Origin of the sequence: Rhodococcus sp. KB6, assembly GCF_001445685.1 — a bacterium.
Lineage (GTDB): Bacteria > Actinomycetota > Actinomycetes > Mycobacteriales > Mycobacteriaceae > Rhodococcus_F > Rhodococcus_F qingshengii.
Map to the genome: position 1 here is coordinate 287,549 of NZ_LNAK01000154.1, position 230,686 is coordinate 518,234.

Sequence of the window (230,686 nt, forward strand, 5' to 3'; positions counted from 1 at the left end):
ATCAGCAACCGGTCCAGATGAGCCAGTTGATGCTTCAGGCGTCCGGTGTCTTGGAAGGGATTGATCCACAAGCGATCAGCGACATCGGGACCGAGCTGGGGAATTCGTTCAACGGGCTCGGCCCGAGCTTGGCGACGATGATCGACAACGGTGGGACCATGTCGGCGCAGTTGAACGACCAGTCGGCCGAACTCGCTGCGCTGCTGTCGCGAACCTCCACGTTGGTGGACTCCATGGCGACACAATCGGATTCGTTCGTCCGGGGAATGGCAGCTGCCAAGAACTTCACCGAACAACTCGAATCCAACGCGCCGGTGCTGATCTACCTCACCGATCATTCGCCCGCCGCCCTGAACAGCGCTCAACAGTTGTTCGACAAATACCACAACACTTTCGGAGCGGTCCTGGCCAATCTCGTCACTGTCGCACCGATCATCTCCGACCGCACAGACGCCCTGGAAACCGGACTTGTCACGATTCCTGAAGGTCTCGCCAAACTGGCATCCATCGTCAAAGGCGATCGCGCCGACTTTGCCTTGGTTGCGACCCAGGGGCCGGTCTGCAACTACGACACCCCTCGGCGTGAGGTCGGCGATCTGTCTCCCACCAGTCCGAGTCTGGCGATGTACTGTCCCCCCGCCGACGACCTCGTCCAACGCGGAGCACAGAATGCTCCGCGTCCGAACGACCTCGGTTTGCAGAACTCGACCGTCCCGGGCACTCCGATCGGACCGCCCGTCGTCGCAGATCCGATTCTCGTCCCGACCGGAGTCGACGCCCTGAACTACTGGAGATTGATGTTGGAAGGACTGGGAAATGGCACACGGTGACAACGCACTACTCGACGAGACAGAAGCCGAGGTGGCCGAACATCCGACTTCTCCGTCGCTACTTCACCGCCTGAAGGAGCCACGCAACGCACTGATCTCACTAATGGCGGTAGCGCTGGTCGCAGCATTGGCGGTGCTCGGATTCCAGATGTACTCGGCGGATCAGGAAGACACGCTGCGGCAGGAGGCTTTGGACACCGCGCGGGATTACTCGACCATCATGTCCTCCTTCGACTATCAGAACCTCGATGCCAACAAAGACAGCATTGCCTCGATGTCGACCGACGAGTTTGCCGGCACCTACCGAACAATGGTCGATTCACTTCGCGAAGTCGTTGCCGGGGGCCAAGGCCAGGCGAGCGCGACGGCGACAGACGTCGGTATCGAATCGCTGGACAATTCGTCGGCCAAGGTGCTCGTGTTCGTCGACCAACAAGCCAAGAATGTCGCAGCGCCAGAGGGAAACACACAGAAGTACCGCATGGTCGTGTCCCTGGTCCGCTCGGACGACCGGTGGCTCGTGAGCAACGTCGAGACCAAGTAACTCACCACACGCGGAGGAAGATCCATGCCCACTCACTACCTGGATTCGGAAAAGTCCGAGTCGTCGCTTCGCACCGATCAGACACGCATCACCATCACGGCCGAGCGTAGACGGTGGGCACGTAAGCCCGCACACATCACCGACGCACTCGATTTCTGGTCGTTCGCCGGAGCCGCTGCCAACGTCATCCTGCAACTCGGTTGGCCCGAGGTGGCGTACGGCGTCATGGAGAGCAAGGTCGAATCGGGTGCTCTGACAGCGCATCCGTGGAAGCGTGCACGAACCACGACGCAGTACCTGACGGTCGCGATCCTGGGTGACGAGGAAGAGCGAAAGGCTTACCGCGAGGCCGTGAACTCGGTGCACCGACATGTGAAGTCGGATTCAAACAGCCCGGTCAAGTACAACGCCTTCAATCGCGAACTCCAATTATGGGTTGCTGCATGCCTGTTCATCGGTTTCGAAGACAGTCATCAGTTGCTGCACGGCAAGATGTCCGAAGAACAGGCGGAGTCGTTCTACAAGTCCGCGTCAACTTTGGGAACGACGCTGCAGGTCACCGAAGAGATGTGGCCGGCCACACGTGCCGACTTCGAGCGCTACTGGAACCTCGGTTGCGAACGCGTCGTCATCGACGAACGCACCAAGCAGTACCTGATCGACTTGGTCAACCTACAGATGATCGCGTGGCCGATACGCCTGGTGTTCCGAAACTTGTTGCGGTTCCTGACGGTCGGATTCCTTCCACCGATCTACCGCGACCAACTCGATCTCGAGTGGACCGAAGACGACCGCCGCCGGTTCGAACACCTCTTCATTTTCGTGTCGTTCGTCAACAGGTTCATCCCACGCTCCGTTCGTCAGGCCGGCAACACCATTCAGATGCGCGACATTCGCCGCCGGATCAAGGCGAGCAAGAATCTCGTCTGAGCCAGCGGCGCGTTATTCGTTGTCAATTCTGCTGCCCTACAGGTAAATCGGGCCGGTCGGTCGACAACAGATCACGGCTGGACATGGGTTCCAGCACGACTGAAAACCGGGTCGAAAAGCCGACAAACCGGGCTGATCGAGTGTCACATTCGCCGCATATCGACGCCGCCGAGGCACGTTTCAGGTGACTTGCATCACATTTCATCTCGTTTATGTAACGCCGGGAGAGGTGGCATATCGTCATGCGACCTGGGAAAACACTCTTTGATGCATTTCTGTTGCACAAACATGTGTCGACACGCCGACCCGTGACCAATCCGTAATCATCTCTTATGGTTGGTGACAGCCCGATCAACCGGGCATTACCGAATCGCCACCGCCCGTCCCACCCCGCGGTTCGGACTCGACAACATTCCTAGTGGTGGGAGCGGAGCTGAGACGGTCACCGTCCTCCGTCGGCGGGACTCGAGAGGATTTACCAAAAATGACCAAGACCACCGTTACCCGTGCACTTGCCTCTGTCGCTGCAGCCGGAGCCCTCGCAGCCGGAGCCCTCGGATTGAGCGCAGGCACCGCATCCGCAGCCACCCACGACTGGTCGGGTGTCGCAGAATGCGAATCTTCGGGCAACTGGGCCGCGAACACCGGAAACGGCTACTACGGCGGACTCCAGTTCAGCCAGAGCACGTGGGAGGCCTACGGCGGAGCGGGCAGCGCCGCCAACGCCAGCCAGGCAGAACAGGTCCGCGTTGCTGAAAACGTCCTTGCTGGTCAGGGAGCCGGCGCGTGGCCGGTGTGCGGACAGTACCTCCGCTGATCCCAGCTCACATACTGCGTCGCTGCCCGGCGTTCGTCGAGAATTCGACGGGCCCCGGGCAGCGTCGTACTAGCGACCTTCATGCCCCGCCTGATCCGGCCCCTCCGCCGCTGCTGTTGAAAGACATTACGGCGGTACGTGATCCGTCGGGATGACGCGGAGCGAGCGAGGTGTACCGACTCGCCTTCCGATCACGCATCAGCCCTCGGAGAGCCATCCACAATTTTTGGGCCGTCCTCGCCAACCGGTTGTGAGAACTGACCGGCGCAGCCGTAGAAGCGTACGGGATGGGGTCCTTACGCACGTAGTGCTCCATAACCCCAGCGTAGCCGTGTTTCGATGCCGAAATGTTCGTTTTCAATCGCTACCTCGCATCCCTCACGGCGACCGAACAAATCGATCCGGCGCACTCGATGGCCCATCCTTGACCAGGCGTGCAAACCGGTCGGGTAAATCGCGTGGCCCGAACACTTCTCGACCACTGTGTGACAAGAGGCGGTCAACACTCCACCACTCGAAGTGCTCGACCAGCTCGGCGGCCAGCGCTTCGCGCCCCAACGACCCACAGGGCTCGAATGCGGTCGCCACCGGCACGAGGAAGTAGTCGTTGATCGCACCGCCCCAACCCGGCAATATCGCCGGGTCACGGATCTCCTCATGCCACACATGGGTGGCTGCGCCGTAGTCGCGCAAGCCGATCTCCTCGTCCAATTCGCGCGCGAGCGCCTCGGACGGGGTTTCGTCTCCTTCCAAGCCTCCGCCCGGAGGACACCAGACCGTCAGCCCTCCCCCGGGCGCGATGAATCGGTAAAGCAGAAGACGGGACTGGTCGTCAACGACCAACCCCCTGGCCGAATGCCTCAGACGCATGAGTGCCACTGTAAGCCAGCAGGTCAGGCCATAACGGCCAACTCCGGCAGTCCGGCAACCACAACCGCGAGGTTGTATCCCGACATCCGCAGTTCTCCGTTGTCTCCGGTCCTCGCGTACTCCGCATGCCCGAACGCCCGCTCGTGTTTCACTCCATCCGGGGTGATCCCCTCGGCCGTGGACAACCGATGGAACTCGGTGCGCGTCGGATCGCCACCGAAACGGCCGAACCCCGCGATACTGTCGCCTTCCGCTTTCATGACGTAGACGTGCCGGTCGGCGATACCGAGGTCCGACTCCACCTTGGCTCGCACCCCGGGTGAACCGTAGAACACCACGTCGTCGACCGCTGCGCTTGCCCCGCGTTGCAGCGCAAGAGAAGTCGCGAGGGATCCGTAGGAGTGGCCCAACGCGGTGATATGGACTCCGTCGTTGACCGACGCGGCACGAAGACCGTGAAAGAAGCTACCCAATGCGTCGGCGGCTATGCCTGCTTTGGACGATCGACTGACGTCGAAGCTGGCCCGACCGATGTCGAACTTTCCCGGCCCGATCACCTGTGGCGCGTCGTATCCGATCCAGGCGATGGTGGCCACGCTTTCCTTTCGGCCGGCCAGTTCGAGTTGCCGCATCGCCTCGGCTCGTAATCGCGTTGCCTCTCCGACCATTCCGCGCATCGAGTCCTTGACGTTGGTGTTCAGTCCGGGAATCGTCACGGAGATGTGATCCGCTGTGTCCGGATCCCCGATCGCAATTGCAGCGAAGCCTCGTTCGCCCGAGCGCATGTCCATGAGCAGTAACCGTCGATCAGGTTCGGCGCGAAACAACTCGTCGAGCGCGTCCAGATCCTCGAGTTTGCGTTCGGCGTACCACTGGCCCGCCCCGGTGTTACTCAGTCTGCCGCCGAAGAACTCGCGGTGAAGTTCTTGCGATATTCGGACTGAATCATCTTGCAGCCGTGCTCGTTCCGATTGAATTCGATCGAGGTTGGCCGGGCTGCGAATCGCAGCAGGAATGCCGTCGAGGTTGGCGATCAGGCCTGGTGCATGACGCAACATCTGACGCTGCCGATCAGGGCTGAACGCTCGCCACTCCTCCCCCACACGCACAGCTTTGTCACGGAGGTCGGTGCCGACCTGAGACCGCAGAGACAACGCATGATGAAGATCCGCGCTGACCAGCAGTGCCTCACCGATCAGTTCTCGAACTGCGACCTCGAGCAACTGGGCGTGCACGTGGAGCGGGTGACCGTCGGCGATGGGCGCAACGGCAGAGACGGTTCCATCCTGACGAATATGCAAGTCGTCGGCGACGGCCTCTTTGCGCAGCGTATCCAGCCGTCGACGGATGTCGCGAACGCGGTGAGCGACCAGAACGCCTTCCAACCCAGCAGACAGTTGATCCAAGGCTTCGACGTCCCATACGTCGATATCTGTGAGATCCACTCGGGTCAGGACGAACGAGCAGCGATCCGAGCCTGTACTTCCGGGCGACGCAACGGAGGGACGGTCTGAGGTGGCTGTCTGCGAGGCGGCAACGCACTGAGCAGGCGCGTCGTCGTTTCGGTCACCTCACGCACCGCCTGTTCGAAGGCGTCTCGGTTCGCGTCGGACACCTTGGCTATTCCGCTCACCTTACGTACGTATTGGCGAGAGGCCGCTTCGATCTCCTCCGGCGTAGCAGCGGGCTCGAGTCCACGAAGTTCAGTGATGTTTCGGCACATAATTCGACGATAACCCTGCTCACCGACGCCGTCACGGTTCGATACATCAATGTATCCAAACTGCCACGCAGATCCGGGCATCACGGTAGTTTCAGTGAAATTCCCCCAGTGACTGGAAGTAGCCACTAACTCATGGACTCTGCACTCACCTCCGTCGGCCTACCCGCCGCACTCGCCATCATCATGTTCGGCCTCGGGCTTTCCTTGACGGTCGGAGATTTTGCCCGCGTGGCAAAAGCGCCGAAAGCCGTCTCGATTGCCCTGATCTGTCAGTTGTTGTTGCTCCCGGCCGCGGCCTTCGGTCTGGTCACGTTGTTCGACCTCGACCCACTGCTCGCTGTCGGCATGATGCTCCTCGCCGCATCACCGGGCGGCACCACGGCAAACCTGTTCAGCCATCTGTTCCGCGGCGATGTCGCTCTCAATGTGACACTCACTGCGGTCAATTCGGTGATAGCGGTGGTCACCCTTCCGCTCATCACCAACTTCGCGTTGGGCTACTTCGAACCCGAGGACGCGGACGGCACCCTCGGACTGCAGTTCACGAAGGTACTTCAGGTCTTTGCCGTCGTACTGATTCCTGTCGCCCTCGGAATGTGGGTTCGATTGCGCTCGAGCGCCTTTGCCGAGCGCATGGACAAGCCCGTCCGCATCGGATCCGCGGTGGTTCTGGCACTGGTGATCGTCGGAACGGTTGTTTCCGAGCGCGAGAACATCGCGGACTATCTCGTCGACATCGGCGTCGTCGCTGCCTTGTTCTGCCTACTGAGCCTCTCGATCGGTTACGTCGTTCCCCGGATATTCGGCATCGAGGATCGTCAGGCCATCGCCAGTTCCATGGAAATCGGCATCCACAACAGCACGTTGGCGATCACCATCGCCGTCAGTCTCCTCGACAACGTGCAATTGGCAGTGCCGGCCGCGGTGTACGGCGTTCTGATGTTCCCGCTCGCTGCAGCCTTCGGCGCCGCCATCACCCGAAAGTCACGGACCATGGCCGAAATCGACTAATATCAGGCGGTTTTCGATATAGGTGATCTGGTATCGCCAACCCTACGATCGATACGGACTCAGACCGAAGGGTATCGAAAAAATGCTGACCAACACACCTACCGTGCCGGACGAACGCGTCTGGCAAGAGCTAGTCGACGCACTTACCCGTCGCCAATTCGGCATCGGAGCCGGGATGGCAGCAGTCGCAACTATTCTGTCGTCCTGCAGTTCCAGCGACGGTTCAGGGGCCGATGATGACGCTCAAATGCGCACCGTCACCACGCCGTTGGGGACCTACGACATACCTACCAACCCCAAGCGGGTCTTGGCCGTCGACGCCCGAACCGACCTCGAGCTCGCCATTGCCCTGGAACTACCGGTGTTCGGATACAACATCTCGCCCGTCACCAAGTGGGTTCCCGCCGACGGCTCGGCCGAATACCTCAGCGACAAGCCCAATCTGGAGCAGATCCTCGGACTCGCACCCGATCTCATCATCTGCGTCAACGCCGACAACGAGTACTGGCCCGCTGCAAAGCTCCAAGCCATCGCTCCTGTCCTGACGACCGAATCGAAGCAGACGTGGCGGGAGAACCTGACCCGGCTCTCCGATTGGCTGGGCCGAACACCCACCATGGATCGCCTGATCACCGACTATGACGCTCTGATCACCGACATTCGCACTCGACACGCTTCCGCGATCGCGGGCAAAACCGTCGCAAGCTTGTCCTACAGTCCGGACAAGGCCACGATCTACATCGACAGCCTGCCCGTGTCGGAGGAAACGGGAAAGAAGAATCGTCAACCCACCGACATGACGCTCGCCGATATCGGCGGAAGAACATTGAACACAACCGGTTTCGACAATCAGGGACGACTGAGCATCGAAGAGATGGATCGTCTGCAAGGCTGCGACGCGTTCATGGTTTCTGTCACAGACAGCAATGACACCACCTTCGAACAACTCTCGGACACCAAGTTGTGGCAAAGACTTCCGGCTGTGCAGGCCGGGAACGTCACCGTTCTGCAAGGAAGTACGTACTACGGGTCCATCTACACCAACATGTACGTCGCCAAGGGCTGGGACGATCTCTATTCGACGCTCGACTGATCAGACTTGTCCGTGGAAATGCCGGCCGCTCCCGCGCGGTCGGCATTTCACGTTTCGAGGTCGATGCCCAACGCTCCGGAGAGGGTCCGCAGACAGATCACTCTCAACTCTTCCTGCGGTATGGAAGGTTGATCGAGCCAGTCGAGGCAGACAGCTCGGACGAACGCGATCCATCCCCGAACTGCAACGGCAGCGAGCTGTCTTCTTTCGCCCTCGAATCCCAGTGCATCGAGGATTCGAATCTGCTGCTGTTCGAGTTCGCGCTCGACAATCGCCCGGATACCGGCCTCGGCCGAGAGCGTCCCGACGTTGATGGCGCGCACTCCCCTGCTGTGCGACTTCACGTACGCGAAGTAGGCGTCCAACCCGGCTGCCACCTGTTCGCGCACCGGTAGCGTCGCATCGGGTGCGGTCACCTCGAGCAGGTGCTGCGATTCGCGCTCGACGATTGCGGCGAAGAAGTCTCGCTTGGTCGGAAAATAGTGGTACATCAACCCGCGCGAGACGCCCGCAATCTCGGCGACCTCTTCGATCCACACATCCTCGTACGAGCGATCGGCAAAAAGTTGCGCGCCGATGTCGAGCAACTGCGTGCGCCGCTGCTCTCGGTCCAGGCGTTTTCGTGGTGCGACCATAGGCAAGTCAGATTACTACTTGACACCGATTCAGTAAGGCGTACTTTGCGTACTAGACATCAATTCAGTAAGCGATCTCACCCCGGGGGACACACAATGAGCGTCGACACCACTCCAGAGGCGACGACCGATGCTCGGATACCGCATCCGGCGTGGCGCCTGCCGGTCCTCGGGGACGTTCTCGGGATCAATATCCGGACACCGCTGCAGAACTCCGTGAGCATCGGCCGCGAACTCGGCCCGATCTTCGAGAGAAATGTCCTGGGAAATCGCTTCGTCTTCGCCTCGGGCGCGGACATGGTGGCAGAACTGTCCGACGAGTCCCGGTTCGCGAAGCACCTTGCACCTGGAGTCAAAGCACTCCGCGGAATCGGCGGCGACGGCCTGTTCACGGCGTACAACCACGAACCCAACTGGGGCAAGGCGCACAATCTCCTGGCACCGGCGTTCAGCCAGACTGCGATGCGCTCGTACCACCGCACCATGCTCGACGTGGCCGGCGAGTTGGTCGACCATTGGGACAGTCGTGAAAGTGACTCCCCCATCGACGTCTCCGCAGACATGACCAAGCTGACGCTGGAGACCATCGGACGCACTGGATTCAGCTACTCGTTCGACTCCTTCGAACGTGAAGAACAGCATCCGTTCGTCAAGGCAATGGTCGGCGCACTCTCCCATTCGCAGCGCACGACGTTCCTGAAGTCGACCGCCCTCGGGCGAGTGCTCGCACGTCGCGCCGATCAACGTGACGAGGTCCGCAAGGCGTACATGGCCGAGGTTGTGGACGAAGTGATCCGTGCCCGGCGGACAAGTACCGAACCGGGGCCCGAAGATCTTCTCGAACTGATGCTGCGGGCGGCACGCGAGAACGATCCCAACCGTATCGACGAACTGAACATCCGCCATCAGGTCGTGACCTTCCTCGTCGCCGGACACGAAACGACCTCCGGCGCATTGTCGTTCGCGCTGTACTACCTGTCACGAAACCCTGACGTGCTGGCCAAGGCGCAAGCCGAGGTCGACAAGGTATGGGAGAGCGAGGAGCCCGCCTTCGAGAAGATCGCGAAACTTCGATACGTACGACGCGTCCTCGACGAATCATTGCGTCTGTGGCCGACCGCTCCCGCCTACGGGCGCGCGGCGCTCGAAGACACGACGCTCGTCGGCAAGTATCCGATGAAGAAGGGCGATTGGATGCTCGTGCTCATCCCCTCACTTCATCGTGATCCGGTGTGGGGCAACGATCCCGAGGCGTTCGATCCGGATCGCTTCCTGCCCGCCAACATCAAAGCCAGGCCGGCGCACGTGTACAAGCCGTTCGGAACCGGTGAACGCGCCTGCATCGGAAGACAATTCGCTATTCACGAAGCGGTCCTCGTGTTGGGCACCATCTTGCAGAAATACACGATCGAGGCCGATCCGGACTACGAGTTGAAGGTAGCCGAACGGCTCACCCTGATGCCCGAAGGCTTCAACTTGACGGTCCGCCGACGCTGACCTCGCAAAACTGCGTCGCGCAACTCGGTTGAAACAGTCCCGAATGCGGTAATCCCTGAGGTGGCAGCAGCGAGCACCGGCGCACCCTGGGAGTTCACATGACAAAGAGGCCTGCAGTGGGAATCGTCTTACTCTCGGCGGCATTGGCCACGGGAGCTTGCTCGGCAAGCGTCGGGACGCCGCAAGTGGACAAGTCCGAAGTCGCAAGTCAGATCTCCACTCAACTAGCCGAGAAGATCGGCGAGCCACCCGACGACGTGACGTGTCCGGAGAACCTCGACGCCGAAGTCGGCGCATCGATCACGTGCGTCCTGACCGAGCAGGGCACCGAATACGACGTCACAGCTACCGTGACCAGCGTTGACGGTGAAAGTGCGAACTTCGACATCAAGGTCGCGGATGCGCCGAACAACTAACTGCTGTGCGCCTTTATTAACCGCCGGCGGTTAATAAAGGCGCACAGCAAGGCGTCAGAGACGCTCGATAATCGTCGCGTTCGCGGTGCCGCCACCTTCACAGATGGTCAGCAGGCCGTAACGACCGCCGGTGCGCTCGAGTTCGTTGAGCAGGGTTGCCATCAGCTTGGTGCCGGTCGCGCCGAGCGGGTGACCGAGTGCGATCGCGCCGCCGTTGACGTTGACCTTGGCCGGATCTGCGCCGATTTCCTTGATCCAGGCCAGGACGACCGGGGCAAAAGCTTCGTTGATCTCGACGATGTCGATGTCGTCGATGCTCAGGCCGGCCTTCGCGAGAGCATGCTTCGTGGCCGGGATCGGCGCACTGAGCATGAAGATCGGGTCGTCGCCGCGTGCGCTGAGGTGATGAATCCGGGCGCGGGGCTTGAGGTTGTACTTCTCCACCGCTTCCGCCGACGCCAGCAGCAGCGCACTCGCACCGTCGGAGATCTGGCTGGCCACTGCTGCGGTCATGCGTCCGTCTTCGACGAGAACCTTGAGCGTCGCCATCTTCTCGAGGCTGGTCTCGCGGGGTCCTTCGTCGACGGTCGCGTCACCCATGGCGACGATCTCGTTGTCGAAGCGACCTGCGGCGATTGCAGCCTTGGCGCGCTCATGGCTCTGCAGGGCCCACTTCTCGAGCTCTTCGCGGCTGATGTCCCACTTCTCGGCGATCATTTCGGCGCCCTTGAACTGCGAGACCTCCTGGTCACCGTAGCGCTCGGTCCAACCGACCGAACCCGAAGTCGGCGTGTCGAATCCGTACTGCTGACCGACGATCATCGCTGCCGAGATCGGAATCTGGCTCATGTTCTGAACGCCGCCGGCAACGATCAGATCCGCGGTGCCCGACAGGATGGCCTGAGCGCCGAAGTGCACTGCCTGCTGGCTCGAACCACACTGACGGTCGACGGTCACCCCGGGAACGTGCTCCGGGAATCCCGCTGCGAGCCAGGACATACGGGCGATGTTGCCGGCCTGGCCGCCGATGGCGTCGACGCAACCGAAGATCACGTCGTCGACGTCACTGGGGTCGATACCGGTGCGCTCGACCAGTGCCTTGACGACGTGCGCACCGAGATCGATGGGGTGCACGCCGGACAGCGCGCCGCCCCTCTTGCCGATCGGTGTGCGAATGGCGTCGACGATGTAAACCTCGGACATAGCGTTAGCTCCTAGTTTCGTTGTGCAGCAATAGTTCTTGAAGTTGATTCAGCAATAGCGTCTGAAGTTGTGGCCGGATCGGAGAGCCCGTCGAGCACGATCGCGAGATATTGAGCCGCGACGGCGTGCGCCGAGAGGGATCCACCCGGGCGGTACCAGCGAACCGCGACCCACACGGTGTCGCGCATGAAGCGGAAGACCAATTCGACGTCGATGTCGGAGCGGAAGGTCCCGTCCGCGACGCCGGCTTCGAGGACGCCGACCCACAGGTCCCGGAATTCGGTGTTGCGCTCGGCCAGGTAAGCGAAGCGCTCGTTCCCGACGAGGTGCTTGACCTCGTCCTGGTAGATCGCCACAGCCGAATGTGAGGCGTCGATGGCCTCGTACGACGTCACGACCAGTGCTTCGAGCGTCGCGCGACTGTCCAACCCCGCCGCGACGATCTCGCGGTATTTTCCGAAGAGTTCGTCGAGGAACTGGTGCAGGATCTCGTCGACCATCGACTCCTTGGAATCGAAATGGTGATACAGGCTGCCGGACAGGATCCCGGCGGCGTCGGCGATGTCGCGGACGGTCGTCGCGCGCACTCCGCGATCGGCGAAGAGCCCCGCCGCGATCTCGAGCAGCTCGTCGCGGCGCCCGGACTTGCCGTTTGATTCGTCGGAATTTCGAGGTGGCGTCATGTATTCAATCCTATCCAGGGCCTTCCCCTGTGCGCGGTCAGCGAGTCCAGGGGCTCCTTAACCGCGCACGGGGACGCTAGGCCCTCTGCGAAGAAACGGAGACGATCTCGCCGGTCATGTAGGTGGAGTAATCGCTGGCGAGCATCGCGATGACCGTTGCGATCTCCCAGACCTCCGCGGCGCGGCCGTAGGCCTCACCGGAAGCCAACTGGTCGAGCAGTTCCTCACTGGTGACCTTCGCCAGGAACGCGTGACGCGCAATGGAAGGCGAGACCGCGTTGATACGGACTCCGTACTCCGCTGCTTCGATGGCGCTGCACCGAGTCAGCGCCATGACGCCGGCCTTGGCTGCGGCGTAGTGCGCCTGGGAATGCTGCGCGCGCCAACCGAGAACGGACGCGTTGTTCACCAGAACACCGCCGTGGGGAACGCTCTTGAAGTACCGCAGGGCGGCGCGCGTCGAACGGAAGGTGCTGTTGAGTGTGATGTCGAGAACGCGATCCCACTGATCGTCCGTCATGTCGACGACGGGAGTTTCACCGCCAAGGCCCGCGTTGTTGACGACGATGTCGATACGTCCCAACTTCTCGGCGGCGCCGACGAACAACGCGTCGACCTGCTCGGTGCTCGATACATCGCAGATGATCGATTCGACCTGCTGACCGGGGAATTCGGCCTTCAGCTTCTCCACCGTCTCGCCGAGTCGACGCTCGTGGAAGTCGGAGACGAGAACGTCGCCGCCCTCGAGAAGCACCCTGCGCGCAGTGGAGAAACCGATGCCGGTTCCGGCTGCGGCGGTGATGATCGCCTTCTTGCCCGCGAGCAGTCCGTGGCCCGGGGTTTCCTCCGGCGCAACGGAAAGCGGGGACGCGGCTTTGGTGTCAGACATTAACGGGCCTCTCGGGGAAGACCGAGCACGCGCTCGGAAATGATGTTGCGCTGAATTTCGTTGGAGCCGCCGTAAATCGTGTCGGCGCGGGTGAAGAGGAAGAGGCGTTGCCATTCGTCGAGCTCGAGGTGCTCGGGATCGGTGATGTCCGAGGCATTGCCTTCGGAATCCGCCCACGGTGCAACCAACGACGACGCACCCTGCACGTCCATCGCCAGCTGTCCCAGATCACGATGCCAGTTGGCCCACAACAGTTTTGCGACGGACGCTTCTCCGCCACCGGTTCCGGCGTCGACCGCGTCGAGAGTGCGCATCGCGTGGGCGCGCATCACGCGCAGTCCGACCCACGCGCGGGCGATCTTTTCGCGAATGTGCGGATCCTGGTCACTGCCATTGGCTTTCGCCAGGTCGACGACGCCTTGGAGCTCGCGGGCAAATCCGATCTGCTGTCCGAGCGTCGATACACCGCGCTCGAAGGTGAGCAGCCCCATCGCGATCTTCCAGCCCTCGCCGGGTTCCCCGACCACCAGATCGGCATCGGTGACGGCGTCGTCGAAGAAGACCTCGTTGAACTCCGATGTGCCGGTGAGCTGCTGAATGGGCCGAACTGTCACACCGGGCTGATCCAACGGGACAAGCAGGAAGCTCAACCCCTGGTGACGCTTGGAGCCCACCTCGGTGCGGCAGACCACGAAGCACCACTGCGCGACGTGAGCCAGTGAGGTCCACACCTTCTGGCCGTTGATGATCCACTTGCCGTCTTCGAGGCGTGCGGTCGTGGAGACGTTCGCGAGGTCGGAACCGGCGCCGGGCTCGGAGTAGCCCTGCGACCACAGTTCACTGACCGTGTTGATGCCAGGAAGGAATCGGCGCTTCTGCTCGTCGGTGCCGTACGCGATCAGCGTCGGGCCGAGCAGCTCTTCACCGATGTGGCTGACGCGAGCGGGCGCACCGGCCTTCGCGTACTCCTGATGGAAGATGACCTGCTGGGAGATGCTTGCTCCCCGCCCGCCGAACTCCTTCGGCCACCCGAGGCACGTCCACCCCGACGCTGCGAGGTGCTTGTCCCACTCGAGTCGTTGCTCGAAGAACTCGTGCTCACTGCCGGGGCCGCCCTTACCCTTGAGCTGGGCGAATTTGCCCGTCAAGTTCTCGGCCAACCACTGCGCGACCGTGGCCGCAAACTCGTCGTCCGTCATCTGCCCGTCCGGGCTCTCGCTCTGGTCCACATATGTAAGATAACCTACCAAGCACTTGCTAGGTAGCGTGTCAGGTAGGAGTCCAGTGACCGAACAACCGAGAACCATCCCATCAGCCCTCATCCGGGCCGCCGAGGAGTTCGGTGAGCGCGCGGCTATCGCCGATGGCGACACCCGACTGACCTTCGCACAGCTACATCAGCGCGTCCGCGATTTCGCCGGCGCACTGATCAACCGTGGGGTGAAGGCAGGCGACCGCGTCGTCATCTGGGCGCCCAACACGTACCACTGGGTGATCGCCCTGCTCGGCGCTCAGTACGCCGGCGCAGCCATCATCCCGATCAACACGCGCTACACCGGCACCGAAGCACTCGACATCATCGAGCGCGTCGACGCAGCTGCCCTGGTGGTCGTCGGCACGTTCCTCAAGGCCGACCGGTACCAGCAGTTGCTCGACGCCAATCCGGACCTGAGGATCCCCACCGTCATCCAGGTACCGATCGACGGGGACGACGACCGTGACGGCGTCATCGAGTTCGAGGACTTCCTCGCGCTCGCCACCGACGCCGCCCGCACCGAAGCCGACGCGCGTGCTGCGAAGGTGCAGCCAGACGACGTCAGCGACATCCTCTTCACCTCCGGCACCACGGGGCGCAGCAAGGGTGCGATCACCGCGCATCGTCAGTCCATCGCTGTCGCCAAGTCGTGGGGTGAATGCGCCGAGGTCACCGCCGACGACAACTTCCTCATCATCAGCCCGTTCTTCCACACCTTCGGGTACAAGGCCGGAATCCTGGTCTGCCTGTTGAACGGTGCGACGATCGTGCCGGTGTCCGTCTTCAACATCGACGACACCCTCGCATTGGTCAGCAGCGAGAAGATCAGCATCCTGCCTGGCGCCCCGACGATCTACCAGACCATCCTCGATCATCCCCGCCGCAGCGAATACGACCTGTCCTCGCTCCGCATCGCGATCACGGGCGCAGCACCCGTGCCGGTTGCCCTCGTCGAGCGCATGCAAGCAGAGCTTTTCGACGCCGTCCTCACGGCATACGGTTTGACCGAGGCAGTGGTTGCGACCATGTGCCGCACCGACGACGACCCGGTCACCGTCTCCACCAGTTCCGGCCGCGCGACAGCCGATTTCGAGGTCAAGATCGGCGACCAAGGCGAGATCCTGCTTCGCGGACCGAACGTCATGCTCGGGTACCTCGACGACCCGGAATCCACCGCCAAGGCAATCGACGTCGACGGCTGGCTGCACACCGGAGACGTCGGAACCCTCGACGAGCGCGGATATCTCGACATCACCGACCGTCTGAAAGACATGTACGTCAGCGGCGGATTCAACGTCTACCCCGCCGAGATCGAGGGCATGTTGGCTCGCCTGCCCGGCGTCCACGAGTCTGCTGCCATCGGCATCCCCGATCACCGGATGGGAGAGGTGGGCCGCGTCTACATCGCCCAACTCGACGGTGCCGGCCTCACCGAAGAGTCGGTGATCGCTTTCCTCAAGGAGAAGATCGCAGGCTTCAAGGTGCCTCGCGAGGTGCGCTTCGTCGATCACCTGCCCCGTAACCCTTCGGGCAAGGTCCTCAAAACGGTTCTGCGCGAGGAACAATCATGACCGTTCCCTTCGAAGCCGACGTCGTGACCTACGAGGTTCGCGACTCGGTCGCCGTCGTGACCTTGAATCGTCCCGACTACCGCAATGCCCAGAACTCGGTCGTGACGTACGCCCTCGACGCGGCATTCCAGCGCGCTGTCGAGGACGATGACGTGAAGGTGATCGTCCTGGCAGGCAACGGACCTCACTTCAGTGCCGGTCACGACCTGGGAACTCCGGGACGCGACCATCACGTGGAGTACGAGAACAAGGCCACCATGTGGTGGGATCACGTCGACAAGCCAGGCGGTGACCAGCGTTTCGCTCGCGAGATGGAGGTCTACCTGGGCATGTGCCGCCGTTGGCGGGAGATCCCCAAGCCCACCATCGCGATGGTGCAAGGCGCCTGCATTGCCGGCGGGCTCATGCTCGCCTGGGTCTGCGACATGATCGTCGCGGCCGACGACGCCTTCTTCTCCGATCCCGTTGTCCGCATGGGCATCCCCGGCGTCGAATACTTCGCTCACCCGTGGATGGTCGGTTCACGATTCGCCAAGGAAATGCTCTTCACCGGCGATAGGTTCACCGCGCAACGTGCATACGAAATCGGCATGGTGAACCGCGTCGTCGCCCGCAAGCATCTCGAGAAGGAGACGTTCGAGCTCGCCGGACGTATCGCCGAGATGCCGCGCTTCGGACTGGCTTTGACCAAGAAGGCCGTCAATCAGTGCGAGGATCAGATGGGGATGCGCAACGGCATCGACTCCGTCTTCGGTCTGCATCACTTCGCTCACGCTCACAACGCCGAAGTCGGCAAGGACTCGCTTGGTGGACTCGACGCCAAAGCTATGGCTGCCAGTGCTCGCACACCGCAGGAAGGAACAAACTAGTGGATCTCGTATTCGACGACGCCACAACCGCATTCCGTGACGAGGTTCGCTCGTTCCTGGAAGCGAATGTGCCCGCAACTCCCCTGAAGTCGATGGATACCGCCGAAGGCTTCGAAGAGCACCGTCAGTGGGAGCACACTCTCGCCGACGCCGGCTACGCCGTCGTCTCCTGGCCCAAGGAACTCGGTGGACGCGATGCATCCCTGCTCGAGTGGGTCATCTTCGAGGAGGAGTACTACCGCTCGGGCGCGCCCGGCCGCGTAAGCCAGAACGGCATCTTCTTGTTGGCTCCCACACTGTTCGAGCATGCAAATGCCGAGCAGTTGGCTCGCATCATGCCGCGCATGGCTCGTGCCGACGACATCTGGGCCCAGGCCTGGTCCGAGCCCGAGTCCGGTTCCGACCTCGCAAGCCTGCGTTCGAGTGCGAAGAAGGTCGACGGGGGCTGGTTACTCAACGGTCAGAAGACGTGGAGCTCGCGCGCAAGCTACGCCGACTGGGGCTTCGGCTTGTTCCGCTCCGATCCGGATGCGCAGCGCCACAAGGGCATCACGTATTTCATGTTCGACCTGCGCTCGAAGGGCGTCACCGTTCGCCCGATCGATCAGCTCGACGGTGAGCCCGGCTTCGCCGAGATCTTCCTCGAAGACGTCTTCGTTCCGGACGACCCGGCCAACCCAGGTGAGTCGGGTGTGATCGGAAACGTCAACGAAGGTTGGCGGGTCGCGATGAGCACCGCGAGCAACGAGCGTGGTCTCTCGCTGCGCAGCCCCGGCCGCTTTCTCGCCACCGTCGACCGCCTGCTCGAGCTGTACAAGTCCAGCGGACGCACCGACGACAGCGCTCTGCGCAACCAGGTCGCCGACGCCTGGATCGGCGCTCGCGCTTACCAACTCAACACATTCGGCACCGTCACCCGTCTGGCCGACGGTGGACAGCTCGGCGCCGAGTCCTCGATCAACAAGGTCTTCTGGTCCGAGTGGGATATCGCCACCCACGAGACTGCTCTCGAACTTCAGGGCCCTGAAGCCGAGTTGGCCGACAACTGGATGGACGGATACCTGTTCTCCCTGTCCGGCCCGATCTACGCAGGCACCAACGAGATTCAGAAAAACGTCATCGCTGAGCGTCTGCTCGGCCTACCGAAGGCGGACCGATGAGATTCGCGCTCGACTCCTCCCACCAGGACTTCGCTGCAAGCATCGATGCACTGCTGACCAAGTCCGACATGCCCGCCGTCATCCGTTCGTGGAACGACGGTGACACCGAGCCGGGCAAGAAGCTCTGGCAGCGCCTCGCCGAGACCGGCGTCAACGGTCTCGTCATCTCCGAAGAGCACGACGGACTCGGCGCCGACGCCGTCGACCTGGTCGTTGCGCTCGAACAGCTCGGTCGGCACGCAGTACCCGGACCGGTCGTCGAAACGATCGCCGTGGCGCCGACGCTCCTGGCCTCCGTTGCACCGGAACGTCTCTCTGCTCTCGCCGAGGGTTCGCTGGCAACTGTCGCAGCTCCCCCGCGCACACCGTTCGCGCTCGACGCCGATGCGGTGGATCTGGTTCTGCTCGCGCAGGACGGTGCCGTATCACTCGGTGTCCCTGGCGAACCCAAGGCATCGGTGGATCTCTCCCGCAAGCTCTACGAGGTTTCCGCCGGCGAATCACTGGGCTCCGCCGACTTCTCGGCCGCCTTCGACATGGGCGCTCTTGCCACTGCCGCGCAGTTGCAGGGCCTGGGACAGACACTGCTCGAGGTCACCACCGAATACGCGAAGCAGCGCAAGCAGTTCGGCAAGGTCATCGGACAGTTCCAGGCCATGAAGCACCACCTGGCCGAGGTTGCCGTCTCCCTCGAGATGGCTCGCCCCCTGCTGCACGGCGCCGCACTGTCGGTTCGCGATCAGTCGGCCGACGCCTCACGTGACATCTCTGCAGCCAAGGTCGCGTGCGGGGATGCTGCGTACAAGGCCGCTCGCGTCGGACTCCAGGTTCACGGCGCCATCGGCTACACGATGGAACACGATCTCTCCTTGTGGCTCACCAAGGTACGGGCGCTGCTCACCGCGTGGGGCACACCGTCCGAGCATCGCGCACGCGTCGTCGAAGCGCTGGTTGCATCATGAGCATCGACACCGAAGACCAGGCAGCATTGCGCGCATCGGTACGCGATCTCCTGAGCAAGCATTCCGACTCCGCTGCCGTCCGCGCCGCCATCACCACAGAGATCGGCTACGACGCCGCTTTGTGGAGCAAGCTGTGCGAGCAGATCGGCGTCGCCGCGTTGGCGATTCCGGAGGAGTTCGACGGCGTCGGAGCAGGTTTGGGCGAGGTACACGTGGTCCAGGAGGAATTGGGCCGCACGCTGACCCCGTCACCGATGCTGGGTTCGGCGATTCTTGCCGCACAGGCACTGCTGCTTTCCGGTGACGACGACGCATGCTCACGACTGCTGCCCGGTGTCGCGTCCGGCGAGAGCACGCTGGCCCTGTGCTGGGCAGGTGCCGCGGGTTGGAGCACCTTCGGCGTCGAGGCAACCGAAGACGCGTTGACCGGCACGGCGTCGTACGTCCTCGACGGACACGTCGCAGACACCCTGCTCGTTCTCACGGCCGACGGGTTCTACGAAGTGGATCCAGCGGCCGAAGGCGTCTCCCGCCGACGCGTCCCCACCATGGATCCGACGCGAACGCTGGCGGAGGTCACGTTCTCCGGTGTTCGTGGTCGGCCACTGGAGTGGTCCGAAGATCTGGTCGATCGGATCCGAACCGTCGTTCTGATCGCCTTGTCTGCTGAACAGGTCGGAGCGGCAGCAGCGATCGTCGAACAGACCGTGGAATACACCAAGTCGCGCAAGCAGTTCGGTCGCGCGATCGGTTCTTTCCAGGCCCTCAAGCACCGGATGGCCGACATGTACACGTTGGTCGAGACGGCGAGGTCGATGACGTACGCCGCCGTGGCGACGCAGTCGGCGGACGACGCGGCAGTGGCGAAGGTCTACTGCTCGGAAGCCTTGCAGCAGATCACCTCCGAAGCAGTTCAGCTGCACGGCGGAATCGCGATCACCTGGGAGCACGACGCTCAGCTGTACTTCAAGCGTGCACACGGCAGCGCTCAGCTTTTCGGTCAGCCGAGCACCTACCTGCCGAGCCTCGCGCAGGCAGCGGGCCTCTAGGAGACGTCGGTGCTTGTTCGCTCGGGATTGCGAGCGAACAAGCACCACTGGTGCCCAGTCAGTGGAATGCCCAGCAGATTAATAGCGCTGGATCGCGCAGAATCGGTCACCAGACAGCTGTCCATCCCACAGACCGGAGTTTTCTCGTGAATCGATTCGACGACAAGCGCGTCCTCATCAGCGGCGCAGGATCCGGAATCGGCCAGGCCACCGTTGCCCGCATCCTGGCAGAAGGTGGCACCGTCGTCGCCGCCGACATTTCCGAGACCGGCCTCGAACAGACGCTGAACACCGCGAAGGACGCCGGCCACTCCGATCGCCTCACCACGGTGAAGGTCGACATCTCCAGCGAAGAGTCTGTTCGCGAACAGGTCGGCGCTGCGCTCAAGGCTCTGGGCGGCCTCGACGTGCTGGTCAATGCGGCGGGCATTCTGCGCTCCGCACACACCCACGAGATGACACTCGATTTCTGGAACACCGTCATCGGGGTCAACCTCACCGGAACATTCCTCATGACGAGGGAGTCCCTGCCGGCACTGCTCGAAAGCGGGGCAGGCGTCGTGGTCAACTTCAGTTCCACGTCGGCCACCTTCGCCCACCCGTATATGACGGCATATGCGGCGTCGAAGGGTGGAATCCAATCCTTCACGCACGCACTTGCACTCGAGTACAGCAAGCAGGGCCTTCGCGCCGTGGCCGTCGCACCCGGCAGCATCGCTTCGGGCATGACCTCCGATCCCGGCTTCCCGGCCGACATCGACTTCACGCTGCTCGGCAAGCTGGCCCCGGCAATCGGTGAGGGTTTCGCGCCCCCGTCCGCCGTCGCCGGCGTGATCGCGATGCTCGCTTCCGAAGACGGCTCGTTTGTCACCGGAACGGAAATCCGCATCGACGGCGGCACGCATATGTGACCACTTGCTGTGCGCCTTTATTAACCCCCGGCGGTTAATAAAGGCGCACAGCAGCGAGGCGGCATACTTATCTCGTCGCCCGGAACCGGTCCGGCGGTACGACGTGCGGTGGGGAGCCAGCGGTGAGCGAGTCAACAGGCACTACGAACCTCGAGCCCGTGCTGATCAGTCCCGTCGTCGGCGGAAAGATCCGCACCTGGTCCGAGGACGAGACCCGCTTGTGGAGCGTCGACGATCCCGCGGCGCTCGGCGCACTGTTGGGACGCGGTCTCGTAGCCCGTACGACCCTGCCGGACAACAAGTTCCGAGAGGTTGCGTTTCTGGATACCCGGACCCAGGCCCTCACTGTGCAGCCGCGCTTCGCTTCCCCTGACAGCACTGCACTTGCCGCACCGTTCAAGCTCACCGAGGCGTCGGCCCCGACGTCCGACGCTTGGGAAGATCTCGAATCGGTACTCGCGTCGGTCGCGATCTCCGCTGCTGGACGTGGCGAATTCTGGCTCGCGGAACTCGGCGGGTGGGATTCTCCGCACGAGCCGAACTGCCTCTTCACGACCGTCGACGAATCGGGACTGGCCAACGCGGTCATGGAGGCCACCCCCGCGCCCGCCGGAACCGGCGTCTGGCCGGAGGTTCCGAGCGGACAAACCGGCGTTTCCGTTTCGGCACCAGCCTCACAGGACACCATCGAGGCTGCCGGAATCTTCGCGGTATCAGCGATCGAGACGTGGGGCGTCACACCGTGGGACATCAACCTCACTTTCGGCAAACTGGTCGATTTCGCCTGATCAGCGGCGCCGACACGCGGCGGTGAGTTGTACGTCTCCCCTCAGCCGACGGCTCACGGTTCGTCACAACACGCCCGATGGCGACGACATCGGGCCCCTCGGTGGGCATACTGAGGGAACTGGGGTTACTCCCGGTCACAAATACCCGTGGATCCGCGTCGGGGCGGGTGCGGTCCGACAACACGCGAGCAGCCACAGACACTGGCGGCTCCGAAAGGTTCAATCATGGCAACCGACCAATTACAGACGGTTGTATTGCACGGCGACCAGCTCAAGTACGTCGACCAAGGCAGTGGCCCCGTTGTGGTGCTCATTCACGGCCTACTGGGCGCGCACTCCAATTGGGAGCCGCAGATCGAGACGCTCTCGCGTCATTACCGCGTGATCGCCCCTGATCTCTTCGGACATGGTGCGTCGGACAAGCCTGCCGGCGACTATTCACTCAGTGCTCACGCCGCCACCGTTCGCGACCTCCTCGAAGCCCTCGATATTCCGTCGGCCACCCTCGTCGGTCACTCCCTCGGTGGTGGGATCGCGATGCAGACGCTGTACCTGTTCCCCGACCGGGTGGAGCGGCTGTGCCTGGTGGCCAGCGGCGGACTCGGCCCCGAGGTGAGCCCACTCCTGCGCGCGGCGACTCTGCCCGGCAGCGAACTGGTACTTCCCGTTCTCGCGTCCAGGACGCTGACCGACGTGACGGACAAAGCGCTCGGACTTTTCAACAAGATCGGCCTGTTCAAGCTCGGTGCCAGCGCGAGTGAGGCCCGTAAGAGCTTTGCTTCGGTATCGGACGCGTCGACACGTCAGGCATTTCTGGCGACCGCGCGATCGGTCATCAACTACAGCGGCCAAACCGTCAATGCCACTCCGCATTTCGCCAACTTCAAGAACCTGCAGGCACTACTGGTGTGGGGCGAGGAAGACACCATCATCCCCAACGCCCACACCGAGAATGCTCGCGCCGAACTACCGCTGGGGCGGGTGGAGATATTCAAGCGCGCCGGGCATTTCCCGCACCTTGACTATCCGGATCGCTTCGACCGTGTCTTCTCCGAATTCATGACGGACTGCGGAGTCGGTATCGGCACCGGACCCAAGGCCGTCAGCAGCTGAACTAGCTCCCCGCAACCAGCTCTTCGAGGTAGCTCGCCACCCCGTCCTCGTCGTTCGTGGGCAAAATTCGGTCGGCGAGCTCGATGACCTCGGCTCTGGCGTTGGCGGGCGCCAGAGCCGTTCCGGCCCAGGCCAGCATCGCAACGTCGTTGAAGGCGTCACCGGCCGCGGCCACTTCCGACGCGTCGATGCCGTCGATCGCGCACAACTGCGCGAGAGCGCTGGCCTTCGAGACGCCCGCCGCTGCCATTTCCATGTACGGGGCCCCGGAGTGGGTCAACTCCACACCCTCGATACCCGCAGCGACCGCTGTTCGGTACAGGTCGGCGCCGGGAACCTCGGCATGCCGGGCCACGATCTTGACCATCGGCTCCACGTCCAGCGGCAGCGTATCGGCGAGCACCATCTCGTGCAGGTGCCGGTGATGGTCCGCGAACTCGCACAGAGCGGCATACTCCGGCTCGGCAAAGAACTGCGTGGGTCCGACGTTCGCGAACACGACGCCCGGAATCAGAGCGCGAACCTGCTCCATAGCCGTTGCAGCCAAAGATGTTTCGATCGAAACGGTGTCGACGATCTCCGGAGTCCCGTCCGCCAGGTCGAGAATGACAGCTCCGTTGGCACACACAGCTTTACCGCGAAATCCGCACGAGCTCGCCAACGTGTGTACCGAATGCCTGGCCCGGGCCGTCGCCCACACAACTTCGATCCCCGCGAGCCGCGCGTTCTCCATGGCCTGCGCGGTTCGCGCTGAAATCGTTCGGTCGGAGCGCAGCAGGGTGCCGTCGAGGTCGGTTGCGAACATACGAATGCGGGTCACCAGACCATGATGGCAGTCCGTTCGCAACCCTCACCAACTACATGACATGGACAGTTGCTCTGTCAATTACCTGACTGGGTATCGAGAAGGTGCCGACGCATCTCGCCGAAGACCACACTCAGCCGCTCGACATCTCGCGGGCTCAGCAGATCGAACATGCCCTCCCGTACTGCGGCTACATGCGCCGGGCTTGCCGACGCCAATTTCTCGGCACCCTGGTCGGTCAGCTCCGCATTAGCGCCCCTCTTGTCGTCGACACACTCGACCCTGCGCACCCAACCGGCACCGACCAGCCGATTGACGGCCCTGGTCACACCACTTCGGGTCGCCATCACAGCATCGGCGAGCTCACTCATGCGCAGTTGCCGCCCAGGCGCTTCGGATAGAGCAACCAACAGTTCGAAGTCCGTGAACGAAATGTCGGAGTCTCGCATCAATTGTTGGTCGAGCACACGCTGCAGCAGTCGCGTCGAGTCCAGATACGCCCGCCAGGCCGATTGCTCCGAGTCGGTCAACCACCGCACTGATTCCATAACGCCAGCATATCCGAAGTAGTTGACAACGAAATCAAATGAGCTATTCTCAATGTGGTTGATCAGTCAACTACTTGTTCGAAGTGAAGATTCAACCGGGAGGCGGGCGCCATGAGCGACGACAACGCAGTGCAGGTCGACAACGCAGTGCGGTTCGAGGAACGCCGGGCCGAGATCAGGGATCGACATCTGCTCCCCGCCGACAAACGACCCGCATCGACCGCACGCGGCCTGCACCATACGGCCCTGATCAGCAGTGACGTCGAACGAACCGTGAAGTTCTACCAGGATCTCCTCGGATTCCCACTCACCGAGTTGATCGAGAACCGTGACTATCCCGGGTCGTCGCACTTCTTCTTCGACATCGGCAATGGCAACCTTCTGGCGTTCTTCGACTTCCCGGGTCTCGACGTGGGCCCGTACCAAGAAGTACTCGGCGGCCTCCACCACATCGCGATCAGCGTCGAACCCGCCAAGTGGGCGAAGCTACGTACCAGACTGACCGAGGCCGGCGTCGAACTGATCGAGCACAGTGAGGTTTCGCTGTACTTCCGCGATCCCGACGGCGCTCGACTCGAACTGATCGCAGACCCACTCGGTGAGATGTACGGCAATCACGTCCTCTGAAAACTTGCTCTCCCCCATACCATTCGGAAGGCACACCATGACCTCCACTCTGTCGCAGCCGAACCTCGATATCCGTCGATCCGGGGATCGCTTCAAGTCCAATGCCGGCTGGCTGGACTCCAAGCACTCGTTCTCGTTCAGCAATCACTACGACCCGAAGAACACTCACCACGGTCTTCTCCTGGTCAACAACGACGACATCGTCACGCCCGGAATGGGATTCGACACCCACCCGCACCAGGACATGGAGATCGTCACCTGGGTACTGAGAGGTTCTCTCGTACATCAGGATTCGATGGGTCATTCGGGTGTCATCTACCCCGGTCTAGCCCAGCGGATGAGCGCCGGAACGGGCATCCTGCATTCGGAGAAGAACGATTCGTGGCGACTCGGTGACGTGGCCGGCAGCCATTCCGACAAGCACAGCGACCCGGTTCACTTCATCCAGATGTGGGTCATCCCCGACGAAGCCGGAATCACCCCCGGCTACGAGCAGTTGGAGATCGACGCCGAATTGCTTGCCGGTGGTCTGGTTCCCGTCGCCTCCGGCATGGACGCGTACGCCGATCACTCGGCAATCCGGATCAAGAACAAGTACGCCGCGATGCACGTCGCGCGTCTGCAACCCGGACAGCCCGTGACCCTGCCCGACGCGCCGTTCCTGCACGTTTTTGTCGCCGACGGTCAGGCGGCCTTGGAAGGCGTCGGCGTGCTCGAACAAGGTGACGCGGTGCGCGTGTCCGGCGGCGGAGGCCAGCAGGTCAGTTCCGATACCGGTGCCGAGGTCATCGTCTGGGAAATGCACGCCACCGTTTCGCAGGGATGACATGAAGTCCTTCTCGTACGACGCTTCACCGGCTCGAATTGTCTTCGGCCAAGGGATGATCGATACGATCGCCGAAGAAGTGCGGCGGCTCGGCCGTAGCCGAGTGATGGTGCTGGCAAGTCGTCGACTCGACGCGGTTGCCGCCGCCGTGACCGAATCTCTCGGCGACATGGCGGTGGCCCGCTTCGACGGCGCTGTGATGCATACTCCGATCGAAGTCACGACAGCCGCGCTGAGACTTGCCGAGAACCATCACGTCGACACGGTCGTCGCGATCGGCGGCGGTTCGGCAACCGGGTTGTCCAAGGCATTGGCACTACGAGCGGGGTTCGATCAGATCGTCGTTCCGACAACGTACGCGGGATCAGAAGTCACTCCGGTGTTGGGTGAAACAGAGAACGGACGCAAGACAACTCGCTCCTCTCCCCACATCAGACCGGAAACCGTCATCTACGACGTCGACCTCACTCTCGATCTGCCGCTGGATACCACCGTCACCAGCGCCGTCAACGCGATGGCGCATGCGGTTGAAGCGTTGTACTCCACCGAGTCCAACCCGATCACGGACTTGATGGCGATCGAGGCGATCTCCGGGATCGCCCGTGCGCTGCCGAGCATTGTCGATGATCCGAAAAATCTGGAAGGTAGGGCCGAACTACTGCAAGCAGCCTGGTTGGCCGGAACCTGCTTGGGCACGGTCGGTATGGGGCTTCATCACAAGTTGTGCCACACCCTCGGTGGCAGCTTCGGTTTGCCGCATGCTCCCACCCACACCGTTGTCCTTCCCCAGGCAATGGCGTTCAACGCGCCTGGCGTCCCGGAAGTCATGTCTCGAATAGCGACTGCCTTGGGTGTATCCGACGCCGCCACCGGCGTTTTCGACCTCGTCACCTCGTGCGGCGGGCCGACCTCTCTGCGAGAGGTGGGAATGAGTCACGATCAGATCGGCCGTGCAGTCGAACTCGCGAACGCCGCCGCTTATCCGAACCCGCGTGAGATCACCCCGGCAGGCCTGAGCGAACTCCTCGAGAACGCCTGGTCCGGGCGTCGACCCGCCATCAGGTGAGAACTAATCAGGCAGTACCGCCTCGAGGCCTGACGTGTTCGAAGATCAGAATCGTCTCGGTCGCAGCAACCGCTGGATGTGCCGAGAGATTGTTGACGACGAAGTCACGCAACTGCGCCGAATCCGTCGTTGCGACGTGCAGCATGTAGTCGTCGACACCGGCAACGAAGTACACGTTGAGCACGGAGTCCAGCTTGGCGAAATCGTCGCCGAGCCGGTTGAGGTGCGACCGTGCGTTGGCCTGCAGTCGAACTGCGATCATCGCCTGCAGATCCATTCCGAGAGCGGCGGGGTCGATGTCCGCGTGAAATCCCCTGATCACGCCGTTGTCCACCAAGGCGCGCACACGGCCGAGGCATGTCGACGGCGCAATTCCCGCGATCGCAGCCAGCGCATTGTTCGGAATCCTCGCGTCTTTCGCCAGCTCTTCGAGCAGAACCCGGTCGATCTCGTCCAACTTCATTGCTGCCCGAACATGCTTCGGCGAGGCGGCCGTCTGAATACCGATTTTTGAACTTTCGCGCACCATGAATACAGCCTAGAGAATTATCTTCACTTCTCTTCACTATCTGGCGACGAAACTTCATGCTTGGCACCTGCCATTCGAAGAAACAACAGACTCAGTTCGGAGCCGTGTCATGAAGGTCGGAATCCCCCGCGAGATCAAAAACCACGAGTACCGCGTGGCCATCAGCCCAGCAGGCGTCCACGAACTGGTCGGCCGAGGACACGAAGTCGTCATCGAAACGGGTGCAGGCGTCGGCTCCTCGTTCAGTGACGAGGATTTCAAGGCCGCGGGCGCGCAGATCCTCGGATCTGCCGATCAGGTCTGGACGGACGCAGATCTACTCCTGAAGGTCAAAGAACCTATTGCAGAAGAGTATTCGCGACTCCGTAAGGATCAGGTTCTCTTCACCTACCTGCACCTGGCGGCGTCGAAGGAATGCACCGACGCGCTCCTGACGTCGAAGACCACCTCCATCGCCTACGAAACAGTTGTCGGTTCCGACGGTTCACTGCCCCTCCTCGCCCCGATGAGTGAAGTAGCCGGACGCCTGGCACCGCAGGCGGGCGCCTATCACTTGATGCGTCACGGCGGCGGACGCGGAGTGCTGATGGGCGGCGTACCCGGAGTGCGCCCCGCCAAGGTCGTGGTGATCGGTGCGGGAGTCTCCGGCAAGAACGCCATCGCCGTGGCCTACGGCATGCAGGCCGACGTCACCGTTCTCGACCTGTCGATCGCGCGCCTGCGGGAAATCGACGAGCTTTACCACGGCCAGGTCAAGACCATCACGTCCAACAGCCTCGAACTCGAACAGGCTGTACTCGACGCCGACCTCGTCATCGGCGCGGTGCTGGTCCCCGGGGCGAAGGCGCCGACTCTCGTCTCCAACAGCCTGGTGGCGCGTATGAAGCCGGGTTCTGTCCTGGTCGACATCGCCATCGACCAGGGAGGCTGCTTCGAGGATTCACACGCGACCACGCACGCTGATCCGACGTACCAGGTTCACGGTTCGGTCTTCTACTGCGTTGCGAACATGCCCGGAGCCGTCCCCCGTACGTCCACCTACGCACTCACCAACGCGACGCTTCCGTACGTCGTCGCATTGGCAAACAAGGGGTGGAAGGACGCGGTCGCGACAGTTCCCGGCCTGGGGTCAGGTCTGAGCACACACGACGGCCTGCTCCTGTCCGACAGTGTTGCAGCGGCGCATGGGTACTCGGCTACCACTCTCTGACCCAGGCAGCTCTGACCCAGGCAGCTCTGACCCAGGCAAGGACAGCTCGAGATCGCTAGCCTTGATCCATGAGCATTCCTGACATCACGCTGAATTCCGGAACCACGATCCCGCAACTCGGCCTCGGAGTCTGGCAGGCCACCAACGACGAAACCGAGCATGCAGTACGGTTCGCACTCGACGAGGCCGGCTACCGGCACATCGACACCGCTGCCGCCTACGGAAACGAAGAGGGCGTCGGACGAGGTATCGCCAACTCGTCCGTCGCGCGAGAGGACATCTTCCTCACCACGAAGCTGTGGAATGCGGATCAGGGCTACGAGCCGGCGTTGAAGGCTTTCGACACCAGCATCGACAAGCTGGGCGTCGACTACGTCGATCTCTACCTCATCCACTGGCCTCTGCAGGACAACGACCGACTCCTCCGCACGTGGGACGCACTCGAAAAGATCGCGGAATCGGGCCGCGCCAAGGCAATCGGGGTGTGCAACTTCGAGCCGCATCATCTGCAGCTTCTCGTCGAACGCGGTGGATTGTTGCCCGCAGTCGATCAGGTGGAACTGCACCCGCACCTCACACAGCACGCCATTCGCGACAAGGCCGCCGAGCACGGGATCAAGGTCGAATCGTGGAGCCCACTCGGCGGTACCAGTAACGCAGGTTGGGGTAAGGCGTCCAAGCCCAACACCCTGCTCACCGACCCGATCATCACACGAATCGGTGACCGCCACAGCAAGACTGCCGCGCAGGTCCTGATCCGTTGGCACCTTCAGAACGGCCTGATCGTCATCCCGAAATCCGTACACGATGCTCGAATCGCTCAGAACATCGACGTATTCGACTTCGAACTCACCGATCTCGACCTGAGCGAAATCGACACTCTCGACGACGGTACCCGCGTCGGCGCGCATCCCGATGAACTCAACATCGGTGCACCGAACTGATCAAGCCGCTCGTTTGGTGGGGCGAAGCGCATCGAATCCGTTTCGCCTCACCATCGTTCCGAGGGTCTTCCACCACGGCCGAGCCGGATCCGGCTCGCTTCCGTCGCCCATCCGGTGCAGCTGATCGGTATGCCACTGCAGGTCGAGTGCACCGTCGAGCATCGAGATGTCGGCAACCTTCCCCAACAACTTCCGCGCTCCGAACTCAACAGTCGGCACGGTCAATCGTTCCCGATCCGATTCCAGGAGAACGGTTGCCGCGTCGGGGATCGTGATCGTCGGCCGGCCGAGGCCGATCACGTCGCACGCGCCGGAAGCCAGTGCCTCGACCATCGCCGATCGCGAGCGGAAGCCGCCGGTGACCGCCAAGGGAATGTCGCCGGCAATCGCTCGGACTGTCTCGGCGTACTCGAGGAAATATGCCTCTCGATCGCGAGTGCTCTGCTTCTGCGCTTTACCCATCATGGCCGGCGATTCATAACTGCCACCGCTGATCTCGATGAGATCCACCGACTCTTCGGTCAACGCGCGCACTACTTCTCGCGACTCGTCTTCCGAGAATCCACCTCGTTGGAAATCAGCCGAGTTGAGCTTGACCGAGACCGCGAATCCCGGAGCAACGGCAGAGCGTATGCGCCGAACGATCTCGATCAGAAAGCGTCGTCGACGCTCAGGATCTCCACCCCACTCGTCCGTCCGCTGATTGGACAAGGGCGAAAGGAACTGCGCAACAAGATAACCGTGCGCTGCGTGTATCTGCACGCCCCCGAAGCCGGAGGACTCGGCGACGCGAGCGGTTTCCGCGAACTTGTCGATGATCTCGTCGATCTCAGCGGTCGAGAGTTCTCGCGGCGTCGCCATTCCCGGAATCTTCAGCGCGATCGCGCTCGGGGCGACCGGTCTACCTCTGCTGGCAATCGGGTTGGATTGCCGCCCTGGGTGGTTCAGCTGCATCCAGATCTCGGCGCCGCCGTTCTTGGCGGTCTTGGCCCAGGCAGTCAGTGCTTCGGCATCACGATCGTCGTCGACGACGACATTGCCCGGTTCGGCGATCTGCGATCGATCGACCATGACATTGCCGGTGATCAGCAAACCGAACCCGCCACTGCCCCAACGACCGTACAGCGTTTCCAAGCGAGTGGACGGTCCATGAGTGCGGTCACCCAGAGCCTCGCTGAGCGCAGCTTTCATGGTCCGATTCCGCAGGATCTGCCCGCAGGGCAAAGTCAATGATTCTCCGAGCGTGGTCATGGATGCCTCTCGTATGAAGGGAAGAAAGTCAATGGCGTGGCGCAGAACCGAAGTGCCGCTTGGTATCGCGCACGAAGCTCGAGAAGATCAGCGAGTTGACCGGTAGCCCGCCGCGCACCGCGAGCGACAGCTTCGGACGCGGCGAGAATGCAAAATTCCACTGCAGTCTCGAACCCACTGCGAGCTCGTCGACGCGGTAGTCCTCCGCGAAGGATTGGAACAGCGGAACATTGGACTGTTCGACGTAAAACGAGTGCCGACGCGTTTCGTCGTCCCAGGTGATGAACTTTTCGCGCATCTGCATCGCACCGCCGCCCACCTCCGCGATTCGGCGCGTGCCGGCGCCGTAGGGGCGCGGCGAGGTGTAGTGCACTTTTGTGAGCAGTCGGCACCACGACAAAGGCTCGTCGGCGGTCAGACCAGCCCAGACGTCATCCGGTGCGGCGGTGAGGTCGATCGAGTACGTGAAGATATGCGGTGCCGTGTCGAAGAAATCGACACCGACCGGTTCGAGGTCGAACCAATGTGTCATCGCCTACTCCTGCCCAATTAGCCGTTACATGAAGTTACGGATACTTGACGACCGAAGTCAACCCCCGAAGGCTCAGCGGGACCAAGCCTCAGAACGAGAGAGCCCCTGCAGTGAAGCGATGACCTGTTCGAGCGGCTCGATACTTCGAGTCGTCTGGCACACCGCCACTGCACCTTCGACCGACGTGATCGTCAGGTTTGCCATCGATTTTGCCTGCACTGCAGGATAACCCGCAGTTTCGAGTTGCGATTCGATCAACTTCTGCCATCCCAGCATGACCTCAGCCGACACTTCCGCGACTTCTGGCTCACTGGCACGCGCCAACCCGCCGGCAATCACCGGGCAGCCGATCGCGAAGTCCGAGCGTGTGAGATTGAGTCGCCAGATGTCTCCGACCGCTTCGATCACGTCGGCCGTGGAACCGGTAGCCGCAGCCGAGCTGATCCGTCTGGTGATGATCGCACCGGCCGCGCGCACGGCTTCGACCATCAACTCGGTCTTACCGCCAGGAAAGTGGTGGTAGATCGACCCACGGGGTGCGCCGCTGTGCTTGATGACGTCGCTGAAGGACGTCGCGTCGACACCGTTGCGGCTGATCAGTTCAACCGCACTGCGAATCATGCGATCACGTGAGCTCAGCTCTGCCATGTCACAGATCCTTCGGCCGTCGGTACACCTGTCGACTCATACGCTACGTTATGTATGACGACCTACATAGCGATGGGATGAAACAATGAGTGACGAGACAACCGCGACCGTCGATCCGGCGCAGATGACAGGCCTCGAACTTCTCCACTGGATGGGAACGCAGGTCAACGACCGACCCAGCATCGGACGCCTCCTCGGCATGGAGATGCGCGAGGTCAACGAAGGATCCGTGAGCTTCGCCCTGACCCCGCGCGCCGATTTCAGCAACCCGCTCGGCACTGTGCACGGCGGCATCTGCGCAACGCTGCTCGACTCGGTCATGGGCTGCGCGGTACACACGATGCTTCCGGCCGGCGTCGGCTACACGACCCTCGAACTCAAGCTCAACTACATCCGCACGGTGCCTCTCGACGGTGACGAACTGACAGCCCACGGCAGCGTCATTCACGTGGGCGGGCGTACCGCGACGGCAGAGGGCAAGGTCCTCGACAAAAACGGCAAGTTGGTGGCGCATGGAACCACGACGTGCATGATTTTTCGCTGAGCCGACGAAGGATGGCGAGAATGTAGCCGCGCCGACGGAGGATGGCGAGAATGTAGCTGCGCCCGACGTGAGCAGGGTGCGAGTGCCGATGTACGATCGGCTCGTGACCCTGCTCACTGCGCACCTCTGGTGGCCCGACCGCTGACGGTCAGCCGCAACTGCGTGCTGCCCGGACCGATATCGGGTGGTCCAGCAGGCTCCTCTCAGGATCCCCGATCCGGCAAATGCCGTACGCGTCGTCGCTACGACCGCCAAGATCAGGTACCGAATCCACGAAGGAGAGTTAGTTGACCACCACCCCACTCAACCGTTCGCTCGAGCCTTTGGGCGTCTCCATCCCGTCGAAAGTGCCGACGCACTGGTACAACCTGGCGGCTGACCTCCCCGAGCCTGTTCCCCCGCACCTGCATCCGGGCACTCGTGAGCCGCTCGGCCCCGAGGACTTGGCGCCGCTGTTCCCGATGAACCTCATCGCGCAGGAAGTCGCAACCGAGCGCTACATCGAGATCCCGGAGACGGTTCGCGAGATCTACGGCATGTGGAGGCCCTCTCCCTTGTTCCGCGCGCACCGACTCGAGCGCGCTCTGGGCACACCTGCCCGCATCTACTACAAGTACGAAGGCGTGAGCCCGGTCGGTTCACACAAGCCGAATACTGCTGTCGCGCAGGCTTACTACAACGCAATCGAGGGAACCACCAAGCTCACCACCGAAACCGGTGCGGGACAGTGGGGTGCGTCGCTGTCGTTCGCGGGCGCGCTGCTCGGACTCGACGTCGAGGTATGGCAGGTTCGCTCGTCCTTCGATTCGAAGCCGTACCGACGCATCCAGATGGAGGCGTACGGCGGAATCTGTCACCCGTCGCCTTCGGACCTGACGGAAGCCGGACGCGCACTGTTGAAGTCGCATCCCGACACCACCGGCTCGCTCGGTATGGCCATCAGTGAGGCCGTCGAGGTCGCTGCGCAGGATCCGAACACGCACTACTCACTCGGTAGCGTGCTGAACCACGTCATGCTGCACCAGACCGTGATCGGTCAGGAAGCAATGGTCCAGCTCGAAGAAGCCGGCGACGCCGTCCCCGACACCGTGTTCGGTTGCGCCGGTGGCGGTTCCAACCTCGCCGGACTCACCTTCCCGTTCCTGGGACGAAACCTTCGCGAAGGCACCAAGACTCGTCTGGTCGCCTGCGAGCCGTCGGCATGCCCGTCCCTCACCCAGGGCGAGTACCGCTACGACTTCGGTGATGTCGCCGGCCTGACGCCGCTGCTCAAGATGCACACTCTGGGTAAGGATTTCGTACCGCCGGCCATCCATGCCGGTGGCCTCCGCTACCACGGCATGTCGCCGATGGTCTCGCACGCGGTCAACCTCGGACTCATGGATGCAATTGCCGTCGATCAGGACGACGCACTCCAGGCAGGTCTGATTTTCGCCCGCGCCGAAGGAATCATCCCGGCTCCGGAATCAACCCACGCGGTTGCCGGCGCTATCGCTCACGCCCGTGCCGTCACCGAACCCGAGGTGATCGTGATCGGGCTGTCCGGCAACGGTCAGTTGGATCTTCCGGCGTACTCGCCTTACGTCTGACGCCGTCGGTGTGGTGGTCTCGTGCGTACGAGGCCACCACACTTCGTCACACCGAGCACGTGGGCTCGATCTCGCGATCGACATCGTGCCGGCCGTCCGCGAAACGAACCGATCAGTTTGATCGATCGGTTACGGTCTTTCGATGCAGCTTCGGTTGAAGGAACATTGGAAACTGGTCGCACTCGGACTGGCATTGCTCGTGGCGATCGCGTTCATCGTCGTATCGGTAATCTCCGACTCCAGTGATGCGGCATGGCCGAAGCAGAAGACAGGCGGTCCGATCGTCGAGCAAGGCGTTGTCGACGTAGACCTCTCCGATCCTCCGCAACAAGCCTGGGAACTCGATGTCCGAGCGCTCACGGACAACCCCGGGGACGTGCTGCTGTCGATGCCTTCCACGCTCGATAGCTACTACGGCTACGGCAACACGTACCAAGTCGGTGACGTGCTGGTGGCCGCGACTGCTTATCCGCTTCCCAAGACCGACGAGTCTTCGTCGAGTCAGGGAGTCGGTGCCGTCACACTCGTCGGGGTGAATCCCGACGACGGAAGTCCGCTGTGGAAAACGCGAATCGGCGGAGTCATCGGCCAGTGCAGTCAGCAGAACGAATCCACGATCATCGCGTGCTGGGGCGATCGACGGATGATCTTTGTCGATACCGCGACCGGAACTCTGATGTCCGACCTCGGAACCGACTTCGATCTCAATGGCGCCACCATCGCCGGAGACACCGTGTACACGTCCGGCGAAAGGATGGACGGAACGGTTCGAACACGAATTCTTGCCAGCGGCACCACAACCAATTTGACGGCCAACTTCGTGCGTACCTTCGAACCAAGTGAGAAGTTCGGGGCCGTCTACACGGTCCCTCACACCGACACTGTCATTGCGATGGAACAGGGCGATGGCGGGGACCCACAGTACCGCTATCGAATCTACGATCTGGATTCCGGCGCCGAACGATTCCGATTCGAGGGTGATTCGCTTGTCCCGGCCGGGAATGGATTGTTCCTCACCAGTGTCGGCGGCCGGTCAGGTTATGTAGGAACCCAAAACCTCTTGGCTTCAAATGGATCCACGATTCGTGCGATACCGATTCCCTCGTACTCATCGTCGTCCTACCCAAGTAAGTCCTCGACGGGCCTGCCGATGTTTCTCGGCGACGGCGCCTACGACCCGAATTCCGGTGACGAACTTTGGCGCAGTTCACAAATCGTCAACACCGCGATGGCCGGGACAGGAAGCGCCATCGCCGCGGTGGTAGGAAAAACAATCCTGGTCACGTCTCCCGAGACGCGCACAATCTCGGGTCTCGACATCGAGAGTGGCCGACAGTTGTGGCAAACGCCCTGGCAAGACGCGTACTGGGTTCGAAGCGGTGCGACCGATGGCGACCACTTCGTCTTCAGCGACTACACCGGCATGCACGCGATCCGGGCTCGCGACGGAAAGATGATGTGGTCGGTTCCCCTTCCCCCAGAAGTTGATCCACGCGGAGTCGTCGTCTCGAATGCCGGCAAAAACGTGTCGTTCTCCTGGCAGAACCATTTCACCGTTTGGCGTTAGGCCGGCAACATCACCGATACCGTGTCGTACTGACCAGCCAGTTCAGCAGCAAGCAAATGGCTAGACGTGCAGCATCAATGGCCACAATCCAGTCTGGCGCGTTTGTTCAATTTCGGGGGAACGATCTCGAACAACTGCATATATCTCCGCGACTCCAATTTCGGAAAGATCAGACCAGACCTGCAGTGAAGGGGTGCGTAAAAATCGCACCGACTCAGGTATCTGATCCAATCCAACCGTAAAGGGAGCCAACGGGATGGTCGCGAAATCCCCAATTTGCAGTCGGCAACAAATAGTCCAGTTCGCGCGCAAACATCTGCGTACCGGGGGACCGAACTCAGACCAAATTCGTCGTCATTTCGGTTTGCAAAAACGCGCGTTCTTCACGTAGCTCGACACCCATCTGGACGATTCTGCACTTTCAATGCCCGAAAAAGTTGCACTCCGCCGCATCTGCCGACAGGAGGATAGAAGGTGCCCGATCAAACGTATGAACGTCTCAGCAGGTCAAGCCAACCCACCCCGGCCGATGTACGACGCGCTTCCTTTCCCACCCCGGAATCATCCCGCTTGACGATCGAAAGCCGCCAACTACGTTGAGCCGCTTGATTCTTCCGCAGTCCCCTCTTCTCGGATCGGGATCATCGGAGATCCAACAGCCGCGCGACTTTCAGGCTCAAATGCAAGGCCAACCGGTCGTCGCCGTTTGCCAAGTCTGCTCGTGTTATCTCCTGAATTCGCCGCAAGCGATAGTACAAGCTCCCTCGATGCACACAGAGCGCCTCTGACGTTCGCTTTACGTCACCGGCATTGTCCAAAAAACTCTCCAGCGTCGCGAGAAGAGCCTCACTTTTCGAGTCCTCATGGCTGAGCAAGGACTGCAAACCTGAGTGAATACTGTTCTCGAGTCGATCCTCCGACAGTTCGGCCAGAAGTCCGTAGACGCCGAGATCCCGATAACGCACAACATTTCCGAGCACCTTGACGACCTGGGCCACATCTGCGGAACGTCTGGACTCTTCGTAGGATTCGCGCACGTGTGCAACCGAGGTTCGCGGTTCACCGATACCGACCCAACATTCGATGTTCTGGCGCCCACTTTCAGACAAGACTCGCTCCCGGGCTGCCACGATCAGCGAGACCAGATGGGTTTGAGTCGAGCGTTCGGCCACCGATACGATCAACAGACTGTGGTCGGGGCGGTCGAGTTGGATTGCACTGTTCCGCGGGAGCCTCCGACGAAGCTGATCGACGCCGACGGCAACACTCAGACGATCTCTTTCGGTCAATGTCGACTGGTCGCCAGGACGGAGCAACACAGTGACCACGACTGCTGGACCCGCAGCCAACAAGCCCTCCTCGGCCAACCTGTTTGCCGCGTCCTCGCGCAGCGACCGCTCGCCCGACAGGACGTCTCGAGTAAGTTCCCGCTCCCGACTTCGGGACAACTCGTCCAGCAACTGTTCGCGGTGGAGGATCATCGCTGCCGCATCAGCCGTGCGCCTCAAGACCTCGGCTTGATCCTCGTCAACTTCGCCCTCCGAAGTCAACAGCCAGACGAAGCCCAGCAGCGCATTGCGGTACCGGATCGGCATCCCGACCCGGCCAAGGGTCAGCCCTAGTTCCTCGTTGACGGGAACAGTGAAGAGATCGAGGGCTTCACGGCCTCCACTCGCGTAGATGAAGTCTACGATCTCGCGTGAAACATTCCGCTGTAGAACGGAATTCATTCTGACTGAATCGACGGCACTGTCATGCGAGTTGTACGCGAGCAGACGAATCTGTGCATCATCGATCGCAACGGAACGGTCCAGTCGGCGCCCGGTAGTGTCCACCAAATGCTGTAGTTCTCCGACCATGGTCGAACTGTACGAGCCCCCTCTCCGGTTTGCAACATATGCCCAAATTTCTACGTAGAAATTTGAACACATGACAGTGATGCAACTAACTTTTGCACCATAGGCTCGCTTCATGCCAAGCACCCGAGACCCGTGACGCCTTCACTCGGTCCGCAAACCGGCAGAAGTGGCAGCGACGAGATCTGTTGCAGCCGTGGGATTTGCGTAATGGGGAGCGAGGCCGGCCGGCACGATCTCCCTCAGACGAAGTCGCCTCCGACCCGAAATCGACAAACGACCTTCGTTCGCCAGTTCAACATCGAATCCCACCGACCTCTTTCAATGTCGAATATCTCGAATGACATCGGTGACCGTGATGTCGCAAAGCCGTTGCCATTCAGCATATCCCGAGAGGAATCATCATGACCGGCACAGCAAATGCTCCTGCAGGGCATCAAACCGAGACTCCACCTGGACGTCGATCGGCGCGCCGTAGGGCCCTGATCGCCGGGGCGACAGGCAACATCGTCGAATGGTTCGATTTCACGATCTACGGTTTCACTGCCGCAGTTCTCGCGACAGTGTTCTTCCCTCCGGAGTTCGGCAGTGGCGCACTGCTTGCCACCTTCGCTCTTTACGGAGTCGCCTTCTTGGCCAGACCTGCCGGCGGCATATTCTTCGGACGGCTTGGTGACCGCCTCGGCCGACGGAGGTCACTGTCCCTGGCAATTACGCTCATGGGCTGCTCGACGGCGGCAATCGGTCTCCTACCGACGTACGCTTCGATCGGTGTTGCCGCACCGCTGTTGCTGCTGCTGTGCCGATTGGTTCAAGGATTCTCGGCCGGGGGCGAATACACCGGAGCTGCCACCTTCGTCGTCGAGCATGCGCCGTCCCACCGCCGAGGCTTGTACGCAGGGATAATCAGCTCTTCGTCATTTGTCGGCAGCATCTTGGCCACGGTCACAGTCTTGTCATTCAGCTCGGTCGGCGCTGAGCACTTCGCCGACGGAGGATGGCGTTGGCCGTTCATCATCGGAGGCGTTGTCGCCATGGTGGGCCTGTTCATGAGGCTTGCCGTCGAGGAGACTCCGGCGTTCAAGGAAATGCAAGAAAACGATTCCCTTCCAACCCGCCCACTCGCAGATCTGTTCCGCAATCACTGGCGGACTCTGCTCACGTCCTTCGTGTACTTCGCCTCGCTCGGTGTCGTTACTCATATGCTGCTCGGCTACATGCCGACATTTCTGGTTCTCTCAGCCGATGTTCCGAGCACGGTGGCACTGCTGATGACAACCGGCGCTTTGGTTCTCGCAGTACCGCTGTTCATCTTCTTCGGCGCCACAGTCGACCGAATCGGCCGGAGGCCACTCGTCAGAATCGGCATGGTGATGTCAGTTTTCGTCTCGGTGCCCAGCTACATGCTCATCGGTACCGGAAACATTTTCGCGATTGCCGTTGCACTGGCTTCTCTGGTCCTCGCGCTTTCCTTACTCGCGTCCGCTTTGCTCGTAATTCTCGAAATGATGCCGACGCATGCGCGATTCACCGGCACGGCAATCCCCTACAACATCGCATATGCACTTTTTGCAGGGACCGCTCCTCTGGTGTGCGCAGCACTGGTCAACGCCACTGGAAGCGATCTGTCGCCTGCCTTCTATGCGACCGCCATCGCTTTGATCGCGCTTCCCATTCTGTGGCGAGGGATTCCGGAAACGAAAAACTGGTCTGCCACGCAGGGCAGCCCGACGAAACATTTCTGACAACGGACGCGCCACGGCTGTGATTTTTTGCGCAGCTGTCGATAGCGTTCCGATGGCCGCCACGAGAGAGTTGAGGACGACGAACACCTCTGGACTTTCAGGTGCCAAATTCATTAAGACAGAGCCGAATCCGAGAAGTCGGGATGAAGCTCTCCAGAGGAAGTCGACGGCGTCGGAATTACCAGAACCCAAGCTTGCCGGATCGAACAGCTGTGCTTTCGATCCGGCGAAGCCATCAGTAGAAAGAGAGGCCGAAAGTGCCTACCGACAAGACCGATGCAGTTGTGGTCGGAGCTGGAGTGATCGGCAGCTCCATCGCCTACGAACTGGCCGCTCGAGGCTACGAAGTCCTGGTCATCGACAAGTCTGGTGGTCCGGGCTACGGCTCGACCAGTGCATCCAGTGCGGTTATCCGGTTCAACTACTCCACATTCGACGGTATGGCTGCGGCTTGGGAGTCGCTGCATTGCTGGCAAAACTGGAACGAGCATCTCAACGCGACAGTCGACGGCGCGCTTGCGAAGTTTCGGCAATGCGGGATGGCACTGCTCGATGTCGACGTCGCGCCCCACGCGCGCACGATCGGATTATTCGAGAAGATAGGAATCGATTACCAGCTTTGGGACGCAACGACACTCGTCGAGAAGATTCCCGGTATCGACGCCGGCAAATACTATCCTCCGAAGCCAGTCGACTCGGAGTCCTTCTTCGCAGATGCCGAAACCACGCTCGGCGCGCTGTACACACCTCAGGCGGGGTTCGTCGACGACCCGCAACTGGCTGCCGCGAATCTTGCTGCGGCAGCACGTTCGCACGGTGCAGTTTTCGCATACAACACGCGTGTAGTGGCAGTCGAGCAGTTGCCTGACGGCATCTGGCAGCTAGGGCTCGACGACGGGGAAAGTGTGAAATCCAAGATTGTCGTCAATGCCGCCGGCCCCTGGTCAGGAGCGTTCAACAAGCTGTCGAACGTCGGGGCCGACTTCAAGGTTTCGGTTCGGCCCTTGCGCCAGGAAGTTCATCACGTCACCGCACCCACTGGCTACAACGACGACGAGATCCTCGGCCCGATGATCGCCGATTTGGATCTCGGAACCTACATGCGAGCCGAACCTGGAAACGGATTCCTTGTCGGCGGAACCGAACCGGATTGCGATCCGCTCGAGTGGATCGACGATCCTGATACCGCCAACCCGAATCGCACTGTTGCCCGGTTCGAAGCGCAGGTTTTCCGCGCCGCCAGGCGTTTCCCCACCCTGGAGGTCCCGTCACAACCGAAAGGTATTGCCGGCGTGTACGACGCAGCATCCGACTGGACCCCGATCTATGACAAGACAGACAGGCAAGGTTTCTACGTCGCCATGGGCACCAGCGGGAACCAATTCAAGAATGCCCCTATCGCTGGGCGCCTCATGTCCAGGATCATCGACCAGGTGGAAGCTGGACACGATCACGACGCTGATCCCCTGACCTATGTCGGGATGCACACCGGGCTCGAAATCGACCTCGGCGCATTCTCCCGCCTTCGGGCACCCAATGCCGAGTCGACCGGGACCGTCATGGGTTAGAAGTGTTGTCCGGCTTGGAGAATCGATAGCCGCGACAACTGAATAGACACGGCTGTGGGTGTCCACCACGTGGTGGACACCCACAGCCGACTTCTCCTTCAACGGCGTCTACGGAAAATCGCCCGTCGAACGTGTCAGCGTGCACATCGTCGCCGGGACGAACAGCTACCGTGCATGGCATTTTTTCAAGTAGCTCAGGAACGATGCCTGCAGCCCGGTGACGTGCGTCTCGTGCAACAACGCGGTCGAAACATCCTGCGACCACCCATTGCCGTGCAACTGCTCCACGACAGCAAGAACGTTACGTGCCAGTCCGCGATAGATCGGAATGGGCCCTGTCAGTTCGGCTTCGTTCAGCGTGACGTGCAATTGCGGCACGACTGAGCCCACGCCACGCTCGGGCAGTGCCTCGACCAGTGTGTGGATCTGGCTGTCGGCGTTCACAACTCCGGGACTACCCGCACCGAAGGTCGCGAATGGGGGCGCGTCGCGCAGCCATGCGTAGAGGGCGAAAAGGCCTCCGTACGAGTACCCGAAGAGTCCGTGCCCGGACTCGCTGACACGTAGCTCCGACGAGTACAGGCGAGGGTGGAGTTCGTTGGTCAGGAAGTCGAGGAAGACGTCCCCGTGGGTGTCTGCCAGCTCCTCGAGGTAGGCGTCCACGTACTCCTGGGTCATTGCACCCGAGTCGCGAGCAGCGGCGAGAGTAGCCATCATTTCTTCGCCTACCGGTTCCCCAGGCGGCACGAGATCGCGGTTGCGGAGCCGTGCCCAGTTGGCAGCTTCCTCACCGGCATATCCGACGCTGACCTGGATGTACGGGGCGACCGTCAGGTACGGGTCTGCCTGCGTGACGATGAGCGGGGCGGTAAGACCTACAGCCCAGTTGCCGTCCATCACGTAGATCAGCGGTAAGGGATCCATGGAGTCCGCGTAGCCGGGGGGTGTGGTCACCCAGACGCCGTAGCTGTGTCCCGACTTCGCCGTGATTTCGAAGTACTCCGTGTCTGCAAAGCATCCGTGCAGCATTGCGCTCATCGAACGTCTCCCTTGACGATATTTCCGGACTTCACGACGAGAACAGCCATGTCCGGATCGGCGAACACCTTTGCGTCTCGGAGTGGGTCTTGCTGCCAGGCAACCATGTCCGCCTGCATACCGACGCGGATCGTCCCGACGCTTTCCCCGATACCGAGAATGTCGGCATTGACGCTGGTGGCCGAAACGAGTGCATGCATCGGCGACTCCAACTCCGCGCGCAAGTGCAACTCCTCACCTCGGCGCTTTTGGTGCGGCCCGATGAGGTCCGAGCCCAGGCCGATCCTCAGGCCTGCTGCGCGAGAGGCCTCGAGCGCTCTGGCCATGCGTTGACGCACTCCGGCTGCACGCTCTCGTATTGCCGGGTCCAGGTCCATGCTTTCGGTGTCCGCCAACTGCTCGACCACGGCGAAGGTGGGGACAAGTGCCACGTCATGTTCCCGCATCAGCTGGGCCGTCTCCGCATCGATGTCGGTGCCGTGTTCCACGCACCGGACGCCGGCCCGCACCGCGTTGCGAATGCCCGCATTGTTGTGCGCGTGGACCGTGACGTAGGTGCCGCGCGACGCTGCTTCTTCCACTGCCACGGAGATTTCCTCGACGGTGAACTGTGTGTCGGTGAGGCTGTCATGGCCTCCGACGACACCGCCGGTGACGCACAGTTTCAGAAATGTTGCGCCTCGGCGGAACGATTCGCGCACGTTGCGTCGTAGCTCGTCGGCATTACCCGACATCAAGGACAAGGCGCAGAGCCCGGGAATGTGGTGCATGTTCCACAGCTCGGTCGGCTCCCATGCGGCCCCGTAGTAGCCGTGTCCACCGGTCTGGCACTGCACAGGACCGCACGAGAGGACACGCGGACCACGCACCTTGCCGCTCGCAATAACGTCGACGACTCCGCCGTCGATGCCACCGACGTCTCGCACCGTGGTGAAGCCCGCGTCGAGGGCATCGCCCGCGGTGGCGAAGATGCCCGCAGCCAGTTCGGCTGCCGAGAGCTCAAACCCGAATTGCCTTCGGATCGGACTCGAAATACCCAGGTGCACATGAGCATCGATCAGCCCCGGAGTCAGAAGCATGCCGTCCAAGTCAACTGTCGTCGAACCCGACGGCGCCTGTCCGATCGCGGTGACAATGCCGCCACTCACGCACACGTCGACTTCGACCGGGTCGGTGCCCGATCCATCCGCGACCATGCCGCCGGCAAACCATACGTCAGTCAAAGGGACCTCCCGAGCATTGGAAACCACTCTCCTAAACACTGGTGAATTCGATATGCGGTACCGTACTCAACAGTGGTGAACCCGTCAATGGAGGTAGCGTGAGATCGCCGGTTGGGGAGGGTCGAGAGCGACTGTTGCAGGCACTGTTCGACGAGTTCGGTGAAACCGGCCCAAGCCCGAAGCTGTCGATGCGCCAAGTAGCGGAGCGACTCGGAGTGCACCACACGCTGCTGACCTATCACTTCGGATCACGACCGGGACTCCTCAGCGCCGTGCTGTCGGAAGCTCGCCGCCGTGACAACCTCGTCATCGCCGCGATGGGCAAGGATCTCGGGTTCGCGGCCCTGTGCAGGGCGATCTGGACCTTCTACTCGAACGCCGAGCACGAAGATCGAAGCCGCACCTTTTTTCACCTGGCCGGACTTGCGGTTTACGAGCACAAAGCATTTCAAGATTTCGCCGCCGACCTCGACGATTTGGCGCACCTCCTCGAAGCGGCGGCCCTCCGCGAAGGGTTCACAATGGTGGACGCAAAGCAGCAGAGCATCATCGCAACCGCATGTCTGCGAGGACTGTTGCTACAGAGGTTGCTCACCCCCGACGCCGAGGTCGACGCGGCAGCCGAGCGCTTCATCACCTCGTTGACAGCGTCCACCACGTAAACCCCTCATACACAACCGATCACCCCCGTTCGAGATCACCGGCGCGGGGGCGTTTTCCCTGGGCTCGGGCATGTTTCGGCGTGAGACGGTTCCCTGAGCCCCGGTTGAATGATGGTCGATCACCCTTTCGACATCTGTACGAGCGAAACGCCGAAAGATGCGACAAGTGAATGTATCCCGGCTCAGCAGACACACGACATCATCGACAAGTCCGATGATTCATATGAGTTTCGAAAGTCAGGATTGAATTGTGACCATTGCCTTCCGTGCCGCAGAGTTGAACAGCGCAAGTGGGATCTTCCAGCAAGCACTGCTCGGCCAACCCAGTGCAGAGCCACTCGGCGGAGACATCATCACTCGTGCAGATGTCGAGTTCACCAGTGACGACGGCCGCATTCAATCCGGAGTCTGGGAGAGCGAACCGGGAAAGTCGCGGTGGGAGTTCCTCACCCGCGGCGAGATCATCACCATCGTCTCCGGCGCCATGACCGTGGAGGAGGACGACGGCGATCCCGTACATCTCGTTGCCGGTACGAGTGCAATCTTCCCAATCGGATGGAAGGGTACGTGGACGGTCACCGAGACCGTACGCAAGGTGTTCGTCGTATACAACGTATGACCGAGAGAATCCGCAACATCCGACTTTCACGGCCCGTCGTACGGACGGATCTCACGACGCAGCCCACTTGCCCTGAGTACCTGTCGCTGCACTCCCGCCCTCACGGAATCCTCGGTGCCGATTACTCTCACATGGTTTCTGGCGCGAGTGATCGCCGTGTACAACAACTCCCGAGTCAGCAGTGACGACGCCTCGGCCGGCAACATCACCGATACGGTGTCGTACTGGCTGCCCTGGCTCCGGTGAATCGTCATCGCGTAAACCGTCTGCACCGACGAGAGTTGGCTCGGGTGAATCAGAAACGCATCACTGCCCCGCTGGAATGCGGCAATAGGCACGCCATCCTCACGCTGCACGATCACCCCGGCATCCCCGTTGTAGATCTTCGCCTCGTAGTCGTTGGCCGTCACCAACAGGGGTTGGCCCGGATACCACCGCGTCGGGTCAAGAAACTGCCCTGTTGCCGTGCCGACCCACTCCATCGCCTGCTGCGCCCACCTCCCGACACCGTACGGTCCGTCACGGTGGGCGCACAGAAGGCGGTGCGATTCCAAGCCTTTCAGCGCGCCGATCGCATCACCCACCTCGGCCGACGCCGTCACCACCTCTGAACTCGCAACGATGTCGGCGCGCAATGCGTCAACATCCTCGGGCGAATGGAAGGAGACGGCTGGATCACCGCTGCGCAGGATACGCAGAACCTCAGCGGAATCTCCCGCTCGAACTGCCCTGGCCAACGACGCGATGGTTCCGTCGAAGCGGCGCCCGCGTGAGAGTTGAATGATCCCGCCCCGCAGACGATCCTGTTCATCCGCACTCAATGCCTCTTCGGAACCAGTGGCCGTGAGATCGTCACCCACCAACTGTGTCAGCGTCGGATTTCCACTGACCTTTACCGGGCGGGCGACAAGATCAGCAAGAACAGCGCCCGCGTCGACTGAGGTCAACTGATCGGGATCGCCGACGAGCAGTAGCCGGGCATCGGGGCGAACGGCTTCGAGCAGGCGCGCCATCAACGTGAGGGAGACCATCGACGTCTCGTCGACGACGACCACATCGTAGGGAAGTCTGTTGGTCGCATTGTATTTGAAACGACTCGAACTCCCCCGCTGCCAACCGAGTAGGCGGTGCAGGGTCATGGCCGCGAGTTCTTCGGGAAGGCCAAGGCTCGCGGTCTGCTCACGTACGGACTCCTGCAGCCGTGCTGCGGCTTTACCCGTCGGTGCGGCCAGACCGATGCGAGCATTCGAACCCAATTCCTCCGACAGGAGAGCGAGAATACGTGCGACCGTATGGGTTTTGCCGGTTCCGGGCCCACCGGCGATGACGGTGGTCCACTGTGTCGCGGCGAGAGCAGCTGCTATCCGTTGACGATCCGGCGCGATGGTCGGCCCGTTCTCGTCGACGAACAGCGAATCCAGCCGCGTTCGGACCGCTTTCAGGTCGGCGGGCGGCCACGTGGACGCCCGCTCGTCGAGCACTCGCCGAATCGTCTGCTCCTGCAGAAAATATCGATCGAGGTAGAGGAGTTCACCGTCGTCCGTGTCGACCAACCGGAGCGGTCTGAGAGGTCCGGCGTTTCCGCCGATCACCAGAGGGCTCAGCCGAAGGGCGGCAACGATCTCCGACGGTTCGGGCCACGGCAACGACGTAAGTTCCTCCTCCGTCGCATTGTCGACGCTCACATCACGCATCCGTCGTAGATCGAGGCACACCGAACCTGATCGCACGGCCCGAACTGCCAACGCCGCGGCCAGCATCACTTCTTCGGAAGTTTCACCGCCCAGGCTGCACACTCTCGTCGCGACATGAACATCGGCGGCAACCAGAACCCCGGCTTCGTTGAAGATTCGCACGATCCCTTTGGCGCGCTGCGCCAATTGCGCCTCGGTCATCGAATCTTCTCCCCTACTGTGTGGGACGCATCAAGACCGGCCAGCAGATCCGATAGTTCAACCGTCAGCTGAGCAGGCGGTTTCCATTCGAAGACACCGCATTCCGGCGGGCTGTCCGGGCCGAGCATCCCACGCACGAATTGATACTGCGCGCCCCCGAGATGACGGTGCGGATCGTAGTCGGGCAGGCGCCACCGCAGATACCGATGCAGTGCAACCGAATACAGCAGTGCCTGCAGCGGATAGTGCGAGCGCATCATCTCCGTCGCCATGAGTTCACGCGTGTAGTTGGCAGCCGTCAGATCGCCGCGACCGATCCGGTTGGTCTTGTAATCGACGATCACGAACGACGGGCCCGGGATCCGCAAGACTGCGTCGATACTGCCCGTCAGGAATCCGCGCATCGGTGACGTCTCGACACGGTCCAGATAGTCGGCGTACGACGCCAGAATGTCGTCGGAGGAAAGGTGGCGCCTCAACAGTTCCGATACTCCGCGGAGTGTGACACTCATCGACACCGGATCGTCGCCACCGGCCAGTGGGAGTTCGAAATCGAGTTCGGGAAGACGATCTTTCGGCGCGATCGTGGCCAAGGTTCCGAATCCCAAGGGAGTCTGCATCACCAGATACAGCGCATCCGCGAGTGCTTCGGAGTCGACCTCGGCCGCCCGTACCGAGACCGCCTCGGCGCAACGCATCCCGAGTTCCGCTCTCAGATCTGCCACAGCCGTGTCCACCACCTCGAGCACCTCATGCACCAGCGTGCCGAATGCGGCGCCCGCGGGAAGTCCGTTCATGGGTGAAGGGAACGCCTCCAGGGGCGAGGGGGTAATGCTCTCGAGGTCTACGGAATCCTCTGGCTCGTCGTCTTTTTCGGGATCCTCGACCTCACTGCCCGTGGTCGTGACCGCGTGGTGCGCTCCGGCGGTGAGTGCCGAGTACGACGTACGACGCCACAGAGTGTCCAGGTCTCGATCGAAACGCGCCGCGGCCAGTTCGGTCACGTCCGCAGCCGCTCTGGACCAGTGGACGGGCGAGGGCGGATGGGGACCAACAGGTTCCACCGAGATCACGTCGGAAGCTGCTGCCGGCCAGGTTGCGAGCCGTGCTGCGGTTGTACCGTCGTCGAGCACCTTCACTACCCGAGCAGGTTCGGCGATGCCGGGTGTACGTCCGAGCATCAACCGGTGCAGCGGCGAGCGGGAGGTCCCGTAGCTGGGTGCCCACCAGAGCACGAGTTGGCACTGCGCCCGGGTCAGCGCCACGTACAGCAGCCGCAGTTCTTCGCCCGCTTCTTCGGCCTCCGCAACAGTCTTTCTGGCGTTGTACCCCGGGCCTTCCTGCCCGCCGACGTCGAGGATGCGGCGTCCCTCCGGGTCGTGCAACAGCTGCGTCGGCGAGTTGAAGCCGCCAACGCTCTCCCAACTGAACGGGACGTAGACGATCGGGAACTCGAGCCCTTTGGTGGCATGCACCGTAGCGATTTGCACTGCGGCAGCGTCACTGTCGAGGCGGCGGCTTCGATCGGTGGCGCTCCCGGACGTCGGGTCCTTGATCCGATCGGAAAGCCAGCGAACCAGTGCGCTCAACCCGAACGCTTCCTCGGTCGCGACGCGACCGAGGAGTTGTGCGACGTGCCGCAGATCGGTGAAATCTCGTTCGCCGGACGGGGCCGCGAGTACACGCTTCTCCAGATTTGTTTCGGCAGAGATTCTTTCGAACACAGCCGCAAACCCGACGCGTGCGAACAGCCCGGAATAGGAGCGCAGTTGACCTGCAAGTTCTGCAACGACGTTGTCGCCATCCTTGTCCAGTTCTTCGGAGGTGCGCCCGAAAATCGGCGAGAGGGCCGTCAACCGGACACGATCGGAGCGATGGGGCTGCTCGATCGCCTGCAACAGCCACAGCCACTGGGTCGCACTGGGTGTCGCGAAAACACTGGACCCTCCGGTCAATACGGAAGGTACACCGACGGCATCGAGAGCATCGCGGATCATCGCCACGTGCTTGTGGGTGCGCACCAACACCGCGACGTCTCCTGGTTCGACCGGGCGTGGATCACCGTCGACTGCCAAGCGGGCATCGCCGCCCAGGAGCGCGACCACGTCTGCTGCGACGTCGTCCGCGACGCGACTGCGAAGTCTGCCTACGGCCGGAAGTCCCGAACGATTGAGCGGTCCGGCTCCGGTACGGGGCAGATGGCGTACACGCATCGGCACCGGGCCGAACAACCGAGACTTCTTGTGCGAAGCCTCCACTGGATGCGCGACGATGCCTTCGTTGCCGAGTGCGGCACCACCGTAGAGGTGTTCGAGTGCCGCCAACAACCCTGGGTCGCTACGCCAATTGGTGGTCAACTCCTGGTGCGCATCCGCCTGATCGACCGCATCGAGATAACTCAGGACTTCTGCCCCGCGGAACGCATAGATGGCTTGTTTGGGATCACCGACCAGGACCAGGGTGGTGTGTCCGTGGAAGGCCAACCGCAGAATGTCCCACTGCAACGGATCGGTGTCCTGGAACTCGTCGATCAACACAACCTTGAACTTTTCGCGCACCCGACGACACGCGACGGGACCGTATTCCGGATCCGTCAATACACCGTGCAACAGCGTCAGCAGATCGTTGAAGTCGCGAATTCCTTTGGTCCGCTTACGTCGTTCGACCTCGACGCGAGCAGCGGCCGCGAAGAGGACGCGCTGACCGGGTGCGGTCTCCTCCTCGCCGTCGGGTTCGAGAATTGCCTGACCATCGCCGACTGCGCTTCGGGCGATGGCCAGCGCGTCCTTCGTGGAGAACGGTGGAGACGAGTCCGTCCGGCTGTAGCGGCTGAGGTACAAATCCGAGACGACCTCACTGATCAGGTCGTCGACCGACTCCACAAAAGTTGTGTCCGGTTCACGTTCCCCGGCGATGCCCAGCCCGTCGAGCATCCTCTGACAGAAACTGTGGGTGGTCGTGATGGTGCCGGCGTCGAACTCCGCGAGAGCGCGCAGGAGTCGACGACGCCGCACGCCGATCTCCTCGTCGTCAGCTGTGGCGAGGTACGCCACCAGATCATCATCCGACCGCCTCGCCGCCTCCGGGTCGACCAGAGCGGCGGACACTCCCGCGAACCTCTCCCTGGCACGCTCACGAAGTTCCTGAGTGGCGGCCCTACTGAATGTCACCAGCAGAACTTGCGATATGTCGGCGAGACCTTCGGCAACACAACGGGTCGCGAGTCCGACGATCGCGTAGGTCTTGCCAGTTCCGGCGCTCGCTTCCAACACCGTAGTGCCGGTCGGTAGTGGCCCCAATAGATCGAAGTCCACGGGTTACTCCGCTCTTTCGTTGGTCAGCAACGGATCCCACAGTCGTCGGGCGAGAACTCCGAATCGAGTCGGTTCCTCGGCCCAGACGAATTCGTCGTCCGACGGCGGATCCGCAGCCAACTCCGCCAGTGTTCGAGCCTCTCCGAAAACGTAAGTGTTGCTTGGATCGATCATCTCGCCGTACTGCCCGGTCCACTGGGTGTCCGCACCGTTTGTCGCATCGTCGACCGACTCGCCACCAAAGCGTCGGCGCGCATATTCGGCTGAAGTAGCGGCCCACATCGGCAACGGACGCTGCAGCCCCCGCTCGCGTAGGTCCACCAGTTGCTGCAGGATCTCGACCGCATTGCCCGGCGCATCGAGCACTGATCGTGCCGCTGCTGTCTTTCCCCGACCCCGTCCGATCGAGACTGCATCGAGCGGACCGGGTCGTCCGTGTGCTTTCAAGGCGAGGAGGTTGATCCAGGCCGTCATCCGATGTTTAGGCGCCAGTGAGGAATACGACGCTCGCACCACTGAATCGCCGTGCACACCGGTTACCGTTCCGGTGAGACGACGCCCGTTACCGAGGTCTATGTCGACGTCGACAGCTTCGGAGTCTCCGTCGAAGTGCGGCAAGGCAAGTCCGGCAATCTGATCGACCACCCATTCGACGTTGCCCAGAACCGTGGCGCCCAGGTTGTAGGGCGGCAGAGTGCCGCGGCGCCACTCGGCTGCACGAAAATCCGCCGAGCTGCGTCCAGCCAAGCGCGAGAGAAGCATTCGGTCACCCAGAGCCCAGGTGGACAGTGGATCGAGCTCGGTTGCCAGCGAATCCGCGATGTCGTCGTCGAGTTCCGGTACCCGGACGCCGAGGCGTTGGCGCAGAAAACCACGCGCGGGATGTACCAGGAAGTTCACCAAGTCGGCGAGGTTCACTTCCTTCGGATGCACCTCGGGTAGCTCGCCCGACAAGACTGTCGGCAATTCGACCGGTGTTCCGGAGGCAGCCCTCGCACCGGCCAGCGCTGCCGTGTCGAAGCTGAACGGCTTGTTCGGCGCGAAGTTTCGATTGTCGAACGATTGCAACGGATGCCGTGTCAGCACCCCGTTCACAGCGTCCGGACCCACCGTCGCACTGAGTACGTCGAGAAGGCCACTGAGGGGGATCGCCGGTGGTCTGACGACACCGGTGACCGGATCGGCACCGGTATACAACAGAATCAGATGTTCGCCCGCAGACATCACGGCATCGAGAAGCAGTTGCCGGTCTTCACTGCGCAGATCGCGCTCCCCCACAACGGGATCACGTGACAAGATGTCGTCGCCGTCGACTCCACCGGTTCGAGGGAACACCTCGTCGTCGAGTCCGATCAGCACGACCACGCGATGCGGTACCGAACGCATCGGAACCATCGTGCACACCGTCAGTTCGCCGGTTCGGAAGTTGGCACGCGTCGGTCTGCCCGCGAGGCTGCGCGAGAGCATCGCGCGAACATCGGCCAGACGTAACACCGTCTCTCCGCCGAATTCCACAGCAGCTACCAGTTCGCGGTGGGCCCCCGCGCTCTGCCAGGAATCTGCGGGCGCTGTGTCGGTCAGCAGATCCAGGGCCCGCATCAGCACACGAAGCCATTCGGCCGGTGAATGTGGGCCGGCAAGATCGCGAAGCGAGACGGCCAGGCGATCGACGAACTCTGCGAAACGTCCAGTCAGGTCGATGTCTGTGCCGTCCACGTCATCGAGTGGTAGCGCGAGATCCAGCCAGGCATTTTCCGATTCGTCCGCGCTGACCCCCAACAAGATTCGGTCCATGGCGGTGTTGAAGGTGTTCTGCGGAAATGCATCGAGGCCGAACGTGGCACGCTGCCGACTACCGATTCCCCAGCGAGCACCCGCTTCCGTCGTCCATTCCCGCAGTCTTTCCAACTCGTCGTCGCCCCACGAAAAACGTGTGCGGACAGGCTCGGTCGCGGCCAGGTCGAGAACCTCACTGGCTGTGGCCCGGCCGTCGGCCAATTCGAGGAGAGAGCCGAGAACGGCCAGGACAGGATTGGTCTGACGTAATCCGCGGTCTGCCAGCCTTACTCGAAGGAGATGCCCGGGGTGGCCATGGACGCCTTGCCCGAATGCAGCACGAACCAAAGGTGCGTACGTTTCGACGTCCGGGCACATCACGAGTACGTCGCGCGGCTGCAATGTCGGGTCGTCCTCGAACAATCGGAGCAGACATTCGCGGAGCACCTCGACCTGCCGTGCCGGCCCGTGGCAAGCGTGGACCTGAACTGTCCCATCCGGTTCCGCTGCAACGCTGGGAGCACGATCTGCGATGACGTCGGCTTTGACCGTCGCCAGGAGGGATTTCGGGCCGGCTGGTTCGGGAAGATGCACCGACTCGAACTCGGCGGCACCGAGGCTGATCTGAAGTTCACGAACGTCGCGAGCAAGACTCGACAGCAACGGATTGGCGGATATCAGCGCTGACCCGTCTTCCGAACGTCGGATCGTGCTCTCACTTCGAGGCTGCATGCGCGAGCTCATCTTGGTCCACAGCGCGGGGCTGGGATGCGGGAGCCAGATGTGCACGTCCCGATTCGCACTGAGTGCGCTCAAGATCATTCGCTGATCGACCGGCAGCCGGGTCGGCCCGAAGACCGACAGACGTTCCGGTAGGTCGACCAAGGCCGGGTCCTCGACCAGCGCGCGGCTCACTTGCCCCAGTCGCTCTGCGGGCCCCGGAACGTCGATCTTGTCCGCGACGATGCACCACAGACGTGCCTGCCATTCGAAATCCTCCGACAGCGCCAATCCGTGTCCGTCGGTCAACCGCCCGGCGGCCCAGTCGATCAGCATCTGCGGGCGTTGCGCGGCATAACTGCGGAAGAGTTCGGTGACATGTGTGGCGGAGGCAAACCGTCGACCTTCACGATGGCCTTCGAGATGTTTCGCCAGGACTCCGCACCAGGGCTCGCCGAGGGACTTGTCGATCACATCGAGAACCGTCCACACCAATCGCGTCGGCGACCATGGGTCGTCGTCAGCCGTGATTCCACTGACCGCGGCCACGGACTCCGCGACCAGGCGCGCGGGTGAAGGAAACGCGATGTTCGCAGAAATTCCGTCCACTGCTGACGGTCCGGACGTGCCTAGCTGGGAGGACAGCCGCTGATTGAGCCAACGCTCGACGCCCTTGGCCGGCACCGCAACAGTTTCCCGGGCGAATGGATCCGACAGCGGGGTACGGAGGAGCGTGGCCAACGCCGAGACCAAGGTGTCCGAACGCTCGGCCCGGTACAACTTCAGCAATCTTCGCTCCCCTCACTCCGTCCAGACGTCCATCTCACCACGGCGCTGTGACAGGAGACGCCGAACCAGCCTCACGCAGCGGTGACGCGCAGGCAACATGACCGCAACCGGACGTTCGTACTGTGCGGGAATGACCAGTCCCGTCACCACACCTCGCCCCGCTGGAACCGGTCTCGACATCTCCGGCCTCGGCAAGACCTTCGAGATGGGTCGTCGGTCGGTGACCGCGCTGACCGACGTGTCCCTTCAAACCAGCGAAGGCTCTTTCCTGTCTCTGCTCGGGCCGTCCGGATGCGGGAAGTCCACCGTTCTCCGCATCCTTGCGGGCCTCGATAGTCCGACGTCGGGAACGGCCCTTGTCAACGGGCAGTCGCCCGCCGAGTTACGCAAGCGCCGCGAACTCGGAATCGCCTTCCAGGATTCGGCTTTGCTGCCGTGGCGAACAGTGGCCTCCAACATCAAACTGCCCCTTCAGGTTGCCGGCATCGATCCCGACCCCGACCTGATAGCCGACCTGATCGCGCTCGTCGGCCTCGAAGGATTCGAGAAGGCCAAGCCCGCCCAATTGTCCGGCGGTATGCGTCAGCGTGTGTCGATCGCACGATCGCTCGTGGTCAAGCCGAGTGTCCTCCTACTCGACGAACCCTTCGGCGCGCTGGACGACATGACCCGTCAACGGCTCAACATCGAATTGCTCAGGATCTGGACCGAGAAACCGGCGACCACGTTGATGGTGACTCACGGAATCGCCGAAGCCGTGTTCCTCTCCGACGTCGTTGCCGTCATGACGCCGCGGCCCGGACGCGTCCTCGAAGTCGTGCCGATCGACCTGCCGCGCCCGCGTACACCCGAGATGATGCGTACACCCGAGTTCCACGAGATCCACGACTACCTCTCCGGACTGCTCTTCGGAAAAGCAGGCGTCGCATGACAATTACCGATATCGAGAACGTCGCGACCGCGGCGGCGCAGCCATCTGTGCCGCGCCGGATCCGATTGAAGCGTCCAACGTGGTTCGGCGGTGCAGTCGGCATCTGCGGACTGATCGCTCTCTGGTGGATTCTGGCGGCGGCCGGTGTTGCGGGAGGCACGATTCCGACGCCGTGGGTAGTTGTCTCGACGATGTTCGACGACGGTTGGTCGCTGTACGGACCCAATTTCACCGTCACGGCTTCCGGTGCGCTGCAGGGCTTTCTCTGGGGAAACCTGCTGGCGATAACGCTTGCCGTGCTTGTCGTTCTCATTCCGCCCATCGAGGGATTGGCCACACAACTGGCGATCCTGAGCTACTGCACACCGCTGTTGGCGCTTGGCCCAATCATCCTGGTCGTCTTCGGCGGCCGGACCCCCACAATCTTTCTCGCCGCAATGTACTGCTTCTTCACCACGATGGTCGGCACACTCGCCGGCCTGAGATCGGCCGACAAGACGAGCCTCGATCTCGTCGCCGCCTACGGCGGTGGGCGTTGGCAGAAGTTCACCAAAGTTCAACTTGTGAGCGCACTTCCGAGCACCTTTGCTGCCCTCAAGATTGCTGCACCTTCGGCCGTACTGGGTGCAATTCTCGGTGAGTATCTCGGCGGGGTGGACAGCGGGATCGGCGTCGCACTCACAGCCGCTCAGACGTCGTACAACGTCCCGCGAACGTGGGGAATGGCTATCGCCGCCGCCTTGCTCGCCGGTCTGGGGTACGCCGTCGTCGCAGCGATCGCCCGGCTCGTCACCCCGTGGACGAGCGCTCCGGGAGCACAGAAATGACCGCGGTACGAGGAACATTGAGATTCCTCGCCCCGATTGCCATCGCCTCGGCGCTGTTGCTTGTCATCTGGGTGGTCTTCCTCAACGCCTTCCCCCAGGTCGGCCCGCGTGTGGGAAAGACGCCGGCCGACGTCTGGGAGTACCTGTTCTCCGGCCCAAAATCCGCCGACGCTCGTTCGGGCATCATCGACAACCTGTTCATCACTCTGCGCGACGCCGGTGTCGGCTTTGCCGTCGGAATGACTGCCGCGCTCGTGGTGGCATCGATCTTCGTCGTTTCCCGCACTGTCGAACAGACTTTCATGCCCGTTGCAATGCTTCTACGATCTGTTCCTCTCGTTGCGATGACCCCGATCATCGTCCTGATATTCGGCCGCGGAATCGTGGGTGTGACGGTCATGGTTGCGATAGTGGTGTTCTTTCCGGCCCTGGTCATGATCATGGTCGGTCTGCGCGCCGCTCCAGCTCAGGCACAAGACCTCATCGCTGCGTACGGCGGGAGTCGTTGGACCGCATTGCGAATGGTGTCCGTACCGTCCGCACTTCCGGCGGTGTTCGCCGCCGCTAGGGTGTCAGTGCCCGGCGCTTTGATCGGAGCACTGATCGGCGAATGGCTCGGTAGCGGTCAAGGCTTGGGTTCGAGCATGATCAAAGCCATTCCGCGCTACCAGTACAACGAATTGTGGGCATCTATCGTGGTGATCACCGTGGTGTCGATCGTCCTCTACGCCGTGGTCGGGATCTTCGAAAGCATCGCTCTGTCTCGTTTCGGTCCTTCGGCGGGCAAGTCGTGACATCTGTTAACACGACCTCAACAAACTCTCTCTCCCAAGCAAACTGAACGAAACCGACTGGCCCTAGTGTTCCGATTCATGACGCCATTCAAGCCCGTCCGCCAGCTGGACCGCAGGGCCTTCTTCCGCTACTCCGCGCTGACCGGCATCGCAGTCGCCGGTAGTGCGTCATTGCTCGCGTGTAGCAGTGACTCCAGCAGTTCGAGTGGCGGAACCACGGACGACGGTTCCGAATTCGGAACAGTTGCAGTGCAGTTGTCCTGGATCAAGAACATCGAGTTCGCCGGTGAGTACTTCGCTCTCGACAAGGGGTACTACAAGAATGCCGGCTTCGGAAATGTCGACCTGGTGGCAGGCGGCGCAGCCGGCACCGGCGTCGAAGCCGGTTTGGACACCGGCAAGGTGTGGATCGGAATGTCCGCACCGCAGCTCACAGCCCCCGCCGTACTCGACGGGCTGGAGGCAAAGATCGTCGGTGCGACATTCCAGAAGAACCCGTTTGCGATTGTCAGTTCCGCTGCGGCACCGATCAACTCACCACAGGACATGATCGGCAAGAAGATCGGTGTCCAGGATTCCAATCAGCTCGTCTTCGGAGCTCTCCTGGCAGCAAACGGCCTGACCGAAAGCCAGATGACGATCGTGCCCGCGCAGTTCGATCCGAGCCCCTTGGCGAACGGCGAGGTGGACGGCTGGGTCTCCTACGTGACCAACGAGCCGATCACACTGGCCGCCAAAGGTTTCCCCAACGCCCACTTCCTCTTCGCGGACTACAACCTGCCGTTGGTCGCCGAATCGTTCACGGTTCTCCAGTCCACCATCGACAACGAGAGGGACAAACTCAAGGCATTCCTGAAGGCCGAGATCCAAGGATGGAAGGATGCGGTCGCCGATCCGGCAGAGTCGGCACGGCTTGCCGTCGAGGTCTACGGCAAGGACCAGAACCTCGAACTCGAAGAGCAGATCAAGGAAGCCACCGCACAGAATGATCTGGTGGTGTCGGCAGATACCAAAGCCAACGGGTTGTTCACGATGACACCCCAACTGATCGAACAGAACATCGCGGCACTGTCGAAAGCGGGGCTGGAGATTACGGCGGAGCAACTGTTCGACATGTCGATCCTCGAAGAGGTGTACGCCGAGAATCCGGAGCTGATCTGACTGCCGAGCGTCAGCGAACCTCCCGCGCGAGTACGCCCGAGATGAATAGCTGTACAAGGACCTCGGCCTTGTACCGGTCATCGGACCCAGCACCGATACAAAGGTTCCCGATGCCTTTGAGCACGTTGTACGCATCGACCCGCGAAGCAGTGCCAACGGACTCGAGCGCTGCCGCGAGGAGGGAGTCACATACCGGAACGAGGCGGTCGACGAAGTAGATATGCAGAGCGTCGGACCCGGCGCTGTCTCCTTGCAGTGCACCGGCGAGCCCATGCTTGGTTACCAGGAACTCCACGAACAAAGCCACCCATGCCCGCAAAGCCGCCTCGGGCGTTGCACTCTCCGCGAGCATCTGTGGGCCCGCGTCCGCACACGCCTCGACTTGGTGTCGGTATACGGCTACCACCAACTCGGGACGCGTCGGGAAGTGGCGGTAGATCGTCCCCATGCCGACGCCGGCCTTCGCCGCAATCTCCCGCACCGGAGCGTCGACTCCGGACTCCACGAACACTGCTGCCGCCGCGTCGAGCAGCGCCTGCTCGCTTCGACGTGGGCGACCGACTTGCTTGGGAGACGCGACGCGCGACTGCTCGTCCTGGGCATCAGCCATGTGCACTCCTCGCTGACTCACAACATATGTTTGCATTACGGAGCAACGCTCCGTAATGTTGCGGAGCGACGCTCCGATAAACAGTATCGCAGGGTGCAGCCTCAGCAAGGAACTTGCCATGACCTCATCAATGATCGACACTCTGAACGGCATCATCGGCGCCGGCACCCCGGTCGTCTCCGTTGCCCCCGTCGAGTTGTTCGCCCCCGATCGACTTGTCCCGCTGGAAGTACGTGTGTCTGCTCCGGCAGCAGGCACGAACCTCCCCGTTGTGGTGTTCTCCCACGGCAACGGCTGGAACCTCGATGGATACTCGCCACTCACGGCATTCTGGGCATCCCACGGATTCGTGGTGATCCAGCCGACACATCTGGACTCGCGCCGGAACGGTTTCGGGTTCGACCACCCGGTTTTCCCGACGATCTGGACTGAGAGGATCGCGGATCTCACACGCATCCTTGATCAGCTCGACACCATCGAATTTGCCGTGCCCGGGCTTGCCGGCCGCATCGACCGCAGTCGAGTTGCCGTCACTGGTCACTCCTGGGGCGGGCAAACCGCTCAGTCACTCCTCGGAGCAAGGATCTTCGACGAGTCCGGCCAGGTCGGCCAGGACATGTCCGACAGCCGCGTCACCGCGGGAATCCTTTTCGCAGCAACCGGTCTCGGCGGCGAGAACCTACATCCGTTCGCGCAGGCGAACTTCCCGTTCATGCGCCCCTCGTTCCAGGAACTGACGACGCCGACACTCGTCGTCGCGGGCGACCACGACCAGTCCAAGATGTCCAGCCGCGGACCTGACTGGTTCACCGACGCCTACACGCACAGCCCCGGAGCCACCGACCTCCTGACCTTCTACGGTGCCGAGCACGCACTCGGCGGAATCGTCGGATACGAAGTCGCCGAGACCACTGACGAGAACCCAGAGCGGGTCGCCGCCATCCAACGGATGAGTACTGCCTACCTTCGGACCACGTTGCGCATCGATGAGACCAGCTGGCCAGCGGCCCGGGCCGCATTCAGCGACAACGCCGACCCGATCGGCCGAGTCGACACCAAGTAATGCGGCAGTGATCCGACTTATTGGCCGAAGTTGAACCTGAGATTCGCATTGATCAAGGTGTTGAGCCGCTTTCGCATTCTGACAACCTCTGCCTCGGGCGGTATCGGATCGTCCAACGCAGCATCGTGCTGTTTCCGACCGCCTCGATGTCGAATCGGATGACGGCGTCGGGTCGGTCCGGCCAGATCGACGACCAGATCACCAGCTCCGGTTCTTCAGCCCTGACGATCTCCGGTGCGATCTCGCTCTCGAGAAGTTCCAGCCAGTGCCGGGCGGGCTGGCGGTACGGATCGATCAATGCCTCGAACATGAAGCGCGCAGGCGGCGGCTGGCTCCGGCGCCTCGTCGCGACTTGCAGCATGGCACGAGCGTAACCGCCTCTCAAGGGCATACCTCTGCCTTCGCAGTGCTGGATCCACGAAAACTGGGATAAACCGGGCATCGACGGAGGACACTCAGGAGCACATCCGTCTGGGAGGGCCGCTCATGCGTAAACGCCATCAGGTTCTGCTTGCAGTGTCCGCAGCGATCGGGCTGTCTCTGACGCCGATCAATGCGTCGGCGACACCGAGCACGGGAGTACACGGTGAAATTCTCGGGCAGGTGACTTTCGACGGCAAGGACTACATCCTGCGTCAGATCACCATCGACCCCGGCGGTTCCACCGGTTGGCACTTCCACGACGGGACGCTCTACGCGCTGATCGCGCAGGGCACGTTGAGCCACTACCGATCCGATTGCTCCGTCGACGGGATCTACAGCGCCGGAAATACTTTGATCGAACCGAGCGGTTCAGATCATGTGCACATCGGAAACAACTCGCAGACAACACCATTGGTGCTCGAGGTCGTCTACGTCAATCCGGCGGGCAGCCCCCTCTCCGAAGATGCTGCGCCTCCTAACTGCCAACTACCCGGCTGACGGGGCAGAAGAGTTAAACCGCACCGGCATCGATTCGAGCCCGGACACGAAGTTGGCCGCACGCCGCTGCAACGGCGCGTCGGTGGCAAGTTCCATGTCCGGCAGCCTGGCGAAGAGTTGCTCGAACATGATCCGTCCCTCCAACCTGGCCAGCTGATTGCCCAGACAGAAATGAGTTCCGAAGCCGAAGGCCACGTGCGGATTCGGTGTGCGGCCGACATCGAACCGTTCGGCGTTCAGGAACACGGACTCGTCGAAATTTGCCGATTCGAAGAGCAGCAGCATCTTCTCACCTGCCTTCAGCTGCGCGCCGAAGAAATCGGTGTCACGGGTCAGGGTTCGAGCCATGTTCTTGATCGGCGAGGACCACCGCAGCATCTCCTCCATTGCCAAGGGAATGGCATCGGGATCGTCGACTAGCTCCCGGCGCTGGTCCGGATGGCGCAGTAGCTGTTCCATGCCGCCGCTGAGCACGTGCCGTGTGGTCTCGTCACCGCCGATCAGGATCAGCAGGGATTCGTTGACGATTTCCTGATCGGAGAGGGCTTCGCCGTCGACCGCACTGTGAATCAACGTGCTCACCAAATCGTCGGCCGGGTCGCTCCTCCGCTCGGCGATGGTTCGCATCATGTACGCGGTGAAATCGACGTACGCAACCATCATGGCCTGCAGTTGATCCTGGGAAGCGTTGCTTCCCAATGCCTTCACCAGATCGTCCGACCACCGCAGAAACAACGCGCGTTCCTCCGGACGGACACCCAACATGTCGCCGATGACGGCCATCGGCAGCGGTGCCGCCAGGTCTGCGACGAAGTCGGCTTCTCCTTTCTCACAGACGGCGTCGATCAGTTGATCGCAGATCTCCCGGATACGGCCGGCCTTGGCTTCGACCTTCTTACGTGTGAAACCCGCATTGACCAAGCGTCGACGTGTGAGGTGCTGCGGGTCGTCCATGTCGATCATCTGCGGCAATGGACCGGTTTCGGGGCGGATGCCACCGGCGTTGGAGAACAGTTCGGGATCCCGCTCGGCTGCGACGACGGCGTCGTAACTCGCGGCCGCGGTGATTCCGTTAGCGTCGTCTCGGTACACGGGCTCGTGATCACGCATCCAGGCGTATGCGTCGCGCACATTCCCGAGGTCTCCGCTGTAGAAGCGTCCGTCGATCAAATCGAAGGTCGGTCTGGTAGCCATCACTCCACCTCTCGCACAACCCTTGCCTCAATAAGTAGAACCTGTTCCTATATAGCGTGGGGCGTTTTCACCGAAGCCGGACCGGAAAACCTCCAGAAGCAGCACGCGAGCCCGCCGGAGCAACGACCAGGAGACACGCATGGACGACGACACCGCCTCAGCGGGCATACCCACTTTCACCGGCACATCGATACTGGTGACCGGCGGCGGTAGTGGCATCGGCCTGGGCATCGCTCGTTCGCTCGTTGCGTCCGGCGCTCACGTCACGATCTGCGGACGCAACAAGGAGAAACTCGATGCTGCCGCCGAATCGATCCGGCACGCGACTGCCGCAGGATCGGTCAGCGTCTCCCCCGCCGACGTCACGATCGAGACAGACGTCGTCGCCGCTGTCGCCGCGGCGGTGTCCGTCACCGGAAAGCTCGACGGAGTCGTGGCCTGCGCCGGCGGGAACGAAACCATCGCACCGGTCACGCAACTCGACGTCGACGCCTGGCGCCACACCGTCGACCTCAACGTCACGGGGACCATGCTGACGATCAAGCACGGCGCGCGGGCACTAGTGGCAGGAGGCGGTGGATCCATCGTCGCGATCTCGTCGATCGCCAGCAGCAACACACATCGCTGGTTCGGCGCGTACGGCGTCTCGAAGTCCGGCGTCGACCACCTGGTGCAATTGGCGGCAGACGAACTGGGCGCCAGCAACATTCGTGTCAATGCGATCCGGCCGGGTCTGACCCGAACGGATCTGGTCGCGCTCATCACCGACGGTGGCCCCATCCTGGACGACTACCTGGCCAACACGCCGCTCGAACGCGTCGGCGAGGTCGAGGACGTCGCCGGACTCGCTTCTTTCCTCCTCGGACCGCAATCCACCTGGATCACCGGGCAGATCATCAACGTCGACGGAGGCCAAATGCTGCGCCGCGGACCGGATTTCCGCTCGATGCTCGAACCCGTCTACGGCTCCGACGGACTCCGTGGGGTGGTAGCGCCATGAGCTACACGATTCTGGGCAAGAGGGTCGAGATGCCCGTCGAAGTTCGCACCGCGTCGGCCTTCATGGCGTTGTACTCGGTACCGAGCACAACCGCGCAGTCGATCATCGACTACACCGGCTTGACCGTGCTCCAGTACCGCCCCGGCCGGGCGCTGTGCGGCCTGGTTTTTGTCGACTACATCGACGGGGATCTGGGTCCGTACAACGAATTCGGAGTGACGTACATGGTGCGCAGCCACACTGCGCCTCCCGAAACCTCGGTGCTGGGAGATCTACGTTCGCTCGCTGCCGGAACTGCAGGGGCACTCATTCACGAGTTGCCGGTGGACGGAGAGTTCACCAAGGCCGCCGGCCGGGAAATCTGGGGATTCCCGAAGGTGCTCGCCGAGTTCGACACCGAGCACGTCGGCTCGGTCAAGCGCGGATCCGTCTCGCGCGACGGCAAACTCATCACACAGTTGAGTGTGAAATCCGGCGTCAGCGTGCCTGGCGGCGGAGCCAACATGTCGTTGGCCGCGTACTCACATCTCGACGGCGCCACCAGGTGCACGTCGTGGGACATGGCACCGACCGGCGTCAAATCGCGCCCTGGTGGAGCCGAGGTTCAACTGGGCAGTCACCCGATGGCGGCGGAACTTCGGAAACTGGGACTCCCCCGCCGGGCCCTGATGACCACGACCATCAAGAACCTGGCGATGACGTTCGGGGAGGCCACAACAATCTGAGTGTCGGCCGACGGCACCCCTTTCGGTCACGTGTGACTCGGGCTACACTCCTGGACGGTTGACCAACTCGCGTCAGACCGCCCGAAAGGACACTCGTGCAGATCACCCGACGCACCGTACTGGCAGGCGCTGCCGCCGCACCTGCGCTCGCCGCTCTGTCGACGAACCAGGCCGTCGCAGCTTCGCCGGCACGCACCGTTTCACCCGCACGCACCGACAAGTCGTCGGCGTCACTGCAGGTGGGCGTCGGAATTTCCGACGTGACCGGACCGGTCGCCGAAGTCGGCATGATGGGCTACTCGAGCTTCGATCAACGCGCCGAAGGCCTGCACCAGCGAATGCGCGCACGCGCCTTCATCTTCGAGTCCGGCGGGTCGCGGGTCGCCTACGTGTGCGTCGACAACTGCATGATCTTCCAGTCCGTTCATGACGAGGTCCTGCGCCGACTGGCCGGGAGGTTCGGTGACATCTACACCGAACGCAACGTCATGTTGACGGCCATCCATTCACACGCGGCATGTGGTGGGGCCTCGCACAACTACGCGTACAACCTCGCAGTTCTCGGCTTCGAACTGCAGGTGTTCGAAGCCGAGGTCAACGGCATGGTCGAGGCGATCAGCGCTGCGCACGAGAACCTGGCGCCAGGCACGGTCCGTTTCGGGCGGTCCGATCTCACCGATGCCAGCGTCAACCGATCGCGAGTGGCGTTCGACCTCAATCCCGAAGAGGACAAGGCCTACTACCCCGGTGGCAACGACCACCACATGCGTGTCATGCGGATCAGTCGGGGCAGCAAGGACATCGGAGCGATCAACTGGTTCGCCACCCACTGCGCCTCGCTCACGAACGAGAACCATCTCATCTCCGGGGACAACAAGGGCGCCGCGGCGTACTTCTGGGAGCACGACGACCAGGGCGTGCGCTACCTCGACGGCGACACCAGCTTCATTGCTGCGTTTCCGCAGACCAACAGCGGCGACATGTCACCCAACCTCTTCCTCGAGCCCGGACGCGGACCGACCGAAGACGAATTCGAGAACGCACGCATCATCGGGCTGCGCCAGGTTGCGGCGGCTCGAACTGCCTTCGACGCGGCGTCCGACACCGTCACCGGTGGCGTCGACAGTCGGATCATGTACCTGGACATGGCAAATCAGGTGGTGAGCGGAAGATTCACCCCCGACGGACGCGAGCACCGCACCGCTCCGGCCGCGATCGGCGCGGCAATGAGCGCCGGAAGCGTCGAGGACGGGCCGGCAATCCCGATCTTCCCCGAGGGCACCCGAAACCCCATGATCGACGCCCTGGGCGGTATGGATGCTCCTGTGCCTCAATGGCTTCAGGACGCACAGGCGCCCAAACTCGTAGTCGTTCCGGTCGGCCTGCTGCCACCGGGAGGATGGGTGCCGAACGTACTCAAGATCCAGATCCTGCGGATCGGTCAGTTCTACATCGTCGGTGGCCCTGCGGAATTCACCATCGTCTCCGGATTACGAGTGCGTCGAACCGTCGCCGAGGAGCTTGGGGTTCCCCTCGAGAACGTCATCTTCCAGGGATACGCGAACTCGTACTCGAGCTACTGCACCACACCACAGGAATACGATTCGCAGCAGTACGAGGGCGGTTCGACGATGTTCGGTCGTTATACACTGCCGGCCTATCAGCAGGGGTATGCCGCCCTTGCAGCCGCGATGCGCGACGGCACCGAACCTCCTCGCGGCCCCGCTCCGGCCGACCTGTCCGGGTTCCAACCCAGCTTCGGACCTGGCGTCGACTTCGACGAGCCCTTGCCGGGAACACAATTCGGCGATGCAACCGTTCAACCCGGCGACACCTCACCGGGTGGGCAGGTTGCCGTCGAGTTCGTCACCGGCCACCCCAAGAACGACACTCACCGAAACGGGACCTTCTACGAGATCCAGCGCAATACCGGAGGATCCTGGACGCGCGTGGCCGACGACAACGACTGGTCCACCAAACTGCACTGGCGCCGGGTCGGGAGCAACGGTTCCGTCGTGCGCATCACGTGGGATGTTCCGGCCGATACTCCGGCGGGTACGTATCGAGTCCAACACTTCGGTGCGTCGAAGGCTCGGGGTAGCGGCGCGATCACGCCCTTCTCCGGGGTGACGTCCGAATTCCGCCTCACCTGACCCGCGTGAACGTATCGCTCCCCTTGTTGGACAAGGGGAGCGATACGTTCACGCGATGGGGTCAGAGCGCAATGGACAGGTTCAGGCGGCGGTCGGGTGCAGCGAGGTGGTCGGCGTCGACGGCTCTGACGCTGCCGGGCGGTCGATCTTCGCCGCGACGAGCAAGACCAGCAGACCGGCGACGGTGACTGCCGCTCCCATCCAGATCGGGGAGGTGAAGCCGAGTCCCGCGGCGATGGTGATTCCGCCCAGCCATGCCCCGAGTGCGTTGCCGACGTTGAAGGCGGCGATGTTGGCACCCGATGCCATGGTCGGTGCTGCCGACGCGTAGTTCATGATCCGCATCTGCAGACCGGGAACCGTCGCAAAACCGAAGGCGCCCATGAAGAACAGCGAGATCACAGTCACGACCTTGCTCTCCGCGGTGGCGGCGAACACGATCAGAACGACGGTCAGGATCGCGAGAATCCAGACCAGCGCCTTCGTGAGCGAACGGTCGGCCGCCTTGGCGCCGAGGAAGTTGCCGACGAACAGGCCCGAGCCGAAGAGGATGAGCAGCCACGGAACGCTGGACGTCGCGAAGCCGGTGACCTCGGTGAGGGTGAAGGCGATGTAGGTGAAGGCTCCGAACATTCCGCCGTAGCCGAGGATGGTGATGGCGATCGAGAGCCATACCTGCTTGTTGCGGAATGCCCCCAACTCTCCGCGCAATCCGCCACCGGTCGTGCTGGCGGGCGTCGTCGGGACGAGTGCTGCAATTCCGATCAGGGCGATGACGCCGATGACGGTGATGGCCCAGAACGTCGAGCGCCATCCGAGTTGCTGGCCCAGCAGCGTGCCGAACGGAACGCCGAGAACGTTGGCGATGGTCAGGCCCGCGAACATCATCGCGATGGCGCCGGCGCGCTTGTTGGGCGCGACCATGTCGGCGGCAACCACCGAGCCGATTCCGAAGAACGCACCGTGGCACAGCGCCGCGACGATGCGTCCGCCCATCATGACCTCGTAGGAGGGAGCGAGCGCGGACATCAGGTTGCCGATGATGAACAGCACCATGAGCGAGAGAAGGACCTTCTTGCGCTCGAAGCGGGTGACGGCAGCGGTCAGGAGGATCGCGCCGATCGCCACCGACAGTGCGTAGCCCGAGATCAGGTAGCCCGCGACGGACTCGGTGACCTCGAAATCAGCCGAGATCTCGGGCAGGAGGCCCATGATGACAAATTCGGTGAGGCCGATCCCGAACCCGCCCATAGCGAGGGCAATGAGACCCAATGGCATCTCGATGTTCCTTTCACAGATTTACGCGTAAGCCGTTAGCGGGCGTGCGCAGTAGTTGCAGGCGCGCTATAAATAGTTGCACGCGCGCGCTACATGCGCAAGCTGGTAACCTGGAGTCGCAGGAAACGGACAAGGAGAATCACATGGGGATCGCCGACGACGCCGTCGAAATCCGTTCGCAAGGGTGGCGCACGCTCGCAGCACTGCACGGCGCCCTCGACACCGAACTGGAACGCGCGCTCCAGCGTGAGCACAAACTGTCCGTCGTCGAATACACCGTGCTCGACGCACTGAGCCGCCAGGATGGCTGGCACATGCGGATGGCTCAGTTGGCTCGCGCTGCCGCACTGAGCAGCAGCGCCACGACGCGCTTGGTCAATCGACTCGAAGATCGAGGACTATTGACGCGCATCCTGTGCGCCGACGACCGTCGAGGCATCTACACCGAGCTGACGCCGGCCGGCCGCGAGCTTCTCGAAAGCGCACGGCCGACGCACGACGCCACCCTCGAAGCCGCACTCGACGAGGCATGCAAGACACCCGAACTCGCGCCACTGGTGCGCGCCCTCCACGAGCTTCCCGTCGGCTAGAAGTCTGCCGGAAGCAGGGCACGCTCTTTGATGCCCGAGACCACCTGAGCGACAAACACACTCGCATCGACGACCACCCGCCCACCACGCGCGGGGACCAGAACGTCGACGGTGCCGCCGTGCACCTCGTTGTCTCCGATCACCGCGATGTACGGGTCACGGTGAGTGCGTGCCTCGCGGATGCGACGTCCCAACGATCCGTCAGGCGCGATCGCCACTCGAACATCGCGAGCCTCGAGATCGGCCCGCAAACGCTCGGCCTCAACCTGGTGCCGGTCGCCGACGGGCAGAATCGAGACTTGGTTGGGTGCCAGCCACGGCGGCATCCGCCCTTCGAACCTTTCGATCAAAAGCGCAGTCATGCGTTCCATCGATCCGAGCAAGCCCCGATGGATCATGACGGGGCGAGCCTTGGATCCGTCCTCAGCGGTGTACTCGAGGTCGAACCGCTCCGGTTGATTGAAGTCGAGTTGCACGGTCGAGAGTGTTTCCTCGCGGCCGTGCGCGTCTCGCACCTGGACGTCGATCTTGGGACCGTAGAACGCTGCCTCCCCCTTCGCTTCCACGTACTCGATCGAGCGTGCATTCAGCGCCCCGCGAAGGTGATCCTCGGCGTCCGCCCACTGCTCGTCGGTGCCGAGGTACTGCCCCTCTCCCCCTCTGATCGAGAGGCGGTACTTCCGTTCGGCAATCCCCAGAGTCGAGTAGCAGCGCTCGATCGCGTCGAGCGCGACGATCACTTCCGCTTGCACTTGTTCGCGACTACAGAAGACATGTGCGTCGTCGAGATTGATCTGTCTGACTCGACTCAATCCGCTGAGAACACCGGAGAGTTCGCTACGGAACATCGAGCCGAGTTCACGAACGCGGAAAGGTAGCTCGCGATAACTACGACCGCGAGCGGCGAATACCTGAGCGTGATGAGGACAGTTAGCCGGACGAAGGAGAAATGACTCTCCGCCTATCTTCATTTCGGGAAACATGTCGTCCGAGAACATGGACCAATGCCCAGATCTCTCGTACAACTCTTTCTTCGCCATAACGGGGGTATAGACACCCCGGCATCCGGATCGCGCTGCTTGTTCGGCGGCGAGCTTTTCGAGTTCGTTCCTGATGATCGCGCCGTCCGGTAACCAGAGTGGGAGGCCGGCCCCGACGGTGGGGGTGGTGGCGAAAAACTCCAGGTCGCGCCCGAGTTCGCGGTGGTCAACGCTCATGAGAGGTCTCCAAATCGTTCAAGGGGAGACGCACACGGAGCGACGAAACAGGAAAGCCCCGGGGCGATAACTCCCGGGGCTGAAAGGGTTTGGTCAGCAGTTCCTAAACGATGCGCCGGAAGAGAACCGGCGTCGTCGTGTTGTGCGCAATACTGACCATGTACGTGAGGTTACATCAACTTCCTACCCACCTACAGCCCGAATTGTCGGGCCTCTATGCTGACGCAACTGGGAAGGCGCAGCAGTAGCCAACGAAACACCCACGAAGAGCGAAGTTTCGGCAATCATGTCCGAACGTGAGGTTCTCGGATATGAGGAGGATGTGCGACGGTGCCGGACCACTTGCTCGAACAGTTGATCACCATTCCTTTGTTCACCGGAATCATCGGGTACATCACCAATTGGTCGGGCGTCCTGATGCTGTTTGCGCCGATCAACTTCCACGGGATCAAAGTGCCCGGCCTCAAACTGCTCTTCCCGTTCCTCCCCCGACGCGTCCAGGTGATCCCCGCGATCACCAGCGACGGCAGATTCGGTTGGCAAGGCATCGTCCCCTCGCGGGCGGAGAAGATGGCGTCGATCGCCGTCGACAAATCCCTCGCGAAAGTCGGCAGCATCGCCGACTTCTATCGCGTCCTGGACCCGGACAGCATCGCCGAGCACTTGGTGAACATTTCTCGCAGTGAAGTGCGCGGCGTGGTCACCAGAATCATGACGGCCGAGAATCCTCAGCTCTGGCACAACCTTCCGACGTCGGTGAAGGAGGCCGTCTTCCGCAAGGTGGAGGACGATCTGCCGGCCAGCGTGCGCATGATCACCGACCGCATCGAAGAGGACATCGACGAGTTCATCGACGCGAAGCTGATGGTGATCCGCTACCTCTCTTCGCACCCCAAACTGCTCAACGACATCTTCCGCACGATGGGCAACAAAGAGCTCAGGTTCATGCAGAACTTCGGCTTCTACTTCGGGTTCCCGATGGGCTTCGTGCTCGTCGGAATCCTCCATCTGGTTCCGCAGTGGTGGGTGCTTCCCATCGGTGGCGTGATCATCGGGTACATCGTGAACTACCTCGGAATCACGATGATCTTCGAACCGATCACCCCCAGCCGTTGGGTGCCGTGGCGGCAGGGACTGTTCCTGAAACGCCGCACCGAGATCATCGCCGGGTACGCAAAAACCCTCGCCGATCACGTCGTGACGCTCGAGAACATCGGCACCGAACTCCTCGAAGGTCCCCGCTCGGACCGAACGCGGCGGATGCTCGATCAGGTACTGCGCGAATCCGTCGACGACGCAGCCGGCTGGGCAAAGTCGGTGGTCAAGATGACCGTTGGTTCGCAGAGCTACAAGCGTCTGCCCGGCCTGGCCACCACCGAAGTGCTCGACCTGTACCCCCGGGTCTTCGAGGATGCGGAGTTCGCCGAGAACCAGTCGGAGAAGATTCGTGTCTTCGTCACCGAACGCATGAGCATCCTTTCACCGGAAGATTTCAGCGAACTACTACGCTCAGCCGTCAAGCAGGACGAGTGGCTGTTGTTCGTACACGGGGCCGTGCTGGGCTCGTTTGCCGGTTTCCTACACCTCGCAATATTCGGAGTATGAGCATGAGTGAGCACGACCATCGCATGATCGTCGAAGCGGAATCGTACGACTGGGCTGCGGACATCGCGCCGGTCGAATCCGTCGAAAAGCGTCTGATCCGTAGCCTTGTCGGGCTTACCGCCACGACGACGCTCACGTCGATCAAGCTGACGGGTTGGGCTTTCGGAACGGCGAAGGAGGCGACGCGGCAGATCGTTCAGGCCGCCGCCGAAGCCGCGGCAGAGGCTGCAGAATCCGCCAACGTGCAATCCGAACGTCGGGCCGAGAACACCAACGGAGACGGCTCGCGGACGGAGAACCTGCGGGCGGCAATGGCTACTCGTACCAATCGCAAACAGAGCGTCGAGGCCACTCTCGCGGCGCTGCGGGCACGTGGTGACAGGTTGCTGGATCGTTCCGCGGACGTGACCGATCGCGACGATCTGCACCCGGCTTACGACCGGATCCTCGACGAGATCGCACCAGACGAAGCTCGAATTCTTCGGTTGCTGGCCACCTCCGGCGCACAACCGAGCGTCGACGTGCGCACGGCGCGGCCGTTCGGCGTCGGCTCGGAGATGATCGACGAGGGTCTGTCGATGATCGGAGAACTGGCGGGATGTCGCCATCTGGACCGCATCAGCGCGTACCTGAACAACCTGCATCGGCTCGGTTTGGTGGCGTTCTCACGCGAGCCCGTCGAGGCCGACCGGTACCAGGTGGTCGAGGTGCAGCCATCGGTGATCGAGGCGGTCAAGCGCGCCGGCCGATCGAACAAGATAGTGCGTCGTAGCATCCTGTTGACGCCGTTCGGTGACGACTTCTGTCATACCTGTTTTTCTCTGTAGGGCCTCCGGCCCTGTGCGCCTTTTTGGTAGTTACCACTACCAAAAAGGCGCACAGGGGGCTTGCCCCCTACAGCCAGGTATCTTCTGTCGTGGTCGTCAGGAACGCTTCCAGATCGTCACGCCAGGTGGCCGGAACAGTCTTGTCCGGCTCGATGCCCGTGTACTGCCCGCGATAGAAGAGCAGCGGGCGTTCGGTCTTGATCTCACTCATCGACGAAACCCGACCGAAGACGACGTAGTGATCGCCGCCGTCGTGGACGGTTTCCACCGTGCAGTCGATGTGCGCAAGGGACTTGTCGATGATCGGCGAGCCCAACGGCGATGGTGTCCAATCGATGCCGGCGAACTTGTCCGGCTCACGCGACCCGAAACGAGCACACACCGCCTGTTGTTCCTCCGCCAACACGTTGACGGCGAACTTCCCGGTCCGCTCGATTGCCGCCCACGACCGAGAACCCTTGGTGGGGCAGAACAACACCAAAGGTGGGTCGAGTGACAGGGCAGCGAAAGACTGACACGCGAACCCGACCGGCTCACCGTCGTCGACTGTCGTGATGATGGTGATACCCGTGCAGAACTGCCCGAGAACCGTGCGGAACTGGCGTGGATCGATCGCCTGCTCCGCACTCACCGACGCATCGGGCGAACTCACGGCTTCATTCCCACCGTGAAGTCGTGACCCCACAGGCTCACGGCCGTGCTTTCCCTCGCGATCCAGTTTTCGTCCTCTACCTCTAGCCCCTCACAACCGAATTCGATGTCGAACCCGCCCGGAGTTTTCATGTAGAACGAGAGCATCTCGTCGTTGACGTGGCGACCGAGAGTCGCCGACATCTTGACCTTCTTGCGCAGTGCCCGGTCGAGGCACAGTCCGACGTCGTCGGAGTTCTCCACTTCGAGCATCAGGTGCACGATGCCCGTCGGGTTGGGCAACGGCAGGAACGCCAAGCTGTGGTGACGCGGGTTGCAGCCGAGGAACCTCAGCCACGCCGGCTCGCCGTCCGCGGGCCGGCCGACCATCTGCGGAGGCAGACGCATCGAATCGCGAAGCTTGAATCCGAGTACGTCGCGGTAGAACCGCAGCGAAGCATCGTCGTCATCGGTGGTGAGCACGACGTGGCCGAGGCCCTGCTCGCCCGTCACGAACCTGTGCCCGTACGGGCTCACGATCCGGCGGTGTTCGAGAGCAGCTCCGTGGAACACCTCGAGGGAGTTGCCCGAGGTGTCCTCGAACGCGATCATCTCGACGACGCGACGGTCCTTGAGCTGCTCCGCCGTGCCTTCCTTGAACGGAACACCGGCTGCCGACAACCTGTCACGGATATCCTGCAGCTCAGCGGCATTCGCGGTTTCCCAACCCGAGACGAGCAGACGGTCCGTGTCGTTCGGAACGATGACAAGACGCGCCGGGAAGTCGTCCATACGCAGATACAGCGATTCCGCGTCGACGCCCTTGCCCTCGATCATTCCGAGGATCTTGAGTCCGTATTCGCGCCACGCAGCCATGTCGGTGGCCCCGATGCGCATGTACGCCAGAGATCGAATACCCATCATTTACCTCCGTCGAGCAGGAAGTCGGTTGCGAGCCGGTTGAATTCGTCGAACTTCTCGAGCTGCGCCCAGTGACCGCAACCGCCGAAGACGTGGAGTTGCGCGCGCGGGATCATCTTGAGCGCAACCAGTGCGCCGTCGAGGGGGTTGACCCGATCCTCACGGCCCCAGATCAGCAACACACGCTGTCGAAGCTTGTACGCCTCGCGCCAGAGCATGCCGAGCTCGAAGTCACCGCTGGAGAAGGACTTACCCATCGCCTTGGCCGCAGCCAGCGACTCGGGAGTGCTGGCGGCAGCAAAACGTTCGTCGACGAGTTCCGGCGTGATCAGCTTCTGATCGAAGACCATGATCCGCAGGAACGCTTCGAGGTTCTCCCGTGTGGGCTGGTAGCTGAACTTCCCGAGGTTCTTGACGCCCTCGGTGGGGTCCGGCGCAAACAGGTTGACACTGAGACCGCCGGGGCCCATCAGAACGAGGCGACCCGCACGGTCCGGGTAGTCGAGCGCAAAGCGAACAGCAGCGCCACCACCGAGCGAATTACCCAGCAGGTCAACGCGACCGGTGATCTCGAGCGTATCCAGAAGATCATTGAGCGCCGACGCACTGTGCACGAAGTACTGCGGATGCTCCGTCGGCTTGTCGGACTGCCCGTAACCGGGCTGATCGACGGCGATGACGTGAAAGTTCTTCGCCAACACCGGAATGTTGCGGGCGAAGTTCGACCACGATGACGCGCCTGGGCCACCGCCGTGCAGCAGCACGATGGTCTTGTCGTTTCCGACGCCCGCCTCGTGGAAGTGCAGTTTCAGATCGGGGCGCACTTGCGCGAACCGCGAAGTGGACTCGTAGGTGAGAGCTTCTTCGGTGGTTGTCACTGAGCCTCCTCTAGACCATCGTGTCGGTGATCGGCAGACCGAATTCGCCGGTTCCGAACATGACGTATGCGCGTTCGGGATCGTTCGCGGCGTGGACGCGACCAGCGTGAGCGTCACGCCAGAAACGCTGAATCGGAGTGCCGTTCTGCAGCGCCGTGGCACCAGAGTTCTCGAAAAGCTTGTCGATCGAGGCGATCGCACGGCCAGTGGCGCGCACCTGGTCGCGTCGAGCGCGCAGCCGCAGTTCCATCGGAACCTCTTCGCCTGCAAGGATCAACGCGTACTCGTCGGCGACGTTGCCGGAGAGCTGACGCCACGCGGCGTCGATGTCGCTGGACGCCTCGGCGATGCGCACCTTGGCAAACGGATCGTCCTTCGACTTCTCGCCGGCGAACGCAGCGCGCACACGCTTGCCCTGGTGCTCGACGTGCGCTTCGTAAGCTCCGTAAGCCATTCCGACGATCGGTGCCGAGATCGTCGTGGGGTGAATGGTTCCCCACGGCATCTTGTAGACCGGCGCGGTGTTGTTCTCGAGGCCCGGGGCGGTCAGTTCGCTCATCGCCCGGAAGCTCAGCACGCGATGCTTGGGAACAAAAACATCCTTGACCACAACGGTATTGGAGCCGGTTCCACGCAGACCGACCACATTCCACACGTCGTCGATCTGGTAGTCCTCGCGAGGAATCAGGTAGCTCACGAAATCGACTGCGCGGCCGTCCTTGAACACCGGACCACCGAGAACGGCCCAGCTGGCATGGTCGCAACCCGAGGACCACGCCCACGCACCGTTGACCTTGTATCCGCCCTCGACTACTTCACCCATACCCATCGGGGCGTAAGAGGACGAGATGCGAACGTCAGTGTCGTTGCCCCACACGTCTTCCTGCGCCTGCTGAGAGAAGAGGGCGAGGTGCCAGTTGTGTACCCCGATGATCGAGGAGACCCACCCTGTGGAACCGCACGCGCTGGCGATCTTCTTGACCGCGGAGTAGAACAGCACCGGATCGGCTTCGTATCCGCCCCACTGCTTCGGCTGCAGCAAGCGGAAGAAGCCTGTTTCCTGAAGAGCCTTGATGGACTCGTCGGGGATACGACGCAGATCCTCGGTCTCCTGTGCGCGCTCGCGCAGTGCCGGCAGTAGTGCGTCGAGCCTCTGCATCACCTCGTGGCTGTCATGGTTACCCACTTCGACGCTCCCGTCTTCCTCGATCGGTTGGTTCACTTACACTTGAGACTAGAACACGTTCTCTTTTCTGTCGAGACGCTGACAAAGGTCCCGTTTGTGGCCGCAATGCTGTAACAAGTGCCCCCAAAATCTGGCGGAACCGGATCGAGTTCTATAACGTGTTCTACTAACAGCTAGAAGGGATGTGAGGTCACAATGGCGCAGATTCGCGAGATCGACGTCGGAACGGTGCAAACTCGTTTCGCCCGCGGTTGGCACTGCCTGGGTCTACTGAAGACCTTCAAGGACGGCAAACCGCACGCGATCGAGGCTTTCGGTACGAAGCTCGTGGTGTTCGCCGACAGCAAGGGCGACATCAAAGTTCTCGACGGATACTGCCGTCACATGGGTGGTGACCTCACACAAGGCGAGGTCAAAGGCGATTCCATCGCCTGCCCCTTCCACGACTGGCGCTGGGGCGGCAACGGCAAGTGCACCGGCATTCCTTATGCCCGCCGCGTGCCTCCGCTCGCACGCACCCGCGCGTGGACGACCCTCGAGCAGAACGGTCAGCTCTTCGTCTGGAACGACCCCGAGGGCAATCCGCCGCCCGAAGAGATCGTGATTCCTCGTATCGAGGGCGCGTACAGCGACGAATGGACCGACTGGACCTGGAACTCCATGGTCATCGAGGGGTCCAACTGCCGCGAGATCATCGACAACGTGGTCGACATGGCGCACTTCTACTACATCCACTACGCCTTCCCGACGTACTTCAAGAACGTCTTCGAAGGTGAGATCGCCACTCAGTACCTCAACACCACGGGCCGTCCCGACATCGGAATGGCCTCCCAGTACGGCGGCGACACGCTGCTTCGCTCCGAAGCTGCGTATTACGGACCGTCGTACATGGTCAATCCCCTGTGGAACAGCTACAGCGGATACGAGGTCGAGAGTGTTCTGATCAACTGCCACTACCCGATCAGCCCGGACTCGTTCGTGCTGCAGTGGGGCGTGACGGTGAAGAAGCCGACGGGTGTCTCCGACGAGATGGCCGACAAGTTGGCCGGCAAGTTCACCGAGGGCATCAGCGAGGGATTCCTGCAGGACGTCGCGATCTGGAAGAACAAGACCAAGATCGAGAATCCCCTTCTCTGCGAAGAAGACGGCCCCGTCTACCAGCTACGACGCTGGTACGAGCAGTTCTACGTGGACAAGGCCGACGTCACCGAGAAGATGACACAGCGCTTCGAGTTCGAGGTGGACACCACCAAGGCAAACGAAGCCTGGCACGCCGAGGTCGAGGAAAACCTCGCACGCCAGAAGGCCGAGAAGGAAGCTGCAGCAGAAGCGGCAAAGAAGGAAGCAGAGGTCTAGTCGTGAGCGCCTCGATCGGAACCGACGCACGGTGGGCTCGTTGGGCCAAGGCACCGGACTTTGCCGGGCAAACGGAACGGCTCGAGGCGATCGCGGCCCAGACGATCGAGGACAAGCACGAATACCTCGACTCGGGTCTGCAGGAAGTCGACTGCAAGGCATGCGGCGCGTGCGTACTGGTTCGCAAGAACACGTACAAACACACCAGCGTTCAGTGGACTTCCGACCCGGCGCTGCGTTGCCACACCTTCAAAGAGGCAATTGCTTCCGGGCAGTCGTCGGCATTGAAAGACGGATGCCCGAAACTGCACGACAGCATCGCCGACGCGGTTAGGGACGGCACCATCACGGTGCGTGATCCCGAGGTCAGCTGACCTGATTGTGTAGAACGAGGGCCGACCCACGGGTCGGCCCTCGTTTTACGTTCCAGCGCCCGCGCGTCCGTCAGGCAGGCGGTCGCACCTTTCGTGCAGCCACCGCGTAGACGTCGCTCGACGTGGTGAGAGAGTTCTTTCCGCTGGCCGCCGGCACTCCCCCGCGTAGATTCACGGCCCAGTTGAGCGCACCCAGCGGTCCACACCCGCTGGCTCCCGGCGCCGCAAACACCGCATCCGAATGTGGGACTGCCGGGAACACTGCACCGGGGAACTCACCGATAGGTTCCGACGGAGGGTTTCCGGTTGTGGTCAGGTGAAGGTTGATCGGATTCGAAACCGAACCGATGTAGCAATCGTCACCGAGCAAGGGATTAGACAGTTTCAATCGAACAGGCATGGTGAGTTCCTGCTCGAGAACCTTCAGATCCGGGACTCCCACCGATTCCACCGTCGCGCTGATCTGAGTCAGTCCCAGCGGAGTATCGATCCCGAGAGCACCTCCGGGTACCGAAATCGGATTGGAATAGACCCCGTTGGACCCGTCCTGCTTGGCGACGAACGTCTCGATGAAACTGTTGTCCGGCTGGGTCGCGTATTTCACTCCGCCCGCAACCTTGAGGCTTCCGTCCGGGATCGGCACCGAAAGTGCGCCCAATTTCATGGTCCCTCCGCGAACTACGACGCTGGCGCACGTCGTCACCTCGAGATCCTCGATCGGGCACGTGCCCCAACCGTCGAAGGTCAACGGATCAACCGCTGCCGCACCGGAGGAACCGAGCGATCCGCTGCCGGAAGACCCTGACGATGATTCGTCGGCAATTGCCACACCTGCACCGGCCATGACAAATGTTGCAACTAGCGCGACTGTCGACATCACTCGAGATTTGTTGCGGCTCTTCATCTTCGAATTCCTCCACCGTTGACGGAAATTCACGAGAGCCACCCCCTGTGGATCGCACCTCGATCTACGCCCGGCACGCTACCGAGAAGTGAGACGCGGATTCACACATAACGACGATTTTTCCCACCAAAGAACTACGGCGATCACGCTCGATCGAACTTCCGTCCTAGCCCGGAAACCGTATCGATCCTGTCGGCTCAGTTCGGTTCGACTGTGCCCGAACCGATGACCTGATCGAGGAACGGCCCGAACATCTCCCCCAGGTTCTCGGCGATCTGATCGGGGGTACCGAAAGACAACGTCACGTGACTGATCGCCAGACGCACTATCGTGCTGCCGAACATCTCGGCATGGATGCGGTCGACGTTCGCCCAACTGGTCATGAAGATCTCGGCCAACCTCGCGCTCGCATGTTCGAGCAGCGGAGTCCCGTCAGTGGTGACCAAGCTCAGCAGGTCGTGCTGCGGCCGGGGACCGACAATGCTGACCACCATCGGATCCCGTGCACCGGCGTCGAAGAAGGCACGGAAGGCTGCCGAGACCGCGCCCCGCGGATCCGAATGATGCAGCGTTACTTCGCGTTCCACCTCTTCGAGGAACTCGTCGACGAAACGGATGAGGTATCCGGACGCCAATCCCTGGCGAGACGTGAACTCCTTGTACAACGTCTGCCGGCTCATACCCGCAGCTTCCGCGATATGCGCCATCGTGATGTCGTTCCACGATTTCTCGGTCAAGAGTTCGCGTGTGGCGTCGAGCGCTGACGCACGGAGGAGTTGACGAGCTGCCTCGTGGTACGGGACACGGGCACGAGCGGTGGACATATCGGGAAGATTTCCATCGCCCGTGCTCGGTGTCAAAACGGTGGACACGCAAGCCACAGAAGTCACGAGTGCACTCAGAGCACCGGTGAGGCGACAAGACCCGCCGCAAGTTCGGTCAGATCCCTGTTTGTATCGGCGAGTACGTCGGCGCTGATGTCCGGGGAGCGTTCGATAAGGGTTCGGACGGCACGAATGGCCTTCGGCCGGCCCACGCTCACAGCACCGACGATATTTCCGTCGCGCATGCAGATCGCAGTGAAGTCATAGGAGTCCAAGTCTCCTCGAACAATCACGGTGTCGTCCGCGCCTGGCCAACCCGCTACTTGAATGTTGCGGCCGAATTGGTTCGACCAACTCCAAGGGACGGATTCGAAGGGTTCTTCCTTCCCGACGATGGTCTTGGCAACTGCAACTGCGTGGTCCTGCGCAGTGTTCCAGTGCTCACCACGGTGCATGCCGCCGAGAAAACCGTTGGGCACGTTGGCCACATCGCCGATCGCGTACACATTGTCGACGGAGGTCCGGAGGTATCGGTCTACCGAAATCCCGTTGTCCACCGCAATACCCGCAGCAGCAGCCACATCGGTATCGGGCAAGGATCCGATTGCGACGACGGCCAACTCCGCTGTCCACTCGCGTCCGTCACGCGCACGTGCGGTGACGCCGTCGGCACCCGTCGTGAGCGTCTCGAGGTCGACTCCCGTCTGCAAGGCGACGCCCGCCGAGACGTGCAGCGCGGCGATCTTCTCCGCTATCGACGGTGGAAGCAGCCTGGACAGGGGCACCGGTTGCGCTTCGAGAACCTGCACACTGCAACCCAAGTCGCGTGCCGTTGACGCCACCTCCGATCCGATCAAGCCACCGCCGACCACCAATAGCGAGGATCCTTCGATCAGCTGGGATTGCAAGCGTCGCATGTCTGCGATATCCCGAAGATAGTGAACGCGCTCGGAATCTTCCGCGGCCAACCGTCGGGACCGTCCACCCGTGGCAAGAATCAGAACGTCGTAGTCGATGCTGTCACCGTCGGCTAAAAGTACTGTGCGGGAATCTGTGTCGATACTCGTGACAGTTGCGCCGATCCGAAGATCGATACCCTGCTCGTTCCAGAAAGTCGACGGCCGCAACCGAACCCGATCGAACGACGCTTTCCCGGACAGTAGCTCCTTCGACAGCGCTGGGCGGCGGTACGGCTCCTCAGGTTCGCTTCCGATCAGGATGATGCTGCCGCCGAACCCTTCCTTGCGCAGGGCCTGCGCGGCACCGGAACCGGCGATGCCCGTGCCCACGATCACGACGGTGCGTGTGTCGGGCTCGCTGACCGCTGTCATCAGCGGTCCACCTCCACCATTTCGAAATCGACTTTGGCGGCACCACAATCAGGGCAGGACCAGTCTTCGGGAATCTCGTCCCAGCGAGTACCCGGCTCGATACCGTCGTCGGGCCAGCCGATCGCTTCGTCGTATTCGAACCCGCACTGGAGGCAGCGGAACAATTTGTAAGCAGTGGCAGTCTCGGACATCGGTTTTCCTTTCACCGGTGGGTATTTCGATCAGGATTGCGTGACGAGGGTGAAGTCGACCTTCTCGCGGACGCCGCAGTCGGGGCAGCACCAGTCGTCCGGAATACTCGACCACGGCGTGCCGGGCGGAAAGCCTTCTCGCGCAGCGCCTGTCGATTCGGTGTACGTGTAGTCGCAGATCGGGCAGATGTAGGCGTTCATGCGTTCACCCCGTAGGCTGCGAGGATCTTGGCCCGCTTCTTCGGCGCGATGTTGACCTGGGTGATGTCACCTCGGTAGTGCTCGAGAACGCGGTGGTCCATCACCTTGCGCCACAGGGGCGGGACTGTTGCGAGCATGATCATGCTGGCGTAGCCGCTCGGGAGCTGAGGGGCCTCTTCCATACTGCGAAGCGCTTGGTAGCGCCGTGTCGGATTCGCATGATGATCGCTGTGCCGCTGCAAGTGATAAAGGAAGACGTTGGTGCAGATGCGATCACTGTTCCAGCTGTGCGCCGGCGTGCATCGCTCGTACCGTCCGCTTGCGGTTTTCTGACGTAGGAGTCCGTAGTGCTCGAGGTAGTTGATCGCTTCGAGCAGCGAAAACCCGATGAACGCCTGGATCACGAGGTACGGCGCGATGCCGATCCCGAACACTGCAAGCGCGACACCGAACAGAACAACCGACATGAGCCAGGCGTTGAGCACGTCGTTCTTGATGCTCCAGTGCGTGGTGCCCAAACGCTCGAAGCGGGTCTTCTCGAGATGCCACGCCGACTTCAATCCTCCGCCGACGCTGCGCGGCCAGAAACCGTAGAGGGTCTCACCGAAGCGCGAGGTCGCCGGATCTTCCGGAGTCGACACTCGCACATGGTGGCCACGGTTGTGCTCGAGGTAGAAGTGACCGTAAGCACTTTGTGCGAGAACGATTTTGGACAACCAGCGCTCGACGCTCTCCTTCTTGTGCCCGAGTTCGTGGGCTGTGTTGATGCCGATTCCGGCCGTCACACCGATCGTCACTGCGAGTCCGATATTGGAGAGAACGCTCAAATCCCAACGTGCCCAGATGTAGCAGGACAGGAAGAAGGCCGTGTACTGCAGCGGCAGATAGGCGTAGGTGCACCACCGGTAGAAGCGGTCGTTCTCGAGTTCGTCGATCACCTCGTCGGGCGGATTCTTCCCGTCCTCACCCGCCAGGATGTCGATGACGGGAATGAGAGCAAACGCGATCAGTGGGCCGGTCCACCAGAAGACATTCCATCCGGTGGCGGTAACAAGCCCCACGGCGATGAAAGTTGCCGATGACGGAATCAGCGCCAGCAGCCACAAGTAGCGTTTCCGGTCTCTCCAAGTTGCGAGCCGACCATCTGGCTCGGTGTACACCAACGCCGCCATCGAATTCTCCAGTTCTCGTTCGGATCAGTGAGTGCGTCCTGCGCGGTAATCCGCGACACGAACAACATCTATGTATAGAGAGTGGACAAATGATGGCGTTTTGTCAACGATTTTTGAGGTAAAAGTTTTACAAACACGCAGATTTGTACATCACTAGGATGTGGCGGCAGATCAGCGTTCAAGGAATCGAGGGCGCAAAAGTGCGCCGAAAGGCGCTCGCGCCTCAGGCGGAACGTAGGCCGCCTCGCCATGCCGGGAATACAGGTGGTCGTCCTCGTATCGCGGAAATACGTGGACGTGGTGGTGCCAGACGTCCTGGTTGCCCGCCGGTTCGTTGTGCTGCCGGGTCGAGACGCCGTCGCAGCCGTAGGCTTCACGAATTGCAACAGCCACGGCCTGAACCAGGTCGAAAACCGAGTGCCCGACGCTCGTGGGCAAAGTGTAGAGATTCTCGAAGTGCTCGATCGGCGACACAACTACGTGGCCGGGGTTGCCCGGCCACCACTTCGGGGAAATCCGAGCGATTGCGTGGTCGGTTCGAGCAACCAGGTCGGTCGACGCGTTGTGCTCGTCGAACTCGCCCAGCGCGAAGCGACAGAACGGGCACCGGTACCCCGGCGGCTCATGATGCAACTCGCCTGCCTTCACGTCGCGATCTTCCCACGACCTCAACGTCTGCGACCCGTGTGGAAAGCCCCAAAATGCCCGATCTGCGCGAATTTCCCCAAAACAAAAGTTCGCGTACCCATACTGAAATGACCGACTGTCCCCGACGTGAGTGGGTCCTCATGGATACCGACGTATTGGTAGCGGGCGCCGGCCCGATCGGATTGACCACCGCGATCGAGCTGCGCAGACGCGGTATCTCCTGTCGAATAGTCGACCCCCTCGACGAACCGCGGCAATACGCGAAAGCAGTCGGGATTCAGCCACGCACTCTCGAACTCTTCGAGAACATGGGGGTGCTCCGCCAGGCACTCGACGCCTCGACATTGATGCGCGGTCAGATCATGTACACGAACGGCGTCGAGGTCGGCCGCGTCGACCTCACCCTCCCCGACGACGTTCCTTACTGGTTTCTCTGCCTGCCTCAGTACTCGACGGAGCGCATCCTCACCGAGCGCCTCACCGAGTTGGGAACAACCGTCGAACGCGGAGTCGGCCTCACTGCATTCGAACAGTCCGACGACGCCGTCACCTGCACCCTCAGCGACGGCAGCACTGTGACAGCCCGGTACCTGATGGGTTCCGACGGCGCGCACAGCGTGGTCCGCAAAGGGCTGGGCCTGAGCTTCGAGGGCGGCGCGTTTGCCGAGAGCTACATGCTCGGCGACGTCGAAGTCGACTGGTCGATACCCAGCGGCTACTCCGTCCGCGCCAACCACACCGCCGACGACGGAACCACCGACGACCTACTCGTCTGCATCCCACTTCCCGGACACAAGCGGTACCGCATGTCGATGCTCGTTCCGGACGAGTTGATGCCGGACGAATCGTCGAACAAAGCCGCTGTACAACACGGTTTTTCAACCGGAAAGACACCTGAACTCCATCACATCCAGGCTGTGCTCGACAGACTGTCCCCAGAACCGACAACCGCCTCGATGCTGCGATGGTCCTCGGTCTTCCGCATCAGCCACCGCATCGTCGACGCTTACAGCCGCGGACGGGTTTTTGTCGCCGGCGACGCCGCGCACATCCATCCCCCGACTGGCGCGCAGGGCATGAACACCGGGATCCAGGACGCCCACAATCTTGCGTGGAAGATAGCGCTCGCCGTCAAAGGTGTTGCGAAAGCGGATCTTCTCGAGACCTACGACGCCGAAAGGCGGCCGGTCGGTGAAGAAGTCGTCGGGATGACGGTCCGAAATGCTCGAGAAGGAATCGGTTCGGGAGAGTCCTCCATCGACACGGCAATGCGGCGCCAGGCTCAATTGTTGATCGACTACTCGGAGAGTCCGCTGAACACCGGGCGTAATTCTTCGAGTCCACACGTTCAACCGGGCGAGCGTGCACCCGATGCACGCGGAATGCGCCGAGACGGTGTGCAGTATCCAATTCGGTTGTTCGACTTGCTGTCCGGAGTCGACCACACGTTACTGCTGACTTCGGACGGATCCGCGGAGAGCATCAACAGCTTGGAGAAGGTCGCCGACGCCGCAATTCGATCAGCGCACGGCTTGCTGGACGTCTACGCGATAGTGCCACCGGGAACCGTGACCGTCGACTCGCTGGTGCCGATCATCGAGGACAACGCCTCGCAACTGTGCGCCGCGTATGGGGTCGAAGGTACGGCGGCGCTGGTCATTCGCCCCGACGGCTACCTCGGATTCCGTGGTCACCCGGAGAACGTTTCCGACTACTTCACGAAAGTATTTGCCGTCAATCAGGAATGAGCGAAGCGAACATCAACCGAATCTCGGGCGAGAGCTTCATCAACTCGACGTATCCACCCAACGGCCCGGCATCGAGGTAGGAGAACTCCATGCCGACGCCCTCTACCCGACCTTGTTGCACCACCGACATTCCGCGACGCTCGGCCTCGAGCAACGTCGCCTCGTAATCGTCGGGAACCCAAGCCAGGTGATGAACTCCGACGCCGTGAGTCTCCAGGAATTCCGTGTACAGGTTGCGTCCAGACACTGGTTGGATCAGCTCGAGCTGTTGGCTGCCCGCATATCCGATCGACACGTGCACGACATAGTCTGCGGGCTCCCCGCGAAAGGTTGTGGTCTCGGGACCAAAGGCGATGTCTGGCATACGTAGCCATCGCTCCACTCCCCACTGCCGAGTGAACTCCTGTTCGGCGGCCTCGATGTCCTCGACCACCCAGCAGATCTGGAAGATCGGTCCCGAGACCAACGGGGTCATGCCATTTTTCCGTTGTCCACCGAGTAGACGGCCCCGTGTATCGCCGAGGCGTCGTCGGAGGCAACGAAAGCCACCATCTTCGCAACGTCCTCGGCTTCCATCAAGCCACGCGGCGAGGCAACCTTCATGACGAGGTCGAAGTCGACTCCGTCGGGGAAGGTGAATCCGGTGACTTGAGGAGTCATCATGCCGCCGGGGCAGATTGCGTTGACACGCAGAGACTTTCCGGTGTACTCCATCGCCATCGCTCGGGTCAGTCCGATGAGTCCGTGCTTGGCAGCGCAGTATCCAGCCGAGTACGCCTGCCCTTCCAGTCCCGCGATCGAGGAGACGTTGACGATGTTGCCGCCCCGTTCCAGCAAGTGCGGCAGTGCTGCTCGGGAAAGGAAGAACGGTCCGTTCAGATTGACCGCAAGGTCATGTGCCCATTCGGAATCCGCAATATCCGCCGTATGACGAAGCGAGTGCGATCCCGCCACGTTGACGAGGATGTCGATACCACCGAGTTCGTCGACGCACGCCTGCACGGCCGCATCACACTGAGCGGAATCCGAGACGTCCGTCGCCGCGAAACGACGCTCTCCATCCGCGCCGACCACCTCGACCATCGACTGTCGCAGCTTTTCCTTGTCGCGGGCGATACCGAAAACCTGTGCGCCCCTGCGGTGGAGTATCTCGGCCACCGCGCGCCCCAACCCTGAGGACGCGCCGGTCACCAAGGCCACTTTTCCGGCCAGTACGTCTGCCATGACCTAGGAAGCCGCTGCTTCGCGCTGGAGTTCCAGCGCGATGTCGATCAACTGATCTTCCTGTCCGCCGACCAACTTGCGCTTACCTGCGCGCACCAACAGCTCCGCGGACGACACTCCGTACCGCTCGGCCTGACGCTCGGCATGCTTGAGGAAGCTCGAGTACACGCCGGCGTAGCCCATCATCAGTGCCTGACGATCGAGCAGGCACTCCTGCGGCATTGCCGGGCGCACAACGTCTTCGGCTGCATCGGCGATCGCGAAGAAGTCGATACCGGTCTTGACTCCGATCTTGTCGCAGACACCGACAAACGCCTCGACCGGGGCGTTGCCGGCGCCGGCACCGAACCGACGGGTACTACCGTCGATCTGCTTGGCTCCCGCACGAACTGCCGCAATGGAATTGGCGACGCCCAGGCCCAGGTTCTCATGTCCGTGGAAGCCGACCTGAGCGTCGTTGCCGAGTTCCTGAACCAGCGCCTCGACGCGATCGGATACCTGCTCGAGTACCAGCGCGCCGGCCGAGTCGACCACGTACACACACTGGCAACCCGCGTCGGCCATGATGCGAGCCTGCTTGGCCAGCTTCTCCGGCGGAATCGAGTGAGCCATCATGAGGAATCCGACTGTTTCGAGTCCACGCTCACGCGCGAGGCCGAAGTGCTGGATGGATACGTCTGCCTCGGTGCAGTGAGTTGCAATGCGGCAGATGGACGCACCGTTGTCCTGTGCGATGACGATGTCGTCCTTGATGCCCAACCCGGGCAGCATCAGGAAGGCGATCTTCGCGTTGGTCGCCGTCTCGACTGCAGCTTTGATCAGTTCCTGCTCGGGAGTCTTCGAGAAGCCGTAGTTGAAGGAGGATCCGCCGAGGCCGTCGCCGTGAGTGACCTCGATGACCGGCACTCCGGCTCCGTCGAGGGCACCGACGATGGCTCGTACTTCGTCGACGGTGAACTGATGACGCTTGTGGTGGGAGCCGTCGCGCAGCGACGTGTCGGTGACGCGGATGTCCCAGCTCGAATCGAAATGAATCATGTCGCTCATGCCTTCACACTCAGAAGCTTCTGGGCGATTTCCTCGCCCACCTTGGTGGCTGCTGCCGTCATGATGTCGAGGTTGCCCGCGTACGGCGGTAGGAAATCGCCTGCGCCTTCGACCTCGACGAACGTGGTGACCGTTGCATAGCCACCGGAAACGACGCTCGGTTTGTCGAACTGCGGTTCGTTGAGCAACCGGTAGCCGGGCACGTACTGCTGGATGTCCTTGACGACGCGGTGAATGGAGTCGGTGATCGCGGCCTGGTCGGCGTCTTCGGGGATAGCGCAGAAGATTGTGTCGCGCATGATCATCGGCGGGTCCGCGGGGTTGAGGATGATGATCGCCTTGCCGCGCTGTGCGCCGCCGATGGTCTCGATACCGCGGCTGGTGGTCTTGGTGAACTCATCGATGTTCGCGCGAGTTCCCGGGCCGGCGGACAATGATGCAACGGAGGCGACGATCTCGGCGTACGCCACGTCGACGACACGCGACACCGCGTAGACGATCGGAATGGTTGCCTGCCCACCGCAAGTGATCATGTTGACGTTGGGTGCGTCCAGGTGCTCACGCAGGTTCGCGGGCGGAACCACAGCCGGGCCGACCGCGGCCGGAGTCAGGTCGACGGCACGGATACCGGCGGCCTCGTAGCGTGGTGCTGCCTCGCGGTGCACGTATGCCGACGTCGCCTCGAAGACCAGGTCCGGTTTCTCCGCCTGGTTCAGCAACCAGTCGACGCCCTCGGCGGAGGTCTCGAGTCCCATCTTGCGGGCGCGCGCCAATCCTTCACTCTCGGGATCGATTCCGATCATCCATCGCGGTTCGAGCCACTCGGAACGCTGCAGTTTGTACAACAGATCGGTACTGATGTTTCCCGATCCGACGATCGCCACACTTGCCTTGGTCATGACTACTCCTACGTGAACTGAAGAGAGACGGAACCGAGGCCGCTGAACTCGGCTCGGAAGTTGTCGCCTGGATGAGCGTCGATCGCTCGCGTGCACGAACCCGGCAGAACGATGTCGCCGGCCTTGAGCCGAACTCCGAACGTGTCGACCTTCTGCGCCAACCACGCGACAGCGGTGACCGGGTTACCGAGAACCCCATCGCTGCGCCCCTCCGCAATCCGCTCGCCGTTGCAGGTCAGCACCGCGTCGATCGCCTTGATGTCGATGTCCGACGGGCGAACTCGTTCCTTGCCGAGAATGAACCCGGCGGAGGACGCGTTGTCCGCGATGGTGTCCGAGAGGCCGATCTTCCAGTCCTTGATCCGGCTGTCGATCAACTCGATGGACGGCGCATAGGCGACAGTGGCGTCGATGACGTCTTGTTCGGTGCACCCGGCGCCCGGCAGATCTGCTCCCAGAATGAAGGCGACCTCCACCTCGACGCGCGGGAAGCAGAAGCGCGACGTGTCGACCGGACGGTTCTCGAACTCTTCCATCTCGGCGAGCAGGTGACCGTAATCTGGCTCGTCGACGCCCATCATCTGCTGCATCGCCAGTGACGAGAGTCCGACCTTGTGTCCGACCACCTTTGCGCCACCGGCAACACGACGCCTGATGTTGATGAGCTGGATCTCGTAGGCGTCGACGACGTCGATGTCCGGATACGTGGCGATCAGCGGGCTGATCGGAGCGCGATCCCGTTCCGCCGAATCAAGATGGTCGGCAAGTTCGCCGCGGATCTGCGTCGAGAGCATCGTTCAGGCCTTTCCGACTGTGGAGAATGCGGCTGCGTGCTGACCGGCTCGTCGTCCGGAGAATACGCAGTCGGCGAGCGACAAGCCGCTCACATACGAGTTGGAACAGATACCGACCGCGGTACGGCCGGCGGCATACAGACCAGGGATACCCTCCCCGGCCTCGTTTTTCACCATGCCGGACGATTCGTCGACCACCAATCCACCGAGCGTGAGCATCGGGCACGGATTCATCATGTTGGGCTTGATCGAGACGTCGTACATCGTGAACGGCGCAGACAGTATCGGCCTGACGAAGTCCGACGGTTTGCCCATCGGATCAGGTTGTCCGGCAGCGGCAGCGGAGTTGTGCGCGTCGACGGTGGCTTGAAGGCCGGCGACGTCTATCCCCGCTTTGCGGGCGACCTCGGCAATGGTGTTGCCACGCACTGCAGTACGCATCATTCCGGTGGTCTGCACCCGCTGGAACCACATCGACTGGTCACCTATCTGCGATTTCGCTTCGCGAACGAGTTCGGAATCTGCCAGCAGCCAACCGATTCCGCTGCTCTTCTCCGCCATCGCCTGACCGAGAGCGGCACCGTAACGGGACTCGTCGACGATTCGCGCACCGGATTCACCCACCAAAATGGAACCGAGAAAAGCACTCGGCGGGACGATGAATCGCCAGGCGGACACATTGCCGAGCTTGTCGGTGGCTCCCCCGGCTTCGATACCGAGGTTGATGCCTTTGCCGTCGTCCCCGGACGTGCCGAGCGGGATACCGCCCTTGTAGGCGGGGGCATGGGTGCGCATCATCTCGCGATTGGACACGAAGCCGCCGGCGCTGAGGATCACGCCGCCGCGTGCCTGGATGCGAATCCGCTTGGCGTGCTTCTTCTCGATCTTCGCGATGAGTGCGTCGAGAATCGTGCGCAACTGCGGTGCGTAGACGCCGGGCTTGGAGGACAGGGACCCGAGCGTCGCGTGACGGCGACGAACTCCGGCAGGTGCGTCACGCAGCGTCAGTGCTTCGACGCCGATCACCCGGCCGTCCTCGATGATCAGCCGGTCCGCTCGCGTCTGGCCGAGCAACTGGACGCCCTTCGCCTCCGCGGACTTCGCGAGCGGGCCGTACAGCATCTTTCCCGACGTGCCACGCCCCTTGGCGCGATGACCACGCGGAGCAGGTTTTGCGATGTCACGGAACCCGCCGGCCGATTCGCTACCCGAGAAGTAGAGGTAGTGCTTGTTGCTCGGGTACGACGTCTTGTACGGACAGAGTGAGGCCTCGAACGGCACGCCGTGACTGCGCAGCCAGTCGATCGACGCCGGGCTCTCGTCGACGAACCGGCGCAGAGTCTGCGGCGTCACCGCGTCACCGACCTCGCGGTTCAGGTAGGCGAGCATGGCTTCGGGACTGTCCTCGACACCGGCTTCCTTTTGAATCACGGTGCCGCCGCCGGCGTAGTAGATTCCTCCGGAAATCGTGCTGGCACCACCACCGAGTGCTCGGTCGATTGCCAAAACCGACGAACCGGCCGCTACCGCTTCGAGCGCCGCACTGGCGCCCGCCACACCGAACCCGACCACAAGGACGTCAACCGAAGTATCCCAGGTCACACCGCACCATCCTCAATCTCACTGCAACGTGTTTCGTTATCAATGACAACGTCCGGAAATACTTCCTGGCAGAAAGCATGGACTGACACCCCCATCATTCTATAACGTGTTCTACATGAGCAAGCAGGAATACGACATCGTCGTCGTCGGCAGTGGTGCCGCAGGTATGACAGCGGCCTTGACCGCAGCCCACCAGGGCTTGAGTGTGGTCATCGTGGAGAAAGCCGCCCACTACGGCGGATCGACCGCCCGTTCCGGTGGTGGGGTCTGGATCCCCAACAACGAGGCACTTCAAGCGGACGGTGTCACCGATACACCGGAGGCCGCACGTTCCTACCTGCACAGCATCATCGGCGACGTTGTCGCTCCCGAACGCATCGACACCTATCTCGAGCGCGGTCCCGAGATGCTCTCGTTCGTGTTGAAGAACAGCCCGCTCGAGCTGCAGTGGGTTCCCGGCTACTCCGACTACTACCCGGAAGCACCCGGCGGACGCCTCGGTGGCCGCAGTGTCGAGCCCACCCCGTTCGACGGCAACAAGTTGGGCGCCGACCGCAAGAACCTCGAGCCCGACTACGTCAAGGCCCCCAAGAACTTCGTCATCACCCAGGCCGACTACAAGTGGCTCAACCTGCTGATGCGCAATCCTCGCGGACCCCTGCGCGCCATGAAGGTCGGCATGCGATTCCTCGCAGCGAAGGCCACCAAGAAGGATCTGCTGGTTCGCGGCCAGGCACTGGTCGCCGGTATTCGACTCGGACTTCAGTCCGCCGGAGTACCCATCCTGCTGAACACCCCGCTGACCTCCCTGTACACCGAAGACGGCGCAGTTCGCGGCGTCAACGTCATCGTCGACGGCGAGGAGCAGGTCATCCGCGCTCGCCACGGAGTCGTGTTGGGATCCGGCGGATTCGAGCACAACAAGGAAATGCGTGAGAAGTACCAGCGCGCACCTATCGGCACCGAATGGACCGTCGGCGCGAAGGCAAACACCGGCGACGGTATCCGCGCAGGCCAAGAAGTGGGCGCTGCAGTCGATTTCATGGACGACGCCTGGTGGGGCCCGTCCATTCCGCTGACCGGCGGACCGTGGTTCGCTCTCTCCGAGCGCACCCTCCCGGGCTGCATGATGGTCAACATGTCGGGCAAGCGCTTCGGCAACGAGGCGGCTCCGTACGTCGAGGCAACCCATGCGATGTACGGCGGTGAGTACGGTCAGGGCGAGGGCCCCGGCGAGAACATCCCGACGTGGATGATTCTCGATCAGCGCTACCGCAACCGCTACACGTTTGCCGGTATCACTCCCCGCTCTCCCTTCCCCGGCCGCTGGCTCAAGGCCGGCATCGTGGTCAAGGCGGGAACCATCGCCGAATTGGCCGAGAAGACAGGGCTTCCCGTCGCATCGCTGACCGAAACCGTCGATCGGTTCAACGGCTTCGCGCGCAACGGCAAGGACGAGGACTTCGGACGCGGTGACAGTGGTTACGACGCGTACTACGGCGATCCCCGACTGAAGAACCCCAGCCTCGCCGAAATCAGCAAGGCTCCGTTCTACGCCATCAAGATGGTTCCGGGTGACCTCGGCACCAAGGGCGGAATCTGCACCGACGTCAACGGCCGAGCACTACGCGAAGACGGAAGCGTCATCGACGGCCTCTACGCGGCTGGCAACGCAAGCGCTCCGGTCATGGGCCACACCTACGCCGGACCAGGCGCGACCATCGGTCCCGCAATGACTTTCGGTTACCTGGCCGTACTCGACATCGTCGAGCGTGCGAAGAAGGCCGAGACAACCGAAGCACCTGCAGCTGAAAAGACGGCGGTCGACCATGCCAATTGATCCGAAGATCGCACTCGGCGCCGAGCTTGCGCCACAAGAGTTCTCGTGGACCCCGCCGGACGTGCAGCACTACCACTTGGCCCTGGGGGCAGGTGCTCGTCCGCTTGATCCGACCGAGCTTCGATACCTCGACGACGAAAAGCCTCAGGTACTACCCACCTTTGCCACCGTCGCCGCCAACTTCCACGCCACCGAAGCACCGAAGGTGTCGTTCCCCGGCGTCGAAATCGATCTGGCGAAGGTAGTCCACGGGAGCCAGGAAGTCACTGTCCATCAGCCGATCCCGGCAAGTGGAAGTGGCCGCACCACAACTCGAATCGCCGAGATCTGGGACAAGGGCAAGGCCGCGGTGATCGTGCAGGAATCCGTCACGGTCGACGCCGAGGGCAACCCGCTGTGGACAGCTCGCTCGTCCATTTTCGCCCGCGGCGAGGGTGGTTTCGGGGGTGAACGTGGTCCGTCGGAGTCGATTACGCTTCCGGATCGCGAAGCAGATGAGACAGTGGTGACGCCTGTGCTTCCACAGCAGGCTTTGCTGTACCGGATGTGTGGTGATCGGAATCCGTTGCACTCGGATCCGCAATTCGCCTCCGCGGCAGGCTTTCCAGCGCCTATCCTGCATGGACTGTGTACTTACGGAATGGTCTGCAAGACCGCAGTGGATACCATGCTCGACGGCGACAGCAGTCGGGTAGCCGGATTTCGGGCCCGCTTTGCCGGGGTCGTATTTCCCGGCGAGAACTTGAGTATCCAGATCTGGAAAGACAATGGGCGACTCCTGATCTCAGCTTCTGTACTGGAGCGCGAAGCTCCTGCCCTGGCTGACGTAGTTCTCACTCTTGTCTGATACCAACCTGTCTGATACCCACCTGTTAGAACTCACCGTAGTTCTCGAACCCGATGGAGTAGCCCGAAGATGACGGCACAAGACGAAAAGTTCCGACTGTCCCGACGAGGTTTCATGGCCGCTGGAGCCGGCGCCGTGGCAGCGACCGCATTCGCCGGCTGGACGCCGGCCTATGCCGTCCCCGCCGGCTCCTCCGGCTCCGCGGGTGGTCCTGTCTCCACCCTCACGCCGCCGCCTGCCTTCCCCGAAGGCATCGCGCTGTACCAGCAGGCATATCAGAACTGGTCCAAAGAGATCATGCTCGACGCGATCTGGACCTGTTCGCCCAAGACGCCCGAAGACGTAGTCCGCCTCGCGAACTGGGGCCATGCCAACGGCTACACCATTCGTCCCCGCGGTGCCATGCACGGCTGGACGCCGCTGACCATCGTCAACGGTGCGCCGGTCGACAAGGTCATCCTCGCCGACACCACGGTCCACCTCACCGGCGTCTCCGTCAACGCCGGTGGCAGCCCAGCCACCGTCACCGCAGGACCCGGCGCGACCCTCGACGCCATCACCACCGCACTGCAGGCACAGGGCCTCGGGTTCGCGAACCTGCCGGCGCCGGGTGTGTTGACCATTGCCGGCTGCCTCGCCGTCGACGCTCACGGCGCAGCTCTTCCCGCCGAAGGCGAAGCACACGTTCCCGGACAGACTTTCGGCTCACTCTCCAACCTCGTCACGTCCCTGACCGCAGTGGTCTGGAACGGCAGCGAGTACGCACTGAAGACGTATGCACGTAGCGACGCGGCGATCAAGCCGCTGCTGACTCACCTCGGACGCACCTTCCTCACCTCCGTCACCTTGCAGGCCGCCCCCAACTACCGCATGCGCTGCGTCAGCCACACCGACATCGGTTGGCAGGAACTCTTCGGCGCCCGCGGAGCGTCCGGACGCACCTTCGAGAAGTTCGTCCGCGAAAACGGTCGCGCAGAAGCAATCTGGTACCCCTTCACCGAACGCCCGTGGATGAAGGTGTGGTCACTTGCACCCACCAAGCCGCCGTTCTCGCGTGAGGTGACCGGACCGTACAACTACATCTTCTCCGACAACCTCCCGGAGCCGGTCACCGACATGATCGGCCAGATCAACTCCGGAAACCCGGGCATCGCACCGGCATTCGGGCAGATCATGTACGCCACCACCGTTGCCGGACTCGCCGCGACGTTCTCCAACGACCTGTGGGGATGGTCCAAGGACGTCCAGTTCTACATCCGGGCCACCACCCTGCGCCTGACCGAGGGCGGCGGAGCCGTCATCACCTCGCGCGCCAACATCGGCCAGGTCATCCACGACTTCACCCAGTGGTTCAACGGTCGCATGGAGTACTACCGCTCTATCGGACAGTTCCCCCTCAACGGCCCCGTCGAAATCCGTTGCTGCGGCCTCGATCAACCGTCGGATGTCGAGGTCGACTCGGCAGGCGCCCCCACCATCTCGGCCATGCGCCCGCGCCCCGACCATCCGGAATGGGACACCGCCATCTGGCTCAACGTCCTCGGCGTCCCCGGAACCCCCGGCATGTTCGCGTTCTACCGCGAAATGGAACAGTGGATGCGTAATCACTACAACAACAACGACGCCACCTTCCGCCCCGAGTGGTCCAAGGGCTGGGCGTTCGGCCCCGACAAGCCGTACACCGACACCCCGATCATCACCCAGGGCCTCCCCCAGACCTACCGCGACGGCGTCCCATCGAGCGACAACTGGGACACCGCCAACGCCGCATTCAACGCGTTGGATCCGCACAAGGTCTTCAGCAACACCTTCCTGGACCAGTTGCTGCCTTGAGGTTCAAGTACTGAGCGCACACTCTGACAACTCGACGGTCGTCGCCACTCCCCTTACTTTCGGGAGTGCGGCGGCCGTCGTGCGTTGCAGTGAGCGGGATGAAGGAGTCCCCCCGCATCCCGACGAGGCAGCTGCCTCAATCGCGATCAGGATGGATCGCCTCGTGCATACTTTCCACTGCCCTGGCGTGAGTTGAGAGCTCGGACCGAGCCGACCGAATCGTGGCGCTGTCGCTGCGTGCCCCCGGCTCGGACGACGACGAGTCCTCTCCGGGGTTCGGCGCGCCACCAGCTGGATGCTCGGAGGAGCCGGTGCGCTCTTCCCTCTCCGCGCGGGCGCGCAACAACGACTCGGACTTCGGGGTATTTCGCATCGGAGCATTGTCCCAGATCCATCTCCTATGACTCACATTGAGCGCTCTCACCCCCGACGACCAGGCCGTTCCTGAATATCAACACCTAGAATGTTCGCAACAAAATATCTACAGCGGTCAGGGTAGACATTCTCGCGAGGCTGTTGTATCTTTTTTCTCGTAGCAAGGAACGAGTCAAGAGATGCGGGAGAGATGAACTACCCGCAAGCAGTACCGCAGGGCAGGGACGTGCCGGGGCCGAATTCGTGTGTGAGTGTGTAGTCGGACCCGGCACCCCCCTTCAAAGCGGCTACCGGATGTCTTGTGCGAGTCCGGAAGTTCGAAAGAATGCAGTTATGTAAGTAAGTTCAACCCCATCCGGCCCCCGGCGCTCCTCGCGCCGGGGGCCCCGTCCGTTCAGCGAAAGAAGCGAGCCATTCCGGCAGATACACCACCGGGGGACCCCTCCGGCAGATTCGACGACGAGAACTATCCTGCGTACAGCATGGGACATGCGGCCGAGATCCTCGGTGTCAGGCAAGCTTTCCTTCGTAGCCTCGATGCCGCGAAACTACTTACCCCGCAACGCTCTGAGGGCGGACATCGCCGCTACTCCCGCTACCAGCTGCGCATCGCAGCCCGCGCGCACGAACTCGTAGCCAACGGCACGGCGCTCGACGCGGCTTGCCGCATCATCATCCTCGAAGACCAACTCACCGAAGCCCGTCGCATCAACGCCGAGCTTCAGCAAGCGCAGGACCTGCGAGAGGAACCGGACGCGGCACCCGAATGAGGACTGCACTGGAACAGCAGTTGCGCCTATACGGTCGATCTGACCCCTCCTCCTTCCAACTGCGGTAAATTCGGCCAATTGGGACATTGCTCGGCGTCGGTTGCTCGATTTCCACATCGAAGGGATCGCAGGCATGACTTCCTCCCACCACCGCGCTCGGGTGCGGCTGTCTGCTCTGTCGATCGTCTTGACCGTTGCCATTGCAACCGCTGCGTGCAGTTCCGACGATGACTCCGCAACAAACACGGGCAGCGCCTCTCCCAGCACCTCGAGCAGTCGGGAATCCACCGAGATCACGGACATCGTCCGCCGCCAAGTGGCCGACTTAGGCCTCAGTGCCGCTGTGTTCGGGGTGTGGCGAGGCGACGACGAAGTTGCTCTCGGCGCCGTCGGAGAGTCCCCTGTCGGAGTTCCGGCGACAACCGACATGCAGTTGCGCGTCGGCCAACCGATGGAACCGATGCTCTCGACAGTCCTGCTGCAACTCGACGAAGAGGGAACGCTTCCCCTCGATCAACCGATCGCGAAGTGGGAACCGAACTTTCCACGCGCAGACACCATCACTCCGCGAATGCTGGCCAACAGCACGTCGGGCATCTCCGACTACGTGACCGATCCACAGTTCCTCAAACTCTTCACGGACAACCCGATGAAGGGCTGGACTTCTCGAGAGATCCTGGATCTTGCCAACTCCCGCCCGCCGTTGTTCGAACCCGGCACCAGTTGGGCGTACGCGCACAGCGACCTGACGCTGCTCGGCGACGTCATGGAGAAAGCGACTGGAAAACCGCTGGGCGAACTACTTCAGCAGCGCGTCTTCGATCCACTCGGGATGGATCACAGCAGCGTTGTACTCACGTCGCAGATGGACGAACCGATCCTGCACGGTTACACCAATGAACGTGGAGTATTCGAAGACTCCACTTTCTGGAATCCGACGGCGTTCCTGCACAGCGGAAACATGAACGCGCCTGTCGCCGACGTCGGAAAGTGGGTGCGCGCGCTGGGAACGGGAGAGTTACTCTCCGACAAGGCTTTCGAGCAGCAGATGGCGCCGACGACTGCGGGCTTGGGAAGTATGACGGCGGACAAGTTCTTTTCCTTCGGGACCGGGCACCTCGACGGCTGGCTGGTGATGAACCCGTCGTACGGCGGTTACAACGGTCTCGCGCTCTACTACCCCGATTCGAAGACGACGATCGTCGTCTACGCCACACTCGGGCCGACAACCAACGCGGACCTCAACAACGCCGTGTCGATGGGGAAGGAGATCGGAACCCTCCTCGAGCCGGATCACCCGCCGCAGGTACCGACGCCGTGACGCCCCACACACGCTGGTAGTAAACAGCGCCGGTCGGCAACTTCCTGTTTACGCACGGATTACCTCCAGGACTTATCGCCCCATCACCATTCTCTTCAGTACCGAACGAAACGCGTCGGACCGCGGGTTGTCTCGCCAGTGAACGAGAACGTAGATAGATGGGGACAGGCCCGATGAGGAAATACGCGATGTCAGTGGCATGCACGGTTGCAGTCACAGCGGGGGTGACTCTTGTGATGTCGGTACCTGCCGGAGCGGACCCGAATGACGGTGGGTCGTGCCCGGCCGGTGCGGTATTCGCGGTCGGCGGAACGTGGGATCCGACGGGACAAACGACGCAACCCGTCACCGACCGCTACGTCGCCCAGGGTTACGCCTCCAAGCCGGTGACCTACCCCGCCAGCTTCTGGCCGCTCGGCGAACAGACGTACGACCAGAGCGTTGCCGCCGGCGCCCAGACGCTTCGCACTGAAGTCAACGCTTTCCACGCTCAGTGCCCGGGCAGCGAGATCGTCGTCACCGGATACTCACAGGGAGCACGGATTGCCGGCGACGTTCTCGGTGACATCGCACGTGACGGATCCATTCCCCAATCGCAAGTCGAAGGCGTCCTCTACGCCGACCCTCGCAACTCGGCCGGGGGCATCGAAACCGTAGTGCCCAATGTCGTTCCGGGAGCGACGATGTCCGGAGCACGCGGCGGATTCGGAGACATCGCAGTGCAGGAAGTCTGCATCGAGGGTGACGGCATCTGCAACATGCCCAAGCCGCGTGATGCGCCCGAGGTGTTCGTGGATTCGGTCTTCGGCTACTTCACGAAGCACAACACCTACACGCCGATGATGTCCGAGCCCGCTCCGCCTGCTCCCCCGGCGCTGCCGCAGACACCGTCGGTGCCACTGCAACCGGCTGACGTCGCCACTGCGATCGTGACACGGGTCGTCGAGAACATCACTCCGTATCTGAGCGCTGCACTCGCCACCGTGCTGACGAAGTAACGCGACACCGCTTGTTCGGCTGACTGAAAGTCGACCGATTCGTACAAGTCGAGGACCACCCGCGCCGTGCACCATCGAATACATGCTCACCCTCATCGTCAGATACGGGTACGTCCCGTTCATGCTCTTGGGAATCAACGGAGCCGCAATCGCGCTGGCGGCATCCGGCGCGCCGAAATGGTCACTGGTGGCATTGATTCTCTTCGCAGTGGTCTGCTCTTTCGCCGCCGAACGGGCGCTTCCCTACGAATCTTCGTGGAATGCCCCCGGACCGGACAGGTTTCGCGACGCGGTCCATGCGTTTGTCAACGAATCTCTCATCTTGGTCAGCGTCGCGGTAATCCCGTTGATGGCAGCGGTGATTCCGTTCGACGGGCTGTGGCCGATCGGTCTTCCGTTTGTCGTTCAGGTCGTCTTCGCAGTGTTGGTTGCCGATTTCGGCATCACCGTCGTGCATTTGATCAGCCACAAGGTTGGATGGTTGTGGCGTTTCCACGCGGTTCATCACAGCCTCGAACGGTTCTACGGTATGAACGGACTGATGAAGCACCCCGTGCATCAGACTTTCGAAACCGCAGGTGGCGTCCTGCCACTGATCCTCCTCGGGATGCCCGTTCCAGTTGCCTCGGCGCTCGCGGTTTGTGTCGCTGTCCAACTCCTGCTTCAGCATTCGAATGCCGACTACCGCATCGGCCCCCTGCGCCCGATACTCGCCCTCAACGCCGGCCACCGATTCCATCACCTCAAGTGGGCGGGAATCGGTGACGTCAATTTCGGTTTGTTCACTCTGATCTGGGATCACCTGTTCCGCACTTATTCTTTCGATCCGGAAAAGCGATTCAGCAGTGACGATCTCGGAATGGCGGCCAAGCCCGACTACCCGGACGACTACCTCGGCCAGTTGGCCGAACCGTTCCGGAGACAGAACTGACGGACGAGGGGTGGAGATTCAGCCCGCGAGTACCCGTCGCATGACGGGCTTGGCTGCAAACGCACTGGCCAACACCAACGCGATCCCCACAGCCAGGGTGACGCCCAACTGAACCAGCGCCATCGGAGTGGTCAATACGGCTGCCCCTGCCAGTGGGAAGAGGAACAGCAGTGCAGCGCCGGCACCGGCCAGTGCCATCACCACCACGGGAGTGCGAACGTGCCTCATGCGGGCGCTGTCCATCACCTCGACAGGTGTGCCGGCCAAAGTCAGACTCCGATACAGCTCACGGTTGTCGAGGATCCCGGATACCTGGGTGAGCGCAGACGAGATGGCCGCCAACGTGAATGTTGCTCCGAGAGTGAACAACACCCCGGTTCTCATGTCCGCGAACAGGAACTCCTGCCCTGGCTGCAAATCCTGTCCCTCCCCGTTGCCGATCGCGGCGAGGAGAGATGTGCCTGCGGCAACAAAGCTGGCCATCGTCACACCGCTGACCGTGCGCCACACAGCCTTCGGATTGTCCAAGACCCGACGCGCCGCAATCAGCGAAGCACCGTCTTTGGCGCATTTGAGCATGATCCGTCCAAGCAGCGAAATGACGAACGGACCGACCAACGCAACAACGCCGAAGCAGAGACCAAGGCCCACCAGGATTGCCGCGATGCTTGCCGCGGAGCCCCCGAATGCACTCCATCCCACAAGAACCCCCACCCCAGCCACCGCGAAGATCATCTTCGGTGCGGCGCTGGGATTGCCCGCCGTGACGCCCAACGGGCTCACGAACACCTGGCGCATCCCGAGCATCGACGTCAAAGCAGCCAGGATGGTCATTCCGAATACGATGCCCACCAGCGGAAGTGCGCCTACCCAAAGCTCACTCCACTCGAATGTCCGACCTTGAAATCTCAAGAGAGCTACGAGCGGCAACGCGAGGAGGTATCCCACCACACCGATCAACGCACCGGCCAAGCCCTGGATACCCGATTCCGCAGCGCACAGCGCAACGATCTGGCGAGGGGTGGATCCGATGAGTCGCAGCGAGGCAAGTCGTTCGTCGCGACGGCGCGCGCCCAAGCGGGCCGCCGCCAGACCGAGAGTGACGGCTGGAACGATCATCAACACCGAAGCAACCCCTGCGAGCGCTAGGTACGCCTCGGCTTCGGGTTCGCTCGATCTGCCCGCAAATGCACCGTAGCCGCCGAGCACCGTCAGCAAGAACGTCGTCGAGGCGGCAAATGCGGACACTGGGAGCGCGAAGGTACTCAAGGCCTTTCGTCCTTCACCTCGCATCGTCATCAATGCAACGCGCGCTGTGGCCTTCATGCCGCCACCTGTGTCCCGACGAGCGAACCGGCCTGCATCATCATCGTGCGATCACACCACCGAGCGACTTCGGCATCGTGAGTGACGACGACCAACGCAGAACCGATCTGTTGAGCCGAATCACGCAACACCCTCATCACTTCCCAACTCGTCTGCGCGTCGAGGGCACCGGTCGGCTCGTCCGCGAAGAGAACGGCGGGTTTGGTCACCAACGCTCGCGCAATCGCCACACGTTGCGACTGACCACCCGACATCTGACCCGGGCGACGGTCCTGCAGACCGTCCAGTCCCAATGGCGCGAAGAAGCCGTGCGCCGTCCGCTTGGCTTCGGCGATGGACAACCCGTTGAGCACCAAGGGCAAAGCGACGTTCTCGATCGCCGGAAGCTCCGGTAACAGTTGGCCCGATTGAAAAACGAATCCGTACGACTCGCGTCGGAGGCGGCTGCGGTCGTTCTCACCGAGGTTCTCGATATGCCTGCCGCTCAGCAGGATTGCTCCCGAGTCGGGCTTGACGATTCCTGACATGCAATGCAGCAGAGTCGACTTGCCCGACCCTGAAGGACCCATGATGGCCGTAGCAGTACCGGCGCGCACTTCCAGCGATACACCTCGGAGCACTGGAACGTCGCCGTACGACTTGCCCAGCGCGTGGACCGACAGGACTGCGGGTGCTTGTGCGTTGTTCATGATTCCACCTTCTCGTGAACCCCTCGCCAGCACATCGGCCCAGCGCACGATCTTCGAACCGAGTGCGGTCCTACCGGAGGATGACCGGACCCCGAGCTCTGTCAGGGTCGTCACTATGATTTCCGACATGACCTGGTCCGGCGCCGTCCACATGGAGCCCGGAATTCTCATGTTCACCGGCGCAGTGGGATCCGCGCACATGCATTCGCACGCCGCTGTTCAGATCATGATCATCGACGACGGGGACGTCACGGTCACGGACGGGGACGGCCACAGTGAAGTCGTGCGGTCCGTGGTCATTCCATCCGGGGCGGTCCACGCGTTGTCCGCCTCCGAGGGTGCGCGGGGACGGGCGATTTACATTGACTCCACCACCGGGATGGGTCTGCGCATCAGGCCACCGGAGCCGGGCCGCGGTGGTGTGGCCGACTGGTCGGACCGTGGGCAGACCGCAGTAGCGATGACGGACCGCGGCGCTGATTCGGATCTGGAATACGCAGCGAGGCTGATCGATTCACTGTCCGAAAGCAAGCAGCCGTCGAGCGTACGCGCTCTTCACCCTGCACTCGAGCATGCTCTGACGATACTGCCCGAGCGACTTTCGGGGCCGATAACGGTGACGGACACCGCCGCGCTGGTCTCCATCTCGCCCGGCCGATTGGGAAGAATCTTCAACGATCAACTGCAGATGAGTTTTTCGACCTACATTCGTTGGTTGCGGCTACGACGCGCCATGGAAGTGATGAGCGGTGGCGCAAGCCTGACAACCAGTGCCCACGAGGCCGGCTTCACCGACAGCGCCCATCTCAACCGGATCTGCCACAGCATGTTCGGACTCACGCCCAGCGCCGCGACCGGCGATCTCACCTGGAATTGACGCTGCTCCTCAACTGATGCTGCCCACCGCCGACCTCGCCAGTAGCGACAGACGACTGTAGAGGCGCGCCAACCCCGGCACGTCCCGGAGGCTGCCTGCCACTTCTTCGACGTAAGCGTCGGCGTAGATCGTCAGCCGCGCATCGACGTCGTAGAGAACATCGACGACATTTCCGAAACGGCGAAGGGCAAATTCCGACGCCTCGGCGAGCACCGGCACTCCGAAGATCACCCAGTCGTCGAAGCGGGCGGCGAGCGCGAGGTAATCGGCAGCCGAGGTCGAACCAGTGCACAGCACCTCGAAGTCGAACCAGACGACACCGTCTCGAATCGCCGAGCACTCCAATGTGCGTGTGCCTATTATCAATTCGACACTTTCGCCCGAAGGCCGCGTAGCTCCCGAGCCGACGAGGAATTCCCCTGTCGCAAAACGGTAGTCCCCGGCACCTGGCTGTCCCGCCGTCCGATAGTCGACGGAGCCACCCAACTCGATCACCTCGAGAGTCCGTTCAATCAACTCGATCGACGGAACGAACTGCTCGTGAAAAAGCGGATTGGGAAGAAGATCGGTCGGCGGAACATTGGACGTGACGACAACAGTCACGCCTTTCGCGACGATTGTGTCGAGAACCCTTGCCATGAACATGGCGTCGGCGACGTCGTCGATGTGGAACTCGTCGAAACAGAGCACACGGATTCCATCGACGACGTGATCCAGTGCCACGCCCACCGAGCCGAGTTCATGCGCCCGAGAGTGCAGATCTGCAAAGAACCGATGAAAGTGAATGCGCCGCTTGCTGACCGGGAGCCTGTCGTAGAACTCGTCCATGAGCATCGTCTTCCCGCGGCCGACGCTACCCCAGAGATAGATCCCACCCCCGACCTCACCGCCCGAGATCCGGGCCTGCAGTGCGTCGAGGGCTTCGCGTGCCGCCAACTGCTCTTTGTCCAGTAGCATAAGACTCCTCTACGTCTGTAGAGTCGAGGCTAGTGATCGAAGGCAAATCGAGTCAATGTGACCCTCACGACGCACCATCAGCAACATTCAACTCCAGCAACATTCAACTCCGGCAGCATGCAACATCGACATCAAGGAACGGCATGAAGCCCGATCGCAGAGCCCTCATTGCGGCATCCGCCGTCACGATCATCGCCGAGCAGGGCCCGCGTGCACTCACCCATCGGGCGGTTGATCAGTCCCTGGAACTTCCTGCCGGTTCGACGTCGTACTATTTCCGCACTCGCGAGGCACTACTCGAAGCAACCGCATTGCACATCGTGCACCGGTCACGTTCGATATTCGACGAACTCCGCGAGAGGCCCAGCGATCCTGCTGCCCTGACGGCCGAGTATCTCGATGATCTTCTTTCGCACCGCAGACACGAATTGATCGCGAGATATGCACTGCTCTTGGAAACTCCCCGAGATTCGGCATTGCACCAACTCCTCGAAGACAGCCTGTTTTCACGGGAGAAGGCAAGGCCTGTCTTCGACATCATTGGCGTTGACGATCCTGACGTCGCCGCCGAAAATTTTCTGAGCCTTCTGGAGGGCTTGATCTTCGACTACTGCCTCGGAGCGCGTAGCCGAGATCCCCGCTCCTCCGAAACCGTTCGGCAACTTCGGATCCCGATCGACATCTATCTGCGCGGAGTTGGTGCCGCCTGAAAGATGTTGGTCAGCAGAGGCTTCCGGTGCAGGGCCGTTGACCAGAGAACAGTGCCGCGACAAACGGGGTGCTGTCTGGAACCGAAGCCGGAACGGTTCCCAGATGATCAGTGGGATAGGTATGGAATGCAAAGTCGACACCGTTGGCAGTAAGGTCGGCCGCGAACTTCAGTGTCAGCGGTGCCGGAACATCGATGTCCGACAACCCCTGACCGATGAAGAACGGGCGGTCGTATCCTGCGGTCGGCACAGTGAGCAGGTCACGCGCAGCCTCCATGAATACTGGATTGTCCAGCGACTTCGTCAGCACCTGCCCGAGTGTGACGGTTCCGTACTTCGTGCGCGCCTCGGTGTAGCACATGTTGTTCTCGACGTCATCGAGGATGGTCTTGCCGAGCGGGGTCAGATACGAGTCGATGTCGATATCCGGCCGCGAAGCACGCAGTCCGTCAAGAACGTTCGCGATGTAGACCGTCGTACCCTTGAGCGGAAGCGCCGGAAAAGCCGGACCACCGAGCGGTAGAAGATTCTCGATGTTCGAGGGGACGCCAGTGGCGACAGCGCCGCGGTAGTCCAACTCCGGCGCGTAAGCAGTGGCAAGCGAAGCGGTGAACATAGTCGCCTGCCCGCCCTGCGACTGCCCCATCGCAACCCATGCGCTCGACAGGTCGTCGTCGACCGCACGAGCGGCACGCACCATGTCCACAACGCTGTGTGCAGCGGAACGACCGTCGAGATACGGGTGAACACCGGGTGTTCCGAGCCCCACGTAGTCGGTGGTCACGACCGCGTATCCCTGCTCCAGCCAGTGACCCAGATGCGTCGCGGTCCGTTCGAGTGGAACACTGCTGCTCGGCGCACACTGATCCGCGACACCCACCGTCCCGTGCGCGTAGGAGATGACCGGCCAACCACCCTCGGGCGGAGCTCCCTCTGGGCGATACACCACACCGGTACTCGTCATCGGCGCATCCTTCGGGCCCGTCGACCAGTACGTCACCTTCGTTGCGCTCACGGCACCCGGGGTCACCCGGTCGGGACCGAGCAACTCCTGACTCACGACAGCACCCGGAGCATCGTTCGGTTCCGCTCCGGCCGGCGCCGCAACTGTCAACGCCACCAACGCACTCGCACTCAGTCCGACGAGCGTCCTACACAGTCGCTTACTCACGTACTTCTCCTACCGATTGCGGTGACGGTGCATATGTGGTGATCGACCCCACATCAGCTGATCGAGTTCAGACCATAGAACAGCCTTACCATTTGGTCAACCTAAATTTCCGCTCCGCATCGACCGTCGTGACACGCCTGCTCGGGTAGGGTGGCGGTGTTCGATACGTGCAGGTCCCCCGCGAGATCAGGAGGCCGAAAGGCTCTCTCATGTCAGCACCTGATCTCCCGACCTTCCCTGCTTCGCAGCAGAAGTCGGTGGCCGCGATCCTCCGAGCAGCAGGTTGCGTCTTCGCCGAAGACGAGGCTCGCCTACTTCTTCACACCGCACGCTCTCGCGATGAACTCGACGCGATGGTCGACCGACGAGTTGCCGGCGAACCACTCGAGCCCGTCCTCGGATGGGCCGAGTTCTGCGGCTTACGCATTCACATCGACTCCGGAGTCTTCGTCCCACGCCGGCGCACCGAGTTCCTCGCCTGGCAGGCCTGCTCACTTGTCACCCCAGGAAGCGTCGTCGTCGACATGTGTTGCGGCTCAGGAGCTGTCGGTGCTGTCCTGCAGTCGACGCTCGACGCCGTCGATTTGTACGCGGTAGACGTGGAACCGGCCGCAGTGCGGTGCGCTCGCCGAAACATCACACCGCCCGAGCGTGTACTCGAAGGCGATTTATTCGAACCACTGCCGACGAAATTACTCGGTCGCGTGGATGTCGTCGTCGCCAATGCACCTTACGTCCCCACCGAATCGATCAGGCTGATGCCGCCCGAAGCCCGTCTTCACGAACCGCTGGTCTCGTTGGACGGCGGTACCGACGGACTGGAACTGCAGCGTCGCATCATCGCGGACGCCGCGCCGTGGCTACGACCGGGTGGCTGTCTTCTCGTCGAGACGAGTACGGAGCAGGTCGAAATGACTGTTGAAACATTCACTCGGGGAGGGTTTCTCACTCGGGTGGCAACCTACAGCGAGACCGCGTCGACCGTGGTGATCGGTCAGCGTTGAAGGCGATCGGATCCTGGCGTGGACCACTCCCGAGCGCGGGCGGCAAAGCCGTCGACAAAAAGCCCGAACGCGCGATCGACGCGGGCCCGGTCCCCGGTGGCCAGAAGATCCATCGACAGACCCCGCATTTGCGAGAGCAACAGAGTAGCGACAGAGGCAACATCGTCCTCGGGGCAACCCGCTTGTCGTAGACCGGCTTCCAGTGCCTCGATCCAATCGCCCACAAAACGGTCCAGGAACCGTCCGTAGCGGTCGCGGTCGCCGAGCGCGAGGGCGTAGATCTCGACCATCACCCGGAACCGCGGCAGGACCTCCGGCGTCGTACGTTCGGTCCACCACGCAGTCAGCACTGTCGCCGGATCGACCCCCGGTTTCATCGGCACCGCAATCGGAATGGACTCACCACGCATGTTCTCGATGACCTCGGAGAGCAGATTCTCCTTGCTCTCGAAATGGTTGAGCAACGACGCATGCGACACACCCACGGCCTTGGCGAGCTGCCTCACCGTCAATTCCCCGACACCGTTGTCGATGACGTAGCGGGTCAGCGCGTCGAGCAACTCCTCACGTCGCCCGGCGTATCTCAGGCTGCGTTTGTCGATGCGTTCGGGCTCCGGCACATATCCACCCTACCGGCCGGAATCACCAGGTCAGCGGCTGACTGCCTTCTGATACCGACGAATAGCGAACGGCACGAAGACGATCAGCAAACCGAAAGTCCACAACAACGACGCGATGACCGGATTCTGCAATGGCCACGCATCCGGAACCGTCATCGCAGGATTGGTATTGCCGAACAATTCACGCACCGCCTGGGTAACCGCCGACACCGGATTCCATTCGGCGATCACTTTGAGCGGGCCGGGAAGATTGGTGGTCTCGACAAAAGTGTTCGCGATGAACGACAGCGGAAAGATGACGATGAAGCTCGCGTTGTTGAATACCTCCGGTGTCCGGATCCAAAGCCCGACAACAGCCATGACCCACGACAACGCGTACGCGAAGAACAGAAGCAGCGCATAACCCGCCACCGCTTCGAGGAAACTGGAGTGAATCCGCCACCCGACCAGAAGACCGGTCAACGACATGACCACCAAACTGATGACGTTGATCAACACGTCACTCGATGTTCGGCCGGTCAGCACGGCAGACGGAGCCATGGGCAGCGATCGAAATCTGTCGATGATTCCTTTCTGAATGTCTTCGACCATCCCCAAACCAGTCCAGGTAGCACCGAATATGACCGTCTGCGTGAAGATTCCGGCGATCAGGAATTCTCGATACGACGTGCCCGGGACGGAGATCGCACTGCCGAACACATACGCGAACAAGAGCACGAACATGATCGGCGACAAAGTGGTGAACACCAGCAGATCCGGAACGCGCTTGATCTTGATCAAGTTTCGCCTGGCGATGGTCAAACCGTCTTCGAGCGCCATCTGCACGGTCATTTCTGATCCTCCAGTTCAGCCTGATGCCCGGTCAGTGTGAGAAAGACATCGTCGAGAGTGGGTCTGCGCAAGCCGACGTCGAACACCCGGATGCCTCGTGCCGACAGGAGATTCAGCGCTGCGACCAACGCATCGGTACCGTCGTCGACAGGAACGGTGACGCGACGGACATTCTCTTGAACCTGAATGTCCCCCACGGCAAGCGAGCGCAATTCCTCGCGGACGATGTCGAGATGTTCGACCTCGTGCACGCTCAATTCGATGCGCTCACCCCCGACCCGCGCCTTCAACTGGTCTGCAGTACCGCGCGCGATGACCGAGCCGCGGTCGATGACGGCGATCTGGTCGGCCAACCTCTCGGCTTCCTCCATGTATTGCGTCGTGAGCAACAGCGTGGTCCCCTGAGCCACCAACCCTTCGATGACGTCCCAGAGACCGAGTCGCGCCCGAGGATCGAGGCCGGTGGTCGGCTCGTCGAGAAACAACACCTGCGGCCGAGCAACCAATGCGCCGGCGAGATCGAGACGTCGCCGCATTCCGCCGGAATAGCCCTTGACCGGCCGATCTCCAGCCTCGACGAGATCGAACTGCTCGAGCAATTCACGCGCTCGGGCCTTACTGCTTCGGGCGCCGAGGTGATACAGCCTCCCGACCATGTCCAAGTTCTCATAGCCCGTCAGGTACTCGTCGACCGCGGCGTACTGACCCGAAGCACCGATCTTGGATCGCAACGCCCGCGCATCCTCGACCACGTCCAGCCCGGCAACCTTGGCGCGTCCACCGTCCGGAATGAGCAGCGTCGTGAATATCCTTACCGCAGTGGTTTTTCCGGCGCCGTTGGGGCCCAATAGAGCCATCACCGAACCCTCGCGCACTTCCAGGTCGATGCCGTCCAATGCCGTGACGTCGCCGTACTTCTTGACCAGCCCCTCGGCCACAATCGCTTCGGTCATGAGCCCTCCCGCATCGGTAATCCGTCGGTAGTCCGTTCCCCAGTGTGACCCAGGAGGCCGACACATTCCAGGAAATTTCGTCAGTTGCCCGGCTGCAATCACCTCCCTGGTTTCGCCGGTGCCTTTCGGCCACGAGGTACGGAACAGACCACACGTCCCAGTCCTGTCCAATACAGCCGATAAATTTCACCGACCTTTCGACGGATATATACAGGAAAGAAAAACCCGAAATTCTTGAACAAAGACCGCTTTCAGGTATTCATGATGAACGCGGCAGCGTTACACTCGTACAGCAAGTGACACTCGGGCCGGTGACAGTTGACTTATGGTGTCGAATCTCGAATTACAAATCAGACAGAGGCCGAAAAGAATTGAATCACCGATTCAGTGCACGCGGGGAAGACTCACACTTCGGGGGATCGAGAAAGGCTGACTGTGCCATGAGTATCAGAACTCGATACATCCGAACTCCGTGGATCCGAAAAACGGCGAAATATTCCTTCGAGACCATCTGCTTCACCCTGGCCGTGATTGTCGCGGCCGCACTGATCGCCGCGTACAACACACAACCACGCTCCGCCTCGACGTACACGCCGGCCTCGTTCTCGGCGAATCCTGAATCTGCAGCGCTGCCCTTCGACATTCCACCCAAGTCGGCACTGAACGGAAAGTTGGTTTTCGCTCACTACTTCCCGCCCTATCCGGTTTCGATCGACAATGCGAATCCGTCTGGCGATTACTATGCGACACAATATCTTACGGTCAACGGCGAGAACAACAAACACGTTCGCTACGGAGGATTCCTCCGCGATCGGCCGACACCGCGGCAACCCATCGCCGATACGCAGTGGCGCCAACGCGACCTCGAAAACGAAGTTCGTTCGGCAATCGCCGCGGGCATCGACGGATTCTCCGTCGACATCATCGCCAAGGCAACCGACACCAGTTGGTGGGGTTCCACCGTGCCCACAGCCCTGATCAAAGCGGCCGCAGCAGTCGATCCGAATTTCAAGATCATGCTCATGCCTGATATGAACGGCGCGTTCAAAAACATGACCGCAGCTCAAATGGCAGCAGAGATGAAACCGTATTCGACCATGGCATCATCGTTCAAATTGAGCGACGGACGACTAGTGATCTCGCCATTTCTTGCCGAAAACAAGACTGCGGGCTGGTGGTCGGAGTTCATCACTATTATGAAAAATTCTTACGGAATAAATGTGGCATTTGTTCCGGTTTTCCTCGACGCAGCAGCCAACCGGAATTCTTTTGCATCGATCAGCTACGGGATGTCGAATTGGGGTAACCGAAATCCGGCAGGAAATCCGCTCTCGGGATCGAACCCGAACTCTCCGATGGGGCTTGCTGCTGCCGCTCACTCCTTGGGAAAGATATGGATGCAGCCAGTCGCCTTCCAAGATGTTCGTCCGAGTCAGTCGATCTACGACGAGGCACAGAATTCACAGAATCTGCAGAACATGTGGCAGATTGCGATTGCGTCCAACAGTGAATGGGTACAGCTCGTCACCTGGAACGACTACAGCGAGGGAACGTCGTTCGCACCCAGCGCCGGTCATGGGCGCGCGTTACTCGACATGAGTTCCTACGGGCTGTACAGCTTCCGCTCCGGCGCCTCACCCGCGATTGTTCGCGACACCGCGTATCTCGTCTATCGCAATCAGTCGGTCTCCGCGGTCCCCGTCAATCGCTCTGCTGCCCCTATGACACTGCGCCAATGGTCATCCCCCGCTCGCGATACCGTCGAGGTTCTCACCTTCTTGACCGCTCCCGCAGTCGTCAAAGTGACGGTGGGAACCACGATTACCACCTGCAATGCCCCGGCCGGGATGAGCAGCTGCATCGCCCCGTTGAAAGTAGGTTCCATCAAGGCCTCTGTCGTTCGCGGCACTACCGAGGTGTCTCGGGTGAGTTCGCACGCGGCGGTGACGGCCACACCGTACAACCAGAATCTCGAGTACCTGGTCGATTCCAGTCGGAGATAACGGTGACGAAGATCGGGTGAGTCCGTCGACTCACCCGATCTTCGTTGCGCCATCGGTTTCGGCTGCAATTGGTAACTCGGGCCGCGATACCGCCCCCGTCCGCTCCACCCTCACTGCCAAGGTCACCGCGGCCGCCAGTGCCGATACGCCCGCTCCGATCCAGTACAAAACCGCGAACGAATGCAGGGTCGGCACAGTGCTCGCACCGATCACCACCGTCGAACCGGCCAATACCGCTGCCGCAACGGCGCTTCCGGTGGAGGTACCGACCGAACGGAGCAGGCTGTTGAATCCGTTGGCCGAGGCAGTCTGATGGATCGGCGCAGATTCGGTGATCAGAGTCGGCATGGCTGCCAGGGAAAATGCCACACCGGCCGATACCAAGGCAGCGCCGATCACGATATTGACCAGCGTCGGCGTCAACAGCACACGCAAGACGTATCCGATTGCGATGACGATCGCTCCTGAGGCCAACGTGGCCTTCGCTCCCCATCGCCTCGTCACCTTCGACGACACCGGCGCCAATCCGATCATCAGGACTCCGCCCGGCATCATCGCCAGTCCGGCTTCGGCAGCCGAGAGTCCGAGACCGTCCGCCGACGCCAGGGGCAACTGAAGTTCCTGCGTTGCCGCCAACGCGCTGATGAACATGGCAAAACCGAGTAATACTGCGCAGACGTTCGAAACCAGAATCGGAGCGCGAAGGGAAGTCCGCAGATCGACCAGCGGTGCCGGCGTGTGCAGTTCCCACGGAATCCATCCACAGAGCAAGACCACGCCGGACGCGATCAGAACCAGAACCTCGGGGCTTGCCCAGCCCCATTCGGTTCCTTTCGAAACGGCCAGCAGCAGTGCAGTCATAGCGAGCGTGAGGACTGTGGCTCCCAGAAAGTCGAAGCGTCCGCGACTCTTCACAGCCGATTCCGGCACCACCAGAGGCAAGACGACTATCAGTACGACCCCGAATCCACCGGTGACCCAGAAAAGCGCGGGTAGCCCCCAGTGCGCCGAGATCACCCCCGCCATCGGCATACCGAACATGCCGCCGATCCCCAACGTCGCACTCATGAGAGCTACTGCACCACTGAGCTTTTCCGGAGGAAGGACATCGCGCATGATGCTGATTCCGACGGGCAGAAGTGCCGTCGCGAACCCCTGCAACGAGCGTCCGAGGATCAGTAACCAGAAACTCTGGCTGAGCGCAGCAACCATGCAGCCGACGATCATCACGGCAAGGCAGACGAGCATCATCGCGCGCTTTCCGAACATGTCGGCGAGTCTGCCGATGAGAGGGGTCGCGACGGCACCGGTCAGCAATGTCGAGGTCACCAGCCACGAAGCGGTGGCCGACGATACTCCCGATGCCGTCGCGAACTCGGGCAGCACCGGCACCACCAAGGTCTGTTGCAGCGCGACCACCACGCCGCTCAGACTCAGGACGCCGACGACCCACCCGGTCCGCGCTTTCGCGCGAACGGTCTTGTCCGTCAAGCGTTCGAGCGAGCGGCGACTCCGGCGTCGACAGGAACCACGATGCCACTCATGTGGGCACTCGCGTCGGCGGCGAGGAACAGGACTACTCGCGTGATCTCGAAGGGATCCAGCCAACCGACCGGCTGCGCATGCAGAGTCGCGTACACGGGTTCGACGTCGTCTGCCGTCGGCGATTCGAGGTCAGGCCGCATCATCGCGTACATCATGTCGTTGTGAATCATCGGCGTCGAGATGTTGCCCGGTGCAATAGCATTCACGGTCACACCCGAGTTTGCCAGTTCGAGCGACACACTCTTCGTCAAACCGATGACGCCCCACTTGGAGGCGCCGTACGCAGCCATCTGGGTGCCACCGGAGCGACCCATCATCGAGGAAATCGTGATGATGCGACCGTAACCACGTTCCGCCATTCCACCTGACACGGCCGCAACGGTGTTGAACACACCGGTCAGGTTCGACGAGATGACTTCGTTCCACTGCGCCGACGTCATCGACGTGATCGGAGCGGGCACGGACACACCGGCATTCGCGACGGCGATGTCGACACGGCCGAACTCGGCTTCAGCGCGGGCAACGAGCGCGTCCATTGCGTCGCGATCAGCAGTGTCTGCCTTGACGGCAATGCACCGACGACCGGTGGCTTCCACCAAACGAACGGTTTCCTTCAGATCCTCCTCGTTTGCGAGGGGGTAGGCGACGACATCACTGTTCTCGCACCGGTCGCAGATCACGATGTCCGCGCCACGCTCCGCGAATGCGACAGCGTGGGCGCGCCCCTGACCGCGTGCGGCGCCGGTGATCAGTGCAACTTTTCCTTCGAAGCTGCCTTCGAGGCTGTTCATGCCGTCTCCTAGTTCGTCGTATGCAAGCGTGCGCTGTACTGCATGCGTACTCCGAACCCGCCCGAAAGAAACAGTCGATCCCGGACAGCGGGAATCCAGCCGATCACTGGTAAACGGCGGTCTCGAATTCCAGGTATCCGTTGATGGATCCAGCGTCCGCGAACGGCAGAATCTGCGTTGCCCAGAACCCGCCGACGCCGGTCTTCCGGTCGATCCAGTAATAGAGGTTGGCAAGACCCGCCCAAGCCAGCGATCCGGCCGGCCTACCGGTGGGTGCCACCTCTTCATTTGTCATGAAGGAGTATGCCCATCCCTTGGGTACACCGGGGAAGAATTCCGCATCGTTGGACAGTGTCGGGAGAACTCCGGGCAACAACCCCACGTGCTGGCCTTCGAGCCCGTTCTGAACGGCTGCAGCTACCGTCTCCGGCGACAACACGCGACCGGATGTGCCCGCGCCGTCGTTGAGCCACATACGGATGAACTTCATGTAGTCGCCGACAGTGCCGTGCAAACCGTGACCACCCATGTGCACCTCGGGTTCGGCCGGAAGCTCGAATCCGATGAGCGGAGTGAGGCTTCCGTCGCTCTCACGCTGATGGATCGGCGCAAGTCGATCCTTCATCGACGGGCTCATCGTGAATGCCGTATCCGTCATCTCGAGAGGTTCGAAGATGCGCTCACGCATGACATCGCCGAGTCGACGACCTCGAATCGACTCGACGACCTGTCCGGCCCAGTCGATGTTGGTGCCGTACTCCCACTTCTCACCCGGGTCGAAGAGCAGCGGTGTCGTGAGCGCCGCTTTGCTACACGTGATCACGCTGGGCTGCCCATGTTCCTGCGAGAGCCGGTTGTACGACTCGTTGAAGAAGTCGTAGCCGAACCCTGCAGTGTGAAGGAGCAGCATGCGAGTGGTGATGTCACGCTTGGGTTCCCGAAGAACGGGGTTTCCGCCGGCGTCGAAACCGTCCAGGACCTTCAGCTCACCGATGTCGGGAACATAGGTCGCTGCAGGTGCATCGAGATCGAGCAACCCCTCCTCCACACATTGCAGGACAGCGGTACCGGTAATCGCCTTGGTGGTGGAGAAGAGCGCAAAGGTTGTATCGAGGGTCATCGGTTCGCCGTGACCGAGAGCCCGCTCACCGGCTGCACCCTCGTAGATGTTGCCTTCTCGATCCGTGATCATCGCGACGACACCCGGGACTCGGTCAGCCCGCTGAGTTGCTCGCGCCAGCACGTCGTCGAGGTGCTGCTTCGAAAGGGGCTTCCGCGCAATATCTTCGATCGTCACTGCATTTCTCCATCCGACTTGCAACTTGTCTTGTCGAACAGAATGTAACGGCGATCACATACCCGGTTCTGCCTCGAAACGGCAGGAAAACTGTCTCGTTTCGGCAGAACCGGGCAGAGCTTGGAGTCAGCTCTGGGGCGCTCCGATATTCACCAGCCAGGAAATGCCGAATTTGTCTGTACAGGCGCCGAATTCGTCGCCCCACATCTGCTTCTCGAGCGGAACGCTGACCGTACCTGTTCCCGACAGTTGCTCCCAGTACCCGCGCAGCACGTCGCCGTCGTCGCCGCTGAGGCTGACCGTGATGTTGTCGCCGGGGTTGTACGGCATGCCGGGCGGAGTGTCGGCACCCATCAGGGTGTATCCCTGATCGGTTTCGAGCATTCCGTGCATGATCTTGTCGCCGCCTTCACCGGGATTGCCGAACTCACCGAACGTGCTCAGCGCCAGCGTGCCACCAAAGATTTCTTTGTAGAACTCCAACGCCTCACGGGCATTGCCGTTGAAGCTGATGTACGGATTGAGTCGAGTTGCCATGACGTACTCCTAGCTCGTGGGATTGCTGTCACGTTCGATTTCAATCCTTGCAGAACGCTCCGACACGAAACAACGGATCACGGCAGTTCATCGAGTGCGTAAAACGATCGTCATGACCGTTCAAACAACTGTCCTCAGAGTCGATTCCGGGTCTCGGAAGGCAACTCTCCGAACCGTTTCCGGTATGTGGCCGCAAACATACCCAGATTGACGTAGCCCCAGGCGTTGGCGATTTCGGAGACGGTTCTCCCGTCGGAACGCAACAGTTCGCCGCGTACACCCTCCAACCGACGCGCGCGCAATCGTTGCCCCGGCGTGGTGTCTCGGTACCGCCGAAATCCCGCAGTGAGCGCCCGGACACTGACACCCACCGCAGCCGCGATCTCCGATGCCGTCGGCACCGAGCGAGCAAACGTATCGATGTACTCCTCTGCCGATCGCACGTAGGCAGGTTCGGCGGAGGCGACGTCGACGCCGAGTTGCAGCCCGGCCTGCGTCGCCCACTCGTCGAGAAGCTGAGCCGCGATGAGTTCTTGAACCCTGGCACCCAGCCTTTCGCTCGACATCGCCTCAGGCGACTCTGCAATTGCGCGAACGACGTAGTCCATCAATGCCAGCCAACTCGAGCCCCGCCCGCCAATGGTGCACTTGTGCCGCCACAGACGGTCGTCGGGAACCGACCCGAACCATTGCATGGCGTGATCGGCGACAAGCTGATGCGGCACAGTGAGATTCAGCTGCAAATGATCTTCGTCGAATTCGACGAAGTAGTCGGTCCGGCTACAGTCGGCGACAAAGGTCTCCCCCACGGCAGTATTCACCGCAGTTCCTCCGCCGAGGGCATGTCGACCGTTGCCTCTGATAGTCGTCAGAACCAGAATGTTTCCGGCCTCAGGCGAACATTCACCGACGGAGACCGGAATCCCGTAACAGAATCTGGTGACGTCGATCTTGCCGACTGCCGCGGAGTACATGTCCGAAGCCGGCTTCAACCGACTTCCGATCGGCGTGACCGTATACGGCATGTAGATGTTGTCGGACCACTCCTTGATGCGGTCCCAGTCCCGAGAAAAGGCCTGGTGATGCTGCATAGTGGGCCGGCCGGCCGCGTCGATGAGCAAGGCATCCTCGAACATGGTTCGAGTATCGCACCAGGGCCCGGGAAGGTCACGCGAAGTGAGCTGACGTGATCTCTGGCTGTACGGCGGCGGGTCGTGTTGCAGCAAAAAGCAGCGAATCCACCGCGGTCCCCCGGATCACCATGTGTGCCCTCATTCGCCCCTCCTCCTCCATTCCGATTTTGGTGAGCACCGACGCCGACGCCGAGTTCTCGGGACGACACGTTGCTTGCACTCGCTGCGCTCCGAAGCGAGCAAAGGCGAATTCCAGAACCGCGCGCCCCGCCTCCGACGCATAGCCTCGCCCTTGGAACTTCGGGTTCACGACAAAACCGAGTTCCGCCCGCCGGTGCGCGGCGGATACTTCCCACACAGCTACCGAACCGATGACCGCTCCATCGGCCTTCGACGTGATGGCCAGGGTGAACGTGCGACGTTCGACGAGCGCAGCTTCGAGTGCCGCGTCAGCCAGGAATGCCCTGGTCACCGCGGGGGTGTTCGGCCCCCAATCAACATATCTACAGACGGCAGGGTCGGACGCGTACTGATGGACGGCACCTTCATCCGCGGCAGTGAAATCTCGAAGAACAAGGCGTTCCGTAGTCAACGTGAACATCCAGCGATCCTAGAGCGAGCCCAAAAGCACCTCTTGACTCGAACGCATGTTCGAGTATGATTTGGGGAGGGGATCGGGGGATTCAATGAGCGTCTTGTTGTCGGACGTGGTGTCTGGTTCTGCGGTGGGGTTTTGCGGACGTCTGTGGCGGTTGTCTGCTGCCGAGTTGCGCGCTGCTGCTGTCGAAGCGAGTGCGGAGATTCTTCGTCTCGAAGCTGTGCGTGTGGCGGTGGTGGACGAGTTGTCGTTGCGCCCGGATGATCAGGTGATTGCCAGTCGCGGTGTGGGGTCCTGGTTGGCGGCTAACACGATGCTGCAGGTTCGGGACGGGAAGAAGATCGCCGCGTTGGGTGCAGCTTTGCGGCCGTTTCCGGCGGTGGCGGCTCGGTTCGATGGCGGGGATTGCTCGTTCGATCATGCTGTGTTGATCGTGGCGTTCTGTGAGTCACCGCCGAAGGGGATGCCGGAGGAGGCGCTACCGAAGTGCATCGATTTGTTGTTGGCAGCTGCGTCGGGTGTGGAAGCGACGACGACGAAAGTGCGGAACGTGATCGCGACCTTGGAGCGGTTGTTCGAATCGGATGAGATCCCGCCCGCCGAGGATGTCGATCTCAACGAGTTGCGGATCGCCTCGACATTGAACGGTCGAGTGGTGGTGCGCGGCGATTTCGATGCCCTGACCGGTGAAATGCTGTTGTCGGCGTTGTCGAATCTGACGATGCCGACCCCGGCACCGGATGGGACGCCGGATGCTCGGTCGGCGGCGAAACGCACGGCGGACGGGTTCACCGAACTGATCCGCCGCTATCTGGACTGCGCCAAGACCGGTACCGATGGTGGGCAGCGTCCACACGTGAATGTGCACATCAATGCTCGGGATCTGGCCGAGCACCGGGACTGCGCCGCAACACCCTCCACTTCTGATGACGGAATGGCTGTATCGGATCTTGATGTCGGGCACATGCCCTGGCTCGGACCACTGTCCGTATCGCAGACCAGACTCCTCGGGTGTGACTGCTTCCTCTCCACCGTCCTGCTCGACGATCACGGCGCGCCCTTGGATGCGAAACCAGGAAAGAGGTTGGTCACCGCCGAACAACGCGTCGCGTTGATCGCCCGAGACAAAGGCTGCGCCTTCCCGGGCTGCACATGCGTGCTCGCCTGGACTGATGCGCACCATATCCGGCACTGGGCGAACGGTGGCCCGACGGTGATGAACAACCTGGTCCTGCTGTGCCGTTCACATCACCGGTTGATGCACCGCAAATCCGGGTTCGTCGGGAAATGGGAAATCCGAATAGGCGCCGACAACAAACCCTGGTTCATCCCACCACCCTCGATCGACCCCGGACAGCAACCCAGGCCGGCGAACACCACCTTCAAAACCTGAGAGGTCAAACCTCTTTGGCGACAACAGAACACGGACCGAGCACCGCATCGAAGGAGACCCCGATGCGGTGCCAACCGGCCGTGACGCTTGATGAAGCTGTGCCCACGATAATCAGCGAGTCAGCACAAGCCCCGATGTCGGAACGCCCGTTCCCGCAGTCACCAGTACATTCTCGACGGAGTCGACCTGGTTGACCGAAGTACCGCGGATCTGCCGAACACCCTCGGCGATACCGTTCATCCCGTGAATGTATGCCTCGCCGAGCTGTCCACCATGGGTGTTGATCGGAAGCTTGCCTCCGAGTTCGATTGCGCCACCGGCGATGAAGTCCTTGGCCTCTCCCCTACCGCAGAAACCGAGTTCCTCGAGCTGCATCAGAACATAGGGCGTGAAGTGGTCGTAGAAGATCGCCGTCTGCATGTCCGACGGGCGCAGCCCACTTTGTGACCAGAGCTGATCGCCGACAAGGCCCATCTCCGGTAAGCCGGTCAAACCGTCGCGGTAATAGCTGGTCATGATGTATTGATCTGCCCCGCTGCCCTGTGCGGCGGCAGCGATAACGGCGGGGGTGTTCTTCAGATCTTTGGCTCGTTCTGCCGAGGTGACGACGATCGCGATGCCGCCGTCGGATTCCTGGCAGCAATCGAGGAGATGCAAAGGTTCAGCGATGAATCGCGAGTTCTGATGGTCCTCGAGGGTAATCGGTTTCCCGTAGAAGAACGCCTTCGGATTGGTGGCTGCATGCTTACGGTCGGCGACGGCGATTCGACCGAAGTCCTCGCTGGACGCTCCGTATACGTGCATGTATCGCTGCGCGACCATCGCGACAAAGGATGCGGGAGTACCCAATCCATGAGGATAGGAAAAGGCGTTGTCCGTTCCCGACGAATTGACCTGCGCCACAAGGCCGGAGTTCACCTGCCCGAAACGCGCACCCGATCGCTCGTTGAACGCGCGGTAAGCGACGACGACGTCTGCGACGCCGGTGGCAACAGCCATGGCGGCCTGCTGAATCGTCGCCGCAGCGGCACCGCCTCCGTAGTGAATGCGGCTGAAGAACTTGAGGTTCGGAATCCCCACCGAACGAGCTACTGCCACTTCGGTGTTGGTGTCCATGGTGAACGAGGTAAGACCGTCGACGTCGGCGGGTGTCAGACCGGCGTCGTCCAACGCGGCTTGAACAGCCTCGGCGGCCAGTCGCAGTTCACTGCGACCGGAGTCCTTCGAGAAATCCGTGGCTCCGATTCCGACGATCGCTGCCTTGCCGGACAATGCGCTCATTCAATGTCTCCGTTTTCAATGTCTCCATTCGAGCCCGACGCCGGAAATGCCAGTGTGACCTGTGCGGTGATGTGATCTCCCAGGCTGTTCTTGCCGACCACCGCGAGCGATACGAGATCCTCGTCGTAGGAGGTCACCGTTCCGGAGAGCGTCAAGGTGTCGTAGGCGTACCAGGGGACTCCGAGGCGGAGTTTGATTGACGTGAGTACAGCCCGCGGTCCGGCCCAATCGGTCACGAATCGCTGCACCAAGCCGGTGTCGGTGAGGATGTTGACGAAAATGTCTTTCGAGCCGCGTTTCTGTGCGAGATCGCGGTCGTGGTGAACATCTTGAAAATCGCGGGTAGCGAGCGCCGCCGAGACCACAAACGTCGGGTCGCCGTAAATCGAAAGCTGCGGAAGAACCTCTCCCACAGTGATATCCGTCGTCGAAGTCATCGTCACTCCTTCACCGCAGAAACCGCAGACACAGAAACCGGCTGCCAGGCGTACAGAGTCCAGGGAGTTCCCCCGGTCTCGTCGTCTCCGGGGAAGTCGAGGTAGATCGCCTCCACCTCCATTCCGATCGACACACTCGACGGATCGATACCGCGCAATTCGCCGAGCATCCGCACACCCTCGGGCAGTTCGACCAGGGCCACGACGAACGGCAACGACCGACCAGGAACCTTGGGGGCGTGGTGAACGACAAAGCTGAAGACCGTTCCCCGACCTGACGCGACCACGTAGTCGGTCTGCTCCGACTTGTCTTTCCAGATCGCGGGCACCGGCGGGTGCTGTACCGACCCGTCCGCACGCAGTTGAATACGTAACTCGTGTGCGGCGACACCGTCCCAGAAGAACTGCGTGTCGAGGGATGCTGTCGGACGCAGCATTCGAGATGCGTCCAGGTCCGCAGGCAAGTCAGTGGAGGAACTCTCGCTGACTGGCGGCGCGAACTTCAAGATCCGGAACATCATCTCCGAGACCAGTTCTTCGCCGACCCGCCAGAAGCTGCGAGTAGTGAAGAACCATCCTTCACCAAGACCTGTCTTCTTGGGTCCCACAACGTCTTCCAACACCGAGGAGATGGTGACTTCTTCACCCGGCTTCAAGTAGCGGTGGTAGATCTGATCGCAGTTGGTCGCGACGACGGACGTGAATCCGGCCTCGTCGAGGATGTCCGTCATCCGGCCCAACGGATCGTCGGCTTCTCGAATTGCCCCCAGACCGCGCATCGTCCATACCTGCGCCATCGCCGGCGGTGCGACTATTCCGTCGTGTCCGGCGGCGCGGGCAGCCGATTCGTCGACGTAGATCGGGTTCTCGTCACCGATCGCCTCGACCCAGTTGCGGATCATCGGCAGGTTCACGGGGTCCCGGCCGGCGCGAGGAGCGCTTGGCCCGTCCTCTCGAACCCGCTCGGCAGCAGTGAGAATGGGATCTGACACGATTTGTTTCCTATCTCGGAACGCGAGGAAGCTTCAGGCCGGCGGTCGCAATCAGTTCGCGCATCACCTCGTTGACTCCACCGCCGAAGGTGATCACCAGGTTGCGCTTGATCTGCATGTCCAACCACTCCATGAGATCAGCAGTTTCGGGATCGATCGGATTTCCGTACCGCCCGACGATCTCTTCCGCCAGTCGACCGACCCGCTGGATACGCTCGGTCGCAAACACTTTGGTTGCCGAAGCGTCGGCGATATCCACCGAATCCGAATCACTCGACGCCACTTGCCAGTTGAGCAGTTCGTTGAGGCGGTACGTCGCATGAATTTCGCCGAGCGCGCGCCGTACGTCAACGTGATCAAGCAGGTTTTCACGCTTGGCCCAATCGAAGACGTGGTCGTAAATCCCTGCGACACGACCTGCCGGACCGAGCATGACGCGTTCGTGGTTGAGCTGCGTCGTGATCAAGCGCCAGCCCTGATTCTCCTCACCCACAAGCATGTTCGCCGGAACGCGAACGTCCTCGTAGTAGGTGGCGTTGACGTGATGCGCACCGTCGCAGGTGATGATCGGGGTCCAGGTGTAGCCGGGATCTTTGGTGTCCATGATCAGGATGGAGATGCCGCGGTGCCTTGAATCGGCAGACCCTGTCCGCACGGCGAGCCACACGTAATCGGCGTCATGCCCGCCGGTGGTGAAAATCTTCTGGCCGTTGACGACGTACTCGTCACCATTTCGTGCCGCCGAAGTGCGCAGTGCTGCAAGGTCGGTGCCGGCTTCCGGTTCGGTGTAGCCGATCGCGAAGTGCACTTCACCGGCGAGGATCGCGGGCAGGAATTTCTGCTTCTGCTCCTCGCTGCCGTACTTCTGCAGGGTCGGACCGACGGTCTGCAAAGTCACCGAAGGCAGTGGGACATCCGCCCGCACAGCCTCGTTGACAAAAATCTGCTGCTCGACTTCACCGAACCCACGTCCGCCGAACTCCACCGGCCAGCCGACGCCGAGCCAGCCGTCCTTGCCCATACGACGGATGACCTCGCGATAGGTAGGGCCATGCCGCTCCACGCGCATGATCTTGGCCTCTTCGGGCGAGATCAGCGTCGAGAAGTAGCGTCGAAGTTCAGCTTGCAATGCGCGCTGACTGTCGGTCAGATCGATGAACACCGGGCCCCCACGAGGTCGAGTCGCTGCGAAGCACCGCCGAGCAGGCGTGCCAGGTCTTTTGCAGTCGAGTAGTAACGATGAAGTGGATACGTGACGTCGACGCCCAGACCACCGTGCAGGTGGTGAAGCACCTGCATCATGGCAGGCACTTCTTGGGCGATCCAGTACGCCATGACGTCGAGGTCCGACTGGGCGTCCAGGCCCTCCGACACGCGCCAGGACGCCGACAACGCCGCGACATGAAGGGTCCGGGAGGTGACGTACGCGTCGGCTATCTGTTGTGAGACTGCCTGGAACGTGGCGAGCGGCTTACCGAATTGCTCACGCGAGCCGACATGCGCCGCAGTGAGATCGACGGCACCGGACACCAAACCGTCTGCAACGGCTCCGATGCTTGCCGTGGCGATCCGGTACAGCGTCTGGACGGCTTCCTCGCCGGCACCGAGAAGTTCACCGACTGCCTCGTCCATGGTGACTGCGAACTCGGGACTGCCGGACGCACTGGGAGTCGGCGTCAATGCGACGCCGGCGGCGGTCGGATCGACGAGAACGACTCCGGCGTCGGTGGGCACAAGAATTCTGTGTGCGCTCGCCGCGAAAGGCACGGCAAGCACCGTCCCGCTGACGCGATACCAGTCGCCCGACTGATGGGCGGTGGTCGACGGCTGTGCCGGGAACTGCTGACCCGGCTCACCGAGCGCCGCGGTGAACACCCGTCCGGCGCCGACTCCGGTGAGCAATTCTTCCTGTTGAGCGTCGGTCCCCAGAGCGACTATGGGGAGTACACCGAAGCCGAGGGTTGCGAGAGCCGGAATTGGAGCAGCGGCCCGGCCGACCTCGACGAGGAGGGAACCGACGTCGGCGACGGAGAGTCCCTCGCCGCCCAGACGCTCGGGCAGGGCCAACGTGAGCAGGTCGGCATCGGCGAATGCCGCCCAGAGCGCGTCCGGCTCCAGTTCGCGGGCAAGGAGCGCGGTAGCCACCTCGGCTACCGCTTCCTGGGTTTCATCGGGAGTGAAGTCCACGCTGGCAATCCTGTCTCTGATGTAGAACGTGTTCTAGTTGTATCACCAACGTGGACATTTCTAAAGGCCTCTACTCACGCCGTCTAATCACGGGGCAGGCCCAGAATTCTCTCCGCGGCGACGGTCAACAGAATCTGCGTGGTTCCGCCGGCAATCGACAGGCATCGCGTGTTGAGGAACTCACGCGAGAGCGGACCCTCCACCCATCCGGCCGGGCCACCCAATTCCATGGCGAACTCTGCGACATTCTGACGCTGGCGCACGCCCACCAGCTTGCGGACGCTCGACGCCGGACCCGGATCCTGACCGTCCAATTGCCGCAGTGTCGTGCGCAATTCCAGCAGTGAGCCCACCATGGCGGTTCCGATCAGCCCACCGAGCTTGTCTGCCACCACAGGATCGGGGTCGCCGGCCAGCTCGAGCAATTCCTCCATCGCACCGCCGAGCGAAGAGCCACCGCTCATTGCGACCCGCTCGTTGGCGAGGGTCGTTCGGGCCAGTTTCCAGCCTCCACCGAGCTGGCCGACGACGCACTCGTCCGGGACGAAGACGTCGTCGAGGAAGACTTCGTTGAACAGGGCATCTCCGGTGATCTCGCGCAGCGGCGAGATTCGAATCCCAGCCGTCTTCATGTCGAGAAGGAAGTACGTGATGCCCTTGTGTTTGGGAACCTCGCGATCGGTCCTGGCGAGGCAGATGGCCCAGTCAGCTTCACGCGCAAGCGAAGTCCAGACTTTCTGGCCGTTCAGCTTCCAACCGCCGTCGACCTTTTCCGCGGTCGTGCGCAGTGCCGCAAGATCCGAACCTGCGCCGGGTTCACTGAAGAGCTGGCACCAGGTGATCTCGCCCTTGAGCGTCGGAGTCGCAAATCTTTCGATCTGCTCCGCACTGCCGTGCTCGAGGATGGTCGGCACTGCCCACCAGCCGATCACCAGATCGGGTCGGCCGATACCGACGGCCGCCAACTCTTCTTCGATCAGAATCTGTTGCGCGGCCTTGGCGCCCCGGCCGTACGGCTTGGGCCAGTGCGGCGCAAGGTAGCCCGATTCGGCCAACGCGTTGCGCTGCTCGGATTCGGGCAGCGCCACCAATTGCGCTACCTCTTCGCGAATTTCGGACCGGTCGGATTCGAGCTCACTCAAGTCGATCTGAAGGTGACGCCGTGCGCCGCCGATCGTCAATTCCGCGACGCGTGCGCGCCAATGAGACGATCCGCCCAGAATCTGCCGGAGCGATAGTGCTCGACGAAGGTAGAAGTGCGCCTCGTGCTCCCAGGTGAATCCGATGCCGCCGAGCACTTGAATGCAGTCCTTTGCCGTGTCGACAGCGGCATCCAGCGACACCGCGGCGGCCACTGCTGCGGCGATCGGAAGTTCGTCGCCCGACTCGGCAGCGACCGCACCATCCCAGGCGACGGCTCCGGCATTCTCTACGCGACACAGCATTTCGGCGCAGATGTGTTTGATCGCCTGGAACGAGCCGATGGGCTTTCCGAATTGTTCGCGAATCTTCGCGTACTCCACCGCAGTACGCAGGCTCCACGCCGCAATTCCGGCAGCTTCGGCAGCCCCCAGTACCGCCGCTAGGTCGGAAACCGATCCTGGCGCAATGTCATCGAGGATTCGGTCGGCATCGACCGTCACTCGATCGAAGGAGACTCGCGCCAGTGGTCGCGACTTGTCGATCGTGTCGACCGCTTCGTAGGTCACGCCTTCGCTGTCTCCGTCGACGAGAGCCCAGACGACACGCGAGCCTTCGTCTTCGGACACGACGCCCGCCGACACGAGTACCGATACGCCTGAATCGCCGCCCCAGGCGTAACCTCCTTCGCCATGAAGCTCGATGCCGCCGGACGCATTCGCCGTTGCCGCAACTGGACTTTCGTCCAATACGACGGCACACGGCAGCGCACCGTCGGCGAGCGTTTCGGACCATCGCTTGGCAGCGGGCGACGAACTACGCCCCACCACCAGAGCTGCGAGTGCAGTCGTGAGAACAGGACCCGGCACGAGTTCGATTGCCGCCTGCTCGAGCATTGCTGCGAGATCGACGATTTCGGCCCCGGCTCCGCCTACCGCTTCGGGAACGGCGACCGAAAATATCCCGAGAGACGCGAACTCGGACCATTTCTCCCGCCACGAAACTGCTGGTCCACGGCGTACCATGTCCATCGGCGTGGCCGAGCGAGCCCAGGCCTCTATCGATTCCTGGACCGCCCGCTGTTCATCGGTCGTGGCGATTGTCACAACTGGTTCCCGCCTCTCGATAAGTGACACAATTGTTTAGAACGTGTTCTAATATGACACCTGGCCAAGAGTCAAGGCGCGAAGGAATTTGTCGATGACCACAACATCCCGATCCCGCTCCAACGCGGTTGCTTCTGCAACGCTCGGGGACGACGATCTCAGCTCCAACGCGCAACGTGAACGCCGCAAGCGGATTCTCGACGCAACACTCGCCTTGGCGTCCAAGGGGGGCTACGAGGCTGTTCAGATGCGCGCCGTGGCCGAGCGTGCCGACGTCGCAGTCGGAACGCTCTATCGCTACTTCCCGTCCAAGGTTCACCTACTGGTGTCCGCCCTGGCACGCGAATTCGAGAAGATCGATTCCAAGGGCAAGATCCCGCCTGGAACCAGTCCGCTCGAGCGGATGCAGCTGATCCTCAGCCTCATCACCCGCGCGATGCAGCGCGATCCGCTCCTCACCGAAGCGATGACTCGCGCGTTCATGTTCGCCGACGCCTCCGCAGCGGCCGAGGTCGATCAGGTGGGCCAGTTGATGGACCGCCTCTTCGCACGAGCGATGACCGAAGAGGAGCCAACCGAAGAGCAGTTGGCGATCGCGCGCGTGATCTCCGATGTGTGGCTGTCCAATTTGGTGGCATGGCTCACGCGACGCTCTTCGGCTACCGATGTCGCCAATCGACTGGAATTGACGGTTGAACTGCTGCTCGGTGACGGAACTCGGAAACCCGAATAGACATCCTTTGTCGCATCTGTCATTTTTGCACTGATCGGCCGGAAACGTATCGAGCCAGGAGTCGCTGCATCACCTAGATTTGAAGAGGTGAGCGCACAAGATCTGTCCATCGAACTCCGCCGAGCGCTGTCAGGCGTGGCACGCACGCCGCGTCTGCTCGTAGCCTCCGACTACGACGGGACGATGGCACCCATCGTCGCCAACCCGGACAAGGCGTATCCCCGGGCGGAAACGGTGCGTGCGCTTCGCTCTCTCGCCAGCCTCGCGTCGACGACGGCTGCCGTGATCTCGGGCCGCGCCCTCAAGGATCTGGCTGCGCTGTCCCGACTTCCCGCCGAAGTGCAATTGGTCGGCAGCCACGGCTCCGAGTTCGACATCGGATTCGTTCACGCGATCGACGCCGACGCCAGGAAACTGCTCGACGAGATCGTCACCGAGTTGGGCCGAATCGCCGCCGACACCCCTGGGGCAACGGTGGAGAAGAAGCCCGCCAGCGTTGCACTGCACGTACGCAACACCAGTGCCGACGACGCCGAGAAGGCGCTCATCGCCGTCCGCACCGAATCGGCACTCTGGCCAGGCGTTCAGGTCACCGAGGGCAAATCGGTGGTCGAGTTGGCTGTCATCGCCACCGACAAGGGGCACGCACTCGACTTGATTCGCCATCAGGACGGCGCAACCGCTGCCGTCTTCATCGGCGACGACGTGACCGACGAAAAGGCGTTCAGCAGGCTTCAGGGGCCGGACATCGGAATCAAGGTCGGCAGCGGGGACACCGTCGCCGACTATCGCGTCGACAGCACCGAGGACGTCGCTGCTGCTCTGGCGTTCCTGCTCGACGAGCGTCGTACGTGGCTTTCCGGCGCCGACGCTCCGCCCATCGAGCGGCTCTCGATGCTCGCCAGTCCGCGCACCGTCGCTTTGGTGACCCCGGATGCGACGCTGACCTGGTTGTGTCACCCGGAACCGGATTCAGCGGCCGTCTTCGCACACCTTCTCGGCGGAACCGGGGCCGGCCACTTCTCGGTCGGGCCTCGACGCACAGCCTTGCCGCTGAGCCAGAAGTACATCGACAGCACGATGACAGTTCAGACCCGCTGGGCGAGCCTGTCCGTCACCGACTACCTCCCCCATGACGTCCCACAGGGACGAACCGACCTGACCCGCATCATTTCCGGTCAGGCCGACGCGATCGTCTCGTTTGCACCCCGTCCCGAGTTCGGCCAGGGTCAGGTCACGCTCGAGGTCGTCGACGAGGGCATTCGGGTCCTCGGCACCAACGAGCCGTACGTGCTCCGCTCCCCCGGTGTGCTGTGGAACATCGCCACCGACGGAAACCAGCAGACCGCCCACGCCATCGTCGAGCCGTCCAAGGGTGACGTCGTCCTCGAATTGCGCTGCGGAACAGAAGAAATCGGCCCGTCCGACGTTCCGGAGCTCGAGCGTCGAGCGACCTCGGAGGCCTACTGGTCCGATTGGGCCAAGACGCTCGAACTCCCGAAGCTGAAGCCGGACTTGATGAAACGCTCTGCACTGACCTTGCGCGGGCTGGTCCACGCCGATTCCGGTTCCATCATGGCTGCCGCGACGACGTCCCTGCCGGAAGAGATCGGCGGAGTCCGCAACTGGGACTACCGCTATTGCTGGTTGCGCGACGCCGCCCTCACCGCAACAGCTCTCGTGAGCGTCGGATCCACCGACGAGGCCGAGAACTACCTGGACTGGGTCCACCGCGTGCTCGAAACACTGCCGGGACCCGAGCGCCTGCACCCCCTCTACACGCTCTACGGGACTTCGCTACCGCCAGAGGCCGTCATCGATTCACTCCCCGGATACGCCGGCTCCCGGCCGGTCCGCGTCGGAAACGCCGCGAATCAGCAGGTTCAACTGGACGTGTTCGGCCCGATCGTCGAGCTCATCGTCGAACTGGCGAATGCACGCGAAAAGGCCGGTGATCCCGATCCTTTGAGCGACCGCGACTGGGAACTGGTGTGCGCCATGGTCGAAGCAGTGCAGCGGCGCTGGTTCGAACCCGATCACGGCATCTGGGAAATTCGCGACAACCCGCGCCACCACGTCTATTCCAAGGTTATGGGCTGGGTCACCGTCGACCGCGCCGTCGATCTTGCGACCCGCTTTTCTCGCGAGGCTCTGCCGGAATGGGCGGAACTGCGTGACCAGATCGCCGACGAAGTACGACACAAAGGCTGGAAGGACGACGTCCAGTCGTACACCGCGGCCTACGACGGCACCGATCTCGACGCGGCGACTCTGCACATCGGACTGTCGGGGCTGATCGATCCGACGGATCCGCGCTTTGCAGCGACCGTCGTAGCCACCGAGGCCGAACTACGCAGCGGCTCAACGGTATACCGCTACCATCATGACGACGGCCTGCCCGGCATCGAAGGTGGATTTCATCTCTGTGCCGCCTGGCTCGTCGAGGCCTACCTGCTGATCGGGCAACGCCTGCAAGCAGAGGCACTGTTCGATCAGTTGGTCGCGGCAGCGGGTCCTACCGGACTGCTCGCGGAGGAGTACGACCCCATCGCGGAACGCTCGCTGGGCAACCACCCCCAGGCGTACAGCCATCTGGGCTTGTTGCGCTGCGCCCAACTCCTGGCGTGAGCGCTACCCCTTGATCCGACCTGATGTTCGCCCGGCCAGTAGTTCGGTGTCGAGCATCTCGACTATCGGAACGCCGGATCCGGACGGCGACATCAGGAGCGCACCGGCGCGCCGGCCCTTCTCTTCCTGGGGCTGGCGCACCGTTGTCAGTGATTCGCGCAGCGCCTCGTCGACGCCGTCGAATCCGGTGATCGACAGTTGGCCAGGTACATCTATGCCCTGCCAGCGCGCCCAGTCCAAGGCGCCGAGAGCCAGCACGTCGGTGGTGCAGACCAGTGCGGTGATCTCGGGGTTGGTCGCGAGAGCTTCCGCCGCCGCCGAGTGCCCGGACTGCGATGTGTGGACGTACCGCTCGATCACGGTGAGTGAGAGTGGGTCCATGTCGGACGCCACCATCGCGTCGCGCACTCCTTCGATCCGCTCACGCTGGACGTGGAAGTGTGGGGACTTGAGTCGTTCCTGGCTGACGACGCCGTCCATCCGGTCGCGCCCCAGCCTCATGCAGAGCACGCCGATGTCGCGGTGGCCGAGCCCGATGAGGTAGTCGGCGACCTTGCGCATGGCAGCGCGGTCGTCGATGCCCACGAGGGATGCACCGGGAATCTCGCGGGGCTGGTCGCAGACGACGATCGGAATGTGACGCTCGAGCACCGCGGCAAGATACGGGTCGTCGTCGGCCACGGAGTAGACGACAAAGCCGTCGACGCCCGCCTGCTGGACCACGGCTGCAGCATCCACCTCGTCGCGGCCGGGCCCGGCCGGGATGAGCAGCAAGCCCTGGCCGGCGTCCTCACATGATTCCGAGAGACCGGCAAGGAAGCTCATGGCGGCCGGGTCACGGAACGAATAACTGAGTGCTTCGGTAAGCAGGAGACCGACGGCGCCGGCTTTGCGAGTTCGCAAGGAGCGGGCGACCGGATCAGGTCCGGGGTATCCGCGTCGCTTGGCCGCTTGGAGCACTCGATCCCGCAGCTCGACGGAGAGCTGATCGGGTCGGTTGTACGCGTTCGAGACTGTAGTTCTCGACACATTGAGCTCGGCGGCAAGCGACGCCAAAGTGGCTTGACGGCGTGGCTGACGGGACCGGGGCATAAACGGACGTTAGCCGTAGTGCCCGCAGACGGCGCGTTGGGGCTGAACCGAAGGTGAACTACCAGCGACTATGCGCTAATGTGTAACGGTAACGGTTTCCAATAGCATTTAGCCCAGCCTTTGTTCAGGAGAAAAGCACGTGCGTTCGTCGTCGAAATTCCGCACCGCCACCGCCCTCGCGGCCGTCTCGGTCGCCGCAGCATTCGCGCTCACCGCGTGCAGCTCAACCTCCTCGAAGGACGACGGCATCACCGTCGTCGCATCGACGAACGTGTGGGGCGACGTCGCGCAGGCCGTCGCCGGCGACAAGCTGACCGTGACGTCGATCATCAACGAGCCGTCCGCGGACCCGCACTCGTTCGAGGCGACTCCCGCCGATGCCGCCAAGATCACCGACGCATCGCTCGTCGTCTACAACGGTGGCGGCTACGACCAGTTCATCACCGACGTCCTCGACGCAGGCAAGGGCGAGCAGAAGACGGTCAACGCCTACAACCTGCTCGACGGCGGCATCCACGCCGGCGAAACCGCGGGCGAATCGCATGACGGTCACACCCACGGCGCAGTCAACGAACACGTCTGGTTCGACATCCCGACCGTCGACGCCGTCGCACATTCGGTGGCCGATCAGCTGAGCGCTCTCGATCCGGACAACGCGGCGACCTACGAGGACAACGCGAAGGCATACAGCCAGAAGCTCGCCGGCGTCACAGCGATCACCGATTCCATCGCCGCTGCCCACGCGGGCGCACCGGTGGCTCAGACCGAGCCGATCGCGCACTACCTCCTGGTCGCAGCTGAACTGAAGGACGCAACTCCCGAGGAGTTCACCAGCGCCATCGAAGACGGCAACGATCCGTCACCGGCCGCAATCGCCGCAACCCGCCAACTCCTCTCGGAGAAGCAGGCCCGCGCACTGGTCTACAACATCCAGACGCAGGACAAAGTGACCCAGGACATGCGCACCACAGCCGAAACCGCCGGAGTGCCCGTCGTCGAGGTTACGGAGACTCTCCCCGAGGGCCTGGACTACATTCAGTGGCAGACGCAGACCGCGGAGTCGCTCGCAAACGCCCTCTCTGCCCAGTAATTATTTGCCCCACCATTTCCGAGAAGAACCGATCGGCTTGTGACAGAAACTTCCGCGAATACTCCTGTGCCCCCTGGTAACACCGTGCCTTCTGGTAACACCGCGCCTTCAGAGGCCTCCGTGCCCGCTGTGACGCTGAAGGACGCTCGATTGTCCTTCGGCGCCCGCACATTGTGGGACGGGCTCGATCTCGAGGTACAGCCAGGTGAGTTCATCGCCGTACTCGGGCCGAACGGGTCGGGCAAGACCTCGCTCCTGAAGATTCTGCTGGGCCAACTACAACTCAGCGGCGGTAGTGCACAGATCGTCGGCACGCCGGCACGGGCCGGGAACTCACACGTCGGGTACATCCCGCAGCAGAAATCGATCGACGACGGCCTCCCGCTCCGCGGCCGCGACCTGGTCGGCCTCGGCGTCGACGGTCACCAGTGGGGTACGGGCCTACTGCGTCGGGGTCGTCGCCGCAAGATCGTCGACGACGCCATCGCACAGGTCAGCGCCCAGTCGTTCGCCGACGCTCCCATCGGTTCCATGTCCGGCGGTGAGCAGCAGCGACTGCGGATCGCACAGGCTTTGGTCGGCGACCCGCGGATACTGTTGTGCGACGAGCCGCTGCTCAGCCTCGACCTCGCCAACCAGCACCTGGTCTCGACGCTGATCGACAAGCGGCGGCGCAGCCACGACACCGCGGTGCTGTTCGTGACGCACGAGATCAATCCGATCCTGCCGTTGGTGGATCGAGTGCTCTATCTGGTGGACGGTAAATTCCGGATCGGGACGCCGGCCGAAGTGATGACGTCCGAGGTTCTCTCGGATCTGTACAACACCGACGTCGAAGTGTTGCAGGTTCGTGGCCGCCTCGTCGTGATCGGCACCGGAGACGCCATCGACGCGCTCGGCAGCGCAGGCGGACTACGCCCGGGAGAAGGCGTTCACCATTCTGATGAGGATCACCACCAGTGAGTAACAAGTTCACCGACGCGATGTCGCGGATGTTCGACGTGTCCGCCACCGTCGACCTACTGCAGTACGACTTCGTCCAACAGGCGTTGATTGCCGGTGCTATCCTCGGATTGTTGGCCGGCATCATCGGGCCGCTGATCGTGAGCCGTCAGATGTCGTTCTCGGTGCACGGAACGAGTGAGCTGTCACTGACGGGCGCATCTGCCGCACTTCTCGTCGGTGTGGGCGTCGGCTTCGGTGCCATCGTCGGATCCGTGGTCGCGGCAGTGCTGTTCGGACTGCTCGGAGCCAAAGCGCGCGACCGAGATTCGGTGATCGGCGTGATCATGGCTTTCGGCCTCGGCCTGTCGGTGTTGTTCCTCTGGGCGTACGACGGTCGCACGGGAACCAGCTTCTCGTTGTTGGTCGGACAGATCGTGGCGCCGGGAAACAGCGGTCTCGAACTTCTGCTGCTGTGCGCGGTCATCGTGATCGGCACACTCGGATTCATCTACCGCCCTTTGCTGTTCGCAAGCACCGACCCCGAAGTTGCTGCAGCTCGCGGTGTTCCGGTCCGGGCACTGTCGATCGTGTTCGCAGTGTTGGTCGGCATCACCGCAGCACTCGGCGTACAGATCGTCGGTGCTCTGCTGGTGATGTCGCTGCTGATCACCCCCGCAGCGGCCGCCGCGTACGTCACGGCAAGCCCACTCAAGGCCACGATCCTCTCCGTCGTGTTCGCCGAACTGGCAGCCGTCGGCGGCATCCTTCTCTCGCTGGCCCCCGGCGTTCCCGTCTCGAGTTTCGTCACCTCGGTCTCGTTCGTGATCTACCTGATATGCCGACTCTTCGGATCCGCACGTCGCAAGAATGCCGGACGGATTCCGGCGCACGCCTGAACACCGAGAGCCCATACCTACCTAGAATCGAGGTATGGGTTACAGCGTTGATCTGAACAGCGACCTCGGCGAGGGCTTCGGAGCCTGGACCCTGGGCGACGACGACGCCATGCTCGAACTTGTCACCAGCGCGAACATCGCCTGCGGATTCCATGCCGGCGACCCGACAACGCTGTTGGCGACTTGCGAATCCGCAGCCACCCGAGGCGTGCGGATCGGCGCGCAGGTGGGTTACCGAGACCTCGCCGGTTTCGGCCGACGCTTCATCGACATGTCCCCGAAAGACCTCACCGCCGACGTCATTTATCAAATAGGGGCACTCGACGGTTTGGCCCGTGTCGCCGGATCGCGGGTCACGTACGTCAAACCCCACGGCGCGCTCTACAACGCAATAGTCCATCACCGACGGCAGGCGCGGGCAGTGGTCGCCGCCGTCGTTGCCTATGACAGTTCGCTACCTGTTCTCGGACTACCGGGTTCGGTGTTTCTGGAAGAGGCGCGCGAGGCCGGTCTCGACGTGGTCGCCGAGGCTTTTGCCGATCGTGCGTACACGGCGGAAGGCACCCTGGTCCCCCGCACCGAGTCGGGCGCCGTTCTGCAGGACCCGACACTTGTTGCAGAGCGGGTTCGGCGAATGGTCGTCGACGGCGAGTTGGACGCAGTCGACGGGAGCACGTTGAAAGTCGCTGCCGCATCGGTGTGCGTGCACGGTGACAGTCCGGCAGCCGTCGACATGGCCGTGGCAATCCGCGCTCTCCTCGAATCTTCCGACGTCGAGATCACGCCGTTCACATGATCGCGATCCTGCCCGTCGGTGAATCCGCAGTCCTCGTCGAGTACGACGAACTGCCGAGTGTGCTGGGCAACTTCAGGGCTCTCGACGCCAGTCGGATCCCCGGAGTGATCGACCTGATTCCCGCGGCGCGAACCATCTTGATCGAGTACGACAACACGATCACCGCGCACCAACTGGTGGAGAAATGGGTACGTGGGGCCGTACCGATCGAACTCACAGCTGACGAGAGTGGGCGGCCTGCCGTCGAGATTCCGGTCCGCTACGACGGCCCCGATCTCGTAGAGGTGGGCAAGCTGACCGGCCTCGGGGTCGACGGTGTGATCGACGCTCACACGGCTGCGTCGTGGACCGTCGCGTTCATCGGTTTCGCCCCCGGCTTCGCGTATCTGACCAGCAACGAGAGAAAGCTCGAAGTTCCACGTCGATCGGACCCGCGCAGGCAGGTCCCGGCCGGTGCAGTCGGGTTGGCCGGACCGTTCTCGGGCGTCTACCCGCGTAGCTCCCCGGGCGGCTGGCAGTTGATCGGAACGACGGAACTGTCGGTGTGGGATGCCGAGCGCCGCCCGCCGGCGCTGCTTCTACCCGGCACCACAGTCACCTTTGTCCGTGCATGATTTTGGTGCAAGCATGATTTTGGTGTCTTCACCGCGCTGTTGCGGGACAATGGATTCATGGCCTGGCTCGAGGTTGTGCGTACCGGCCCGCTCGCCACAGTTCAGGACCGCGGGCGGAGAGGCTACGGTGCCCTCGGGGTCGGAAGATCCGGCGCCGTCGACATGATCTCGCACGACAGCGCCAACAGACTCGTAGGCAACACTTTTCGAGCAGCAACCATCGAAGTCACCGCTGGCGGTTTCGCTATGCGGGCCGTCGGTTCGATGACGGTGGCAGCGACAGGCGCGCGGGTGCCGCTGGCCGTCGACGGACGGCCGGCACCTGACTACGCGAGCATCCATCTGGGTAGTGGCAGCATTCTCGAATTGGGTTACAGCACAACCGGGTTGAGAACGTATATCTCTGCACGCGGTGGCGTCGACGTCCCGCAGGTACTCGGAAGCAGATCCACCGACACGCTCTCCGGACTCGGGCCGCCGCCGCTCGCCGCCGGCGATCTAGTCCTCCTCGGGGCCGAGGAAGGGACGTGGCCCACCGAAGAGTTGATTCCACCGCCCGCACCTGCACTCGGCGCGGTTCCGATCGAGATCACGCTCGGCCCCCGAAATTCCTGGTTCACCGCCGCATCCGTTCACGCGCTCCTTCACACCACGTGGAAAGTCACCGAACACACCAACCGAGTCGGGGTCCGGCTACAGGGCCAAGGGCCTTTGCATCGCTCACGCACCGGGGAATTGCCGAGCGAAGGCGTCGTGACGGGATCCATCCAGGTGCCGCCAGGCGGCCAGCCCGTCGTGTTCCTCGCCGACCATCCCGTGACCGGCGGATACCCGGTCATCGCCGTCGTTTCCGACGCCGGGATTGCGTCGCTGGCACAGCTGCGGCCCGGCAGCACCATTACCTTCAAGGCCACTACTCGGCCGTCGTAGCGCTGATAGTCTCAGCCGCGCCAGCAATGCTGCCGGCGGCGCTCGGCCGTCGCCAGAACCTGAAGGACTGTCACACTATGAGCCCTAAGAGCAGCACACTTGCTCTCGGAATAGCGTCACTGATCACTGCTGCACTCGTCTTGTCCGGATGCAGCAGTTCGGAAAGCGGCGACGCCGTCTCCAGTGATACCAACACCAGTGAGACCACTGCTTCCGAAAGTTCTGCATCCTCGTCGTCTGCCGCTGCCGCGACGCCGACATTACGGGACGGAACACCGTTCATCGGTGAGCGGACGACGATCGAAACCGGCGACGACCCCGAAGCGCCGAGCATCAGCGTCAGCCTCCCGCCGAGCTGGACTCACGGCGAGAACATCCCTGCCGGCGTTACGGACGCATTGTCCAGCAACAGCCAGGAACCCAGCGGTTTCATGCCGAACACCACGGTGACGGTCGAAAATCAAGGCACCGCAACAAAAGACGAGGTTCTTGCCGCTGCGCGTGAAACGATCGCCACTCTCGACGGGTGGACCGAGGTGAAGTACACCGAGATCGACGTCGACGGACAGCAGGGTTTCCGCCTCTCCGGAACCTGGACCGCCCCAAACCTGGACGTTCCGCTCTACGCCGTCATGACGGTCGTCGCTTACCAAGCCGACGACAACTCGCCGGTCTACCTGGTCAGCTTTGCAAACCAGTTCACCGACACGACGAACATGCAGACCTCCAACCAGGTGGAAGAAATCAACACCTCGATCGAATTCGGCTGAGCACCTGATGGTTTGAATACCCGATCACCGAACAACCGCGGCGGGCCGAGACCACGACAGTCTCGGCCCGCCGTTTCACAACTCTCGCCTAGCTCGAACCGAACAGGCCGCTGAGGGAACCGAGGCCACCACTCAACGAGCCGAGCGATCCGATTCCGCCACCGGTTCCGGGGCCAGTGGGATCAACCGGATCAACCGGATCAACCGGGTCAACCGGATCGACCACATCCGCGGCGCGGACAGTGATGGACGGGCCCAAGTTGGCGAAATTCGCACTCGACTGGAATCCGTTGCCCATCACCGTGGCACCTACCGCCAATCCACTTCCGTACACGGTTCCCGGCGCACACGAAGCAGTAACCGTGTAGCTGGTCTTCATGGTCACCGGTTTGCTGCCGTTGTTGATCCAGCCGGCACTGGTCACCTCGAGCGTCGTGGCTGTCAGTTCCGGCGTTTCAGTGGTTTCGGTCATCGTCCCGCCAACGTGAAACTTCGTGACCTTCGCCGAGCCCGGGACAAAGGTCAAGCATGCGGCATGCGTCTCGGTGAACCTGCTGATATACCCGTCGATTCCGCTCTTCTTCGACACTATCGTGTAGGTGATCGTGTCACCGATCTTCGGCGACGCATTGTCCACGGTGCGAGTAAATGTGTAGGCACCGGAAGTTGCTGTCTCGGCAGTCGCGACTCCCGCACCCAGCGCGCTTGCGCCCACAGCAAGAGCAATCACCCCCAAACCAGCTCCAACGGTGGACAGACTACGATTCCTGGATCCAAACTTTGCCACGAACAATCTCCACTCTGTGTGGTTCCAGGACAACCGAATTCATTGATTACTGGAACTTGTTGCAACCCGACTCTCGAAGTACGATACAGTCGACCTGGACATTCGCCCAGCTTTTCGTCGAAATAGTCGACAATCAGTTAACGGCAGGCAATCGACACCGAAAAAGTCCTCTCAATTCGGACTTTTCCGTAAATTCTGCCGAACTGACACATAGGCAAGCGTCCGATAGGTTTCAATGGTTACCACGGCGCAACCTTTGAAGAGTCATCCCATCGCCGTCAGCGTGAACCCCTCGAACGGAGAATTCCATGTCACGTTTTTCAATGCGCAAAACACTTACCGGAATCGCAATCGCGGCACTTGCAACCAGCGGACTCGTGATGACCGCAGGCACCGCGAGCGCCGATGCCACCCACCCGTCCGCGGCAACGGTCAACTCCTCCAACGTCCGGATCACCAAGAGCATCGTGGGCGACGGCGAAGTTGCACCCGGCGGCAAAGTCACCGTACGCACGGTCATTTCCACAACAGGCCACCCCGAGCGTTACGTCGACCAGTTCGTCGACCGCTACCCCGCCACGTTCAAGTACATTCAGGGCACGGCGACGGTCAACGCGTGGCACTTGATCGGCGGTCAGAAGACCGAATCCGTCACGCCTTCGGTTGACACTGCCGCCCGAACCGTGAATGTACCCAGCACCGGCTGGCTGATCTCACCCACCGGAAGCAAGACCGTGACGATCGAGGCGCAGTACCTCGTCGCCGACGATGCACCGATCGGCTCGTACCAGGAAATGTCGAGCTCGATCGGTATCTCGACGTTCAATACCGAGCAGAACATCAGCGGCGTCTACGCCAAGATCCGCGCCAAGAACCCCGGCGAGGCGGCCGCATCGGGCTCGGCAGATCTGGGCTTCGGCTCTTCTGACGGCGAGGGCGGAACCGGTTCGGCCGGATCCTCCATCCTGGACAACCCGGCCGGCTTCATCTCCGACATCATCAGCGGTGTCCTGGCCAACGGCAGCTGATTCACTCGCTCCGCCTGCTCCACCTGTAAACACTCCGTCGGGGAATGTGTTCGAGGGTGGCATCGAGTCTTCGGACTCGGTGCCACCCTCGATCTTTTGTGGCGATCACACTCCGTCGCGCCTGCATCAAAGAACCAAATAGGAAAGCATTACCTAAGTCATTCGCGGTATGATCCACCGATGAGTTCCACAGGATTTCCGTACTGGGCTGTGCCGGCAGGCCGGTACGTTCCGCTCCCCTTCTCGATGACGACGTCCACCATCGGGCGTGATCAGAAGCGCGCGTGGCGTGAGATCCGCCATCCCGAACACGAACTCCTCTGGGGCGCTTCCGGCGAGATGAGCGCGTACATCGACGACGTTCGTTGGCAGATACCACCGACGGTCGGCATGTGGATTCCGGCTGGAACTCCACGGCGCATCACGCTCGGCGCATCCACCGAGGCTCGCTTCACCTATTTCCGGCCCGAGTCGTTCCCCCACCCGTGGACAAAACCCGCGATCATCGGCATCGACGACGTCGTCAAGACGATGCTCATCCATCTGCACCAGCGAAATATGCCTACCGAGGCTCGCTTGCGGGCGGAATCCGTAGTCTTCGACACGCTCGCGCCCATCGAGGCGGCTGATGTCGCAGTACCGATGCCCGCCGATCCCCGGGCCCTCGCCGTTGCACGCCGCTTGATCGCCGACCCCGCCGATCAACGCGGGCTTGCCGATTGGGCCTATGTGGTAGGCGGAAGCCCCCGCACCCTGAGCCGTGTGTTCTCTCAAGGCACGGGGATGTCCTTCACCGAGTGGCGAATTCAAGTTCGCGTCCGCGCTGCGATGTCCTATCTCGCTGCGGGCGTTCCTGTTTCGACGGTAAGCCGTCGCGTCGGATACGAAACCCCCAGCGCCTTCACCAGCGTGTTCCGCAAGGTCACCGGACGCACACCGAAGAACTACTACTCGGACGCGTGCGAGTTGTCAGCCTAACTGGTCAGAACCCGTTCATCTTCGAGACCAGTTCCGCGAAAGCATATTTGACGCTCAGCGACGTGGGTGACGCCAAGGCCATGACTCGTGCCAGACCGAGCTGCTGAATCAGCCTGCCGTCCTTGACTGCCGGCAGGTCGGCAAACAACTTGTCCCCCATCAATCCGGGGAGCCCCTGCCCACTCGCGTCGTTGAGCACGATCACGTCCGCGTCCAGTTCGTTGTACTGTTCGCGCGATGCAGTCACCGACCCCTGGGTGTCGCCGCACAGCTCTGCGCTTCCGGCCGACTGCTTCAGTCCGAGCTGGGACATCAGGATGACTCGGCCGTCGTCAGCGCAGTAATTGGTGAGGCCGTCGATGTTTCCCGAGAGGAAGGTCAAGGTTTTCCCGTTCAGATTGGGGGATCCGGCAGCCAGGTCGGCTATGGAATCGTCAGTTTCCTCGATCAGCTCGGCAGCCCGCTTCGGTTGGCCGAGTACTGATCCGATGGTCGACAACTGTTCCTGCCACGTGGTCGCCCATGCGGTCTCCTTGAACGGAATGGTGGGTGCGATCTGGGAAAGACGTGCATAGTCGTCTTCGGTGATTCCCGAGACCACTGCGATGATCACGTCCGGCTCCAACGCCAGGATCTGCTCGAACGGCACACCGGACGTGCTGTCGAGCAACGTGGGTTCGACATCGCCCAACAATTCTTCGTCCCACGGCAGGATGCCGTTCTCCAAGCCTGCCCCACTGAACGACTCCATGGCGACGGGTGTCTTGCCCAGTGCGAGGACCGAATCCTGGCTGTTCCAGCCGATAGTCACGATCCGCTGAGGTTCGGTCTCGATGGTGGTCGACCCGTACGCGTGATCAACGGTGACCGGCAGCGCGCCGGCCTCGGCCAACTGCGTCGTGCCCTCCGACGCTGTTGACTCGGTGCTGCTCTGGCAGCCTGCGAGCAGGGCAATCGCGGCCAACGCAGCCACTATTCGGGTAGTGCTCTTCATCTTCTGTCAGCTCTCTTCGCAAACGTACTTTGTTTCGACCAGCCAGGTATATCGAGACCCGATCCCGGTAATGGGGTGTCGATACTCCATCTGGCCGCTGCCGCGTAGCCCTTGGCATCTGCGAGCACTTTCCGCACTCGCACCGGCTCTACCGTAGAACTGCACAACGAGTGTTCAGATCTGGGCGAGGAGTTTCACGAGTGTCAGCGCTGCCCGAAACTCGTTCCGGTCCGATGGAGATGATCCGAGTCGGATCATTCTCCTCCGGACGCGGCCCGCGACTGGTTGCAGCCGTCACCGGGCAGGCGTCGTATCAGGTAGCTCAAGCCCTCATCCCGGTGCTGATCGGCACCGTCGTCGACCGGGCAATCGGAAAGTCCGACAGCACAGCACTTCTCGTGTGGCTTGCGGTGCTGTGTGCTCTGTTCGTGGGACTCGCTCTGTCGTGGCGCATCGCAGTTCGCCTGAACACGCAGGTCTTCGTCTACGGCGAACACGACCTACGACTGAATGCTGCCAGACGAGTACTCGATGCCAGGGGGATGAAAGCTCAGCGTTCGACCGGTGAAGTTCTCACCATCTCTACCTCGGATGCCTCACACGTCTCGGGCTTTTCCTGGGTTGTCGCCGAACAGGGCTCGGCTTTTGCGGGGCTCGCCGCGGCAGTGATTTCGCTTGCCTTCGTCTCGTGGCCGCTCGCACTGATCGTCGTACTCATCACCGCTGCGCAGCTCATATTCATCCACAGGATCAGCGGTCCACTGGACGAGCGCGTGTATGCAGAGCAGAAGAAGGCAGCCGAGGCAGGCATGCTTGCAACGGATTTCACGCTGGGCCTACGAGTACTGAAGGGTTTCGGGGCTGAACCCACCGCCCTGTCGCGATACGTCAACGCGAGCCGGGAGTCGATGAAGGCAGCGATCCGGACGGTCAGAGCAATGTCCAGCCTGACCGCGCTCAATTCCGGGGTCTCCGCGTTGGTGCTGGCTTCGGTTGCGCTTGGAGCCGCGTGGATGGCGCATCAAGGCACGATCACCGTGGGCAATTTCGTCACCGTTGTCGGCTTGAGCAGAGTGATTGCCGGTCCGATGGAAACGCTGGGGTTCTTCGGTGCCGAACTCGCTGCCAAGCGAGGTTCCGCGCGCAGACTTTCCGAACTTTTGGCCGAGCCACACCTGATCGAATCGCTGGCCGCCACGGCCACGACCGAACCTGCCAGAAGTGAAGACGCCCTATTGATTTCGGCGGACAACGGAACTGTCGTCTCAGCTCGACGCGGAGAAGTGGTGGGCGTGCGCGCTGACGATTCCGCCGATCGACTGGCACGACAACTCGCCTTTCAGACTCCGCTGGACCCCGACTCTTACTTCGTATTCGGCACCGATGCAACCGACCTCGGCCCGGACGGAGTTCGTGATCAGGTGTTCGTCTCCGCTCATGAAGGAACCGTGTTCACCGGCACCGTCTTCGACAATCTGGCTGCACCGAACGTCGACTCGTCGGCAATGACGTCATCTGCGCTCGACGACGTGTTGACGCATCTGCCCGACGGCCACCTCTCCGAGGTAGGCGAGCAAGGAAAAAAACTCTCCGGAGGTCAACGCCAACGCCTTCTCCTCGCCCGCGCTCTCCATCAACCCCAGCCGATCCTGGTCCTCCACGAACCCACCACTTCCGTGGACTCTGTCACCGAGCATCGAATTGCACACTCCCTGAGAAACTTCCCCGACAAGGCCATTCTGGTGATCACCTCGAGCCCGACCCTGCTCCATTCGTGTGACCGTGTCGTCACGATCGACCACGGCGTTCGGGAGGGAGAGTCGCTGTGACCGATACCCTTCCGGATGCATCTGCTGTTCCGGTTGTATCTGCCCTGCCGATCGCGTCGACCAAGCAGACCGTCCGCGCATTGATCGCACTGCTTCGGCCACGCAAGCGAGCGCTCGCACTCACGACCGTCGTGCTTCTCTCTGCTACGGCCTGCGGCCTGTCCACCCCGGCACTGCTCGGACTCATGGTCGATGCGGTCACGGAGGGCAAACCGTTTGCCTCACTCCTGCGTATCACCGCGTTCATGCTCGGCGCAGCGGCAGCAGGAGTTGCGCTGACCTGGTGGAGCACACAGCTTCTGGCGAATGTCGCGCAGAACGTGCTGGCCGATCTTCGCGAGGACGTGTTCGCCGCCACCCTCGCGCAGCCGTCGTCACTGGTCGAGGATGCCGGAACCGGTGATCTGATTTCCCGGGTCTCGGGCGACGTCGAAGCGGTAAACACCGTCATCGCGCGAGTACTACCCGCCACCGTGTCTGCCCTGTTCATGATTTCACTGACGCTTGTCGGTGTGGGAGTGATCGATTGGCGCTTCACCGTGGCAATCGTTGCCGTTGCGCCGATTCACTATTTCGCTCTTCGTCATTTCCTCCGACGCTCCGGACCCGTCTACCGACGCTCTCGCGCTGCGCAGGCCAGGCGGGGACAACAGCTCATCGAAACTCTCGGAGGCGCAGGCACTGTCACTGCCCTGCGGCGAACAGACGAGCACATCGGCCGAATCGCCGAGACCTCCGAGCACGCCATCAGCTTCGACATGCAGGCAGTTCGCCTGCGCACCAACTTCTTCGCCCAACTCAACGGCGCCGAACTGCTCGGACTGGCCGCCGTCCTGAGCGTCGGCTACTGGCTCGTGACCACAGGCTCGGTGTCCATCGGGGCTGCTACCGCCGCCGCCCTCTACTTCCACAGTCTGTTCAGCCCCATCGCGGTATTTCTCTCGAACATCGACGAATTGCAGGATGCGGGTGCCAGCCTGGCTCGCCTGATCGGAGTCACCGCGATGCCCGGGCGGCCCACGAGCATTCCTGCCTCGGCTCGGTCCGAACCCATCGGCGTCGAGGTGGACCGGGTTTCCTACTCGTACGACAACTCCACCCCGGTGATCGATTCGATCTCGATCTCGATCGCACCGGGGGAACGAATCGCCGTCGTCGGAAGCAGCGGCGCCGGAAAGACCACGCTCGCCAAACTGATTGCCGGCATCATTCCCGTCGGGGACGGGCGAATCACCGTCGACGGCACACTGATTGACGACCTGAGTGATGCCGAACTTCGGCACGAAGTCGTCCTCGTCAGCCAGGAAATTCACGTGTTCGTCGGGACGATCGCCGACGATCTCCGGTTGTGTGCACCAGATTCGGACGATGCGAAGATCGCCGAAGCCGTCGACACGATGAAAGCTCAATGGATTCATGAACTTCCGGACGGACTCGAGACCAGGGTCGGGGCCGGTGGGTACCAGTTGACGGCAGCGCAGGCACAGCACATAGCCCTCGTCCGACTGGCTCTGCTCGATCCTCCCGTCGTCATCCTCGACGAGGCGACTGCCGAAGCCGGAACCACCGCAGCCGGTCTACTCGATCAGGCAGCCGAACTAGCAGTCACCGGCCGGACCGCCGTGGTGATCGCACACCGGCTGAGCCAAGCAGTCCGCGCCGATCGCACACTCGTCATGAGCGGTGGCCGCGTAGTCGAGAGCGGGACACATGACGAACTGATCGGCGCGGACGGTTCCTACGCTGCACTGTGGGAAGCCTGGTCGGTACGGAGCTAGAACCCCGCCAGACTCACCCGAAAGCCGTTACAACTCAGCTGCTACGACGCCTGCGGGCGATGTCCGCCAGGACGACTCCGGCGGCAACCGAGGCGTTGAGCGACTCGACCGGACCGGCCATCGGAATCGACAGGATCGCGTCGCAGTTCTCGCGGACGAGGCGCGAAAGGCCCTTGCCCTCGGAACCGACCACGATCACAACGGGACCGCTGCCGTCGAAATCGTCGAGAGTGGTGTCGCCCTCGGCGTCGAGACCGACGACCTGAACACCCTTCGATGCCCAGTCCTTGAGCGTGCGGGTGAGGTTGGTTGCCCGAGCAATCGGCAAACGAGCGGCAGCGCCGGCGCTGGTGCGCCAAGCGACAGCACTCACGCTCGCGCTACGACGCTCCGGAATCACGACGCCGTGTCCACCGAAAGCTGCGACCGAGCGCACGACGGCACCCAGGTTGCGGGGATCGGTGATGTTGTCCAGCGCGACGAGCAGCGGCGGCTCGGCATGCTTGCGTGCCTCCGAGAGAAGATCGTCCGGGTGCGCGTAGCGGTACGGCGGAACCTGCAGGGCGATGCCCTGGTGAAGACCGTTGGCGCTGAGGCGATCCAGATCGGTGCGGGGGACCTCGAGGATCGAGATGCCGGCATCCGCAGCGAGCTGAACGGATTCCTTCAGTCGATCGTCGCTCTCGGTGCCGACGGCGACCCACAGTGCAGTCGCCGGAACGCCGGCGCGTAGGCACTCGACCACCGGGTTGCGTCCGAGCACTGTCTCGGGACCGTCGAGAACCTTGCGGCCCGGACCCGGACGGCCACCGCGGCCCTGCTTCTCGTCGGCACGTGCGGCGCGCGCTGCACGCTTTGCCGCGGGATGCTTGGTGCGTGCCTCGGCGGGCGGCGTAGCGCCACGCCCTTCGAGACCGCGACGGTGCTTACCGCCGGAACCGGCAACCTGGCCCTTCTTGGTGCCGCCCTTACGGACTGCGCCGCGCCTGCTCGAGTTTCCAGCCATTGTTACTGCCCTGCCTTAAGGGACCATTCGGGTCCGTCGGGAGTATCGGTTACTTCGATACCCGCCTTGATGAGGCGATCGCGGACCTCGTCCGCCACCGCCCAGTTCTTTTCCGTACGTGCCTGCTGCCGACGATCGAGATCGGCCCGCACCAACACGTCCAAAGCTTCCATTGCCGTCTCGGTGTCGCCACCGGACTGCGTCCAATGCTCGTCGAGTGGGTCGACGCCCAGGATCGCGAGCATGGCCCGCACCTGGCCGGCAGCCACCCGAGCCGCGTCGAGATCACCGGCAGCGAGCGCGGAATTACCCTCGCTCGCCTTGCCGTGAATCTCGGCCAACGCGATCGGCACCGACAAGTCGTTGTCGAGAGCCGCCGCGAAACCTTCGGTCCACGTACCGAGTTCGACGCCGCCCGCACGCTTGTGTGTGCGCAGGACGAACGACTCGAGCCCCTGGTAGGACTTCGCACTTTCGTCCAACGCCTCGTCCGAGTACTCGAGATTGGAACGGTAGTGCGCACTACCGAGGTAGTACCGAAGTTCTTGCGGACGAACCTTCTTGAGCACGTTCGGCACCGAGAGAACGTTGCCCAACGACTTGGACATCTTCTCGCCACTCATCGTGACCCAGCCGTTGTGCAACCAGTACTGAGCGAAATCGTCGCCGGCGCACTTGGCCTGCGCAATTTCGTTCTCGTGGTGCGGGAAGACGAGATCGCGTCCACCACAATGGATGTCGAATGCCGCCCCGAGATAGAACTCCGCCATGGCCGAGCACTCGAGGTGCCAGCCCGGACGGCCGGGTCCCCACGGTGTCGGCCACGAGGGCTCACCGGGCTTGACGGCCTTCCAGAGGGTGAAGTCGCGAGGATCGCGCTTGCCCTCGGCCGCACTCTCGCCCTGATGAACGTCGTCGAGTTTGTGGCCGGACAGTGCGCCGTACTCGGGGTAGCTCTGCACGTCGAAGTAGACGTCGCCGCCCGCCGCGTACGCGTGGCCGTTCTCGATCAGGCGTTCCATCATCTCGACCATCTGCGTCACGTGACCGGTGGCCCGCGGCTCGATGGACGGCGGCAGCACACCCAGTTGGTCGTAGGCCCACGTGAACGACCGCTCGAACGTCGCCGCCCACTCCCACCAAGGTCGACCGGCGCCGGCGGCCTTGTTGAGAATCTTGTCGTCGATGTCCGTCACGTTGCGCACGAAGGCAACGTCGTTGCCGTGCGCCAACAGCCAGCGACGCAGCACGTCGAAAGCGACGCCGCTGCGAACGTGTCCGATGTGAGGATCACCCTGAACTGTCGCCCCACACAGGTACACCGATGCATGTCCGGGGGCCAACGGAACAAAATCCCGAAGGGCCCGCGTACCGGTGTCGTATAGGCGCAGGGTCACGACCAGCGATCTTACCTGTCGTGTTCGGTTGTCATGACCAACGCGGTGGCCATGGCGGCGATCCCCTCGCCTCGACCGGTCAAGCCGAGGCCGTCCGTGGTGGTCGCGGACACAGAAACAGGCGCGCCCAGTATCTCGGAAAGCACCTTCTGCGCCTCGTCGCGACGCGGCCCGATCTTCGGACGGTTGCCGATGACCTGCACCGCGGCGTTGCCGACGGCGAACTGGTTCTCTTCGAGCAGTCGGCGAACCTCGGCAAGCATTCGAGCGCCGCTCACGCCGTCCCATTCGGGCCTGCCGGTGCCGAAAACCGAACCGAGGTCACCGAGGCCCGCCGCAGAGAGCAACGCGTCACACAGCGCGTGGACGGCGACATCGCCGTCCGAATGGCCCGAGCACCCGTCTGCTTCCTCGAACAGCAACCCGGCCATCCAGCAAGGACGACCGACCTCGATGGGATGAACATCCGTGCCGAGACCGACGCGCATCTAATTTCCGTCCTGTGAATCCGCACTCAACGCTGTCTCCGAGCTCAGGAGCGCCCGTGCAAGGACCAGGTCGAGCGGAGTGGTGATCTTGAAGGCGAGAGCGTCGCCGGGAATCGTCTGCACCGAAACACCGAGACGCTCGACCAGAGCGGCGTCGTCGGTCGCGGCGACGTCACCGGCGTCGTACGCACTGCGCAGGACGTCGGTGGAGAATCCTTGGGGAGTTTGAACCGCACGCAACTCCGAACGCAGAGGCGTACCGGTGACTGCGCCGAGTACGTCGACCGACTTGATCGTGTCGGTAACCGGAAGTACCGGGATAACAGCGGAGCTGCCGGCTCGGAGAGTGTCGACGACGCGCGCGATCAACGCCGGCGGTGTCAATGCCCGTGCGGCATCGTGCACGAGCACAAAATCTGCGTCGCCGGCAGCACTGAGGCCGGCTCGAACCGAATCGGTTCTTTCGGCACCACCACCGACGACGTCGACGTCCGCTGCACGACCGAGGTCGGCTACGACGGATTCGACCAGTTCAGGCGGCACAATGACAACAACGCGGTCGATCGCTCCGGATTTCCGGAGTCCATCGACCGCGCGTGCAAGCATGGTGCACCCACCGAGTTCGACAAATGCCTTGGGCAACTTCTCGCCCAATCGCACTCCCCGACCTGCGGCAGGTACCAGGGCTACTACTGCCACTGTCAGCTTTGTTGTGTTGCAGTCAGGACGCGGCCGCGAGGACCTCGTCGAGAATGGTCTCTGCCTTCTCGGTGTCAGTGCCCTCGGCGAGCGCGAGCTCTCCGACGAGAATCTGACGAGCCTTGGCGAGCATGCGCTTCTCACCAGCGGAAAGTCCGCGGTCCTGCTCACGACGCCACAGGTCACGAACAACTTCTGCAACCTTGTTCACGTCACCTGAGGCAAGCTTCTCGAGATTTGCCTTGTATCGACGAGACCAGTTGGTGGGCTCTTCGGTGTGCGGTGCTCGCAGAACCTGGAAAACCTTGTCGAGGCCTTCTTGGCCGACCACGTCACGAACTCCGACGTACTCTGCGTTGTCTGCAGGAACCCGTACTGTGAGATCGCCTTGAGCGACCTTCAGAACCAGGTACTCCTTCTGCTCACCCTTGATGGTGCGGGTTTCGATAGCTTCGATCAGCGCCGCACCGTGATGGGGGTATACGACGGTGTCTCCGACCTTGAAAATCATGTGTCCCGTGCCCCTTTCGATTCCACTAGTTTAACACGTGAAAGAACCGACCACTCATCAACTGTGCAGGTCAGGGGCATCCTTGCTCGAGCGTAGGGGTTGACAGGGCTTGTTGTACGTGCATTCAACTGGTCTGGAGCACCCCTGCGTAACGGACTGAAAGCCCACGCAGACAACCGTTGTGGCGACCCGACGGCCAGCCCGCGGGACCTTATCTACTACTCTGCCTAGTGGAGTGCGAACCTGACGCCGTGGAGGACAAATCGTGACTGCTATCCGTAAGCCGACTCGTCGAGTCGCTACCGCCATTGCACTGGCTGCAGGCGCAGCCATCGCGCTGTCCGCTTGCGGTTCCGGACAGGTGAGCCAGACCGCCGTCCAGCAGGCCGCCGTGAACGGCAACAGCGCCGACCTCGGTGAGATCGCACTGCGCAACGTGCACATCGCTTACCCCTCGTCCGAGGAGTACAGCATCGAGCCGGGCGGCAACGCCGTGCTCGCGTTCACCGTCGTGAACGACAGCGCCGAGACCACGGACAAGCTCGTCAGCATCACCACCGATTACGCAGCACGCGTCATCGCAGGTGAAGAGGTAGGTGGCTTGACGATCAAGCCGCAGACGTCGCTGCAGGCCGGTCAGTTGCCCGCAGGCGAAGGCGCCGCGACCGAGGCCGAGACCCAGATCAAGAACAACGAAGAGAACGACGACGCACCCGCTGCGCTCTCTCTCGTCGTTCTGCAGGACATCAAGGCAGGGGTTCGCCCCGGCTTGACCGTCCCGATCACCTTCAAGTTCGAGAAGGCCGGATCGGTCACCGTCGACGTACCTGTCGACGCCGGCCCGCAGCTCGAGCGCAACGAGTCGGACAAGTCACCCGACGTTGCAGAAGCTGGGCACTGAGCCTCGAATCACCAAGGCGCACAATGCGCCTCGCAGAACAGCTTCAAAATCACACTAGAGGCGGGGTCCATGTCGGACCCCGCCTCTAGTCTGTCCCGGTGGCCAAAGTGAAATCGAACTACCGCTGCTCCGAATGCCAGTCGGTAGTGCCCAAGTGGGTCGGTAGATGTCCGGACTGCGATTCGTGGGGCTCGATGACCGAGGTCGCCGTAGTGGCACCCGTCGCCAGTCGCGCCGGCGCCTCACTCGCCAAAGCAGGATCAAGCGCCGTGCTGCCTACGACGCCGGCCACGCCGCTGACACAGATCGACAGCACCTCGACGCAGGCCAAACCCACGGGGATCGGTGAGTTGGACCGCGTCCTCGGCGGTGGCGTCGTACCGGGTTCGGTGGTGCTGCTCGCGGGCGAGCCCGGCGTCGGAAAATCGACGCTACTTCTCGAGGTCGTCTACCGCTGGGCGATGCGCAGCGCGGATGATCGAGCGTTGTACGTCACGGGCGAGGAGTCTGCCGGTCAGGTTCGGCTTCGGGCAGATCGCACCAACTCTGTCCACGAACGGATGTATCTGGCGGCCGAATCCGATCTCGCGACCATCCTCGGCCACATCGAGCAGGTCAAACCGACACTGGTCATCGTCGACTCGGTGCAGACCATGCTTGCTGCCGACGTCGACGGGGTCGTCGGCGGCGTGACTCAGGTCAAGGCCGTCACCAGCGCCCTGACCTCCCTGGCCAAGGCCAGTGGAATCCCGGTGCTTCTGATCGGCCACGTCACCAAGGACGGCGCCGTCGCCGGTCCGCGCTCGCTCGAGCATCTCGTGGACGTGGTTCTGCACTTCGAAGGTGACAAGCACTCCACCCTGCGCATGGTCCGCGGCGTGAAGAACAGATTCGGTGCGGCCGACGAGGTCGGATGCTTCGAGCTGAGCGAGCAGGGCATCAACGAGATCAGCGATCCGTCCGGCCTGTTCCTGCATCACCGTGAAGAAGCTGTGGAAGGCACTGCCGTCACCGTGATGATGGACGGTAAGCGACCTCTACTCGGTGAAGTTCAGGCGCTCGTCGCCGCCACGCCGCTACCGACACCTCGTCGAGCCGTCAGTGGGCTCGACACCGCCCGTGTGGCCATGGTTCTGGCCGTGTTGGAGCGCCGCGTCGGGGTGTCGATCTCGAAGGCCGACGTCTACGCCGCGACCGTCGGCGGTATGCGGATGACCGAGCCGGGTGCCGATCTGGCTCTCGCCATAGCGGTCGCTTCCGCCGTGAAAGCCAAACCTGTCCCCAAGGGGCTCGTCATCCTCGGCGAGGTCGGACTCGCCGGGGAGGTTCGACGGGTTGCCGGCGTGAACCGACGGCTGATCGAAGCTGCCAGATTGGGATTCACCAGCGCCATCGTGCCGGTCGATTCCGGCCCGAACATTCCCGGCATGCGCGTCAACGAAGTAGCGAACCTGGCCGAGGCACTCGCCTATGCCGGATTGATGGGCGGCAAACAAGCCCCGTCTCGCCCAAAGCTCACTCCGGTGAAGTGACCGGCCTGCGGCCGACTACCGCGTCAGACCGACGAGGTGCCGAACGGGGACGTCGGTTCGCCGTCCACGAACTCCTTGGTCTTGGCGAAGTGTTCCGAAGTGATGGTCAGGAACAGTCCGCGGGACGTTCCCACCACCGTGTCCGGATCCGCTGTCGGACCTTCGACGATCACCGCTTCTGCACTGGTGTAGACCTTGCGGCGTACAACACCGTCGATGCGAGCCCGGAATTCGAGCACCGATCCCAACGGGATCGGCCGGGCGAAGTCGATCTCGAGGTGCCCGGTCACCACCGGCGAGCCGAGAGCCATACATGCCATACCTTGAGCCTCGTCGAATGCCGTCGACAGAATGCCGCCGTGAATGACACCTGGACCGCCCTGATACTTCTTGGCGACCTCCAGACGACCGGTCACTTCCAGTCCGTTACCAGCCCTGAAACTCATCGCCATTCCCGCAGGCTGGTCGTCGCCGCAGCCGAAGCATTTCGACCAGTGCTGAGGCAGCTTCTCGCCGGCGGCCGGAAAGAATTCGACCGGCTCCGGGACAGTCAGGTCATCAGGCAGGGTCCAGGTACTACTCATGGATAGGTAATCTAAACGGGGATCCGTCCGGCGCAGGCATCGGACCCGACCGAAGTGACATCGACCTCAGCAGGGAGTTTCTCAATGATCAGTGCGATGGCGGACACACAGTCGTCGTCGGCATTGCGAGAGACCATCGCCAGGTTGGCGCCGGGTACCGCTTTGCGAGACGGGCTCGAACGAATTCTGCGCGGCCGTACCGGCGCGCTGATCGTCCTCGGATACGACGAGGAAATGGAAGCGCTGTGTGACGGCGGATTCAACCTCGACGTGGAGTTCGCACCGACCCGATTGCGCGAGCTGTCGAAGATGGACGGCGCGGTTGTCCTCTCGACGGACGGCACACGCATCGTGCGTGCCAACGTCCAGCTGGTTCCCGATCACAAGATTCCCACCGTCGAATCCGGCACGAGGCACCGCGCTGCCGAGCGCACGGCAATTCAGACCGGCTATCCCGTGGTCTCGGTCAGTCAGTCGATGTCGATCGTCAGTGTGTACGTCGGCGGCATCCGGCACGTCATCGACGGCTCGGCCACCATACTTTCGCGCGCCAACCAGGCCGTCGCGACGCTCGAACGATACAAAGCGCGACTCGACGAAGTGACACGGCAACTGTCGGTCGTCGAGATCGAGGATTTCGTGACTCTGCGCGACGCGTTGACCGTCGTACAGCGCTTGGAAATGGTTCGCCGCGTGTCGATCGAAATCGAACAGGATGTCCTCGAGCTCGGCACCGACGGTCGCCAGTTGGCACTGCAGCTCGAAGAACTGGTCGGCGACAACGACATTGCACGTCAACTCATCGTTCGGGACTATCTTGCCGGTCCCGAACCCATCGGCACCGCGGCGATGGACAACGTCCTCGTCGCACTCGATCGCGTCACCGACGCCGATCTACTCGATCTCACGACTCTTGCGCGTGTTCTCGGTTATCCAGGCACGATCGAAGCTCTCGACACTCCGATGACTCCTCGCGGATATCGCGTGCTGATGCGTGTACCTCGATTGCAGTTCCATCAGATCCACCGGTTGGTCGGATCCTTCGGCACTCTCCAGTCGCTGCTGGCCGCTACGGCTGCCGATCTGCAGTCGGTCGAGGGCATCGGCGGGCTGTGGGCTCGTCACATCCGTGAGGGACTTTCCCGGCTCGCGGAGACGTCGATCACCGGATCCTTCAACTAGCGGGCCTGTTCGGGCTTGCCCGCGCTCATGCGATGTTGAACGGCTCCGGGGAGCTTCGCAGTGCACCGAGCTGCCCGACAACCGTGTAAGCGCCTGCGCCCACCGGATTGCGCTCGGGGTTCTGCGCGGTCGCGCACTCGGGGGTCGACGTCGTGGCCGACCATGCGACCTTGAACGCAGCTTGCTCGCCGGGCGCGAGATTGCGTACGTCGGCTGCGGGCTGTGGGTAGCAGTCGACGTTGGACCACAACCGGGTCTTGCCGTCGATGCTGTAGACGAGCACCTGCTGAAGGCCGCCCGCCAGATCTCGATCACAGGGTGCCGAACCGATGTTGGTGATGACGATCGTGAACGACGGCTCCTCGCCGGGAGCGAAGGTCGCCTTGTCTGCGGTGGCCTTGACTGCCAGCGACGAGTCGGCGCACTGACCGGCCGGGACCGGAGCCCCGGTGGTCGACGAAGAGGAAGAAGACGAAGACGATCCCGAAGCCTGCGTGCCCGAGCCACCTGATCCACCGGCAGCGCCGCCACCCGAGCCACCGCCACCGTCCGGCGCGTTGGAGCCGGAAGGGTTGGGGGTGAAGGAGACGTCCGTCGTCAGCGAGGAACTCGCAGCGGCCGAATCGGCCTCCGGGGTATCACTTCCACCGCCGAAGAGGGCGGACGCCGCCCAGATGATCAACGCCAGTGCAATGACGGCGGCACCAATGGCCAGCGCCCGGCGACGCCAGTAGATCTCGGGGGGCAGTGGTCCATTAGGTTCCAACACGGACTCAACGGTAGTTGGCGCAGGGTCCACTAACCGTCAGCTGAGGCGGCGTGTCGGTACCCATTGTCTGCTGCCAGGTACCACTGCCCCGGAAGATCTAACCCTCGACGGTCTCGACGCTCTCGCCGATGTCGCCGACCGCGCCCTGAACTCGCATGTGACCGTCGGACAACGTGTACGTGACGCCGACGATCGCGCACGCACCCTTGTCCACCTTGTCGGCGATGATCCGCGACCTCTGCATGATCAGCGAGCCGGTCTCCACGACGTGACGGCCTTCGAGTTCGTCCACGGTGGACAAGCCCTCGTTGCGGCCCATCAGGATGGACGGAGCAACACGCTCGACCACACTGCGGATGAATCCGTCGGGAACTGCGCCCTCGTCCAGGGCGTCGAGCGTTGCCTTCACGGCACCGCAACCGTCGTGCCCGAGGACGACGATGAGCGGCACGTTGAGCACGTGAACCGCGTACTCGATGGAACCGAGCACCGAATCGTCGAGCACGTGACCTGCAGTGCGCACGACGAACATGTCGCCGAGACCCTGGTCGAAGATGATCTCGGCGGCTACGCGCGAATCACCGCAACCGAACAGCACCGCTGTGGGGTGCTGCCCATCGACGAGTTTCGCGCGGTCCGCGATTCCCTGGCTGGGGTGAATGGACGCGTCGTTGACAAATCGCTCGTTGCCTTCGCGAAGGGACTTCCAAGCGGAAATGGGGCTTGATCGTGGCATTCACTCATTGTGCACCCGCCGCATTTCGGGCTCTCGCCGGGAAGGTTGCGTGGACGCAAACGAAAGTTCCGCGTCGACATTCGCGCCCGGTGATGAAGTGGCCGAAATGGAACTTACTTCAGAGTCAGTTTCCTGATACCGTCTCCGAACGTGACCTGGAGCACTTCGAGCTCCCGAGTGTGATCGAAGAAACCCGACCAGAACGATTCGGCCGGAGAGGGGGATGGCGTGAGCACCGAAGCTACGACGACCGGGAATGGAACAACCGGGGAAACAACTGCTGTCTCCCCCGCCAAGACGAACATGTTCTCGAACCTGCTCTCCGAGATCGGACTGCTCTTCACCTTCACCGTTCGCGTGTGCGTTGCGGCGTTCACATCTCTTCGACACAAGCGCCTCGCCTGGCGTGAGGCGCTCGACCAGATGTGGTTTCTCGCCCACGTCACCTCGGTCGCGTCCGCTCTGGTGATGATTCCCCTCGGTGTCGGGGTAGCACTGCAGATCGGTGCGCTCGCAGATCAAATCGGCGCGGGTGCGTACAGCGGTGCCGTCGTCGCGTTCCTCATCATCGGACAGGCCGGCCCCCTGGTGTGCGCCCTGATCATCGCCGGTGTCGGCGGTTCCGCAATCTGCGCAGATTTGGGAGCGCGAACGATACGCGAGGAAATCGATGCACTCGAAGTGCTCGGTCTACCCGTGCTCGAACGCCTGGTCGTACCCCGGATGATCGCCATTGCCGTCGTCTGCCTCCTACTGAACTCGATAGTTCTCGTAATCGGTTTGGGCGCAAGCCTCTTCGTTCACGTCCTGATACTCGACGGCAACGCACAGAGTTTCCTGCGCAATCTCGTTCAATTCAGTCAACCCAGCGACTTCGTCGTCTCCGGCATCAAAGCCGTTGCCTTTGCTCTCATCTCGGGAATCGTGGCCTGCTACAAGGGCCTGACCGTCAAGCGCGGAGCTCAAGGCGTCGGCGACGCAGTCAACGAGACCGTCGTGCTCTCGTTTGTCCTCGTGTTTGTCGCCAACCTCGCAATTACTCAGTTCTACCCACTGTTCGTCTCGATGAAAGGTGCCTATTGATGCACCTGCCCATCGCAATTCGTGCCAAGAGGGTCAGTTCGCGGACCGTCGACGGCCTGAGTCGGCTCGGCGATCAGTTCACGTTCCACGCGCGTGTCATCACCTCGATTCCGGCAACCCTCAAGCGCTATTGGCGTGAAGTCGCCCGTCTCGTCGCCCAGGTGGCATTCGGTTCGGGCACCCTGCTCGCCGGAGGCGGCAGCGTCGTCGTGATCTTCGCGATCTCGTTCTTCGCCGGTTCCCAGATCGGACTCGAGGGCTACCGCGGACTCAACCTCGTCGGCCTCGCACCGCTGTCCGGCGTGATGTCCGCCATCGCGAATACTCGCGAGGTGGCACCACTCGTTGCCGCAATCACCCTGGCAGCCAAGGTCGGAACCGGATTCACCGCGCAGCTCGGAGCGATGCGGATCTCCGAGGAAATCGACGCGCTCGAAGTCATGGCGATTCCCTCGCTGCGGTACCTGGTCACCACCCGAATGATCGCGGCGCTCATCGCGGTGGTCCCGCTGTACCTGGTCGGCCTGTTTGCTTCGTACATGGCAACGGCGCTTGCGGTGATCCGGGTCAAAGGCCAGTCGGAGGGAACGTACGGCTACTACTTCAGTCTTTTCCTCTCTCCCAACGACATCTGGTTGTCCTTGATAAAAGTCATGGTGTTCGCGGTCGTCGTGACCCTCGTGCACTGCTACTACGGTTACACCGCGACGGGTGGACCCGAAGGCGTCGGACGAGCCGCCGGACGAGCGTTGCGCACCAGCATCGTCTTCCTTGCGTTCACCGACGTCGCGATGACCATTGCGCTGTGGGGACTCAAACCTCACGTACCCGGGCTGACCGGATGATCGTCACGAATTCCAGCCGAATCACCCTGGCACTGCGGGGTTTACTCGCCGTGGTCATCCTGATCCTCGCCTACGTCTTCTTGTTCAGCAGAGGTACGGACTCCACCGGTTCCACACCGCAGGTCAGTGCTGTCGTCCCCGCCAGTGCCGGTGCGCTGCGAGTCGGATCCTCGGTACAGTACCGCGGCGTCGTCGTCGGCGCTGTGGCCGAGATCGAGCCGGGCACCACCGCTTCGACTGTCTCACTCGCGATCGACGAGGGAGCGTTCGAGGACATACCGTCGACAAGTCAGGTGCGACTGATGCCCCGCAACATCTTCGGTGACTTCTTCGTAGACTTGATTCAACCTGACGGACTCTCGCGTGGTCCTGCTCTCGTGCCGGGTACCGAATTGGTATCCGATCAGTCCGAAGTCGCGGTCCAGCTCTACCAATCGATCTCACGGATCTACTCGCTCGTTTCTTCCCTCGACCCCGCCGACATCAACGTCGCACTCACGGCAGTCTCGGACGCGTTGAGCGGCAAGGGAAACCAGATCGGCGAATCGCTCGATTCAGTCCACCAAGCGTTGGTCGGTGCGCAGCCCGTCATCGACGGACTCGGTGACGACCTCGACGACATAGCCACCCTCGCCGACAGTCTCTCGACGAGTGCGCCGGACATGCTCGCCGCATTCGAGAACTCCATCACCACATCCAAGACCGTCGTCGAGAAATCCGACGGGTTGGCGGGGCTTCTGCGTGCCGGCACCAGCACGGGAGCTGCTGCCACGAGTCTGATCGGTGACAATCGCGACCGCATGATCACCTTGGTCGACGACGCCGATTCCCTGACCGGCGCAATCACTTCGCGGCCGGACCACATCACCACCTTCTACAACGGCCTGCGCAATCTCACGATCAAGCTCCCGCCCGCGTTGGCGCATGGTCCGTGGCTCAGCACCGATCTACGGCTGTCCGTCACAGATCTGTATCCGTACGGAAAGACCGACTGCCCACAGTACGACGGAACCCGCGGACCCAACTGTCCTGCCGCCGCGACCGCGTTCGGCGGAACCGTCGGCCCGGTCGGCAGCCCTGCCGAACAGTCCCTGATCTCGGCTCTCACCCAGGGCGGTACAGCTTTGGACACTCTCGTGGCGGGGCCGGTATTTCGCGGCACGACGGTGGTGGGCGGATGAGCGTGAAGAAATCTCTGATCAGGTTCGGACTGTTTGCTGCACTGTCGATTCTCGCCACCGTGGTTGTGGTGAGCACCCTGATCAACCCAGTCTCCGGGTCGAGTTCGCAGTACCGGGCCGTCTTCGTCAATGCCTCCGGCCTGGTCACCGGCAGCGATGTTCAGATCGCCGGGGTGCGAGTAGGGCGCGTCGACAGCGTCGAGTTGGTGAACAACCAAGCCGTCGTCGGCTTCGAACTCGAATCTGCACAACGTATTCCGTCCGACGGTCGCGCTGTGGTGAGGTACGCAGACCTGTTGGGAGCGCGAACAATTTCGATCGAACCCGGACAGGCCGAACGCGCAACAGGCAACTACCTCTCCCCCGGGGCCACAATTCCCGTGGAACAGACTCAGCCGGCGATCGACCTCACCGACATCCTCGGCGGATTCCGTCCCCTTTTCGACGCACTTGACCCCGCAGAAGTCAACGAGCTTGCCGCACAGGTCGTCCAGGTATTCCAAGGACAAGGTTCCACCATCGAAAGCCTGCTGGAGCGCACTGTTGCCGTCACCGAGAACTTGACGTCCCGGGACGCGATCTTGGACCAACTACTGAACAACCTCGACCGGGTCCTTACCGTGACCACGACGAATCGACCCAACTTCGTCGAGATGATCAACACGCTCGACGCACTGGTCGGCGGTTTGGCACAGGACCGCCAACAGATCTCGGCCGCAGTGGATTCCGCAGGCGCCCTGACTTCTTCACTTCAGGACTTGGTGACGCGCGTGGAACCGGACTTGGCTGGCGCGCTGACTTCGATCGATCAGTCGGCTCGCGTCGTCGTCGACAACCGTGAGTCGCTGGCGACCGGTATCACCGCTTTCGATCAACTGTTCACCCAGTTGGGGATCGCGATGAGCTACGGAAGCTGGGCGAACATCTACATCTGCAACTTCCGGCTCAGCGCGCTGGACCAATCGGTGACCCTCGGCGGCCCCGAGCGTTCGGCGGTGTGCCGATGAACTGGCTCACCGTCAAGAACCCGGTCCGCAACGGAATCATCTGCATCCTCGTCGGAGTCGGTGTGGTTCTGGCCGCACTCGTTGTCCCTCAACTGATCTTGACGGTCAAGACCAACGAGTACCACGCTGTCTTTGCCAACGCCACCGGGTTGACGCAGGACGATCCGGTCAACGTCGCGGGAGTCCCGAGCGGGGTGGTCACCTCGTTGGCGGTCAGCGGCAACTCGGTTGAAGTCACCTTCCGACTCGACGACGGCGTCACTCTCGGCGAAGACTCCCGTGCGGACATCAAGATCTCGACTCTGCTCGGCCGACGCTCGCTCGACGTCACTCCGAACGGATCGCGCTCGTTACCCGCAGGTTCGACCATCCCCATCGAGAACACGAGCGTTCCGTTCACTCTCGACGATCTCGGTCGAGGAGCACAATCCACGTCGGAAAACCTTGATCTGCAACAACTGCGAAACATGCTGACCGTGGTGTCCGACAACTCACCGGACGATCCCGAACTCATTCGCCGCTCACTCGAGGGAATCGACGCACTCTCCGGAGTAGTCAACGACAACGACGTTGCGCTCCGTTCCCTTCTCACCGGAGCGCAGCAGACGACCGCAACACTGATCGAGCAGAAGGACACTCTGGAAACCCTTCTGGGGAATGCGGATCTGGTGATGTCCACGATCGCCGACCGGCGAGATGTGCTGAATGCGCTTGTACAAGACCTGAATCAGTTGAGCACCACACTTGCCCAGTTCCTGGGCGACAACCAGGCTTTGGTCGACTCGGTCATGGGAGACATCCACGTGGTGACGGGAGTTCTGTCCGAGAACGAACAATCACTGACCACACTGCTCGACAACTTCGCCCCCAGCGTCCGCTACGTCACCAACGCAACCGGTAACGGCAACTGGCTCGACCTCAACTCACCCTCCACCCTCATCCCGGACAACTGGTTGTGCGTCGTCGGGCTCGTTCAGGGGTGTCGATGACCACGACCGTCAAGAAACTCGCCGTGCTGGCAGCGATAGTGATCTGCGCGATCGGTGCCGTCCTGGTCGTCACGCGTGACGAACACAGACTCACTCTCACCGCCGAATTCACCTCGACCGACGCTATCTTCACCGGGAACACAGTGACGATTCTGGGAGTTCCCAGCGGGAGGGTCGAGAGCGTCACGCCGGAAGGGTCCCGGGTACGAGTGGCGCTGAGCCTGCCATCCGGAACACGTATACCCGCCGACGCGCAGGCCTGGGTCCTGTCTCCCTCGGTCATCAGTGACCGCACGATCGAACTCGGCCCCGGCTACGAGGACGGTGAGTTCCTCACCGACGGCGCGGTGATCCCTCTCGAACGCACTCACTCCCCCCTGACGTGGGACCAACTCACCGCATCGGTGAACGAATTGACGGTGGCGCTCGGCCCTGGCGCCGACGGCGGCGGGATCGGTGACCTCATCGGAGAAGGCGCCCACGCGTTGGACGGCAACGGGCAAGCATTCAACGATGCCGTTCGGTCCATCTCACAGGCCAGTTCGGTACTGGCGGGTGCAAGTCCCGACATCTCCGAACTGGTGAAGAACCTGAACACCCTCGTGCAGTTGATCGCGGACAACCAGACCAAGGTCGACTCTCTGTCGAACTCGGTGACAGTCACCGCCCGCACGTTCAGCGCCCAGCGAGAAGACATCAGCGGGGCGCTCGATTCCCTGACCACGTTGCTCGGACAGGTCTCAGCGCTACTCGCCGAACACGGCGAGGCGGTCACCGCCGATCTGGGTACGCTCGCGCAGTTGGCCGGTGCAGTCGCGACCAAACAGGATCAACTGCGCGAGATCATCGAAACGGCACCAACGGGATTCGAGAACGTCGCCAACCTCGTCACCGAAGAAGGCCGAGCCAGGGCGCGATTGAACGTCGCCACCGATCTCTCACAGTTCGACACGACGCGAGAACTGTGCGAGAAGATGCCGATTCCGCTGTGCACCGGGCCGGGAATCGTCAATCCCATCGAATTTCCTTCGGCAGGCAGCTCCGACCTGGCACGCATCCTCGGTGGGGGCAACTGATGGCGTCGAACAAGTCCGTGGTGAGCGTTGTCGTGGCACTTGTCATCGCGGCGCCATTGACCGGCTGCAGTCTCAACTTCCAGCACCTCCCCCTCGGACGCGGTCTGCCAGGAGAGTCGTACCCGCTGAACATGGAATTCGTCGACGCGTCGTTACTTCCCGTCGGCGGCGAGGTGCGGATCGGGCAGGCTGTCGTCGGCAGAGTCACGTCGATGAGCGCGCAAACCTTTGCAGCCGTGGTACATACCGAAATCGCGTCGGACATCGAACTACCTGTCGGCACCCGCGCTCGGATCGAGCTGTCGACCCCGATCGGCGATGCGTTCGTCAACCTCGAAGTTCCGGTCGATCCAGCGGGCCCCATTCTCGAACCAGGTTCCACCATCGAGCGATCGGAGACCGTGCGCGGACCCGATGTCGCACAACTGCTCGGCGCCGTCGGAACTCTGTTGAACGGCAGTGGGTTGGCGCAGGTCAAGAACATCGTCAGTGAGGCTGATCAGATTCTCGACGGCAGGGAGGAGACGATCCGCGATCTGCTTGCACGCCTTGACACTTTTCTCGGAACACTTGACGACCGAAAGGAATCGATCAATTCGGCACTGGATTCACTGAACCGGCTCAGCGCTCTGATCGGTGACGAGAGCACCACGATCGACGAAGGCTTGCGCACACTCACACCCGCATTGGGCGTGATCGCCGACCAACGACAACCGCTCCTCGATCTACTCGACGAAACCGATCGGCTCAGTACCGCAACCAATTCCGTACTCGACCAGTCGTCCGACCAGATTTCCGAGATCACCGGACGACTGTCACCCATCCTCGACCAGTTCTCGGCAATGGGCCCGACACTGGGTGAGACGATGGCCAACCTGGACAACGCAAGAGTGCTCCTCGAGCGTGCCAGCCCAGGCGATTACGTGAACATCGACCTCGACGTCGATGTCGAGGGCACCGTGACCGGAGTGCTCAACGAGATAATCCCGGGCGCCGCACCGCCACTGCCACCTCTGCCCGCCTCCGATCGGGAACTGCCGATCACGACACCCCTGCAAGGAGGAACGCGATGAAGAACCGAACCGTCTATTTCGAGATCGCCGCCTTTCTCCTCATCGCGGTGGTCAGCACGACGTACGTACTCCGGCAAGTCGGTGCCGGAGATCCGTTCACCGGAACCTTCTCGGTCATCGTCGAATTGGAGAACGCGGCCGGAATCGCTCCCGGTTCGGAAGTGGCCTATCGCGGAGTCACCGTCGGCGACGTCGAGTCGGTGGAGGCGGACTCTGCCCAGGACCTCGTCGTGATGACGTTGAGCATCGCCGCCGACAAACAGATCCCCAACGATTCGCATGTGGCCATCAGCCAGGACACCGCCGTTCCGGTATTGAAAGTTCAGTTGTCCTCGCAGACCGACGGCGGCCCGTATCTGGTTGAAGGTTCCGTCGTTCCGACTGAGCGCACTTCGATCCCGGTCGCGTTGGGAACCGTGATTGCGAATTTCAACGCTGCTGCCGACACCGTCGATCCGGCAGACCTGCGAACCCTCTCGCACGAACTCGGCGAGGGATTGAACGGATTGGGTCCGGATCTGCAGGCGCTCGTCGACAACTTCGACGTGCTCGCGCGCACTGTCCAATCCGATCAACCGCGTGTCAACACACTCGTCGAGAACTCGCGCTCACTGTTCACTGCGAACGAGGAAAATGTTGACGCTCTTCCCGAAGTTGCACTCACACTTCGCCAATTGACAGATCAGGTACGAAACTCCGATCCGCAACTGCGCACACTCCTCGATCGAAGCCCGAGTGTTCTCGACAATCAGATACTGCCTCTCATCGAACAGAGTCGTGAGCCGTTCAGTCTGCTGTTGGCCAATTCTCTCGTCTCCACTCAGATCGTCACTGCACGGATGCCCGCCGTCGATGCCTTGTTGGTGGTGGTGCCCAAAGGATTCGAGAAGTTCGGAAGTATCGTCAAAGACGGACGGGCACAGCTTGATCTGATCACAGCACTCGGACCGGTCTGTATCTACGACACGCCCCGGCGATCGGTACAGGACACCTCACCGACCACGCTCGACAAGAACCAACACTGCGCGGACCAGTCGGGCCGGATCCAGAATCGCGGATCGCAGAACGTCCCCACCGGAACTGGAACGATCGACGGGGTTGCTGAATACGATCCTGCCCTCGGAACGGTCGCAGCCGGTGACGGAACGTCGATTCGTCTGGGCCTCAACGGTGGTCAGAACACCGTTCTCGGTGACAACTCGTTTGCCGCACTACTAGTACAAGGAACGCAATGACCGAGACAACCGAACCCCAGACGCCCACAATCGTCGACAAGCCCAAGCGGCTTCGCAAGCAGACCGTAGCGATCGTTGCCGGCGCCCTGGTCGTGGTCGCGGCGCTCGGATGGGGCGCATTCGCGACCTGGCAGAAATCGGTCGACGAAAACGCGCGTATCAGCGCCCTGGACAGCGGACGGCAATTCGCCACTGATCTTGCGACGTACAACTTCCAGAACCTCGATCAGAATCTCTCCGTGGTCCGTGACAATTCTGTCGGCGAATTCGCCGGTCAGTACGCCCAGGTGGCAGCCAACCTTCAGAATATGATCGTGCAGTATCAGGCGACCTCGTCCGCTCAGATCATTTCAGCCGGGCTGGCGAGCAGTGATCGCGACAACGCCGAGGTTCTCGTGTTCCTCGATCAGACGATCACGAACACCAACTCCCCCGATCCGAGAATCGACCGCAACCGGATGCAACTTTCGCTGGTCCGCGAGGACGGCGAGTGGAAACTGAGTAACGTGCAGTTGTTGTGACCCGGCGGTCGGGCGTCAAAGACAGCCGTGTCGGCGACTGCCGATAAAGTGGCCCCCACAAGTCGACGTCTCCTTCGTCGACCAGGAGCACAGGTTCGAGGAGTGTGTCGGTAGCAGTGGCAGTGGAATCTTCGGTGCTGCTGAAGTGGTACTCCGAGACGGCTCGCGACCTGCCGTGGCGACGCGAGGGCGTCAGTGCCTGGCAGATCCTGATGAGCGAGATCATGCTCCAGCAGACGCCGGTGGTGCGCGTTGCGCCAATCTGGGAAGAGTGGGTCGAGCGCTGGCCGGTGCCGTCGGCGATGGCAGCGTCGAGCCAGGCAGAGGTGCTTCGCGCGTGGGGCAAACTCGGTTATCCACGACGCGCGCTGCGGTTACACGAATGCGCGGGCGTCCTGGCTGCCGAGCACGGTGACGTGGTCCCGGAAGACGTCGATACCTTGCTCTCGCTACCGGGAATCGGTTCGTACACCGCCCGCGCCGTCGCGTGTTTCGCCTACGGACAGCGAGTGCCTGTGGTGGACACCAACGTACGACGCGTAGTTGCGCGAGCCGTCCACGGCAATGCGGAACCCGGGAACCCGTCCAACACGCGAGACCTCGCCGACGTCGCGGCGCTGCTGCCGAGGACGCGTGCGCGCGCCGCCACCTACAGCGCAGCTCTCATGGAACTCGGTGCACTGATCTGCACGGCGCGGAACCCGAACTGCGAGAACTGCCCTTTGCCGAACTGCGCGTGGGTCGCTTCGGGCAAACCGGCACACACCGGACCACCCAAGAAGGTGCAGAAGTTCGCGGGCACAGATCGCCAGGTTCGTGGAAAATTGATGGCCGTTCTTCGCGAGAGTCACCGTCCGGTCGAGCGCGCGCAACTCGACATCGTCTGGCCGGCCGATCCGGGTCAGCGTGACCGTGCGTTGCATTCACTGCTGGTCGACGGACTGGTCGAGCAGACCGACGACGGCCTGTTTGCGCTGGCCGGAGAGGGTACGGCTTAGCCGACTCGCAGCGGGGTGCATTCTTCGGCTGTGGGTTCGTCGGTCTGGAGCGGTGCGACTTCCGGATCAGAACGCCGAAGTACAGCAGGAACGGCAGGCACCACTGGATCGCAAGGCGCAAGTGTCGGAATCTGTAGGGCAGCGCCGGGCGGGGGCCCGCTGGTGGAGGTCGCCGACTCGGCGCCGATGTTCGGGCTATCCGTGGACACCGCGCGCGACCCGTCCGGCGACAGAGCGATCAGCAACCCCGTCAACATGAGTAGAAGCGGCAGTACTATTGCCGCCGCCCACCGGACCCTGTTGACGGGCCGGACAGCCATGCCGTCACCGGACCGAACTTCGCTTCCGCGATCGGCCGCTACCAGCGCAGCCCCTATCGCCAGTTGGGTCCGCTCGCCGAGAAACAGGAAGCCGAGACCTGCCAGTTCAGCGGCTTCCGCGGACGGCTGCCGAGAGTCTTCCTTCACGAGCATCGCGACGAGCATCTTGGGCACAGGGTCTCGTTCGGCGACGAGGAGGTCCAATGTCGCAGCAAACGTCGAGCTGTCCGCAAGCAACTCGGCCGTGTCGTAACGATGCGCCGAGTCCACGACGCCTGCTCTCGGGTCGACGGCCGCGATCACGGTCTCACTGCCGTCCGGCCAGAACGCGAGAATCGGCGACACACCAATGAGAGCGTCGACCGTCCGCAGGTAGGCAAGCCGTGCGTCGAGACCGTTGACCAACTCGATGTTCTCGAAAGGACTGGAGGACAACGAATCCGAGACATGTTCGCGCACGTCCGCACGCTCGCACATCACTCCGACGACGGTGGGGCACAGATTCGAGCGCAGGGCTCGACCGGTGGCGACCTCGGCCGCGGAGGCGAGTGCGCGCGCCGACGCTTGCGGAGAGGGAACAGTCCCGTCTGCACCCCAGGGGTGACGGAACTCGTCGATCGAGCCCAGAAGGGGTGTGTCTGCATCTACGAGAGCTGTTGAAATTGACTGATTTTCGAATACAACGCCCAGGCTTTCACGCACTGGATCCTCCATTGACTGCTACTGACTGTTACGAGTGTTGCCATTCCTGCGAAGCTGTATCAGAACGTCAGGCCACCGACCGCCATTGCACCTGGTTCCAGCACCACTTCCACCGGCGCTCGGCCGTCGACCGTGACGCGATACGTCCCCGGTAGCAGTCCGACAAACGAGAAGTGACCCTCGAACGGTTTCACCGTCCGCGCTGTCGCGTGCCCGCATTGATCGACGCCGTCGATCACCACCGCCTCCGAGATGCCCGATGTCACCAGACCTGAGATTCGTCCATCTGCCGAGACAGCAGCCCACTGGCTTCTCTGACCACCAACAGAAATCCCGTACGGATCACACACTCCCGGGGTGGTCGCCACCCGCACCGTGACATCGCCCGACCGCACGCGAACCGCCCCCCGATCTGCGGTGACCAGTGCAGCGATCGGTAGACCGTCGGCGTCTTCCCGCTTTCCCGCAGTCATCGTCGCCGTTCGGGTGAAGTACCGGTCCGCTTCCAGATTGCCTATCAGGCAATGTAATCCGACCTCGTCGACACCCGAGCCGTCTCCGCAGTAATCAGGCACGGACGGCAGAACGAAACCTCGAGGCACCGGAAGTTGCACGACCACGTCGGAGAGCGGGTTGCCCCGGACACCGATGTCGATGACATACGTCACCGGATCACCCTCTCGGACAATGCCGTTGGACGGTCCCGAATCGAGCCCTGGACCGTCAGCGGGATCGAAGGGCGGTGCACCGTCAATCACCGTCAGCTCGACGGCGAAGGGAGGCACGAACTCTCCCTCGGCCGCCAATCGAACATCCGACTGCATCGGCAGCAAGCCGAGCGCAGCAGCGCCGACCACCAGAGCTCCGGTCACGACAACTATGCCGATACCTCGCACTCCTCGGCGCCACGCTCTCGGCCGGAGTCCGACGACAACGGCCTTCGACCGCACCTCTGACAGACGAGTTCTCACGACGCTCCTTCGATGTCTGACTCTCGGGCCTCCGACAGGCGCTCGCGGCCACATTTGGCGAATCCCGAGCTACGTTCAATAGAAGTCGCTCGAGGGACTCGAAAGCCAATGGTGACGGCGTGATTGTGTGGGTGAACTTCTCTCAGCCGGGGTGAATTCCCGGGTGAATTGCCCGGGATGGCACGCTCTGGATTCGCACCAGCTACGCTCCTCCCTGTAGATAGATGGATCGAGACAATCCGCCCAAACTCTTCAATCATTGCGGGGCGCGAAAGCAGAAAGGGTCCGCGCTGATGTTCGGGATGGACGGCCACGACTGGGCAGCTATTCCCGAAAGGCGCACCCTCGCGACGTCGATTCCCCGGCAAGCGCTCTTCGACAAACTTGACCGACGTGCCGCGCTGACCATCGTCCGTGCACCGAACGGCCACGGGAAATCGTCGTTGATCGCATCGTGGCTGCGCGCCCATTTGGCATCCGAACGAATACTCGTCTGGGTCTCGGCCCCACGGCCCTCGTCGACACTCGAAGATTTCTGGGCCGTTGTCCTCGATCGAATCCACGCTGCCGGAATCGCACTGCCCGACGTCGACGATCTCGCCGATCCTTTCACCGCTGTCGCCAAATCCCTGAACGCCCTCAGCCGCCCCGTGCTGCTCGTGCTGATCAGGCCGGATCTGATATCGGAACCAGAGTTGGACGATCAGTTGATCGAACTCCTCGCCCTCTGTCACAACCTGGACCTCGTGGTCACGCTCTCGGGCTTCGGCATGTTCTCCGAGCCGTACCTGCTCGACACCGACCACGAGGTGATAAGCGCGAGTGAGCTGTTGTTCACGAGAGCCGATACCGCCCATTTGCTCGCACAAACTGACGTACACACGACTGACGGTGATGCCGAACAAATCACATCCCTGACAGGTGGGCTGCCAGCGCTGGTTCGTGTCGCCGTTCCCGCCGTCCAGACATCGGGTAGCCGCAACCGCGAGCAGATGATCGGGAAGAACATCGCGCAGGCGATCGACGACTACGTGAACAAATCCGTTCTCATGACCGCTGATCATGTGAAACAACTCGAGTTCCTGCTCGCGACGGCCTTTGCGCGATCGATCACCGTCGACATCGCCGCCATGCTGTTCGAGTCCCAACACCCTGAGGATGGCGAGACCGTTCATCAGATTCGCGTGCGCCTGGCGATACTGGAGACAGCCGGGTTGTTGTCACGGGTCGAGACCGAAGCCGAAGAAACCTGGGAGCTGCCGCCTGCAATTCGTCGATCGATACTCGCGCACCAAAAGCGCGCTGGAGTCGATCCGGCGCAACGTCTTTCGTTCCTCGCACACAACCGACTCGACCACGGTCATCACGCGTCGGCGCTGGACTACGCGGTCGAGGCACAGAACTGGACCCTGGCAGTAGACATCGTCGAGCAACACTGGGTGACGATGATCGTCCACAATCTGGACTCGGTTCGCTCTGCTCTCCAACGGATTCCGGCGGAAGCAGCGGACAAACACTCTGCCGTGGAGGCAGGGCGCGCACTGTTCACGATGCATCCTAGCGAGCGCTCGACGGTAGTCGACTTGCTACCCGAATCGCCGGCAGAACTGTGGGCTCTCGGCGCTGAAGCCGGCGCGAAGGACGCCTTGAGCATTGCCTGCGTTCAATCGATCATGCTCAGGATGGCAGGCGAGTACGGGCTCGCAGCAGAAACCACCAGGCGCCTGTCTCATCTCAGTCGCAGTGCGCTGGAGAACAACCCGGAAGCGGTCAGCGCACAGCTCCCTCTCATGCGACTTCAATGGGCGATCAATTTTCAATTGAGCGGCAGGTTCACAGAATCCACGATCAAGGCTCGAATGGCGTACCACGGCGCCCTGTCTCATGGAGTCGACTTCATCGCTCGTAACTCTGCGGGAAGTGCCGCCCTGAATTGGGCGCTGGCTGGTGAGCCGCGGCAGGCCACACACTGGTCCGAACTCGAACAGAAGCATCCGGACCCCGGCGGTTGGCTCGAACCTGTGGTCAAGATCGCCGGCCTGACAGCACGGGCGCTCACTGCTCTCGACACACTCGACTTCGACGACGCACGTCTCGCATTGACCGAACTCGGTCTTCCGTCCGACACCGAGGAACTGTGGGCATTCGTCGTCTATGCGCATTGCCAATTCGCCTTGACCTCCGGCGACCACACTGCGGCACTACTGTTGCTCCACAATGCGATCGAAGCACATTCCAAGCAGTACACGGCTACATCTTTCGCGCTTCCTCTGTTGCAATCCGCAGAGATCGATCTCTTGCTCGCTCTCGGACAGGGGAACAATGCCGTAGCACTGGCCAAGGAGATCATCGATCCTGCAGCCAACCCGTGGACGCTCACGTCGGTGGCGCGTTTACGTCAGCGGATCGGCCAGAACGAGGCCGCGGTGGCGCTGTGTCACCAGTTCGACTGGTCTGGCGTATCCTATCCGCGGGCACAGATGGAATCGCTTCTGGTGCAAGCGGTTGCCCACTCCGAGCTGGGTGAGCCACGCCTCGCCTCTCAGGAGTGGTCCAGAGCGTGCAGCATCGCGGATCAGACCGGACTTCTACGTTCGTTCGCGACCATCGCATCGTCGGACGTCGAGAAACTCGAATCGATGGCCGAAACGAAATCGCGTGCACTGGCCGAATTCTCGAAAAGGGCTCCTGCGGAATCTTTTCCGGAATTCGTACATATCGTGGAGCTGACCGAACGCGAACAGAAAGTCCTCTCACTCCTGGCGCTCGGCATGGGGTCGGCTGCGATGGCCGACAAACTGTACGTGTCCGTCAACACCGTCAAGACTCAACTGCGCACTCTCTACAAGAAGCTCGACGTACACAATCGAAACGAAGCGATCACGAGGGCACGCCAACTGCGCTTGCTGTAGTCGGGGTCGGATCTGATTTCGGACTACATTCTGTAGGCATGAGCACCGATTCCTGCGTCTTCTGCAAGATCGTCGCGCTGACCGAGCCGGCGATTCTCGTTCACGAGAGCGAGACAACTCTCGCATTCCTCGATGCACGGCCGGTGAGTCGCGGACACACCCTGGTGGTCCCCAAGCGTCATGCAGAGAACCTCGATGCTCTCGAAAGTCACGAAGGCGCAGAGATGTTCCGCGTCGGCACGCTCATCGCCGGAGCTCTACGCCGCTGCGACATCGCCGCTGACGGAGTCAACTTTCTCGTCAACGACGGGCGTGCCGCGGGCCAAACCGTGTTCCACTCGCACCTGCACGTCGTCCCCCGCCATCGCGGCGACAAGGCGAAGTTCGCTGCTGGACTCCTCGCCAGGCGAGCCGTCGAGCTGGAGCAGGTGGGCGCGTCGATCCGAAGTCAGCTCACGGTCTGAAGGAATTCCGTCACCACTTCGCGATAGCGCTGCGGTTGATCGTCGTGGACCAGGTGGCCTGCATCGGCAATACGTACGTACCGAGTTCCCGGCCTCTCGGCCATCTCTCGCATCTGTCCCTCAGGGGTGATGGTGAACTCTCCCTCGATCAGCAAGGTCGGCACCTCGATCGCCTTCCACTGATCCCAGAAATGCCTCGTGCCCCACTCCTCCGAGATGTCGCGGAAGGTCGACACGTCGCCGTGCAGGTACCACCCGTCGTCGCGGCGGTCGAAAGAATCGAGAAAGTACTGGCCGGCGACGGGGCCGAAGAATTCCTTCATCGCCTCCTCGGAAGCAAACGGCTGCGGCCACGCCGAGATCATCTGCGCCCAGTCCGCAGCGGTGCGTCCACGAAAGTCCGGGGCCATGTCTTCGAGGACCAGCGCACAAACCTTTTCGGGATGCGCGGCGGCGAAGCACCACGCATGCAGAGCCCCCATCGAATGACCGATCACGATCATCGGCTCCTCGATGGACGCAACCGCCGATGTCAGGTCCTCGACGAATGCCTCGGTAGTCAGTGCCGCTGGCGCCGGCCTGCCGTGACCGGCAGCGTCGAAGGTGTAGACGTGGCCGAACTCGCGGATCCACGGCACCTGGCGTCGCCACGTTCGGGAGCTGCCCATGAGGCCGTGCAACAACAGAATCGGTTGTCCCGTTCCACCTTCGTCATGCAACACGAGTGTCACGGTACGCGGTGAAGGTGCGCGGGTAATGTCGCTTGCATGGCAGTCGTGAAGATCAATGCAATCGAGGTCCCCGAGGGCGCCGGCCCCGAACTGGAGAAGCGCTTCGCAGCACGCGCTCACGCAGTCGAGAACTCCCCGGGCTTTCTCGGATTCCAACTCCTCCGCCCCACCGCCGGTGAGAGCCGCTACTTCGTGGTGACCCAATGGGAGTCCGAGCAGGCGTTCGCCGATTGGCGTGACGGCCCCGCCCGTGAAGCCCATTCCGGCGAGCGCGCGAAGCCCGTCGCTTCGGGTGCGTCGTTGCTCGAATTCGAAGTTGTCCTGGACGTCGCCGCAAAGAGCTGATCTCGAGCGATTGTGCCTGCCTTGGCGGGCACAATCGACGGTCATCTCGGCTTCACGCGTTGACACGGTGCGGGCTGTAGTGCAAAAGTTCGCATGTAAACGCGATGGTCCGACAGGAATCCGGTGAAAGCCCGGAGCGGTCGCGCCACTGTAATTCGAGGTGAAGTGCCTTTTTCGGCACGACTATTTCGACAGCCAGACACTTCGGCCATCGCATGGACCTAGGGGACGCGAAAATCCCAGGAGGCTTCGATGGCTCTCGCCTATTCTCCCGATACGTCGATCGATTCGACTCGTCTTGCTTTCCTCGCCGCTGCAGTAGTTCTGTTCGCGATGCTGGCTCTCTATCTGGTCGGATTCGACCAGGGCGCTATCTCTCGCACCGGCATGTACATGCATGAATTGATGCACGACGGTCGACACTTGATGGGCCTGCCGTGCCACTAGTCGACAATTTCACGAAGCTTCTCATTCGTGGTTTGTTGGCTGGTCTGATCGCAGGCATCCTTGCCGGCGGAGTTGCATTCGTGCTGGGTGAACCGCACGTCAACGCTGCCATTGCGATCGAAGAAGCCAACACCGCCACCGGTGAGGTTTCCGGCGAAGCCGCTGGGCATTCGCACGGTGACGAAGAAGAACCACTGGTGAGCCGCGACGGGCAGCGCGCCGGGCTGTTCCTGGCCACAGCGCTTGCCGGACTGGCACTCGGGGCGATCTTCTCGGTCGTTGCCAATTACGCTCGACGACTCACCGGAATGTCCGGGCCGTTGTTGGCGATCACCATCGCCGTCGGTGGTTGGCTGGCTATCGAGGCTGTCCCCTTTTTCAAGTACCCGGCCAATCCGCCGGCCGTCGGAGATCCCGACACCATCAACCAGCGCACACTTCTGTGGCTGGCCGCCGTGATTCTCGGGCTACTGTCCGTCACCGCGGCAGCAGCGGCGGCAAAGGCAGTTTCCGGGCACGAGTTCCTCAGCGTGCGCATCGCTGCTCCGGTGGCTGCGTTCCTGGTGATCGCCACGATCGGTTACGTCTCGCTTCCCGGCATCAACGAGGTGGGCGAGGACTTCCCGGCAACTCTGCTGTGGGAGTTCCGACTTTCCTCGCTCGCTACGCAGGCGACGCTCTGGCTCGTACTCGGGTTGGCATTCGCCTTCCTTACCGAGCGCGCGACCAAGAACACCGAAGTAGCAAAAAAGTACGCCCTTCGCTGAACCTGCTGTGCGCCTTTATTAACCTTCCGCGGTTAATAAAGGCGTACAGCAGTTCTTTTTCAGCTCAGATGATGCACTTCTTGCAGTCCGTACACCGGTGTCGGGATGCCCTCGTAACGCGCCTTCAATTGCAACGCCAAGTACAGCGAGTAGTGGCGCGACTGATGCAGATTGCCTCCGTGGAACCACAGCGCTTCCTGCTGCGTCGGCTTCCACATGTTGCGCTGCTCGCCTTCCCACGGTCCCGGGTCCTTGGTGGTGTTCGACCCCAGGCCCCACACCTTGCCGACCTTGTCGGCGGTGTCCTGACCGATCAGATCCGCCACCCAGCCATTCATCGAGCCGTAGCCGGTCGCGTAGACCACCACGTCGGCAGGCAATTCCGTACCGTCTTCGAGGATCACGCTGTTCTCGGTCAGCTCACGAATGTTGCCGTGCGCGAGCTTGATGTCTCCATTGGCAACCAGTTCGGCCGCGCCGACGTCGATGTAGTACCCCGAGCCGCGGCGTAGGTACTTCATGAACAGACCTGAACCGTCGTCGCCCCAGTCGTGCTCGAAGCCCGCCTTCTCGAGGCGATCGTAGAAATCCTTGTCGCGCTCACGGATTGCGTCGTACACCGGGATCTGAAACTCGTGCATGATCCGGTACGGCAGCGAACCGAACGTGAGGTCCGCCTTGTGCGTCGTCATGCCGGCGGCCAGTGCACGCTCCGAGTACAGATCGCCCAAGCCCAAATCCATCAGCGAATCCGACTTTACGATGTGCGTCGAGCTGCGCTGCACCATCGTGACGTCGATGCCGTTCTCCCACAGTGCGCCGCAGATGTCGTGCGAGGAGTTGTTGGCCCCGATCACGACGACCTTCTTGCCCACGTACTGATCCGGGCCGGGGTGCTTGCTCGAGTGGTGCTGATCGCCGAGGAACTTGTCCTGCCCGGGGAACGTCGGAACGTTGGCCTTGCCGGACATACCCGTCGCCATCACCAACTGCTTGGGACGCAACGTCAGCTTCTCGCCGTTGCGGTTGACCTCGACGGTCCATTCCTGGGTCTTCTCGTCGAACGACGCCGAGGTGCAGGTCGTGGAACTCCAGTACGGAACCTCCATGACCTTGGTGTACATCTCGAGCCAGTCGCCGATCTTGTCCTTGGGCGCGAACACCGGCCAGTTGTCGGGGAACGGCATGTATGGCAGGTGGTCGTACCAAACCGGATCGTGCAGGCACAGGGACTTGTAGCGTCCGCGCCACTGATCGCCGGGTCGCTCATGGCTGTCGATCACGATGGCCGGTACTCCGAGCTGACGCATCCGGGCGCCGAGCGCGATGCCGCCCTGGCCGCCGCCGACGATCACGACGTAAGGCTGTGTGGTGTAACCGAGTTCGCGGTCTTCGATCTCCTTCTGCTCGGCCCACGTGATGCGGTTCGGGTCTGCCCCATGCTTGGCGCCGCGCGGACGACGAGTGCCCTTACCTTCTTCGTACCCCTTCAACTCCTGCAGCGACGTCAGCAGGGTCCAACCTTCATCTCCCTTCAAACGAAGGTGCCCGTGCGCACGCCCGGTTGCAGTCTCGAACTCGATCCAGGCTGACGTGACGCCGTCGGCCTCGTCGGGCGTCTCGGTCGTCCGGAATCCCGAAGGATCGGTGTCGTCGAGTCGCGCGGAGAGCATGTCGGCGATCTGCTCGCGACCTTCGACGGTCTTGATGTTCCAGGTGAACGACACCAGGTCTCGCCAGAAGCTGTCGAGTGCGAATTTGCCTGCCACACGCTCGATGTCACGAGCCGCGAGGGCCGACTCGAAATCCGCCAGCCAGGCGTCGACGCGCTCCTGAGGTGTCACCGCCGTCAACTTCACCTCGGGGGTGACTGCGGAATCGATGGTTTGCGTCATCACTTCTCCTTGTTTGTGAATGTGACACACAGCACATCCCATAAGTGGCCCCGGTCACAAGCGTTGCAGTCTGTTGCAATCAGTGGACGCGGTGCCGGCGTCCGATACCGGTTACCCGCACCGAGGTGCGGGCAACCGACTCACCCCTCAGCAGGCTTGAATCTGCCGAGTCCCAGCGACTGAAATCCCACGACGTAGAACAGCGTCCACAACACGGCCCAATCCACGAAACCCAGTGCATTGCCGTGCAATCCGTCGACAACTGCCGGCTCGTGAAGAATGTACTCTGCCGCAAAGCGGTAATAGAACAAGAATGTGACCACCGCGAGCGCAAACGTGAGCAGCGCGCGGATCGCCAGGTTGACCCCGTCCGCAAAGCCCGTGGGCTTGTTACCGAAGGCGTTGGCCCAGAAGATCATCCAGAAAGCCCAGCACACCCCGAGCTGCGCCGGGAATTGATGGATCACACCGCCCAACTCGGCAACGGCATCGCTTCCCACCAGCGCCTTCACGACCGGAAGTGCCACGAAGTACAAGCCGGTTCCGACGGCGAAGTTACCGATCGTGGCTGCGAGCGCCGTCTTACCCCCGCCGCCGAACAGTCGCCACGGCCAGTTGTCGAGCGTCTGGCCAGTCAGGATCACGACCACCACGACGCAGTAGAACCACCCGAGTACGGTGTCGACGGTCATCAACGGATCCGTGGCGGACAGCGACACGGACGGCAGACCGAACACGAAGTACAGCGCCAGCGTCGGAACGGCGACAAACGCGATCTCACACAAACCCACCAACGGCTGCTTCATCCCTAGGGAAGTCCACGGCCAATGCTGCCAGTTCAGGACCACCATCACCCAGGTCCCGAAGCCGAAGAGCACGAACAGCGCACCCGCGAAATATCCGAGGCCGCCCTCACGATCGGCCGCGAAATCCGGGTACAAACTCCCCAAGCCGTTTGCCAGGAGCCACGTCACCACGACGGCGAAGACCGCGGTCGCGACCATGATCGCCAGGCCTTTCGCCGGCTGCGGGAGTCGGTCGAAGCCGGCGAACTCGCAATTGAAGCCGATGAACACCACAAAAAGGATTGCCCAGAAAAGCGCCGCGTTGAACGGCAGAGGATAGAAACTCCAGGGACTGGTGGTCGGATCGGCGAGCAGGTACCAACTCGCAACCGCCAGCACGAGAACGATCACGAGGTTCGCGATCCCGAACCCGATCCAGCGGCGTGACGGTTGTCGGCTCGGCGTGGCCGGTTCCGTGGGTGTGTCGACTGTAGCGGTCATGTTCCCTCTCCCAGATTGTCTCGCAAGATGATTCGCGAAGTGGTTGCGCAACTATGGAGCCGTCGCGCGGGACATCGGGAGGGTTGCCGAGGGTTGCAACCGCTGCCCCATTCTGCGGAATTGCAACACGGTGCAACCCTTCCGCATTGTGGTCGCCGTCACATACAAATCACTCACCGGTTCCCAGGCAACCGGTTCACTGCTTACGAGGAGAAACTGCATGAGCATCACGGGCAAGGTAGTACTGGTCACCGGCGCAGGCCAAGGCATCGGACGCGGAATCGCTCTCCGCCTCGCCCACGACGGCGCCGACATCGCGTTGGTCGACCTCGACCAGACCAAGCTGGATGCGGTTGCCGACGAGATCAGACAGATCGGCCGTCGTGCAACGACGTTTGTCGCCGACGTCAGCGATCGCGCGCGGGTTCACGCAGCCGTCGAACATGCACACCAGGAATTGGGCGGATTCGACGTCATCGTCAACAACGCGGGAATCGCTCTCGTCGGCCCGATCTCCGACGCGACGCCGGAAGAGGTCTCCAAGATCTGGAGCGTCAACGTCGACGGCGTCCTGTGGGGAATTCAAGCTGCAGCAGCAAAGTTCCAAGCTCTGGGTCAGCGCGGAAAGATCATCAACGCGTCATCCATCGCCGGTCACGACGGGTTCGCCATGTTAGGTGTTTACAGCGCAACAAAATTCGCGGTCAGGGCCCTCACTCAGGCTGCAGCCAAGGAATACGCGTCCGACGGAATCACCGTCAACGCGTACTGCCCCGGCGTCGTGGGCACCGACATGTGGGTGACGATCGACAAGAGGTTCGCCGAATTGACCGGTGCACCAGAGGGCGCCACCTACGAGAAGTTCGTCGGCGGAATTGCGCTGGGTCGAGCTGAAACCCCCGACGATGTCGCCGGTTTCGTCTCGTACCTTGCCGGGCCCGATTCCGACTACATGACCGGTCAGGCCGGTCTCATCGACGGCGGCCTCGTCTACCGCTGACCGCGGTGTCTTCACTGAAAGCGGTGCCTTCGCTGAAAACGGTATCTTCGCTGAAAAAGCGGTTGCCCGAGCCCGCGATGCCGCCCGGCGAGGATCCTCGCGACTACGCGAGGACCCTCGCCGCGGTGTACGACGCGACGATGGCCGGAGACCGCGCACCGGCCCGCCCCAGGGACGTGGTCCGCCAATCGTGGCAACGCCTGCGCGAGTTAGGTATCGACCCCGAACACAACCGGGTCGAACCGTCCATGGACGTCGCCGAACTCGATCTCCGTCGTCGTGAGTCCGGACTGTACGACGTGCTCGACGACGTGACGCGTGGACTCGAATCAGTTACCGCGAGCGGTGAGAACATCATGGTCGTCGCAGATCTTCGCGGAACTGTACTGTGGCGCAGCGGGTCCCATCGAGTACTGGACCAAGCTGCGCGTCTGGGATTTGTCGAGGGTGCGAACTGGGCCGAGGACAGCGTCGGCACCAACGCCATCGGAACGGCATTGGTGTCACGACAGGCGGTTCAGATCTTCTCGGCGGAACACTATGCGCGCAGCCATCATCCGTGGACCTGCGCGGGGGCACCCATCCGCGATCCGCGGGACGACCGTGTCATCGGCGTCGTCGACATCAGTGGTCCCGCCAAGACCGTCCACCCCACCACACTCGCTCTGGTCGACGCCGTCGCACGCCTCGCGCAATCACACCTACGCGACAAGCATCGGGACAATCTCGATCAATTGCGTTCTGTTGCAGGGCCGATGCTTGCACGTAGCGGATCACCGGCATTGGTGATCGATACTCATGGCTGGGTAGCGGCGGTCGATGCGCTACCTCATCGCTCGCGCGTGCTGCTCCCCGCGGCTTTGGCTCCCGGCAGGACGTGGTTCCCCGCTTTGGGTCTGTGCGAACTGGATCCACTTCCCGGCGGGTGGGTGGTCCGGCCGATCGTCACCGGCGAGAAAATCAGTGCGCCCACGGTGCATATCGATCTGCGCGATTCCGAGAACATGTCGGTGACCGTCACGTCGGGGTTGGGCGAATGGGCCTACTCCCCGACCCAGCGGCATGCGGAGATTCTGTTTCTCCTCGGATCCGAGAGGCGTGGGCTGACCGCATCGCGGTTGGCGCAGGATCTTTTCGGTGACCCGGCCCGCACGGTGACCGCGCGGGCCGAGATGTCGCGTCTGCGCAAGAACCTTGCCGGAGTTGTTGCAGCGCAGCCGTACCGGTTCGTCGATGCAGCGCACGTCACGCTTTCCTGCCCCGACGACGGTGCACATCTGTTGCCGTTCTCGAACGCCCCGGCAGTTCGTGCCGCTCGCCTTACTCAGGCCGGTTCGGAGGCCTGAGTAAGCAACTGCAGAAACACCTCTTCGGGTTGAGCGCCGGATACTGCGACCGCACGGTTGGCGACGAAGAACGGAACGCCGCTGACCTGCAGTTGGCGGGCCATGGACAGATCTTCGCGAACAGCCTCGGCTGCGGCATCGGAGCCCAGTTGCTCGCGCACGACGTCGGCGTCGAGGCCGACGCTCACGGCCAGCTCGACCAGCACCTCACGGTCGTCGATCACCTTGCCGTCGCTGAAGTGCGCTTTGAACAGCGCTTCGAGGAGTTCGTTCTGCCGCTCACCCGCGAGATGCAGCAACCTGTGCGCATCAAAGGTGTTGGCGGCGATCACGGTGTCGAAGTCCAAGGTCAAGCCGACCTCGGCTGCCGTCGCGCTGACGTGGGCGAACATCTGACGTACCTGTTCAGGCGCCATCCCCTTCATCTCGACCAAGGCGTCGAGTTCGGTTCGTCCCTCTCCCACCGGGGTCTCCGGAGCGAGCTGGTACGAGCGCCAGATGACGTTGACGCGGTCCTTGTTCTCGAAACGATCCAGAGCCGAAAGGAACCTGGTCTTTCCGATGTAGCACCACGGACAAGCGACGTCAGACCACACTTCGATGGTCACGTCTTGGTCAATCACGATTTGATCAGTCACCGAAGGTGCAACAACGAACAGGGCCGGGATTAGTCCCGGCTCGCGTCACGAGGTCACAGAATCACGTGACCAGACCACACCGGAACGCGATCAACGACGCACTCACCCGGTTGGGCACACCGAGCTTGGCGAACAACGAGGAGATATGCGTCTTGACGGTGGTCTCACCGAGGTACAGCCGCTCCGCGATGACGCTGTTGGCCGCGCCTGTCGCCAGGATTGTCAGCACTTCGCGCTCACGCTCAGTGAGCGAAGCGAGGGGAGTCAGGTCGGGTGCTTGCCGACGCGGCGCCGAGGCCACGATGGCACGTAGAGAATCGGAGCTGAACAACGAGTGGTCCGACGCCACCACCCGTACTGCCTGCTGGAACGCCTGTGGGGCCGCGTCCTTGCTCAGAAAACTGTGCGCGCCCGCCTCGACCGCCTGCACGACCATGTCGTCGACGTCGAAGGCGGTCATCGCAATGACCTTCGGCGGATTGCTCATGGTCATCAACTCTCGGGTGGCCTCCAAGCCACCGACCCGTGCCATCTTCAGATCCATCAGCACCACGTGCGGACGAAACCGAGTGACTTTGGCTGCGACCTGATCGCCGTCCTCGGCCTCGGCAACCACCACGATGTCCGGCGCTGCTTCCAGGATGTCCTTCATTCCGCGCCGAACCCAGGCGTCGTTGTCGACGATCAAAACTGTGATGCGCGAGTCAGCGTCCATAGTGCGCTCAGATTACCCAGAGCCCCCGACAGTCGGAGGGTGGGAGGGTTACGACGACCAGGGCACCCAGCAACTGACGAGGAAATCGTCCCCCAGCGCGCCTGCCTCCACCTTGCCGCCGATTTCTCTTGCCTGTTCGGCCAACCCGCGTAAGCCGGACCGCGAACCGATCGACGTCATGGGTGCAAGCTCGCTCAGCTTGTTGCGTGCGAGGATACGAATTCCGTCGTGCGGCGACCCGGTCACCGAAATGACGAGCATCTGGTCGCTCGCGTACTTCTGGACGTTGGTCAACGATTCCTGAACGACGCGATAACAGACGTGCCCCGCCAACATTCCGACATCACCCGGGAGCAACTCCGATTCGAGACGGCAGTGAATGCCCGCGGCGCGTGCACCGTTGACCAGATCGCCGATCGCGTCGATCCCCTGGTGCCCGCCGTGTTCGCGGCGATCTCCGCTTCCCCTGAGCACTCCGACGATTCCCTTCAATTCGTCCAAAGCCTCGTGCGCGGTGGTTCTGATCATCGCAGCGGTGTTGACGACCTTCTCGGGATTGTCTGCCGCGCTGACCTGTAACCCACCGGCGAACAACGAAATCCGGCTCAGACTGGCCGCGATCGTGTCGTGCATGTCGCGCGCGATCCGCGTTCGTTCCTCGGTGCGAATCATCTCGTCGCGCATCACGTCTGTTTTCTCGGTGGCAAGATCCCGTACGTGCTCTGCCTCGACGAGTTCGGTTCTGGTCCGAATCAGGAGCGAGAGCGCCACGACGATGCCGACCATGACGGCTGCGACGAGCCACGGGATCCAGATGGCGACGTCGTATTGAACAACCGCCGAACCGTCCTTGGGTTTCATCGTTCCCATCGTGAGAACGGAGTACTCACGATTGCGAAAAGCGTCGTAGGTCAACGAAATTCCGCACGCGACGAAGACAGCTGCCGCAGCGGCAGCAAGCCGAGGCCCACGCGCGATCCGAGCAACGGCGAACAATGCGATGAGCGCCGCCGTCGCATCGGTGGGGAAGAACAACGGGCCGACCAGCGTGATCGCCAGAACCACCCAGGGATACTGATGGCGCCACACAAGCGATATCCCACCGGCCACGCCCAGGACGAACCCGATACCGACCAATACCGGTGGCATATTTCCCGACGCGCCTGCGATGCCCACCGTCATGAAGGAACAGAAAAGGCTGAACGCGACAGCGGCGGTAGTCCATACGCGTCGTCGCACAACGGTCCCTTTGGTGGTGATCACCGAGCAAGCGTATCCACCGCCACCGACGCCTCGAATCAGCCGAACGGGTGGACGAACCGCCAGGCTCCGACCGAAAGGATGAGGCGGACCGATCTTTCGACCGAAGCGGTGAGCAGTCCTCACATCGTTGACTTGTGCCATACCAACTCTCGAAAGGCGCACATCATGCGATCACTCCGCACTCCCCTCGCCCTCCTCGCCGTCGGCGCAGCCCTGTTCGCAACCATCGCCTCGGGCGAGACCGACGAAGCGAAGAAGGTCGACGACAACGGTTCTTCCGCCGCACCTGCGGCCGCCTTCGGAATCGGTGACGTCGTCGAACTGGGCGACTGGCGCGTCCAGGTACACGGCGTCGTCGATCCCTACGTCTCGACCAATCAGTTCATCACCGCTGATCCCGGAAACCGCTACGTCGTGGTCGACACCGAGGTCACCAACAACAGTGACAAGCCGTCGACGGTCTCGTCGATGATGTGCTTCGAACTGCAGGACTCGGCAAACAAGTCGTACAACATCACGTTCACCGACAGCAGCACTTCGAGTGTCGACGGAGAGCTCGCGCCGGGCGCTGCCAAACGAGGCGAATTGGCGTACGAGGTCCCCGAAGCCGCCACCGGTCTGCGCCTTCAGTTCAAGTGCGATCTGTTCTCGTCCGGCTCGGCAACCATCAACCTGTCGTGAACCGTCCGGGCGATCTGCTGCTGAATCCGTGGGCACTGGTCTCGGTGGCCGTCATCTTGATCAACGACCACGTACTCAAAGGGGCATTCGGGAACACGATGACGGGCAAGCTGTCCGACGTTGCCGGTGTGTTCCTGCTTCCCCTGCTTCTGCTCTCGGTTCTCGAGGTGCTCAGGCGAAGTCTGGTGGGGCGAGCAGCGATCGCCTGGTCCATCGCAGTCACGGGGATCGGCTTCGCCGCCGTGAAGGTGATATCGCCGATCGGCGACGCATACGAGTGGGTGATCGGGTTTCTCCGCCTGACCGCAGGAGGATTCCGCGGAGATCTCTTGCCGATCCTGGTCTATCGCGATCCCTCGGACCTGTGGGTGCTCCCGATCCTGTTCGCGAGCTATCTGGTCGTCACACACCACCGCACTCGGGCGCCGGAGGGGGCGCCCGAGCGCGAGATGATCAGTCCAGGGCCGCATCCAACGTGATGTCGACGCCGGTCAGTGCCTTGCTGACCGGGCAGGTTTCCTTGGCCGCCTGGGCAACCTTGGCAAAACCGTCGGCGTCGAGGCCGTCGACCTCGGCGCGAACGGTGAGCTTGATTCCGGTGAGCTTGAATCCGACCGTGTCGGGGCCGAGTGACACGTCCGCGGTGATGTCGAGGCTCTGGGGGGTCCCGCCGGCCTCGGCGATCAGGGCCGACAACTGCATCGCGTAGCAGGACGAATGCGCCGCGGCGATGAGTTCCTCGGGGCTGGTGGTTCCGCCGGCCTCCTCAGCTGCGCGCTTGGGGAACGACACGTCGAAGGTGGCGACGCCCGAGCTGGTGAGTTCCACCTGTCCCGATCCGGCCTCGAGGGTGCCGTTCCAGGCGGTGCGTGCGGTACGAGTTGGCATTGCTGTCCCTACTTCCGTCTTCACATGATTCGGTGAACGCCTTGCGATCACGAACCTACCCGCGATACGTGAAGTCACACCTACTGTTTCGGGCGGGACTACCTGAGGAGCGTCGCGGACAGCAGTTTCTCGACGCGGGCCTGCGCGGAGTTCTCCGAGGAAAAGTGCACGATTCGGCCGATGTCGAAGACCAGTCCGAGCGCCGCGTGAACGAGGAACCGCGCTTGGACGATCGTCAACTCCGGACGCGCCTCGACACACAAGTGCGCCCACTCCTCGACGTTCAAACGCTGAATGTTGCGCAACTCGGTCCGTGATCGATCCGGCAAGCTGCCGATCTCGGCAAAGTACACGGCCAACAGTTCGCTGGTTCCGAACGAAACCTCGACGTACATCTTCGCCAACGTCTCGACGGCCGCGAGAGGAGTCTCCGACTCAGCCAACGCCGAGCCCAACGTCATAGTCAGACGATCGGACGCACGGTGGAAGGCCGCAGCAAGAAGGTCGGCCTTGCTCGCGAAGTGCCGATACACACTCGACGCGTTGATACCCGCCGCGGCACCGATCTCCTCGATGCTCACGTCGTGGTAGCCGCGCTGATAGAACAGCAACACTGCTTCCTGAAGCAGCACTTCACGTTTCGACGTCCGTACGAGGCCTGTTTTGCGTTCGGACGCCCCTGCCCTCGCGCCGTCCTCCTCGGCAGCGGGCAATTCGACGCCGATGACGGACCAGCATGCCGCAAGAATCAGCGCTTCGATCTGCTTGGCGGACAACGCGGATCGATGACCGGTGATACTGGCGATCACACTGAGCACGGCGGGCGCGATGAGTTCTACATCCGCCGGGTCGAGTTCCGGACGAACCGCTGCCAGCGGCTCGGCGATCCGAAGATTGAGCGTGCGCATTCCCACCCGCAATTGCTCACGATCCTCGTCGACCAGGTACCTGCCCTCCCATCGGTAGAGCCCTCCCCGACGCCGATTCTCGATCGTCGCGCGGATGACACCCACCATCGTGGAGTTCAACTGCTCGCGTGGATTTTCGTTTCCGTGCACAGCTGGATCGCTGGCATCCAACAACGCCTGCGTCAGGTTGTTCACGGTGTAGACGAACAGCGCGTATTTCGTGGGGAAATGACGATAGAGGGCCGGACCGGAAATTCCGACCTTCGCTGCGATCTCGTCGATACCCACCGCATGGTAGCCACGTTCGCTGAATGCTTCCGCAGCAGCGGCCGCGATTTGTGCCTTCCGATTCTTCGGACGCGTCCGTGGTGCAGGGTCGCTGCCACGCACGGAGACGCGTGTCTGTCCGGGCACCTGACCCTCCACTTCCGTTGCTTTCTCTTGCACTGCCTTCGTCCGCTGCACCGCACTTCCACGGGCGCGAGTCCGAACGGATCATGTTAACCGTCGCGAAGGTCGCAATTCGCGCCCGGTACTGCTTCACCCGAAACCCTACAACGCAGTTGTAGCGGCGGACGGATTCCGGAAAAAGAGTCTTGACACCCGCTCTCTCAGCGGTGTTATGTTAGTGACGATTCGCATAACCTCGCACGTAGTCCGCTGGCGGGCTCGTTCCCTGCGGCGTGAGGTCTTCTTCGCCTGCAAGAGGGTTCGATGCCGAATGACCGACCGTAAGAAAGTAGTTGTGAGCAAATGATTCGCACTCGCTTCACCGAAATGTTCGGCGTTGACCATCCCATCGTGCAAGGGGGCATGATGTGGGTGGGACGGGCAGAACTTGTTGCGGCCACGGCAAATTCCGGCGCCCTCGGGTTCTTGACGGGCCTCACTCAACCCACACCGGAAGACCTCGTCAAGGAAATTGCTCGAACCCGCGATCTCACCGACAAGCCTTTCGGCGTCAATCTCACTATTCTGCCGTCGATCACGCCGCCGCCGTACGCCGAATACCGCCAGGCGATCATCGAATCCGGGATCAAGATCGTCGAAACCGCCGGTTCCAATCCGATCGATCATCTTCCGCATTTCAAGGACGCGGGCGTGAAGGTTATCCACAAGTGCACTGCAGTTCGACATGCGGTCAAAGCCGAGAGACTGGGCGTCGACGCCGTCAGCATCGACGGCTTCGAATGCGCCGGGCACCCAGGCGAGGACGACATACCAGGGCTCATTCTGATTCCGGCGGCCACGCAGCAACTCACGATTCCGGTGATCGCTTCAGGCGGAATCGCAGATTCACGTGGACTCGTCGCGGCGCTTGCGCTCGGAGCAGACGGCGTCAACATGGGAACTCGCTTCATGTGTACCGTGGAATCCCCTGTCGCACAATCGGTTAAAGAGCAGATTGTCGCAAACACCGAACGCGACACCAAGCTCATCTTCCGGACCCTTCACAACACCGCGCGCGTAGCCGCGAATGCGATCAGTGCCGAGGTCGTCGACATCGAAGCACGTGGCGACGCGCAGTTCAGCGACATTCAGCATCTGGTAGCCGGAGCCCGCGGACGCAAGGTCTTCGAGGACGGCGACCTCGATGCAGGCATCTGGTCCGCCGGACAGAGCCAAGGATTGATCAACGACATCCCGACCGTCGCCGACATGATCGACCGCATGGTCTCGGAGGCCGAACACCTCATCACCTCACGGCTTTCCGGATTCGTCACCGCTGTGAGCGCGGCATGACCGCCACCGCCGAGACGGGCTTTCGCTCCGAAATCACCGACGGTGTACTGCGATTGACCTTCGACCGCCCGAAGCGGATGAACGCGATCGATCTGCCCACGATGACTGCTTTCGCAGCTGCCGTCCACGACGGCGGCGCAGACCCGGCCGTTCGCACCATCGTCATCACCGGATCCGGTCGAGCGTTCTGCACCGGAGCCGACCTCGCCGCAGCGGCCGTCAACCCCGCAGACCCGAAAGTCGTCATGGATGCGGCGACGTCGCTGATTCGCGCCATCACCAGCGCCCCGGTCCCGGTGATCGCCGCGGTCAACGGCCCGGCCGCCGGCGTCGGCGTGTCCATCGCTCTAGCCGCGGACCTGACGTACGCCGCATCGAGCGCCTATTTCCTCCTCTCCTTCGTCAACATCGGTCTGATGCCCGACGGCGGCGCCAGTGCGTTGGTACCGGCAGCGATCGGACGCGCCCGAGCGGCCGAGATGGCATTGCTGGGCGAGCGAGTTTCCGCCGAGGACGCAGAGCGATTCGGGCTCGTGTCCCGCACCGTCGCCGACAACGCGTTCGACGCACTCGTCGACTCCGTCGTCGATCGCACGTCGAAGGCTCCCCGACGCGCCCTCGAACTCACCAAGCGCGCACTCAATGCGGTGACACTGGACCGCCTCGATGCTGCGCTGGAGCTCGAAAATACCGGTCAGGCAGAACTTCTCACTGGCGAGGACTTCAAAGAAGGCGCGATGGCGATGCTGCAGAAACGCGCGCCCCACTTCAAGTAATCACTGCGAATTTTCGTTAACAAAACCACTGTACGAATCGACGGCTCACTGTAGCCTGAGTCACACAATCACCCACGCATGAGAGGAACCCATCGATGGCCTCCACCGATGCAGTCTCCGAGGCGCAGCGTTCACGCCGCACCAACTGGAACAATCAGATCGCCAGGCATGCGCAGATGATTCCCGATCGCACCGCACTGCGATTCCTGGGCGATTCCATCACCTGGGGCACCCTCGACGCACGCGTCGAGAAGCTGGCGGACGCTCTTGCCCGACGCGGCGTCAGCTTCGGCGACCGCGTGCTCATCCTGATGCTCAACCGCCCCGAATACCTCGAGGTCGTGCTCGCGACCAACGCACTGGGCGCCATCGCTGTTCCGGTGAACTTCCGTCTGACACCACCCGAGGTCGCTTATCTGGTAAACGACTCCGGCTCCAAAGTCATTGTCGCCGAAGGACCGTTGGCTCCGTTGGCCGGAGCTGCGCGAGCCGCGTCCGGGGGTATCGACATCTCCATCACCGTAGGCGCCCCCGCCGAGGGTGACAGCCTGAATTACGAGGACTTGATCAGCGAAGAGGGCGAGTCGCACGCGTTCGTCGACATCCCGGACGACACTCCTGCACTCATCATGTACACCTCGGGAACCACCGGTCGCCCCAAGGGCTCGGTGCTCTCCCACTCCAACCTGTCTTCGCAAGCATTGACCTGTATCAGGGCCTTCCACCTGTTCAATGCCGATTCCATCGGCTTCTGCGCGTCGCCCATGTTCCACATCGCAGCCCTCGGTTCCATAGCGCCGAGCCTGCAACTCGGCACGACCACGGTGATCCATCCGGTCGGCGCATTCGACCCGGGTCAACTACTCGACATTCTGGAAGCCGAGAAGGTCACCAGCTTGTTCCTCGTGCCCGTGCAATGGCAGGCCGTGTGCGCCGTACAGAAGGCGCAACCGCGAGCACTGTCGCTGAAGAACATCTCGTGGGGCGCCGCACCGTCGTCCGACACGATCCTGCGGGCAATGGCCGAAACCTTCCCGGACGCATTCAATGTCGCGGTCTTCGGTCAGACCGAGATGTCGCCCATCACTTGCGTTCTCGACGGCGAGGATGCGATTCGTAAGCTCGGATCCGTCGGTCGGGTCATCCCGACCATCTCGGCCAGGGTCGTCGACGAGAACATGGACGACGTGGCGCCCGGTGAAATCGGTGAAATCGTCTACCGCGGGCCCACGATGATGAGCGAATACTGGAACAACCCCACCGCCACCGCTGACGCCTTCCACGGTGGATGGTTCCACTCCGGCGATCTCGTTCGAGTCGACGACGAAGGCTTCGTCTACGTCGTGGATCGCAAGAAGGACATGATCATCTCCGGCGGAGAGAACATCTACTGCGCGGAGGTGGAAAACGTCCTCTACGAACACGAATTGATCGTCGAAGCGGCCGTCGTCGGCCGCCCCGACGCCAAGTGGGGCGAGGTGCCCGTAGCGATCGTCGCGATGGCGCCAGGTTCAGCCGTGGACCTGACCATCGAGGAGCTGAGCAGCTTCCTCAACGATCGTCTCGCGCGCTACAAGCACCCGAAGGACATCGTCGTCGTGGAAGCGCTGCCGCGCAATGCAAGCGGCAAGGTCGTCAAGGGTGAACTGCGAGAGAAGGTTCGAGCGGTCGACGCAGTTTCCTGACTTCACACGCAAACGGGCGGCACCTCCAGCGAGGTGCCGCCCGTTTGTGTGTGCCCGTCAAGCGCTCGGCGAATGCAACTTCCGATGCAGTTCTCGCACCAGCGGAACCAACTCCGGCACCGGGCCTTCGACCGGGACGTTCGGCGCAACCTCGTTGACGGACAGAGACTTCACCGGCGCCGGGGACACACCCCACTCCGCGAGCCAGTCGCCGAGTTGAGCCGAAGAGCAGATGTAGACGATACGTCCGAGGCCCACCCACGCGTGCGCGGCCGAACACATCGCGCAGTGCTCTCCCGAGGTGAACACCGTTGCCGTCGAACGCTCTTCTGGCGTCAGGTACTGAGCCGCCCACCGAGCCAGCTCGAACTCGGGGTGGCGAGTGTTGTCGCCGCCCGCGATCCGGTTTCGATCTTCCGCCAGAAATGTTCCGTCGGCCGCTGCCAGGACGGAACCGAAAGGTTCGTCGCCCGCATCCAATGCTTCCGTTGCCAATTCGACGCAACGACGCAGGTGACCCAGTTCGATGTCGTTCATGTGTACGCCCTCTCCCGTGATACACGAAACGGGCGGCACCGGTGAGGTGCCGCCCGTTCGTTACCTACTCTGCTGTACTACTCTGCTGCGCTTTCGCTTTCGCCGGCCTTGGTCAGCTCGATCGGCGGTGCGTCCGGCACGTCGATCGGCTTCTTGGTAGGCGTGAACGTGAACTTCGCGTCCTCGCCCGAGCCTTCGCCGTCCCAGTTCTCGACGTCGACGAGCACGATGTGGCCGGGTCCGATCTCTCCGAAGAGGATCTTCTCGGACATCTGGTCCTCGATCTCGCGCTGGATGGTGCGACGCAGCGGTCGTGCACCCAGTACCGGATCGAATCCGCGCTTGGCCAGAAGCGACTTGGCCTTGTCGGTGACCTCCATGGCCATGTCCTTGTTCTTGAGTGCCGCCTCGACGCGAGCGAGCATCAGGTCGACCATCTGAACGATCTGCTCGTTCGTGAGCTGATGGAAGACGACGATGTCGTCGATACGGTTCAAGAACTCGGGACGGAAGTGCTTCTTCAGCTCGTCGTGAACCTTGAGCTTCATGCGCTCGTAGTTCGACTCCGTGCCCGTTCCCGAGCTGAAGCCCAGGCCGACTGCCTTGGAGATGTCAGACGTACCGAGGTTGGACGTGAAGATCAGCACCGTGTTCTTGAAGTCGACGGTACGTCCCTGACCGTCGGTGAGACGGCCGTCCTCGAGCACCTGCAGGAGGGTGTTGTAGATCTCCTGGTGTGCCTTCTCGATCTCGTCGAACAGCACGACGCTGAACGGCTTGCGGCGCACCTTCTCGGTGAGCTGGCCGCCCTCTTCGTATCCGACGTACCCGGGAGGGGCACCGAACAGACGCGAAGCGGTGAAGCGGTCGTGGAACTCGCCCATGTCGATCTGGATCAGAGCGTCGTCGTCACCGAACAGGAAGTTGGCGAGCGACTTCGCGAGCTCCGTCTTACCGACACCGGACGGGCCGGCGAAGATGAACGAGCCCGAGGGACGCTTGGGATCCTTCAGACCTGCACGCGTACGACGGATCGCCTTCGAGACGGACTTGACCGCCTCTTCCTGGCCGATGATCCGCTTGTGCAGTTCCTCTTCCATGCGGAGCAGACGAGTGGTCTCCTCCTCGGTGAGCTTGAAGACGGGGATACCGGTCCAGTTGCCCAGAACCTCGGCGATCTGCTCGTCGTCGACCTCGGCAATGACGTCCAGGTCGCCCGCACGCCACTGCTTCTCACGCTCAGCGCGCTGAGCAACGAGGGTCTTCTCCTTGTCACGCAGGTTCGCAGCCTTCTCGAAGTCCTGCGCGTCGATCGCGGACTCCTTCTCGCGACGCGCGTCGGCGATGCGATCGTCGAATTCGCGCAGGTCCGGCGGTGCAGTCATCCGACGGATGCGCATTCGCGCGCCCGCCTCGTCGATGAGGTCGATCGCCTTGTCCGGCAAGAAGCGGTCGTTGATGTAGCGGTCGGCCAGCGTCGCCGCTGCCACGAGAGCACCGTCCGTGATGGAGACACGGTGGTGAGCCTCGTAGCGGTCACGAAGACCCTTGAGGATCTCGATGGTGTGCTCGACGGTCGGCTCGCCCACCTGAACGGGCTGGAAACGACGCTCGAGGGCAGCATCCTTCTCGATGTACTTGCGGTACTCGTCGAGCGTGGTGGCACCGATGGTCTGCAGCTCACCGCGAGCAAGCTTGGGCTTGAGGATGGAGGCCGCGTCGATAGCGCCCTCGGCCGCGCCCGCACCCACGAGGGTGTGCAGCTCGTCGATGAACAGGATGATGTCGCCGCGGGTGTTGATCTCCTTGAGAACCTTCTTCAGGCGCTCTTCGAAGTCACCGCGGTAACGGCTGCCGGCCACGAGCGACCCGAGGTCGAGCGTGTACAGCTGCTTGTCCTTGAGGGTCTCGGGGACCTCGCCGTTGACGATTGCCTGAGCCAGGCCCTCGACCACAGCGGTCTTACCGACACCGGGTTCACCGATGAGAACCGGGTTGTTCTTGGTACGACGCGAGAGAACCTGCATGACGCGCTCGATTTCCTTCGAGCGGCCGATGACCGGGTCCAGCTTGCCTTCGAGGGCAGCTTGCGTCAGGTTGCGACCGAACTGGTCGAGCACGAGCGAGGTGGACGGCGTGCCGGCCTCTCCGCGAGTGCCACCGGTTTCGGTGGGCTCCTTGCCCTGGTAGCCCGACAGCAGCTGGATGACCTGCTGGCGGACGCGGTTGAGATCGGCACCGAGCTTGACCAGAACCTGGGCTGCTACGCCCTCACCCTCACGGATGAGACCGAGCAGGATGTGCTCCGTACCGATGTAGTTGTGTCCGAGCTGCAGCGCTTCGCGCAGACTCAGCTCGAGGACTTTCTTGGCGCGCGGTGTGAAGGGGATGTGACCGGACGGAGCCTGCTGGCCCTGGCCGATGATCTCCTCGACCTGGCTGCGGACTCCCTCGAGGGAGATACCCAACGACTCCAACGACTTGGCTGCGACACCTTCGCCCTCGTGAATGAGGCCGAGAAGGATGTGCTCCGTGCCGATGTAGTTGTGGTTGAGCATCCTGGCTTCTTCTTGAGCCAGGACAACAACGCGCCGCGCGCGATCGGTGAACCTCTCGAACATCGCTCTCCCTCACACTCTCCGGCGGGCAGGTTCGAGACCGGATGTCTCGTCCCTGGTCGCCGCGTTTCGCTCCGGCACTACAGACTGATCGCCTCGCCGGTCAGCGGACTGACGTCCACGAATCGACAAAGGTTGCACGACCCCACTTATTACTCTAGAGGGCGCGAAGTCCACCTGCTGCTCCTCCACCCGATTGGCGGCGGAAGCCGGACTGCTTACCGTTCACAACGTCGCAGCTGAGGGAATCGTTTCCCGGTTCCTGTACGCCTGAAGCGAACAGCGATTTTCGACGCCTGATCAGCCGAATATCGGGAGTACCCGAGCGCACGGCACCTCACGCGGATTCGACGGATCCAGCGCGTTGAGCGTCAGAGTCGCCGTTCGCTGCGACGCCACCAGCGCGATGTGATCCGACAGGTCCTGCTCGCAACCGTCCTGAACAACTATGTTCGACGCGTTCGACGCGGCCAGTATTCCGCTGCTGTACGGAACGACCACTTGATCGAACCGAGTCACGATGTTGGTGTACTCGACGTCATCGGAGTAGACGCCCGCGTCGCGCAGTTCGGTGACGAAGCTGGCGTTGTCGAAATCCGGTCCCCCGACGCCTTCCGGCGGGCCGACCTCCGAGCCGTCCCACAACGGAGCGATGGAGACGATCTTGGAAACGTGCGTGTCACCGCCGAGGAACTTGGCGTAGTAGGCACTGACCGTCGTCCCCTGGGAGTGCCCGATCAGGTCGACCTTCGAGGCACCCGTCGCAGAGAGAACGTCGTCGACGAAGTCCGACAGCTGCCCTGCGCTGTCTCCGAGTGGTGCGAGACCGCCGGCTGCGGAAATCGGCCACGGCTGGTCCGTTCGATTCCCGAAGGTGAGCGCAAAAACGCAGTATCCCTCGTTGGCTAGTACGGGTGCGAGTACGCCCCAATTGGTCTGACGGTTGGCCGCCGTCCCGTGCACCAGGACGACGGGATCAGGATGAGCAGCGGAAGGCGTGCACGAGAAGTCGTTGGTGCCAGGGGCCGATCCGCCCGGGCTGGTCGCTTCGAGGGCGATTCCGCTGAGGAAACCGGACGGAACGGGAAGAGGTTCGTTCGCCGACGCAAGAGACGGCGCGGACACGGCCACGGCTCCCGCCACAGCGAGAGCGCCCACGCATGTTCGAATCCCCACCGAAGGCCTCCGCATAGTGATCAACCCACGACGGGCAATACCGAGTTGCACGGTACCGGCCGCTGATGCGCGGGGTCGAGTGCATTGAGAGCAAAAGTCGCGGCGCGCAGCGATGCCGCGATGGCGAGGTGATCGGAGATGTCTTGCTCACAACCGTCCTGGACGACGATGTTGGTGGCGTTCGGCCCAGGCTCCAGCCCATTTGTATACGGCAGCACCAGTTCGTCGTAGCGGGTCGTGATGTTCGTATAGTGAACACCCGGCGCGTAAACGCCTCCCGCACGGAGATTTTCGATGAACTCCGAGCCTGCCCCCATGTTCAGACATGCCTTGCAGATCGGGAATCCGGCCTGCGCTGCCTCGGATACCCCGAGTTCGCGAAGGCTGCGGCCGACACTTGCCTGCTCGTTTCCGAGCGTTCCCTTCCACAGCGACGCCACCGAGACGATGTTGTCCACTTTGTCGGCACCACCGAGGAACTTCGCGTAGTACCCGTTGATGATGGTGCCCTGGGAATGTCCGATCAGATCTACCGATGTAGCACCCGTGGCATCAAGTACTTGATCGACAAAATTCGACAATTGCGCTGCGCTGGAAGGAATTTCCTGCATTCCACCGATGGCCGACAACGGCCACGGCTGCTCGGGGAAGTTGCCGTATGTCAGCGCGAAGACGCAGTAGCCCTCGTTGGCGAGCAACGGCGCATAGGTGGCCCAGTTGGTCTGCCTGTTTCCACCCGTTCCGTGAACGAGCACAACCGGATTGGGATGTTCGGCAGTCGGTTTACACGAAAAGTCATTGGATCCAGGAGCTGAACCGCCAGGATTTCCCAACTCCTGAGGAACACCGGCAAGGAAGGCATTGGGCACGGGCAACGGGGCCTGAGCCGAAGCCACGGAGGTGAACCCGACGAGCATCAGAGCGGCAAGAACCACGCCCCCGAACAACCTGTTTCTGTGCACGACCGACTCCTCTACGAGAGATGCGAACCGTGCAGACGCTAACAAACTAGAACGCGTTATCAATCCGTTTCGGCAAAATGCGCCCGAATCCATTCGCGATCCATTTCAGACGGCCTTTTCGTAGGCTCGGCGCACCTCGGTGGAAATACGACCGCGGGCCGAAATCTCGAAGCCGGCACCCTTGGCCCATTCGCGGATGGCGGCACTCTGATCGCGGTCCGCAACGGGACGGGATTTGGTCACCGCTCCGTTGACTGATTTGGCGGAATTCGACTTTCTCGCATGAGGAATCCACTTTTTCAGTGCATCGCGCAGTTCCGCGGCGTGGGCGGCGGTGAGATCGATTTCGTAAGCAACTCCGTCGACGGAAAACTCCACAGTTTCGTCCGCGGGCGATTTTTTGTCCAGATCGTCAACCATCGTGACAACAACCTTTTTCACCACGACCATTCCTCCCCAGATCCTTCGATAAGCAGCGACAATAGCACCTGGACAAACGTCCTGTCTTGGCTCGTCAGGATGATTGGGACTTCTCGCCGCCGGGTATGCCGGTCGACTTGTCTTGCGACAAGGACAGTGCCGATACACTCCTCGCGACGCATCGGGGGATGCATCCAGACGGGGGAATCATGACAGACGACGGCTCGAGAAAAGACCTCTACCGAGCGCAATCTTCGCCTCCAAGAACAGCACTCTCGCCAGTATCGCTTACGGCGGACCCACGAATTTCACCATCTCCGGACGCCCTGCGATCCGGTACACCGCAACCGTCACAAATATCCCGGCGGACAACGAATGCGATCCGCCCTCAGCACAATTCGATGTCGTCACCACACCCGGATACTCCACAGCCGAGGTCATGGTCTTCCTTGTCCAGTCGGATCAGGGACTACCTGACGCACTCAACCAGGGCACGATCGACCAAATCATCGCAACAATTCGTAAGTCCGAAACTCGGGCGACCGCGCATGGATGAATCCTTTGCCGCAGGCGAATGTCGTTGGGAACTATCGAATACCTTGGGAGCGCCCCAACTGAAAAAGGTTCAGCCGCAACATGTGCGGCCGAACCTTGATCGAAGTAAAGCTAGCGAGCGGACGGACGAACGATCGGGAAGAGGATCGTCTCGCGAATACCGAGACCAGTCAAAGCCATCAGCAGTCGATCGATTCCCATGCCGGTGCCGGTGGTCGGCGGCATGCCCTGTTCCATCGCGGCGAGGAACTCCTCGTCCAGCACCATCGCTTCGTCGTCGCCTGCCGACGCGAGGCGCGCCTGGTCGACAAAGCGCTCACGCTGGATGACCGGGTCGACCAGTTCGGAGTAGCCGGTCGCCAATTCGAATCCGCGGATGTAGAGGTCCCACTTCTCGGTGACACCCTTCTTGCTGCGGTGATCACGGGTCAGGGGCGACGTCTCGACCGGGAAGTCACGGACGAACGTCGGCACGTACAGCTGATCGCCGCACTGGTGTTCCCACAACTCCTCGACGAGCTTGCCGTGGCCGTAACCCTTGTCCTTGGGAACCTCGAGGCCGACCTTCTCCGCCAGAGCGAGAAGCTCGTCGACCGTCGTATCCGGCGTGACCTCGGTGCCGATGGCAGCCGACAGCGACGGGTACATCTCGAGAACCTGCCACTCGCCACTGACGTCGTACTCGGAACCGTCGGCGAGGGTGAGGACCTGCGTGCCGAATGCTTCCTGCGCAACTTCCTGGACGAGTTCACGAATCATCTTCGCGGAATCGTCGTACGTGCCGTAGGCCTCGTACGTCTCGAGCATCGCGAACTCGGGCGAGTGAGTGGAGTCGACTCCCTCGTTGCGGAAGTTGCGGTTGATCTCGAAGACCTTCTCGATACCGCCGACGACGCAACGCTTGAGGAACAGTTCCGGCGCGATACGCAGGTACAGGTCGATGTCGAGGGCGTTCGAGTGCGTGACGAACGGGCGAGCTGCCGCGCCGCCGTGCAGCGTCTGCAGCATCGGCGTCTCGACCTCGAGGAAGCCGCGGCTCTCGAGTGCATTGCGCAGCGCACGGACAACTGCGACGCGCTTGCGGGCGTTGTCCCGAGCCTCGGGACGAACGATCAGATCCGCGTAGCGCTGACGCACCCGGGACTCTTCGCTCATTTCCTTGTGAGCAACCGGCAGGGGGCGCAGCGACTTGGACGCGATCTGCCACGCGTCGGCCATCACGCTGAGCTCGCCGCGACGGGAGCTGATGACCTCACCGTGGATGAAGACGAAGTCGCCGAGGTCGACGTCGGACTTCCAGGCAGCCAGTGCCTCTTCGCCGACGCCGGCGAGGCTGATCATGGCCTGCAGCTGGGTACCGTCGCCTTCCTGCAGAGTCGCGAAGCACAGCTTGCCGGTGTTGCGCATGAAGATGACGCGGCCGACGACGCCGACCAGCACGCCAGTCGCCGTGTCCGGCTCGAGTTCCGGGTACTCCGCGCGGATCTGCGCGAGCGTGTGGGTGCGATCGACCGAAACCGGGTACGCCTCCTGCCCCTGCGCGAGGATCCGTTCACGCTTCTCGCGCCGGATACGGAGCTGCTCGGGGGTGTCGTCGACTGGCTGGGCTTCTACATCACTCACGGGGTACAAGACTACTGGGCCGTGTCCACCGCGTTTGTTGCTGGTAGCACCGCGGCCACCGCGAGCACGATTCCCGACAGCAGGTACAGCCCGACCCGAACGTGATTCCACATAGTCCAACCCGCCTCGTACGACGCCCATGCGGCCGCGTCGGTAGTGCTGACCGAGGCAAACGCGTCGTTGCGAGGGACGTGGTAGATCGCGGTCACCGCGAAGGACGCGAGCACCCCGACGCAACCGACGACAGCAAGGACCCAGCCGTCCGGTCTGGAGATCGCTGCCCAGATTCCAGCGGCGATCGCGGTGAGCGCCGATCCGACCAGCGGCAGCATCAACGCACTACGCGGCGCTTCGACGTTGATCGCCTGCATCGACGTGATCGCGGTATGTGCATCGACCGACCGCAGAGCGGGCATCACGAAGGACGAGAAGGCAAACAACGCACCACCGGCGACGAGCGCGCCGAGCGCAGTCACCCCGAGCAGCAGCTCCAAGAAAATCTCGGATTTCTTCACGACCAGACCCCCGTTCGGGCAGCCTCGGCGGCAAAAGTGGTGAAATCTCGAGCGGGTCGTTCCAGGACCTCTTCGACGACGCCGGTCACACTTTGATTTCGTCCGTCGAGAACCTCGGCAAACAGGTACCTGAGTAACTCCACGACGTCACTCGGGACGCCGACCTCCGCCATGCCGTCGGAAAACTGTTTGAGTCCAATTCTTTCGAATGTCACGAGACGACCCGACGCCGTCGAAATCGCATCCACCGCCGCCGCGAAGGTGAGCAACTCCGGACCTGTCACCTCGAGAACTCGGCCGAGGAGGTCGGTTCGAGTCAATGCGGCCACCGCCACGTCGGCGAGATCGTCGACGTCGATGAACGGCTCCCCCACCTCACCGACCGGAAGTGCCAGGTGGCCTTCCCGAATCGGATCGAGTAGGTACCCCTCACTGAAGTTCTGGGCAAACCAACTGGCCCGCACCACAGCCCATTCCAGACCGCTGTCGGCGAGAACCTGCTCGGCTTTCTGCGCCGCCGGTTCACCGCGCCCGGACAAGAGCACCATGCGACGAACCCCTTCGCGGTACGCAAGCTCCGCGAACTCCTCGATGTGGGTGCTCGATTCCGGAACAGCCAGATCTGGCGCATACGTCACATATGCCACGTCGACGCCGGACACTGCTGGCTGCCACGTCGCCTGATCGTTCCAGTCGAAACGCGTCCCGGATGTTCTCGACGCGATTCGGGTACGGATTCCCACCGCCGTCAGCCTCTGCGCAACGCGCGCACCGGTCTTGCCGGTACCACCGATCACTACTGCCGATTGAATGTCGCTTGTTGTCGTCATGCACTCATTCGACCGCGGAGCATCAATACGATCCATAGCCGAAGATCGCAAAAACATACGCCAGCGTCTACCGTCGAAGCATGGATGCATTGTCGATGATGCTGGCCGGATCGCGGGCGGAGGGCGCTTTTCTACTGCGCTCGCTGCTCGATCCACCGTGGTCATTACGTATCGAGGACCACGCACCGATCACCGTGCTGGTTCTGGTTCGAGGCAGCGCGGTCGTCGTCTCCGACACCGGACAGACAGAAGATCTCGAGGCCGGCGACGTTGCACTCCTGCGCGGCCCCGATCCGTATACGGTCGCCGATCACCCGGACACACCAGTCCACGTACTGATCGACGAAGCACAGAATTGCGCTGCGGTCGACGGATCACCACTCGAGGACATGTCAGTTCACGGCATTCGCACCTGGGGCAACTCGACCAGTGGTCAGACCGTCATGCTCACGGGCACATACCGTTTGGACTCCTATGTCAGCCGTCAGATCCTCGACAGCCTGACACCCGTCGCGGTAGTACGACGCAGCATCGAAACCGCGCCGATGACAAACCTTCTGGAACAACAGATCGCCGCCGACGGGCCCGGACAGGAAGTGTTGTTGGACAGGCTCCTTGACCTGGTCCTGATCTCAGCGGCCCGGACCTGGTTCGCCGAGAACCCGAATCGATCACCGCGATGGATCAAGGCCTACGAGGATCCCATCATTGGGCATGCCTTGCGGCTCATACACAATCGGCCGGAACACCCCTGGACGGTCGCGAGCCTGGCCCAGGAGTCCGGCAGTTCGCGAGCGGCCTTCGCGCGCCGGTTCACCAGCCTCATGAGGCTCGGACCTGTCGGCTATCTGACCGAGTGGCGACTGTCCGTGGCGGCAGATCTGCTCGCAGACCCGGCACGAACGGTGTCGTCGATCGCGCGAGAAGTGGGTTACTCGAGCCCCTTCGCCCTCACAACCGCGTTCACCCGTCATCACGGAATGAGCCCGAAGATGTACCGCCAGACCCGCTGTGCGCCTTTATTAACCGCCCGCGGTTAATAAAGGCGCACAGCAAATACCTCAATGAGCCGAAACCGCCGCCAGCTCGCGGGAGCAATGACGAACTCCGCTCAGCGCACCGAGCAGGCCGGCGGCCTTGATCGCCTGGTATCCACCCACGAGATCGGTGGCCTTGTGCAGACCCAACTGCTGCAACGACGCTGCGGCCAGGCTCGAGGTGTAACCCTCGGAGCAGACGATCACCCACTCGACGTCGTGGTCGGTGGCCAACGCGAGGTGCGCGCTGCTGGTGGGGTCGAGGCGCCATTCGAGCACGTTCCGCTCGATCGCGAGTGCACCGGGAAGAGTTCCCTCGATGGCGCGCTGCGCCTGCGGGCGAATGTCGACGAAGATCGCGCCGCGGTGGAAGGCTTCGGTGAGCTGGAAGACGTACATACGATCGATCTGTGCGCGAGCGTCGTCGAGCATTTGGTCGATGGTCATTTGGTGCCCCCCTCGGGCAGGTCGGTCAGCTCGGTACGGGTGCGGCGAAGTGTCCGGTGATCCGTCACTTCGTAGAAGGACATTGCCGTCAGCGGCGGCGAGTAGGCGTGAACACTCAGAGTCGGTGCATCAGAGCTGATTTCGATCGGAGCACCGGGAGCATCCGTCGAACGCACGACATCGTGAACCCATCCGAGCGGGAACGAAGCCTGATCGCCGGCGTCGAGCTGGCGTTCCACCAGGGAGTCACCGGCCCAACGGAATTCGGTGAGCGAACCACTGAGGACGGTCAAGGCACCGAACGAGCCTGCGTGGTCGTGCAATTCGGTGTTGCGTTCGGGCACCCAACTGATGAGCCACACATCGACGTCGTCGTCCGCGTGCAAGCGGGTGGACCAACGGTCGAGCGTCGGGAAGGTGTCGGGGATGAGGTGATCGAAACGGCCGTCGAGCACGCCGTTTGCTCCCTCGTCGGTCAGACGCAGCAGATCGGCCGGGCGAAGGCGGGTAGGCAACGACGCACCACTCGGGCGACGTCCGGACGCCCCACGGTTAGCGCTACGACCTGCGGAAACAGCACGGTCAGCAGTAAGAGTCGGGGCCAAAACAGAGAGATCTGCAGAATATGTGGATAGCACGAGCTAGCTCCAAGGAATGTGAATTGGTCAAGGCAGCGGTCAGCCTCGACAACACTCCTGAGCACCCATGCAGCGATTCACGAGCACCATTGTGGCATAACTTTTGCAATCGCGAAACCGCTGGAACGAAACCATCGATCAGGCGACGGGTCGTCGACCGGATCCACGACGCGCCTGATTGCGCTCGAAGACCAACCTCAGCCCCTCGAGAGTGAGGTCCCGTTCGAGGTGATCGATGGTGTCGGACTCGGGAATGATCAGCGGTGCGCTGTCCCCGGTCGCGATCACGGAGACGTCGTCACCACCGAACTCCGGTAGTTCGTCGCGGACGCGGTTGACCAATCCGTCGACGAGGCCCGCAAAGCCGAATACCGCACCGGACTGCATGCATTCGACGGTATTCTTGCCGACCACCGAACGCGGGCGCACCAATTCGACCTTGCGCAGCGCAGCGGACTGCGACGCCAAGGCATCGGTCGAGATCTCGAGTCCGGGCGCGATGCAGCCGCCCAGAAACTCACCCTTGGCGGAAACGACGTCGACACAGGTCGACGTACCGAAGTCCACGACAATGCATGGCCCCTCGTAAAGATGGTGAGCGGCAAGGCTGTTGACGATCCGGTCGGCTCCCACCTCTTTGGGGTTGTCCACCAGCAGTGGCACACCGGTGCGAATACCCGGTTCGACCACCACATGGGGAACGTGACCCCAGTACCGCTCGAGCATCACACGGATTTCACGCAAGACGGACGGCACTGTCGACAGCGCCGCAACGCCGGTGATCTGATCGACATGAGAACCCAACAGCCCACGGAAGGTCAACGCCAACTCGTCGGCAGTCATCCGAGGATCGGTTCGCATTCGCCAGTCCTGCAACAGCTTCGAATACTCACCAGTCCCGGAGAACAGACCGAGAACGATGTTGGTGTTCCGGACGTCGACCGTGAGCAGCATGGATTACACCAGGCTGGATTCGCGCGAGGCCTCGAGCGTCGACAGCATGCGTGGGGTGATCAGACCCGAACCCTCCGGCGCGTGAGCCGGGTCGGAACCGAGTTCGATCTGCTTGTTGTCGGCATCGACGAAGACGACGCGCGGGGAGTACTCCTTGACTTCCTGCTCGTTCATCACGCCGTAGGCGATGAGGATGACCAGGTCGCCTGGCTTTACCAGATGCGCTGCCGCACCATTGATTCCGATGACACCGGTTCCGCGCTCGCCGGCAATGACGTACGTCTCGAGACGCGCACCGTTGTCGATGTCGACGATGCACACCTGTTCGCCTTCGAGGAGGTCTGCGGCGTCCATCAGATCCTGGTCGACGGTGACGGAGCCGACGTAATGCAGGTCGGCGTGAGTCACGGTGGCGCGGTGGATCTTCGACTTCATCATCGTGCGAAACATATCCAGGTCCTTACTCGTGAAAAGTGCTCAGTGAGACAGCAGGTCGTCGATGGCGTCGGCGGATGGGTCGGTGTCACGCTCGAGGAAGCCGGTTCCCACCGCGACACCGACGTTGTCGATCAAACGGGTGGTTCCGAGCTTGGCGGCCACCAACAGTCGACCGTCACCTCGCTCGGGCGCGGGGCCCAGATCGACGCCCCGAACCTCGAGGTAGTCGACCTCGATTTCCGGAACAGCTGCCAGAACAGCGCGTGCGGTTTCCAGGATTGCTTCCGCTCCCCCAGCCGCCGCGTGTGCACCGGCGATCAGAGCGGCGGACAGCGCGACCGCTGCCGCGCGCTGGTTCTCGTCGAGGTAGCGATTGCGAGAGGACAACGCGAGACCGTCGAACTCGCGAACCGTCGGAACTCCGATGATCTGTACATCGAAGTTGAGATCCCACACCATCTGACGGATGAGCGTCAGCTGCTGGTAGTCCTTCTCACCGAAGTACGCGTGATTGGGTGCCGCGATCTGCAGCAACTTCGCCACTACCGTCAGCATTCCCGCGAAGTGAGTGGGGCGCGCTCCGCCTTCGAGTTCGCTACCCAACGGGCCCGGCACGATGGTGGTGCGCTGGCCCCGCGGGTACATCGTCTTGGCGCTCGGCGCGAACACCAATTCGACGCCCTCGGCGCGCAACAGGTCGAGATCCGCATCGAGAGTGCGCGGGTACGCGTCCAGATCTTCGCCGGCACCGAACTGGAGCGGGTTCACGAAGATGGAAACGATCACGACGGCGCCGGTGACCTTGGCCTGACGAACCAGTTCGATGTGGCCGGCATGCAGCGCACCCATCGTCGGAACGAGCGCCACCTGACGCCCGACACCTCGCAGTGCCCGCGAGACGCGCCGAAGCTTGTCCGGATCGTGGTGCACCGTCAGTTCGCCGCGCTTGTATCCGCCCTGCAGATCACTCACGACGGTCACCTCCCGTTTCAGTCAAGATGTCGAACAATTCGGTGGGGGCGCCCACCCGCTGGGCCGATCGCAAGGACATCGCCCGATAGCCGGCAGCGAGCTCCGGATCCAGGTCTGTCAGTACGCGCAAATGTGTGTCGACAGCAGCAGCGTCGCCGCGTGCCACCGGGCCGGTCAACGCCGAGGGACCGCGTCGTAGCGCGTTGTCCAAGGCCGCCGACAGCAGCGGCTGCAGGACTCGCTCGGCCACTCCACCCGGATCGCCGTCGACCAACTGCTGACCGAGCAGCTCGTCACCTTGCAACGACGCTCGCAGGGCCTCGACGGCGTCGACCACGAGCGTGACCAGGTGATTACTGCCGTGAGCCAGTGCGGCGTGGTAGAGCGCGCGGTTCTCCTCGCGCACTCGGACGGGCTCGCCGCCGATCTCGAGGACCAGTGACTGCGCGATCGCGTAACCGATGTCGTCGGCAGCGGTGATTCCGAAGCATGCCGACGACAGCCGTGCGGTGTCCTCGTCGTGACCGGTGAACGTCATCGCCGGATGGATAGCCAGGGGCAGTGCGCCCAGTTCGGTGAGTGGAGTCAGGATCGCGATCCCGTTGGCACCGGACGTATGGGCGACGAGCGTGCCGGGCTTGACGGCATGGGTGGCCGCCAGACCTCGAACAAGATCCGCAAGTTGATCGTCAGGAACGGCGAGAATCAGCAACTCGGAACGAGCTGCGACGTCGGCAGCCGGAAGAATTTCGGTATCGGGAAGCCGCTTCACAGCGCGGGCAACCGAGGCGCTGGAGACGGCGGAGCAAGCGCTGACAACATGACCGGCTCGCTCCAATGCGGCACCGACAGCTGTTCCGACCCGGCCTGCTGAGACAATTCCTACCGTCAATCGCGCAGGTGCAGGTCCATTAGTGATCCCGAAGGAAGTCACCGGATTCCTCTCGTTCGTTCCAGTCCCGCTCGGCGGGTACCAGACGTTCTGCGTCCGAGGATATCCTTCGCCCGAACCGTCATGCCATGGCCGGGCGAGTGATCTGCGACTCAGTCCTCTCGGCGACGGCGTCGACCGGAGCCTTCGGACGGGCTGTTCGAACTCAGGTTTGCCATGATTTCGGCGACGGTCAATCCGTTGGAATGAGCACCACTGGCGGCATCTTCCGGGGCAGCACGGCGACGACGTCGCGGCTCCGCGTCAGACTCCGCAGCGGATTCGGGTTCAGCTTCCGCGACAGCTTCGGGAACAACCGCGGGAACAACCGCGGGCACCTCTTCGACGACAGCGTCTTCGATGACGGCATCTTCGATGTTCGGGGCCTGGGCGGGAGCCTTGGCTTCAGGCTCGACCGGCGCGACCGGCTCCGAATCCTTCTTCACCGGAACGTCTTTCACCGTTCGTGTCGGCGAGGAACTCACCGGAGAACTCGGTGCTTGGTTCCCGCTCTGGGGCTTCTGCGTCTCTCGAGACTTCTGGGTCGGGATGACGCGCGGCGCCACGAAGCTGCTGTCACGCCACGACGTCTCCGCGAACACGACGGTTGTCTCAGCAGTCACCGGATCGTCGTTGGGTGAAGCCAGGCCGCCGACGTTCGGTGCCGGTTGGCTGGGCCCGCTCTGGCCGGCGCCGGGAACGTACAACCCCGACGGTGCCGGCTGGTACGCGCCGTACGAACTACCGCCAAGTTCCGGCACTCGCGTCGAATCGGTCTTGAGCGCGGTCTGTTCGGGCAGCAGCCCACCTTCGAACAGTGCTTCGAGGTTTCGGCGCAGCGCTACCAATTCGGCGCGCAACCCGGCCAGCTCCTCCGCGTCCGCGGTCACCTCACGTCGCACGCGACCTTCGACGCTCAGTTCGTACTCGCGTCGAGCAGAAATTTCACGTTCGAGCTGCAGTTCGTACACGGTCTGCAGATCAGCAACCTTGGCTTTGTCCAGTGCCGACTCACGCCGATACTTGGTCATGGCGATAGCGCCGAGGGTGGCTGCCCACAGAGCGACGACCAGACCCACCCGAAGAAGCTGAACGCTGTTGCTGAAAATCAGAAACAGCGAAGCAATGACAGCAAGTGCCAGAAGAGCAGCAATGATCATCTGGCTCGCGCTGCGCTTGCTTCGGCGCGCAGACTTCGATCGACCAGAATTTGTCATGGTTGCCAGGGTACTTGCCGAGACCGGGGTCGCCACGTACCTCGGTGGGTGATTTGCCGACCAGGCTGTCAGTGCGCAGGCTCGTCAGGTGTATCTTCCGGCGTCTTGCAACAATGTTCGAGCCACAGAGCTGCCGCTACCAGCGCAATTGCGGCGCCCAACCCCACCCACGCGCCCGGCGTGTCGGAGGCTGCAGCCTGCAGAACCGAGCGCTGTGGGATGAGATACACCAGCACTCCGACCCAGACACCGACGGTAGCTGAACCGACCAAAGCGGATGCTTTGGCCAATGCCAGCGCTCGGGCGGCGGTGATCGGATGAAGCTGTCTGAGCCCGTCGCCGACCTGCCGGTTTTTGACGCGTGAACGAATGACAAAAGCGAAGACGGCCTCGGCAACGGCCACGAAGTACAGCGACGCTCCCGCATAAACAGGGATGGGCGGCATCGAACCGTAGAACACGCGAATCAGAATCCAGGTGGCCACGGCCGCCACTGCGGCGAGTACCGCGAGTTCACTGATCCGGGTCGGCTTCAAACCCTTGTCGTTTTCGGTCACCGCGCAAGCACCACATCGGTAGTGCGGACACCTTCGCGCTCAGTGCGATCGAGGCCGTCGAGAATTTGTGCCACCGGCAACTTCTGGCCGTCGACGATCAGCGTCGCGTCAGGCTCGACGTCCAGCCAGGGAACGAGAACGAATGCCCGAAGATGCGCGCGCGGATGCGGAAGTGTGAGCACGGGATCGGAACTGACGACGCCTTCGCAGTCGACTACGTCCACGTCCAGGCTCCGTGGCCCCCACCGCTGTTCGCGCACCCGGTCTGCGGCTTCCTCGAGAGCTTGCGAGCGGCGAAGCCATTCAGCGGCATCGGCTTCGGGATCGTCGACCACCACCACCGCGTTGTAGAAATCCTGCTGCTCGACGCCACCCCACGGCGCGGTCGAGTAGACCGGTGAGACAGCAACGACGGCGCTGCCCAACCCGTCGACAACGGACTGCAGGTGAGCCACGCTGTCGCCGATGTTGGAACCGATCGACAGAACAGCGCGCGTCATGCCGATCGGGTCCGATGTGCGACGACGGCAACGTCCGCAAAAACCAGCGGAATCGGTGCCGACGGTTTGTGGACAACAACCTCGACGCTCTCGACTCGCGAATCTTTCATGACGTCGTCGGCGATCTCCGCGGCGACGGTCTCGATGAGATCGCGCGACGGGCCGGCGACTATCGCTGCGGCGGCTTCCGCCAACTCGCCGTAGTGCAGGGTCTGCGTCAGGTCGTCCGACGCCGCGGCGGGAGCCAAGTCCATCCACACGGTGATGTCGATGAAGAAGTCCTGACCGTCACGCTTCTCGTGGTCGAACACTCCGTGATTGCCGCGAACCTTCAGTCCGCGCAATTCGATTCGGTCCCCCATGTCAGGCCCTTTCTCGTCCACGGTTCCAGGCGTCGACCACGGCAATGGCGTCGAGCGAAGCTTGTGCGTCGTGCACCCGAACTCCCCAGGCGCCTTCGCGCGCTGCAAGGGCGGAGACCACGGCCGTCGCAGTCTCGCGGCCACCAGGTGGACGCGGATTGCCGTCGGGATCGCTGAGCAGAGACCCGAGGAACCGCTTTCGGGAAGCGCCGACCAGTACCGGGAATCCGGTCGCGTTGAACTCGGGTAGTGCACGCAACAGTGCCCAGTTGTGGTCGGCGTTCTTAGCGAACCCGAGGCCGGGGTCGAGGATGATCGACGACGAATCGACCCCCGCCTTCAACGCCAGATCGACCTGCGACAGCAGTTCGTCACGGACGTCGCGGACCACGTCGTCGTAGTGATCGGCGCTGCCACGATGGACATAGTCACCGGCCGAGCGCCAATGCATGAGGATCCAGGGCACTCCGGCGTCGGCCACAACGGAGGCCATGTCGGGGTCTGCGCGACCACCCGATACGTCGTTGACGATGCCTGCGCCCGCTTCGATCGCGGCGGCGGCAACGGAAGCACGCATCGTGTCGACGCTGACGCGAATTCCGGCTGCCACGAGTTCTTCGATCACCGGGGCAATTCGGTCCGCCTCGAGTTTCGGATCGACACGGGTGGCTCCGGGGCGCGTCGACTCGCCGCCGACGTCGACGATGTCGACGCCGATGCGTTGCAGTTCGAGTCCGCGAGCGATCGCCGCGTCACGATCGAGAAATTGACCACCGTCGGAAAACGAATCGGAGGTGACGTTCAGAATCCCCATCACGACCATCCGGGCCGGATCGCTGCCTGCAACGGGAGCCGCGGACATCTTGCTCACTTACGCAGGATGAGGTCCAGCGCTTCGGACCGCGAGGCCGCGCTGGATTGCAGGAGCCCACGAACCGCAGACGTGGTCGTGCTGGCTCCGGGCTTGCGGATACCGCGCATCGCCATGCACAGATGCTCGGCTTCGATGACGACGATGGCTCCACGCGGGTCGAGCTTGCGCATCAAAGCATCCGCGATCTGACTGGTCAGGCGTTCTTGCACCTGCGGACGCTTGGCGTACAGGTCGACGACGCGCGCGAGCTTCGACAAACCGGTGACCTTGCCCGACTTTCCCGGGATGTAGCCAACGTGAGCAACACCGTGGAAGGACACCAGGTGGTGCTCGCACGTCGAGAACATCGGAATGTCTCGCACGAGCACCAATTCCTGGTGACCCTCGTCGAAAGTCGTGTTCAACGCGTCGTCGGGCTCGGAGTACAGGCCCGCGAAGATCTCCTTGTACGAGCGCGCCACCCGGGCCGGCGTATCGAGCAGGCCTGGGCGCTCCGGATCTTCACCGACCGCGATCAACAATTCCCGTACGGCAGCCTCTGCCCGCGCCTGATCGAACGGGCGGCCCGTTCCGAGCGACACCAGTTCACTGGCCACATCATTCACCGACAACCGAACTCTCCTCGAGAATTGTTCACAGGTCCCCCGCCGCAGAGCCTAGTGGCGCAAGGTCAGCGAGATCCGTCCGGTCCGTCCCAGCGAACGGTGCTCGGTCCCTCGTCCTCAGCCGAATGATGCGGCGGAGGAGTTTGCGGCTGTTCCGGTGCGGGGCTCTGCCACTGGTTTTCACCCGACGGGTTTCCCCGGTTCGGATCGGCGAAGGGTCCACTGTCCGGGTACTGCACCGGGTAATCGGGCTGCGCGGGGTAACGGCGGCCGGGATGCGGCTGCTCCGGGTACGCCTGCTGCCCCGGGTGCGGCTGGCCGTACTGCCCCTGATCGGGCTGGGGCTGACCGTGTTGGGGCTGACCGTACTGGCCCTGCGACTGGTTCGGCGGGGTCGGATTCTGTCCACCGGTGTACCCACCCGACTGCTGTCCGGGGTACGTCGGCGACGGGTTCTCACGCGGAGGCCAACCCGGTGCCGACCATCCGGCGGGCGCTCCGTAGTCGGGTGTTCCCGGTTGCGGAGTCTGCTGCGGAGCACTCGGCTGCGGGTACGAAGGCTGTGCGTAGCCGTTCGAGGGCCCCTGGTTGCCGTTGTTGGGGAGACCACCGTTGTTGGGGACACCGCCGTTGGGGGCACCGCTGTTGGGTGCGCCTGCCTTGACGAGAACAGGTGCGGCAGCGGGCTCCGGCCAGGTTTCGCCGCGCTCGATCGCGAGTTCGCGAGGAGTCTTCACCGGCGGACGATCCGAAGGCGTGCGCCCACCGAAATCGTTGAAAGCCGTGATGCGCGGACGCTTTTCGACGCCGGCAAGGATCTTCTCGAGGTCCTTGCGAGTCAACGTCTCACGCTCGAGCAGTTCGGTAGCGATGAGGTCGAGCGCATCGCGGTACTCGTTGAGGATTGCCCACGCTTCGGTGTGCGCTGCCTCGATGAGGTTGCGCACCTCTTCGTCGATTTCACGGGCGATCTCGTGTGAGTAGTCGGACTGAACGCCCATCGAACGGCCGAGGAACGGATCCCCGCCCTCCTGTCCGTAGCGAACCGCGCCGAGCTTGGCACTCATGCCGTATTCGGTGACCATCGCGCGGGCGATCTTGGTCGCCATGTCGATATCGGACGACGCTCCGGTGGTGGGCTCGTGGAACACCAACTCCTCGGCGGCGCGTCCACCCATTGCCATGACGAGACGAGCGATCATCTCCGAACGCGTCATCAAACCCTTGTCGTCCTCGGGCACGGTCATCGCGTGGCCACCCGTGCGACCGCGAGCGAGGATCGTGACCTTGTAGACCGGCTCGATGTCAGGCATTGCCCAAGCAGCCAGCGTGTGACCGCCCTCGTGGTACGCCGTGATCTTCTTCTCGTGCTCGCTGATGATGCGACTCTTACGCCGCGGTCCACCGACAACACGATCCACCGATTCCTCGAGCGAGGCTTCGGTGATGACGGTTCCGTTTTCGCGTGCGGTGAGCAGCGCAGCCTCGTTGATGACGTTGGCGAGATCAGCACCCGACATTCCGACGGTCCGCTTGGCGAGACCTTCGAGGTCGGCGTTGGGATCGATCGGCTTGCCCTGCGAGTGCACGCGCAGGATCGCGCGGCGACCGGCGAGGTCGGGGGCGCCGACCGGAATCTGGCGATCGAAGCGTCCCGGACGCAGCAGTGCGGGGTCGAGGATGTCGGGGCGGTTGGTTGCGGCGATCAAGATGATGCCGGTGCGATCACCGAAGCCGTCCATCTCGACGAGCAACTGGTTGAGTGTCTGCTCGCGCTCGTCGTGTCCGCCGCCCAGTCCTGCGCCGCGCTGACGACCGACGGCGTCGATCTCGTCGACGAAGATGATGCAGGGGCTGTTCTGCTTGGCCTGCTCGAACATGTCGCGAACACGCGAAGCACCGACACCGACGAACATCTCGACGAAGTCCGAGCCGGAGATGGTGAAGAACGGGACGCCGGCTTCGCCTGCGACAGCGCGAGCGAGCAGCGTCTTACCGGTTCCGGGAGGGCCGTACAGCAGCACACCGCGCGGAATCTTGGCGCCGAGCGCCTGGTAGCGAGCCGGGTTCTGCAGGAAGTCCTTGATCTCGTACAGCTCTTCGACAGCCTCGTCCGCACCGGCGACGTCGGCGAACGTGGTTTTCGGCATGTCCTTGGTGAGCTGCTTGGCCTTCGACTTACCGAATCCCATGACTCCGCCGCGACCACCGCCGCCCTGCATCCGGTTCATGACGAAGAAGAAGATGCCGAACAGAATGATCATCGGCAGCACGAATAGAAGGATCGACGTCAGCCAGCTCTCCTGAGTGACCGTCGTGTTGAACTTGTCCGCACCGGCGCCTTCGACCTTGTCGAAGATCTGCTCCGACGCACTCGCGGGGTACTTCGCCAGGATCTGCGTCTTACCGTCGGTGGCGTCGTTGCCGTTCTTGAGCCACAGACGAACCTGCTGCTCACGGTCGTCGATCTGCGCCGACTCAACGTTCTTGGCGTCGAGTTGGGAGATCGCGACCGAGGTGTCGACGGTCTTGAAGTCGCGGGTGTCGTTGCTGAAGTAGCTGAAGGCATAGATCACCAACAGCACGACGGCTACGAGTAGCACGTTACGGAACACAGTCTTACGGTTCATACAGGTCGGCCGATGTGGCCGGTCCTTTCGAGAGTGCGGGTCTGCCAGGTCGCCTTCCGGCTGCCAACCGGACACCTGCAGGTTACCGCGATCGGCCCCATCGATGCCCGCCAGCGGCCGTGCCGCTTGGTTGGAACGGTCGTCACTGTGTTCAACGTGCGCATTGCCGATCAGGTTCCCGGGCTACGTCGCAGCACAGTTTCCTGTGAGCGAACATGCTCATAGTGGTTATCGTGCGCTTTTCCGACGCTCGTCCGTCGTTATTCGTCAGGCCGTTTCGGAGAGGATTCCCGCAACAGCGTCAGCGGCGCCCGATTGGTCACCGTCGATGATCCGGTGGGCGAGCTGATCGAGTCGCGCAGACAGTCGCGCCGAGGACTCGGGCACGTCTGCCTGCTTGGCGATGGTGTCGTCGAGATCAGCCAATAGGCCGCCACCGGCCAGGTGCCTGACGCAGCGCCATGTCTCGGCGAAGTTTCTCGCGGTCCCGTCGTCGGTCAACATCGCGACCCGAAGCGCAGCGTTGGGATTCGACGCCGCCGCCCGAGCCAGGCCGGCCATGATCGCCTCCCTGGCAGCAGTCAGTTCGTCGACAGTTCGGTCTTGCAACCGCACTCCCGAATCCGCAGACCTACCCGCGTCGGGCGTGGGAGCTTCGCGAATCACCGCTCCGTTACCGTGCTGAATTTCCACTCTGCCTCGAATCTCGAGGGCCACGAGCGCTTGAGCCAGCGACGCTCGACTGACGCCGAGTTCGGCAGCCAGGCTGCGTTCGGGAGGAAGCCGATCGCCGGGCGAAAGGCCTTGAGCCTCGATGAAATTCGAAATGTGCTCGGCCAACTGCTCATACAGACGCGGACGCTTCAATCGTCCGGGCAGGCCCGAGCGCGAGCCGGGCGATGACGTCGAATTCATGCCTCGGAGTGTACTTGACAAATGGAGCAGTGGCAGAGAGGCTAGGCCAATTCCAAGTGATGCAGACCACAAGCTGGTCGCGAACGGATTGAGAGTTCGATGGCAAATGTCATAGCCCTGTCAGTACTTGTCCTGGTGTTCGTCATATCCACCGTGAGGTCGGTGAACATGGGTGCGCTCGCCCTGGTGGCTGCCTTCGTCGTCGGAACACTGGTCTTCACCGTCGATACCAGCGAGATCCTCGACGGCTTCCCGGCCAGCCTCTTCGTCATCCTGGTCGGCGTCACCTACCTGTTCGCGCTGGCCAGAAACAACGGCACGGTCGACTGGATCATTCACGCGGCAGTCCGCGCGGTCAGAGGACGAGTGGCCCTCGTGCCGTGGGCGATGTTCGCGGTGTGCGCGGCCGTCACCGCCATGGGCGCGGTCAGTCCCGCTGCCGTCGCCATCATCGCGCCCGTGGCAATGGGCTTCGCCACCCGCTACCGGATCCACCCCATGCTGATGGGCTTCATGGTCGTCCAGGGCGCAACGGCGGGCAGCTTCTCCCCTATCGGAATCTTCGGTGTGATCACCAACGACGTCATGCGTCAGAACGGCCTCCCGTCGAGCCCGGCCTTGCTGTTCGTCTCGACCTTCGCGGCCGCGGCCGTTGTTGCTGCCATCGCGTACGTCTCGTTCGGCGGACGCGCGTTGATTGCGCGCGGCGCCTCCGAACGCGTGCTCGTCAACGCAGTCGGCAATGCGTCTGGCGGTGGCGACACCATCACCGGTTCGGGTTCCGGCGACAGCTCGAAGGGTGGCGGCAAGTCCTCGGGTGGGGCCGCTCCGCACGAGGGAGCGCTCAATCTCGAGCGGCGACTCACCCTGCTCGGACTGGCGTCGCTTGCACTCGGCGCCTTGGTGTTCGACCTCGACGTCGGATTCACCGCACTGACCGTCGCGGTACTTCTCACCCTGATCTTCCCTGCCTCCGCCCGCGGCGCCGTCGACAAGATCAGCTGGGGCACCGTGCTCCTCATCGGCGGAATCGTCACGTACGTCGCTCTTCTGCAGAACCAGAACACCGTCCAGTGGCTCGGGGATTCTGTTGCACACGTGGGGATTCCACTTCTCGCAGCCTTCTTGATCTGCCTGATCGGCGCGATCGTGTCGGCGTTCGCATCCACCACGGGAATCCTCGGCGCACTCATCCCTTTGGCAATTCCATTCCTCATGACCGGTCAGGTCAATGCAACCGGTCTGGTCATCGCGCTGGCAATCTCCTCGTCTCTGGTCGATTGCAGTCCGTTCTCGACCAACGGCGCGCTGGTGGTCGCGAACGCCGCTCCGGAAGAACGCGACGTGGTGTTCGGGCTGACGATGCGGTGGGGCATGACCATCATGGTGGTGACGCCGATTCTCGCCTGGCTGCTGTTCGTTGTTCCATGGTCCGTCTGAATCTTCGCTCAAAGAAAGGGAACTCGCGATGAACAGCGAATCCACACTTCTGCGCTCCCTCGACCCCCGCATCTTCGACGATCACGGAGCGGCGGTCAGTTTCAGCGAAGGCGCAACCCTCTCTCGCGCCGACTTGTTTGCCGCCGCCACCGCGGTCGCCGATCGAATCCACGGTGCACAGCGAGTGGCAGTACAAGCCGCCGCCGGCCTCGAGACAGTGGTCGCCGTCGCCGGCGCACTGATCGCCGGTGTTGCCGTGGTCCCGATCCCGCCCGACTCCGGCCCGCTCGAACGTCAGCACATCATCGCCGATTCCAAGGCCGAACTGATACTCGGAGAAGGGCCGACGGATTCGAGTATCCCGTTGATTCCCATCGATATTCACGCGCGATCTGCGACGTCCTATCCCGAACCGAGTGCGGCAGCTACTGCACTGATCATGTACACCTCGGGAACCACCGGAGCTCCGAAAGGCGTTGTCCTCTCGCGAGCATCGATCGCAGCGGATCTCGACGCGCTCGCTCATGTGTGGAATTGGACGCCAGAGGACACACTCGTCCACGGACTGCCTCTCTTCCACGTCCACGGGTTGATTCTCGGCGTGTTGGGCGCCTTGCGCGTGGGTTCGCCGCTGATTCATACCGTCAGACCAACTCCGGATTCGTATGCCGCAGCGGGTGGCTCGTTGTACTTCGGTGTTCCGACCGTCTGGTCACGCGTGTGCGGTGATCCCTCGGCGGCAGCAGCATTGCGATCCGCGCGCTTGCTCGTGTCCGGAAGTGCACCACTTCCGGTTCCATTGTTCGAGCGGATGAAATCGCTGACCGGGTTGGCTCCCGTCGAGCGCTACGGAATGAGTGAAACCCTCATCACCGTCAGCACGACGCACGACGGCGAACGTCGCCCGGGTTGGGTCGGGCACGCCGTTCCGGGAGTCAGGACGAGGTTGCGCGGCGAGAACGGCCAATTGTCGGCGCACGACGGAGAGCAGCTTGGGCAACTGGAAGTTGCGGGCGCCGTTCTCTTCGACGAGTATCTCGGGAACCCCTCGAAGACAGCGGAATCCATGACCGAAGACGGCTGGTTCCGCACCGGCGACATCGCGGTGATCGACGACAGCGGATTCCACCGCATCGTAGGTCGCGAGTCGGTCGACATGATCAAGTCCGGTGGATACCGCATCGGTGCAGGCGAGGTGGAACAGGTACTTCTGGCATACCCCGGCGTTCGCGAGGCCGCCGTCGTCGGTGTGCCGGACGACGATCTCGGACAGCGCATAGTCGCGTTCATCGTCGGCGACGTAGCCGACTGCGCTGTGGTTTCGGACTTCGTCGCCGAATCACTGTCGATCCACAAGCGCCCACGCCAGGTTTGTCTGGTGGACAGCTTGCCCCGCAACGCTATGGGCAAAGTCCAGAAGAAGCTGCTGACACTCTGAGTCGGGTGCGCGCCTGAACCCCGCCTCAGGCGCGAGCAGGCTCAGCCGCCGTAGACCTCGGGGTCCAGGGTGCCGATGTACGGCAGATCGCGGTACCGCTCGGCGTAGTCGAGGCCGTAACCGACGACGAACTCGTTGGGGATGTCGAAGCCCACGTCGCGGACGTCGACGTCGATCTTGACCGCATCCGGCTTACGGAGCAGGGTGACGACCTCGAGCGAAGCGGGATTACGTGTCTTGAGGTTGCGCATCAGCCACGACAGCGTGAGACCGGAGTCGATGATGTCTTCGACGATCAGCACGTGGCGACCGGCGATGTCCTTGTCGAGGTCCTTGAGGATGCGGACGACGCCCGAAGACGAGGTCGAGGATCCGTAGGAGCTCACGGCCATGAATTCCATCTGCGACGGGATCGGCAGGGCGCGGGCGAAGTCGGTCATGAAGAAGACCGCTCCCTTGAGGACGCCGATCAGCAGGAGATCCCCTTCGGGGGCGCCTGCCGGGTAACGCTTGGCGATGTCCTCAGCCAGTTCCGCCGTTCGTGCACGGATCTGTTCTTCGGAGATCAGTACCGATGCGATGTCGCCCTCGTACACGCGTCAAACCCTTCGTCGGTCTTCGAATCCGAGGATCAGCCTGCCACGTCGCCGGGCCGCCACCAACCTCGCCTCCGGTGTTCCGCCGCCGATCGCGACGCCGCCTTGCCCCCGCCAGTCGGTCACCAGGGCGTCGACTGCGCGTAACTGTTTGTCCGTCAATGCTTTTGCGCCGCCCTGCAGCAGCCAGGCGCGCAGAGCGCGTCGACGGATTGCGGTGGGCGCTTCGGCAAGTGTGTCCACTTCCACTTCCCCGTCGACGACAACCCGTAGGAGTAGGGCCTCGGCGTACTCGTCGAGCGCCTCACCGTCCTCACGCAACTGCGTCGCGGTTCGGGCCAATGCTTCGGGAACTCCCCCGCCGAGAATTTCTTCGAGCAGCGGCAACGCCTCGTGCCGCAGACGTACGCGAGTGAACTCGGGATTGTTGTTGTGCGGGTCCTCCCACGGCGTGATTCCCAGGTCGACGCAGGCCGCCCTGGTCACCGATCGCCGGATGCCGAGGAGCGGCCGTCCCCAGGGAGCGTCGAATGCAGCCATACCTTGAATCGATCGCCCACCGGACCCGCGCGAGAGTCCGAGAAGCACGGTCTCGGCCTGATCGTCGAGCGTGTGTCCGAGCAGAACCGGGAGGTCAGCCCTCGCGTCGCGTAGGGCGTTACACCGAGCCTCACGCGCAGCGGCTTCGAGACTCCCACCATCGGCTACGTCGACTGTCAGCACCGTCGCGGTCCGGCAACCCAGCGCCAGCGCCTGGTCTGCGGCCGAGCGCGCGACGGCATCCGAACCATCTTGTAGGCGATGGTCCACGATCAACGCGTCGACCGAATCGGTTTCCGCCACCGCTGCTGCTGTCAGGGCCAACGAATCGGCTCCCCCGGACAGGGCGACGACCACACGGCGTCGTGGCTCGAATGCGAGCGTCCACGCCCGCACGGCCTGTCGCAGCGCCAGGAGGGCAGGCGTCTCAGGCAGCAGCATCTAGCCGAGAACGCGCTTTACCCACGCGTCGGGATTGTCGATCTCGTCGAGCAACGGCAAGGTCTCGGGCCCGGTCCAGATGGTGTTGAACTGCTCCATGCCGACCTTGAGAACCACCGCGTCGACGAAGGCCTTGCCGCGCACGTACTGCGCCATCTTGGCGTCCATGCCGAGAAGCATCTTGATGATCCGCTGCACGGGGTTGGACTTGCGCTGCCGACGCTTGTCGAAGGCCGCGCGGATAGTTGCCACCGACGGCACCACGGCGGGGCCGACGGCGTCCATCACATGGTCTGCATGCCCTTCGAGGAGGGTGCCGAGTACAAGCATCCGATCCAGCGCGTCACGCTGAGGTTCCGCCTGCGAGGCGCGCAGCAGTCCGATGATGCCGCCCGCCGTCGCACCGTCACTGGAGTCGGGTTCCTTCCGCGAGCGCAGCTCTGCAGCAAGGCGCCCGACAACGTCGGTCATCGACTCGTCCACCGTCGCACCAAGCGTTTCGACGGATTCCTTCATGTACTCCGCTAGCCACGGCGAGGACGAGAACTGAACCCGGTGTGTGACCTCGTGCAGGCAGACCCACAACCGGAAGTCACTCGGGTTCAGCCGAAGGGACCGTTCGACGGAGACGATGTTCGGTGTGACCAGAAGCAGGGTGCCGTGCTCGCCGGTGAACGGGTCGTACTGCCCGAGGATCGCCGAAGACAGGTACGCCAGCATTGCACCGGCCTGCAGGCCCGCCGGCTTTCCGACGATGAGATTGCCACTGCCGTCTGGATCCGCGCCGGTGAGATGCGCCATCGACCGCGAGGCCGCCGTGATCCACCCGGCCCGGTCCAGCACGTCAGCGGCCGGGACCGGTAGACCGTCGGCCAGCCCGGTCACTTCACGAACCGGCAGTTCTGCGCGCTCGGACGCTTCGGCGAGTTCTGCGGTTGCCGTCTCGGCCGTGTAGCGAGACATCGCGGGGCCGCCGCGCGCCAGTTTTATCCCGGCTTTGGCGGCAAGACTCCAGTCGACGGCACCACCGAGCGGAGCCGAGGCTTCATCATCTTGTGGAGTCTTTTCGGCCACTATTGGCACCCGCAATTCCTCAACGCTCCGGCAATCGCGTCCAGGGCAGGACGGCTCACTTCTGGCGGCCGGTCATTGGACATCAGTGCGAAGGTGAGCACTCGCCCGTTCTGATCGACCACGAACCCTGACAACGCGCTGGCCGTCGAGAGAGTTCCCGTCTTGGCCCGCACCCAACCCGCACCGGTTCGGTTTCCGGACGCGTAGCGGTCGGACAAACTTCCTGTTCCGCCGGCCACCGGAAGGTAGTCCAGCAGCGGACGCAGTTTCGGATCACCGTCACCGGCCGCAGCCGTCATGACGCGATCGAGTACCTGAGCGGGAATGAGATCGTCGACGGAAAGTCCGCTGGAATCGTGCAGCGAAACTCCGGTGTAGTCGAACCCGGCCGCCTGCAAGGTCTTGCCGGTCGCGTCGACGGCTCCGGTGAACGAGGCTTCGATTCCGGAGGCAATCGCGACCTCACGCCCGATGGTCTCGGCGAGCACGTTGTCGGAATGTTCCATCATCTGCAGCAGCCGGTCGCTCAGCGGCGCCGACTGCACGGTGGCGATCGGCTTGGCACCGGCAGGCGCCGCGCCGAGACTCACGTTGGCGGGATCGACACCGAGTGCCTGAGCGAGCACCTTGCCCGCGTCCAACGCGGGAGTTTCCGAACGCGGCGACTCGTCTTGAGTGCCGTCGTACCGACCACCTTCGATCATCACCGATTCGATCGGGGTGATGTAGCCGGCCGCGATGTCCGCGGGGAACCAGCCGGTGGCCATGTTGTCGCCCTTGAACAAGCTCGAGTCGACCACGACGCTGGTCACCGGCGTACCGGCAGCCTTGATCTGGTCGACGAGATCCGCGATGTGAGCCGCATTGGCGTAATACCCGCTCTGCCCCTTCGGCGTCGCGGTCAGCGTCGGGTCACCACCGCCGACCAGAACGACCTGCCCGGGGCTCGTTCCGGGAACCACCGTCGTGGACAGCCGGTGGTCGAGCGGCAACTTCAGTAGTGCCGCCGATGCGGTGAGCACCTTCGTCGTGGACGCGGGCGTCATCGGCGTCGACGGGTCTGCGCTCCACAGAATGTTTCCGGTGAGCGCATCGGCGACAACTCCAGTGAACTTCCCCAGATCCGGGTTGGCGACAGCCGGGCCGATCGCCGCGGCAATTCCCGACGCGCTCGGAATCGGTGCGTCCGTCGGGACGGGCACCACCTGAGGTGACGGCGTCACGAGCGCAGGCTGCGGCGACGTAGTCACGGTCGCACTGCCGGCAGTGTCGTTCGACGTACCGAGTTTCACGACGACAACTCCGGCGACAGCCAGTACAACCACTGCACCGACCGCCAGAAGGATGCGGAAGTTACGCCGTCGACTCTCTTCCAACGAGCCGATCTTCTTCTTTCCTTGGCCCGCCAACGCCCCTCCGTCTGTGCTCTGCCTACTGGGTGGTCAGGCAACCTTATCCTTGACCCGATATCCTTCCGACGAATCATTACCGACACGACAGCGAGGAATCGGCGTGGAGTTCGACGTCACCATCGAGATCCCCAAGGGTCAGCGCAACAAGTACGAGGTCGACCACGTAACCGGTCGCGTCAAACTCGATCGCTACCTCTACACAGCTTTCGGCTACCCGGCCGACTACGGCTTCATCGAAAACACCCTGGGTGAGGACGGCGATCCGCTCGACGCCATGGTCCTGCTCCCCGAGTCGGTCTTCCCCGGCGTCATCGTCGAGGCTCGCGCAGTCGCGATGTTCAAGATGGTCGACGAGGCCGGCGGAGACGACAAGGTCCTCTGCGTTCCGGCCGGTGACCCCCGCTGGGATCACATCCAGGATCTGGGTGACATCTCACAGTTCGAGCTCGATGCGATCAAGCACTTTTTCGTCCACTACAAGGACCTCGAGCCGAACAAGCACGTCGAGGCAGCCAACTGGGTCGGCCGCGCCGAGGCAGAGGCCGAGATCGAGGCTTCGATCAAGCGTCTCGCTGCCAACGGCGGTCACTGAGCTCGAGTTCTCAGGCCTAACGAAAATCCCCGCACATCGGAAGATGTGCGGGGATTTTTGTGCTGTTTTTACTCGCCCTTGCAGTTCCTACTCACCCTTGCAGTTCCTACTCACCCTGGAAGACTGGCGGGCGCTTCTGGAAGACGGCGGTGATGGCCTCGGTCAGATCCTGCGAAGGCAGGAACGCCGCGTTCCAGGCTGCGACGTAGCGAAGGCTGTCGTTCACGCTCGCGCTGCGGGTGTGATCGAGCACGTCCTTGATCCCGTGGACGACGAGCGGCGGGTTGAGCGCAATCTCCTTGGCGGTCGCGCGCGCCGCTGCCAGTACCGCGTCGGCATCTTCGAAAACGTCGTTGACGAGGCCGATCTTCTCGGCGCGCGCTGCGTCGATGTCCTTGCCGGTCAGAGCCAACTCACGCAGGTGTCCGTCGCCGATGATCGCGGGCAGACGCGCGAGGCTGCCCATGTCTGCGACGATCGCGACCTTGACCTCGCGGATGCTGAACTTGGCATCGGCACTTGCGTAGCGGATGTCCGCCGCCGTGATCAGGTCGACGCCGCCGCCGATGCACCAGCCCTGCACAGCTGCGACGACGGGCTTGCGGCAATCTGCGACGGCATTGATGCCCGACTGCATGCGCTTGATCATGTCGTGGAACTTGGTGCGCGGGCCTGCCTGAGCCTTGTCCGCGAGGACGGCACCGAATTCACCGCTCATCGCCGGCAGGTCCAGTCCGAACGAGAAGTGCTTGCCGGAACCGGCGATGACGATTGCACGCACCTCGGGGTCGGCGTCGAGGTCGGCGAAGATTTCGGGGAGTTCACTCCAGAAATCCGGCCCCATCGCGTTGCCCTTGCTCGGCCCGATCAGCGTCACCTGGGCGATGTTGTCTTCGCGCTCGACGGTGAACGCATTCCAGCTCTTCTGTTCAGTCATTACTCAAGAGTAACTAAAGGTCGGGCTCAGCCGAAGACCGCTGCCTTCATCCGAAGATTCCTGCCTCGTCAAGTACCAGTACGACGAGGGTGACGGCCATCAGGGCGAACATGATGAGCATCGCCATCCTGGCCGCCCGCTCACTGGTCGGTGGGAAAACGCGCTGCGCCGGATGCTCGGCCACGTACTCGGACAAGGACATGGTCCTGGCACGTGAGCGTGTCGGATTCTGTACCGCTGCTGTTGTAGCCATGTCGGTGATCCTTTCAACTACGCAATCTCAGTCAGGTACCCCAAAGGTGAAGTACCCGACTGAGTTCGACTTCTCCAATGTAGACCCGCAGATCGAAGAAGTCAGCGTGAGTTTGGTGCGAATTACCTGAGAGTTAGTCCACACAGGGGATGCCGCCATTCGCGTCGGCCCGGATGGGTGATCCCTGCGCTCCCGTATCGGGAACGGTGCCGGCGGATACCGACGAGTCCGACTGCGCCGGAGCGGCCGAGAACACGGTCTGCGCATTGTCCTCACCGATCAGTACAGACACTGATTCGGCCGCTGCCTGCTCGTTAGGCACTGCGGCCACGCCCAACTGCTCGGCCAGCGCCTCTGCGACGGCTTTGGCGCCGACTCCATAGCTGACCACCGACTTTGCCGTCGCAGCTGCGGTGCTCACCTCTCCGACTTCGACTCCCGACGCTTTCATCGCCGCTGCCAACGCGGCACCCAACCCGTCCGTCGCGGTTCCGTTGCGGATGTCCACAACTTCGTTCCCGGTCGAGACAGCAGTGTCCATCGCAGGTGCAGATGCCGAGTCACCTCCCGCGAAGATCCGCGACACTTCACTACGCAGACGCGCCGGATCGACCATGTTGACGTCCTGGCCGTCGACGGTCTCGTATCCCTCGATGGGCAGGGTGTAGAAGTCGATGTTCCCACCTGCGAGAGCGCTTGCCTGAGAAGCGAATCGGACGGGATCCATGGCAGAATCGATCACCACGTCCTTCTTCACCACGTCGGCCAGTGCCGTCATCTTCGGAATGTTTCCGATGACGCCGGAGCCCTTCAAGTTGGCGATCACCGCGCTGATGAAAGCCTGCTGCCGGTGGGTGCGATCCAAGTCCCCGTTGTCCAGGCCGTGGCGTTGACGGACAAACGAAAGTGCCTGTGACGGATCGAGAGTCTGAACTCCGGCCGGGAAGTTGGCGCCCGAGAAGTCATCCTGCACCGGATTGTTGAGGCACACCTGAACGGGGCCGATAGCCGAGACGACGTCGTAGAAGCCCATCAGGTTCACTTCGGCAAAGTGATCGATCGGAACCTTGAGCAGATTCTGCACGGTGGTCAGTGTCGACCGTCTTCCGACTTCACGCGCTTGTTGCTCTCGTGCAGCAGGATCCGTCACACCGTCCGCTATGAGTTTGGCGTCCGCATCAGCCTTCGCCATTCCGTACGCTTCCTTGATCTTGGCCATTCCGTAGCCGGGTACCGCGACGTAGTCGTCGCGTGGGATCGCCACTGCACTGGCCTTGCCGCCATCGCCCGGAACATGGAGCAGGATAAGCGTGTTCGTGTTGTATCCACCCACATCACTGTCCCCCGCATGCAGCTTGTCGGTGACGAACTCAGCCGGCAGGTCGCTGCCGTCCATCGCTTTACGACTGTCGAGCCCGATCAACAAGATGTTGGTATCCCCGTCGAGCGAACTGCCGGCGTCGTCACCGAGGGCGGAGAGCGCGTCCGATCGATACAGCCCCGACGTGAGATCCGACTGCACGTACCAGCCGATTCCGACGCCCACCAGAATCGTCGTCGACAGGGACGCCGCCGCCAGCTTGCGCCCCACCGAGAGCGTCGACCGCTGCGGTTGACGCCTACGCCTGTGTCTGGTTGCCGAGTGTCGAGGTCGCGGTTCCACGGCCGACACGCTATCCAGCGTTCCTGAGTAGAACCTGTCGATACCGGACACGGCTGGTCATTGGCTGAAAAAACGCTGAGAATGAAGTCCGAATAGGGCAAATCTGCTCTAGGCTCCGCCCTGTGGACCGCCGACGCTTCCTCAGTGCCCTCGCAGCAGCAACTCTGACCGGAACCGCCGCGGTGACCATGGGAACCGCTTGTTCGTCACGTTCGGTCGGGACGGCAATCGCCGCAGCCGACGAACCAACCGACCCCGTCCCTGTCCCGGATCTCCCGCCTGCCTTGTTGCCGCCTCCACCGCCGTCTGCCCGGGTGCCGCTGCCCGCCGGCGGATCGTTGACCGCGTTACCCGGCGGTGGGGATCTGTTTGCCCTGACGGTTGACGACGGAGCCAGCTCCGAAGTCGTGCGCCTCTACACACAGTTCGCAAAAGACACCGGCATCCGTTTGACGTACTTCGTCAACGGGCAATACAACTCGTGGACCGAAAACGCCGGACTTCTCAGACCGCTGGTCGAGAGCGGACAAATTCAGCTCGGCAATCACACCTACTCGCACCCGGATCTGACGTCCGTGTCGAAGCAGCAGATCGCAGACGAGCTGACGAAGAACGGCACGTTCCTGCGCAACACCTACGGCGTGGACGCGGCGCCGTACTTTCGGCCGCCGTACGGAAGGCACAACGCGACAGTCGATTCCGTGGCCGCGAGCGTCGGCTACACCGTGCCCACCCTCTGGTACGGATCACTGTCGGATTCTTCGTTGATCACCGAGGAGTACATCCTCCAAATGGCGAACCAGTACTTCAATCCGGGGGCCATCGTGATCGGGCACCTCAACTATCTGCCCGTGACCCACGTGTATCCGCAACTGGTGGACATCATCCGGAGCCGAAACCTGCGGACTGTCACGCTCAACGATGTTTATCTGAAGCCGTGACGCCGTGGTGACCGCAGCCGACAACGAGGTCCCGGCCGAAAACACGGCTCCGTCCGTGAAACAACGCACCGAGGCCTGGCTGCTCGCGGACATCACCGAGGAACCCGCCGGACATCTGGGGCCCCACCGGATGGCGCCGAAGAAGGAGAAGCGCCACCCGTGGTGGAAGGTGATGTGCCTGACGGGTGTCGATTACTTCTCCACTCTCGGTTACCAACCCGGTATCGCGGCACTGGCGGCCGGCACGTTGGCTCCCATCGCGACAGTCGTATTGATCCTGCTGACACTCTTCGGCGCTCTACCGGTCTACCGGCGAGTGGCTCGCGAGAGTCCGCACGGCGAGGGTTCGATCGCCATGCTCGAGAAGCTGCTGCCCAAGTGGCGCGGCAAGATCTTCGTTCTCGTGCTTCTCGGCTTCGCGGCCACCGATTTCCTCATCACCATGACGCTCTCGGCTGCCGATGCCACGGCGCACCTCGTCGAGAACCCTTTTGCTCCAACCTTTCTCTCCGGACACACCGTCGCCGTCACCCTGGTTCTGCTCGCGCTCCTCGCTGCGGTCTTCCTCCGCGGATTCACCGAAGCGATCGGTATCGCGGTCGGATTGGTCGCCGTCTATCTCGCCTTGAACGTGGTGGTCATCTCCGTAGGTCTGTGGCACATCGCGACCGCGCCGTCGTTGGTCACCGACTGGACGCGCGCCATGACCACCGAGCACGGAAACCCGGCGATGATGATCCTGATCGCGCTGATCGTCTTCCCGAAGTTGGCTCTCGGTCTGTCCGGCTTCGAAACCGGCGTCGCGGTCATGCCGCAGATCAAGGGCGATCCGCACGACACCGAACAGAATCCACGTGGCCGCATCAAAGGTGCGCGGCGCCTGCTCACCACGGCGGCGCTGATCATGAGCGGATTCCTGCTGACGTCGAGCCTGGTCACCACCATCCTGATCCCAGAAAACGAGTTCCAACCCGGAGGCGCTGCCAACGGTCGCGCGCTTGCCTTTCTCGCCCACGACTATCTGGGTGAGATCTTCGGAACCGTCTACGATCTCAGCACGATCCTGATCCTCTGGTTTGCCGGTGCGTCGGCAATGGCAGGGTTGCTCAATCTTGTTCCGAGGTATCTCCCCCGCTACGGCATGGCGCCGTCGTGGGCCCGCGCCGTGCGTCCGCTGGTCCTCGTGTTCAGCGTCATCGCCATCACTGTCACGATCTACTTCGACGCCGGTGTCGACGCTCAGAGTTCCGCGTACGCAACCGGCGTCCTCGTGCTCATCTCGTCGGCGACCGTCGCCGTTGCACTGTCCGCTCGTAAGCACGGTCAGCGAAAGCTGTTCGTGGGGTTCAGTTTTGTCGCAGTTTTGTTCGTCTACACGACGATCGCGAACATCTTCGAACGTCCAGACGGTGTGAAAGTGGCGTCGTTCTTCATCGCCGCGATCATGGTGGTGTCCTTCCTTTCCCGGATCTCGCGAGCCTTCGAACTACGGGCAACCTCCGTCGAATTCGACGAGACCGCGCTGCAATTCATCGCCGAGGCAGCCGAGAAGGGTTACCTCGCGATGGTGGCGCACGACGTCGACCGTCTCGACGAGGACGAGTATCGGCAGAAGGAATCGCAGCAGCGCGCCGAAAGCAACATCCCGGAGGCGGAGTCGATCATCTTCATCGAAGTCAACGTCACGGACTCCTCCGAATTCAGCACCGACCTCCTCGTCCACGGCCGACAGCGCGGTGAGCACCGGATTCTCTGGGTCGACAGCCCGGCCGTCCCCAACACCATTGCGGCGGTTCTCCTGCGGACGAGAGACATCACCGGCGTGATTCCCGACGTCTACTTCGAGTGGACGGAGGGAAACCCGATCATGTACCTGCTCCGCTTCCTGTTCATCGGTGAGGGCGAAACCGCTCCCGTGACCCGTGAGGTCCTCCGCCGCGCCGAACCCGACCAGTCCCGCCGGCCACACGTCCACGTCGGTTGACGCCCACTCCCACTAACCGCTCACAAGCCCGCTCGCGATTGCTGTCGAACATCGCTGCATCCAGGGCTGTGGTGGCCGAGGTGGCGGGCGACCAATGCGGGCGCGATGGTGAGGGGCGTCGTCCGTCATGGCGACCTTCCATTCACGTCTGGGGGCCAATCTCGGTCCCCTTCATGGATTTCGCCTTCTGACAACGGAAATTGCACCGGCAAGAGGGACTGGCGTGCAACTGGTGAGCGAAAAGTCTGTCCGCACGCGCGAGTGCAGATTGAAAGGCCTTTCGACCCGCAGGTGGACGGGACGATGCGACGGAGATCGAGAATGACCGCGACATACAATCGCGATCAGAGCGAAGCTCCAGGCCGAGATTCCGGCGCCGCTGTGATGGAGGGGTCAGGATGTTCGGTTGGAAAAAGAAGCGCAACGATTCAAAGATGACGCTCGACGATGTGATGTCGAAGCTCAGGCCTGACCTGAGTCGGGAATCACTCGGCGTCGGACCCGACTTTCCGGGCGTCGCCCCGAACCCGCTCATGAGCAGTGATGCACGCAAGCGCAATGCGGAACTGCGGACGGGGGTGCTTGCGCTCGGCGTTCTCGTCGACTGGCGGGAGGTCAACAGCAATCCACGCGTGGTCCTGATGTTCGACGTGGAGACCTCCGACGGCATCTTGTTCCGCGGTATCGCAGACGAAGACCTCACGATCACCGAGCTGACACGACTCGCCCCAGGACAGACGTTGCCCGTGCGCTACCGGCCGGCCGTCATGGACCACTACGTCGCCCTTGCCCGGGACGCGGACGCCGCCCACGTTCAGCAGCTCTCCGACGAGATCGCGACCCGCAAGCGGACCTGACCCGAAGCCTTGGCCGGATCCTAGGTCGCCGGCACTCCGATGATGGCGTCGGCGGTCACACGCATGTCGATCACGACGAGACTGGTTGGTAGATGCATTCTCTCGGTTGAAAATAATATGTAGACCGGTCTATTGTTGACTCATGGCATCCAAAGGAGACCTGACAAGGGCACGGCTCGCAGAATCCATGCTCGAGCTCATCCAGACCAGCGGCTACAGCGGCACGGGCCTGAACGCCGTGATCGAACACGCCGCAGCGCCGAAAGGGTCGATCTACTTCCACTTCCCCGACGGGAAGGAAGGCCTGGGCGTCGCAGCGATTGAGCTCGCCACGAAGGCATTCGGGACGCTGATTGCAGAGGCCGCGATTTCCCGGGTCGATGCGGCCGAGGCAGCACGCGCCGCGATCGAGGCCCTGACGACCATCGTCAGCGAGAGCAACTTCCGGCGGGGTTGCCCGGTCTCTGTCGTCACCCTGGAGATGGGCGCGGAGAACGAGCGTCTGCGGCAGGCGTGCGCCGCTGCCTTTGAGTCGTGGATCGCCCTGACAACCGCGTTTCTCGAGGCCAGCGGCGTTGTCCCCGACGAGGCCCGATCCCTGGCGACCGTTGTTGTGTCGACGATCGAGGGGGCGGTCATCGTCTCTCGCGCTACGCAAAACACGCAACCCCTGATTTCGGCCGCTGACATCGTTGCGGAGCTCATCAACCAGCGCTGCCAGACCGTTGGCGGAACGCGATGACTCCACGCGACGTCTCCCGTCACGCCCTGGTCTTCGGGGCCTCAGGTCTGGTCGGTCGGCACCTCGTCCTGACCCTCGCCGAGGCTGGTACGAACGTCACGGCGGCAGTTCGGACCGCCGAGTCCGGGGCCCGTGTCGAGCGATGGGTCAGAGAGCATGGCCTGACGCGGAGCATCAGCACGACGATCGTCGACTTCGACGCTCCTGAAATCGTCGCGGGTGGCCCATCGGCGTTCCCCTTCATCACAGAGATCCACAACTGCGCCGGGTCCTACCGATTCGGAATGACCGCCCAGGAGGCACGCAGCGCGAACGTCGGCATCGTCGAGAAGCTGATCGACTTCGCCAAGGACCTCCCCAACCTGCAGCGCGTGATCCACGTGTCGGGCTACCGCGTCGGCGGACAAGACCCCACAACGGTTCCATGGCCCGACGATCACCGCACCGCGGTTTACAAGGACCTTGGCGCCTACGAAGCGTCAAAAGTGGAATCCGACGCAATCTTCCAGGCCCGAGCCCTCAAGCACGGAGTTCCCTGGACCATTGTCAATCCGTCCAGCGTGATCGGCGACAGCGCCACCGGGGAATCCGACCAGCACATCGGGCTGGCCAGCACAGTCGAGCAGATTTGGAACGGCACCGCAGCAGCGTTGCCTGGAAACGAATCGACGTTTCTCCCGATCGTCACGGTCGACTATCTGGCGGCCTTCATGACGGCAGCTGCGGTCGATCCCGCTGCTGAGGGCATGGCCTACTGGGTTCTCCACGACGACACCCCACCGCTAGCGGACCTGCTCACACACGTCGGTCGGCATCTCGGTGCGAAGGTCCCGCGGGTCAGGATTCCGATCGGCGTCATCAAGCGGCTCCCGCAGCAGATCACCAAGGCCGATCCCGAGACCCTCACCTTCATGTCCGCCGACCGCTATCCGACAGAGTCCGCCGTCGAGTTCGCCGACAGACACGGGATCCTGATGCCCGACGTGCTGGTGTCCCTCGAACGGTGGGCCGACTACCTGGCAGCGCATCGGTTTGGTGCCGTCATGTCCGCCGACCGTCGATTCGTCGACGTCGGCGGCCTGAGGACATTTGAGCTCGGCGCACGAGGATCGAGTCGGGTGATTCTTCCCGGCTTGCCCGTGAACGCGGACACGTGGGCAGAGGTAGCTGCCGGCATCGAGGGGCGGGTCGTCGACTTGCCCGGCCTCGGCCTCAGTAGCGGGGCCGGCGTTCAGGACTGGGATGAGTGGCTGCCGGCGGTAGTAGCTGGTGAACCTGCTGACCTCGTCGGCCACTCCATCGGTGCGGCTGCTGCAGTAGTTGCGGCTGACCGGTTCCCGGCGCAGGTGAAGTCCCTCACGTTGATCGCACCGTTCTTCCTCCAGGCCCCGATGGGTTCCTCGGCCAGACTGAAGCCGCTCGTACGCGCCTACTTGCGACACGCAGACCCGGCACGGCTCTCACGCAAACTGACCGGATCAGAAGCGAGCGCGGATTCTCTCGTTTCCAGTCTCAGTGACCTCGAGCGAAGCAGTTCCAAGAGCGTGGCCGAGCATCTCGCCCGTGCGGGATCGAAGCGGTGGCGTGCTGAACTCCAAGAAGCGCTTAGGCGATTCAGTGGCCAGGTCCGCATCATCACAGGAAGCAAAGACCCAATCGACCCGGCCGCGGTTGCGCAGCTCGAGTCACTTCCGAACATCAAGCTGATCTCGCTGCCGGGTGCCGGGCACCATCCGCAACTAACCCATACCGATGCTCTCGTCGATCTGCTCGAGGGATCGCTCGCGTGACATAGACGCCTGCGGTTTCAGCAGCTGACAGAGATACGGGCATCCAATCTGTAGCTGGCCAGTCTGTCGGTGACCATCACACTCAGCACAACTCCAGTCCTTTGAGCAGTCGACGTAAGAGCTTCATGGCCGCCGAAGTGTTCACCAGGGCGTCAGTAAAACTGCGTTCCGCTTGAGCTCGCATGGAGTCACCTAGGAGAGCGCTATCCGCCATTCCCACGGCAATGGAAGCCACCGAATCCCACCCCAGCAATCATCTGAAGCCTCCTCGAATGCGTTTGTTGCTCCGGATCAGTGACAACCGGGGAGGTCGACGGGCCGTGCAGTATTCGAATCGCGCAGTGTTCCTTCACTTCAATTGCAACGGAGGGGAGCGTTGAGTGGCTCGAGGCCGCATCACCGGAACCCGATACGAGTAGCGAGGCAACATGATCGGCGGGGCCGGCGCTGCAGCTTCGAGGGTGCCCGCCGCGAGCCTGGTGAGCAACACCCCATCGCCGACGGCATCAACCTCGTCGGCATCAGGCGGGTCCTCGAACTCGAGGACAGCACCGCAGCACTACGCCGCGACAACGCGCAAACAACACTGAAATCCGCACAGCCAGAAGGACACACCGCACAGTAAGGACCACCGCCATGGAAAACGACCGCGTACCCGCAGCCGTCGACGCGACGCCCGACGCCGACTACATCGAACAATCAATACCCGTCGTCCAGGACGAAAACCTCTGAGTGAGTCACGGCACCTCATGGAGAGTTCGCCGTTCACACACCAACGGCGCAGATAAACCGTGGAAGATCGTGACGTCTACGAGCTACTTCCGAGGCAGCGAGCGCTTGCGTCGCCCCACAAAAAGAATCGCCGAGCTACTTGCGTTCGAATGGCGTAGCCGCGAGGACGGTTACGTGAAATTCCGGTTTCCCTGCCACCGCCGCCGCCATACGGACTCACATGTTCAACGTCCCCACATCACTACGCCCCTTCCGTCGAGCCGGCCACGCCCGAACTGCCTTCCGCCCGGAGAAAACCGCCAACGCTCCCGTCGCCAATGACAGCGAACTGCTCAAAGCCACGATCAGCGTCGGACTCGATCCGACCAAGTGACCACTCGAACCCCGCCACAACCTGACCGTCTGCCCCACAGCGTATTCGTGCGCGCTGGAGCACTCGACGAACGATTCGATGTGGTCCACCTCGTCCTGCGCCCATCCCACCGTATAGGTGCGCGGATGCACACAACGGCCCAGCGTGGCACCGTCCTCCACGTCCAGCACCCTCGCTTCGACAGCAGGACCCATACCACCGGAGATCGACTGCACAGCAATGCTGAACGTCACCACCGCGCAGATGAGTGCTGCCAGAGCAAGTATCGACAATGCGGCGACGATCCACATCCCCCTCCGCTCGCCCACCGTATCCACCCTCGACCTCATAGATTCTTGATATGACATCTACGGCCCGATACAAAATCGAGCCAACCGCGAACTCGCGCGGAGCCTCCACGACTGCCAGCGAACGAGACACACTCCCTGCCCATTGCAGGGGCCGACGCCGAGAGCCTCAAACGAGAGCCGACCCTGTCAAGCCGCTGGTCGCCTTTCGGAGACGGCGGGATCGCCAACCGATCTCCGTGAAGTTGCATCAGACGCAACGTTGATTGGCCTCTTTTCGGGACAGATTGCTCGCCATCTCCTGTGGTCATCGGCGCCCGGTTGAGTCGGCTTCGTCAGCGAACCTTGTCGGGTGGAGACCGTGTCGGTCAGCTCGTTACGCCGCGTTAAGAACCTGAAAACTCGGGGAGCAAACCTTCCTTTCCCAGGTGAAGCAGTGAATTATCGATATGGTCGCGCATCTGGTTACCGCGCGGCATGTCGAGCGCGCCTGAAAGCACAACGGGCCGGGAGGTCACATGCTGCTACATCAATCGATCGGGTTGGAGCGCTTCAACGAACTACCGCGGCAGAAGGCAGTTCACGCATTGTTCGAGTGCTGCTGCTCGCTGACGTGGGCCGGGTGGGTCAGCGACGGACGTCCGTTCGCCGATCACGCGGAGATCCTCTCGCGCGCCGAGGACGCGATTCTCAACCTCTCGGACGTCGACGTCGAACGCGCCCTGCAATGCCATCCACCGGTCGGCGTCCGTAGGAACAGCGTGCCGTCCCACCTCGAGCAATGCTCGATCTGGGTTCCGGACGACGCCGTCATGGCAACCATCTATCGCGCCGGCGAGGAGTACGAGCGGAACTTCGGCTTCCGGTATCTGTGGTGTTCGCACGGCCACGACGCCGACGACCTGCTCGAGAACATCGGCCAGCGCATGTCCAACGAACGGTCCGTCGAGCGCAAGGTCTGCGTCGACGAGCTCGCCAAGATCACGCGGACGAGGATCGAGCGCATGCTGGGACCCGAGGACGGTTATCCCGAGTACTGAAAAGAAGAGCGGGTGCAGCGCTTTCGCGCCGCACCCGCTTTCATGCTCTGAATCGATCAGAGATCGAACTCGGCCGGAGAGATTCCGACTGCAAAACACATGTCGCGTACGACGCCGCGCTCGTGCTCGTCGAAGTTGCCGTCCGCGCCGCCGATGATGATGCCGATCTGGATGACCGCGCGGGCCTGATCCTGCTTCGACTTGAGCTTGGCGATGGTCGCGGTTGCCTCGACCTTGCCGAACTCGTAGTCCGAGGACAGCTTGCTGCAGTACCAGTCGAACTGCTCACGAAGCTCGTCCGGCGGGAAGACCGCGAGCGACTCGTTGCTCATGATCAGCGCGGCGGTCTTCTGACGCTCCGACGGATCGATCGAACCGTCTGCGGCGGCGATCAACGCGCACATTGCCATGCTCGCGTTCTTGAATTCCTTGTTCTGGAACTGGCTGGTCTTTGTCTTGAGCTGGCCGTTCATCTCCTGAGCCTTAGCCTTCAACTGATCCCAGAATGCCATGAGTCTCCTCGAGTATTGCCGCCACACACCGCGCGTGGTCGTACCACCACTCTGCCTGTGCGCTCGGCAATCCGCCATCGGCCGCTAGGTGCGGTCGAACACTGCCAGAATTCGCGACTCGGAGATCGGGTCGAGCACGTCCGGGGTGAAGTGCCATTGCGTGCGGGTCCACGGATCGTGAACCTCCGTCTGCCCTGCTGCCGAAAGATGTTGGCACCCCTCGGACAGCGCGGCGACGGATTCTTCCGCGAAGTTCGACTCATCCTCTCCGACAATCAGTATCGACAAACCGATTGCCGGTCCGCGTTCGGCGAGGAACATGATGGTCTGTGCGTCTTCGGCGGAATATCCGTGCGGGAAATCGCTGAGGATCAACAGGCGCAGGGAACTCGGGCCATCTGCGACACCACTCATTCGCGCGAGTTCGCCCATGTCGACGGCCTCGGCCAGTGCCCGCAAGCGCGCCGAGATCTCGGTGTGAGCGGTGATGACCGGCCCCGCGAGCATCGGTGCCAGTCGGTCGGTCAGTGGCGTGAGCGAGCCGGTCAGGTCGACGACGTCGAGTAGCGGCATCGGGCCGGCGGCCATGACGCGCACGGTGACGGCACTGATCAGACCGAGCGCTGCTTTGCTCGACGTACTGTCCACCCAGATCGGCCGGCGCAGTGGCAACGGGACGCAGTAGGGAACGGTGAGTGTGCCGCGGTCCGGAGCCGACAGCTCGCCAAGACGCATTCCGTCGCTGACGGCCGTGATCTGGGCCGGATCGGTTGTACCCGCCCAGGACACCGACTTCCACGACGCCATCGACCGTGGGAGCACGCCGTCGATCACGCCGAGTTCGTGCGCAAGCTGAGCGCTGTCGCGGGCGTGATTGTCCCGCGCGAGTGAGACGAGGTCGTCGTGACGCTTCTGTGCGGCATCGCGCGCCGCCACTCCCGCTGCCGAGTTCCGCAACGACGGATCTGCGACGGCTGCGGTCAGATCCTCGTCCAAACGGGCAAGCGCGTACTCGCTGCTGGAGACGAAGGAAGCGGCAGAACGCGAGGCGTCCTCGAAGATCATCCACGCACGCTCGAGGCCGCGGCCCACCTCCAACGGCTCCACGGCGGAGTCCCACTCGGGCGCAGCTGTCGGGCCTGGTTGTGCCGGCTCGTCGTCCACCTCGACGCCGTGCACCGAGATCAGTTCCGCCAGACCACCCGCATAGCCCTGCCCTACGGCCCGAATCTTCCAGGCACTGGACTTTCGGTACAGCTCCCAGCAGATGACCGCTGTCTCGGTACCTGCGGTGGGGATCGCGAATTCGGCCAGGACCGAACCGGATTGATCGCTCAGGGTGGCGGAGAGCCCGGCCGTGCGAAAGGCGCCCGCGGCCGTCGCTGCCGGATCCACGCTGACGATGCACAACACGGCCGCGGCATCGGGGTGAAGTCGATCGAGTTCCACCCGGATGCCGCTCTGGTCGAGTTGCACTCCAGCGGTGGATGGTTGGTTGTAGAACACGAAGTCCGCGGACGTCAATGCCCGCAGGTTCGCGTCCGCTACCAGCGCCGACACGTCGAACGGCGTCTGGCTCTCGGCTCGAAACGTCACCACGGGCGCCTGCAGCGGCGCGTTCTGTCCGGGAACAAAAGTCATACCCACAGCAGCGAACTATGCCATGACCGGGCTCTCTCGGTCAGCCTTGCACGTCCGCCACCACTAGATCGGCCACCGCGGTCATCCCAGCGTCCGTGAAGTGCAAGCGCTGCGCCGTCGACTCCGAGAACAGGCCTTCGAACCAACGCTGATCTGCACTCGCACATGCGTCGTGCCCGCCGGCGATGCTCGCCGCCGCAATGTCGACAGTGCGCACACCGTGGGCGTGGGCCACCTCGTCGAACTTCGTGTTGTAGCGAGCGAAGTAGTCCATGAACCAGGATGCGTCGGCGTCTGAGAACGGAATGTTCGGCCAGCATCCGCGAGAGGAGATCATGCCGCCCTCACCGATCAGGTAGATGCGAGCGTTAGGCGCGCGCTGCGTGACCGCAGTCAGGATGCGATCCAATTCTCCGGCAGCCCGGTCGATTCCGGATTGGGCGACGGAATTCGCGAGCGGGTCGTACCGGCATCCACGATCGGTTCCTGGCCCCGGAGCGACGCACAGGGGGCCGAGGAAGATGCTGTTGGAGTCGTTGCCGCCGATCGAGATGGTGATCAGGTCGGTGTCCGGGTGAACGGCATCGAGTTGGACAGGCCAGTAGTTCGGAATCAGCTGTGGAGTGTCGATGATGTTCTCGGCGCGTGCCGCGCTGCAAGAGACGTCGGTGAACTCCGCGACCTCGAGTGCCCGAGAGATCTTGCCCGCGAAGTTCTCGTACGAACGCGAACAGGCGTCGGGGTACATCGGTTCCAGCCTTGGACCGGAGGCACGGGAGTCACCGAGGGCGACGTACTTGATCCCGGTGCCGGATACTCCTGACCGAGTTTCCGACTGGGGCACCGAAGCCTGCGCGATTCCGGTGCTCACGAGCGCCAGCACAACGCCTGCGACGGCCGCCGCCCGACCGAGAAGTTTCCCTCGAATGATCATCTACTGTGCCAAGTCCTCTCGCGCACGGCCGCTCGACTGACGGCTCGACATGCCGCATGAGGTTAACGCACAGAGGGGGAAACGATGTCCGGTTCGACGGACGGCGATCGAAATCACCTACCGCCGAACCGGATTCATCTCGAGTATGCAGTCTCGACTCAAGCAGTGAGGAAACGGCCCAGCTGCGGCGCAGCTTCTCCTGCGTGCTTGGCCTGGATACCTTCACCGATGGCCTGCAGCTTCCATTCACCGTTCACGCGGTACACCTTTGCCATCACCATTCCGGTGAAAGCCATGCCGCCCTGGAGCGTGTATCGAGCGAGCTCGGAGTTGGTGGTGCTGTCCACGAGACGGCAGAAAGCGTTGGAGACCTGCTCGAACGTGTGTCCGCGGTACGAGGTCACGGTGAAGATCACGGTGGTCACGTGAGCCGGGACCCGCTGAAGATCGACGAGCATGACCTCGTCGTCGCCGTCTCCGTCGCCGGTCAGGTTGTCACCCATGTGACGGACCGAGCCGTCCTTGGACGTCAACTGACCGTAGTAGCAGACGTCGACGAGGTTGCCGTCGGCGTACAGGAGTGCCGAAGCGTCGAGGTCGACATCGGCGGTACGGCTTCCGAACAGGCCGCTCTTCTTGATCGGATCCCAACCCAGACCCATCTGGATCATGGTGAGCGCGACGCCGCCCTCCTTGCGGAGTGTGACCTTCTGTCCCTTGGTCAGGCTGACGGGGCGTCCCTTGACCAGGCTCACCTCGGGCTGCTGGGCCGGCGGCTGGTTCTGCACGGGAGGCGCCGGGGGCGCCTGGTTGTACGTCGGCTGCTGGTTGTACGCAGGCTGTTGGTTGTAGGCAGGCTGCTGCGCCGGCGGGTAGGCCGGCGGCGTCGGTCCCTGGTTGTAGGCCGGCGGCTGGTTGTACGCGGGCGGGGCCGGCGGAACCGGCGGCGCGTTGTACGAAGGCTGCTGCTGCGGCGGCTGGTTGTACGCCGGCGGTGTAGGAGCGACGGACGAGGGCGGGGTGATCGGCGCCGGAGCCGCGACCGGAGTGGGAGGCGGCGGTGGTGCATCGTCGACGGACACACCATGATCGGTGACCAGCGCGGCAAATCCACCCGCGTACCCCTGGCCGACGGCGCGCACCTTCCATGCACCCTGGCGTCGGTACACCTCGAGCGCGATGACGATGGACTCGGTGGTGAGGCCGTCGATCACGTACTCGTACAACACGTTCCCGGCCGCATCGGAGACCCGAGCGGTCGGTGCAGCAGTGCGCCCGAAGTTCGACGAAGCGTCGTCGAGCGTGATGACGGCGCGAACCTGCTCGATATCGGCGGGTACGCCGGCGAGTGAGACTCGGAGTGAGGCAATGCCACCCGGGTTGGGTACCAATTGCACGCCGGGTCCGGTCGGCTGGTTGAAGAAGACGAAGTCGGCGTCGGAACGAACTTTTCCGTTGCTCGTCACGAGGAGTGCAGACAGGTCAGCGGCCGCAGCCAGCTGAACCGAGACAACTACATCCGAGACGTCCAGCGGGCCGTTCTGCCCTTTGGCAAGCGATACAGACAACTAAATCCCCTTCATAGAGAGCGTGTATTACCCGAGCGCGGAAGAGAACCACCGCAAGATCTCCGCGCTCGCTGCGATACCGGACCTTTCTGTCACAGTAACGGTCGGCCGTTGCCAATTCAGTTCTTCCAGCTCACCGTGCCTGGGCCTGATCGCGAAATCGGAGTATTCGAGCATGTCCGCATCCAATGCGCCGTCACCAGCCGAGATCACGACGGCGGACTGATCCAGATCACCCGACTCGACCAGTCTGCGGCGCACCTCTGCCAGCGCGCGTGACTTCGAGACAGCGTCGGGCATCGTGTAGATCTTCCGGCCTTGACGAGAGACGTTCCAGCCCCGCGCCACACACCAGTGATTCCATTCGGTCTCGAATTCACTCGGCATCACGGCCAGATCGACGACCAGGTACGGAAACAGATCGTCGGCAACACGAATGGAGCTGACCCAACTCGAGTCGATGCGCGATTCCAGTTCCGCCTGAACCTGCGGCAACTCGGCGCCGGCCTTGCGGGTCGAACGGTCGATCTCGTTTCGCCACTCGCGATCGGCTTCGCCGTCCACCAGGATGTTTCCGCCGTTGCTCGTGATCGCGTACTTCCACGGTCCGCCGGGGAGATCGATCCGCTGAAACTGTGCGATGGTCCGGGTCGTTGTCGGAATCACCGGAACCCGCGAGCTGAGCGCAGTCAGCAGTTCGATCGATTCGACGCTCATGTGCGAGAGCGGACCGCCGTTGTAGTACTCGACGCACAGCGGGCTCGGTGCCGAATCCAGGTCGGAGCCACTGGGATCGCCGCCGATCGCGGCCTGCGAATAGATCATCGTGCGGTCCAGATCCGTGGCGATCAGGACCTGGGACGCAGCGGTGTCCACACGGCTCACGTGATGTCCTTGATCAGGCCGACACACGAGTAGGCGAGATCCGGGACGACCTCGACCGGGACCCCACGGGCCTGTGCCAACAACCGGATGTGTGCGTGCTCCGGGGCTTCGAGTTCGCGCACCAGAACCTTCCAGGGAAGCCGGCGCAGCAGCACCCTGGTTGTTTCTCCGACACCGGGTTTGACGAAGTTGACCGTCGAGATCCCGTACTCGGCCTGCACCTTCTCCACCGACTCCCAACCGGCCCAGGTCGGCGTCCGATCGGAATCGAGCACTGCAGCAAGAGAATCCGCTGCGTCGCCGCGAACCGAATCGAACTCGGCCGAGACCACGTCGAGCAACCTGTTGGAAACGTCGACGTCGGCGAGGTCGGCGTAGAACTTGGCGCCGTGGAAATCGCCGGGCCCGATGAGGGTGTCGTTGAGGACAGTTCGTGAGACCAAGCCGGACACCGTCGAATTGAGGCACGCCGACGCGATCAGGAAGTCGTCACGGGTCCCGTACGTTCGCACGCAGTGTCCGGGGTCGGCGAGAACAGCCAGATCGGAGTCGAACTTCGCTCCGCCTGCCTCGTGGTACTCCGTCAACGCTGCGTCGAGTTCGCGGGCGATGGCGCCCTTGCCCGTCCAGCCGTCGACGAAGACGACGTTCTCCGAGTCGTGATGGTGCGCAAGATAATCGAGTGCGACGGAATCGATTCCTTTGCCACGGACGATGGACACCGCATAGTGCGGCAACGTCAACCCGCGGGTCTGCTGGGCCCAGCGCCGCATCAGAATCCCGATCGGTGTTCCGGCCCGGGCGAGTGAGACCAGCGTGATGTCACTCCCCCGCTCGGCCAAGACCAGGTCCATCACGGTCCCGACAGCGCGCGCCAACCGTGGAGCGCTCTCGGCGAGCACCGTCTCGAAAAGATCCCGGTATGCCTGATCGGGTTGGTACTCGATGGGGAGAGACTCGGCATAGTGCGCCTCACCCGACTGAATACGCTTCTCGCGCACGGATACATCCGCTTCGAGATCCACGTGCGAGAGATCCTTGAGCAGCCACTTCACTTCGCCCGGCGCGTACGAACCGAATTCGGGCCCGACCAATGGTTCGTTCATGACGAGCTCCCTGCTCTGGAATCTCGCAGCGCCGACGGATCGGCCCCGCGAACGGTGGCGACCAGGACGTCGGTGCCGGAGTTCCGCAACACCTCGACCACTCCGTCCATCGCCGTCAACCGATCGGTGTCGGCGGGCTCGTCGATGACCAGCAACGCAAGCGCGTCGACCGCCGCATCAGGCCACTGCGCGTTGTAGACGTATCGAGGGTCGTTCTCACCCAGTTCGGGTGCCGGAAAGGTGAACCCGCGACGCAGCGGGTATCCCGGCACGTCGACGACGTACGCGGGTGAGCGAGTTGTGGTCTGGTAACGAACTGCTCGCCCAGAGCTTTCCAAGCCCGCAGCGATGCGCAGTGGCAGGTACATCAACTCCTCGTGAC

General features: G+C 62.4%; 222 protein-coding genes, 1 pseudogene and 1 riboswitch (2 of these 224 cut by a window edge). Of the genes and pseudogenes, 103 read left to right on the forward strand and 120 right to left on the reverse strand.

Going from position 1 to position 230,686, the window contains the following annotated elements; all coding sequences use genetic code 11:
• The 4 genes and pseudogenes from ASU23_RS28700 to ASU23_RS28715 all read left to right on the forward strand — a co-directional run.
• A protein-coding gene (locus tag ASU23_RS28700) for an MlaD family protein (protein WP_007734224.1) crosses the window boundary here: on the forward strand, positions 1–830 show its 3' portion. The gene continues 391 nt to the left of window position 1, outside the view; only the last 830 of its 1,221 coding nucleotides appear in the window; its start codon lies beyond the left edge, outside the window; its stop codon occupies positions 828–830.
• Positions 817–1,374, forward strand: coding sequence for a hypothetical protein (locus ASU23_RS28705; RefSeq protein ID WP_058039204.1), 558 nt, complete (start codon positions 817–819; stop codon positions 1,372–1,374). The genes ASU23_RS28700 and ASU23_RS28705 overlap by 14 nt, the downstream gene beginning before the upstream one ends.
• Before the next feature lie 24 nt (positions 1,375–1,398).
• Entirely contained in the window at positions 1,399–2,304 is a 906-nt protein-coding gene (locus tag ASU23_RS28710; protein WP_003945519.1) for an oxygenase MpaB family protein, read from the forward strand.
• A gap of 484 nt (positions 2,305–2,788) precedes the next feature.
• Positions 2,789–3,115 (forward strand): annotated as a pseudogene (locus ASU23_RS28715) (transglycosylase family protein); the annotation flags it as partial.
• A gap of 384 nt (positions 3,116–3,499) precedes the next feature.
• Here the strand turns inward: ASU23_RS28715 and ASU23_RS28720 are convergent.
• Genes ASU23_RS28720 through ASU23_RS28730 form a run of 3 tightly spaced genes read right to left on the reverse strand, consistent with a single transcriptional unit; the run spans position 3,500 to position 5,714 of the window.
• Positions 3,500–3,991, reverse strand: a complete 492-nt coding sequence (locus tag ASU23_RS28720; protein WP_080961083.1) for an NUDIX domain-containing protein — start codon at positions 3,989–3,991, stop codon at positions 3,500–3,502.
• Positions 3,992–4,014: 23 nt separating this feature from the next.
• Entirely contained in the window at positions 4,015–5,436 is a 1,422-nt protein-coding gene (locus tag ASU23_RS28725) for an alpha/beta hydrolase (protein ID WP_042449462.1), read from the reverse strand.
• Positions 5,437–5,441: 5 nt separating this feature from the next.
• Entirely contained in the window at positions 5,442–5,714 is a 273-nt protein-coding gene (locus tag ASU23_RS28730; RefSeq protein WP_003945457.1) for a DUF2277 domain-containing protein, read from the reverse strand.
• Between the two features lie 132 nt (positions 5,715–5,846).
• Here ASU23_RS28730 and ASU23_RS28735 point away from each other — a divergent pair, with 132 nt between their 5' ends.
• Positions 5,847–6,725: a bile acid:sodium symporter family protein gene (locus tag ASU23_RS28735; RefSeq protein ID WP_003945620.1), complete on the forward strand. Its 879-nt coding sequence runs from the start codon at positions 5,847–5,849 to the stop codon at positions 6,723–6,725.
• Positions 6,726–6,807: 82 nt separating this feature from the next.
• Entirely contained in the window at positions 6,808–7,818 is a 1,011-nt protein-coding gene (locus ASU23_RS28740; protein ID WP_058039309.1) for an ABC transporter substrate-binding protein, read from the forward strand.
• 47 nt (positions 7,819–7,865) lie between these two features.
• On the opposite strand, the gene ASU23_RS28745 is transcribed toward ASU23_RS28740, so the two are convergent.
• Positions 7,866–8,453: a TetR/AcrR family transcriptional regulator gene (locus ASU23_RS28745; protein ID WP_003945528.1), complete on the reverse strand. Its 588-nt coding sequence runs from the start codon at positions 8,451–8,453 to the stop codon at positions 7,866–7,868.
• Between the two features lie 96 nt (positions 8,454–8,549).
• On the opposite strand from ASU23_RS28745, the gene ASU23_RS28750 reads away from it, so the two are divergent.
• Positions 8,550–9,950, forward strand: a complete 1,401-nt coding sequence (locus ASU23_RS28750) for a cytochrome P450 (RefSeq protein WP_058039205.1) — start codon at positions 8,550–8,552, stop codon at positions 9,948–9,950.
• A gap of 98 nt (positions 9,951–10,048) precedes the next feature.
• Positions 10,049–10,366 carry a DUF4333 domain-containing protein gene (locus ASU23_RS28755; protein WP_232329980.1) on the forward strand — a complete coding sequence of 106 codons (318 nt, stop codon included), beginning with the start codon at positions 10,049–10,051 and terminating at the stop codon, positions 10,364–10,366.
• 54 nt (positions 10,367–10,420) lie between these two features.
• On the opposite strand, the gene ASU23_RS28760 is transcribed toward ASU23_RS28755, so the two are convergent.
• From ASU23_RS28760 to ASU23_RS28775, 4 genes are all read right to left on the reverse strand, one after another.
• Entirely contained in the window at positions 10,421–11,569 is a 1,149-nt protein-coding gene (locus tag ASU23_RS28760) for an acetyl-CoA C-acetyltransferase (protein WP_007734192.1), read from the reverse strand.
• A gap of 11 nt (positions 11,570–11,580) precedes the next feature.
• Complete coding sequence (locus ASU23_RS28765) at positions 11,581–12,252, reverse strand: TetR/AcrR family transcriptional regulator (RefSeq protein WP_003945807.1); 672 nt, start codon at positions 12,250–12,252, stop codon at positions 11,581–11,583.
• A gap of 76 nt (positions 12,253–12,328) precedes the next feature.
• The gene (locus ASU23_RS28770) at positions 12,329–13,141 is read right to left on the reverse strand and encodes an SDR family oxidoreductase (protein ID WP_003945582.1); all 813 of its coding nucleotides are present in this window, start codon (positions 13,139–13,141) and stop codon (positions 12,329–12,331) included.
• Positions 13,141–14,370, reverse strand: a complete 1,230-nt coding sequence (locus ASU23_RS28775) for an acyl-CoA dehydrogenase family protein (RefSeq protein ID WP_007734188.1) — start codon at positions 14,368–14,370, stop codon at positions 13,141–13,143. Before ASU23_RS28775 ends, ASU23_RS28770 begins: the two co-directional genes overlap by 1 nt.
• Before the next feature lie 55 nt (positions 14,371–14,425).
• Between ASU23_RS28775 and ASU23_RS28780 the strand changes: the two genes are divergently transcribed.
• The 8 genes from ASU23_RS28780 to ASU23_RS28815 all read left to right on the forward strand — a co-directional run bounded on the left by ASU23_RS28780 (position 14,426) and on the right by ASU23_RS28815 (position 22,819).
• Positions 14,426–15,967, forward strand: coding sequence for a FadD3 family acyl-CoA ligase (locus tag ASU23_RS28780; protein ID WP_021332413.1), 1,542 nt, complete (start codon positions 14,426–14,428; stop codon positions 15,965–15,967).
• Complete coding sequence (locus ASU23_RS28785) at positions 15,964–16,836, forward strand: enoyl-CoA hydratase (protein WP_058039207.1); 873 nt, start codon at positions 15,964–15,966, stop codon at positions 16,834–16,836. Before ASU23_RS28780 ends, ASU23_RS28785 begins: the two co-directional genes overlap by 4 nt.
• Positions 16,836–17,996, forward strand: coding sequence for an acyl-CoA dehydrogenase family protein (locus tag ASU23_RS28790; RefSeq protein ID WP_007734181.1), 1,161 nt, complete (start codon positions 16,836–16,838; stop codon positions 17,994–17,996). The genes ASU23_RS28785 and ASU23_RS28790 overlap by 1 nt, the downstream gene beginning before the upstream one ends.
• Complete coding sequence (locus tag ASU23_RS28795) at positions 17,993–18,958, forward strand: acyl-CoA dehydrogenase family protein (protein WP_058039208.1); 966 nt, start codon at positions 17,993–17,995, stop codon at positions 18,956–18,958. Before ASU23_RS28790 ends, ASU23_RS28795 begins: the two co-directional genes overlap by 4 nt.
• Positions 18,955–20,007, forward strand: a complete 1,053-nt coding sequence (locus ASU23_RS28800; RefSeq protein ID WP_021332412.1) for an acyl-CoA dehydrogenase family protein — start codon at positions 18,955–18,957, stop codon at positions 20,005–20,007. The genes ASU23_RS28795 and ASU23_RS28800 overlap by 4 nt, the downstream gene beginning before the upstream one ends.
• Positions 20,008–20,153: 146 nt before the next feature.
• Positions 20,154–20,918: an SDR family NAD(P)-dependent oxidoreductase gene (locus ASU23_RS28805; protein WP_054827265.1), complete on the forward strand. Its 765-nt coding sequence runs from the start codon at positions 20,154–20,156 to the stop codon at positions 20,916–20,918.
• Positions 20,919–21,040: 122 nt separating this feature from the next.
• Positions 21,041–21,706, forward strand: a complete 666-nt coding sequence (locus ASU23_RS28810; protein ID WP_058039209.1) for a hypothetical protein — start codon at positions 21,041–21,043, stop codon at positions 21,704–21,706.
• A gap of 225 nt (positions 21,707–21,931) precedes the next feature.
• Positions 21,932–22,819, forward strand: coding sequence for an alpha/beta fold hydrolase (locus ASU23_RS28815; RefSeq protein ID WP_058039210.1), 888 nt, complete (start codon positions 21,932–21,934; stop codon positions 22,817–22,819).
• A gap of 1 nt (position 22,820) precedes the next feature.
• Here ASU23_RS28815 and ASU23_RS28820 read toward each other — a convergent pair whose 3' ends face one another.
• A complete protein-coding gene (locus tag ASU23_RS28820) occupies positions 22,821–23,639 on the reverse strand; it encodes a Cof-type HAD-IIB family hydrolase (protein ID WP_058039211.1) in 819 nt (272 codons plus the stop codon).
• A 62-nt stretch (positions 23,640–23,701) separates the two neighbouring features.
• Positions 23,702–24,172: a MarR family winged helix-turn-helix transcriptional regulator gene (locus tag ASU23_RS28825; RefSeq protein ID WP_058039212.1), complete on the reverse strand. Its 471-nt coding sequence runs from the start codon at positions 24,170–24,172 to the stop codon at positions 23,702–23,704.
• A 111-nt stretch (positions 24,173–24,283) separates the two neighbouring features.
• On the opposite strand from ASU23_RS28825, the gene ASU23_RS28830 reads away from it, so the two are divergent.
• The 3 genes from ASU23_RS28830 to ASU23_RS28840 are packed head-to-tail and all read left to right on the forward strand — an operon-like array spanning position 24,284 to position 26,691.
• Positions 24,284–24,799 carry a VOC family protein gene (locus ASU23_RS28830; RefSeq protein WP_058039213.1) on the forward strand — a complete coding sequence of 172 codons (516 nt, stop codon included), beginning with the start codon at positions 24,284–24,286 and terminating at the stop codon, positions 24,797–24,799.
• A gap of 37 nt (positions 24,800–24,836) precedes the next feature.
• Positions 24,837–25,625 carry a pirin-like bicupin family protein gene (locus ASU23_RS28835; RefSeq protein ID WP_058039214.1) on the forward strand — a complete coding sequence of 263 codons (789 nt, stop codon included), beginning with the start codon at positions 24,837–24,839 and terminating at the stop codon, positions 25,623–25,625.
• A gap of 1 nt (position 25,626) precedes the next feature.
• The gene (locus ASU23_RS28840; RefSeq protein WP_058039215.1) at positions 25,627–26,691 is read left to right on the forward strand and encodes a maleylacetate reductase; all 1,065 of its coding nucleotides are present in this window, start codon (positions 25,627–25,629) and stop codon (positions 26,689–26,691) included.
• A 7-nt stretch (positions 26,692–26,698) separates the two neighbouring features.
• Here ASU23_RS28840 and ASU23_RS28845 read toward each other — a convergent pair whose 3' ends face one another.
• Positions 26,699–27,220 carry an Lrp/AsnC family transcriptional regulator gene (locus tag ASU23_RS28845; RefSeq protein WP_003945867.1) on the reverse strand — a complete coding sequence of 174 codons (522 nt, stop codon included), beginning with the start codon at positions 27,218–27,220 and terminating at the stop codon, positions 26,699–26,701.
• Between the two features lie 109 nt (positions 27,221–27,329).
• On the opposite strand from ASU23_RS28845, the gene ald reads away from it, so the two are divergent.
• Positions 27,330–28,430, forward strand: coding sequence for an alanine dehydrogenase (gene ald / locus ASU23_RS28850; RefSeq protein WP_050655734.1), 1,101 nt, complete (start codon positions 27,330–27,332; stop codon positions 28,428–28,430).
• A gap of 68 nt (positions 28,431–28,498) precedes the next feature.
• Positions 28,499–29,374, forward strand: coding sequence for an aldo/keto reductase (locus tag ASU23_RS28855; protein WP_007734162.1), 876 nt, complete (start codon positions 28,499–28,501; stop codon positions 29,372–29,374).
• Here ASU23_RS28855 and ASU23_RS28860 read toward each other — a convergent pair whose 3' ends face one another.
• The 3 genes from ASU23_RS28860 to ASU23_RS28870 form a co-directional block, all read right to left on the reverse strand.
• Complete coding sequence (locus ASU23_RS28860; protein ID WP_007734160.1) at positions 29,375–30,625, reverse strand: NADH:flavin oxidoreductase/NADH oxidase family protein; 1,251 nt, start codon at positions 30,623–30,625, stop codon at positions 29,375–29,377.
• 28 nt (positions 30,626–30,653) lie between these two features.
• Complete coding sequence (locus ASU23_RS28865; protein ID WP_003945790.1) at positions 30,654–31,157, reverse strand: SRPBCC family protein; 504 nt, start codon at positions 31,155–31,157, stop codon at positions 30,654–30,656.
• Between the two features lie 72 nt (positions 31,158–31,229).
• The gene (locus ASU23_RS28870) at positions 31,230–31,805 is read right to left on the reverse strand and encodes a TetR/AcrR family transcriptional regulator (protein WP_007734151.1); all 576 of its coding nucleotides are present in this window, start codon (positions 31,803–31,805) and stop codon (positions 31,230–31,232) included.
• Between the two features lie 85 nt (positions 31,806–31,890).
• Between ASU23_RS28870 and ASU23_RS28875 the strand changes: the two genes are divergently transcribed.
• The 3 genes from ASU23_RS28875 (at position 31,891) to ASU23_RS28885 (ending at position 35,505) form a co-directional block, all read left to right on the forward strand.
• A complete protein-coding gene (locus tag ASU23_RS28875) occupies positions 31,891–32,349 on the forward strand; it encodes a PaaI family thioesterase (protein WP_058039216.1) in 459 nt (152 codons plus the stop codon).
• Between the two features lie 287 nt (positions 32,350–32,636).
• Positions 32,637–33,938 (forward strand): TrpB-like pyridoxal phosphate-dependent enzyme, encoded by a 1,302-nt coding sequence (locus tag ASU23_RS28880; RefSeq protein WP_003945451.1) that lies wholly within the window; start codon positions 32,637–32,639, stop codon positions 33,936–33,938.
• 142 nt (positions 33,939–34,080) lie between these two features.
• A complete protein-coding gene (locus ASU23_RS28885) occupies positions 34,081–35,505 on the forward strand; it encodes a PQQ-binding-like beta-propeller repeat protein (RefSeq protein WP_058039217.1) in 1,425 nt (474 codons plus the stop codon).
• A 641-nt stretch (positions 35,506–36,146) separates the two neighbouring features.
• Here ASU23_RS28885 and ASU23_RS28890 read toward each other — a convergent pair.
• The gene (locus ASU23_RS28890) at positions 36,147–37,364 is read right to left on the reverse strand and encodes a CdaR family transcriptional regulator (protein WP_058039218.1); all 1,218 of its coding nucleotides are present in this window, start codon (positions 37,362–37,364) and stop codon (positions 36,147–36,149) included.
• Between the two features lie 401 nt (positions 37,365–37,765).
• Here ASU23_RS28890 and ASU23_RS28895 point away from each other — a divergent pair, with 401 nt between their 5' ends.
• Together ASU23_RS28895 and ASU23_RS28900 are read left to right on the forward strand one after the other, a co-directional pair.
• Positions 37,766–39,106: an MFS transporter gene (locus tag ASU23_RS28895; RefSeq protein ID WP_058039219.1), complete on the forward strand. Its 1,341-nt coding sequence runs from the start codon at positions 37,766–37,768 to the stop codon at positions 39,104–39,106.
• 257 nt (positions 39,107–39,363) lie between these two features.
• Positions 39,364–40,674: an FAD-binding oxidoreductase gene (locus tag ASU23_RS28900; protein ID WP_003945449.1), complete on the forward strand. Its 1,311-nt coding sequence runs from the start codon at positions 39,364–39,366 to the stop codon at positions 40,672–40,674.
• A gap of 165 nt (positions 40,675–40,839) precedes the next feature.
• On the opposite strand, the gene ASU23_RS28905 is transcribed toward ASU23_RS28900, so the two are convergent.
• Together ASU23_RS28905 and ASU23_RS28910 are read right to left on the reverse strand one after the other, a co-directional pair.
• Positions 40,840–41,712 (reverse strand): alpha/beta hydrolase, encoded by an 873-nt coding sequence (locus tag ASU23_RS28905; RefSeq protein WP_003945529.1) that lies wholly within the window; start codon positions 41,710–41,712, stop codon positions 40,840–40,842.
• Positions 41,709–42,935 carry an amidohydrolase family protein gene (locus ASU23_RS28910; protein WP_225989611.1) on the reverse strand — a complete coding sequence of 409 codons (1,227 nt, stop codon included), beginning with the start codon at positions 42,933–42,935 and terminating at the stop codon, positions 41,709–41,711. Before ASU23_RS28910 ends, ASU23_RS28905 begins: the two co-directional genes overlap by 4 nt.
• A gap of 98 nt (positions 42,936–43,033) precedes the next feature.
• On the opposite strand from ASU23_RS28910, the gene ASU23_RS28915 reads away from it, so the two are divergent.
• Together ASU23_RS28915 and ASU23_RS28920 are read left to right on the forward strand one after the other, a co-directional pair.
• Positions 43,034–43,597: a TetR/AcrR family transcriptional regulator gene (locus ASU23_RS28915; protein ID WP_007734140.1), complete on the forward strand. Its 564-nt coding sequence runs from the start codon at positions 43,034–43,036 to the stop codon at positions 43,595–43,597.
• Positions 43,598–43,847: 250 nt separating this feature from the next.
• Positions 43,848–44,216: a cupin domain-containing protein gene (locus tag ASU23_RS28920; protein WP_058039220.1), complete on the forward strand. Its 369-nt coding sequence runs from the start codon at positions 43,848–43,850 to the stop codon at positions 44,214–44,216.
• A 26-nt stretch (positions 44,217–44,242) separates the two neighbouring features.
• Here ASU23_RS28920 and recD read toward each other — a convergent pair whose 3' ends face one another.
• The 3 genes from recD to recC are packed head-to-tail and all read right to left on the reverse strand — an operon-like array spanning position 44,243 to position 52,710.
• Positions 44,243–46,111 (reverse strand): exodeoxyribonuclease V subunit alpha, encoded by a 1,869-nt coding sequence (gene recD / locus ASU23_RS28925; protein ID WP_058039221.1) that lies wholly within the window; start codon positions 46,109–46,111, stop codon positions 44,243–44,245.
• Positions 46,108–49,425 (reverse strand): UvrD-helicase domain-containing protein, encoded by a 3,318-nt coding sequence (locus ASU23_RS28930; protein WP_058039222.1) that lies wholly within the window; start codon positions 49,423–49,425, stop codon positions 46,108–46,110. The genes recD and ASU23_RS28930 overlap by 4 nt, the downstream gene beginning before the upstream one ends.
• 3 nt (positions 49,426–49,428) lie before the next feature.
• Complete coding sequence (gene recC, locus ASU23_RS28935) at positions 49,429–52,710, reverse strand: exodeoxyribonuclease V subunit gamma (RefSeq protein ID WP_058039223.1); 3,282 nt, start codon at positions 52,708–52,710, stop codon at positions 49,429–49,431.
• Between the two features lie 97 nt (positions 52,711–52,807).
• On the opposite strand from recC, the gene ASU23_RS28940 reads away from it, so the two are divergent.
• The 4 genes from ASU23_RS28940 (at position 52,808) to ASU23_RS28955 (ending at position 56,423) form a co-directional block, all read left to right on the forward strand.
• A complete protein-coding gene (locus tag ASU23_RS28940; protein ID WP_003945415.1) occupies positions 52,808–53,641 on the forward strand; it encodes an ABC transporter ATP-binding protein in 834 nt (277 codons plus the stop codon).
• A complete protein-coding gene (locus tag ASU23_RS28945; RefSeq protein ID WP_003945560.1) occupies positions 53,638–54,468 on the forward strand; it encodes an ABC transporter permease in 831 nt (276 codons plus the stop codon). Before ASU23_RS28940 ends, ASU23_RS28945 begins: the two co-directional genes overlap by 4 nt.
• Complete coding sequence (locus ASU23_RS28950; RefSeq protein ID WP_003945590.1) at positions 54,465–55,262, forward strand: ABC transporter permease; 798 nt, start codon at positions 54,465–54,467, stop codon at positions 55,260–55,262. The genes ASU23_RS28945 and ASU23_RS28950 overlap by 4 nt, the downstream gene beginning before the upstream one ends.
• Before the next feature lie 78 nt (positions 55,263–55,340).
• Positions 55,341–56,423, forward strand: coding sequence for an ABC transporter substrate-binding protein (locus tag ASU23_RS28955; RefSeq protein WP_058039310.1), 1,083 nt, complete (start codon positions 55,341–55,343; stop codon positions 56,421–56,423).
• Positions 56,424–56,433: 10 nt separating this feature from the next.
• On the opposite strand, the gene ASU23_RS28960 is transcribed toward ASU23_RS28955, so the two are convergent.
• Complete coding sequence (locus ASU23_RS28960) at positions 56,434–57,033, reverse strand: TetR/AcrR family transcriptional regulator (RefSeq protein WP_007734129.1); 600 nt, start codon at positions 57,031–57,033, stop codon at positions 56,434–56,436.
• Positions 57,034–57,151: 118 nt separating this feature from the next.
• Between ASU23_RS28960 and ASU23_RS28965 the strand changes: the two genes are divergently transcribed.
• On the forward strand, positions 57,152–58,096 hold the full coding sequence (locus ASU23_RS28965; protein WP_058039224.1) for an alpha/beta fold hydrolase: 945 nt from the start codon (positions 57,152–57,154) through the stop codon (positions 58,094–58,096).
• 52 nt (positions 58,097–58,148) lie between these two features.
• Here the strand turns inward: ASU23_RS28965 and ASU23_RS28970 are convergent, their stop codons facing one another.
• Positions 58,149–58,457, reverse strand: a complete 309-nt coding sequence (locus tag ASU23_RS28970) for a hypothetical protein (protein ID WP_253741529.1) — start codon at positions 58,455–58,457, stop codon at positions 58,149–58,151.
• 125 nt (positions 58,458–58,582) lie between these two features.
• Between ASU23_RS28970 and ASU23_RS28975 the strand changes: the two genes are divergently transcribed.
• Positions 58,583–59,017, forward strand: coding sequence for a cupin (locus ASU23_RS28975; protein ID WP_003945598.1), 435 nt, complete (start codon positions 58,583–58,585; stop codon positions 59,015–59,017).
• On the opposite strand, the gene ASU23_RS28980 is transcribed toward ASU23_RS28975, so the two are convergent.
• The gene (locus tag ASU23_RS28980; RefSeq protein ID WP_007734124.1) at positions 59,006–60,211 is read right to left on the reverse strand and encodes a cytochrome P450; all 1,206 of its coding nucleotides are present in this window, start codon (positions 60,209–60,211) and stop codon (positions 59,006–59,008) included. The genes ASU23_RS28975 and ASU23_RS28980 overlap by 12 nt on opposite strands.
• 139 nt (positions 60,212–60,350) lie before the next feature.
• Between ASU23_RS28980 and ASU23_RS28985 the strand changes: the two genes are divergently transcribed.
• The 3 genes from ASU23_RS28985 to ASU23_RS28995 all read left to right on the forward strand — a co-directional run bounded on the left by ASU23_RS28985 (position 60,351) and on the right by ASU23_RS28995 (position 64,089).
• Positions 60,351–61,211, forward strand: coding sequence for an SDR family oxidoreductase (locus ASU23_RS28985; protein WP_050655886.1), 861 nt, complete (start codon positions 60,351–60,353; stop codon positions 61,209–61,211).
• On the forward strand, positions 61,208–61,936 hold the full coding sequence (locus ASU23_RS28990) for an acetoacetate decarboxylase family protein (protein ID WP_042920495.1): 729 nt from the start codon (positions 61,208–61,210) through the stop codon (positions 61,934–61,936). Before ASU23_RS28985 ends, ASU23_RS28990 begins: the two co-directional genes overlap by 4 nt.
• Positions 61,937–62,031: 95 nt before the next feature.
• Complete coding sequence (locus ASU23_RS28995; protein WP_058039225.1) at positions 62,032–64,089, forward strand: neutral/alkaline ceramidase; 2,058 nt, start codon at positions 62,032–62,034, stop codon at positions 64,087–64,089.
• Between the two features lie 81 nt (positions 64,090–64,170).
• Here ASU23_RS28995 and ASU23_RS29000 read toward each other — a convergent pair whose 3' ends face one another.
• Positions 64,171–65,367 (reverse strand): MFS transporter, encoded by a 1,197-nt coding sequence (locus ASU23_RS29000; protein ID WP_058039226.1) that lies wholly within the window; start codon positions 65,365–65,367, stop codon positions 64,171–64,173.
• 143 nt (positions 65,368–65,510) lie between these two features.
• Here ASU23_RS29000 and ASU23_RS29005 point away from each other — a divergent pair, with 143 nt between their 5' ends.
• Positions 65,511–65,957: a MarR family winged helix-turn-helix transcriptional regulator gene (locus ASU23_RS29005; RefSeq protein WP_003945852.1), complete on the forward strand. Its 447-nt coding sequence runs from the start codon at positions 65,511–65,513 to the stop codon at positions 65,955–65,957.
• On the opposite strand, the gene thrS is transcribed toward ASU23_RS29005, so the two are convergent.
• Positions 65,954–67,174: a threonine--tRNA ligase gene (thrS, locus tag ASU23_RS29010; RefSeq protein ID WP_058039227.1), complete on the reverse strand. Its 1,221-nt coding sequence runs from the start codon at positions 67,172–67,174 to the stop codon at positions 65,954–65,956. The two genes, ASU23_RS29005 and thrS, sit on opposite strands and share 4 nt — an antisense overlap.
• 330 nt (positions 67,175–67,504) lie before the next feature.
• On the opposite strand from thrS, the gene ASU23_RS29015 reads away from it, so the two are divergent.
• Both ASU23_RS29015 and ASU23_RS35005 read left to right on the forward strand, forming a co-directional pair.
• Positions 67,505–68,779, forward strand: a complete 1,275-nt coding sequence (locus tag ASU23_RS29015) for a DUF445 domain-containing protein (protein ID WP_007734105.1) — start codon at positions 67,505–67,507, stop codon at positions 68,777–68,779.
• Between the two features lie 2 nt (positions 68,780–68,781).
• On the forward strand, positions 68,782–69,606 hold the full coding sequence (locus ASU23_RS35005; RefSeq protein ID WP_007734103.1) for an Abi-alpha family protein: 825 nt from the start codon (positions 68,782–68,784) through the stop codon (positions 69,604–69,606).
• Positions 69,607–69,673: 67 nt separating this feature from the next.
• On the opposite strand, the gene hsaB is transcribed toward ASU23_RS35005, so the two are convergent.
• Genes hsaB through hsaA form a run of 4 tightly spaced genes read right to left on the reverse strand, consistent with a single transcriptional unit; the run spans position 69,674 to position 73,221 of the window.
• Entirely contained in the window at positions 69,674–70,258 is a 585-nt protein-coding gene (gene hsaB, locus ASU23_RS29025; RefSeq protein ID WP_003945677.1) for a 3-hydroxy-9,10-secoandrosta-1,3,5(10)-triene-9,17-dione monooxygenase reductase subunit, read from the reverse strand.
• Positions 70,255–71,157 (reverse strand): iron-dependent extradiol dioxygenase HsaC, encoded by a 903-nt coding sequence (gene hsaC / locus ASU23_RS29030; RefSeq protein WP_058039228.1) that lies wholly within the window; start codon positions 71,155–71,157, stop codon positions 70,255–70,257. The genes hsaB and hsaC overlap by 4 nt, the downstream gene beginning before the upstream one ends.
• Complete coding sequence (gene hsaD, locus ASU23_RS29035) at positions 71,157–72,035, reverse strand: 4,5:9,10-diseco-3-hydroxy-5,9,17-trioxoandrosta-1(10),2-diene-4-oate hydrolase (protein WP_019746906.1); 879 nt, start codon at positions 72,033–72,035, stop codon at positions 71,157–71,159. The genes hsaC and hsaD overlap by 1 nt, the downstream gene beginning before the upstream one ends.
• Positions 72,036–72,045: 10 nt before the next feature.
• Positions 72,046–73,221, reverse strand: coding sequence for a 3-hydroxy-9,10-secoandrosta-1,3,5(10)-triene-9,17-dione monooxygenase oxygenase subunit (gene hsaA, locus ASU23_RS29040; RefSeq protein ID WP_039973406.1), 1,176 nt, complete (start codon positions 73,219–73,221; stop codon positions 72,046–72,048).
• A gap of 195 nt (positions 73,222–73,416) precedes the next feature.
• Between hsaA and ASU23_RS29045 the strand changes: the two genes are divergently transcribed.
• On the forward strand, positions 73,417–74,577 hold the full coding sequence (locus tag ASU23_RS29045) for a Rieske 2Fe-2S domain-containing protein (RefSeq protein WP_003945847.1): 1,161 nt from the start codon (positions 73,417–73,419) through the stop codon (positions 74,575–74,577).
• Between the two features lie 2 nt (positions 74,578–74,579).
• Positions 74,580–74,951 carry a hypothetical protein gene (locus ASU23_RS29050; protein ID WP_003945499.1) on the forward strand — a complete coding sequence of 124 codons (372 nt, stop codon included), beginning with the start codon at positions 74,580–74,582 and terminating at the stop codon, positions 74,949–74,951.
• A 70-nt stretch (positions 74,952–75,021) separates the two neighbouring features.
• Here ASU23_RS29050 and ASU23_RS29055 read toward each other — a convergent pair whose 3' ends face one another.
• The 7 genes from ASU23_RS29055 to ASU23_RS29085 all read right to left on the reverse strand — a co-directional run bounded on the left by ASU23_RS29055 (position 75,022) and on the right by ASU23_RS29085 (position 80,222).
• Entirely contained in the window at positions 75,022–75,855 is an 834-nt protein-coding gene (locus tag ASU23_RS29055) for a hypothetical protein (protein WP_003945441.1), read from the reverse strand.
• 197 nt (positions 75,856–76,052) lie between these two features.
• The gene (locus ASU23_RS29060) at positions 76,053–76,679 is read right to left on the reverse strand and encodes a TetR/AcrR family transcriptional regulator (RefSeq protein ID WP_007734097.1); all 627 of its coding nucleotides are present in this window, start codon (positions 76,677–76,679) and stop codon (positions 76,053–76,055) included.
• 74 nt (positions 76,680–76,753) lie between these two features.
• Entirely contained in the window at positions 76,754–78,010 is a 1,257-nt protein-coding gene (locus ASU23_RS29065; protein ID WP_058039229.1) for an NAD(P)/FAD-dependent oxidoreductase, read from the reverse strand.
• Positions 78,010–78,201: a rubredoxin gene (locus ASU23_RS29070; protein WP_007734094.1), complete on the reverse strand. Its 192-nt coding sequence runs from the start codon at positions 78,199–78,201 to the stop codon at positions 78,010–78,012. The genes ASU23_RS29065 and ASU23_RS29070 overlap by 1 nt, the downstream gene beginning before the upstream one ends.
• Before the next feature lie 30 nt (positions 78,202–78,231).
• Positions 78,232–78,402: a rubredoxin gene (locus ASU23_RS29075; protein WP_007734092.1), complete on the reverse strand. Its 171-nt coding sequence runs from the start codon at positions 78,400–78,402 to the stop codon at positions 78,232–78,234.
• A complete protein-coding gene (locus ASU23_RS29080; RefSeq protein WP_003945652.1) occupies positions 78,399–79,574 on the reverse strand; it encodes an alkane 1-monooxygenase in 1,176 nt (391 codons plus the stop codon). The genes ASU23_RS29075 and ASU23_RS29080 overlap by 4 nt, the downstream gene beginning before the upstream one ends.
• 171 nt (positions 79,575–79,745) lie before the next feature.
• Positions 79,746–80,222 carry an HIT family protein gene (locus ASU23_RS29085; RefSeq protein ID WP_058039230.1) on the reverse strand — a complete coding sequence of 159 codons (477 nt, stop codon included), beginning with the start codon at positions 80,220–80,222 and terminating at the stop codon, positions 79,746–79,748.
• A 140-nt stretch (positions 80,223–80,362) separates the two neighbouring features.
• Between ASU23_RS29085 and ASU23_RS29090 the strand changes: the two genes are divergently transcribed.
• Positions 80,363–81,970 (forward strand): FAD-dependent monooxygenase, encoded by a 1,608-nt coding sequence (locus ASU23_RS29090; protein WP_058039231.1) that lies wholly within the window; start codon positions 80,363–80,365, stop codon positions 81,968–81,970.
• Here ASU23_RS29090 and ASU23_RS29095 read toward each other — a convergent pair.
• From ASU23_RS29095 to ASU23_RS29120, 6 genes are read right to left on the reverse strand one after another with little or no spacing between them, the layout of a single operon-like run.
• A complete protein-coding gene (locus ASU23_RS29095; protein ID WP_058039232.1) occupies positions 81,957–82,445 on the reverse strand; it encodes a VOC family protein in 489 nt (162 codons plus the stop codon). The genes ASU23_RS29090 and ASU23_RS29095 overlap by 14 nt on opposite strands.
• Positions 82,442–83,194, reverse strand: coding sequence for an SDR family NAD(P)-dependent oxidoreductase (locus tag ASU23_RS29100; RefSeq protein ID WP_058039233.1), 753 nt, complete (start codon positions 83,192–83,194; stop codon positions 82,442–82,444). Before ASU23_RS29100 ends, ASU23_RS29095 begins: the two co-directional genes overlap by 4 nt.
• Positions 83,195–83,197: 3 nt before the next feature.
• A complete protein-coding gene (gene dmpG, locus ASU23_RS29105) occupies positions 83,198–84,241 on the reverse strand; it encodes a 4-hydroxy-2-oxovalerate aldolase (RefSeq protein ID WP_007734084.1) in 1,044 nt (347 codons plus the stop codon).
• Complete coding sequence (locus tag ASU23_RS29110; RefSeq protein WP_003945771.1) at positions 84,238–85,140, reverse strand: acetaldehyde dehydrogenase (acetylating); 903 nt, start codon at positions 85,138–85,140, stop codon at positions 84,238–84,240. Before ASU23_RS29110 ends, dmpG begins: the two co-directional genes overlap by 4 nt.
• An 8-nt stretch (positions 85,141–85,148) precedes the next feature.
• Positions 85,149–85,934: a 2-keto-4-pentenoate hydratase gene (locus ASU23_RS29115; RefSeq protein WP_058039234.1), complete on the reverse strand. Its 786-nt coding sequence runs from the start codon at positions 85,932–85,934 to the stop codon at positions 85,149–85,151.
• Positions 85,935–85,937: 3 nt separating this feature from the next.
• Entirely contained in the window at positions 85,938–87,536 is a 1,599-nt protein-coding gene (locus ASU23_RS29120) for an FAD-binding protein (protein ID WP_058039235.1), read from the reverse strand.
• A 115-nt stretch (positions 87,537–87,651) separates the two neighbouring features.
• Here ASU23_RS29120 and kstD point away from each other — a divergent pair, with 115 nt between their 5' ends.
• The 3 genes from kstD to ASU23_RS29135 all read left to right on the forward strand — a co-directional run bounded on the left by kstD (position 87,652) and on the right by ASU23_RS29135 (position 92,056).
• A complete protein-coding gene (kstD, locus tag ASU23_RS29125; RefSeq protein ID WP_007734077.1) occupies positions 87,652–89,376 on the forward strand; it encodes a 3-oxosteroid 1-dehydrogenase in 1,725 nt (574 codons plus the stop codon).
• Entirely contained in the window at positions 89,366–90,223 is an 858-nt protein-coding gene (locus ASU23_RS29130; protein WP_058039236.1) for a MaoC/PaaZ C-terminal domain-containing protein, read from the forward strand. The genes kstD and ASU23_RS29130 overlap by 11 nt, the downstream gene beginning before the upstream one ends.
• A 69-nt stretch (positions 90,224–90,292) precedes the next feature.
• Positions 90,293–92,056: a cholesterol oxidase substrate-binding domain-containing protein gene (locus ASU23_RS29135; protein WP_007734073.1), complete on the forward strand. Its 1,764-nt coding sequence runs from the start codon at positions 90,293–90,295 to the stop codon at positions 92,054–92,056.
• Between the two features lie 136 nt (positions 92,057–92,192).
• Here ASU23_RS29135 and ASU23_RS34070 read toward each other — a convergent pair whose 3' ends face one another.
• Positions 92,193–92,429 (reverse strand): hypothetical protein, encoded by a 237-nt coding sequence (locus ASU23_RS34070; RefSeq protein ID WP_007734072.1) that lies wholly within the window; start codon positions 92,427–92,429, stop codon positions 92,193–92,195.
• 484 nt (positions 92,430–92,913) lie between these two features.
• On the opposite strand from ASU23_RS34070, the gene ASU23_RS29140 reads away from it, so the two are divergent.
• From ASU23_RS29140 to ASU23_RS29155, 4 genes are all read left to right on the forward strand, one after another.
• Entirely contained in the window at positions 92,914–93,201 is a 288-nt protein-coding gene (locus tag ASU23_RS29140) for a MerR family transcriptional regulator (RefSeq protein ID WP_003945791.1), read from the forward strand.
• Positions 93,202–93,334: 133 nt separating this feature from the next.
• A complete protein-coding gene (locus ASU23_RS29145) occupies positions 93,335–94,522 on the forward strand; it encodes a serine hydrolase (protein WP_058039311.1) in 1,188 nt (395 codons plus the stop codon).
• A gap of 188 nt (positions 94,523–94,710) precedes the next feature.
• Complete coding sequence (locus tag ASU23_RS29150; RefSeq protein ID WP_003945630.1) at positions 94,711–95,520, forward strand: PE-PPE domain-containing protein; 810 nt, start codon at positions 94,711–94,713, stop codon at positions 95,518–95,520.
• Positions 95,521–95,602: 82 nt separating this feature from the next.
• Positions 95,603–96,451: a sterol desaturase family protein gene (locus tag ASU23_RS29155; protein WP_058039237.1), complete on the forward strand. Its 849-nt coding sequence runs from the start codon at positions 95,603–95,605 to the stop codon at positions 96,449–96,451.
• An 18-nt stretch (positions 96,452–96,469) separates the two neighbouring features.
• Here the strand turns inward: ASU23_RS29155 and ASU23_RS29160 are convergent, their stop codons facing one another.
• Together ASU23_RS29160 and ASU23_RS29165 are read right to left on the reverse strand one after the other, a co-directional pair.
• Positions 96,470–97,777 carry an FtsX-like permease family protein gene (locus ASU23_RS29160; RefSeq protein WP_058039238.1) on the reverse strand — a complete coding sequence of 436 codons (1,308 nt, stop codon included), beginning with the start codon at positions 97,775–97,777 and terminating at the stop codon, positions 96,470–96,472.
• Positions 97,774–98,619 (reverse strand): ABC transporter ATP-binding protein, encoded by an 846-nt coding sequence (locus tag ASU23_RS29165; RefSeq protein ID WP_007734065.1) that lies wholly within the window; start codon positions 98,617–98,619, stop codon positions 97,774–97,776. Before ASU23_RS29165 ends, ASU23_RS29160 begins: the two co-directional genes overlap by 4 nt.
• Here ASU23_RS29165 and ASU23_RS29170 point away from each other — a divergent pair.
• Positions 98,594–99,343, forward strand: coding sequence for an AraC family transcriptional regulator (locus tag ASU23_RS29170; protein ID WP_058039312.1), 750 nt, complete (start codon positions 98,594–98,596; stop codon positions 99,341–99,343). The two genes, ASU23_RS29165 and ASU23_RS29170, sit on opposite strands and share 26 nt — an antisense overlap.
• Before the next feature lie 9 nt (positions 99,344–99,352).
• On the opposite strand, the gene zapE is transcribed toward ASU23_RS29170, so the two are convergent.
• Positions 99,353–100,300 (reverse strand): cell division protein ZapE, encoded by a 948-nt coding sequence (gene zapE, locus ASU23_RS29175; RefSeq protein WP_058039239.1) that lies wholly within the window; start codon positions 100,298–100,300, stop codon positions 99,353–99,355.
• 143 nt (positions 100,301–100,443) lie between these two features.
• Here zapE and ASU23_RS29180 point away from each other — a divergent pair, with 143 nt between their 5' ends.
• Entirely contained in the window at positions 100,444–101,010 is a 567-nt protein-coding gene (locus ASU23_RS29180; RefSeq protein ID WP_007734055.1) for a TetR/AcrR family transcriptional regulator, read from the forward strand.
• A gap of 10 nt (positions 101,011–101,020) precedes the next feature.
• On the opposite strand, the gene ASU23_RS29185 is transcribed toward ASU23_RS29180, so the two are convergent.
• Positions 101,021–102,181: a lipase family protein gene (locus ASU23_RS29185; RefSeq protein WP_058039240.1), complete on the reverse strand. Its 1,161-nt coding sequence runs from the start codon at positions 102,179–102,181 to the stop codon at positions 101,021–101,023.
• 209 nt (positions 102,182–102,390) lie between these two features.
• Between ASU23_RS29185 and ASU23_RS29190 the strand changes: the two genes are divergently transcribed.
• Positions 102,391–103,185, forward strand: a complete 795-nt coding sequence (locus ASU23_RS29190; RefSeq protein ID WP_058039241.1) for a putative protein N(5)-glutamine methyltransferase — start codon at positions 102,391–102,393, stop codon at positions 103,183–103,185.
• Here the strand turns inward: ASU23_RS29190 and ASU23_RS29195 are convergent.
• The 3 genes from ASU23_RS29195 to ASU23_RS29205 are packed head-to-tail and all read right to left on the reverse strand — an operon-like array spanning position 103,176 to position 105,589.
• On the reverse strand, positions 103,176–103,805 hold the full coding sequence (locus tag ASU23_RS29195; RefSeq protein ID WP_007734052.1) for a TetR/AcrR family transcriptional regulator: 630 nt from the start codon (positions 103,803–103,805) through the stop codon (positions 103,176–103,178). The genes ASU23_RS29190 and ASU23_RS29195 overlap by 10 nt on opposite strands.
• Positions 103,806–103,835: 30 nt before the next feature.
• Complete coding sequence (locus ASU23_RS29200) at positions 103,836–104,636, reverse strand: ABC transporter permease (RefSeq protein ID WP_003945537.1); 801 nt, start codon at positions 104,634–104,636, stop codon at positions 103,836–103,838.
• Positions 104,633–105,589, reverse strand: coding sequence for a daunorubicin resistance protein DrrA family ABC transporter ATP-binding protein (locus ASU23_RS29205; protein ID WP_003945489.1), 957 nt, complete (start codon positions 105,587–105,589; stop codon positions 104,633–104,635). The genes ASU23_RS29200 and ASU23_RS29205 overlap by 4 nt, the downstream gene beginning before the upstream one ends.
• 440 nt (positions 105,590–106,029) lie before the next feature.
• Between ASU23_RS29205 and ASU23_RS29210 the strand changes: the two genes are divergently transcribed.
• Positions 106,030–107,592: a glycoside hydrolase family 71 protein gene (locus tag ASU23_RS29210; protein WP_007734046.1), complete on the forward strand. Its 1,563-nt coding sequence runs from the start codon at positions 106,030–106,032 to the stop codon at positions 107,590–107,592.
• Between the two features lie 30 nt (positions 107,593–107,622).
• Here the strand turns inward: ASU23_RS29210 and ASU23_RS29215 are convergent, their stop codons facing one another.
• The 6 genes from ASU23_RS29215 to ASU23_RS29240 form a co-directional block, all read right to left on the reverse strand.
• Positions 107,623–109,083 (reverse strand): MFS transporter, encoded by a 1,461-nt coding sequence (locus ASU23_RS29215; protein WP_058039242.1) that lies wholly within the window; start codon positions 109,081–109,083, stop codon positions 107,623–107,625.
• Positions 109,080–109,928 carry a mycofactocin-coupled SDR family oxidoreductase gene (locus ASU23_RS29220; RefSeq protein WP_003945658.1) on the reverse strand — a complete coding sequence of 283 codons (849 nt, stop codon included), beginning with the start codon at positions 109,926–109,928 and terminating at the stop codon, positions 109,080–109,082. Before ASU23_RS29220 ends, ASU23_RS29215 begins: the two co-directional genes overlap by 4 nt.
• A gap of 103 nt (positions 109,929–110,031) precedes the next feature.
• On the reverse strand, positions 110,032–111,171 hold the full coding sequence (locus ASU23_RS29225; protein WP_216637138.1) for a serine hydrolase: 1,140 nt from the start codon (positions 111,169–111,171) through the stop codon (positions 110,032–110,034).
• Positions 111,172–111,351: 180 nt separating this feature from the next.
• A complete protein-coding gene (locus tag ASU23_RS29230) occupies positions 111,352–111,762 on the reverse strand; it encodes a VOC family protein (protein WP_047269632.1) in 411 nt (136 codons plus the stop codon).
• A gap of 134 nt (positions 111,763–111,896) precedes the next feature.
• Entirely contained in the window at positions 111,897–112,898 is a 1,002-nt protein-coding gene (locus ASU23_RS29235; protein ID WP_007734026.1) for an AraC family transcriptional regulator, read from the reverse strand.
• A 31-nt stretch (positions 112,899–112,929) separates the two neighbouring features.
• Complete coding sequence (locus ASU23_RS29240; RefSeq protein WP_047269633.1) at positions 112,930–113,496, reverse strand: GNAT family N-acetyltransferase; 567 nt, start codon at positions 113,494–113,496, stop codon at positions 112,930–112,932.
• Positions 113,497–113,581: 85 nt separating this feature from the next.
• Here ASU23_RS29240 and ASU23_RS29245 point away from each other — a divergent pair, with 85 nt between their 5' ends.
• Positions 113,582–114,886, forward strand: coding sequence for an HNH endonuclease signature motif containing protein (locus ASU23_RS29245; protein ID WP_058039244.1), 1,305 nt, complete (start codon positions 113,582–113,584; stop codon positions 114,884–114,886).
• Positions 114,887–114,997: 111 nt separating this feature from the next.
• On the opposite strand, the gene ASU23_RS29250 is transcribed toward ASU23_RS29245, so the two are convergent.
• The 6 genes from ASU23_RS29250 to ASU23_RS29275 form a co-directional block, all read right to left on the reverse strand.
• Positions 114,998–116,167 (reverse strand): lipid-transfer protein, encoded by a 1,170-nt coding sequence (locus ASU23_RS29250; protein WP_003945661.1) that lies wholly within the window; start codon positions 116,165–116,167, stop codon positions 114,998–115,000.
• On the reverse strand, positions 116,164–116,604 hold the full coding sequence (locus tag ASU23_RS29255) for a MaoC family dehydratase (RefSeq protein ID WP_007734018.1): 441 nt from the start codon (positions 116,602–116,604) through the stop codon (positions 116,164–116,166). The genes ASU23_RS29250 and ASU23_RS29255 overlap by 4 nt, the downstream gene beginning before the upstream one ends.
• A gap of 2 nt (positions 116,605–116,606) precedes the next feature.
• The gene (locus ASU23_RS29260; RefSeq protein WP_058039245.1) at positions 116,607–117,599 is read right to left on the reverse strand and encodes a bifunctional MaoC family dehydratase N-terminal/OB-fold nucleic acid binding domain-containing protein; all 993 of its coding nucleotides are present in this window, start codon (positions 117,597–117,599) and stop codon (positions 116,607–116,609) included.
• Between the two features lie 7 nt (positions 117,600–117,606).
• Positions 117,607–118,758: an acyl-CoA dehydrogenase family protein gene (locus ASU23_RS29265; RefSeq protein WP_007734012.1), complete on the reverse strand. Its 1,152-nt coding sequence runs from the start codon at positions 118,756–118,758 to the stop codon at positions 117,607–117,609.
• Positions 118,743–119,783 carry an acyl-CoA dehydrogenase family protein gene (locus ASU23_RS29270; protein ID WP_058039246.1) on the reverse strand — a complete coding sequence of 347 codons (1,041 nt, stop codon included), beginning with the start codon at positions 119,781–119,783 and terminating at the stop codon, positions 118,743–118,745. The genes ASU23_RS29265 and ASU23_RS29270 overlap by 16 nt, the downstream gene beginning before the upstream one ends.
• 83 nt (positions 119,784–119,866) lie before the next feature.
• Entirely contained in the window at positions 119,867–122,029 is a 2,163-nt protein-coding gene (locus ASU23_RS29275) for an acyl-CoA dehydrogenase (RefSeq protein WP_042920534.1), read from the reverse strand.
• A 94-nt stretch (positions 122,030–122,123) separates the two neighbouring features.
• Between ASU23_RS29275 and kstR the strand changes: the two genes are divergently transcribed.
• Together kstR and otsB are read left to right on the forward strand one after the other, a co-directional pair.
• Positions 122,124–122,762 carry a cholesterol catabolism transcriptional regulator KstR gene (gene kstR, locus ASU23_RS29280; RefSeq protein WP_003945752.1) on the forward strand — a complete coding sequence of 213 codons (639 nt, stop codon included), beginning with the start codon at positions 122,124–122,126 and terminating at the stop codon, positions 122,760–122,762.
• Between the two features lie 87 nt (positions 122,763–122,849).
• Positions 122,850–125,390 carry a trehalose-phosphatase gene (gene otsB, locus ASU23_RS29285; RefSeq protein WP_003945932.1) on the forward strand — a complete coding sequence of 847 codons (2,541 nt, stop codon included), beginning with the start codon at positions 122,850–122,852 and terminating at the stop codon, positions 125,388–125,390.
• A 3-nt stretch (positions 125,391–125,393) separates the two neighbouring features.
• Here otsB and ASU23_RS29290 read toward each other — a convergent pair whose 3' ends face one another.
• Positions 125,394–126,482 carry a LacI family DNA-binding transcriptional regulator gene (locus tag ASU23_RS29290; RefSeq protein WP_007733995.1) on the reverse strand — a complete coding sequence of 363 codons (1,089 nt, stop codon included), beginning with the start codon at positions 126,480–126,482 and terminating at the stop codon, positions 125,394–125,396.
• 139 nt (positions 126,483–126,621) lie between these two features.
• Between ASU23_RS29290 and ASU23_RS29295 the strand changes: the two genes are divergently transcribed.
• The 7 genes from ASU23_RS29295 (at position 126,622) to ASU23_RS29325 (ending at position 132,523) form a co-directional block, all read left to right on the forward strand.
• On the forward strand, positions 126,622–127,572 hold the full coding sequence (locus tag ASU23_RS29295) for a zinc ABC transporter substrate-binding protein (RefSeq protein ID WP_042920537.1): 951 nt from the start codon (positions 126,622–126,624) through the stop codon (positions 127,570–127,572).
• A gap of 84 nt (positions 127,573–127,656) precedes the next feature.
• On the forward strand, positions 127,657–128,535 hold the full coding sequence (locus ASU23_RS29300; protein WP_050657006.1) for a metal ABC transporter ATP-binding protein: 879 nt from the start codon (positions 127,657–127,659) through the stop codon (positions 128,533–128,535).
• Positions 128,532–129,413 carry a metal ABC transporter permease gene (locus tag ASU23_RS29305; protein ID WP_003945811.1) on the forward strand — a complete coding sequence of 294 codons (882 nt, stop codon included), beginning with the start codon at positions 128,532–128,534 and terminating at the stop codon, positions 129,411–129,413. The genes ASU23_RS29300 and ASU23_RS29305 overlap by 4 nt, the downstream gene beginning before the upstream one ends.
• A 34-nt stretch (positions 129,414–129,447) precedes the next feature.
• A complete protein-coding gene (locus ASU23_RS29310; RefSeq protein ID WP_058039247.1) occupies positions 129,448–130,209 on the forward strand; it encodes a LamB/YcsF family protein in 762 nt (253 codons plus the stop codon).
• On the forward strand, positions 130,206–130,823 hold the full coding sequence (pxpB, locus tag ASU23_RS29315; protein WP_082661494.1) for a 5-oxoprolinase subunit PxpB: 618 nt from the start codon (positions 130,206–130,208) through the stop codon (positions 130,821–130,823). Before ASU23_RS29310 ends, pxpB begins: the two co-directional genes overlap by 4 nt.
• A gap of 57 nt (positions 130,824–130,880) precedes the next feature.
• Positions 130,881–131,753: a biotin-dependent carboxyltransferase family protein gene (locus ASU23_RS29320; protein ID WP_007733989.1), complete on the forward strand. Its 873-nt coding sequence runs from the start codon at positions 130,881–130,883 to the stop codon at positions 131,751–131,753.
• 77 nt (positions 131,754–131,830) lie between these two features.
• A complete protein-coding gene (locus tag ASU23_RS29325) occupies positions 131,831–132,523 on the forward strand; it encodes an LpqN/LpqT family lipoprotein (RefSeq protein ID WP_058039314.1) in 693 nt (230 codons plus the stop codon).
• A gap of 88 nt (positions 132,524–132,611) precedes the next feature.
• On the opposite strand, the gene ASU23_RS29330 is transcribed toward ASU23_RS29325, so the two are convergent.
• On the reverse strand, positions 132,612–133,253 hold the full coding sequence (locus tag ASU23_RS29330; RefSeq protein WP_058039248.1) for a hypothetical protein: 642 nt from the start codon (positions 133,251–133,253) through the stop codon (positions 132,612–132,614).
• 365 nt (positions 133,254–133,618) lie between these two features.
• Here ASU23_RS29330 and ASU23_RS29335 point away from each other — a divergent pair, with 365 nt between their 5' ends.
• Both ASU23_RS29335 and ASU23_RS29340 read left to right on the forward strand, forming a co-directional pair.
• The gene (locus ASU23_RS29335; protein ID WP_003945935.1) at positions 133,619–134,338 is read left to right on the forward strand and encodes a hypothetical protein; all 720 of its coding nucleotides are present in this window, start codon (positions 133,619–133,621) and stop codon (positions 134,336–134,338) included.
• Between the two features lie 180 nt (positions 134,339–134,518).
• The gene (locus ASU23_RS29340; protein ID WP_031332820.1) at positions 134,519–135,316 is read left to right on the forward strand and encodes an AraC family transcriptional regulator; all 798 of its coding nucleotides are present in this window, start codon (positions 134,519–134,521) and stop codon (positions 135,314–135,316) included.
• A gap of 4 nt (positions 135,317–135,320) precedes the next feature.
• Here the strand turns inward: ASU23_RS29340 and ASU23_RS29345 are convergent, their stop codons facing one another.
• A complete protein-coding gene (locus ASU23_RS29345) occupies positions 135,321–136,310 on the reverse strand; it encodes an iron-siderophore ABC transporter substrate-binding protein (protein ID WP_003945426.1) in 990 nt (329 codons plus the stop codon).
• 200 nt (positions 136,311–136,510) lie between these two features.
• Between ASU23_RS29345 and ASU23_RS29350 the strand changes: the two genes are divergently transcribed.
• Both ASU23_RS29350 and ASU23_RS29355 read left to right on the forward strand, forming a co-directional pair.
• On the forward strand, positions 136,511–138,139 hold the full coding sequence (locus ASU23_RS29350; protein WP_058039249.1) for an ABC transporter ATP-binding protein: 1,629 nt from the start codon (positions 136,511–136,513) through the stop codon (positions 138,137–138,139).
• Positions 138,136–139,917, forward strand: a complete 1,782-nt coding sequence (locus tag ASU23_RS29355; RefSeq protein WP_058039250.1) for an ABC transporter ATP-binding protein — start codon at positions 138,136–138,138, stop codon at positions 139,915–139,917. The genes ASU23_RS29350 and ASU23_RS29355 overlap by 4 nt, the downstream gene beginning before the upstream one ends.
• Before the next feature lie 34 nt (positions 139,918–139,951).
• Here the strand turns inward: ASU23_RS29355 and rlmB are convergent, their stop codons facing one another.
• From rlmB to carD, 5 genes are read right to left on the reverse strand one after another with little or no spacing between them, the layout of a single operon-like run.
• Positions 139,952–140,923, reverse strand: coding sequence for a 23S rRNA (guanosine(2251)-2'-O)-methyltransferase RlmB (rlmB, locus tag ASU23_RS29360; protein WP_003945749.1), 972 nt, complete (start codon positions 140,921–140,923; stop codon positions 139,952–139,954).
• A 2-nt stretch (positions 140,924–140,925) separates the two neighbouring features.
• Positions 140,926–142,320 (reverse strand): cysteine--tRNA ligase, encoded by a 1,395-nt coding sequence (gene cysS / locus ASU23_RS29365; RefSeq protein ID WP_003945830.1) that lies wholly within the window; start codon positions 142,318–142,320, stop codon positions 140,926–140,928.
• A gap of 11 nt (positions 142,321–142,331) precedes the next feature.
• Positions 142,332–142,808 (reverse strand): 2-C-methyl-D-erythritol 2,4-cyclodiphosphate synthase, encoded by a 477-nt coding sequence (gene ispF / locus ASU23_RS29370; RefSeq protein WP_003945901.1) that lies wholly within the window; start codon positions 142,806–142,808, stop codon positions 142,332–142,334.
• Positions 142,809–143,507, reverse strand: coding sequence for a 2-C-methyl-D-erythritol 4-phosphate cytidylyltransferase (ispD, locus tag ASU23_RS29375; protein ID WP_003945606.1), 699 nt, complete (start codon positions 143,505–143,507; stop codon positions 142,809–142,811).
• A gap of 22 nt (positions 143,508–143,529) precedes the next feature.
• A complete protein-coding gene (carD, locus tag ASU23_RS29380; RefSeq protein WP_003945666.1) occupies positions 143,530–144,018 on the reverse strand; it encodes an RNA polymerase-binding transcription factor CarD in 489 nt (162 codons plus the stop codon).
• Positions 144,019–144,283: 265 nt separating this feature from the next.
• On the opposite strand from carD, the gene ASU23_RS29385 reads away from it, so the two are divergent.
• Positions 144,284–144,919, forward strand: a complete 636-nt coding sequence (locus ASU23_RS29385) for a lipoprotein (RefSeq protein ID WP_007726888.1) — start codon at positions 144,284–144,286, stop codon at positions 144,917–144,919.
• A 98-nt stretch (positions 144,920–145,017) separates the two neighbouring features.
• Positions 145,018–146,451, forward strand: a complete 1,434-nt coding sequence (gene radA, locus ASU23_RS29390; protein WP_003945739.1) for a DNA repair protein RadA — start codon at positions 145,018–145,020, stop codon at positions 146,449–146,451.
• Between the two features lie 23 nt (positions 146,452–146,474).
• Here radA and ASU23_RS29395 read toward each other — a convergent pair whose 3' ends face one another.
• A complete protein-coding gene (locus tag ASU23_RS29395) occupies positions 146,475–147,035 on the reverse strand; it encodes a PaaI family thioesterase (RefSeq protein WP_003945494.1) in 561 nt (186 codons plus the stop codon).
• 96 nt (positions 147,036–147,131) lie between these two features.
• On the opposite strand from ASU23_RS29395, the gene disA reads away from it, so the two are divergent.
• Entirely contained in the window at positions 147,132–148,217 is a 1,086-nt protein-coding gene (gene disA / locus ASU23_RS29400) for a DNA integrity scanning diadenylate cyclase DisA (protein WP_024487741.1), read from the forward strand.
• A 25-nt stretch (positions 148,218–148,242) separates the two neighbouring features.
• On the opposite strand, the gene ASU23_RS29405 is transcribed toward disA, so the two are convergent.
• Both ASU23_RS29405 and ASU23_RS29410 read right to left on the reverse strand, forming a co-directional pair.
• Entirely contained in the window at positions 148,243–148,986 is a 744-nt protein-coding gene (locus ASU23_RS29405; protein WP_007726893.1) for a DUF4232 domain-containing protein, read from the reverse strand.
• 97 nt (positions 148,987–149,083) lie between these two features.
• Positions 149,084–149,722 (reverse strand): carbonic anhydrase, encoded by a 639-nt coding sequence (locus tag ASU23_RS29410; protein WP_003945421.1) that lies wholly within the window; start codon positions 149,720–149,722, stop codon positions 149,084–149,086.
• 228 nt (positions 149,723–149,950) lie between these two features.
• On the opposite strand from ASU23_RS29410, the gene ASU23_RS29420 reads away from it, so the two are divergent.
• From ASU23_RS29420 to ASU23_RS29465, 10 genes are all read left to right on the forward strand, one after another.
• Positions 149,951–150,805: an ABC transporter permease gene (locus ASU23_RS29420; protein ID WP_253741533.1), complete on the forward strand. Its 855-nt coding sequence runs from the start codon at positions 149,951–149,953 to the stop codon at positions 150,803–150,805.
• Complete coding sequence (locus tag ASU23_RS29425; RefSeq protein ID WP_003945610.1) at positions 150,805–151,650, forward strand: ABC transporter permease; 846 nt, start codon at positions 150,805–150,807, stop codon at positions 151,648–151,650. The genes ASU23_RS29420 and ASU23_RS29425 overlap by 1 nt, the downstream gene beginning before the upstream one ends.
• Positions 151,647–152,831 carry an MCE family protein gene (locus ASU23_RS29430; protein WP_003945917.1) on the forward strand — a complete coding sequence of 395 codons (1,185 nt, stop codon included), beginning with the start codon at positions 151,647–151,649 and terminating at the stop codon, positions 152,829–152,831. Before ASU23_RS29425 ends, ASU23_RS29430 begins: the two co-directional genes overlap by 4 nt.
• Positions 152,828–153,838 (forward strand): MCE family protein, encoded by a 1,011-nt coding sequence (locus tag ASU23_RS29435; RefSeq protein WP_058039252.1) that lies wholly within the window; start codon positions 152,828–152,830, stop codon positions 153,836–153,838. The genes ASU23_RS29430 and ASU23_RS29435 overlap by 4 nt, the downstream gene beginning before the upstream one ends.
• Positions 153,835–154,827 carry an MCE family protein gene (locus ASU23_RS29440; protein WP_232329974.1) on the forward strand — a complete coding sequence of 331 codons (993 nt, stop codon included), beginning with the start codon at positions 153,835–153,837 and terminating at the stop codon, positions 154,825–154,827. The genes ASU23_RS29435 and ASU23_RS29440 overlap by 4 nt, the downstream gene beginning before the upstream one ends.
• A complete protein-coding gene (locus ASU23_RS29445) occupies positions 154,824–155,903 on the forward strand; it encodes an MCE family protein (RefSeq protein ID WP_050656747.1) in 1,080 nt (359 codons plus the stop codon). The genes ASU23_RS29440 and ASU23_RS29445 overlap by 4 nt, the downstream gene beginning before the upstream one ends.
• A complete protein-coding gene (locus tag ASU23_RS29450; protein WP_058039254.1) occupies positions 155,903–156,976 on the forward strand; it encodes an MCE family protein in 1,074 nt (357 codons plus the stop codon). The genes ASU23_RS29445 and ASU23_RS29450 overlap by 1 nt, the downstream gene beginning before the upstream one ends.
• A complete protein-coding gene (locus ASU23_RS29455; RefSeq protein ID WP_058039255.1) occupies positions 156,973–158,211 on the forward strand; it encodes an MlaD family protein in 1,239 nt (412 codons plus the stop codon). The genes ASU23_RS29450 and ASU23_RS29455 overlap by 4 nt, the downstream gene beginning before the upstream one ends.
• Positions 158,208–158,732, forward strand: coding sequence for a hypothetical protein (locus ASU23_RS29460; RefSeq protein WP_042451875.1), 525 nt, complete (start codon positions 158,208–158,210; stop codon positions 158,730–158,732). Before ASU23_RS29455 ends, ASU23_RS29460 begins: the two co-directional genes overlap by 4 nt.
• Positions 158,733–158,848: 116 nt before the next feature.
• Positions 158,849–159,730: an A/G-specific adenine glycosylase gene (locus ASU23_RS29465; RefSeq protein WP_007726916.1), complete on the forward strand. Its 882-nt coding sequence runs from the start codon at positions 158,849–158,851 to the stop codon at positions 159,728–159,730.
• Here ASU23_RS29465 and ASU23_RS29470 read toward each other — a convergent pair.
• Together ASU23_RS29470 and ASU23_RS29475 are read right to left on the reverse strand one after the other, a co-directional pair.
• A complete protein-coding gene (locus ASU23_RS29470) occupies positions 159,727–160,752 on the reverse strand; it encodes a hypothetical protein (protein WP_230793165.1) in 1,026 nt (341 codons plus the stop codon). The two genes, ASU23_RS29465 and ASU23_RS29470, sit on opposite strands and share 4 nt — an antisense overlap.
• A 59-nt stretch (positions 160,753–160,811) precedes the next feature.
• Complete coding sequence (locus tag ASU23_RS29475; protein ID WP_058039256.1) at positions 160,812–161,723, reverse strand: hypothetical protein; 912 nt, start codon at positions 161,721–161,723, stop codon at positions 160,812–160,814.
• A 224-nt stretch (positions 161,724–161,947) separates the two neighbouring features.
• Here ASU23_RS29475 and ASU23_RS29480 point away from each other — a divergent pair, with 224 nt between their 5' ends.
• Together ASU23_RS29480 and ASU23_RS29485 are read left to right on the forward strand one after the other, a co-directional pair.
• Complete coding sequence (locus tag ASU23_RS29480; RefSeq protein WP_082661495.1) at positions 161,948–164,635, forward strand: LuxR C-terminal-related transcriptional regulator; 2,688 nt, start codon at positions 161,948–161,950, stop codon at positions 164,633–164,635.
• Between the two features lie 38 nt (positions 164,636–164,673).
• Positions 164,674–165,099, forward strand: a complete 426-nt coding sequence (locus ASU23_RS29485) for an HIT family protein (RefSeq protein ID WP_003945905.1) — start codon at positions 164,674–164,676, stop codon at positions 165,097–165,099.
• On the opposite strand, the gene ASU23_RS29490 is transcribed toward ASU23_RS29485, so the two are convergent.
• A complete protein-coding gene (locus ASU23_RS29490; RefSeq protein ID WP_042453393.1) occupies positions 165,084–165,821 on the reverse strand; it encodes an alpha/beta fold hydrolase in 738 nt (245 codons plus the stop codon). The genes ASU23_RS29485 and ASU23_RS29490 overlap by 16 nt on opposite strands.
• Positions 165,822–165,866: 45 nt before the next feature.
• Between ASU23_RS29490 and mhuD the strand changes: the two genes are divergently transcribed.
• The 3 genes from mhuD to ASU23_RS29505 all read left to right on the forward strand — a co-directional run bounded on the left by mhuD (position 165,867) and on the right by ASU23_RS29505 (position 167,389).
• Positions 165,867–166,175 (forward strand): mycobilin-forming heme oxygenase MhuD, encoded by a 309-nt coding sequence (gene mhuD / locus ASU23_RS29495; RefSeq protein WP_007726927.1) that lies wholly within the window; start codon positions 165,867–165,869, stop codon positions 166,173–166,175.
• 88 nt (positions 166,176–166,263) lie between these two features.
• Positions 166,264–166,403, forward strand: a riboswitch (cobalamin riboswitch).
• Positions 166,404–166,427: 24 nt separating this feature from the next.
• A complete protein-coding gene (locus ASU23_RS29500) occupies positions 166,428–166,622 on the forward strand; it encodes a CbtB domain-containing protein (protein ID WP_003945915.1) in 195 nt (64 codons plus the stop codon).
• Positions 166,613–167,389 (forward strand): CbtA family protein, encoded by a 777-nt coding sequence (locus ASU23_RS29505; protein WP_058039257.1) that lies wholly within the window; start codon positions 166,613–166,615, stop codon positions 167,387–167,389. Before ASU23_RS29500 ends, ASU23_RS29505 begins: the two co-directional genes overlap by 10 nt.
• Before the next feature lie 59 nt (positions 167,390–167,448).
• On the opposite strand, the gene ASU23_RS29510 is transcribed toward ASU23_RS29505, so the two are convergent.
• Both ASU23_RS29510 and ASU23_RS29515 read right to left on the reverse strand, forming a co-directional pair.
• Positions 167,449–169,284 carry an NAD(P)/FAD-dependent oxidoreductase gene (locus ASU23_RS29510; RefSeq protein WP_058039316.1) on the reverse strand — a complete coding sequence of 612 codons (1,836 nt, stop codon included), beginning with the start codon at positions 169,282–169,284 and terminating at the stop codon, positions 167,449–167,451.
• 140 nt (positions 169,285–169,424) lie between these two features.
• Positions 169,425–170,570: a hypothetical protein gene (locus tag ASU23_RS29515; RefSeq protein WP_058039258.1), complete on the reverse strand. Its 1,146-nt coding sequence runs from the start codon at positions 170,568–170,570 to the stop codon at positions 169,425–169,427.
• A 220-nt stretch (positions 170,571–170,790) separates the two neighbouring features.
• Between ASU23_RS29515 and ASU23_RS29520 the strand changes: the two genes are divergently transcribed.
• Together ASU23_RS29520 and ASU23_RS29525 are read left to right on the forward strand one after the other, a co-directional pair.
• Positions 170,791–171,570 carry an acetoin reductase gene (locus tag ASU23_RS29520; RefSeq protein ID WP_054826788.1) on the forward strand — a complete coding sequence of 260 codons (780 nt, stop codon included), beginning with the start codon at positions 170,791–170,793 and terminating at the stop codon, positions 171,568–171,570.
• 77 nt (positions 171,571–171,647) lie between these two features.
• Positions 171,648–172,916, forward strand: coding sequence for a GAF domain-containing protein (locus tag ASU23_RS29525; protein ID WP_058039317.1), 1,269 nt, complete (start codon positions 171,648–171,650; stop codon positions 172,914–172,916).
• On the opposite strand, the gene ASU23_RS29530 is transcribed toward ASU23_RS29525, so the two are convergent.
• From ASU23_RS29530 to ASU23_RS29540, 3 genes are all read right to left on the reverse strand, one after another.
• The gene (locus ASU23_RS29530; RefSeq protein WP_228232432.1) at positions 172,895–173,524 is read right to left on the reverse strand and encodes a DsbA family protein; all 630 of its coding nucleotides are present in this window, start codon (positions 173,522–173,524) and stop codon (positions 172,895–172,897) included. The genes ASU23_RS29525 and ASU23_RS29530 overlap by 22 nt on opposite strands.
• A 91-nt stretch (positions 173,525–173,615) precedes the next feature.
• Complete coding sequence (locus ASU23_RS29535; RefSeq protein ID WP_042451934.1) at positions 173,616–174,269, reverse strand: response regulator transcription factor; 654 nt, start codon at positions 174,267–174,269, stop codon at positions 173,616–173,618.
• A 48-nt stretch (positions 174,270–174,317) separates the two neighbouring features.
• Positions 174,318–175,673, reverse strand: a complete 1,356-nt coding sequence (locus tag ASU23_RS29540) for a sensor histidine kinase (RefSeq protein ID WP_054781748.1) — start codon at positions 175,671–175,673, stop codon at positions 174,318–174,320.
• A 24-nt stretch (positions 175,674–175,697) separates the two neighbouring features.
• Between ASU23_RS29540 and ASU23_RS29545 the strand changes: the two genes are divergently transcribed.
• Positions 175,698–176,213, forward strand: a complete 516-nt coding sequence (locus tag ASU23_RS29545) for a DUF4352 domain-containing protein (RefSeq protein ID WP_003945701.1) — start codon at positions 175,698–175,700, stop codon at positions 176,211–176,213.
• On the forward strand, positions 176,210–176,692 hold the full coding sequence (locus ASU23_RS29550; protein WP_042923589.1) for a hypothetical protein: 483 nt from the start codon (positions 176,210–176,212) through the stop codon (positions 176,690–176,692). The genes ASU23_RS29545 and ASU23_RS29550 overlap by 4 nt, the downstream gene beginning before the upstream one ends.
• Here ASU23_RS29550 and ASU23_RS29555 read toward each other — a convergent pair.
• Together ASU23_RS29555 and ASU23_RS29560 are read right to left on the reverse strand one after the other, a co-directional pair.
• The gene (locus ASU23_RS29555) at positions 176,667–177,101 is read right to left on the reverse strand and encodes an OsmC family protein (protein ID WP_007726950.1); all 435 of its coding nucleotides are present in this window, start codon (positions 177,099–177,101) and stop codon (positions 176,667–176,669) included. The two genes, ASU23_RS29550 and ASU23_RS29555, sit on opposite strands and share 26 nt — an antisense overlap.
• A gap of 98 nt (positions 177,102–177,199) precedes the next feature.
• A complete protein-coding gene (locus ASU23_RS29560) occupies positions 177,200–178,423 on the reverse strand; it encodes a TetR/AcrR family transcriptional regulator (RefSeq protein WP_253741536.1) in 1,224 nt (407 codons plus the stop codon).
• Between the two features lie 339 nt (positions 178,424–178,762).
• Between ASU23_RS29560 and ASU23_RS29565 the strand changes: the two genes are divergently transcribed.
• The 3 genes from ASU23_RS29565 (at position 178,763) to fadD5 (ending at position 182,213) form a co-directional block, all read left to right on the forward strand.
• Positions 178,763–179,752, forward strand: coding sequence for a nitronate monooxygenase family protein (locus ASU23_RS29565; protein WP_019746804.1), 990 nt, complete (start codon positions 178,763–178,765; stop codon positions 179,750–179,752).
• Positions 179,749–180,528, forward strand: coding sequence for an enoyl-CoA hydratase (locus ASU23_RS29570; RefSeq protein ID WP_058039260.1), 780 nt, complete (start codon positions 179,749–179,751; stop codon positions 180,526–180,528). Before ASU23_RS29565 ends, ASU23_RS29570 begins: the two co-directional genes overlap by 4 nt.
• 95 nt (positions 180,529–180,623) lie before the next feature.
• Positions 180,624–182,213 (forward strand): fatty-acid--CoA ligase FadD5, encoded by a 1,590-nt coding sequence (gene fadD5, locus ASU23_RS29575; protein WP_058039261.1) that lies wholly within the window; start codon positions 180,624–180,626, stop codon positions 182,211–182,213.
• A gap of 57 nt (positions 182,214–182,270) precedes the next feature.
• Here fadD5 and ASU23_RS29580 read toward each other — a convergent pair whose 3' ends face one another.
• From ASU23_RS29580 to ASU23_RS29615, 8 genes are all read right to left on the reverse strand, one after another.
• Positions 182,271–182,750: a nucleoside deaminase gene (locus tag ASU23_RS29580; RefSeq protein ID WP_054825400.1), complete on the reverse strand. Its 480-nt coding sequence runs from the start codon at positions 182,748–182,750 to the stop codon at positions 182,271–182,273.
• Between the two features lie 77 nt (positions 182,751–182,827).
• Positions 182,828–185,371: an ATP-dependent Clp protease ATP-binding subunit gene (locus ASU23_RS29585; RefSeq protein WP_003945604.1), complete on the reverse strand. Its 2,544-nt coding sequence runs from the start codon at positions 185,369–185,371 to the stop codon at positions 182,828–182,830.
• 297 nt (positions 185,372–185,668) lie between these two features.
• Positions 185,669–186,526, reverse strand: coding sequence for a triacylglycerol lipase (locus ASU23_RS29590; RefSeq protein WP_058039262.1), 858 nt, complete (start codon positions 186,524–186,526; stop codon positions 185,669–185,671).
• 38 nt (positions 186,527–186,564) lie between these two features.
• Positions 186,565–187,461: a triacylglycerol lipase gene (locus ASU23_RS29595; RefSeq protein WP_047269726.1), complete on the reverse strand. Its 897-nt coding sequence runs from the start codon at positions 187,459–187,461 to the stop codon at positions 186,565–186,567.
• 150 nt (positions 187,462–187,611) lie between these two features.
• A complete protein-coding gene (locus ASU23_RS29600; protein WP_003945673.1) occupies positions 187,612–187,950 on the reverse strand; it encodes an Lsr2 family protein in 339 nt (112 codons plus the stop codon).
• 642 nt (positions 187,951–188,592) lie between these two features.
• Positions 188,593–190,104: a lysine--tRNA ligase gene (gene lysS, locus ASU23_RS29605; RefSeq protein WP_003945834.1), complete on the reverse strand. Its 1,512-nt coding sequence runs from the start codon at positions 190,102–190,104 to the stop codon at positions 188,593–188,595.
• Positions 190,105–190,115: 11 nt separating this feature from the next.
• Positions 190,116–190,619, reverse strand: a complete 504-nt coding sequence (locus ASU23_RS29610) for a DUF1772 domain-containing protein (protein ID WP_054826783.1) — start codon at positions 190,617–190,619, stop codon at positions 190,116–190,118.
• Positions 190,616–191,449 (reverse strand): NAD(P)H-binding protein, encoded by an 834-nt coding sequence (locus tag ASU23_RS29615; RefSeq protein WP_042451954.1) that lies wholly within the window; start codon positions 191,447–191,449, stop codon positions 190,616–190,618. The genes ASU23_RS29610 and ASU23_RS29615 overlap by 4 nt, the downstream gene beginning before the upstream one ends.
• 80 nt (positions 191,450–191,529) lie before the next feature.
• On the opposite strand from ASU23_RS29615, the gene ASU23_RS29620 reads away from it, so the two are divergent.
• Entirely contained in the window at positions 191,530–192,489 is a 960-nt protein-coding gene (locus tag ASU23_RS29620) for an AraC family transcriptional regulator (protein WP_058039263.1), read from the forward strand.
• A 21-nt stretch (positions 192,490–192,510) separates the two neighbouring features.
• Here the strand turns inward: ASU23_RS29620 and ASU23_RS29625 are convergent, their stop codons facing one another.
• From ASU23_RS29625 to ASU23_RS29690, 14 genes are all read right to left on the reverse strand, one after another.
• Complete coding sequence (locus ASU23_RS29625) at positions 192,511–192,933, reverse strand: rhodanese-like domain-containing protein (RefSeq protein ID WP_003945445.1); 423 nt, start codon at positions 192,931–192,933, stop codon at positions 192,511–192,513.
• Positions 192,930–193,448: a cysteine dioxygenase family protein gene (locus ASU23_RS29630; RefSeq protein WP_058039264.1), complete on the reverse strand. Its 519-nt coding sequence runs from the start codon at positions 193,446–193,448 to the stop codon at positions 192,930–192,932. Before ASU23_RS29630 ends, ASU23_RS29625 begins: the two co-directional genes overlap by 4 nt.
• Positions 193,449–193,709: 261 nt before the next feature.
• Positions 193,710–194,525 carry a type III pantothenate kinase gene (locus ASU23_RS29635; RefSeq protein ID WP_007726991.1) on the reverse strand — a complete coding sequence of 272 codons (816 nt, stop codon included), beginning with the start codon at positions 194,523–194,525 and terminating at the stop codon, positions 193,710–193,712.
• 3 nt (positions 194,526–194,528) lie between these two features.
• Positions 194,529–194,975, reverse strand: coding sequence for an aspartate 1-decarboxylase (gene panD, locus ASU23_RS29640; RefSeq protein ID WP_003945761.1), 447 nt, complete (start codon positions 194,973–194,975; stop codon positions 194,529–194,531).
• Between the two features lie 27 nt (positions 194,976–195,002).
• Positions 195,003–195,935: a pantoate--beta-alanine ligase gene (panC, locus tag ASU23_RS29645; protein ID WP_003945953.1), complete on the reverse strand. Its 933-nt coding sequence runs from the start codon at positions 195,933–195,935 to the stop codon at positions 195,003–195,005.
• Positions 195,928–196,869, reverse strand: a complete 942-nt coding sequence (locus tag ASU23_RS29650) for a Rossmann-like and DUF2520 domain-containing protein (RefSeq protein ID WP_003945822.1) — start codon at positions 196,867–196,869, stop codon at positions 195,928–195,930. The genes panC and ASU23_RS29650 overlap by 8 nt, the downstream gene beginning before the upstream one ends.
• Positions 196,870–196,979: 110 nt before the next feature.
• Positions 196,980–198,083 (reverse strand): DUF6779 domain-containing protein, encoded by a 1,104-nt coding sequence (locus tag ASU23_RS29655; protein ID WP_216637137.1) that lies wholly within the window; start codon positions 198,081–198,083, stop codon positions 196,980–196,982.
• Positions 198,084–198,151: 68 nt separating this feature from the next.
• Complete coding sequence (locus ASU23_RS29660) at positions 198,152–198,619, reverse strand: DUF3180 domain-containing protein (protein WP_153213529.1); 468 nt, start codon at positions 198,617–198,619, stop codon at positions 198,152–198,154.
• Positions 198,620–198,636: 17 nt separating this feature from the next.
• Positions 198,637–199,140 (reverse strand): 2-amino-4-hydroxy-6-hydroxymethyldihydropteridine diphosphokinase, encoded by a 504-nt coding sequence (gene folK, locus ASU23_RS29665; RefSeq protein WP_003945848.1) that lies wholly within the window; start codon positions 199,138–199,140, stop codon positions 198,637–198,639.
• On the reverse strand, positions 199,137–199,502 hold the full coding sequence (gene folB / locus ASU23_RS29670; RefSeq protein WP_003945780.1) for a dihydroneopterin aldolase: 366 nt from the start codon (positions 199,500–199,502) through the stop codon (positions 199,137–199,139). The genes folK and folB overlap by 4 nt, the downstream gene beginning before the upstream one ends.
• A gap of 1 nt (position 199,503) precedes the next feature.
• A complete protein-coding gene (folP, locus tag ASU23_RS29675; RefSeq protein ID WP_047269727.1) occupies positions 199,504–200,364 on the reverse strand; it encodes a dihydropteroate synthase in 861 nt (286 codons plus the stop codon).
• A 5-nt stretch (positions 200,365–200,369) separates the two neighbouring features.
• Positions 200,370–200,987 carry a GTP cyclohydrolase I FolE gene (gene folE / locus ASU23_RS29680; protein WP_019746783.1) on the reverse strand — a complete coding sequence of 206 codons (618 nt, stop codon included), beginning with the start codon at positions 200,985–200,987 and terminating at the stop codon, positions 200,370–200,372.
• 59 nt (positions 200,988–201,046) lie between these two features.
• Positions 201,047–203,611, reverse strand: a complete 2,565-nt coding sequence (ftsH, locus tag ASU23_RS29685) for an ATP-dependent zinc metalloprotease FtsH (protein ID WP_058039266.1) — start codon at positions 203,609–203,611, stop codon at positions 201,047–201,049.
• Between the two features lie 267 nt (positions 203,612–203,878).
• Complete coding sequence (locus tag ASU23_RS29690; RefSeq protein ID WP_007727006.1) at positions 203,879–204,526, reverse strand: FadR/GntR family transcriptional regulator; 648 nt, start codon at positions 204,524–204,526, stop codon at positions 203,879–203,881.
• A 99-nt stretch (positions 204,527–204,625) separates the two neighbouring features.
• On the opposite strand from ASU23_RS29690, the gene ASU23_RS29695 reads away from it, so the two are divergent.
• Together ASU23_RS29695 and ASU23_RS29700 are read left to right on the forward strand one after the other, a co-directional pair.
• Positions 204,626–205,966, forward strand: a complete 1,341-nt coding sequence (locus ASU23_RS29695; protein WP_058039267.1) for an SLC13 family permease — start codon at positions 204,626–204,628, stop codon at positions 205,964–205,966.
• 28 nt (positions 205,967–205,994) lie between these two features.
• Positions 205,995–207,404 (forward strand): acyl-CoA synthetase, encoded by a 1,410-nt coding sequence (locus ASU23_RS29700; protein WP_058039268.1) that lies wholly within the window; start codon positions 205,995–205,997, stop codon positions 207,402–207,404.
• 41 nt (positions 207,405–207,445) lie between these two features.
• Here ASU23_RS29700 and hpt read toward each other — a convergent pair whose 3' ends face one another.
• The 4 genes from hpt to dacB are packed head-to-tail and all read right to left on the reverse strand — an operon-like array spanning position 207,446 to position 211,464.
• Positions 207,446–208,000 carry a hypoxanthine phosphoribosyltransferase gene (gene hpt, locus ASU23_RS29705; RefSeq protein ID WP_003941159.1) on the reverse strand — a complete coding sequence of 185 codons (555 nt, stop codon included), beginning with the start codon at positions 207,998–208,000 and terminating at the stop codon, positions 207,446–207,448.
• Positions 208,001–208,003: 3 nt separating this feature from the next.
• Positions 208,004–208,981 carry a tRNA lysidine(34) synthetase TilS gene (tilS, locus tag ASU23_RS29710; RefSeq protein ID WP_058039269.1) on the reverse strand — a complete coding sequence of 326 codons (978 nt, stop codon included), beginning with the start codon at positions 208,979–208,981 and terminating at the stop codon, positions 208,004–208,006.
• Positions 208,982–210,055, reverse strand: a complete 1,074-nt coding sequence (locus ASU23_RS29715) for a zinc-dependent metalloprotease (RefSeq protein ID WP_047269664.1) — start codon at positions 210,053–210,055, stop codon at positions 208,982–208,984.
• A complete protein-coding gene (gene dacB, locus ASU23_RS29720) occupies positions 210,055–211,464 on the reverse strand; it encodes a D-alanyl-D-alanine carboxypeptidase/D-alanyl-D-alanine-endopeptidase (RefSeq protein ID WP_021333820.1) in 1,410 nt (469 codons plus the stop codon). Before dacB ends, ASU23_RS29715 begins: the two co-directional genes overlap by 1 nt.
• Positions 211,465–211,567: 103 nt before the next feature.
• Between dacB and ASU23_RS29725 the strand changes: the two genes are divergently transcribed.
• Positions 211,568–212,059 carry an inorganic diphosphatase gene (locus tag ASU23_RS29725; RefSeq protein WP_003941181.1) on the forward strand — a complete coding sequence of 164 codons (492 nt, stop codon included), beginning with the start codon at positions 211,568–211,570 and terminating at the stop codon, positions 212,057–212,059.
• A gap of 106 nt (positions 212,060–212,165) precedes the next feature.
• On the opposite strand, the gene ASU23_RS29730 is transcribed toward ASU23_RS29725, so the two are convergent.
• From ASU23_RS29730 to ASU23_RS29740, 3 genes are all read right to left on the reverse strand, one after another.
• The gene (locus ASU23_RS29730; RefSeq protein WP_007727023.1) at positions 212,166–212,996 is read right to left on the reverse strand and encodes a crotonase/enoyl-CoA hydratase family protein; all 831 of its coding nucleotides are present in this window, start codon (positions 212,994–212,996) and stop codon (positions 212,166–212,168) included.
• Between the two features lie 46 nt (positions 212,997–213,042).
• Complete coding sequence (locus ASU23_RS34075; protein ID WP_124568973.1) at positions 213,043–213,249, reverse strand: hypothetical protein; 207 nt, start codon at positions 213,247–213,249, stop codon at positions 213,043–213,045.
• A 133-nt stretch (positions 213,250–213,382) separates the two neighbouring features.
• A complete protein-coding gene (locus ASU23_RS29740) occupies positions 213,383–214,912 on the reverse strand; it encodes an LCP family protein (RefSeq protein WP_228232425.1) in 1,530 nt (509 codons plus the stop codon).
• 122 nt (positions 214,913–215,034) lie between these two features.
• On the opposite strand from ASU23_RS29740, the gene ASU23_RS29745 reads away from it, so the two are divergent.
• From ASU23_RS29745 to ASU23_RS29765, 5 genes are all read left to right on the forward strand, one after another.
• Complete coding sequence (locus tag ASU23_RS29745) at positions 215,035–215,853, forward strand: polysaccharide deacetylase family protein (protein ID WP_007727026.1); 819 nt, start codon at positions 215,035–215,037, stop codon at positions 215,851–215,853.
• Between the two features lie 4 nt (positions 215,854–215,857).
• Positions 215,858–217,837, forward strand: coding sequence for an amino acid permease (locus tag ASU23_RS29750; RefSeq protein ID WP_007727027.1), 1,980 nt, complete (start codon positions 215,858–215,860; stop codon positions 217,835–217,837).
• A 434-nt stretch (positions 217,838–218,271) separates the two neighbouring features.
• Positions 218,272–218,694, forward strand: a complete 423-nt coding sequence (locus tag ASU23_RS29755; protein WP_228232423.1) for a hypothetical protein — start codon at positions 218,272–218,274, stop codon at positions 218,692–218,694.
• A 142-nt stretch (positions 218,695–218,836) separates the two neighbouring features.
• Positions 218,837–219,436: a TetR/AcrR family transcriptional regulator gene (locus ASU23_RS29760; RefSeq protein WP_039972767.1), complete on the forward strand. Its 600-nt coding sequence runs from the start codon at positions 218,837–218,839 to the stop codon at positions 219,434–219,436.
• Complete coding sequence (locus ASU23_RS29765; protein ID WP_058039270.1) at positions 219,433–221,226, forward strand: alpha/beta fold hydrolase; 1,794 nt, start codon at positions 219,433–219,435, stop codon at positions 221,224–221,226. The genes ASU23_RS29760 and ASU23_RS29765 overlap by 4 nt, the downstream gene beginning before the upstream one ends.
• Before the next feature lie 948 nt (positions 221,227–222,174).
• Here ASU23_RS29765 and ASU23_RS29770 read toward each other — a convergent pair.
• On the reverse strand, positions 222,175–222,639 hold the full coding sequence (locus tag ASU23_RS29770) for a hypothetical protein (protein ID WP_136472130.1): 465 nt from the start codon (positions 222,637–222,639) through the stop codon (positions 222,175–222,177).
• 497 nt (positions 222,640–223,136) lie between these two features.
• Between ASU23_RS29770 and ASU23_RS29775 the strand changes: the two genes are divergently transcribed.
• Positions 223,137–223,658: a 2-oxo-4-hydroxy-4-carboxy-5-ureidoimidazoline decarboxylase gene (locus ASU23_RS29775; protein ID WP_003941084.1), complete on the forward strand. Its 522-nt coding sequence runs from the start codon at positions 223,137–223,139 to the stop codon at positions 223,656–223,658.
• A gap of 56 nt (positions 223,659–223,714) precedes the next feature.
• Here ASU23_RS29775 and ASU23_RS29780 read toward each other — a convergent pair whose 3' ends face one another.
• The 7 genes from ASU23_RS29780 to ASU23_RS29810 all read right to left on the reverse strand — a co-directional run.
• On the reverse strand, positions 223,715–224,170 hold the full coding sequence (locus ASU23_RS29780) for a tellurite resistance TerB family protein (protein WP_003941110.1): 456 nt from the start codon (positions 224,168–224,170) through the stop codon (positions 223,715–223,717).
• A gap of 84 nt (positions 224,171–224,254) precedes the next feature.
• Positions 224,255–225,811 (reverse strand): TerD family protein, encoded by a 1,557-nt coding sequence (locus ASU23_RS29785; protein WP_052417026.1) that lies wholly within the window; start codon positions 225,809–225,811, stop codon positions 224,255–224,257.
• Between the two features lie 40 nt (positions 225,812–225,851).
• Positions 225,852–226,745, reverse strand: coding sequence for an SGNH/GDSL hydrolase family protein (locus ASU23_RS29790; protein ID WP_042922710.1), 894 nt, complete (start codon positions 226,743–226,745; stop codon positions 225,852–225,854).
• A 158-nt stretch (positions 226,746–226,903) separates the two neighbouring features.
• The gene (locus ASU23_RS29795; RefSeq protein ID WP_054187881.1) at positions 226,904–228,313 is read right to left on the reverse strand and encodes a TerD family protein; all 1,410 of its coding nucleotides are present in this window, start codon (positions 228,311–228,313) and stop codon (positions 226,904–226,906) included.
• Positions 228,314–228,340: 27 nt separating this feature from the next.
• On the reverse strand, positions 228,341–229,198 hold the full coding sequence (locus ASU23_RS29800) for an HAD family hydrolase (protein ID WP_082661496.1): 858 nt from the start codon (positions 229,196–229,198) through the stop codon (positions 228,341–228,343).
• Positions 229,195–230,304 carry a cysteine protease StiP family protein gene (locus ASU23_RS29805; protein ID WP_003941082.1) on the reverse strand — a complete coding sequence of 370 codons (1,110 nt, stop codon included), beginning with the start codon at positions 230,302–230,304 and terminating at the stop codon, positions 229,195–229,197. The genes ASU23_RS29800 and ASU23_RS29805 overlap by 4 nt, the downstream gene beginning before the upstream one ends.
• A protein-coding gene (locus ASU23_RS29810) for a phosphoribosyltransferase family protein (RefSeq protein ID WP_058039271.1) crosses the window boundary here: on the reverse strand, positions 230,301–230,686 show its final stretch. Its footprint extends 904 nt past the window's final position; the window shows 386 of its 1,290 coding nt (coding positions 905–1,290); its start codon lies beyond the right edge, outside the window; it ends in the stop codon at positions 230,301–230,303. The genes ASU23_RS29805 and ASU23_RS29810 overlap by 4 nt, the downstream gene beginning before the upstream one ends.

Coding starts and splice junctions, on each gene's coding strand:
- ASU23_RS29255 (WP_007734018.1), bottom strand. CDS start 116,604: ATGACTTCGACGACGGATATCACTGTGGGAGAGGTTCTTCCGCAGCTT.
- ASU23_RS29155 (WP_058039237.1), top strand. CDS start 95,603: ATGCTCACCCTCATCGTCAGATACGGGTACGTCCCGTTCATGCTCTTG.
- ispF (WP_003945901.1), bottom strand. CDS start 142,808: ATGCGCGTCGGTCTCGGCACGGATGTTCATCCCATCGAGGTCGGTCGT.
- ASU23_RS29455 (WP_058039255.1), top strand. CDS start 156,973: ATGAAGAACCGAACCGTCTATTTCGAGATCGCCGCCTTTCTCCTCATC.
- ASU23_RS29595 (WP_047269726.1), bottom strand. CDS start 187,461: ATGCTCGTCGGGTTCACCTCCGTGGCTTCGGCTCAGGCCCCGTTGCCC.
- ASU23_RS29005 (WP_003945852.1), top strand. CDS start 65,511: ATGGGGATCGCCGACGACGCCGTCGAAATCCGTTCGCAAGGGTGGCGC.
- ASU23_RS29220 (WP_003945658.1), bottom strand. CDS start 109,928: ATGAACAGCCTCGAAGGCAGCTTCGAAGGAAAAGTTGCACTGATCACC.
- ASU23_RS28795 (WP_058039208.1), top strand. CDS start 17,993: ATGAGATTCGCGCTCGACTCCTCCCACCAGGACTTCGCTGCAAGCATC.
- ASU23_RS28940 (WP_003945415.1), top strand. CDS start 52,808: ATGACCGCAACCGGACGTTCGTACTGTGCGGGAATGACCAGTCCCGTC.
- ASU23_RS29570 (WP_058039260.1), top strand. CDS start 179,749: ATGACCGCCACCGCCGAGACGGGCTTTCGCTCCGAAATCACCGACGGT.
- ASU23_RS29765 (WP_058039270.1), top strand. CDS start 219,433: ATGACTCCACGCGACGTCTCCCGTCACGCCCTGGTCTTCGGGGCCTCA.
- ASU23_RS28870 (WP_007734151.1), bottom strand. CDS start 31,805: ATGGCAGAGCTGAGCTCACGTGATCGCATGATTCGCAGTGCGGTTGAA.
- ASU23_RS29240 (WP_047269633.1), bottom strand. CDS start 113,496: ATGTTCACGTTGACTACGGAACGCCTTGTTCTTCGAGATTTCACTGCC.
- ASU23_RS28955 (WP_058039310.1), top strand. CDS start 55,341: ATGACGCCATTCAAGCCCGTCCGCCAGCTGGACCGCAGGGCCTTCTTC.
- thrS (WP_058039227.1), bottom strand. CDS start 67,174: ATGAGCGTTGACCACCGCGAACTCGGGCGCGACCTGGAGTTTTTCGCC.
- disA (WP_024487741.1), top strand. CDS start 147,132: ATGGCGGACACACAGTCGTCGTCGGCATTGCGAGAGACCATCGCCAGG.
- ASU23_RS28905 (WP_003945529.1), bottom strand. CDS start 41,712: ATGAGCGCAATGCTGCACGGATGCTTTGCAGACACGGAGTACTTCGAA.
- ASU23_RS28865 (WP_003945790.1), bottom strand. CDS start 31,157: ATGACACATTGGTTCGACCTCGAACCGGTCGGTGTCGATTTCTTCGAC.
- ASU23_RS29790 (WP_042922710.1), bottom strand. CDS start 226,745: ATGATCATTCGAGGGAAACTTCTCGGTCGGGCGGCGGCCGTCGCAGGC.
- ASU23_RS29100 (WP_058039233.1), bottom strand. CDS start 83,194: ATGGCAGACGTACTGGCCGGAAAAGTGGCCTTGGTGACCGGCGCGTCC.
- ASU23_RS29520 (WP_054826788.1), top strand. CDS start 170,791: ATGAGCATCACGGGCAAGGTAGTACTGGTCACCGGCGCAGGCCAAGGC.
- ASU23_RS29165 (WP_007734065.1), bottom strand. CDS start 98,619: ATGTGGACGGCGCCGGACCAGGTCATGTCGGAAATCATAGTGACGACC.
- ASU23_RS29635 (WP_007726991.1), bottom strand. CDS start 194,525: ATGCTGCTCACGGTCGACGTCCGGAACACCAACATCGTTCTCGGTCTG.
- carD (WP_003945666.1), bottom strand. CDS start 144,018: ATGATTTTCAAGGTCGGAGACACCGTCGTATACCCCCATCACGGTGCG.
- ASU23_RS28825 (WP_058039212.1), bottom strand. CDS start 24,172: ATGGAATCAGTGCGGTGGTTGACCGACTCGGAGCAATCGGCCTGGCGG.
- ASU23_RS28945 (WP_003945560.1), top strand. CDS start 53,638: ATGACAATTACCGATATCGAGAACGTCGCGACCGCGGCGGCGCAGCCA.
- ASU23_RS29235 (WP_007734026.1), bottom strand. CDS start 112,898: ATGTTCGAGGATGCCTTGCTCATCGACGCGGCCGGCCGGCCCACTATG.
- hsaC (WP_058039228.1), bottom strand. CDS start 71,157: ATGGGTATTCGATCTCTGGCGTACATGCGCATCGGGGCCACCGACATG.
- ASU23_RS29325 (WP_058039314.1), top strand. CDS start 131,831: ATGAGCCCTAAGAGCAGCACACTTGCTCTCGGAATAGCGTCACTGATC.
- ASU23_RS28760 (WP_007734192.1), bottom strand. CDS start 11,569: ATGTCCGAGGTTTACATCGTCGACGCCATTCGCACACCGATCGGCAAG.
- ASU23_RS28815 (WP_058039210.1), top strand. CDS start 21,932: ATGGCAACCGACCAATTACAGACGGTTGTATTGCACGGCGACCAGCTC.
- ASU23_RS29450 (WP_058039254.1), top strand. CDS start 155,903: ATGGCGTCGAACAAGTCCGTGGTGAGCGTTGTCGTGGCACTTGTCATC.
- ASU23_RS29065 (WP_058039229.1), bottom strand. CDS start 78,010: ATGACAGCGGTCAGCGAGCCCGACACACGCACCGTCGTGATCGTGGGC.
- ASU23_RS29580 (WP_054825400.1), bottom strand. CDS start 182,750: ATGAACGACATCGAACTGGGTCACCTGCGTCGTTGCGTCGAATTGGCA.
- ftsH (WP_058039266.1), bottom strand. CDS start 203,611: ATGAACCGTAAGACTGTGTTCCGTAACGTGCTACTCGTAGCCGTCGTG.
- zapE (WP_058039239.1), bottom strand. CDS start 100,300: ATGCTACTGGACAAAGAGCAGTTGGCGGCACGCGAAGCCCTCGACGCA.
- rlmB (WP_003945749.1), bottom strand. CDS start 140,923: ATGGCTGGAAACTCGAGCAGGCGCGGCGCAGTCCGTAAGGGCGGCACC.
- ASU23_RS29000 (WP_058039226.1), bottom strand. CDS start 65,367: ATGCCATTGGGTCTCATTGCCCTCGCTATGGGCGGGTTCGGGATCGGC.
- ASU23_RS28765 (WP_003945807.1), bottom strand. CDS start 12,252: ATGACGCCACCTCGAAATTCCGACGAATCAAACGGCAAGTCCGGGCGC.
- ASU23_RS29210 (WP_007734046.1), top strand. CDS start 106,030: ATGAGTATCAGAACTCGATACATCCGAACTCCGTGGATCCGAAAAACG.
- pxpB (WP_082661494.1), top strand. CDS start 130,206: ATGATCGCGATCCTGCCCGTCGGTGAATCCGCAGTCCTCGTCGAGTAC.
- ASU23_RS28770 (WP_003945582.1), bottom strand. CDS start 13,141: ATGTCTGACACCAAAGCCGCGTCCCCGCTTTCCGTTGCGCCGGAGGAA.
- ASU23_RS28845 (WP_003945867.1), bottom strand. CDS start 27,220: ATGGTGCGCGAAAGTTCAAAAATCGGTATTCAGACGGCCGCCTCGCCG.
- ASU23_RS28890 (WP_058039218.1), bottom strand. CDS start 37,364: ATGGTCGGAGAACTACAGCATTTGGTGGACACTACCGGGCGCCGACTG.
- ASU23_RS29115 (WP_058039234.1), bottom strand. CDS start 85,934: ATGCTCTCGACGCAGATCCGCGGCGAACTTGCCGACCATCTTGATTCG.
- ASU23_RS28840 (WP_058039215.1), top strand. CDS start 25,627: ATGAAGTCCTTCTCGTACGACGCTTCACCGGCTCGAATTGTCTTCGGC.
- dmpG (WP_007734084.1), bottom strand. CDS start 84,241: ATGAGCGACATGATTCATTTCGATTCGAGCTGGGACATCCGCGTCACC.
- ASU23_RS28860 (WP_007734160.1), bottom strand. CDS start 30,625: ATGACCACGCTCGGAGAATCATTGACTTTGCCCTGCGGGCAGATCCTG.
- ASU23_RS29335 (WP_003945935.1), top strand. CDS start 133,619: ATGTCACGTTTTTCAATGCGCAAAACACTTACCGGAATCGCAATCGCG.
- ASU23_RS29510 (WP_058039316.1), bottom strand. CDS start 169,284: ATGACGCAAACCATCGATTCCGCAGTCACCCCCGAGGTGAAGTTGACG.
- ASU23_RS29200 (WP_003945537.1), bottom strand. CDS start 104,636: ATGACCGTGCAGATGGCGCTCGAAGACGGTTTGACCATCGCCAGGCGA.
- ASU23_RS29250 (WP_003945661.1), bottom strand. CDS start 116,167: ATGAGCGCATTGTCCGGCAAGGCAGCGATCGTCGGAATCGGAGCCACG.
- ASU23_RS29620 (WP_058039263.1), top strand. CDS start 191,530: ATGGATGCATTGTCGATGATGCTGGCCGGATCGCGGGCGGAGGGCGCT.
- ASU23_RS29095 (WP_058039232.1), bottom strand. CDS start 82,445: ATGACCCCGTTGGTCTCGGGACCGATCTTCCAGATCTGCTGGGTGGTC.
- ASU23_RS29785 (WP_052417026.1), bottom strand. CDS start 225,811: ATGACTTTTGTTCCCGGACAGAACGCGCCGCTGCAGGCGCCCGTGGTG.
- ASU23_RS29485 (WP_003945905.1), top strand. CDS start 164,674: ATGAGCACCGATTCCTGCGTCTTCTGCAAGATCGTCGCGCTGACCGAG.
- ASU23_RS29110 (WP_003945771.1), bottom strand. CDS start 85,140: ATGACCAAGGCAAGTGTGGCGATCGTCGGATCGGGAAACATCAGTACC.
- ASU23_RS29070 (WP_007734094.1), bottom strand. CDS start 78,201: ATGTCCGAGACTGCCACTGCTTACAAATTGTTCCGCTGCCTCCAGTGC.
- ASU23_RS29080 (WP_003945652.1), bottom strand. CDS start 79,574: ATGGCGGCGTTGGTGTACACCGAGCCAGATGGTCGGCTCGCAACTTGG.
- ASU23_RS29140 (WP_003945791.1), top strand. CDS start 92,914: ATGGGACATGCGGCCGAGATCCTCGGTGTCAGGCAAGCTTTCCTTCGT.
- ASU23_RS29230 (WP_047269632.1), bottom strand. CDS start 111,762: ATGGCAACTCGACTCAATCCGTACATCAGCTTCAACGGCAATGCCCGT.
- kstD (WP_007734077.1), top strand. CDS start 87,652: ATGAGCAAGCAGGAATACGACATCGTCGTCGTCGGCAGTGGTGCCGCA.
- ASU23_RS28965 (WP_058039224.1), top strand. CDS start 57,152: ATGACCTCATCAATGATCGACACTCTGAACGGCATCATCGGCGCCGGC.
- ASU23_RS29090 (WP_058039231.1), top strand. CDS start 80,363: ATGGATACCGACGTATTGGTAGCGGGCGCCGGCCCGATCGGATTGACC.
- ASU23_RS28875 (WP_058039216.1), top strand. CDS start 31,891: ATGAGTGACGAGACAACCGCGACCGTCGATCCGGCGCAGATGACAGGC.
- ASU23_RS28885 (WP_058039217.1), top strand. CDS start 34,081: ATGCAGCTTCGGTTGAAGGAACATTGGAAACTGGTCGCACTCGGACTG.
- ASU23_RS29320 (WP_007733989.1), top strand. CDS start 130,881: ATGGCCTGGCTCGAGGTTGTGCGTACCGGCCCGCTCGCCACAGTTCAG.
- ASU23_RS29565 (WP_019746804.1), top strand. CDS start 178,763: ATGATTCGCACTCGCTTCACCGAAATGTTCGGCGTTGACCATCCCATC.
- ASU23_RS29245 (WP_058039244.1), top strand. CDS start 113,582: ATGAGCGTCTTGTTGTCGGACGTGGTGTCTGGTTCTGCGGTGGGGTTT.
- ASU23_RS29480 (WP_082661495.1), top strand. CDS start 161,948: ATGGATCGAGACAATCCGCCCAAACTCTTCAATCATTGCGGGGCGCGA.
- ASU23_RS28755 (WP_232329980.1), top strand. CDS start 10,049: ATGACAAAGAGGCCTGCAGTGGGAATCGTCTTACTCTCGGCGGCATTG.
- ASU23_RS34075 (WP_124568973.1), bottom strand. CDS start 213,249: ATGGCTACAACAGCAGCGGTACAGAATCCGACACGCTCACGTGCCAGG.
- ASU23_RS28960 (WP_007734129.1), bottom strand. CDS start 57,033: ATGGCTGATGCCCAGGACGAGCAGTCGCGCGTCGCGTCTCCCAAGCAA.
- ASU23_RS28830 (WP_058039213.1), top strand. CDS start 24,284: ATGAGCGACGACAACGCAGTGCAGGTCGACAACGCAGTGCGGTTCGAG.
- ASU23_RS29515 (WP_058039258.1), bottom strand. CDS start 170,570: ATGACCGCTACAGTCGACACACCCACGGAACCGGCCACGCCGAGCCGA.
- ASU23_RS29045 (WP_003945847.1), top strand. CDS start 73,417: ATGGCGCAGATTCGCGAGATCGACGTCGGAACGGTGCAAACTCGTTTC.
- folK (WP_003945848.1), bottom strand. CDS start 199,140: ATGACGCGCGCTGTTCTGTCGATCGGTTCCAACATCGGCGACAGCGTG.
- ASU23_RS29055 (WP_003945441.1), bottom strand. CDS start 75,855: ATGAAGAGCCGCAACAAATCTCGAGTGATGTCGACAGTCGCGCTAGTT.
- ASU23_RS29545 (WP_003945701.1), top strand. CDS start 175,698: ATGCGATCACTCCGCACTCCCCTCGCCCTCCTCGCCGTCGGCGCAGCC.
- ASU23_RS28735 (WP_003945620.1), top strand. CDS start 5,847: ATGGACTCTGCACTCACCTCCGTCGGCCTACCCGCCGCACTCGCCATC.
- ASU23_RS29425 (WP_003945610.1), top strand. CDS start 150,805: ATGCACCTGCCCATCGCAATTCGTGCCAAGAGGGTCAGTTCGCGGACC.
- ASU23_RS29700 (WP_058039268.1), top strand. CDS start 205,995: ATGAACAGCGAATCCACACTTCTGCGCTCCCTCGACCCCCGCATCTTC.
- ASU23_RS29730 (WP_007727023.1), bottom strand. CDS start 212,996: ATGACTGAACAGAAGAGCTGGAATGCGTTCACCGTCGAGCGCGAAGAC.
- ASU23_RS29310 (WP_058039247.1), top strand. CDS start 129,448: ATGGGTTACAGCGTTGATCTGAACAGCGACCTCGGCGAGGGCTTCGGA.
- ASU23_RS29540 (WP_054781748.1), bottom strand. CDS start 175,673: ATGGCACAAGTCAACGATGTGAGGACTGCTCACCGCTTCGGTCGAAAG.
- ASU23_RS29345 (WP_003945426.1), bottom strand. CDS start 136,310: ATGAAGAGCACTACCCGAATAGTGGCTGCGTTGGCCGCGATTGCCCTG.
- ASU23_RS28985 (WP_050655886.1), top strand. CDS start 60,351: ATGGACGACGACACCGCCTCAGCGGGCATACCCACTTTCACCGGCACA.
- ASU23_RS29150 (WP_003945630.1), top strand. CDS start 94,711: ATGTCAGTGGCATGCACGGTTGCAGTCACAGCGGGGGTGACTCTTGTG.
- ASU23_RS29625 (WP_003945445.1), bottom strand. CDS start 192,933: ATGACCATCGACCAAATGCTCGACGACGCTCGCGCACAGATCGATCGT.
- panD (WP_003945761.1), bottom strand. CDS start 194,975: ATGTTTCGCACGATGATGAAGTCGAAGATCCACCGCGCCACCGTGACT.
- folP (WP_047269727.1), bottom strand. CDS start 200,364: ATGTCCGCGGCTCCCGTTGCAGGCAGCGATCCGGCCCGGATGGTCGTG.
- ASU23_RS29440 (WP_232329974.1), top strand. CDS start 153,835: ATGAACTGGCTCACCGTCAAGAACCCGGTCCGCAACGGAATCATCTGC.
- recD (WP_058039221.1), bottom strand. CDS start 46,111: ATGACCGAGGCGCAATTGGCGCAGCGCGCCAAAGGGATCGTGCGAATC.
- ASU23_RS28705 (WP_058039204.1), top strand. CDS start 817: ATGGCACACGGTGACAACGCACTACTCGACGAGACAGAAGCCGAGGTG.
- ASU23_RS28855 (WP_007734162.1), top strand. CDS start 28,499: ATGAGCATTCCTGACATCACGCTGAATTCCGGAACCACGATCCCGCAA.
- ASU23_RS29075 (WP_007734092.1), bottom strand. CDS start 78,402: ATGAACGCCTACATCTGCCCGATCTGCGACTACACGTACACCGAATCG.
- ASU23_RS28835 (WP_058039214.1), top strand. CDS start 24,837: ATGACCTCCACTCTGTCGCAGCCGAACCTCGATATCCGTCGATCCGGG.
- kstR (WP_003945752.1), top strand. CDS start 122,124: ATGACCACAACATCCCGATCCCGCTCCAACGCGGTTGCTTCTGCAACG.
- ASU23_RS29525 (WP_058039317.1), top strand. CDS start 171,648: ATGCCGCCCGGCGAGGATCCTCGCGACTACGCGAGGACCCTCGCCGCG.
- ASU23_RS29760 (WP_039972767.1), top strand. CDS start 218,837: ATGGCATCCAAAGGAGACCTGACAAGGGCACGGCTCGCAGAATCCATG.
- ASU23_RS29500 (WP_003945915.1), top strand. CDS start 166,428: ATGGCTCTCGCCTATTCTCCCGATACGTCGATCGATTCGACTCGTCTT.
- ASU23_RS29205 (WP_003945489.1), bottom strand. CDS start 105,589: ATGACCGAAGCGATTGTGGCCGAGGGGCTGGTCAAGAAGTACGGCGAC.
- tilS (WP_058039269.1), bottom strand. CDS start 208,981: ATGCTGCTGCCTGAGACGCCTGCCCTCCTGGCGCTGCGACAGGCCGTG.
- ASU23_RS29430 (WP_003945917.1), top strand. CDS start 151,647: ATGATCGTCACGAATTCCAGCCGAATCACCCTGGCACTGCGGGGTTTA.
- ASU23_RS29170 (WP_058039312.1), top strand. CDS start 98,594: ATGACCTGGTCCGGCGCCGTCCACATGGAGCCCGGAATTCTCATGTTC.
- mhuD (WP_007726927.1), top strand. CDS start 165,867: ATGGCAGTCGTGAAGATCAATGCAATCGAGGTCCCCGAGGGCGCCGGC.
- ASU23_RS34070 (WP_007734072.1), bottom strand. CDS start 92,429: ATGCGAAATACCCCGAAGTCCGAGTCGTTGTTGCGCGCCCGCGCGGAG.
- ASU23_RS29135 (WP_007734073.1), top strand. CDS start 90,293: ATGACGGCACAAGACGAAAAGTTCCGACTGTCCCGACGAGGTTTCATG.
- ASU23_RS29535 (WP_042451934.1), bottom strand. CDS start 174,269: ATGGACGCTGACTCGCGCATCACAGTTTTGATCGTCGACAACGACGCC.
- ASU23_RS35005 (WP_007734103.1), top strand. CDS start 68,782: ATGAGTGAGCACGACCATCGCATGATCGTCGAAGCGGAATCGTACGAC.
- ASU23_RS28800 (WP_021332412.1), top strand. CDS start 18,955: ATGAGCATCGACACCGAAGACCAGGCAGCATTGCGCGCATCGGTACGC.
- ASU23_RS29755 (WP_228232423.1), top strand. CDS start 218,272: ATGACGCTCGACGATGTGATGTCGAAGCTCAGGCCTGACCTGAGTCGG.
- ASU23_RS28950 (WP_003945590.1), top strand. CDS start 54,465: ATGACCGCGGTACGAGGAACATTGAGATTCCTCGCCCCGATTGCCATC.
- ASU23_RS29130 (WP_058039236.1), top strand. CDS start 89,366: ATGCCAATTGATCCGAAGATCGCACTCGGCGCCGAGCTTGCGCCACAA.
- ASU23_RS28750 (WP_058039205.1), top strand. CDS start 8,550: ATGAGCGTCGACACCACTCCAGAGGCGACGACCGATGCTCGGATACCG.
- ASU23_RS29145 (WP_058039311.1), top strand. CDS start 93,335: ATGACTTCCTCCCACCACCGCGCTCGGGTGCGGCTGTCTGCTCTGTCG.
- ASU23_RS29180 (WP_007734055.1), top strand. CDS start 100,444: ATGAAGCCCGATCGCAGAGCCCTCATTGCGGCATCCGCCGTCACGATC.
- ASU23_RS28990 (WP_042920495.1), top strand. CDS start 61,208: ATGAGCTACACGATTCTGGGCAAGAGGGTCGAGATGCCCGTCGAAGTT.
- ASU23_RS29695 (WP_058039267.1), top strand. CDS start 204,626: ATGGCAAATGTCATAGCCCTGTCAGTACTTGTCCTGGTGTTCGTCATA.
- ASU23_RS29290 (WP_007733995.1), bottom strand. CDS start 126,482: ATGCCCCGGTCCCGTCAGCCACGCCGTCAAGCCACTTTGGCGTCGCTT.
- ASU23_RS28720 (WP_080961083.1), bottom strand. CDS start 3,991: ATGCGTCTGAGGCATTCGGCCAGGGGGTTGGTCGTTGACGACCAGTCC.
- ASU23_RS29460 (WP_042451875.1), top strand. CDS start 158,208: ATGACCGAGACAACCGAACCCCAGACGCCCACAATCGTCGACAAGCCC.
- ASU23_RS29445 (WP_050656747.1), top strand. CDS start 154,824: ATGACCACGACCGTCAAGAAACTCGCCGTGCTGGCAGCGATAGTGATC.
- ASU23_RS29160 (WP_058039238.1), bottom strand. CDS start 97,777: ATGAAGGCCACAGCGCGCGTTGCATTGATGACGATGCGAGGTGAAGGA.
- ASU23_RS28730 (WP_003945457.1), bottom strand. CDS start 5,714: ATGTGCCGAAACATCACTGAACTTCGTGGACTCGAGCCCGCTGCTACG.
- ASU23_RS28980 (WP_007734124.1), bottom strand. CDS start 60,211: ATGGCTACCAGACCGACCTTCGATTTGATCGACGGACGCTTCTACAGC.
- ASU23_RS28970 (WP_253741529.1), bottom strand. CDS start 58,457: ATGCTGCAAGTCGCGACGAGGCGCCGGAGCCAGCCGCCGCCTGCGCGC.
- ASU23_RS29060 (WP_007734097.1), bottom strand. CDS start 76,679: ATGTCCACCGCTCGTGCCCGTGTCCCGTACCACGAGGCAGCTCGTCAA.
- ASU23_RS29655 (WP_216637137.1), bottom strand. CDS start 198,083: ATGACAAATTCTGGTCGATCGAAGTCTGCGCGCCGAAGCAAGCGCAGC.
- ASU23_RS28745 (WP_003945528.1), bottom strand. CDS start 8,453: ATGGTCGCACCACGAAAACGCCTGGACCGAGAGCAGCGGCGCACGCAG.
- fadD5 (WP_058039261.1), top strand. CDS start 180,624: ATGGCCTCCACCGATGCAGTCTCCGAGGCGCAGCGTTCACGCCGCACC.
- folB (WP_003945780.1), bottom strand. CDS start 199,502: ATGGGGGACCGAATCGAATTGCGCGGACTGAAGGTTCGCGGCAATCAC.
- ASU23_RS29435 (WP_058039252.1), top strand. CDS start 152,828: ATGAGCGTGAAGAAATCTCTGATCAGGTTCGGACTGTTTGCTGCACTG.
- ASU23_RS29555 (WP_007726950.1), bottom strand. CDS start 177,101: ATGCCAACTCGTACCGCACGCACCGCCTGGAACGGCACCCTCGAGGCC.
- ASU23_RS28975 (WP_003945598.1), top strand. CDS start 58,583: ATGCGTAAACGCCATCAGGTTCTGCTTGCAGTGTCCGCAGCGATCGGG.
- ASU23_RS29805 (WP_003941082.1), bottom strand. CDS start 230,304: ATGAACGAACCATTGGTCGGGCCCGAATTCGGTTCGTACGCGCCGGGC.
- ASU23_RS28785 (WP_058039207.1), top strand. CDS start 15,964: ATGACCGTTCCCTTCGAAGCCGACGTCGTGACCTACGAGGTTCGCGAC.
- ald (WP_050655734.1), top strand. CDS start 27,330: ATGAAGGTCGGAATCCCCCGCGAGATCAAAAACCACGAGTACCGCGTG.
- ASU23_RS29615 (WP_042451954.1), bottom strand. CDS start 191,449: ATGACGACAACAAGCGACATTCAATCGGCAGTAGTGATCGGTGGTACC.
- ASU23_RS28740 (WP_058039309.1), top strand. CDS start 6,808: ATGCTGACCAACACACCTACCGTGCCGGACGAACGCGTCTGGCAAGAG.
- ASU23_RS28710 (WP_003945519.1), top strand. CDS start 1,399: ATGCCCACTCACTACCTGGATTCGGAAAAGTCCGAGTCGTCGCTTCGC.
- ASU23_RS29410 (WP_003945421.1), bottom strand. CDS start 149,722: ATGCCACGATCAAGCCCCATTTCCGCTTGGAAGTCCCTTCGCGAAGGC.
- ASU23_RS29775 (WP_003941084.1), top strand. CDS start 223,137: ATGCTGCTACATCAATCGATCGGGTTGGAGCGCTTCAACGAACTACCG.
- ASU23_RS29340 (WP_031332820.1), top strand. CDS start 134,519: ATGAGTTCCACAGGATTTCCGTACTGGGCTGTGCCGGCAGGCCGGTAC.
- ASU23_RS29395 (WP_003945494.1), bottom strand. CDS start 147,035: ATGAGTAGTACCTGGACCCTGCCTGATGACCTGACTGTCCCGGAGCCG.
- ASU23_RS28895 (WP_058039219.1), top strand. CDS start 37,766: ATGACCGGCACAGCAAATGCTCCTGCAGGGCATCAAACCGAGACTCCA.
- ASU23_RS29690 (WP_007727006.1), bottom strand. CDS start 204,526: ATGAATTCGACGTCATCGCCCGGCTCGCGCTCGGGCCTGCCCGGACGA.
- ASU23_RS29585 (WP_003945604.1), bottom strand. CDS start 185,371: ATGTTCGAGAGGTTCACCGATCGCGCGCGGCGCGTTGTTGTCCTGGCT.
- ASU23_RS29190 (WP_058039241.1), top strand. CDS start 102,391: ATGTCAGCACCTGATCTCCCGACCTTCCCTGCTTCGCAGCAGAAGTCG.
- ASU23_RS29780 (WP_003941110.1), bottom strand. CDS start 224,170: ATGGCATTCTGGGATCAGTTGAAGGCTAAGGCTCAGGAGATGAACGGC.